Source organism: Pseudomonas sp. W3I7 (assembly GCF_030816095.1).
In the GTDB taxonomy this organism is placed as follows: Bacteria; Pseudomonadota; Gammaproteobacteria; order Pseudomonadales; family Pseudomonadaceae; genus Aquipseudomonas; species Aquipseudomonas salomonii.
This window is the reverse complement of the sequence record NZ_JAUSXP010000001.1, coordinates 6,459,559-6,686,631: the sequence shown is the minus strand read 5'-3', so window position 1 is coordinate 6,686,631 and position 227,073 is coordinate 6,459,559. Positions and strand designations below refer to the sequence as shown.

Annotated in this window: 215 protein-coding genes, 1 other RNA gene and 7 pseudogenes (2 of these 223 cut by a window edge); 101 read left to right on the top strand and 122 right to left on the bottom strand. The window is 59.4% G+C overall.

What is annotated here, in order from left to right; genetic code table 11:
* From QF043_RS30575 to QF043_RS30565, 3 genes and pseudogenes are all read right to left on the bottom strand, one after another.
* Window positions 1-372: the 5' end (the start) of a putative 2-aminoethylphosphonate ABC transporter ATP-binding protein gene (locus tag QF043_RS30575; protein WP_017139492.1), read on the bottom strand. It extends 693 nt beyond the left edge of the window; 372 of the gene's 1,065 nt are visible here — the first part of the coding sequence; its start codon is at window positions 370-372; its stop codon lies beyond the left edge, outside the window.
* Window positions 373-507: 135 nt separating this feature from the next.
* Window positions 508-1,372, bottom strand: a pseudogene (locus QF043_RS30570) (LysR family transcriptional regulator).
* Between the two features lie 16 nt (window positions 1,373-1,388).
* On the bottom strand, window positions 1,389-3,695 hold the full coding sequence (locus QF043_RS30565; RefSeq protein ID WP_307421268.1) for a heavy metal translocating P-type ATPase: 2,307 nt from the start codon (window positions 3,693-3,695) through the stop codon (window positions 1,389-1,391).
* An 85-nt stretch (window positions 3,696-3,780) separates the two neighbouring features.
* On the opposite strand from QF043_RS30565, the gene cadR reads away from it, so the two are divergent.
* Window positions 3,781-4,230 carry a Cd(II)/Pb(II)-responsive transcriptional regulator gene (gene cadR / locus QF043_RS30560; protein WP_053258516.1) on the top strand — a complete coding sequence of 150 codons (450 nt, stop codon included), beginning with the start codon at window positions 3,781-3,783 and terminating at the stop codon, window positions 4,228-4,230.
* Between the two features lie 141 nt (window positions 4,231-4,371).
* On the opposite strand, the gene QF043_RS30555 is transcribed toward cadR, so the two are convergent.
* Both QF043_RS30555 and lgt read right to left on the bottom strand, forming a co-directional pair.
* The gene (locus QF043_RS30555; protein ID WP_307421267.1) at window positions 4,372-5,205 is read right to left on the bottom strand and encodes a thymidylate synthase; all 834 of its coding nucleotides are present in this window, start codon (window positions 5,203-5,205) and stop codon (window positions 4,372-4,374) included.
* Between the two features lie 53 nt (window positions 5,206-5,258).
* On the bottom strand, window positions 5,259-6,071 hold the full coding sequence (gene lgt / locus QF043_RS30550) for a prolipoprotein diacylglyceryl transferase (protein WP_056857664.1): 813 nt from the start codon (window positions 6,069-6,071) through the stop codon (window positions 5,259-5,261).
* A 229-nt stretch (window positions 6,072-6,300) separates the two neighbouring features.
* Here lgt and QF043_RS30545 point away from each other — a divergent pair, with 229 nt between their 5' ends.
* A complete protein-coding gene (locus tag QF043_RS30545; protein ID WP_307421266.1) occupies window positions 6,301-7,047 on the top strand; it encodes an NRDE family protein in 747 nt (248 codons plus the stop codon).
* A gap of 97 nt (window positions 7,048-7,144) precedes the next feature.
* Here the strand turns inward: QF043_RS30545 and ptsP are convergent, their stop codons facing one another.
* Window positions 7,145-9,424, bottom strand: coding sequence for a phosphoenolpyruvate--protein phosphotransferase (gene ptsP / locus QF043_RS30540; protein WP_017139499.1), 2,280 nt, complete (start codon window positions 9,422-9,424; stop codon window positions 7,145-7,147).
* 22 nt (window positions 9,425-9,446) lie between these two features.
* On the bottom strand, window positions 9,447-9,926 hold the full coding sequence (locus QF043_RS30535; RefSeq protein WP_003176750.1) for an RNA pyrophosphohydrolase: 480 nt from the start codon (window positions 9,924-9,926) through the stop codon (window positions 9,447-9,449).
* 143 nt (window positions 9,927-10,069) lie between these two features.
* On the opposite strand from QF043_RS30535, the gene QF043_RS30530 reads away from it, so the two are divergent.
* Window positions 10,070-10,726: an HAD family phosphatase gene (locus QF043_RS30530; RefSeq protein ID WP_307421265.1), complete on the top strand. Its 657-nt coding sequence runs from the start codon at window positions 10,070-10,072 to the stop codon at window positions 10,724-10,726.
* A gap of 111 nt (window positions 10,727-10,837) precedes the next feature.
* Here QF043_RS30530 and QF043_RS30525 read toward each other — a convergent pair whose 3' ends face one another.
* From QF043_RS30525 to ilvA, 4 genes are read right to left on the bottom strand one after another with little or no spacing between them, the layout of a single operon-like run.
* Complete coding sequence (locus tag QF043_RS30525; RefSeq protein ID WP_056857660.1) at window positions 10,838-11,305, bottom strand: DUF2269 domain-containing protein; 468 nt, start codon at window positions 11,303-11,305, stop codon at window positions 10,838-10,840.
* Between the two features lie 30 nt (window positions 11,306-11,335).
* Window positions 11,336-12,589 carry an SDR family oxidoreductase gene (locus QF043_RS30520; RefSeq protein ID WP_307421264.1) on the bottom strand — a complete coding sequence of 418 codons (1,254 nt, stop codon included), beginning with the start codon at window positions 12,587-12,589 and terminating at the stop codon, window positions 11,336-11,338.
* Between the two features lie 4 nt (window positions 12,590-12,593).
* The gene (locus QF043_RS30515; protein ID WP_307421263.1) at window positions 12,594-13,007 is read right to left on the bottom strand and encodes a DUF2269 family protein; all 414 of its coding nucleotides are present in this window, start codon (window positions 13,005-13,007) and stop codon (window positions 12,594-12,596) included.
* Between the two features lie 40 nt (window positions 13,008-13,047).
* Window positions 13,048-14,562 (bottom strand): threonine ammonia-lyase, biosynthetic, encoded by a 1,515-nt coding sequence (gene ilvA / locus QF043_RS30510; protein WP_056857657.1) that lies wholly within the window; start codon window positions 14,560-14,562, stop codon window positions 13,048-13,050.
* A 137-nt stretch (window positions 14,563-14,699) separates the two neighbouring features.
* Here ilvA and rpiA point away from each other — a divergent pair, with 137 nt between their 5' ends.
* Complete coding sequence (rpiA, locus tag QF043_RS30505) at window positions 14,700-15,371, top strand: ribose-5-phosphate isomerase RpiA (protein WP_005792336.1); 672 nt, start codon at window positions 14,700-14,702, stop codon at window positions 15,369-15,371.
* A gap of 367 nt (window positions 15,372-15,738) precedes the next feature.
* Window positions 15,739-17,685, top strand: a complete 1,947-nt coding sequence (locus QF043_RS30500) for an autotransporter domain-containing protein (protein ID WP_307421262.1) — start codon at window positions 15,739-15,741, stop codon at window positions 17,683-17,685.
* Here QF043_RS30500 and QF043_RS30495 read toward each other — a convergent pair whose 3' ends face one another.
* From QF043_RS30495 to QF043_RS30480, 4 genes are all read right to left on the bottom strand, one after another.
* Window positions 17,686-18,594, bottom strand: coding sequence for an SdiA-regulated domain-containing protein (locus QF043_RS30495; RefSeq protein WP_307421261.1), 909 nt, complete (start codon window positions 18,592-18,594; stop codon window positions 17,686-17,688).
* A gap of 119 nt (window positions 18,595-18,713) precedes the next feature.
* Window positions 18,714-19,637 carry an SdiA-regulated domain-containing protein gene (locus QF043_RS30490; RefSeq protein WP_307421260.1) on the bottom strand — a complete coding sequence of 308 codons (924 nt, stop codon included), beginning with the start codon at window positions 19,635-19,637 and terminating at the stop codon, window positions 18,714-18,716.
* 250 nt (window positions 19,638-19,887) lie between these two features.
* Entirely contained in the window at window positions 19,888-20,553 is a 666-nt protein-coding gene (locus QF043_RS30485; RefSeq protein ID WP_307421259.1) for a fumarylacetoacetate hydrolase family protein, read from the bottom strand.
* A 21-nt stretch (window positions 20,554-20,574) separates the two neighbouring features.
* Window positions 20,575-21,969, bottom strand: coding sequence for an FAD-binding oxidoreductase (locus tag QF043_RS30480; RefSeq protein WP_307421258.1), 1,395 nt, complete (start codon window positions 21,967-21,969; stop codon window positions 20,575-20,577).
* A 226-nt stretch (window positions 21,970-22,195) separates the two neighbouring features.
* Here QF043_RS30480 and serA point away from each other — a divergent pair, with 226 nt between their 5' ends.
* Window positions 22,196-23,425 (top strand): phosphoglycerate dehydrogenase, encoded by a 1,230-nt coding sequence (gene serA, locus QF043_RS30475; protein ID WP_010167810.1) that lies wholly within the window; start codon window positions 22,196-22,198, stop codon window positions 23,423-23,425.
* Window positions 23,426-23,488: 63 nt separating this feature from the next.
* Here the strand turns inward: serA and QF043_RS30470 are convergent, their stop codons facing one another.
* On the bottom strand, window positions 23,489-23,929 hold the full coding sequence (locus QF043_RS30470) for a DUF4399 domain-containing protein (protein ID WP_307421257.1): 441 nt from the start codon (window positions 23,927-23,929) through the stop codon (window positions 23,489-23,491).
* Window positions 23,930-24,062: 133 nt separating this feature from the next.
* Here QF043_RS30470 and QF043_RS30465 point away from each other — a divergent pair, with 133 nt between their 5' ends.
* Entirely contained in the window at window positions 24,063-24,536 is a 474-nt protein-coding gene (locus tag QF043_RS30465; RefSeq protein WP_307421256.1) for a transporter substrate-binding domain-containing protein, read from the top strand.
* Window positions 24,537-24,671: 135 nt separating this feature from the next.
* On the opposite strand, the gene QF043_RS30460 is transcribed toward QF043_RS30465, so the two are convergent.
* Entirely contained in the window at window positions 24,672-25,154 is a 483-nt protein-coding gene (locus QF043_RS30460) for a DUF523 domain-containing protein (RefSeq protein ID WP_307421255.1), read from the bottom strand.
* Between the two features lie 2 nt (window positions 25,155-25,156).
* A complete protein-coding gene (locus QF043_RS30455) occupies window positions 25,157-25,789 on the bottom strand; it encodes a 2OG-Fe(II) oxygenase (protein ID WP_307421564.1) in 633 nt (210 codons plus the stop codon).
* A 131-nt stretch (window positions 25,790-25,920) separates the two neighbouring features.
* Here QF043_RS30455 and QF043_RS30450 point away from each other — a divergent pair, with 131 nt between their 5' ends.
* Window positions 25,921-26,673: a DUF2059 domain-containing protein gene (locus QF043_RS30450; protein ID WP_307421254.1), complete on the top strand. Its 753-nt coding sequence runs from the start codon at window positions 25,921-25,923 to the stop codon at window positions 26,671-26,673.
* 103 nt (window positions 26,674-26,776) lie between these two features.
* Here the strand turns inward: QF043_RS30450 and QF043_RS30445 are convergent, their stop codons facing one another.
* The gene (locus QF043_RS30445; protein WP_307421562.1) at window positions 26,777-27,718 is read right to left on the bottom strand and encodes an alpha/beta hydrolase; all 942 of its coding nucleotides are present in this window, start codon (window positions 27,716-27,718) and stop codon (window positions 26,777-26,779) included.
* A 99-nt stretch (window positions 27,719-27,817) separates the two neighbouring features.
* On the opposite strand from QF043_RS30445, the gene QF043_RS30440 reads away from it, so the two are divergent.
* The 4 genes from QF043_RS30440 (at window position 27,818) to QF043_RS30425 (ending at window position 30,474) form a co-directional block, all read left to right on the top strand.
* Window positions 27,818-28,396 carry a DUF6436 domain-containing protein gene (locus QF043_RS30440; RefSeq protein WP_307421253.1) on the top strand — a complete coding sequence of 193 codons (579 nt, stop codon included), beginning with the start codon at window positions 27,818-27,820 and terminating at the stop codon, window positions 28,394-28,396.
* 94 nt (window positions 28,397-28,490) lie between these two features.
* Complete coding sequence (locus QF043_RS30435) at window positions 28,491-28,847, top strand: EamA family transporter (protein ID WP_026013873.1); 357 nt, start codon at window positions 28,491-28,493, stop codon at window positions 28,845-28,847.
* Window positions 28,847-29,260, top strand: coding sequence for a multidrug efflux SMR transporter (locus QF043_RS30430; protein WP_017139520.1), 414 nt, complete (start codon window positions 28,847-28,849; stop codon window positions 29,258-29,260). Before QF043_RS30435 ends, QF043_RS30430 begins: the two co-directional genes overlap by 1 nt.
* A complete protein-coding gene (locus QF043_RS30425) occupies window positions 29,257-30,474 on the top strand; it encodes a DegT/DnrJ/EryC1/StrS family aminotransferase (RefSeq protein ID WP_307421252.1) in 1,218 nt (405 codons plus the stop codon). The genes QF043_RS30430 and QF043_RS30425 overlap by 4 nt, the downstream gene beginning before the upstream one ends.
* Here the strand turns inward: QF043_RS30425 and QF043_RS30420 are convergent.
* Window positions 30,452-31,330, bottom strand: a complete 879-nt coding sequence (locus QF043_RS30420) for a hypothetical protein (RefSeq protein WP_307421251.1) — start codon at window positions 31,328-31,330, stop codon at window positions 30,452-30,454. The genes QF043_RS30425 and QF043_RS30420 overlap by 23 nt on opposite strands.
* Window positions 31,327-32,433, bottom strand: coding sequence for a GNAT family N-acetyltransferase (locus QF043_RS30415; RefSeq protein ID WP_307421250.1), 1,107 nt, complete (start codon window positions 32,431-32,433; stop codon window positions 31,327-31,329). Before QF043_RS30415 ends, QF043_RS30420 begins: the two co-directional genes overlap by 4 nt.
* Window positions 32,434-32,590: 157 nt before the next feature.
* On the opposite strand from QF043_RS30415, the gene QF043_RS30410 reads away from it, so the two are divergent.
* On the top strand, window positions 32,591-34,948 hold the full coding sequence (locus QF043_RS30410; protein ID WP_307421249.1) for a penicillin acylase family protein: 2,358 nt from the start codon (window positions 32,591-32,593) through the stop codon (window positions 34,946-34,948).
* A 147-nt stretch (window positions 34,949-35,095) separates the two neighbouring features.
* Here the strand turns inward: QF043_RS30410 and QF043_RS30405 are convergent, their stop codons facing one another.
* Entirely contained in the window at window positions 35,096-35,998 is a 903-nt protein-coding gene (locus QF043_RS30405; protein WP_307421248.1) for an AraC family transcriptional regulator, read from the bottom strand.
* A gap of 99 nt (window positions 35,999-36,097) precedes the next feature.
* Here QF043_RS30405 and QF043_RS30400 point away from each other — a divergent pair, with 99 nt between their 5' ends.
* Window positions 36,098-36,451, top strand: a complete 354-nt coding sequence (locus QF043_RS30400) for a carboxymuconolactone decarboxylase family protein (RefSeq protein ID WP_307421247.1) — start codon at window positions 36,098-36,100, stop codon at window positions 36,449-36,451.
* Here the strand turns inward: QF043_RS30400 and QF043_RS30395 are convergent.
* Complete coding sequence (locus QF043_RS30395; RefSeq protein WP_307421246.1) at window positions 36,429-37,394, bottom strand: GlxA family transcriptional regulator; 966 nt, start codon at window positions 37,392-37,394, stop codon at window positions 36,429-36,431. The genes QF043_RS30400 and QF043_RS30395 overlap by 23 nt on opposite strands.
* A gap of 255 nt (window positions 37,395-37,649) precedes the next feature.
* Between QF043_RS30395 and QF043_RS30390 the strand changes: the two genes are divergently transcribed.
* Complete coding sequence (locus QF043_RS30390) at window positions 37,650-38,291, top strand: HD domain-containing protein (protein WP_106575744.1); 642 nt, start codon at window positions 37,650-37,652, stop codon at window positions 38,289-38,291.
* 142 nt (window positions 38,292-38,433) lie between these two features.
* Here QF043_RS30390 and QF043_RS30385 read toward each other — a convergent pair whose 3' ends face one another.
* The 8 genes and pseudogenes from QF043_RS30385 to QF043_RS30350 all read right to left on the bottom strand — a co-directional run bounded on the left by QF043_RS30385 (window position 38,434) and on the right by QF043_RS30350 (window position 47,666).
* Window positions 38,434-39,318, bottom strand: coding sequence for an ABC transporter permease subunit (locus QF043_RS30385; protein ID WP_056860728.1), 885 nt, complete (start codon window positions 39,316-39,318; stop codon window positions 38,434-38,436).
* A complete protein-coding gene (locus tag QF043_RS30380; RefSeq protein WP_017139530.1) occupies window positions 39,315-40,235 on the bottom strand; it encodes an ABC transporter permease subunit in 921 nt (306 codons plus the stop codon). The genes QF043_RS30385 and QF043_RS30380 overlap by 4 nt, the downstream gene beginning before the upstream one ends.
* Window positions 40,232-41,374, bottom strand: coding sequence for an ABC transporter ATP-binding protein (locus tag QF043_RS30375; protein ID WP_003195240.1), 1,143 nt, complete (start codon window positions 41,372-41,374; stop codon window positions 40,232-40,234). The genes QF043_RS30380 and QF043_RS30375 overlap by 4 nt, the downstream gene beginning before the upstream one ends.
* Before the next feature lie 65 nt (window positions 41,375-41,439).
* The gene (locus QF043_RS30370; protein ID WP_307421245.1) at window positions 41,440-42,534 is read right to left on the bottom strand and encodes a polyamine ABC transporter substrate-binding protein; all 1,095 of its coding nucleotides are present in this window, start codon (window positions 42,532-42,534) and stop codon (window positions 41,440-41,442) included.
* A 240-nt stretch (window positions 42,535-42,774) separates the two neighbouring features.
* The gene (locus QF043_RS30365) at window positions 42,775-43,869 is read right to left on the bottom strand and encodes a polyamine ABC transporter substrate-binding protein (RefSeq protein ID WP_058421218.1); all 1,095 of its coding nucleotides are present in this window, start codon (window positions 43,867-43,869) and stop codon (window positions 42,775-42,777) included.
* Between the two features lie 194 nt (window positions 43,870-44,063).
* Window positions 44,064-45,429: pseudogene (locus QF043_RS30360) on the bottom strand (aspartate aminotransferase family protein).
* A 59-nt stretch (window positions 45,430-45,488) separates the two neighbouring features.
* Window positions 45,489-46,847: a glutamine synthetase family protein gene (locus tag QF043_RS30355; RefSeq protein ID WP_017139534.1), complete on the bottom strand. Its 1,359-nt coding sequence runs from the start codon at window positions 46,845-46,847 to the stop codon at window positions 45,489-45,491.
* A 39-nt stretch (window positions 46,848-46,886) separates the two neighbouring features.
* Window positions 46,887-47,666 carry a gamma-glutamyl-gamma-aminobutyrate hydrolase family protein gene (locus tag QF043_RS30350; RefSeq protein WP_307421244.1) on the bottom strand — a complete coding sequence of 260 codons (780 nt, stop codon included), beginning with the start codon at window positions 47,664-47,666 and terminating at the stop codon, window positions 46,887-46,889.
* 278 nt (window positions 47,667-47,944) lie between these two features.
* Here QF043_RS30350 and QF043_RS30345 point away from each other — a divergent pair, with 278 nt between their 5' ends.
* Both QF043_RS30345 and QF043_RS30340 read left to right on the top strand, forming a co-directional pair.
* Window positions 47,945-49,321, top strand: a complete 1,377-nt coding sequence (locus QF043_RS30345) for a glutamine synthetase family protein (protein WP_003213894.1) — start codon at window positions 47,945-47,947, stop codon at window positions 49,319-49,321.
* 252 nt (window positions 49,322-49,573) lie between these two features.
* Entirely contained in the window at window positions 49,574-50,203 is a 630-nt protein-coding gene (locus tag QF043_RS30340) for a TetR/AcrR family transcriptional regulator (protein WP_056860733.1), read from the top strand.
* A gap of 136 nt (window positions 50,204-50,339) precedes the next feature.
* On the opposite strand, the gene QF043_RS30335 is transcribed toward QF043_RS30340, so the two are convergent.
* The 8 genes from QF043_RS30335 to QF043_RS30300 all read right to left on the bottom strand — a co-directional run bounded on the left by QF043_RS30335 (window position 50,340) and on the right by QF043_RS30300 (window position 57,623).
* On the bottom strand, window positions 50,340-50,555 hold the full coding sequence (locus QF043_RS30335; protein WP_003213899.1) for a molybdopterin-binding protein: 216 nt from the start codon (window positions 50,553-50,555) through the stop codon (window positions 50,340-50,342).
* A gap of 19 nt (window positions 50,556-50,574) precedes the next feature.
* Window positions 50,575-51,381, bottom strand: coding sequence for an aliphatic sulfonates ABC transporter ATP-binding protein (gene ssuB / locus QF043_RS30330; protein WP_056860734.1), 807 nt, complete (start codon window positions 51,379-51,381; stop codon window positions 50,575-50,577).
* Entirely contained in the window at window positions 51,378-52,166 is a 789-nt protein-coding gene (gene ssuC / locus QF043_RS30325) for an aliphatic sulfonate ABC transporter permease SsuC (RefSeq protein WP_307421243.1), read from the bottom strand. The genes ssuB and ssuC overlap by 4 nt, the downstream gene beginning before the upstream one ends.
* Before the next feature lie 9 nt (window positions 52,167-52,175).
* On the bottom strand, window positions 52,176-53,324 hold the full coding sequence (gene ssuD, locus QF043_RS30320; protein WP_307421242.1) for an FMNH2-dependent alkanesulfonate monooxygenase: 1,149 nt from the start codon (window positions 53,322-53,324) through the stop codon (window positions 52,176-52,178).
* A gap of 25 nt (window positions 53,325-53,349) precedes the next feature.
* Window positions 53,350-54,318, bottom strand: a complete 969-nt coding sequence (locus QF043_RS30315; RefSeq protein ID WP_058421197.1) for a sulfonate ABC transporter substrate-binding protein — start codon at window positions 54,316-54,318, stop codon at window positions 53,350-53,352.
* A 94-nt stretch (window positions 54,319-54,412) separates the two neighbouring features.
* Window positions 54,413-55,006 (bottom strand): NADPH-dependent FMN reductase, encoded by a 594-nt coding sequence (gene ssuE, locus QF043_RS30310; protein ID WP_307421241.1) that lies wholly within the window; start codon window positions 55,004-55,006, stop codon window positions 54,413-54,415.
* Window positions 55,007-55,336: 330 nt separating this feature from the next.
* On the bottom strand, window positions 55,337-55,975 hold the full coding sequence (locus QF043_RS30305; protein WP_015886425.1) for a peroxiredoxin: 639 nt from the start codon (window positions 55,973-55,975) through the stop codon (window positions 55,337-55,339).
* Between the two features lie 292 nt (window positions 55,976-56,267).
* Window positions 56,268-57,623: an OprD family porin gene (locus QF043_RS30300; RefSeq protein ID WP_017139543.1), complete on the bottom strand. Its 1,356-nt coding sequence runs from the start codon at window positions 57,621-57,623 to the stop codon at window positions 56,268-56,270.
* A 370-nt stretch (window positions 57,624-57,993) separates the two neighbouring features.
* Here QF043_RS30300 and tauA point away from each other — a divergent pair, with 370 nt between their 5' ends.
* Window positions 57,994-58,980: a taurine ABC transporter substrate-binding protein gene (gene tauA / locus QF043_RS30295; RefSeq protein ID WP_307421240.1), complete on the top strand. Its 987-nt coding sequence runs from the start codon at window positions 57,994-57,996 to the stop codon at window positions 58,978-58,980.
* 132 nt (window positions 58,981-59,112) lie between these two features.
* On the opposite strand, the gene argA is transcribed toward tauA, so the two are convergent.
* Together argA and argE are read right to left on the bottom strand one after the other, a co-directional pair.
* Entirely contained in the window at window positions 59,113-60,411 is a 1,299-nt protein-coding gene (gene argA, locus QF043_RS30290) for an amino-acid N-acetyltransferase (RefSeq protein WP_307421239.1), read from the bottom strand.
* Between the two features lie 135 nt (window positions 60,412-60,546).
* On the bottom strand, window positions 60,547-61,695 hold the full coding sequence (gene argE / locus QF043_RS30285) for an acetylornithine deacetylase (protein WP_307421238.1): 1,149 nt from the start codon (window positions 61,693-61,695) through the stop codon (window positions 60,547-60,549).
* Between the two features lie 158 nt (window positions 61,696-61,853).
* Between argE and QF043_RS30280 the strand changes: the two genes are divergently transcribed.
* A complete protein-coding gene (locus QF043_RS30280; protein WP_065931830.1) occupies window positions 61,854-63,221 on the top strand; it encodes an inorganic triphosphatase in 1,368 nt (455 codons plus the stop codon).
* Window positions 63,222-63,307: 86 nt separating this feature from the next.
* Here QF043_RS30280 and QF043_RS30275 read toward each other — a convergent pair whose 3' ends face one another.
* Window positions 63,308-63,778: an Lrp/AsnC family transcriptional regulator gene (locus QF043_RS30275; RefSeq protein ID WP_003195279.1), complete on the bottom strand. Its 471-nt coding sequence runs from the start codon at window positions 63,776-63,778 to the stop codon at window positions 63,308-63,310.
* Between the two features lie 127 nt (window positions 63,779-63,905).
* Here QF043_RS30275 and QF043_RS30270 point away from each other — a divergent pair, with 127 nt between their 5' ends.
* The 7 genes from QF043_RS30270 (at window position 63,906) to QF043_RS30240 (ending at window position 70,002) form a co-directional block, all read left to right on the top strand.
* On the top strand, window positions 63,906-64,244 hold the full coding sequence (locus QF043_RS30270) for a hypothetical protein (RefSeq protein WP_307421237.1): 339 nt from the start codon (window positions 63,906-63,908) through the stop codon (window positions 64,242-64,244).
* An 82-nt stretch (window positions 64,245-64,326) separates the two neighbouring features.
* A complete protein-coding gene (locus QF043_RS30265; RefSeq protein WP_307421236.1) occupies window positions 64,327-66,030 on the top strand; it encodes a GspE/PulE family protein in 1,704 nt (567 codons plus the stop codon).
* A 77-nt stretch (window positions 66,031-66,107) separates the two neighbouring features.
* Window positions 66,108-67,028 (top strand): SPFH domain-containing protein, encoded by a 921-nt coding sequence (locus QF043_RS30260; protein WP_065931834.1) that lies wholly within the window; start codon window positions 66,108-66,110, stop codon window positions 67,026-67,028.
* A 10-nt stretch (window positions 67,029-67,038) separates the two neighbouring features.
* The gene (locus tag QF043_RS30255; RefSeq protein ID WP_307421235.1) at window positions 67,039-67,485 is read left to right on the top strand and encodes an NfeD family protein; all 447 of its coding nucleotides are present in this window, start codon (window positions 67,039-67,041) and stop codon (window positions 67,483-67,485) included.
* A gap of 69 nt (window positions 67,486-67,554) precedes the next feature.
* Window positions 67,555-67,869: a DUF2388 domain-containing protein gene (locus QF043_RS30250; protein ID WP_043046966.1), complete on the top strand. Its 315-nt coding sequence runs from the start codon at window positions 67,555-67,557 to the stop codon at window positions 67,867-67,869.
* Between the two features lie 165 nt (window positions 67,870-68,034).
* Entirely contained in the window at window positions 68,035-68,700 is a 666-nt protein-coding gene (locus tag QF043_RS30245; RefSeq protein WP_305456479.1) for an outer membrane protein, read from the top strand.
* A gap of 159 nt (window positions 68,701-68,859) precedes the next feature.
* The gene (locus tag QF043_RS30240) at window positions 68,860-70,002 is read left to right on the top strand and encodes a DegT/DnrJ/EryC1/StrS aminotransferase family protein (RefSeq protein ID WP_056860748.1); all 1,143 of its coding nucleotides are present in this window, start codon (window positions 68,860-68,862) and stop codon (window positions 70,000-70,002) included.
* A 73-nt stretch (window positions 70,003-70,075) separates the two neighbouring features.
* Here the strand turns inward: QF043_RS30240 and gcvH are convergent, their stop codons facing one another.
* The 9 genes from gcvH to QF043_RS30195 all read right to left on the bottom strand — a co-directional run bounded on the left by gcvH (window position 70,076) and on the right by QF043_RS30195 (window position 79,547).
* A complete protein-coding gene (gcvH, locus tag QF043_RS30235; RefSeq protein ID WP_307421234.1) occupies window positions 70,076-70,459 on the bottom strand; it encodes a glycine cleavage system protein GcvH in 384 nt (127 codons plus the stop codon).
* A gap of 52 nt (window positions 70,460-70,511) precedes the next feature.
* Window positions 70,512-71,594 (bottom strand): glycine cleavage system aminomethyltransferase GcvT, encoded by a 1,083-nt coding sequence (gene gcvT, locus QF043_RS30230; RefSeq protein WP_307421233.1) that lies wholly within the window; start codon window positions 71,592-71,594, stop codon window positions 70,512-70,514.
* Window positions 71,595-71,750: 156 nt separating this feature from the next.
* Window positions 71,751-73,367 (bottom strand): iron ABC transporter permease, encoded by a 1,617-nt coding sequence (locus QF043_RS30225; RefSeq protein ID WP_307421232.1) that lies wholly within the window; start codon window positions 73,365-73,367, stop codon window positions 71,751-71,753.
* A 180-nt stretch (window positions 73,368-73,547) separates the two neighbouring features.
* Window positions 73,548-74,552, bottom strand: coding sequence for an extracellular solute-binding protein (locus tag QF043_RS30220; RefSeq protein ID WP_305456484.1), 1,005 nt, complete (start codon window positions 74,550-74,552; stop codon window positions 73,548-73,550).
* Window positions 74,553-74,757: 205 nt separating this feature from the next.
* Entirely contained in the window at window positions 74,758-75,975 is a 1,218-nt protein-coding gene (locus tag QF043_RS30215; protein WP_307421560.1) for a 2-octaprenyl-3-methyl-6-methoxy-1,4-benzoquinol hydroxylase, read from the bottom strand.
* Window positions 75,976-75,984: 9 nt separating this feature from the next.
* On the bottom strand, window positions 75,985-76,470 hold the full coding sequence (locus QF043_RS30210; protein WP_017135271.1) for a DUF4442 domain-containing protein: 486 nt from the start codon (window positions 76,468-76,470) through the stop codon (window positions 75,985-75,987).
* Complete coding sequence (gene ubiH, locus QF043_RS30205) at window positions 76,463-77,650, bottom strand: 2-octaprenyl-6-methoxyphenyl hydroxylase (RefSeq protein ID WP_307421231.1); 1,188 nt, start codon at window positions 77,648-77,650, stop codon at window positions 76,463-76,465. The genes QF043_RS30210 and ubiH overlap by 8 nt, the downstream gene beginning before the upstream one ends.
* A complete protein-coding gene (pepP, locus tag QF043_RS30200) occupies window positions 77,647-78,969 on the bottom strand; it encodes a Xaa-Pro aminopeptidase (protein WP_307421230.1) in 1,323 nt (440 codons plus the stop codon). Before pepP ends, ubiH begins: the two co-directional genes overlap by 4 nt.
* Window positions 78,970-78,989: 20 nt before the next feature.
* Window positions 78,990-79,547, bottom strand: coding sequence for a YecA family protein (locus tag QF043_RS30195; RefSeq protein ID WP_017135268.1), 558 nt, complete (start codon window positions 79,545-79,547; stop codon window positions 78,990-78,992).
* 138 nt (window positions 79,548-79,685) lie between these two features.
* Here QF043_RS30195 and QF043_RS30190 point away from each other — a divergent pair, with 138 nt between their 5' ends.
* The 4 genes from QF043_RS30190 to QF043_RS30175 all read left to right on the top strand — a co-directional run bounded on the left by QF043_RS30190 (window position 79,686) and on the right by QF043_RS30175 (window position 81,106).
* A complete protein-coding gene (locus tag QF043_RS30190) occupies window positions 79,686-79,895 on the top strand; it encodes a TIGR02449 family protein (RefSeq protein WP_003177365.1) in 210 nt (69 codons plus the stop codon).
* Window positions 79,892-80,209 (top strand): cell division protein ZapA, encoded by a 318-nt coding sequence (locus QF043_RS30185; protein ID WP_003213956.1) that lies wholly within the window; start codon window positions 79,892-79,894, stop codon window positions 80,207-80,209. The genes QF043_RS30190 and QF043_RS30185 overlap by 4 nt, the downstream gene beginning before the upstream one ends.
* Window positions 80,210-80,239: 30 nt before the next feature.
* A non-coding RNA gene (gene ssrS / locus QF043_RS30180) (6S RNA) lies at window positions 80,240-80,418 on the top strand.
* 58 nt (window positions 80,419-80,476) lie between these two features.
* Window positions 80,477-81,106: a 5-formyltetrahydrofolate cyclo-ligase gene (locus QF043_RS30175; RefSeq protein ID WP_307421558.1), complete on the top strand. Its 630-nt coding sequence runs from the start codon at window positions 80,477-80,479 to the stop codon at window positions 81,104-81,106.
* Between the two features lie 9 nt (window positions 81,107-81,115).
* On the opposite strand, the gene QF043_RS30170 is transcribed toward QF043_RS30175, so the two are convergent.
* On the bottom strand, window positions 81,116-81,265 hold the full coding sequence (locus QF043_RS30170) for a hypothetical protein (RefSeq protein ID WP_010207387.1): 150 nt from the start codon (window positions 81,263-81,265) through the stop codon (window positions 81,116-81,118).
* A 194-nt stretch (window positions 81,266-81,459) separates the two neighbouring features.
* Between QF043_RS30170 and QF043_RS30165 the strand changes: the two genes are divergently transcribed.
* The 4 genes from QF043_RS30165 to QF043_RS30150 all read left to right on the top strand — a co-directional run bounded on the left by QF043_RS30165 (window position 81,460) and on the right by QF043_RS30150 (window position 86,847).
* Window positions 81,460-81,909, top strand: coding sequence for an EVE domain-containing protein (locus QF043_RS30165; RefSeq protein ID WP_056860757.1), 450 nt, complete (start codon window positions 81,460-81,462; stop codon window positions 81,907-81,909).
* A 140-nt stretch (window positions 81,910-82,049) separates the two neighbouring features.
* Window positions 82,050-83,015: an HlyD family secretion protein gene (locus QF043_RS30160; protein WP_307421229.1), complete on the top strand. Its 966-nt coding sequence runs from the start codon at window positions 82,050-82,052 to the stop codon at window positions 83,013-83,015.
* Window positions 83,012-85,729, top strand: a complete 2,718-nt coding sequence (rbbA, locus tag QF043_RS30155) for a ribosome-associated ATPase/putative transporter RbbA (protein ID WP_307421228.1) — start codon at window positions 83,012-83,014, stop codon at window positions 85,727-85,729. Before QF043_RS30160 ends, rbbA begins: the two co-directional genes overlap by 4 nt.
* Window positions 85,729-86,847: an ABC transporter permease gene (locus QF043_RS30150; protein ID WP_236372370.1), complete on the top strand. Its 1,119-nt coding sequence runs from the start codon at window positions 85,729-85,731 to the stop codon at window positions 86,845-86,847. Before rbbA ends, QF043_RS30150 begins: the two co-directional genes overlap by 1 nt.
* Before the next feature lie 116 nt (window positions 86,848-86,963).
* On the opposite strand, the gene QF043_RS30145 is transcribed toward QF043_RS30150, so the two are convergent.
* Window positions 86,964-87,371: a flagellar basal body-associated protein FliL gene (locus tag QF043_RS30145; RefSeq protein ID WP_056860760.1), complete on the bottom strand. Its 408-nt coding sequence runs from the start codon at window positions 87,369-87,371 to the stop codon at window positions 86,964-86,966.
* Window positions 87,372-87,521: 150 nt separating this feature from the next.
* Here QF043_RS30145 and QF043_RS30140 point away from each other — a divergent pair, with 150 nt between their 5' ends.
* A complete protein-coding gene (locus QF043_RS30140; protein WP_307421227.1) occupies window positions 87,522-88,499 on the top strand; it encodes an NADPH:quinone oxidoreductase family protein in 978 nt (325 codons plus the stop codon).
* A 280-nt stretch (window positions 88,500-88,779) separates the two neighbouring features.
* The gene (glpT, locus tag QF043_RS30135) at window positions 88,780-90,117 is read left to right on the top strand and encodes a glycerol-3-phosphate transporter (protein ID WP_053258586.1); all 1,338 of its coding nucleotides are present in this window, start codon (window positions 88,780-88,782) and stop codon (window positions 90,115-90,117) included.
* Here glpT and QF043_RS30130 read toward each other — a convergent pair.
* Both QF043_RS30130 and QF043_RS30125 read right to left on the bottom strand, forming a co-directional pair.
* Window positions 90,114-90,767: a gamma-glutamylcyclotransferase gene (locus QF043_RS30130; RefSeq protein WP_056860762.1), complete on the bottom strand. Its 654-nt coding sequence runs from the start codon at window positions 90,765-90,767 to the stop codon at window positions 90,114-90,116. The genes glpT and QF043_RS30130 overlap by 4 nt on opposite strands.
* 26 nt (window positions 90,768-90,793) lie before the next feature.
* On the bottom strand, window positions 90,794-93,175 hold the full coding sequence (locus QF043_RS30125; RefSeq protein WP_307421226.1) for a TonB-dependent siderophore receptor: 2,382 nt from the start codon (window positions 93,173-93,175) through the stop codon (window positions 90,794-90,796).
* A gap of 301 nt (window positions 93,176-93,476) precedes the next feature.
* Between QF043_RS30125 and QF043_RS30120 the strand changes: the two genes are divergently transcribed.
* Complete coding sequence (locus QF043_RS30120) at window positions 93,477-93,953, top strand: sn-glycerol-3-phosphate transporter (RefSeq protein WP_307421225.1); 477 nt, start codon at window positions 93,477-93,479, stop codon at window positions 93,951-93,953.
* Between the two features lie 142 nt (window positions 93,954-94,095).
* Here QF043_RS30120 and QF043_RS30115 read toward each other — a convergent pair whose 3' ends face one another.
* From QF043_RS30115 to QF043_RS30085, 7 genes are all read right to left on the bottom strand, one after another.
* Window positions 94,096-95,064, bottom strand: a complete 969-nt coding sequence (locus QF043_RS30115; protein WP_068931321.1) for a CDP-6-deoxy-delta-3,4-glucoseen reductase — start codon at window positions 95,062-95,064, stop codon at window positions 94,096-94,098.
* Window positions 95,064-96,530: a 4-hydroxy-3-polyprenylbenzoate decarboxylase gene (gene ubiD / locus QF043_RS30110; protein WP_069787108.1), complete on the bottom strand. Its 1,467-nt coding sequence runs from the start codon at window positions 96,528-96,530 to the stop codon at window positions 95,064-95,066. Before ubiD ends, QF043_RS30115 begins: the two co-directional genes overlap by 1 nt.
* A gap of 59 nt (window positions 96,531-96,589) precedes the next feature.
* On the bottom strand, window positions 96,590-98,593 hold the full coding sequence (locus tag QF043_RS30105; RefSeq protein WP_307421224.1) for an acyltransferase family protein: 2,004 nt from the start codon (window positions 98,591-98,593) through the stop codon (window positions 96,590-96,592).
* Window positions 98,594-98,748: 155 nt separating this feature from the next.
* Entirely contained in the window at window positions 98,749-100,008 is a 1,260-nt protein-coding gene (rho, locus tag QF043_RS30100; protein WP_003176825.1) for a transcription termination factor Rho, read from the bottom strand.
* Between the two features lie 549 nt (window positions 100,009-100,557).
* Window positions 100,558-100,941: a hypothetical protein gene (locus QF043_RS30095; protein ID WP_307421223.1), complete on the bottom strand. Its 384-nt coding sequence runs from the start codon at window positions 100,939-100,941 to the stop codon at window positions 100,558-100,560.
* Window positions 100,942-101,363: 422 nt separating this feature from the next.
* Window positions 101,364-101,693 carry a thioredoxin TrxA gene (trxA, locus tag QF043_RS30090; RefSeq protein WP_003213989.1) on the bottom strand — a complete coding sequence of 110 codons (330 nt, stop codon included), beginning with the start codon at window positions 101,691-101,693 and terminating at the stop codon, window positions 101,364-101,366.
* Between the two features lie 120 nt (window positions 101,694-101,813).
* A complete protein-coding gene (locus QF043_RS30085; protein WP_307421222.1) occupies window positions 101,814-102,509 on the bottom strand; it encodes a FadR/GntR family transcriptional regulator in 696 nt (231 codons plus the stop codon).
* A gap of 256 nt (window positions 102,510-102,765) precedes the next feature.
* Between QF043_RS30085 and QF043_RS30080 the strand changes: the two genes are divergently transcribed.
* From QF043_RS30080 to QF043_RS30065, 4 genes are read left to right on the top strand one after another with little or no spacing between them, the layout of a single operon-like run.
* Complete coding sequence (locus tag QF043_RS30080) at window positions 102,766-103,551, top strand: transporter substrate-binding domain-containing protein (RefSeq protein WP_056860769.1); 786 nt, start codon at window positions 102,766-102,768, stop codon at window positions 103,549-103,551.
* Between the two features lie 14 nt (window positions 103,552-103,565).
* Window positions 103,566-104,234, top strand: coding sequence for an amino acid ABC transporter permease (locus QF043_RS30075; RefSeq protein ID WP_056860770.1), 669 nt, complete (start codon window positions 103,566-103,568; stop codon window positions 104,232-104,234).
* Complete coding sequence (locus tag QF043_RS30070; RefSeq protein WP_307421221.1) at window positions 104,231-104,881, top strand: amino acid ABC transporter permease; 651 nt, start codon at window positions 104,231-104,233, stop codon at window positions 104,879-104,881. Before QF043_RS30075 ends, QF043_RS30070 begins: the two co-directional genes overlap by 4 nt.
* Entirely contained in the window at window positions 104,868-105,605 is a 738-nt protein-coding gene (locus QF043_RS30065; RefSeq protein ID WP_307421220.1) for an amino acid ABC transporter ATP-binding protein, read from the top strand. Before QF043_RS30070 ends, QF043_RS30065 begins: the two co-directional genes overlap by 14 nt.
* A 4-nt stretch (window positions 105,606-105,609) precedes the next feature.
* On the opposite strand, the gene QF043_RS30060 is transcribed toward QF043_RS30065, so the two are convergent.
* From QF043_RS30060 to QF043_RS30045, 4 genes are all read right to left on the bottom strand, one after another.
* The gene (locus QF043_RS30060) at window positions 105,610-106,206 is read right to left on the bottom strand and encodes a hypothetical protein (RefSeq protein WP_373460772.1); all 597 of its coding nucleotides are present in this window, start codon (window positions 106,204-106,206) and stop codon (window positions 105,610-105,612) included.
* Window positions 106,172-108,664: a fimbria/pilus outer membrane usher protein gene (locus tag QF043_RS30055; RefSeq protein WP_307421219.1), complete on the bottom strand. Its 2,493-nt coding sequence runs from the start codon at window positions 108,662-108,664 to the stop codon at window positions 106,172-106,174. Before QF043_RS30055 ends, QF043_RS30060 begins: the two co-directional genes overlap by 35 nt.
* A complete protein-coding gene (locus QF043_RS30050; RefSeq protein ID WP_307421554.1) occupies window positions 108,654-109,346 on the bottom strand; it encodes a fimbria/pilus chaperone family protein in 693 nt (230 codons plus the stop codon). The genes QF043_RS30055 and QF043_RS30050 overlap by 11 nt, the downstream gene beginning before the upstream one ends.
* 145 nt (window positions 109,347-109,491) lie before the next feature.
* On the bottom strand, window positions 109,492-110,145 hold the full coding sequence (locus QF043_RS30045; protein ID WP_307421218.1) for a DUF1120 domain-containing protein: 654 nt from the start codon (window positions 110,143-110,145) through the stop codon (window positions 109,492-109,494).
* A 478-nt stretch (window positions 110,146-110,623) separates the two neighbouring features.
* On the opposite strand from QF043_RS30045, the gene ppx reads away from it, so the two are divergent.
* On the top strand, window positions 110,624-112,126 hold the full coding sequence (gene ppx / locus QF043_RS30040) for an exopolyphosphatase (protein ID WP_307421217.1): 1,503 nt from the start codon (window positions 110,624-110,626) through the stop codon (window positions 112,124-112,126).
* A gap of 150 nt (window positions 112,127-112,276) precedes the next feature.
* Here ppx and ppk1 read toward each other — a convergent pair whose 3' ends face one another.
* On the bottom strand, window positions 112,277-114,499 hold the full coding sequence (gene ppk1 / locus QF043_RS30035) for a polyphosphate kinase 1 (protein WP_307421216.1): 2,223 nt from the start codon (window positions 114,497-114,499) through the stop codon (window positions 112,277-112,279).
* A gap of 18 nt (window positions 114,500-114,517) precedes the next feature.
* Window positions 114,518-115,531, bottom strand: a complete 1,014-nt coding sequence (gene hemB, locus QF043_RS30030; RefSeq protein WP_061434559.1) for a porphobilinogen synthase — start codon at window positions 115,529-115,531, stop codon at window positions 114,518-114,520.
* Between the two features lie 208 nt (window positions 115,532-115,739).
* On the opposite strand from hemB, the gene QF043_RS30025 reads away from it, so the two are divergent.
* A complete protein-coding gene (locus QF043_RS30025; protein ID WP_056861046.1) occupies window positions 115,740-116,375 on the top strand; it encodes a DedA family protein in 636 nt (211 codons plus the stop codon).
* On the opposite strand, the gene QF043_RS30020 is transcribed toward QF043_RS30025, so the two are convergent.
* Window positions 116,356-117,591, bottom strand: coding sequence for a sterol desaturase family protein (locus QF043_RS30020; RefSeq protein WP_307421215.1), 1,236 nt, complete (start codon window positions 117,589-117,591; stop codon window positions 116,356-116,358). The genes QF043_RS30025 and QF043_RS30020 overlap by 20 nt on opposite strands.
* Before the next feature lie 115 nt (window positions 117,592-117,706).
* Here QF043_RS30020 and elbB point away from each other — a divergent pair, with 115 nt between their 5' ends.
* Window positions 117,707-118,372: an isoprenoid biosynthesis glyoxalase ElbB gene (gene elbB / locus QF043_RS30015; RefSeq protein WP_307421214.1), complete on the top strand. Its 666-nt coding sequence runs from the start codon at window positions 117,707-117,709 to the stop codon at window positions 118,370-118,372.
* Window positions 118,373-118,587: 215 nt separating this feature from the next.
* On the opposite strand, the gene QF043_RS30010 is transcribed toward elbB, so the two are convergent.
* Window positions 118,588-119,043, bottom strand: a complete 456-nt coding sequence (locus QF043_RS30010; protein WP_159961681.1) for a YaiI/YqxD family protein — start codon at window positions 119,041-119,043, stop codon at window positions 118,588-118,590.
* Window positions 119,044-119,045: 2 nt separating this feature from the next.
* On the bottom strand, window positions 119,046-120,941 hold the full coding sequence (locus QF043_RS30005; protein WP_236368748.1) for an FTR1 family protein: 1,896 nt from the start codon (window positions 120,939-120,941) through the stop codon (window positions 119,046-119,048).
* Window positions 120,942-121,209: 268 nt separating this feature from the next.
* Between QF043_RS30005 and QF043_RS30000 the strand changes: the two genes are divergently transcribed.
* The 4 genes from QF043_RS30000 to QF043_RS29985 are packed head-to-tail and all read left to right on the top strand — an operon-like array spanning window position 121,210 to window position 124,353.
* Complete coding sequence (locus tag QF043_RS30000) at window positions 121,210-122,604, top strand: COG3014 family protein (RefSeq protein ID WP_307421213.1); 1,395 nt, start codon at window positions 121,210-121,212, stop codon at window positions 122,602-122,604.
* Window positions 122,605-122,614: 10 nt separating this feature from the next.
* Complete coding sequence (locus tag QF043_RS29995) at window positions 122,615-122,986, top strand: YcfL family protein (protein WP_307421212.1); 372 nt, start codon at window positions 122,615-122,617, stop codon at window positions 122,984-122,986.
* A 35-nt stretch (window positions 122,987-123,021) separates the two neighbouring features.
* Window positions 123,022-123,609 carry a penicillin-binding protein activator LpoB gene (gene lpoB / locus QF043_RS29990; RefSeq protein ID WP_056860782.1) on the top strand — a complete coding sequence of 196 codons (588 nt, stop codon included), beginning with the start codon at window positions 123,022-123,024 and terminating at the stop codon, window positions 123,607-123,609.
* Window positions 123,610-123,612: 3 nt separating this feature from the next.
* On the top strand, window positions 123,613-124,353 hold the full coding sequence (locus QF043_RS29985) for a penicillin-binding protein activator LpoB (protein ID WP_236368752.1): 741 nt from the start codon (window positions 123,613-123,615) through the stop codon (window positions 124,351-124,353).
* 137 nt (window positions 124,354-124,490) lie between these two features.
* Here QF043_RS29985 and QF043_RS29980 read toward each other — a convergent pair whose 3' ends face one another.
* The 3 genes from QF043_RS29980 to QF043_RS29970 form a co-directional block, all read right to left on the bottom strand.
* A complete protein-coding gene (locus QF043_RS29980) occupies window positions 124,491-125,123 on the bottom strand; it encodes a LysE family transporter (RefSeq protein WP_307421211.1) in 633 nt (210 codons plus the stop codon).
* A gap of 88 nt (window positions 125,124-125,211) precedes the next feature.
* Window positions 125,212-125,784: a mechanosensitive ion channel family protein gene (locus tag QF043_RS29975; RefSeq protein WP_236368755.1), complete on the bottom strand. Its 573-nt coding sequence runs from the start codon at window positions 125,782-125,784 to the stop codon at window positions 125,212-125,214.
* Window positions 125,784-127,694 carry an ATP-binding cassette domain-containing protein gene (locus QF043_RS29970; protein WP_307421210.1) on the bottom strand — a complete coding sequence of 637 codons (1,911 nt, stop codon included), beginning with the start codon at window positions 127,692-127,694 and terminating at the stop codon, window positions 125,784-125,786. The genes QF043_RS29975 and QF043_RS29970 overlap by 1 nt, the downstream gene beginning before the upstream one ends.
* A 50-nt stretch (window positions 127,695-127,744) precedes the next feature.
* On the opposite strand from QF043_RS29970, the gene QF043_RS29965 reads away from it, so the two are divergent.
* The gene (locus QF043_RS29965) at window positions 127,745-128,206 is read left to right on the top strand and encodes a TIGR02444 family protein (protein WP_307421209.1); all 462 of its coding nucleotides are present in this window, start codon (window positions 127,745-127,747) and stop codon (window positions 128,204-128,206) included.
* On the opposite strand, the gene QF043_RS29960 is transcribed toward QF043_RS29965, so the two are convergent.
* On the bottom strand, window positions 128,203-129,462 hold the full coding sequence (locus QF043_RS29960; protein WP_307421208.1) for an AlgP family protein: 1,260 nt from the start codon (window positions 129,460-129,462) through the stop codon (window positions 128,203-128,205). The two genes, QF043_RS29965 and QF043_RS29960, sit on opposite strands and share 4 nt — an antisense overlap.
* A 192-nt stretch (window positions 129,463-129,654) precedes the next feature.
* Here QF043_RS29960 and QF043_RS29955 point away from each other — a divergent pair, with 192 nt between their 5' ends.
* On the top strand, window positions 129,655-130,332 hold the full coding sequence (locus tag QF043_RS29955; protein ID WP_307421207.1) for an FKBP-type peptidyl-prolyl cis-trans isomerase: 678 nt from the start codon (window positions 129,655-129,657) through the stop codon (window positions 130,330-130,332).
* Between the two features lie 54 nt (window positions 130,333-130,386).
* On the opposite strand, the gene rsd is transcribed toward QF043_RS29955, so the two are convergent.
* From rsd to QF043_RS29920, 7 genes are all read right to left on the bottom strand, one after another.
* On the bottom strand, window positions 130,387-130,845 hold the full coding sequence (gene rsd, locus QF043_RS29950) for a sigma D regulator (RefSeq protein ID WP_307421206.1): 459 nt from the start codon (window positions 130,843-130,845) through the stop codon (window positions 130,387-130,389).
* Between the two features lie 209 nt (window positions 130,846-131,054).
* Window positions 131,055-131,576, bottom strand: a complete 522-nt coding sequence (locus QF043_RS29945; RefSeq protein WP_305456564.1) for a disulfide bond formation protein B — start codon at window positions 131,574-131,576, stop codon at window positions 131,055-131,057.
* A 231-nt stretch (window positions 131,577-131,807) separates the two neighbouring features.
* Complete coding sequence (locus QF043_RS29940; protein WP_307421205.1) at window positions 131,808-133,049, bottom strand: heme biosynthesis protein HemY; 1,242 nt, start codon at window positions 133,047-133,049, stop codon at window positions 131,808-131,810.
* Window positions 133,050-133,054: 5 nt separating this feature from the next.
* Entirely contained in the window at window positions 133,055-134,170 is a 1,116-nt protein-coding gene (locus QF043_RS29935) for a uroporphyrinogen-III C-methyltransferase (protein ID WP_236368766.1), read from the bottom strand.
* A 41-nt stretch (window positions 134,171-134,211) separates the two neighbouring features.
* On the bottom strand, window positions 134,212-134,961 hold the full coding sequence (locus QF043_RS29930) for a uroporphyrinogen-III synthase (RefSeq protein ID WP_307421204.1): 750 nt from the start codon (window positions 134,959-134,961) through the stop codon (window positions 134,212-134,214).
* The gene (hemC, locus tag QF043_RS29925; RefSeq protein ID WP_307421203.1) at window positions 134,958-135,899 is read right to left on the bottom strand and encodes a hydroxymethylbilane synthase; all 942 of its coding nucleotides are present in this window, start codon (window positions 135,897-135,899) and stop codon (window positions 134,958-134,960) included. Before hemC ends, QF043_RS29930 begins: the two co-directional genes overlap by 4 nt.
* Before the next feature lie 139 nt (window positions 135,900-136,038).
* Entirely contained in the window at window positions 136,039-136,785 is a 747-nt protein-coding gene (locus QF043_RS29920) for a LytTR family DNA-binding domain-containing protein (RefSeq protein WP_307421202.1), read from the bottom strand.
* Window positions 136,786-137,288: 503 nt separating this feature from the next.
* On the opposite strand from QF043_RS29920, the gene argH reads away from it, so the two are divergent.
* Window positions 137,289-138,683: an argininosuccinate lyase gene (gene argH, locus QF043_RS29915; RefSeq protein ID WP_065931876.1), complete on the top strand. Its 1,395-nt coding sequence runs from the start codon at window positions 137,289-137,291 to the stop codon at window positions 138,681-138,683.
* 134 nt (window positions 138,684-138,817) lie between these two features.
* On the opposite strand, the gene QF043_RS29910 is transcribed toward argH, so the two are convergent.
* A complete protein-coding gene (locus QF043_RS29910) occupies window positions 138,818-139,477 on the bottom strand; it encodes a glutathione S-transferase family protein (protein ID WP_307421201.1) in 660 nt (219 codons plus the stop codon).
* A 126-nt stretch (window positions 139,478-139,603) separates the two neighbouring features.
* Between QF043_RS29910 and QF043_RS29905 the strand changes: the two genes are divergently transcribed.
* The 3 genes from QF043_RS29905 to QF043_RS29895 all read left to right on the top strand — a co-directional run bounded on the left by QF043_RS29905 (window position 139,604) and on the right by QF043_RS29895 (window position 143,250).
* Window positions 139,604-139,888 carry a hypothetical protein gene (locus QF043_RS29905; RefSeq protein ID WP_307421200.1) on the top strand — a complete coding sequence of 95 codons (285 nt, stop codon included), beginning with the start codon at window positions 139,604-139,606 and terminating at the stop codon, window positions 139,886-139,888.
* Window positions 139,889-139,984: 96 nt separating this feature from the next.
* Window positions 139,985-140,239, top strand: coding sequence for a TIGR02647 family protein (locus QF043_RS29900; RefSeq protein WP_065931878.1), 255 nt, complete (start codon window positions 139,985-139,987; stop codon window positions 140,237-140,239).
* A gap of 170 nt (window positions 140,240-140,409) precedes the next feature.
* Window positions 140,410-143,250 (top strand): class I adenylate cyclase, encoded by a 2,841-nt coding sequence (locus tag QF043_RS29895; RefSeq protein WP_307421199.1) that lies wholly within the window; start codon window positions 140,410-140,412, stop codon window positions 143,248-143,250.
* A gap of 11 nt (window positions 143,251-143,261) precedes the next feature.
* On the opposite strand, the gene rnk is transcribed toward QF043_RS29895, so the two are convergent.
* From rnk to cyaY, 3 genes are all read right to left on the bottom strand, one after another.
* Window positions 143,262-143,672 carry a nucleoside diphosphate kinase regulator gene (rnk, locus tag QF043_RS29890; protein WP_307421198.1) on the bottom strand — a complete coding sequence of 137 codons (411 nt, stop codon included), beginning with the start codon at window positions 143,670-143,672 and terminating at the stop codon, window positions 143,262-143,264.
* A gap of 131 nt (window positions 143,673-143,803) precedes the next feature.
* On the bottom strand, window positions 143,804-144,022 hold the full coding sequence (locus QF043_RS29885) for a DUF1289 domain-containing protein (protein ID WP_056860802.1): 219 nt from the start codon (window positions 144,020-144,022) through the stop codon (window positions 143,804-143,806).
* Between the two features lie 2 nt (window positions 144,023-144,024).
* Window positions 144,025-144,357, bottom strand: a complete 333-nt coding sequence (cyaY, locus tag QF043_RS29880) for an iron donor protein CyaY (protein ID WP_099488626.1) — start codon at window positions 144,355-144,357, stop codon at window positions 144,025-144,027.
* A gap of 239 nt (window positions 144,358-144,596) precedes the next feature.
* Between cyaY and QF043_RS29875 the strand changes: the two genes are divergently transcribed.
* The 6 genes from QF043_RS29875 to QF043_RS29850 are packed head-to-tail and all read left to right on the top strand — an operon-like array spanning window position 144,597 to window position 149,185.
* Window positions 144,597-144,764 carry a lipoprotein gene (locus tag QF043_RS29875; protein ID WP_017134995.1) on the top strand — a complete coding sequence of 56 codons (168 nt, stop codon included), beginning with the start codon at window positions 144,597-144,599 and terminating at the stop codon, window positions 144,762-144,764.
* A 9-nt stretch (window positions 144,765-144,773) separates the two neighbouring features.
* Complete coding sequence (gene lysA, locus QF043_RS29870) at window positions 144,774-146,021, top strand: diaminopimelate decarboxylase (RefSeq protein WP_307421197.1); 1,248 nt, start codon at window positions 144,774-144,776, stop codon at window positions 146,019-146,021.
* Window positions 146,022-146,024: 3 nt separating this feature from the next.
* Window positions 146,025-146,855 (top strand): diaminopimelate epimerase, encoded by an 831-nt coding sequence (dapF, locus tag QF043_RS29865; RefSeq protein WP_305456588.1) that lies wholly within the window; start codon window positions 146,025-146,027, stop codon window positions 146,853-146,855.
* A gap of 13 nt (window positions 146,856-146,868) precedes the next feature.
* Window positions 146,869-147,585 carry a DUF484 family protein gene (locus QF043_RS29860; RefSeq protein WP_307421196.1) on the top strand — a complete coding sequence of 239 codons (717 nt, stop codon included), beginning with the start codon at window positions 146,869-146,871 and terminating at the stop codon, window positions 147,583-147,585.
* Window positions 147,586-147,587: 2 nt separating this feature from the next.
* The gene (xerC, locus tag QF043_RS29855) at window positions 147,588-148,487 is read left to right on the top strand and encodes a tyrosine recombinase XerC (RefSeq protein WP_307421195.1); all 900 of its coding nucleotides are present in this window, start codon (window positions 147,588-147,590) and stop codon (window positions 148,485-148,487) included.
* Window positions 148,484-149,185, top strand: a complete 702-nt coding sequence (locus QF043_RS29850; protein ID WP_307421194.1) for an HAD family hydrolase — start codon at window positions 148,484-148,486, stop codon at window positions 149,183-149,185. The genes xerC and QF043_RS29850 overlap by 4 nt, the downstream gene beginning before the upstream one ends.
* A gap of 167 nt (window positions 149,186-149,352) precedes the next feature.
* Here the strand turns inward: QF043_RS29850 and sutA are convergent, their stop codons facing one another.
* The 4 genes from sutA to glnK all read right to left on the bottom strand — a co-directional run bounded on the left by sutA (window position 149,353) and on the right by glnK (window position 152,131).
* Window positions 149,353-149,679 carry a transcriptional regulator SutA gene (sutA, locus tag QF043_RS29845; RefSeq protein ID WP_056860807.1) on the bottom strand — a complete coding sequence of 109 codons (327 nt, stop codon included), beginning with the start codon at window positions 149,677-149,679 and terminating at the stop codon, window positions 149,353-149,355.
* 102 nt (window positions 149,680-149,781) lie between these two features.
* Complete coding sequence (locus QF043_RS29840) at window positions 149,782-150,207, bottom strand: secondary thiamine-phosphate synthase enzyme YjbQ (protein WP_056860808.1); 426 nt, start codon at window positions 150,205-150,207, stop codon at window positions 149,782-149,784.
* 209 nt (window positions 150,208-150,416) lie between these two features.
* Complete coding sequence (locus QF043_RS29835; protein WP_138813331.1) at window positions 150,417-151,757, bottom strand: ammonium transporter; 1,341 nt, start codon at window positions 151,755-151,757, stop codon at window positions 150,417-150,419.
* Window positions 151,758-151,792: 35 nt separating this feature from the next.
* The gene (gene glnK / locus QF043_RS29830) at window positions 151,793-152,131 is read right to left on the bottom strand and encodes a P-II family nitrogen regulator (RefSeq protein WP_002555808.1); all 339 of its coding nucleotides are present in this window, start codon (window positions 152,129-152,131) and stop codon (window positions 151,793-151,795) included.
* 422 nt (window positions 152,132-152,553) lie between these two features.
* On the opposite strand from glnK, the gene QF043_RS29825 reads away from it, so the two are divergent.
* The 8 genes and pseudogenes from QF043_RS29825 (at window position 152,554) to QF043_RS29790 (ending at window position 160,831) form a co-directional block, all read left to right on the top strand.
* A complete protein-coding gene (locus tag QF043_RS29825) occupies window positions 152,554-152,814 on the top strand; it encodes an accessory factor UbiK family protein (protein WP_307421193.1) in 261 nt (86 codons plus the stop codon).
* 226 nt (window positions 152,815-153,040) lie between these two features.
* Window positions 153,041-153,166 (top strand): annotated as a pseudogene (locus QF043_RS29820) (hypothetical protein); the annotation flags it as partial.
* 150 nt (window positions 153,167-153,316) lie between these two features.
* On the top strand, window positions 153,317-154,636 hold the full coding sequence (locus tag QF043_RS29815; protein ID WP_307421191.1) for a serine/threonine-protein kinase: 1,320 nt from the start codon (window positions 153,317-153,319) through the stop codon (window positions 154,634-154,636).
* On the top strand, window positions 154,633-155,346 hold the full coding sequence (locus tag QF043_RS29810; RefSeq protein ID WP_307421190.1) for a PP2C family serine/threonine-protein phosphatase: 714 nt from the start codon (window positions 154,633-154,635) through the stop codon (window positions 155,344-155,346). The genes QF043_RS29815 and QF043_RS29810 overlap by 4 nt, the downstream gene beginning before the upstream one ends.
* Window positions 155,347-155,908: 562 nt before the next feature.
* Window positions 155,909-158,293, top strand: coding sequence for an AAA family ATPase (locus tag QF043_RS29805; RefSeq protein WP_307421189.1), 2,385 nt, complete (start codon window positions 155,909-155,911; stop codon window positions 158,291-158,293).
* Between the two features lie 257 nt (window positions 158,294-158,550).
* A complete protein-coding gene (locus QF043_RS29800) occupies window positions 158,551-159,303 on the top strand; it encodes a hypothetical protein (RefSeq protein ID WP_307421188.1) in 753 nt (250 codons plus the stop codon).
* A gap of 3 nt (window positions 159,304-159,306) precedes the next feature.
* Complete coding sequence (locus QF043_RS29795; protein ID WP_307421187.1) at window positions 159,307-159,660, top strand: relaxase/mobilization nuclease domain-containing protein; 354 nt, start codon at window positions 159,307-159,309, stop codon at window positions 159,658-159,660.
* Window positions 159,650-160,831 (top strand): hypothetical protein, encoded by a 1,182-nt coding sequence (locus QF043_RS29790; RefSeq protein WP_307421186.1) that lies wholly within the window; start codon window positions 159,650-159,652, stop codon window positions 160,829-160,831. The genes QF043_RS29795 and QF043_RS29790 overlap by 11 nt, the downstream gene beginning before the upstream one ends.
* A gap of 12 nt (window positions 160,832-160,843) precedes the next feature.
* Here the strand turns inward: QF043_RS29790 and QF043_RS29785 are convergent, their stop codons facing one another.
* From QF043_RS29785 to QF043_RS29775, 3 genes are all read right to left on the bottom strand, one after another.
* Window positions 160,844-162,568, bottom strand: a complete 1,725-nt coding sequence (locus QF043_RS29785) for a replication endonuclease (RefSeq protein WP_307421185.1) — start codon at window positions 162,566-162,568, stop codon at window positions 160,844-160,846.
* A gap of 293 nt (window positions 162,569-162,861) precedes the next feature.
* A complete protein-coding gene (locus QF043_RS29780) occupies window positions 162,862-163,404 on the bottom strand; it encodes a hypothetical protein (protein WP_307421184.1) in 543 nt (180 codons plus the stop codon).
* Window positions 163,401-163,775, bottom strand: a complete 375-nt coding sequence (locus tag QF043_RS29775) for a hypothetical protein (protein ID WP_307421183.1) — start codon at window positions 163,773-163,775, stop codon at window positions 163,401-163,403. The genes QF043_RS29780 and QF043_RS29775 overlap by 4 nt, the downstream gene beginning before the upstream one ends.
* 179 nt (window positions 163,776-163,954) lie before the next feature.
* On the opposite strand from QF043_RS29775, the gene QF043_RS29770 reads away from it, so the two are divergent.
* Complete coding sequence (locus QF043_RS29770; protein WP_307421552.1) at window positions 163,955-164,275, top strand: helix-turn-helix domain-containing protein; 321 nt, start codon at window positions 163,955-163,957, stop codon at window positions 164,273-164,275.
* Window positions 164,276-164,404: 129 nt separating this feature from the next.
* Here the strand turns inward: QF043_RS29770 and QF043_RS29765 are convergent, their stop codons facing one another.
* The gene (locus QF043_RS29765; protein WP_307421182.1) at window positions 164,405-166,087 is read right to left on the bottom strand and encodes a recombinase family protein; all 1,683 of its coding nucleotides are present in this window, start codon (window positions 166,085-166,087) and stop codon (window positions 164,405-164,407) included.
* Between the two features lie 46 nt (window positions 166,088-166,133).
* Between QF043_RS29765 and QF043_RS29760 the strand changes: the two are divergent.
* Window positions 166,134-167,513: pseudogene (locus QF043_RS29760) on the top strand (YifB family Mg chelatase-like AAA ATPase); the annotation flags it as partial.
* 3 nt (window positions 167,514-167,516) lie between these two features.
* Here the strand turns inward: QF043_RS29760 and QF043_RS29755 are convergent.
* On the bottom strand, window positions 167,517-168,095 hold the full coding sequence (locus QF043_RS29755; protein ID WP_307421181.1) for a TetR/AcrR family transcriptional regulator: 579 nt from the start codon (window positions 168,093-168,095) through the stop codon (window positions 167,517-167,519).
* A gap of 112 nt (window positions 168,096-168,207) precedes the next feature.
* Here QF043_RS29755 and QF043_RS29750 point away from each other — a divergent pair, with 112 nt between their 5' ends.
* Window positions 168,208-169,122: an ABC transporter six-transmembrane domain-containing protein gene (locus tag QF043_RS29750; RefSeq protein ID WP_305456597.1), complete on the top strand. Its 915-nt coding sequence runs from the start codon at window positions 168,208-168,210 to the stop codon at window positions 169,120-169,122.
* A 3-nt stretch (window positions 169,123-169,125) separates the two neighbouring features.
* On the opposite strand, the gene QF043_RS29745 is transcribed toward QF043_RS29750, so the two are convergent.
* The gene (locus tag QF043_RS29745; protein ID WP_307421180.1) at window positions 169,126-171,102 is read right to left on the bottom strand and encodes a methyl-accepting chemotaxis protein; all 1,977 of its coding nucleotides are present in this window, start codon (window positions 171,100-171,102) and stop codon (window positions 169,126-169,128) included.
* A 166-nt stretch (window positions 171,103-171,268) separates the two neighbouring features.
* Window positions 171,269-172,190, bottom strand: a pseudogene (locus QF043_RS29740) (LysR substrate-binding domain-containing protein).
* Window positions 172,191-172,326: 136 nt separating this feature from the next.
* On the opposite strand from QF043_RS29740, the gene QF043_RS29735 reads away from it, so the two are divergent.
* Window positions 172,327-173,730, top strand: coding sequence for a NorM family multidrug efflux MATE transporter (locus QF043_RS29735; RefSeq protein ID WP_307421179.1), 1,404 nt, complete (start codon window positions 172,327-172,329; stop codon window positions 173,728-173,730).
* Window positions 173,731-173,859: 129 nt separating this feature from the next.
* Here the strand turns inward: QF043_RS29735 and QF043_RS29730 are convergent, their stop codons facing one another.
* Window positions 173,860-175,524 carry a bifunctional diguanylate cyclase/phosphodiesterase gene (locus QF043_RS29730; RefSeq protein WP_307421178.1) on the bottom strand — a complete coding sequence of 555 codons (1,665 nt, stop codon included), beginning with the start codon at window positions 175,522-175,524 and terminating at the stop codon, window positions 173,860-173,862.
* A gap of 256 nt (window positions 175,525-175,780) precedes the next feature.
* On the opposite strand from QF043_RS29730, the gene rep reads away from it, so the two are divergent.
* Together rep and QF043_RS29720 are read left to right on the top strand one after the other, a co-directional pair.
* Window positions 175,781-177,790 carry a DNA helicase Rep gene (rep, locus tag QF043_RS29725; protein WP_056860818.1) on the top strand — a complete coding sequence of 670 codons (2,010 nt, stop codon included), beginning with the start codon at window positions 175,781-175,783 and terminating at the stop codon, window positions 177,788-177,790.
* Between the two features lie 58 nt (window positions 177,791-177,848).
* Window positions 177,849-178,421 carry a xanthine phosphoribosyltransferase gene (locus QF043_RS29720; protein ID WP_053258645.1) on the top strand — a complete coding sequence of 191 codons (573 nt, stop codon included), beginning with the start codon at window positions 177,849-177,851 and terminating at the stop codon, window positions 178,419-178,421.
* Between the two features lie 132 nt (window positions 178,422-178,553).
* Here QF043_RS29720 and QF043_RS29715 read toward each other — a convergent pair whose 3' ends face one another.
* From QF043_RS29715 to dadA, 6 genes are all read right to left on the bottom strand, one after another.
* On the bottom strand, window positions 178,554-180,476 hold the full coding sequence (locus QF043_RS29715) for an acetyl-CoA hydrolase/transferase C-terminal domain-containing protein (RefSeq protein ID WP_307421177.1): 1,923 nt from the start codon (window positions 180,474-180,476) through the stop codon (window positions 178,554-178,556).
* A 133-nt stretch (window positions 180,477-180,609) separates the two neighbouring features.
* Entirely contained in the window at window positions 180,610-181,026 is a 417-nt protein-coding gene (locus QF043_RS29710) for a cytochrome c5 family protein (RefSeq protein WP_099488297.1), read from the bottom strand.
* 181 nt (window positions 181,027-181,207) lie between these two features.
* Window positions 181,208-181,756 (bottom strand): cupin domain-containing protein, encoded by a 549-nt coding sequence (locus QF043_RS29705; RefSeq protein WP_017135864.1) that lies wholly within the window; start codon window positions 181,754-181,756, stop codon window positions 181,208-181,210.
* A 116-nt stretch (window positions 181,757-181,872) separates the two neighbouring features.
* A complete protein-coding gene (alr, locus tag QF043_RS29700) occupies window positions 181,873-182,946 on the bottom strand; it encodes an alanine racemase (RefSeq protein WP_307421176.1) in 1,074 nt (357 codons plus the stop codon).
* Window positions 182,947-183,025: 79 nt separating this feature from the next.
* Complete coding sequence (locus QF043_RS29695; RefSeq protein ID WP_056860823.1) at window positions 183,026-183,379, bottom strand: RidA family protein; 354 nt, start codon at window positions 183,377-183,379, stop codon at window positions 183,026-183,028.
* Entirely contained in the window at window positions 183,351-184,655 is a 1,305-nt protein-coding gene (gene dadA / locus QF043_RS29690; RefSeq protein WP_017135861.1) for a D-amino acid dehydrogenase, read from the bottom strand. Before dadA ends, QF043_RS29695 begins: the two co-directional genes overlap by 29 nt.
* 156 nt (window positions 184,656-184,811) lie before the next feature.
* On the opposite strand from dadA, the gene QF043_RS29685 reads away from it, so the two are divergent.
* Window positions 184,812-185,300, top strand: coding sequence for an Lrp/AsnC ligand binding domain-containing protein (locus QF043_RS29685; RefSeq protein WP_003176896.1), 489 nt, complete (start codon window positions 184,812-184,814; stop codon window positions 185,298-185,300).
* A 127-nt stretch (window positions 185,301-185,427) separates the two neighbouring features.
* On the opposite strand, the gene QF043_RS29680 is transcribed toward QF043_RS29685, so the two are convergent.
* Entirely contained in the window at window positions 185,428-185,781 is a 354-nt protein-coding gene (locus QF043_RS29680; protein ID WP_017135860.1) for a YkgJ family cysteine cluster protein, read from the bottom strand.
* 114 nt (window positions 185,782-185,895) lie between these two features.
* Here QF043_RS29680 and QF043_RS29675 point away from each other — a divergent pair, with 114 nt between their 5' ends.
* The gene (locus tag QF043_RS29675) at window positions 185,896-187,188 is read left to right on the top strand and encodes an FAD-binding oxidoreductase (protein ID WP_307421175.1); all 1,293 of its coding nucleotides are present in this window, start codon (window positions 185,896-185,898) and stop codon (window positions 187,186-187,188) included.
* Here QF043_RS29675 and QF043_RS29670 read toward each other — a convergent pair whose 3' ends face one another.
* Complete coding sequence (locus QF043_RS29670) at window positions 187,189-187,413, bottom strand: DUF1127 domain-containing protein (RefSeq protein ID WP_307421548.1); 225 nt, start codon at window positions 187,411-187,413, stop codon at window positions 187,189-187,191.
* A gap of 166 nt (window positions 187,414-187,579) precedes the next feature.
* On the opposite strand from QF043_RS29670, the gene QF043_RS29665 reads away from it, so the two are divergent.
* A complete protein-coding gene (locus tag QF043_RS29665; RefSeq protein WP_099550264.1) occupies window positions 187,580-189,004 on the top strand; it encodes a PLP-dependent aminotransferase family protein in 1,425 nt (474 codons plus the stop codon).
* Between the two features lie 61 nt (window positions 189,005-189,065).
* Window positions 189,066-190,634 carry a phospholipase D family protein gene (locus QF043_RS29660; protein WP_305456622.1) on the top strand — a complete coding sequence of 523 codons (1,569 nt, stop codon included), beginning with the start codon at window positions 189,066-189,068 and terminating at the stop codon, window positions 190,632-190,634.
* Window positions 190,635-190,760: 126 nt separating this feature from the next.
* Here QF043_RS29660 and QF043_RS29655 read toward each other — a convergent pair whose 3' ends face one another.
* Together QF043_RS29655 and QF043_RS29650 are read right to left on the bottom strand one after the other, a co-directional pair.
* Window positions 190,761-191,903 carry an MFS transporter gene (locus QF043_RS29655; protein ID WP_307421174.1) on the bottom strand — a complete coding sequence of 381 codons (1,143 nt, stop codon included), beginning with the start codon at window positions 191,901-191,903 and terminating at the stop codon, window positions 190,761-190,763.
* A gap of 180 nt (window positions 191,904-192,083) precedes the next feature.
* Entirely contained in the window at window positions 192,084-193,577 is a 1,494-nt protein-coding gene (locus QF043_RS29650) for an aldehyde dehydrogenase (protein WP_307421173.1), read from the bottom strand.
* A 230-nt stretch (window positions 193,578-193,807) separates the two neighbouring features.
* Here QF043_RS29650 and QF043_RS29645 point away from each other — a divergent pair, with 230 nt between their 5' ends.
* Entirely contained in the window at window positions 193,808-194,170 is a 363-nt protein-coding gene (locus QF043_RS29645; RefSeq protein WP_307421172.1) for a cupin domain-containing protein, read from the top strand.
* 71 nt (window positions 194,171-194,241) lie between these two features.
* Here QF043_RS29645 and rpmG read toward each other — a convergent pair whose 3' ends face one another.
* Window positions 194,242-194,397 carry a 50S ribosomal protein L33 gene (rpmG, locus tag QF043_RS29640; RefSeq protein WP_003176906.1) on the bottom strand — a complete coding sequence of 52 codons (156 nt, stop codon included), beginning with the start codon at window positions 194,395-194,397 and terminating at the stop codon, window positions 194,242-194,244.
* Between the two features lie 11 nt (window positions 194,398-194,408).
* Complete coding sequence (rpmB, locus tag QF043_RS29635) at window positions 194,409-194,642, bottom strand: 50S ribosomal protein L28 (RefSeq protein WP_003176907.1); 234 nt, start codon at window positions 194,640-194,642, stop codon at window positions 194,409-194,411.
* Between the two features lie 458 nt (window positions 194,643-195,100).
* Between rpmB and QF043_RS29630 the strand changes: the two genes are divergently transcribed.
* Window positions 195,101-196,693: an ABC transporter substrate-binding protein gene (locus tag QF043_RS29630; RefSeq protein ID WP_056860831.1), complete on the top strand. Its 1,593-nt coding sequence runs from the start codon at window positions 195,101-195,103 to the stop codon at window positions 196,691-196,693.
* Between the two features lie 71 nt (window positions 196,694-196,764).
* Here the strand turns inward: QF043_RS29630 and radC are convergent, their stop codons facing one another.
* Window positions 196,765-197,439 carry a DNA repair protein RadC gene (radC, locus tag QF043_RS29625; RefSeq protein ID WP_056860832.1) on the bottom strand — a complete coding sequence of 225 codons (675 nt, stop codon included), beginning with the start codon at window positions 197,437-197,439 and terminating at the stop codon, window positions 196,765-196,767.
* Between the two features lie 143 nt (window positions 197,440-197,582).
* On the opposite strand from radC, the gene coaBC reads away from it, so the two are divergent.
* The 4 genes and pseudogenes from coaBC to argB all read left to right on the top strand — a co-directional run bounded on the left by coaBC (window position 197,583) and on the right by argB (window position 201,839).
* Window positions 197,583-198,791, top strand: a complete 1,209-nt coding sequence (coaBC, locus tag QF043_RS29620; RefSeq protein WP_015886530.1) for a bifunctional phosphopantothenoylcysteine decarboxylase/phosphopantothenate--cysteine ligase CoaBC — start codon at window positions 197,583-197,585, stop codon at window positions 198,789-198,791.
* Between the two features lie 5 nt (window positions 198,792-198,796).
* Window positions 198,797-199,252, top strand: coding sequence for a dUTP diphosphatase (gene dut / locus QF043_RS29615; RefSeq protein WP_056860833.1), 456 nt, complete (start codon window positions 198,797-198,799; stop codon window positions 199,250-199,252).
* A 240-nt stretch (window positions 199,253-199,492) separates the two neighbouring features.
* Window positions 199,493-200,914: pseudogene (locus QF043_RS29610) on the top strand (phosphomannomutase/phosphoglucomutase); the annotation flags it as partial.
* A 19-nt stretch (window positions 200,915-200,933) separates the two neighbouring features.
* Window positions 200,934-201,839, top strand: a complete 906-nt coding sequence (gene argB / locus QF043_RS29605) for an acetylglutamate kinase (RefSeq protein WP_138813307.1) — start codon at window positions 200,934-200,936, stop codon at window positions 201,837-201,839.
* A 166-nt stretch (window positions 201,840-202,005) separates the two neighbouring features.
* Here argB and pyrE read toward each other — a convergent pair whose 3' ends face one another.
* Window positions 202,006-202,650 (bottom strand): orotate phosphoribosyltransferase, encoded by a 645-nt coding sequence (gene pyrE / locus QF043_RS29600; protein ID WP_307421171.1) that lies wholly within the window; start codon window positions 202,648-202,650, stop codon window positions 202,006-202,008.
* An 82-nt stretch (window positions 202,651-202,732) separates the two neighbouring features.
* Between pyrE and QF043_RS29595 the strand changes: the two genes are divergently transcribed.
* Complete coding sequence (locus QF043_RS29595) at window positions 202,733-203,512, top strand: exodeoxyribonuclease III (protein ID WP_003176915.1); 780 nt, start codon at window positions 202,733-202,735, stop codon at window positions 203,510-203,512.
* A gap of 58 nt (window positions 203,513-203,570) precedes the next feature.
* Here the strand turns inward: QF043_RS29595 and QF043_RS29590 are convergent, their stop codons facing one another.
* Window positions 203,571-203,939: a DUF4870 domain-containing protein gene (locus QF043_RS29590; RefSeq protein WP_056860835.1), complete on the bottom strand. Its 369-nt coding sequence runs from the start codon at window positions 203,937-203,939 to the stop codon at window positions 203,571-203,573.
* Between the two features lie 22 nt (window positions 203,940-203,961).
* Window positions 203,962-204,684: a ribonuclease PH gene (rph, locus tag QF043_RS29585; RefSeq protein WP_003213280.1), complete on the bottom strand. Its 723-nt coding sequence runs from the start codon at window positions 204,682-204,684 to the stop codon at window positions 203,962-203,964.
* A 219-nt stretch (window positions 204,685-204,903) separates the two neighbouring features.
* Here rph and QF043_RS29580 point away from each other — a divergent pair, with 219 nt between their 5' ends.
* The 6 genes from QF043_RS29580 (at window position 204,904) to QF043_RS29555 (ending at window position 210,200) form a co-directional block, all read left to right on the top strand.
* Window positions 204,904-205,767, top strand: a complete 864-nt coding sequence (locus QF043_RS29580) for a YicC/YloC family endoribonuclease (protein WP_307421170.1) — start codon at window positions 204,904-204,906, stop codon at window positions 205,765-205,767.
* Between the two features lie 10 nt (window positions 205,768-205,777).
* Window positions 205,778-206,398, top strand: coding sequence for a guanylate kinase (gene gmk / locus QF043_RS29575; protein ID WP_065931902.1), 621 nt, complete (start codon window positions 205,778-205,780; stop codon window positions 206,396-206,398).
* A gap of 167 nt (window positions 206,399-206,565) precedes the next feature.
* The gene (gene rpoZ / locus QF043_RS29570) at window positions 206,566-206,829 is read left to right on the top strand and encodes a DNA-directed RNA polymerase subunit omega (RefSeq protein ID WP_003176920.1); all 264 of its coding nucleotides are present in this window, start codon (window positions 206,566-206,568) and stop codon (window positions 206,827-206,829) included.
* Between the two features lie 60 nt (window positions 206,830-206,889).
* The gene (gene spoT / locus QF043_RS29565) at window positions 206,890-208,995 is read left to right on the top strand and encodes a bifunctional GTP diphosphokinase/guanosine-3',5'-bis pyrophosphate 3'-pyrophosphohydrolase (RefSeq protein WP_056860838.1); all 2,106 of its coding nucleotides are present in this window, start codon (window positions 206,890-206,892) and stop codon (window positions 208,993-208,995) included.
* A 24-nt stretch (window positions 208,996-209,019) separates the two neighbouring features.
* Complete coding sequence (locus QF043_RS29560; RefSeq protein WP_003176922.1) at window positions 209,020-209,400, top strand: RidA family protein; 381 nt, start codon at window positions 209,020-209,022, stop codon at window positions 209,398-209,400.
* 56 nt (window positions 209,401-209,456) lie between these two features.
* Entirely contained in the window at window positions 209,457-210,200 is a 744-nt protein-coding gene (locus QF043_RS29555; RefSeq protein WP_065931903.1) for a hypothetical protein, read from the top strand.
* A 107-nt stretch (window positions 210,201-210,307) separates the two neighbouring features.
* Here the strand turns inward: QF043_RS29555 and QF043_RS29550 are convergent, their stop codons facing one another.
* The gene (locus QF043_RS29550; protein WP_307421169.1) at window positions 210,308-211,159 is read right to left on the bottom strand and encodes an SDR family oxidoreductase; all 852 of its coding nucleotides are present in this window, start codon (window positions 211,157-211,159) and stop codon (window positions 210,308-210,310) included.
* Between the two features lie 189 nt (window positions 211,160-211,348).
* On the opposite strand from QF043_RS29550, the gene exbB reads away from it, so the two are divergent.
* The 9 genes from exbB to QF043_RS29505 all read left to right on the top strand — a co-directional run bounded on the left by exbB (window position 211,349) and on the right by QF043_RS29505 (window position 219,969).
* A complete protein-coding gene (gene exbB, locus QF043_RS29545; RefSeq protein ID WP_307421168.1) occupies window positions 211,349-212,332 on the top strand; it encodes a tonB-system energizer ExbB in 984 nt (327 codons plus the stop codon).
* 6 nt (window positions 212,333-212,338) lie between these two features.
* Window positions 212,339-212,764 (top strand): TonB system transport protein ExbD, encoded by a 426-nt coding sequence (gene exbD / locus QF043_RS29540; RefSeq protein WP_003195519.1) that lies wholly within the window; start codon window positions 212,339-212,341, stop codon window positions 212,762-212,764.
* Window positions 212,761-213,510, top strand: coding sequence for an energy transducer TonB (locus tag QF043_RS29535; protein ID WP_138813301.1), 750 nt, complete (start codon window positions 212,761-212,763; stop codon window positions 213,508-213,510). Before exbD ends, QF043_RS29535 begins: the two co-directional genes overlap by 4 nt.
* A gap of 169 nt (window positions 213,511-213,679) precedes the next feature.
* Entirely contained in the window at window positions 213,680-214,015 is a 336-nt protein-coding gene (locus QF043_RS29530; RefSeq protein ID WP_170875876.1) for a cupredoxin domain-containing protein, read from the top strand.
* A 3-nt stretch (window positions 214,016-214,018) separates the two neighbouring features.
* Window positions 214,019-214,846 carry an FTR1 family protein gene (locus tag QF043_RS29525; protein WP_307421167.1) on the top strand — a complete coding sequence of 276 codons (828 nt, stop codon included), beginning with the start codon at window positions 214,019-214,021 and terminating at the stop codon, window positions 214,844-214,846.
* A complete protein-coding gene (locus QF043_RS29520) occupies window positions 214,843-215,373 on the top strand; it encodes an iron transporter (RefSeq protein WP_122527164.1) in 531 nt (176 codons plus the stop codon). The genes QF043_RS29525 and QF043_RS29520 overlap by 4 nt, the downstream gene beginning before the upstream one ends.
* Before the next feature lie 113 nt (window positions 215,374-215,486).
* A complete protein-coding gene (locus QF043_RS29515; RefSeq protein WP_015886540.1) occupies window positions 215,487-216,407 on the top strand; it encodes a hydrogen peroxide-inducible genes activator in 921 nt (306 codons plus the stop codon).
* A gap of 8 nt (window positions 216,408-216,415) precedes the next feature.
* A complete protein-coding gene (gene recG, locus QF043_RS29510; protein WP_307421166.1) occupies window positions 216,416-218,491 on the top strand; it encodes an ATP-dependent DNA helicase RecG in 2,076 nt (691 codons plus the stop codon).
* 77 nt (window positions 218,492-218,568) lie between these two features.
* Complete coding sequence (locus QF043_RS29505) at window positions 218,569-219,969, top strand: aminoacyl-tRNA deacylase and HDOD domain-containing protein (protein ID WP_069787136.1); 1,401 nt, start codon at window positions 218,569-218,571, stop codon at window positions 219,967-219,969.
* A 155-nt stretch (window positions 219,970-220,124) separates the two neighbouring features.
* Here QF043_RS29505 and QF043_RS29500 read toward each other — a convergent pair.
* Window positions 220,125-220,252: pseudogene (locus QF043_RS29500) on the bottom strand (helicase); the annotation flags it as partial.
* A gap of 428 nt (window positions 220,253-220,680) precedes the next feature.
* Here QF043_RS29500 and QF043_RS29495 point away from each other — a divergent pair.
* The gene (locus QF043_RS29495) at window positions 220,681-221,460 is read left to right on the top strand and encodes a hypothetical protein (RefSeq protein ID WP_307421165.1); all 780 of its coding nucleotides are present in this window, start codon (window positions 220,681-220,683) and stop codon (window positions 221,458-221,460) included.
* Window positions 221,461-221,501: 41 nt separating this feature from the next.
* Here the strand turns inward: QF043_RS29495 and QF043_RS29490 are convergent, their stop codons facing one another.
* The 6 genes from QF043_RS29490 to QF043_RS29465 all read right to left on the bottom strand — a co-directional run.
* Entirely contained in the window at window positions 221,502-221,882 is a 381-nt protein-coding gene (locus QF043_RS29490) for a hypothetical protein (protein ID WP_056860847.1), read from the bottom strand.
* Window positions 221,883-222,006: 124 nt separating this feature from the next.
* Window positions 222,007-222,933 (bottom strand): type VI secretion system-associated lipoprotein TagQ, encoded by a 927-nt coding sequence (gene tagQ, locus QF043_RS29485; RefSeq protein WP_307421164.1) that lies wholly within the window; start codon window positions 222,931-222,933, stop codon window positions 222,007-222,009.
* An 84-nt stretch (window positions 222,934-223,017) separates the two neighbouring features.
* Window positions 223,018-224,730 carry an SUMF1/EgtB/PvdO family nonheme iron enzyme gene (locus QF043_RS29480; RefSeq protein ID WP_056860849.1) on the bottom strand — a complete coding sequence of 571 codons (1,713 nt, stop codon included), beginning with the start codon at window positions 224,728-224,730 and terminating at the stop codon, window positions 223,018-223,020.
* On the bottom strand, window positions 224,723-225,907 hold the full coding sequence (locus QF043_RS29475) for an ABC transporter permease (RefSeq protein ID WP_307421163.1): 1,185 nt from the start codon (window positions 225,905-225,907) through the stop codon (window positions 224,723-224,725). The genes QF043_RS29480 and QF043_RS29475 overlap by 8 nt, the downstream gene beginning before the upstream one ends.
* Window positions 225,907-226,611 (bottom strand): ABC transporter ATP-binding protein, encoded by a 705-nt coding sequence (locus QF043_RS29470; RefSeq protein ID WP_069787138.1) that lies wholly within the window; start codon window positions 226,609-226,611, stop codon window positions 225,907-225,909. The genes QF043_RS29475 and QF043_RS29470 overlap by 1 nt, the downstream gene beginning before the upstream one ends.
* A protein-coding gene (locus QF043_RS29465; protein ID WP_307421162.1) for a serine/threonine-protein kinase crosses the window boundary here: on the bottom strand, window positions 226,611-227,073 show its final stretch. 2,516 nt of this gene lie beyond the right edge of the window; the window shows 463 of its 2,979 coding nt (coding positions 2,517-2,979); its start codon lies beyond the right edge, outside the window; it ends in the stop codon at window positions 226,611-226,613. The genes QF043_RS29470 and QF043_RS29465 overlap by 1 nt, the downstream gene beginning before the upstream one ends.

Below are 227,073 nucleotides of genomic sequence, written 5' to 3'. Positions count from 1 at the left end.
GAGCATCTGCCCGACGCGCTTGCGCACTTCGTCGCGGCCACTGCCGGTGAGGCCGTAGCCGATGTTCGCTTCGACGGTCAGGTTGGGAAACAGCGCGTAGGACTGGAACAGAATGCCGTAGTCCCGCGCCTGCGGCGGCAACAGGGATACATCACGGTTGCCCAGGTAAAGCTCACCGCTGTCCTGGCGCTCCAGGCCGGCGATGCAACGCAGCAAGGTGGTCTTGCCGCAGCCGGACGGGCCCAGCAGGCACACCAGCTCGCCGGCGGCGACTTCCAGGGAGACGTTGTCCAGCGCGGTGAAGGCGCCGAAGCGTTTCTGGATACCGCGCACCTTCATTGGCGCACCGGGTTGGGTCAGGGCTGTGTTCATGCAAGGCACCTCATCAAACTGATGAAGGCCATGCTAGGCGGGCAATGCGTCCCTCTTGTGGCAGAAAGGCAAAAGGCGGTGATAGTGGTATTGGTGGATTTGGGTAGGACCGGCTCCCCTTGTGGCGCGACACACTCAGAGCGGCGACATTTCCTGCGCCAACCCCAGAAACGCCGCCGGCAACCGCGCGCCTTTGCGCTCTTTGAGGCAGTACAAATACTCGGGAATCTGCGGTGCATTCTCGATGGTCAGCACCCGCAGTTGCGGGTCATGGGGCACTTCCTGGCGGGCGATGATACTGATGCCGATATTGCGCAACACCGCCTCGCGAATCGACTCACGGCTGCCGATTTCCAGCAACGGCCCGTAACTCACGCGGGCGCCCTGCAACATCTCTTCAGTCAACCGCCGCGTGGTGGAGCCGGCTTCGCGCATCAGCAAGGTATGCCCGGCCAGCGCGCTCAGCGGCACATGTTCAAGCTTGGCCAGGGGATGATTGCGATGCACCGCCAGCACCAGCGGGTCGGTGCCCAGCACGCGGCGGATCAGGCGTGAGTCTTCGAGCAGTTGCGAGGAGGCCGCGACGTCGACGCGGTAATCGTCCAGCGCTTCGAGCACCTGTTGGGAATTGCCGATTTCCACCGAGACGTCCACATGGGGCAGGCGTTCGCGAAAGGCTTTGACCAGATCGAGGATGTAGTACGGCGCCGTGGCGGCAATCCTTAAGGCGCCCTGGACCTGGCCGGTATTGCGCAGGAAAAAACTCGATATCGGCTTCCTGCTGCAACAGCGTCTTGACCATCGGCAGCAGGCGCGCGCCGTCGTCGCTGACGGTAAGGCGGCGCCCGCCGCGGTAGAACAGTTCAACGCCGTATTGGCTTTCCAGGTTGCGAATCTGGGTGGTGACGGTGGGCTGGCTCAAGCCGAGTTTTTTCGCCGCCTGGGTAATGCTGCCCAGGCGGGCGACCATAAAAAACGCCTTTAACTCAGCACTCAGCACACCGCCCTCTCATCGTCTATTTGCGCAACAGGCGCAGACCATTGAACACCACCAGCAGGCTCACGCCCATGTCCGCGAACACCGCCATCCACATGGTGGCCATGCCCAGGAAAGTGACTGCCAGGAAGATCGCCTTGATCACCAACGCCAGGGCGATGTTCTGCTTGAGGATACTCGACGTTTGCCGCGACAGACGAATGAATGCCGGAATCTTGCGCAGGTCATCGTCCATCAACGCCACGTCGGCGGTCTCGATTGCCGTGTCGGTACCGGCTGCCGCCATGGCAAAGCCGATTTCGGCGCGCGCCAGCGCCGGAGCGTCGTTGATGCCGTCGCCGACCATGCCCACCCGGCGGCCTTGGCCGTAGAGGGTTTCGATGGCTTGCAGTTTGTCGGTGGGCAACAAGTCGCCCTGGGCCTGATCGATGCCAACCTGCGCCGCAATCGCCTGGGCGGTGTGGGTGTTGTCGCCGGTGAGCATCAGGGTCTTGATGCCCAGTTCGTGCAGTTGCTGGATGGCTTCGCGGCTGCTGTCTTTTACCGTGTCAGCCACGGCGAACAACGCCAGCGGGCCGGACTTGTCGAGCAGCAGCACCACGGACTTGCCTTGTTTTTCCAGGGCGAACAGCTTTTCTTCCAGCGCCGGCGAGCACAGGCCCAGGTCTTCCACCAGACGGTGGTTGCCCAGGTGGTAGGTTTCGCCGTTGATGTCGCCACGCACACCGCGACCTGGCAGAGCCTCGAAGTTATCCACAACGTGGCTTGGCAGGTTTTTATCCACCGCCGCCTTGGCGATGGCCAGCGACACCGGGTGGTCGGAGCGCCCGGCCAGGCTGGCCGCCAGGGCGGGCGCGCTGTCTTCGACGTTGGGGAACAGCGCCAGGTAATCGGTTTGCACCGGTTTGCCGTGGGTGATGGTGCCGGTCTTGTCGAGGGCAAGGTAGTCGAGCTTGTAACCACCCTCCAGGTACACGCCGCCCTTGATCAGGATGCCTTTGCGCGCCGCAGCCGCCAGGCCGCTGACGATGGTCACCGGGGTGGAAATCACCAAGGCACAAGGGCAAGCGACCACCAGCAATACGAGCGCGCGGTAGATCCAGTCGAACCACACACCGGCCATGAACAACGGCGGGATAATCGCCACGCCCAGGGCAAACAGGAAGACTGCCGGGGTGTAGATCTTCGAGAAGCGGTCGACAAAGCGCTGAGTCGGCGCCCGTGCGCCCTGGGCCTGTTCCACCGCGTGAATGATGCGCGCCAGGGTGGAATTGTTGGCCGCCGCGGTGACCTTGTACTCAAGAGAGCCGGCCTGGTTGATGGTGCCAGCGAAGACTTTATCGCCCACGGTCTTTTCAATCGGCAGGCTTTCACCGGTAATCGGCGCCTGGTCGATGGTGGATTGGCCGGCGGTGACTTCACCGTCCAGACCGATGCGCTCGCCGGGTTTTACCCGCACGATCGCGCCCAATTCAATGCTTTTCACTTCCTGTTCAAGCCATGACCCATCGGCCTGCTGCACCGTGGCCTGTTCCGGCGTCATTTGCATCAGGCCACTGATGGCATTACGCGCACGGTCCAGGGACTTGGCTTCGATCAGCTCGGCTACCGTGAACAGGAACATCACCATGGCCGCTTCCGGCCATTGCCCGATCAGGATCGCGCCAGTCACCGCGATGCTCATCAGCGCGTTGATGTTGAGGTTGAGGTTTTTCAGGGCGATCCAGCCCTTTTTATAGGTGGTGAGGCCGCCGCTGAGGATCGATACCAGTGCCACCAGGGCAATCACCCAGGTCGGTGCCACGCCGGTGAAATGCAGCACTTCGGCGCCCAACGCGCCTACGCCGGACACCGCCAACGGCCACCAATGCTTCTTGGCAGGCGGTGCGGCAGCAGGCGTACCCTCTTCGATAGGGTCGGCCTGCATGCCGATGGATTTGATCGCCGCGATGATCGGCGCAGTGCTCGGCAGGTCATGGGTGACGCCGAGGATGCGATTGATCAGGTTGAATTCCAACTGCTGCACACCGGCGAGCTTGCCCAGTTTGTTCTGGATCAGCGTCTGTTCGGTGGGGCAATCCATGGCTTCGATGCGGAAAGTGCTCAGGCGCGAGCCGGCTGTCGGCGCTTCGCTCAGCGTAACCACAGCGGGCGCTGCCTTGCTGGAACAGCAGGAATCGCCATGACTGCCATGCTCATGCTGTTTGACCGGCGTCAGCTTGGCGCCGTGGTCGTGGCTATGTTCAGGGCTGTGTTCATGGCCGTGGTCATGATCATGGTCGTGCGGGTGATCATGTTTTTTCGGGGTGTGGATGGAATCGCTCATTCTGTCGCGTCCGTAAAGGTGCCTGTTGCCAAGTAAAGACCCTGTAGCCACTATAGGGTCAAGCACCCATTTGGAGATTGCTGCGATGAAGATCGGCGAATTGGCCAAACTGACCGATTGTCAGGTGGAAACCATCCGTTATTACGAGAAAGAAGGCCTGCTGCCGCCCCCGGCGCGCACCGATGCCAACTATCGCGTGTACACCCAGGCGCACACCGAGCGGCTGATCTTTATCCGCAACTGCCGCAGCCTGGACATGACGCTTGAAGAAATCCGCAGCCTGCTGGGGCTGCGCGACAGCCCTCAGGACCAGTGCGAGAGTGTGAATGCGTTGATCGACGAGCATATCCACCATGTAAAAGCGCGGATCGATGGGCTGTTGGCGTTGCAGGTGCAATTGCTCGACCTGCGCCAACGCTGCGGCGGCGGGCCGGATCTGGACCAGTGCGGGATTTTGCAGCGGCTGGAAGTCAGCGGCAGTGTGGCGGCCAGCGAGGCCGAGCCTTCACATGTGGGCAGAAGCCACGGGCATTAAGGTACACGCAGAACAACTGTGGGAGCTGGCTTGCCTGCGATAGCGGTGAATCAGGGGCATTTGTATCGCCTGATACTCCGCTTTCGCAGGCAAGCCAGCTCCCACATAAGCCCGTTGCCACATTTTTGACCGAGGCGGTCTTTAGATGGCGACGTCGGCTTTAATACTCGGATCGGCGTCGTAGCCCACAATCTCGAAGTCTTCGAACTTGTAGTCATAGATCGACGCAGGCTTACGCTTGATCACCAGTTCCGGCAGCTTCTTCGGCGTGCGCGCCAACTGGGTGCGGATCTGTTCCATATGGTTGCTATAGGCGTGGGTGTCACCGGTGGTAACGATGATCTCGTGCGGGATCAGGTCGCATTGCTGGGCCAGCATATGGGTCAGCAACGCCAGCGCGGCGGTGTTGTACGGCAGGCCGAGGAATACATCGGAGCTGCGGATGTACAACTGCATCGACAAATGGCCGTCATGCACAAACGCCTGGTACAGCAGGTGGCACGGCGGCAGGGCTTGCTTGCCGTTGCGCGCGTTGTCCTGCGGGCTCCTGGTTTCGTCCGGCAGGTATTCGACGTTCCAGCCGTGGAACAGGATGCGACGGCTGTTGGGGTTGTTCTTCAACGTGTCGACCATGTAGTCGATCTGGTTGATGGTGCCGCCGTCCTTGGTGGGCCAGGCGGTCCACTGCTCGCCGTACACCGGGCCAAGGTCGCCGTCTTCGGTGGCCCATTCGTCCCAGATTTTCACGCCGTTTTCGTTCAACCACTTGATGTTGGTATTGCCACTCAACATCCAGATCAATTCGTTGGCGATGCTTTTGAAATGAAGCTTCTTGGTGGTCAGCAGCGGGAAGCCGTCGGCCAAGTTATGCCGATACTGACGGGCAAACACGGCTTTGGTGCCGGTGCCGGTGCGATCGCCCTTGGTCAATCCATTGGTCACGACGTCGTTCAGTAGTTCGAGATATTGCTTCATGTTTTTACCCGTATCAAAGAAGCCGAGGCTCGCAAAAGCCTCGGCATTCGAATTTAAAGCGCCGCGTTCTTGATGCCTTGCGGGCGATTGTACGCCCACCACAGCAGGCCCAGGCCCGCCAGGATCATCGGCATGCTGAGGATCTGACCCATGGTCAGCCAACCCCACGCCAGGTAGCCCAGTTGCGCATCCGGCACGCGGACGAACTCGACGATGAAGCGGAAGATCCCGTAGAACAACGCAAACATGCCGGAAACCGCCATGGTTGGGCGTGGCTTGCGCGAGAAGATATAAAGAATCAGGAACAGCGCCACACCTTCCAGGGCGAACTGGTAGAGCTGCGACGGATGGCGCGGCAGTTGTGCCGGGTCGCTGAAGGGTGGAAACACCATGGCCCACGGCACGTCGGTCGGCTTGCCCCACAACTCGGCATTGATGAAGTTACCGATGCGCCCGGCACCCAGGCCGATCGGCACGAATGGTGCGACGAAGTCCATCAGCTGAAAGAACGACTTGCCGTTGCGGCGGCCGAACCACCACGCGGCGATCATCACGCCGACAAAGCCGCCGTGGAACGCCATGCCGCCCTTCCACACCTCGAAAATCAGTGTCGGGTTGGCGATATAGGCCGGAAGATCGTAGAACAGCACATACCCGAGGCGTCCGCCGACGATGACGCCCATCGACATCCAGAACACCATGTCGGAGAGCTTCTCCTTGGTCCAGGTCGGGTCAAAACGGTTCAGGCGCCGGGAAGCCAGCAGCCAGGCACCGCCGATGCCAATCAGGTACATCAACCCATACCAATGGATTTGCAGCGGACCGATGGCCACGGCCACCGGGTTGATCTGCGGGTAAGGCAGCATTGCGACTCCTCGTTAAATCATTAGTCATGGCGCACCGGACCATGCCGGTGTGGGATTAAGCCTGCGTTACAGCCGCAATTTCAAATTAAGCCGCCGTTTCAAAATTAAAAGTCAGCACGCGCCCAATAGCCCGGCATGTTAACGGATGGAAGGCACTCGGCCCAACTTCGATACGATGGATAGCCATCCGTTGTATGGGTAGAGTGAGCAAAACACAAAGGGAACGCCTATGTGCCTGATTGTTTTCGCCTGGCGGCCGGGCCACGCCCAGCCGCTGATCGTCGCGGCCAACCGTGATGAGTTCTACGCCCGCCCCAGCCTGCCGCTGGCTCAGTGGCCGGATGCGCCGCATGTCTACGCCGGTCGCGACCAGGAAGCCGGTGGCACCTGGCTTGGCGTAAACGCCGAGGGGCGCTTTGCCGCGCTGACCAATATTCGTGACCCGCACCAGCCACCGGCGCGCAAGTCCCGCGGGGAGTTGGTGGCGCGCTTTCTCAGTGGATCACTGCCAATTGACGACTACTTAGCCGATGTTAATGGCCGTTCGATTGAATATTCCGGCTTTAACCTGCTGGTGGGCACGCGGGATGAGCTGTGGCATTACAACGCCAACGAGACCGAGGCTACGCGCTTGGAGGCGGGGGTTTATGGGCTGTCGAATGCCGGGCTGAATACGCCCTGGCCCAAATTGCTCAAGGCCAGGGCGGCATTGAGTGAATTGCTGGAGAACCCACAGCCACAGGCCTTGCTGGATATTTTGAGCGACCCGCAGACTGCGCCGTTTGCCGACTTGCCGGATACCGGCGTGGGGTTGGCGACCGAGAGCCTGCTCTCCAGCGTGTTTATCGCCAGCCCCAGTTATGGGACGCGGGCGAGTACGGCGCTGATTGTGAATGCGGATGGGACGCGGCAGATGGTGGAGCGCAGCTTTGGGCCGTTGGGTGGTCGACTGGGAGAGGTCGAACTGAACATTTGATGGCGCTTGGGCTGCCGTCATCGCAGGCAAGCCAGCTCCCACATTTTGAACTGTGAACACAGTCAAATGTGGGAGCTGGCTTGCCTGCGATAGCGGTCTAGAGGGTTTTTGCAGAAGCCGGGTTGATCATCCGCGTCAGCCCCAGGTTCTTCAGCGCCAGCTGCAGTGAGCTGTGGATAACTTGCGGGTTGTCGATGGTCATCAACTCCGCCAGCAAGTCCTTGGCCATGCTCAGTTCAACCTGACGCAGCATCCACTTCACCTTCGGCAAGTTGGTGGCGTTCATCGACAAGCTGTCAAAGCCCATCGCCATCAACAGCACCGCCGCCGCCGGGTCACCGGCCATTTCGCCGCAGATGCTCACCGGCTTGCCTTCGGCATGGGCGTCGCGCACCACATGTTGCAGGGCTTGCAGCACGGCGGGGTGCAGGTAATCGTAGAGGTCGGCCACCCGTGGGTTGTTGCGGTCCACGGCCAGCAGGTACTGGGTCAGGTCGTTGGAGCCGACCGAGAGGAAGTCCACCTGCCGCGCCAGTTCTTTGGCCTGGTACACCGCCGCCGGGATTTCGATCATCACGCCAATCGGCGGCATCGGTACGTCGGCCCCTTCGTCGCGGACTTCGCCCCAGGCGCGGTGGATAAGATGCAGCGCTTCTTCCAGCTCGTGCGTGCCGGAGATCATCGGCAGCAGGATGCGCAGGTTATTCAGGCCTTCGCTGGCCTTGAGCATGGCGCGGGTCTGGACCAGGAAAATTTCAGGGTGGTCGAGGGTTACACGAATACCGCGCCAGCCAAGGAAGGGGTTGTCTTCCTTGATCGGGAAATACGACAGTGACTTATCGCCGCCGATGTCCAGGCTGCGCATCGTCACCGGCAACGGGTGGAAGGCGGACAATTGCTCGCGATAAATCGCCAGCTGCTCCTTTTCGCTCGGGAACCGTTGGTTGATCATGAACGGCACTTCGGTGCGGTACAGCCCCACGCCTTCAGCGCCGCGCTGTTGCGCCCGGGCCACATCGGCCAACAAGCCGGTGTTAACCAGCAGCGGCACGCGGTGACCGTCGAGGGTGACGCACGGCAGCTCGCGCAGCGAGTCGAGGCCCAGCGCCAGCTGTTTCTCTTCTTCCACCACCTCGGCGTATTGCTTGCGCAGCAGCTCGCTGGGGTTGGTAAAGACTTCGCCACGATGGCCGTCGACGATCATGTCGATGCCGTCGACCTTGGAATACGGCAGGTCCACCAGGCCCATCACCGTCGGAATACCCATGGCTCGAGCCAGGATCGCGACGTGGGAGTTACCCGAACCCAGTACCGACACCAAACCCACCAGTTTGCCTTCCGGCACTTCGCCGAGCATGGTGGCGGTCAGTTCTTCACTGATCAGGATGGTGTTGTCGGGGTAGACCAGGTTGGTGGTGCGGTCTTCCTGCAGGTAGGCCAGCAGACGGCGGCCGAGGTCGCGCACATCCGAGGCGCGCTCACGCAGGTAGGCGTCGTCCATCAGTTCGAAACGGTTGACGTGATCGGTGACCACCTGGCGCAACGCGCCCTGGGCCCACTGGCCGGTCTTGATCACGGTTTTGACTTCGTTACCCAGGGACGCATCGTCGAGCATCATCTGGTACACGTCGAACAGCGCGCGCTCTTCGGGGCGCAGTTGCGTGGCCAGCTTGGTCGACAGGTTGCGCATGTCGGCGCGCACACCTTCCAGGGCCGTCTTGAACAGTTTGATCTCAGCGTCGATGTCATCGACGGTCTTGTCCGGCACCACATCGAGGTCGGCCGGCGGCAGCATGACCACGGCCGTACCGACCGCAGCGCCCGGCGAACCTGGCACGCCGACAAACTTGGCTTCCTGGATGCCCTTGCCCTGACGGCCCAGGCCACGGATCGAGCCCGTCGCCTCGGCGTGGGCAATAACCCCGGCAAGCTGCGCGCTCATGGTCACGAGGAAGGCTTCTTCACCTTCGTCGAACTGGCGGCGTTCTTTTTGCTGAATGACCAACACGCCGACAACGCGGCGGTGGTGAATGATCGGTGCGCCGAGGAACGAGGCGTAGCGCTCTTCGCCGGTTTCGGCAAAGTAGCGATAACGCGGGTGATCGGCCGCGTTTTCAAGGTTCAGGGGTTCTTCACGCGTCCCCACCAGGCCCACCAGACCTTCATTGGGCGCCATGCTGACCTTGCCGATAGAGCGCTTGTTCAAGCCCTCGGTGGCCATCAGCACAAAACGGTTGGTCTCTGGGTCCAGCAGGTAAACCGAGCAGACCTGGCTGCCCATGGCTTCCTTGACGCGCAACACAATAATCCCCAACGCCGCCTTGAGATCCTTGGCGGAGTTAACTTCCTGGACGATCTTGCGCAGCGTATTGAGCATGGCTCGGGGTCGAACTCCGTCGTCAGTCGCGCGCTAAAAGGCGCGGGGCAAGCTCTTTGAGAGCGCGACGATAAACCTCGCGCTTGAATGTCACCACCTGGCCCAACGGGTACCAATAGCTGACCCAACGCCAGCCATCGAACTCCGGTTTACCGGTCAAATCCATCCGCACCCGCTGCTCGTTGGAGATCAGGCGCAAAAGAAACCATTTCTGCTTCTGGCCGATGCACAGCGGTTGGCTGTGGGTACGCACCAGGCGTTGCGGCAAACGATAGCGCAACCAGCCACGGGTACAGGCCAGAATTTGCACATCTTCGCGCTCAAGGCCGACTTCTTCATTCAACTCACGGTACAAGGCGTCTTCAGGGGTTTCGTCGGGGTTGATTCCACCTTGAGGAAACTGCCAGGCATCTTGGTTGATTCGGCGAGCCCATAGCACCTGTCCGGCATCATTCGTAAGAATAATCCCGACATTAGGACGGAAACCATCGGGGTCGATCACGGCAACAACCTCGCAAACGCATGTCGCCGCATTGTTCCACAAAGGTTGTTCCAGCGGCAACGAGGCTTCTTACCTTATGTGCACTCTTGTGAAAAGACCGTATTCTGGACGCCTTTTTACAGACTTTTCAGCGAGTAACTGCAATGCGCCTGGCTTTATTCGACTTGGACAACACGCTTCTCGGCGGTGACAGCGATCACGCGTGGGGCGATTACCTGTGTGAGCGTGGGATTCTTGACCCGGTGGCCTACAAAGCCCGCAACGACGAGTTCTACCAGGATTACCTGGCCGGCAAACTCGACAACGCCGCCTACCTGAACTTCAGCCTGGAAATCCTCGGCCGCACCGAGATGGCCCAACTGGACGAATGGCACCGCGACTTCATGCGCGACTGCATCGCCCCACTGATGCTGCCGCTCGCCGCCAAGCTGCTGGCCAAGCACCGCGCTGCCGGTGACAAACTGGTAATCATCACCGCCACCAACCGCTTCGTGACCGCGCCGATTGCCGAGTTGCTGGGGGTTCAAACCCTGATCGCCACCGAGTGCGAGATGGAAAATGGCCGGTATACCGGGCGCAGCACGGATATCCCATGCTTCCGCGAAGGCAAAGTGACGCGCTTGAACCGCTGGCTGGAAGAAACCGGGTACAGCCTGGAAGACAGCTACTTCTATAGCGATTCGATGAATGATTTGCCGTTGCTGGAGCAGGTGACGCATGCGGTGGCGGTGGACCCGGACCCGAATTTGCGCGCCGAAGCCGAGAAGCGTGGCTGGCCGGTGATTACCCTGCGCGGCTGATGACGCTATCGCAGGCAAGCCAGCTCCCACATTTGACCGAGTTCCAACATGAGAATGTGGTCAAAATGTGGGAGCTGGCTTGCCTGCGATGAAGCGCCTCGGTCCCAAGCCCTACATCGGCTTGGCCACCATCAAATAAAAAATCACCAGAAACGCCAGAAACGCCGGCCAGCCCAGGCCAAACCACCAGCGCATATAGGTCGCGGCCTTGATCGGCATCGCCGTGCCATCGCGCAGCGCCTGCTCCGCCATCTTGTGCACACGAATCTGCAGCCACACCACCGGCAGCCAGCAGACACCCGCCAGCACATACAACGCGAACGTCCACTGCAACCAGCTCTGCTGCATCGACCAGCCCGCCAAGTACATCAAGCCGATGCCACTCAACGGCTGAAAAACCGCCGTGGTCGTGGTAAATGCCCAATCCGCGAACACCAGGTGTTTGAAGGTTACCGCGATCACTTCCACCTTGCCGCTGCGCCAGGCGCGCAAGGCGTAATACGCCGAGCCCGCACCCAGGCCAAACAGGATGGTCGAGGACAGAATATGCAGGGTTTTCAACAGCAGGTAAGCGTTCATCGGCGGGGCTCGGTCGAAAGTCGAAAAGTTTCAGTCCTGAGAAGGCTCAGTCCAGAGCAGCCAAAGGGTCGCCACCATGAGTACCAGATTTTTGGCGACTGCCGCGTAAGGATCAAACCAGTAATGGGGCAGGACTATGCTGATAATCACGGTATAGCCGCCCATCAACAGTAATTGCAGGATCAGCGCCGACCTGCGCCAGCGCGCAACCAGCAACCCCAGGCCCAACAGGCCATCACACATCGCCCCGGCGATCACCGCCACTGTCGCCCAAGTGCCCTGCACACCGGCCTCGGCCATGATGCGCAGACCCCAGGCGTAACCCGGCCCAACGCAAACCGCCGCCGTACCCAGCCAGATCAGCACCAATACCGCCAGCATCAGCGGGCGAATGGTGCGCTGGCTGCTTTGGGCAGCGCTGGGCCAGCCTTGCAGGCGTGAGGCTAGCGGCGCGGCGGTGTAGCCGCAGACCGACGCCAGCACCTCGGGGTCGGCGACGTTATCGCGCTGAGCCAGGGCAATGCTTTGTGAGTTCAAGGCCCGCCAGCCCAGGCGATCACCCAGCCAGCCGCCCAACCCCAGCAATGGCGCTTGCAGGTATCGGCCTGCGCGCCAGCCTTGAGCGACGCGCAGGTGATCAATGACTTGAGCGAGCCGCATCGGCGCGGGCCCCACCACCGGCAGTACCAATGATTCGGCAGGCCACTGGCGTAACACGGCCAGCACCGCGCCGACCAGGTCGTCGATATGCACCGGCTGCAGTTGAGCGTTAAGGTCCAGCAATGGAATCAGCGGCCAGGGCGACAGCCCCGCCAACCAGGCGCTGCTGGCGCCCCCCGCGCCCACCACCAGCGAAGGCCGCAGCACCACGGCGGGTATGCCAAGGCTCAGCAGATAGTCGTCAGCAGCGCCTTTGCTGGCCAGAAATGCCACATCCGATTGCGCTGAGGCACCGAGGGCAGAGATCTGCAACACTCGCACACCGTGACGGGCGGCCAGATCAAACAGCGCGCGGGCGCCCTGATCCTGGACGCGGCTCAGCTCGGCCGCATCCACGCTCAGCAACCCCGCCGCATTGATGACTAAATCGACCGACTCAGGAAACACCCAGCAACCTGGGTCGGCAGCCAACCGGCCCACATCCAGCGCCTGCCATTGCACCCCTGGCCCACCCTGATTTACAGGCTTGCGGCACGTCGCGATCACACTGTGCCCAGCCTGCTGCAGGGCGCGCAGCAAGTGGCCACCGACAAAACCGGTGGCGCCGACCAGCAGAATATTCATCCCGTTAAACCGGCTTGGCGCCCATCAACCCGGCAATCGCTACAAACCCCACCAGGCTGACCACCGCCAGCACCAGGGTGAAATTCAGGCTACCGCCCTCGCCCTTGCGCAGGCGGTTAAGCCGCGCCACCAGCCAAAACCACGCCAGTGCGGCCACGGTGTAGAGAATGCTGGAACCCAAAATCCAGGTTTGCCCCAGCGGCCAGCCGAGCAGATGCACCAGCCACCAGCCGGTGAACGGCATGCTGACCACGCAAACCCCCATCAGCAACCACACGAACGCCCACGGGCGCTGCACGGTAACCGTCGGGCCGGCGCTGCGTTTGCGCCAGGCCAGTGCCGCCAGCCCGAGGCCGCTGAGCAACAGCAACACGGTGGCGGTGATGTGAATAACCTTGAGGGTGGTCAGCGTTTCCATGGTTTCGATTCCTTAAAGGCCGCTCAGTCAGCGTAGTCGCTCAACCGAGGAACAGCTGGTAAGCCGGGTTTTCGCTTTCATCCCAATACGGGTAGCCGATTTCTGCCAACGCGGCCGGCACCAGGTGGCGCTCGTCCGCCGGCACTTGCAGGCCTGCGACCACACGGCCGTCGGCTGCGCCGTGGTTGCGATAGTGGAACATCGAGATGTTCCAGCGCCCGCCTAATTTGTTAAGAAAGTTGAACAGCGCGCCCGGACGCTCGGGGAACTCGAAGCGAAATACCAGCTCGTCGCTGACTTTGGCCGCATGCCCGCCAACCATATGGCGAATGTGCAATTTGGCCAGCTCGTTTTCGGTCAGGTCCAGCACCGGGAAACCCTGGCTGGTGAGGCTGGCGATCAACGCGCTGCGCGGGTCGTTTTCCGGATGAGTCTGCACACCCACGAAGATGTGCGCCTCGCGGCCGGAGTGGTAGCGGTAATTGAATTCGGTGATCTGGCGCTTGCCCACGGCCTCGCAGAACGCTTTGAAGCTGCCCGGCTGCTCGGGGATGGTCACGGCGATGATGGCTTCGCGGCCTTCACCCAGCTCGGCGCGCTCGGCCACATGGCGCAGGCGGTCGAAGTTGACGTTGGCGCCGGAGTCGATGGCCACCAGGGTCTGCCCGGTCACGCCACGGGTTTCCACGTATTTCTTGATGCCCGCTACGCCCAGCGCACCCGCAGGCTCGGTGATCGAGCGGGTGTCGTCGTAGATGTCCTTGATGGCCGCGCAGATTTCGTCGGTGCTGACGGTGATCACTTCGTCCACATAGTCTTTGCAGATATCAAAGGTGTGCTGGCCGATCTGCGCTACCGCCACGCCATCAGCAAAGATGCCGACGGTCGGCAGCACTACGCGCTCGCCTGCGGCCATGGCGGCTTGCAGGCAGTTGGAGTCGTCCGGCTCGACGCCGATGATCTTGATTTCCGGGCGCAGGTATTTCACATACGCCGCAATCCCGGCGATCAGGCCGCCGCCGCCCACGGGTACGAAAATCGCGTCCAGAGGCCCAGGGTGCTGGCGCAGAATCTCCATCGCCACGGTGCCCTGCCCGGCAATGGTGTGCGGATCATCGTAGGGGTGAATGTAGACGTAGCCTTTTTCGTCGACCAGTTTGAGCGAGTAGGCCAGGGCTTCCGGGAAGGAATCACCGTGCAGCACCACTTTGCCGCCGCGCGAGCGCACGCCTTCAACCTTGATTTCCGGGGTGGTCTTGGGCATCACGATGGTGGCTTTCACCCCCAGCACCTTGGCCGCCAGGGCCAGACCCTGGGCGTGGTTGCCCGCCGAGGCGGTGACCACACCGCGCGCGCGTTCTTCGGCGCTCAGTTGCGTGAGTTTGTTGTAGGCACCGCGAATCTTGAACGAGAACACCGGCTGCAAGTCTTCACGCTTGAGCCAGACCTTGTTGCCCAGCCGCTCGGAGAGCTGGCGAGCGGTCTGCAAGGGGGTTTCTACGGCAACGTCGTAAACGCGCGAGGTAAGGATCTTTTTGACGTACTGTTCAAGCATCGGCGGGAATCACTGGGCGAGTTGGGCAGGGCCAAGGAGTCTAACCCGGCTTTTGGCTGGGCGACCACACGAATCCCGAGGTTTTGTTGGGTTATACTCGCCGCCCTCGATAACTCCCCGCCCGTTCCGGAGCCCGCATGACCCAGGATCAACTCAAACAGGCAGTGGCCCAAGCCGCTGTCGATTTAATCCTTCCTAAACTCGACGATAAAAGCATCGTCGGTGTCGGCACCGGCTCCACCGCCAACTGCTTTATCGACGCGCTGGCACAACACAAGGGCGCATTCGATGGCGCCGTGGCCAGCTCCGAAGCCACCGCCGCGCGCCTTAAAGGCCATGGCATTCCGGTGTACGAGCTCAATACCGTGAGCGACCTGGAGTTCTACGTCGACGGCGCCGATGAAAGCGATGAGCACCTGAACCTGATCAAAGGCGGCGGCGCAGCCCTGACCCGCGAAAAGATCGTTGCGGCCGTAGCCAAGACCTTTATCTGCATCGCCGACGCCAGCAAGCTGGTGCCGGTGCTCGGCGCCTTCCCGCTGCCGGTGGAAGTGATCCCGATGGCCCGCAGCCACGTGGCCCGCGAGCTGGTGAAACTGGGCGGCGACCCGGTGTACCGCGAAGGCGTGTTGACCGACAACGGCAATATCATCATTGATGTGTTCAACATGCAGATCACCAATCCGGTGGAGCTGGAGACGCAGATCAATGCGATCGTCGGCGTGGTGACCAATGGCCTGTTCGCGGCGCGCCCGGCGGATGTGTTGCTGTTGGGTACGTCTGAAGGCGTGAAAACCCTTAAAGCCTAAAACTCAGCGCTAATTTCCTGTGGAGACAGGGCTTGTGTGGGAGCGGGCTTGCTCGCGAATGCGGTGTGTCAGTGCCAGATCAGTTGACTGACACACCGCATTCGCGAGCAAGCCCGCTCCCACATTTTGATTTGTGCTCGCCTCGGCCTCCATGTAACAAAACCGCTACTTTTCGCAGCACCCCCGCCCAAAACCGTGCGCCACGTCACGGCATCCCACACCTTTATTGGTATCAAATCCGTTACAAATTACAGCCAGGCGACCCACGCGTTTAACAATGCGCCACTTCGCGCTCGCCCAGTGAATGAGGCGCGCATTGTGCAAAGGGTCTGGGCTGGAAAACCTCAATCACCTCAAGGAAGACCTTGTGATAAAGCCCCTAGCCCTCGCGATCAGCGTGGTCGGCAGCCTGCTGTCGGCGCAAACCCAGGCCTACGATTACGGCCAGCACGCCAATACCACTCTGGAAAAGCTGATCAACGATTACCCCGGCCGGTATCGCGGCACGGCCAATTTCGCCGGCGCGGCGGATTGGATGCAAAGCCAGATGGGTTCGGCCTACAGCCTCAGTCGCCAGAACTTCACCTGGAACAACGGCAGCCGTGCCTCGCAAAACGTGGTGGCCTATGCTGCCGGCACTAAAGCGCAATACGTGGTGATCGGCGCGCACTTTGACACCTACTTCGGCCGCCCGACCTTGCAAGGCCTGGACGACAACGGCTCCGGCGCCAGCGTGCTGACCGAAGTGGCGAAGAACCTTGGCGGTTTGCAGCTGGAAAACGGCCTGCAGGTGGTCGCCTTCGGCGCCGAAGAAGAAGGCCTGCGCGGCTCCAAGGCCTTTGTCGACTCACTCAGCGCCAGCCAACGCGCGAACATGCTGGCGATGATCAACCTCGACAGCCTGATCACCGGCGACATGATGTACGCCCACGCTGGCCAGAACAGCACCGCCAACCCCGCGCTGGCATCGCTGCGCGAACACACCTTCCAGATCGCCAGGGAATTGAACATCCCGTTGTTCACCAACCCCGGCCTGGACCCGCAATACCCCAAAGGCACCGGCTGCTGCAGTGATGGCGAGCCGTTCGAACCGCTGAAAATCCCGATTTTGTACATCGAAGCCACCAACTGGGAACTGGGCGACCTGGACGGCTACACCCAGACCAACAACCCGAAAATCCCCGGTGGCTCCACCTGGCACGACCCGGCAGAAGACAACAAAACCGTGCTGACCAATGCCTTCGGCCAGGAACGCATCGACCAGCGCCTGCGCGATTACTCGCGCCTGCTCAGCCGCCTGGTGCTGGAGCTGACCAACGCCGACCTGCTGGCCTCGACCGCCTCGGGCGGCGCCGTTGCCCGCAATATGCAGGACAACCTGCAACGCCAGCATCAGGCCATGGTCCGCCTGCATGATCGCCGTTGGTTGACCTTGCAGGCAGCCAGCCGTGAGGTCGGAAGCTTCGACGGCGAAATCGGCATGGACGGCGAATACACCCCCGACAGCGGCTTCGACAGCTCGCTCAACCGTGACGCCCGACGCCTGGGCGTGCACGCCTTGGGTGACTATCAGCTCACCTCCAACCTGAACATCGGCGCCAGCCTCAGTTACCTCAATGGTCGTGACAAGCTCGAGCAACGCGGCAAACTCGACAGCGACACCTGGCAGGCCGCGGTCTATGCCTTGCTCAACGATGGCGGGCCAAGCTGGTTGGCGGGCGACTTGAGCGTCGGCCATACGCGTTTTGAGGCCAAGCGCAACCTGCTGATCCAGGCCAACGGCGGGCCGGTGCTGCTCAATCAGCAACTGAGCGGCAATACCGACGCGCTGTCCCTGGGCGCACGCGTACTCGGCGGTTATGACTTCGACTTCGGCGCAATCAAGAGCGGGCCGTTTGCCGGGCTGGATTACAGCCACTCGCGCATCGATAAATTCCACGAGAAACAGAACCTGCGCACGGCGCTGGAGTACGAAGAACAGTCTTTCGATTCCCTGGAAGCCAGCCTCGGCTGGCGCGTGCGCGGTGCCGTCGCCCTGCCCTATGGCTTGAGCCTGCTGCCTTACGGCGACATCGCCTGGGTCAAGGAACTGGCTGACGGGCGCCTCGATGACCTGCAATTGACCGCCCGCGCCGATGGCCAGGCGCGCACCGCCAAGCTGGGTTCCGTGGATAAGAGCTTTGGTCGCGCACAAATCGGCAGCCAGTTGGCGATCACCCCGCAGTTGGGTGTCTACGCCGAGGTCAACAGCCGCCTTGGGCATGCCGAGGGCAGCCAGACCGGCTACTCCCTGGGCGTGCAATGGATGTTTTGATCAGGGCTTTTTGAACACATAAAACAGGTTCGGCTCGCTGACCAGGTACAGCGAGCCCTCGTCATCCATGGCGATCCCTTCGGCCTGAGGCACACGTTTTTTCAGGCCATGGCGCCCGTTGAGCAGGGAAAGACTGCTCAACGGGCGACCGTCGATGTCCAGCTCCAAAACCAGGAACGACTCATCCGACAGCGCCAGCAAATGCCCGCTGCGCTCGTCGTACTGCAGGCTCGACAGGTCGCGCACAAACAGCCCGGCATCGCGCTTGGGGTTGTTGATCACATGCACCGAGTAGGTTTTTTCCGGTTTGAAATGGGGAAACCCGTGTACCTCGTAAATCAGCATCGGGTCGCGCTCCTTGGCCACGAACAGGCGCTTGCCCACCGAGTCGTAAGCCAGTCCCTCGAATCCTTTATTGCCGCCAATGTGTACACCCAGGGTCATCTGCTCCGCATCGGCGGCGTCGAGAAATTGGGTGTCGTCATTCACGTGCACCTTGATCAGCCGCTGCTGGGCTTCATCGCTGATCACATAAATGTTGTCACTGATGAACTCCACCGCCTCGGCATCGCCAAAGCCCACCAGCGGGATGCGCCGCAGAATCCTGCCGTCCAGCGACAGCTCGATCAGCTCGGCGTTTTTGTTGGTCACCGTAAACAGGCTTTTGCGTATCGGGTCGTACGTGAGGGCCGAGACATCATCGTCGAGCCCTTCGATGACCTTGGCTTCGAGGCTGACCCGGTAATCATTCAGGCCAATGGAGCGTTCATCGGCAGGATGGCGCCAGTGTTGAAGGTTGAACCAGGCCCGCTCGAACAAGCGAAAGTTCTGCGCGACCGCCCCGGCAATCACCAGGGCGAGCAGCAACAGGATAAAAAACGCGGGTTTGGGGCGGGCGAGTCGACGCATCAGGCAAGCTCAAGTCAAAAAGTGGCGAATAAGTATCACGCCCGTCTGAATTTAAACTTAAACGCAGTCGACTGTCTGGCGAATGCCGCTGATAGCGAAGTATCCGACGTAATCGTCGGCTATTTCTGCTTCTCGAAACGATAGAACAGGTTTGGCTCACTGACCATGTACAAGGTGCCGGCTTCGTCCATGGTCACACCTTCAGCACGCGGGATGGTGTTTTTCAGGCCATTGAAACCGCCGAGCAGGGTCATGAAGCTGACTTGCTCGCCGTGCTCGTCCAGCTCCAGCAGCAGGTGGGAATCGGCCGACAACGCCAGCAAATGCCCGGTGCGCGGGTCGACGGCCAAGGCCGAGAGGTTGCGCATGTCCAGCTCGGTGCTGGCGATCTTCTGCTTATCGCCGGTCAGCGTGGCGCCATCGCTTTTCCAGGTGAACAGCGCCGGTGGGCGCTCTTCGCCGAGCACGATCTGCTGGTTGCGCTTATCCCAGGTCACGCCTTCAAATGCCTTGTTCTGGTCCTTTGAGGGGCCCAGGTCATAGTGCTTGAAGTCGGCATAGTTCAGTTGCTGCGTGCTGGCGTCGACGTTCACCACGCTCAGGGTGTGCATGCGCTCGTCGACAATGGCCATCAGGCCGTTTTCCATCACGGTGACGCCTTCCGGGTTGCTCCAGCCGTTGAGCGGCATCTTGCGCAGCACATCGCCTTGCAGGTTCAGCTCAACCAGGAAAGGGTTTTTGCCCATTACGGAAAACAGGGTTTTGGTCTGCGGGTTGTAGGACAGGTCCGAAGCCTCATCCTTTTCCATGCCCGGCAGCAATTTGCCATCGATCACCGCATGGTAATCCGGCAGCCAGACGCTGGCCTGGCGTTCGGCCGGGGTTTCGAAGCGCTCAGCGAGCCACAGCACCCCACGGTCGTCCCAGTGCATCGCCCAGGCAATGCCATAAACAATGGCCCCGACCAGAAACAGCCAGGAATACCAACGCAGGGCAAAACGCGAACGGGGCTTGGAGGTGAGGGTAGGCAGGGACACGGCCATTGAGCGCTTTTCCGCAGAGTCAGCTTTAGGTGATAGCACAGGATCAACAAGCCCGCGCGCAGGAGGCTGGTGATTATCCGGATGGTGTGTGAAAAAAATGCAAAACCAAGCGCGCGCAAACCAGTGTGGGAGCTGGCTTGCCTGCGATGCAGACGACTCGGTTTTTCAGTTAGACCGAGGCGATGCTATCGCAGGCAAGCCAGCGCCCACACAAGCCCACTCCCACATTTTTGACCGTTTTGCCTGGCTCTTAGCGAACGACGCTTTCGAAGCGGCTGCCGCCACCCAATTCCAGCACCAGCTCATCACCCACATTCAACGGGCCTACACCGGCTGGAGTGCCGGTGAGGATCACGTCGCCCGCCTGCAGCGAGAAGCAGCCGGCCATGTGCTGGATCATCGGGACGATTGGGTTGAGCATCTGCGAGCTGTTGCCGTCCTGGCGTACTTCGCCGTTGATGGTCAGGCGGATGCCGATATCGGTCACGTCGGCAAAGGTGCTGCTGACCACAAAGGGGGCAATCACGGCGGCGCCATCGAAGGACTTGGCGATTTCCCACGGCAAGCCTTTGGCTTTCAGCTCGGCCTGCTTGTCGCGCAGGGTCAAATCCAGGGCCGGAGCGAAGCCGGAAATGGCATCCAGCACTTCTTCACGGCTGGGCTTGGTCGACAAGGGTTTGCCGATCAAAACCGCGATTTCCACTTCGTAGTGCACCGAACCGCGCTCGGTCGGAATGGCGAAACCACCTTCCAGCGCAACCACGCAACTGCCCGGCTTGATGAACAGCAACGGCTCGGTCGGCACCGGGTTGTCCAGTTCCTTGGCGTGTTCGGCGTAGTTACGCCCGATGCACACCACTTTGCCCAGGGGAAAGTGGATGTTGGTGCCGTCGACATACTTGTGCTGGTAGCTCATGAAACGACTCCTTCAGGGCGGTTAAACAGCGAAGATCTTGCCAGGGTTCATGATCCCGTTCGGGTCGAACACCGCTTTCACTGCTTTCATGTATTCGATTTCAACCGGGGAACGGCTGTAAGTCAGGTAATCGCGCTTGGTCATGCCCACGCCGTGTTCGGCGGAGATCGAGCCGTTGTACTTCTGGACGGTCTCGAACACCCACTTGTTGACGGTGGCGCACTTGGCGAAGAACTCGTCCTTGCTCAGGTTTTCCGGCTTGAGGATGTTCAGGTGCAGGTTGCCGTCACCGATGTGGCCGAACCACACGATTTCGAAGTCCGGGTAGTGTTCGCCGACGATCGCATCAATTTCCTTCAAAAACGCCGGTACTTTGGAGACAGTGACCGAAATGTCGTTCTTGTACGGCGTCCAGTGGGAAATGGTCTCGGAGATGTACTCGCGCAGTTTCCACAGGTTGTGCAGTTGGGTTTCGCTCTGGCTCATCACGCCGTCCAGCACCCAACCCTGCTCCACGCAATGCTCGAAGGTTTCCAGAGCGTGGTTGGCGACCTCTTCGGTGGTGGCTTCGAATTCCAGCAGCGCGTAGAACGGGCAGTCGGTTTCAAACGGCGCCGGCACGTCGCCACGGCCCATGACCTTGGCCAGGGCTTTGTCGGAGAAGAACTCAAAGGCGGTCAGGTCCAGCTTGCCCTGAAACGCGTGCAATACCGGCATGATCGAGTCGAAATCGGTGGTGCCGAGTACCATGGCCGTGAGGTTTTTCGGCGCACGGTCCAGGCGCATAGTGGCTTCGACTACAAAGCCCAAGGTGCCTTCGGCGCCTATAAACAGCTGGCGCATGTCGTAGCCGGTGGCGTTCTTGATCAGGTCGCGGTTCAGTTCCAGCACGTCACCCTTGCCGGTGACCACCTTCATGCCGGCCACCCAGTTGCGGGTCATGCCGTAGCGAATCACCTTGATCCCGCCGGCATTGGTGCCGATGTTGCCGCCAATCTGGCTCGAACCCGACGAAGCGAAGTCCACCGGATAGTACAGGCCTTTTTCTTCGGCGACGTTCTGCAGTTGCTTGGTGACCACGCCCGGCTGGCACACAGCGGTGCGGTCGGTGAGGTTCACGTCGAGGATCTGGTTCATGTAGTCGAACGAGACGACCACTTCGCCATTGGCCGCCACCGCAGCGGCCGACAGGCCGGTACGCCCGCCCGATGGCACCAGCGCCACCTTGTGTTCATTGGCCCAACGGACGATGGCCTGCACCTGCTCGATGGTCTTGGGAAACACGATAGCGGTCGGCGCGGGGGCGAAGTGCTTGGTCCAATCCTTGCCGTAAGCCTCCAGGGAGTCTGCATCGGTCAGCACTTTGCCGGGCTCAACCAGGGTCTTTAGCTCATCAATCAGGGCAGGATGGGTCATCGACGGAACTCTCGAACAATTCATGGTCATCCTGAGAACGCTTCACGTCGCAGGAATGGGTGTTTAGCGGGGCACGTATGCTAGCATACCGCCCCCGCAGGACAGAGCCCAAGGGCGTTTCTGCGGTGACGGCTTTCCTGCCGTCCGGGTCAGCTCTTGTGCACTGATTCAAGGCACTAACTGCTCGATTCCCTGCCATTTTTCTCCGGGATACAGGTTTACGCAGATGAGCAAGACTTCTCTCGATAAGAGCAAGATCAAGTTCCTTCTTCTGGAAGGCGTCCACCCATCGGCTGTCGACGTACTGAAAGCCGCTGGGTACTCCAGCATTGAGTACATCACCAGTTCTCTGCCGGAAGCCCAGTTAAAGGAAAAGATCGCCGACGCGCACTTTATCGGCATTCGCTCCCGCACTCAGCTGACCGAAGAGATCTTCGACCACGCCAAGAAACTCGTGGCCGTCGGCTGTTTCTGCATCGGCACCAACCAGGTCGACCTTAATGCTGCGCGCGAGCGCGGCATCGCGGTGTTCAACGCACCGTACTCCAACACCCGTTCCGTTGCGGAACTGGTACTGGCCGAGGCGATCCTGCTGCTGCGCGGCATTCCTGAGAAAAACGCTTCCTGCCACCGTGGCGGCTGGATCAAGAGCGCGGCCAACTCCTTCGAAATCCGGGGCAAGAAGCTGGGTATCGTCGGTTACGGCTCGATCGGCACGCAATTGTCGGTACTGGCCGAAGGCCTGGGCATGCAGGTGTTCTTCTACGACACCCTGACCAAGCTGCCATTGGGCAACGCCACCCAGGTGTCGAGCCTGACCGAACTGCTGGGCATGTCTGACATCGTCACCCTGCACGTACCGGAAACCGCTGAAACCCAGTGGATGATCGGCGAGAAGGAAATCCGCGCCATCAAGAAGGGCGGCATCCTGATCAACGCGGCACGCGGCACTGTGGTTGAGCTGGACGCCCTGGCCGACGCGATCAAGGACAAGCACCTGATCGGCGCCGCTATCGACGTGTTCCCGGTAGAGCCACGCTCCAACGACGACATCTTCGAAAGCCCGCTGCGTGGCCTGGACAACGTGATCCTGACGCCGCACATCGGCGGTTCCACCGCTGAAGCCCAAGCCAACATCGGCCTGGAAGTGTCGGAAAAGCTGGTCAAGTACAGCGACAACGGGACCTCGGTGTCTTCGGTCAACTTCCCCGAAGTGGCGCTGCCGGCTCACCCTGGCAAGCACCGTCTGCTGCACATCCACCAGAACATTCCTGGCGTGATGATGGAGATCAACAAGGTCTTCGCGGAAAACGGCATCAACATCTCCGGTCAGTTCCTGCAGACCAACGAGAAGGTTGGCTACGTGGTGATCGACGTCGACGCCGAGTACTCGGACCTGGCGCAAGAGAAGCTGCAGCACATCAACGGCACTATTCGTAGCCGCGTGTTGTTCTAACGCTTTGAACGCTGCACAAAAAAGGGAGCCTTTCGGGGCTCCCTTTTTTTGTCTGAACAAATCTTACTTGACGTTAACCGTGATGACTTTGGAGGCTACAGTCGGGTTGAACTGCATGTGCAGTTTGTCGCCGGCTACCAGTTGCAAGGTGTGCTTGCCTGGGGTGAGGGTCAGTTCGGTTTCGGTCTGGGCCTTGCCGTAGTGGATCACGGTATCGGTGGCCGGGATCGGCACGCTGGCGTCCGGCAGTTCTTTCTGGTCGATCAGCAGGTGGTGGTGGCCGGTGCCTGGGTCCTGGCTGGTGGCCGGGGCCAGTTTGAGGCCTTCCATGCCGAACTTCACAGTGAAGGTTTTATCGACGGTGGCGCCGTCTTTTGGCGACACGATAAAGACTTTGGCGCCTTCCGGTGGCGCGCTGCGCGAGATACCGTCGGCAGCTGTGGCCAACATCGAAGCACCCAGCAAGAGGCTGGCCAGGGTTGCACGGGACAAAAGGGCTTTCATTCGCTTCTCCAGTTTTACGGTGAAATCTGTAGGGTTATCACAACTTCGCGACAAATTGCTGTCCAAGGCACTCAACACCCTAGCAAGCGATGCTCAATGGCGCCTCGCACGCACAAATTCTTTAGGAGCGACCATGCGCTTTGTGCCTGGCCTTGTACTTTTACTGCCCCTGTTGAGCCCACTGGCTCACGCCGAACTGATCGATGACGTGTTTGATCGCGGCGAACTGCGCATTGCCCTGGAGGCCAACACCCCGCCTTACAACTTCAAGGACGGTGACAAGCTAACCGGTTTTGAAGTGGAGCTGGGTGAACAATTGGCCAAGGAAATGGAGGTTCGCCCCTCGTTCATCACCGTCGATGACGCCGACCTGTTGCCGGGCGTGGAAAGCGGCAAGTTCGACGTGGCCATCAACCATATCGCTATGACTGCCGCGCTGCAGGATCGGTTCGATTTCAGTGAGGCCTATAAGCAAACACCTGAGCTGGCCATTCCATTCCAAAAGGGCAACCCGGCATTCAAAAGCAGCCTGGACAATGCATTGCAGCGGGTGAGGGCCGATGGCCGCTTGAAGGCGCTGACGCAGAAGTGGTTTTCACCTGAGTGAAACACAGTCGATATGGGAGCGGGCTTGTGTGGGAGCTGGCTTGCCTGCGATGGCGGTGAGTCAGTCAGCAGATGAGCTGGCTGCAAGACCGCTATCGCAGGCAAGCCAGCTCCCACAATTGATCTGGGTTGAACCTCAGAGTTGTGCCAGGGCAATTGCCGCCTCGGGCAACTCCAGCTCACTGAACACCCGCACGCCATGGCGCTTGAGCAGCGCCGCGGTCACGCCTTCGCCGCTGACCTTTACGCCGCTGAAGGTGCCGTCATAGGTCAGCAGGTTGCCGCAGGATGGGCTATTGGCCTTCAGAATCGCGATGCGGATGTTATGCCGCTGCGCCAATGCCAGGGCCTGACGGGCGCCGTCGAGGAAGGCGGCGCTGAAGTCTTCGCCCTCGGCCGTCAGCACTTGCGCATGCCCTTCCCACACATCTATACCCTGCCCGCCGGCGATCTCAGCGGGAGGCCGCGGTGTCGGCAAACCGCCTGACACTTCCGGGCAGATCGCAACCACGCGGCCTTCGGCCTGCCAGGCCGCCAATTGATCGAAGGGGCCGCTGGCGCCACCGTCGTAGCGCACCTTGTGCCCGAGCAGGCAGCGACTGATCAGAATCTTTTCCATGTTTAAAACGGCTCGTTACCGCGTCGGCGGAACCAGCCGGTCAGGGACAGGCGTTCACGCGTGGCGGGCAGGACTTCGTGGGGCACCTCCCCCGACAGGAACACCACCAGACTACCGCCGGTGGGCACCACATCGAATTCCACGCCGCCCTTGAGGTACATGCGCAACTGGCCGCCATGCTCAGGCAACCAGGCCTCATTCAAATAAACCACCGCCGAGACCATGCGCCGGTCATCGTCGCGAAAACGGTCCAGATGCTTAAGGTAAAACGCCCCTGGCGGGTACATCGCGAAGTGGCTTTCGAAATCTTCCAGGCCCAGGAACAGGCTGCGGTTCATGGCCAGGCGCAGGCTGTCCATCACGCTCATGTAGGTCTCGCAGACAGCGGCGTCGCCCTCCTCCAGCCACTGGATATGGTCACCGCGAATGCCCTCGCGTATCTCCTGCGCGGGTCCGCGTCCTACAGCCGCCGGAGCCAATTCACCCTCAGCCGCACGTTTACGGCACTCAGCCGCCAACTCCAGGGTCAGAGCCTGGGGCAGGAAGCCGTTCTGCTGCGACCAACCTTTTTCGGCCAGGTCGTCGACGATGCGTTGCAGCAGCGGGTGTTCGAGGGATATTTGCATGGCGCGCATAGTATCCATACGCCTATGAATCCGACAGAGCCGCCGAGCGTCTGAACACACTTTAGTCAGGTGACTGATAGGATTTCTCGACAAATCCTACGCCCGACACGGACAATAGTGGCCGACTGACAGGAGTCCCTATGCGTCGTTTGTTTTTTTCCTTGCTGATGTTCTGCGTTTTGCCCGCTTGGGCAGACGGCCACGACCAGTTGTACAAGGTCGCCGGCTGGGCCGAACAACGTGCGCATTTCAATGACGCCCTCAGTGCCGCCCAGCAACGCTACCGCAATAGCCTGCCGCCGGCGGTGTACCAGGCGCTGGTGGACAACAGCAATAAACGCTTCGCCGCCCAGGCCATGGATCAGCGGGCCGAGGCGCAATTACGCAAAAACCTGACGGACCCGAAACCGGCCCTGGCGTTTTTCCAGTCGCCATTGGGTCGCAAAATCGTCGCCGCCGAACTGCTGGCCACACGCCGCGACCAACTGGCGAAAAATGCCAAGGGCCTGCCGCACATTGAAGCCGATGCCACCCGCAGCCTGATCATCGGCCACCTGGCCCAGGCGCTGCCGGCCCGCGAAGCCGGTGCGGAAGTCAGCCTGGCGATTGCCGGCGTGGCGGCCGACAGCTTGAGCCAGATGATTCCCGGCCTGTTGGGCGGCGGTCAGGCGCAAGGCATGTTGAACGGTCAGCGTGAACGGCTGATGCAGCAGATCGGTAACGACTTGAACAACACGCTGCTGTACGTCTACCGAGACTTGTCCGACCCGGAGCTGGAAGAATTCGCCACGTTTGCCGAGTCGCCTGAAGGCCGGGCGTATTACAAGGCAGCGCTGGCGGCAATTCGCGCAGGTTTGGCGGTAGGCCAAAGCACCTCCAGCCTGTCGCAGTAACCCATGTGGAAACAGGCTTGTGTGGGAGCTGGCTTGCCTGCGATGGCGGCGTGTCAGTTAACACCGCTATCGCAGGCAAGCCAGCTCCCACATTTGGACGGTGCTACTTCAGATGGTCCGTCAAATACCTGAAGTACTCTTCGCGAATCTCAGGAATCTCATTGGCCAAGTGATGCCTTCCACGCGGCAGCATCAACACCTGCGGCTGGTCGAACTTGCCGCGCAGCACCTGCAAATTGTGCTGCCAGTCCACCGTCATATCTTCCTCACCCTGCACAATCACCGGCCGCCGAGTGCTGCGCGGTGCAGCTTCGATACGTTTAATCCAGCGTGCCAGCGCGCCAACCCAGGCGGTCGGCAGTTGGCGCGGCTGTAACGGGTCAGCTTCCAGAAAGGGTTTGAATTTGGGATCGTGGGTGTTCTCGCTGAACCGTCGTGCAATGCCTTTGACGAACGGGCGCAGCAGGTAATAGCTGACCTGCGACCAACCCCACGCACGCGGCCGTACCAGGGGCGAGAGCAGGAAGGTCTTGCCTTGGGCCGGGCTGTCGGCGCCGTGGTTGAGCAGATGGTCCACCACCACCGCGCCGCCGGTGCTTTGCCCGAACAGGTGCCACGGTTGCGGCAGTTGCAAGCTGTGGGCCTGCGCAAACAGCGCCTGCACCACGTCCTGGTACACCGCAAAATCGTCGATGCTGGCGCGCGCGCCACTGGAAAGCCCGTGGCCCGGCAAGTCGCAGGCGACCACTACAAAACCTTGATCCAGCGCCCAGTCCACCACATGCCGGTACAGGCCCATATGGTCGTAGAAACCGTGGTACAGGAACATCGTCGCCACCGGCGCCGCCGGCCACCACACCTGCGCCACCACCTGGAAGCCATCCACCTCAAAACGACCCAAACGGCTCACGACGGGTACTTTGCGCGCCGCCAGGTCCAGCCCATAGAAACGCTGGTAGACCCGCGCCTCGGCGCTGAGCGGTTGCGCATCCACCAGCGGCCGCAAGCTCTCGCGCAGATGATCGGGGTCAAAACTCACAGGCATAAAGGCTTCCAGACTGACGGTGAAGATGAATATCGAGCTGCGATATTCATCTGTCAGGGCAAGCATGGCAAGCTACGCGACCTTCGAGGATAGTTCCGAATGCGACAACCCTACCGCTCTGCCTTGTTTGCCGGCCTGCTGTTGGTCATCTGCGCCGGCGTGCTGTGGGCGGCATATGACTGGTTCCAGGGCCGCTATTTACGCGCATTCAGCGAACACACTGCGGTGTTTTCCGGTGATGCGCTGCGCCTGCCCGCCGAACTGGCAGGCCCTGGCCCGATTCGCCTGGTGCACTTCTGGGACCCGGCCTGCCCCTGCAACGTCGGCAACCAGCAGCACCTGGGTGAACTGATCGAGCAATACGCGCCTCAGGGCGTCGAGTTTTATGCCCTGCAAAAGGCCGGCAGCCACGGCCAACTGCCCGACAATTTGCGCAAAATGAAACCGCTCGATGCCCTGCTCGGCGCCGACCAAGTGCCGGCGACTCCGGCCGTTGGCATTTGGGATCGCAGTGGCAAACTCGCGTATTTCGGGCCGTACAGCGAAGGGCTGACGTGCAATTCGAGCAACAGTTTTATCGAGCCTATCCTCAAAGCCCTGGCGGCCGGGCGCGACGTCGATGCCACTCACACCCTGGCGGTGGGCTGCTATTGCCAGTGGAGCAAGGCGTCAAACTGAACGCCGGCTGTTCGACCGGCAAACTCCAGTCACCCCGCCGGCAGGCTCCTGTATTGTAAGCGTCCAGTGACATTGCAAGCAGACACGAGACTCCATGAGCCAGTTAACCATCATCCTCTGGATGCTCAACGTTATCGTCGATACGTCCGGCCAACTGGCGTTCAAAGCCGCCGCCTCGGCCAGCGCCGAGCATGACGGCCTCGCCCACTGGAAACACATGCTCAAGCGCCCGTGGATCTGGCTTGGGGTGATCTGCTATGTCTTCGAGTTCGTATTGTGGCTGGCGTTTCTCACGCTGGTGCCGTTGTCGGTCGGCGTGATGCTGGGCTCGATCAACATTGTGGTGATCATGATTGCCGGGCGTTTCCTGTTCAAGGAAAGCCTGAGTAAATGGCGGTTGATCGGCATCATGCTGATCGCCTGTGGCGTGACCGTCGTAGGGTTTGAATGATGAAACGTTTTTATATCCTGGGGTTTCTCGCGCTGATCATTTTCGACACCTTGGCGCAGGTCAGTTTCAAATTTGCCTCGGTGCATGCCGAACCGTTGACCATGGACGTCGCGTGGCTGGCCCGGGTGTTTGGCGCACCGTGGATCTACGGCGCCTTTGTCGGCTATATCGGCGCGTTTTTTACCTGGATGACCTTGCTCAAATACGCCCCGGTAGGCCCGGCGTTTGCGGCCTCGCACCTGGAGTTGATCAGCGTGACGCTGATCTCGGTCTGGCTGTTCGATGACACCCTGACCTGGCCGAAAATCATCGGCGGCGCACTGATCATCGCGGGCATCCTGTGCCTGGCGCGCAGTGAAGACAAAGAGAGCAAAACCGTCGAGGCCGAGCCTTCGCAGCCACTGGTGTCATGAACAAGGAAATCCCGCCCACCGCCGGCCTGCCCTTGCGCGCGCGGGATTTGCTGAGTTTATCGGGCGACCTCGCCCAGTCGCTGGCCCGCCAGTTTTCGATTCCACTGCCTGCACTGCCCTGCTCCGGTACCGCCGCGCTGATCATCGCCCTGCGCGTGCTGCAGCAGCGCATGCCCGGCCGCACCCGGCTGATTGTGCCGGCGTACACCTGCCCGCTGGTGGCCTTGGCCGCGCATTACTGCCCGCCGTTGCGGGTGGTGCCCTGTGATTTGCAGCCCGCCAGCATTGACCTCGACGAGCAACACCTCAAGCAACTGTGCGACGACAGCACCCTGGCCGTGGTGGTCACCCACCTGGCCGGGCGCGTGGCCGACGTAGACGTCGCCAAGCGTATTGCCGAATCAGTCGGCGCCGTGGTGATCGAAGACGCCGCCCAGGCGTTGGGCGCCCTCGACGATGGCCGCAGCGTCGGGCTTAAAGGCGACGTGGGGTTTTTCAGCCTGGCATTCGGCAAAGGCCTGACCACGGCCGAAGGCGGCGTGCTGTTCAGCCGCGACCCGGTGCTGCACCAGGCATTGCACCGCCAGTGCGCGCAGGACCTGCCCTTCAGCCTGCGCTGGGAGCTGCAACGCAGCGCTGAACTCTGGGCTTACGCGCTGCTTTACCAACCGCGCGGCTTGCACTATGTGTATGGCAACGCCTTGCGCACGGCGCTGGCACAGGGCGACGAAGTAGGCGCCGTGGGCGATGACTTTTCGATCAACGATATCCCGTTGCACCGCCTCGGCGGTTATCGGCAGAAGGTCGGCGCCGCCGCACTGGCGCGCTTGCCCGACTACTTGCAGCAAGGCCGTACCCGCGCCTTGCGCCGGGCAGCACGTTTGAATGACTTGCCCGGCGTCTCGGTGATCATGGACCGGCTGGGGCAGCAAGGCACCTGGCCGTTTTTGATGGTGCTGATGCCGACCGCACAGGCGCGTGATGCCGCCATGGCGCAACTGTGGACGGCCGGGCTGGGCGTGACGCGCCTGTTTATCCACACCTTGCCGGACTACCCCGCCGTCGCCCCTTTGCTGCAACCGGGCGGCGACATTAGCCAGGCCCAGGCGTTTGCCAGCCGCACACTGTCGATCAGCAACAGCCATTGGCTGACGGACGAACACTTCGAACGCGTACTCGCCCAGCTCAACGTTATTGTCGCCACCCCTGATTGATACGGGCCACCAGCCGGCCATTCAGCTCGTTCTGCTGTGCTTGCCAGATCTGCACCTGCGCCGGCGGCAGTTCTTCCTGGCCATCGGAGGCACTCAACCAGCGTTTGAACGTGCTCTCATAGTGGTAAGCCGAGACATCGCCGGTGATGTCCGCACCGAGAATCCGGCCCTGGCAAGCGTCGATCAGGTCGTTCAAATGCTGCTCCAGGAACTCGCCCTGGTCCCAATTGGTGTTGACCACTTCGGGGCTCAGCACGTCTTTGTCGATGGACAGGTAAACCGGCAGCGTACGGTCGAACTGCGCCAGGAACGCCCGCATCAGCTCATCGGCGTTGCTGAACGCACGGTTGCTGCGCCCGGCGCCGATCCAGTTCATCCAGCGCGTGTCGACGTTGACGTTCCAGTAGGTCAGCTTGCGTTTGAGCAGCGGCGACCAGTGATTCTCCCAGGCGTGGCCCAGGCCGATATCCTGCGAACCGATGCCCAGCACATGCACATGCTCGACCTGGGGCAAACGGCTGGCCCAGTAAACCCATGAGCCACAATGGATGCCGAACGGGTAGCGCATGTTGTCGGGGTGGTTGTCGCAGATGATCAGCTGAAACTTCTGCTGCGTCGGCAGGCGGTTCAGCAGCAGCTGGCTGAGGTGGTGATAATCGCCGCTGCCGGTGAACACACAGCCATAATCCGTGGGCATCTGCGTGTGCAGGGCGGTTTCCAGTTCCTTGAACTGCGCCCAGCGGCAACCGAAGCGGATTTTTTCCTGCCAGGCCTGCATGGGCAAGGTGATCGCGCCGGGAATGTCACTCACGGCACTGTCGAAATCGAGGATCAGCGGTGCGCGGTCCTGGCTCATTCGGGTTTCTCCTGCTGCCACCGCGCATCGCTTTCAAAGTAATGGCGGAAACGGTTGCCGAGCTTGCGCAGCAGCGGGTTGCGGATCCAGACCAAGTGGCGGGTGAACGTGAAGTCGGCGCCGAGGCTGGCCTTGACCTGCGGGTCGGTCCAGCCGGCCACATAAAATTTCAGCCCATTGGCCACGGCGTATTCCAGGTTCACAAACCAGCTGACGAAGTACAGGTTGAACTCCAACGCCTGCGGATAGTTGAGCCCGATGTACTTGTCGAGCAGCTTGTCGCCCTCTACGTAGCACAGGTTGTAGCCGATCAGTTCGTCGCAGTGCCAGTAGCAGAACACCCGCCCGCTGCTGCCCGCATCGCGTAGCAGGCTGCTGAAAAATTCCGCGGTGAGCAGGTCAAAGTGAATCTCGCTCTGGTCGTACACCGCCTTGTACAGGCCGTACAACTGCGCAAGCCACGCCTCATCGTTGAAGCGCGCATCGCCAGTGTCGAGGACTTCCACCCGCAACGCTTCGCGGCTGCGCAGTTTGCGTCGGATATTGCGCCGACGGCTGTGGGACAAACGCGCCAGGTACTCGTCGATGTTGCTGAAGTTGATCGGCACATAGGCCAGCGCCTGGCCTTCCAGGCTGATAAAGCCGCGCCGGGTGCAGTCCTCGATCAAGGCTTGGGCGTAGCGGTTATCCGCCTCGCTCAGCAGCGGCGAGTCGCTGGGCACATCTTTGACGACCATGAGTTTGCGCTGCGGTGCGCACTCTTCTTGCAGCCACTGCGCAAGGTCCTGGGGCGGCACGTTGCGGGGCAGTGGCGAATATTCGCTGACCGTGGTGCCGACAAAGCAGCTGTCGATGCGCAGCCACGCATTCCAAAGACCAAACCCGGGCCAGCCGCGCACACGGTTCACGAACTCGTCTTCAGCCGTCGTCAGCAGGTCGAATGGCGTGAAGAAGTACGGCAGGCCCTGGGCGGACAGCCGCGCGTCAAAGCCCTTTGGCGGGTGCTGCAAAAACCGGCCGATCAACGAGGGCGCTTCCAGGCAGCACGCGTAGGCAACCTCGGGGCGGCTGGAGTCTGGGATAGGGGGCGTGGCGCAAGTCATGGAAAAAAGCTCAAAGATGACCGGCGCAATAGTAGCGACTCGACACATTCTGCACTTGAACCTCGGCTGTCGCTGCGGCATATCAGCATTTCCCGCAGCCCTCGCCAAACCGATTAGACTCCGTTGACCTTCAAGGTGACTGACTCAAGGACCGTCCATGAAACGCAGCCTGACCGTGCTCGCTATCCTGATTGCCGCCCTCTTGGCCGGCGCTGGCTGGTATGTCTACAGCAAGCAACCGACCCGCCAGGGCACCGAGACACTGGCCAACCTGCAAGGCGCAGTCACGGTGCGTTATGACGACCGTGGCGTGCCGCACATTCGCGCCGAGAACGAGACCGACCTGTACCGCGCCCTGGGCTACGTGCATGCCCAGGACCGGCTGTTCCAGATGGAGATCATGCGGCGCCTGGCCCGTGGCGAGCTGGCCGAAGTGCTGGGGCCGAAGGTGCTGGAGACCGACAAGCTGTTTCGCAGCCTGCGCATTCGCGAGCGCGCCTTGAGTTACGTCGAGCACATGGATCACGACTCGGCAGCCTGGAAGGCCTTGCAAGCCTACCTGGACGGCATCAACCAATATCAGGACAGCCACGCCAGCCCCATGGAGTTTGACGTGCTGGGCATCCCGAAACGACGCTTTACCGCCGAGGACACCATCAGCGTCGCCGGGTATATGGCCTACAGCTTCGCAGCCGCGTTTCGTACCGAGCCGCTGCTGACTTACGTGCGCGACCAGTTGGGCAGCGACTACCTGAAAGTCTTTGACCTCGACTGGCAACCCAAGGGCGCCCTCAACCTGGCTGCCGGCGACTGGAAATCCCTCGGTGCCCTCGCCGCCTTGAGCGACAAGGCCCTGGCCGATAACGGCTTGCCGCAGTTCGAAGGCAGCAACGCCTGGGCCATCAGCGGCAGCCGCACTAAAAGTGGCAAGCCGTTGCTGGCCGGCGACCCGCATATTCGTTTCTCGGTGCCGTCGGTGTGGTACGAGGCGCAATTGTCGGCGCCGGACTTTGAGCTGTACGGCTATCACAACGCGCTGGTGCCGGTGGCGTTTTTGGGGCACAACCTGGATTTCGGCTGGAGCCTGACCATGTTCCAGAACGATGACCTCGACCTGATCGCCGAAAAGGTCAACCCGGACAACCCCAACCAGGTCTGGTACCACGGCCAATGGGTCAACCTGACCAGCAGCGAACAGCAGATTGCAGTCAAGGGTCAGGCGCCGGTGACGCTCACCCTGCGTCAGTCGCCCCACGGCCCGATCATCAATGACGTGCTCGGCGAGAATGCCGGCAGCACGCCGATTGCCATGTGGTGGGCGTTCCTCGACACCGAAAACCCGATCCTCGAAGGCTTCTACGAACTCAACCGCGCCGACACCCTGGCCAAGGTGCGCGCCGCCGCCGCGAAGGTTTCGGCGCCGGGCCTGAATATCGTGTGGGCGAATGCCAAGGGCGATATCGGCTGGTGGGCGGCGGCGCAGTTGCCAATCCGCCCGGCCGGCGTCAACCCGGCATTCATTCTCGACGGCAGCACCGCCCAGGCCGACAAGCTGGGCTTCTACCCCTTCAGCGCCAACCCGCAGGAAGAAAACCCGGCCCGTGGTTATGTGGTGTCGGCCAACGCCCAGCCGGCCTCGCCCACTGGCATGGAGATCCCCGGTTACTACAACCTCGCCGACCGCGGCCAACAGCTGAACACGCAGTTGAGCGACAAAAGCGTGAAGTGGGACGTGAACAACAGCCAGGCCTTGCAATTGGGTACCACCACCGCCTACGGACCACGCCTGCTGGCGCCGCTGTTGCCAGTGCTGCGTGAAGTGGTCAAGGACCCGGCGCAGTTGAAACTGGTGGAGCAGCTCGCAAGCTGGAAAGGCGACTACCCGCTGGACTCCACCAGCGCCACGCTGTTCAACCAGTTCCTGTTCAACCTCACCGACGCGGCCTTCCACCCGAAACTGGGCGACGCGATGTTCAAAACCCTGATCACCACGCGGGTGATCGACGCCGCACTGCCACGCCTGGCCGCCGCAGCGGACTCGCCTTGGTGGAACGGCAAGCGCGCCGACACGGTAAAACTCGCCTGGGACAACAGCCTGGCGCACCTCAAGGCCACCTTTGGCGATGACCCGTCGCAATGGCAGTGGGGCAAGGCCCACACCCTGACCCACGGGCACCCGCTGGGCATGCAGAAGCCGCTGGACAAGATTTTCAACGTCGGCCCGTTTCCGGCGCCGGGCACCCACGAGGTGCCGAATAACCAATCGGCCATGATCGGCCCTGCGCCATGGCCCGTGACCTATGGCCCGTCGACCCGACGCCTGATCGACTTCGCCGACCCGGCCCATGCGTTGACCATCAACCCTGTGGGGCAAAGCGGGGTGCCGTTTGATTCGCACTATGGCGACCAGGCGGAAACCTATATCGAGGGCGGGTACGAGCAAGCGCATTTCAGTGATGAAGAGGTGACGGCGAATACCCGTGGCACGCTGAAGCTGTTGCCAGCGAGAAAATAGTGCTGGAAGAATGCGGTCAATGTGGGAGCTGGCTTGCCTGCGAATGCGGTGTGCCAGTCGATACACCTGGTGACTGATACTCCGCATTCGCGAGCAAGTCGAATCGTCGCACCGCCGCTCCCACATTTTTGCTTTGTGTTGTAGCGACTAACGAGCCCGCATCCGCCCTGGCGCCTCGCCGTAGGTTTCCTTGAACTTCTTGCTGAACGCCGCCTGGGACTGGTAACCCACCTGCGCCGCGATATCCAGCAGGCTCAGGCGTGATTGGCGCAGCAGGTTGAACGCCAGCTCCATGCGCAGCTGCGTCAGCAGCACCCACGGCGACACGCCCGCGACTTTCACAAACGCCCGCATGAAGGTGGCCCGCGACATGGTGGCTGCCGCCGCCAGGCTGTCGATGGTCCACTCATGGCCGGGCTCGGCCAGCATCGCCTGCCAGGCTTTGCTCAGGCGTTTGTCGGCGAGCAAGGCGAAGGTGCCCGCCACCGGCGCCTGGCGGGTCAGCCAGGTGCGCAGGATCAGGGTGAACAAGGCCTGCGACAGCGCGTCGATAAACGAGCGTGCGCCCAGTTGCTGGCCGTCCGCTTCGCTGCGCAACAAGGCAATCAGCGCTGCCAATTGCCCATCGCCCTGCCACTCGCGGCTGGACACCACCAGGTAGTCCGGCAACGCACCGAACAACAACGACTGGCGGTTGTAGCGAAAGCTGCCGCAGAGCATGTCCACGTCCGGTTGCTCACCGCCCAGGCGGTGGATCGGCAACAGGCCGCCCTCGATGACGGTCTGCGCCACCGGTTTTACCCGCGCGCCCTGGCTGCGCACCAGGTGCGTCGCGCCACCCGGCATCAACAGAATGTCGCCCTCCTCCAGCGTCACCTGCTGGCCGCCCGACAACTCGGCATGGCAGGTGCCCGCCAGCACAATGTGATACGGCGCCACGCCCAGCGGCTCAGGCGCGTGGTCCATGGCCCACGCGCCCTGGAACTGGCAACGCAAGTCCAGGCTGCCGCGCAGGTTGGCCAACGCAATCAGGGTGTCGATGGAGTTCATTTGCGAGCATCGGTCAAAAAGGTGAGTGGATCGAACAAAAGCGCCAAACCTGAACCGCGCACACTGGCTTCACACCCAACCCGTTCAGGAGTTACCGCAATGTTCAATAACTGGTCCAACTTGCTTGCTAACGTGAATAAAACCTTTGGCGCGCTGGGCAAGAGCAACCCGAAGATGGTCAAAGCCTACATGGCGCTGGGCGAGGCTGCCGAGGAAAACAACGTACTCGACGTCAAGACCCGTGAGCTGATTTCCATCGCCGTGGCCATCACCACACGCTGCGACGGCTGTATCGCCGCGCATGCCGACGCGGCGATCAAGGCCGGCGCGACCCGCGAAGAAGTCGCCGCCACCCTGGCGACCGCCATCTCGCTGAATGCCGGTGCTGCGTACATCTATTCGCTGCGCGCGCTGGAAGCCTACGACACGCTCACACCGGCGCCGCAAAGTTAAGCCGGAACTGTTGCGGCGTCACGCCCAGCCGGCGGTTGAACACACTGCGCATGTGCTGGGCGTCACGAAAGCCGCATTGGTAGGCCACGGTTTTCAGCGGTGCGGGGCTGCTTTCGAGCATCACCCGCGCCGCATCCACTCGCGCTCGCTCGACAAACTCGGCGGGGGTTATGCGCGCTTCACGGGCAAACACCCGGGAAAAATTCCGCGCACTCATATTGGCGGCCCTGGCCAGGTCGGCAATGCCCAAATCCCCGGTCAGGTTCGCCAGCACGTACAACTGCACCAACGCCACCGCCGAGGTGCTTTCGGCGTGGGGCGTGAGGAACGGGCTGAACTGCGACTGCCCGCCCGAGCGCTGAGTGAACACCACCAGGCGCTTGGCCACGCTCAGCGCGACTTCCGGGCCGTGGTCCTGGGCCAGCAGGTACAGCGACAGGTCGATGCCGGCCGTGACGCCCGCCGAGGTGTAGAGATTGCCGTCTTGCACGTAGAGACGGTCGGCATCGACCTGGGCCGAGGGGCACAGGCGCGTCAGGTCGGCGGCGTCGTTCCAATGGGTGGTGACGGTTTTGCCATCCAGCAATCCGGCACGGGCCAGCATGAAGGCACCATTGCAGATGGAGCCGAAACGCTGTGCGCGGGCGGCGGCGCCGCGTAGCCAATCATCAAACTGGGCGCCGAAATCCTCGAAGGGCAGCTGCGGGCCGCCGGCGACCAGTAGCAGGTCATAGGCTTGCAGGGCTTCGAGGTAGTGCCGATGGGCCTGCAATGCCAGGCCGTTGGAGGCTGCCATGGTGCCGTGGCCCAGGCCGATCACTTCAAGCTGATAATGCTCTTCGGGCGGCAGAAAACGATTGGCCTCGCAGAACACATCCATGGGGCCGGTCACGTCCAGTGACTGGACGCCGGGGAAGATCAGGATGGCGACGGTTTTGCCCATGAACACACACCTTCTACTGGAGGAACATAAAGCCCTGTGGGAGCTGGCTTGCCTGCGATGGCATCCCCTCAGTCTAACTGACAGACCGAGTCGCCAGCATCGCAGGCAAGCCAGCTCCCACATTTGACCGCATGTGGCTTGATATCGACCCACATTGGCCGACATCGCACCCTCGCCGCGATAGCCCCATCGCGGGCACGCGACCAGACTTCACTCATCGGCGCCACCCCCGGCGCTTTGTTGAGGAGAACGACCATGAGCACCACCATCGCCGGCATCCAGATCCCGGACAGCGCCCTGGCCAAGGCCACTACCGAATACATCCGCGACGTCGAGTCCGACTTGCTTTACCACCACTCGCGCCGGGTGTTTCTGTTCGGTGCGTTGAGCGGTGAGCGCAAGCAACTGGCCTACAACCCGGAGCTGCTTTACGTCGGCGCGATGTTCCATGACCTGGGCCTGGTCGAAGGCCATCGCAGTGACAACGAGCGTTTCGAAGTGGACGGCGCCAACGCAGCGGCCGCGTTCCTCAAGCCTTACGGGCTGAGCGATGACGATATCGAACAAGTCTGGTTGTCGATCGCCCTGCACACCACGCCGGGCGTGCCGCAGCACTTGCGCCCGACCGTGGCACTGGTGACCGCCGGCGTTGAGATGGACGTGCTGGGCATGGACTACGCCGCCTTTTCCAGCGTGCAGCGCGAAGCCGTGGTGCATGCGCATCCACGCGGCGAAGGGTTCAAGGAATGCATCATCTGCGCGTTCGCCGACGGCTTGCGCCATCGTCCGCAGACCACGTTTGGCAACGTGAAGACCGATGTGCTGGTGGATCAGGAGCCGGGGTTCAAGCCGATGAACTTTGTCGAGGTGATTCGCAAGTCGCCGTGGGCGGCTTAATCAGCCTGGAATACAACCAAATGTGGGAGCGGGCTTGCTCGCGAATACGGTGGATCAGTCAGTACATTTGGTGACTGACACTCCGCATTCGCGAGCAAGCCCGCTCCCACATTTTTGATCCGGTTCCGTCAGGCTGCGCGGGTTAGACCGGCGCAGGCGCCCGGCGCTTGTCCGGTTGCTGCCAACCGTCCGCCGCCGCTTCTTCGATGGCTTGTTGGATCGCCTTCTTGCGCATCTCTTCGGCCCGACGGCTGAAGAACCACACCAGGAAGGTCACCAACGACACCGCCAGCAGAATCAAACTGGCCACGGCGTTGATCTCGGGTTTAACCCCCAGACGGACTGCCGAGAACACTTCCATCGGCAACGTCGTCGAACCCGGCCCCGACACGAAGCTGGCCAGTACCAGGTCGTCCAGCGACAGCGCGAACGACATCATGCCGCCCGCTGCCAGCGACGGCGCGATCATCGGGATGGTGATCAGGAAGAACACCTTCCAGGGCCGAGCGCCCAAGTCCATCGCCGCTTCCTCGATCGACAGGTCCAGCTCACGCAAGCGCGCCGACACCACGACCGCCACATACGCCGCACAGAACGTGGTGTGGGCGATCCAGATGGTGACGATGCCACGTTCCTGGGGCCAGCCGATCATCTGCGCCATGGCCACGAACAGCAGCAACAGCGACAGACCGGTGATCACTTCGGGCATCACCAATGGCGCGGTCACCAGGCCGCCGAACAGTGTGCGGCCCTTGAAGTGGCTGATACGGGTCAGCACGAACGCCGCCAGCGTACCCAGTGCCACCGCCGCAACGGCGGTGTAGCAGGCAATTTCCAGCGAGCGCGCCACCGAGCCCATCAACTGGGTATTGTCCAGCAGGCCCACGTACCACTTGATCGACCAACCGCCCCACACTGTCACCAGTTTGGATTCGTTGAACGAGTAGATCACCAGGATCAGCATCGGCAGGTAGATAAACAGCAACCCCGCCACCAGCATGAAACTCGAGAAACTGAAGCGCTTCATATCTTGCCCTCCATCTCTTTGGCTTGGCTGCGGTTGAACAGGATGATCGGCACGATCAGGATCGCCAGCATCACCACCGCCAGGGCAGACGCCACCGGCCAGTCACGGTTGTTGAAGAATTCTTGCCACAGCACTTTACCGATCATCAGGGTTTCCGGGCCGCCGAGCAGTTCAGGAATCACGAACTCGCCCACCACCGGGATAAACACCAGCATGCAACCGGCGATGATGCCGTTCTTGGACAGCGGCACGGTGATCTTCCAGAAGCTGTTGAAGGTGCTCGAACCCAGGTCCGATGCAGCTTCCAGCAGGCTCTGGTCGTGTTTGACCAGGTTGGCGTACAGCGGCAGGATCATGAACGGCAGGTACGAATAGACCACGCCGATATACACCGCAATGTTGGTGTTGAGGATCTGCAGCGGCTCGTTGATCAGCCCGATGGACATCAGGAAGCCGTTGAGCAAGCCGTTGTTGCTGAGGATGCCCATCCACGCGTACACGCGGATCAGGATCGCGGTCCAGGTCGGCATCATGATCAGCAGCACCAGCACGGTCTGCATCTCTTTGCGCGCGCTGGCAATGGCATAGGCCATCGGGTAGCCGATCAACAGGCACAAAATCGTGCTGAAAAACGCCATCTTCAGCGAGCCCAGGTAGGCGGCGATGTACAACTCATCGTCGCCGAGCATCGCGTAGTTGCCCAGGTTGAGCACCAATTGCAGCTTTTGCTCAACGAAGGTGTAGATCTCGGTGTAAGGCGGGATCGCCACGTCGGCTTCGGCAAAGCTGATCTTCAGGACGATGAAGAACGGCAGCGCAAAAAACAGGAACAGCCAGAGGAAAGGGATCCCGATGACCACATGCCGGCCACCGGGTGTTATTCGTTGCAGCTGGCGTTTGAACTTCTTCATGTTCATGAGCGAAGTACCACGCCGCTGTCGTCTTCCCACCACACGTACACCTGGTCACCCCAGGTTGGGCGCTGGCCACGGCGTTCGGCGTTGGCCACGAAAGACTGCACCAGCTTGCCGCTCGGCAGTTCCACGTAGAACACCGAATGGCCGCCCAGGTAGGCGATGTCGTGCACCTTGCCGCTGGACCAGTTGTGTTCACAAGTCGGCATTTCGGTGGTGACCAGCAGCTTTTCCGGGCGAATCGCGTAGGTCACCGACTTGTCTTCCACCGAGGTGGCGATGCCGTAGCCCACGTAGATGTCGCGGTCCAGGTCCGGGCACTTGAGCACCGCGTGGCCTTCGGCGTCGTCCACCACCTGGGTGTCGAAGATATTGACGTTGCCGATGAACTCGCACACCAGGCGGCTGGTTGGGGTTTCGTAGATGTCGATCGGGCTGCCGATCTGCGCGATCCAGCCCAGGTGCATGATCGCGATGCGCTCGGCCATGGTCATGGCCTCTTCCTGGTCGTGGGTCACCATCACGCAGGTCACGCCCACGCGCTCGATGATTTCCACCAGTTCCAGCTGCATCTGCGAACGCAGTTTTTTGTCCAGCGCGCCCATCGGCTCATCGAGCAGCAGCAGTTTGGGGCGCTTGGCCAGGGAACGAGCCAACGCCACACGCTGGCGCTGGCCACCGGACAGCTGGTGCGGCTTGCGCTTGGCGTACTGGCTCATCTGCACCAGCTTGAGCATCTCGGCCACGCGGGCGTCGACCTCAGCCTTGGGGATCTTGTCCTGTTGCAGGCCGAAGGCGATGTTCTGCGCCACAGTCATGTGTGGGAACAAGGCGTAGGACTGGAACATCATGTTGATCGGCCGCTCGTACGGCGGCATGTCGGTGATGTCCACACCGTCGAGGTAGATGCGACCTTCCGTTGGGCGCTCGAAGCCTGCGAGCATGCGCAGCAGGGTGGATTTGCCCGAACCCGATCCGCCGAGCAAGGCGAAGATCTCGCCTTTTTTGATTTCCAGGGACACATCGTCCACGGCAATCGTCTCGTCGAACTTCTTCGTGACCCGGTCGATTTTGACCAACACCTTTTTCGGTGTCTGGTCGCCCTCGAGGGCTTTCTTATAGGCGCCGGAGGCAACTGCCATTTACGAAACTCCCAACAAAATTTGAGGTTCGCCCAAGACGGGCGAAACCTTGGATAGTTTGAGCTTTACTTGCCCGTCTTGACCTTGGTCCAGCTACGGGTCATTAAACGCTGCACTTTCGGGGGTAGCTCGAAGTTGACGAACGTCCGGTCGAGAACCGCCTGCGGTGGGTAAACCGCTGCGTCAGTGCGTATCGATTGCTCCATCAGTTTGTCCGCCCCTGGGTTAGGGTTGGCATAACCGACTTGATCACTGACCTGAGCGATCACCTCAGGTTGCAGTAAATAGTTGATGAAGGCGTGGGCCTCTTTGACGTTGGTGGCATCCGCCGGGATCGCCAGCACGTCAAACCACAAATTGCCGCCTTCTTTGGGAATCGTGTAGGCGATGTTCACGCCTTTGCCAGCCTCGGCCGCACGGGCCTTGGCCTGGAACACATCACCGGAGAAACCGGCCGCCACGCAAATGTTGCCGTTGGCCAGGTCCGAGATGTATTTGGAAGAATGGAAATAGGTCACGTAGGGCCGCACTTTGAGCAGCTTCGCTTCGGCCTTCTTGTAGTCTTCGGGGTTGGTGCTGTTGGGGTTCAGGCCCATGTAGTTGAGCACCGCCGGCAGCATTTCATCGGCCGAGTCCATGAACGAAACGCCACAGGTGGCGAGCTTCTTCATGTTCTCCGGTTCGAACAGCACGGCCCAGGAATCGATATGGTCGACGCCCAGCACTTCTTTGACTTTGTCGACGTTGTAACCGATGCCGTTGGTGCCCCACAGGTACGGTACGGCGTACTGGTTACCCGGATCGTTCTTTTCCAGGCGCTTGAGCAGCACCGGGTCGAGGTTTGCATAGTTCGTCAGCAATGACTTGTCGAGCTTCTGGAACGCCCCGGCCTTGATCTGCTTGCCGAGAAAGTGGTTGGACGGCACCACCACGTCGTAACCGGTACGACCGGCGAGCAACTTGCCTTCCAGGGTTTCGTTGGAATCAAACACGTCATACACGGGCTTGATGCCAGTCGCCTTTTCAAAATTGGCCAGGGTGTCCGGGCCAATGTAGTCCGACCAGTTATAAATATGCACCGTCGGTGCGGCCTGCACGCTCACAGCCAGCGTGATACCTGCACCCACCAGCATGGCTTTGCGAAATAAAGAAATTGGCAAGTGGAGGTCCTCTTAAATAGTTGGGCCTTGAAGTTGTTGCCCGGCAACAAAACCGGCGCGCAACTTACCCTCGATAAACCGATCCGGCAAAACTTTCTGTCATTTAATTTGTGTGAACGGGCTATGTGGGAGCGCGCTTGCTCGCGAAAGCGGAGTATCAGTTGATACATCCGCTGGCTGACACACCGTCTTCGCGGGCAAGCCCGCTCCCACACAAGCCACTCCCACAGCTTTTAAGGCTTACTTACCAGACTTGATCTTGGTCCAGCTGCGAGTCATTTCACGCTGGGTTGCAGCCGGCAAGTCAGCAATGGCGTAGAGCTTGGCCTGCACATCGGCTGGCGGGTAGATGCCCGGGTCGCTGGTGATGTCTTTGTCGACCAGTGCGGTAGCCTTCTCGTTACCGTTCGGGAAACGCACGCTGTTGGTGATCGATGCCATGACTTCCGGCTTGAGCAGGTAGTTCATGAACTTGTAGGCGGCGTCGACGTTTTCGGCATCTTTAGGGATGGCGACCATGTCGAAGAAGCTACCGGCACCTTCTTTCGGAATGTCGTAGGCCACTTTGACCTTGCCACCGGCTTCAGCCGCGCGGGACTTGGCCTGCTGGATGTCACCCGAGTAACCCACGGCTACGCAGATGTTGCCGTTGGCCAGGTCCGAGATGTACTTGGACGAGTGGAAGTAGCCGATCGATGGGCGCAGCTTGAGGAACAGGTCTTCAGCTTGCTTGAGGTCAGCTTTCTTCTGGGTGTCGGTCGGCAGGCCCAGGTAGTGCAGTGCCACCGGCAGCATTTCGGTTGGCGAATCAAGGAAGCTCACACCACAGCTTTTGAGCTTGGCGATGTTCTCAGGCTTGAGCAGCACGTCCCACGAGTCAATCTTGTCGATACCCAGTGCAGCCTTAACCTTCTCCGGGTTGTAGCCGATGCCGATCGAGCCCCACATGTACGGGAAGGCGTGCTTGTTGTCCGGGTCGCTGATGGACACGGCTTTAAGCAGGGATTTGTTCAGGTTGTCGTAGTTGGTCAGCTTGGACTTGTCCAGCTCCTGATAGACACCGGCCTTGATCTGCTTGGCGAGGAAGTTGTTCGACGGTACGACGATGTCGTAACCGGACTTGCCTGCCAGCAACTTGGCTTCGAGGGTCTCGTTGCTGTCAAAAACGTCGTACACCACCTTGATGCCGGACTCTTTTTCAAAGTTGGCGATGGTGTCCGGAGCAATGTAGTCGGACCAGTTGTACACGTGCAGGACTTTATCGTCTGCCTGGGCCGCGCCCGCCATTGCGCCCAACAGGGACAAGGCGAGGAGGGTCTTGCCAGCGTTCTTCAAACCTAATGCCTTCATTTGGTGATGCTCCAATTTTTCTTTTTTGGGCCACGTTCTTACAGTGTTAAGCGGCCCGTTAAAGGGCAACAAAACAGGGCGACAGTCTGGCAAGTTCCGAGGCCGGCTTTCAACCAAAGCCTCATTTATAGCTGCTCAGAATGCAGCGCCCGAAAGCCGCTGCGTTCTGAGCCTAGCACTTAGCCCTGCAATGCCGCCAAAGTCAGGTCCAGGCAATGGCGAGCCTTGGTCACCAGCTCGTCGATTTCCCGCATTGCTGATCACCAGCGGCGGCGAAATGATCATGGTGTCGCCCACGGCGCGCATGATCAGGCCATTCTCGAAGCAGAACGTGCGGCAGATCATGCCCACACCACGGCCTTCGTAACGTTTGCGCGTGGCCTTGTCCTGCACCAGCTCAATCGCCCCGAGCATGCCCACACCGCGCACTTCACCCACCAGCGGGTGATCAGCCAGTTCCCTCAGACGTTTCTGCAAATACGGTGCCGCTTCATCGTGCACACGCTTAATGATTTTTTCATCACGCATGATGCGGATGTTTTCCAGGGCCACGGCGGCGGCCACCGGGTGACCGGAATAGGTGAAGCCGTGGTTGAAATCGCCGCCTTCGTTGAGCACGGCAACCACGTCGTCGTGCACGATCAGGCCGCCCATGGGGATGTAACCCGAGGTCAGGCCTTTGGCGATGGTCATCATGTGCGGCTTGAGGTCGTAGAAATCGCTGCCGAACCATTCGCCGGTACGGCCGAAACCGCAGATCACTTCGTCGGCGACGAACAGGATGTCGTACTTGGCGAGGATTTCCTTGATGCGCGGCCAGTAGGTCTCAGGCGGCACGATCACGCCACCGGCACCCTGGATCGGCTCGGCAATAAAGGCCCCGACGTTGTCCACGCCCAACTCCAGAATCTTTTCTTCGAGCTGGTTGGCAGCCCAGACCCCGAACTCTTCCGGGCTCATGTCGCCGCCTTCGCCATACCAGTAAGGCTGGGCGATGTGGGTGATGCCCGGGATCGGCAAGTCGCCCTGTTCATGCATATAAGTCATGCCGCCCAGGCTGGCGCCGGCCACGGTGGAGCCGTGGTAGCCGTTCTTGCGGCTGATGATGGTTTTCTTGTTCGGCTGGCCTTTGACCGCCCAGTAGTGGCGGACCATGCGCAGCATGGTGTCGTTGCCTTCGGAGCCGGAACCGGTAAAGAACACGTGGTTCATGCCGGCAGGCGCGACATCGGCAATGACTTTGGCCAACTCCAGCACCGGCGGGTGCGCGGTCTGGAAGAACAGGTTGTAGTACGGCAGTTCTTTCATCTGTTTGGCGGCGGCGTCAGCCAGCTCGTCGCGACCGTAACCGATCGCCACGCACCACAGGCCGGCCATGCCGTCGAGGATCTTGTTGCCTTCGCTGTCCCACAGGTAAACGCCGTGGGCTTTGGTGATGATCCGTGGGCCTTTCTCTTTCAATTGCTTGAAGTCGCTGAACGGCGCCAGGTGGTGATCATTGCTCAAGGCTTGCCATTCACGGGTTTGCGGGTTGTTGCTGGACATACCGGTCTCCTAGACTTTTTCGGTGAAGGGCGCGCAGGTTGCCCCGCGCGCCCGGCGCATCAGACGGCGAAGAGCAGGAATTCCCGCTCCCACGAACTGATCACGCGCTTGAAGTTTTCATGCTCGGCCCGCTTGACCGCGACGTAGCCTGTGATGAATTTCTGCCCCAGGTACTTCTCGATGGTCTTGCTGTTTTCCATACGCTCCAGGGCGTCTTCGATGGTCAACGGCAGGCGCAGGTTGCGGCGCTCGTAACCACGGCCCACCACGGGTGCGCTGGGGTTATGGCCTTCGACCATGCCGATGTAGCCACACAGCAAGCTGGCGGCAATCGCCAGGTACGGGTTGGCATCGGCGCCCGGCAGGCGGTTTTCGACGCGGCGGTTCTGCGGGCCGGCATCCGGTACGCGCAGGCCGACGGTGCGGTTTTCTTCGCCCCACTCCACATTCACTGGCGCCGAGGTGTCGGGCAGGAAGCGGCGGAACGAGTTCACGTTGGGGGCAAACAGCGGCAGCAATTCAGGGATGAACTTCTGCAGGCCGCCAATGTGGTTGAGGAACAGCTGGCTCATGGTCCCGTCTTCATTGGAGAAGACGTTCTTGCCGGTGGCGATGTCGATGATGCTCTGGTGCAAGTGCATCGCGCTGCCCGGCTCGCCAGTCATCGGCTTGGCCATAAAGGTGGCAGCCACGTTGTGCTTGAGCGCGGCTTCACGCATGGTGCGCTTGAACACCAGGATCTGGTCGGCCAGGGACAGGGCATCGCCGTGACGGAAGTTGATTTCCATCTGCGCCGTGCCGTCCTCGTGAATCAGGGTGTCGAGGTCCAGTTCCTGCAGTTCGCACCAGTCGTAGACGTCTTCGAACAACGGGTCGAATTCGTTGGCGGCTTCTATAGAGAAGGACTGGCGACCGGTTTCCGGGCGACCGGAACGGCCAATCGGCGGTTGCAGCGGGAAGTCCGGGTCTTCGCAGCGCTTGGTCAGGTAGAACTCCATCTCCGGCGCCACGATCGGCTGCCAGCCCCGGTCGGAATAGAGCTTGAGTACCTTCTTGAGCACGTTGCGCGGCGACAGCTCGATGGGGTTGCCTTGCTTGTCGTAGGTGTCGTGGATCACCTGGGCGGTGGGCTCGATGGCCCAAGGCACCAGGAATACCGCGTTCTGGTCGGGGCGGCAGATCATGTCGATGTCGGCCGGGTCGAGCAATTCGTAATAGATGTCGTCTTCGACATAGTCGCCGGTCACGGTCTGCAACAGAACGCTCTCGGGCAGGCGCATGCCTTTTTCAGCGATGAACTTGTTGGTCGGCGAGATCTTGCCCCGGGTGATGCCCGTAAGGTCGCCAATCATGCATTCGACTTCTGTGATCTTGTGGTCTTTCAACCAATCGGTGAGCTGGTCGAGGTTGTTACTCATAAATGCCTCTGGGCTGTGTTTCCTGACATCCATTAAAGGTCAGGCGTTGGTTGACGCAGCATCCGCGTCGCGTTGCATCGCCCGCTTTCGACAAGCCGAGCCAAAGGCCTGGAAGATCGCGAGGTAGTGCGGGTTAGAGCTTACCTGCCATTCGGGGTGCCATTGCATTCCTAAAGCAAAAGCCTTGCCCGACGTGTAAGAAAAAGCTTCGATCAACCCATCGGGGGCGGTCGCTTCGACCTGCATACCCGGCGCCAGGCGGTCAACGCCCTGGCTATGAATCGAGTTGACCTGAATCGTCGGCGGCAAACCCAGACCTGCCAATACCCCATTGGGGGTAATCGCCACGGCGTGCGCCGGGCCGTACTGGACATCCAGCGGCTGGGTGTCGTCTTCGCGGTGATCCATCATGCCCGGCACTTCATGAACCTTCTGGTGCAGGCTGCCGCCAAAGGCCACGTTCATTTCCTGAAAGCCACGGCAGATGCCCAGCACCGGCACACCGGCCGCAATCGCGGCACGCAGCAGCGGCAATGTGGTCTGGTCGCGTGCAGAATCATGAGCAGTCCCGGGCGCACTGGCCGGACCGTCGTAGTGAAGGGGTTCGATATTGGAGGGGGAGCCGGTAAAGAGAATGCCATCCAGGCCGTCAAGAATATTGGCCGGGTCGAGCAGGTCGCCCAAGGATGGAATGATCAATGGCAAGCCCTTGGCAGCGACTGCGACTGCACGGACATACTTGTCGCCACTGATGTGATAAGCATGCAAACCGACCTGTTTGGAGCAGGCGGTGACGCCGATTAACGGCAGGCGAGACATGAAGCACCCCGGTATTATTGCTGTTATGGGTTTGAATCGAGCTTAGCCTTGTTCATTTTTTTACACAACACCCCCGTAAAAAATACAACACGGCCCGCTTTAGCCTGCTAGTCCCAAGCCCTTCAAACCCAAAAAACCGCCCCAAAAAGCCCCAAAAAAGGCCTCAGGGCGCTTTTTTAGGGCAAAAAAGGCCTCGCTTGACTTCGGCATGCCGTTCGGGTTGACTGAAACCAGAAAAGATCAATGATTGATATTTTTAACAACAAAGGTGTTGCATCATGTCGGTACCCCCGCGTGCCGTTCAGCTTAACGAAGCGAACGCGTTCCTTAAGGATCATCCTGAGGTTCTGTACGTAGACCTTCTAATTGCGGATATGAATGGTGTGGTGCGCGGTAAGCGCATCGAACGCACCAGCCTCCACAAGGTTTACGAGAAGGGCATTAACCTGCCTGCCTCTTTATTTGCCCTGGATATCAACGGCTCGACGGTGGAAAGCACCGGCCTGGGTCTGGACATCGGTGATGCTGACCGAATCTGTTATCCAATCCCCGACACCCTGTGCAATGAACCCTGGCAAAAGCGCCCCACCGCGCAACTGCTGATGACCATGCACGAACTTGAAGGTGAACCTTTCTTCGCCGATCCTCGCGAAGTGCTCCGCCAAGTTGTAAGCAAATTTGACGACCTCGGCCTGACCATCTGCGCCGCCTTCGAGCTTGAGTTCTACCTGATCGACCAGGAGAACGTGAACGGCCGCCCACAACCGCCCCGCTCGCCGATCTCCGGCAAACGCCCGCACTCGACACAGGTCTACCTGATCGACGACCTCGACGAATACGTCGACTGCCTCCAGGACATTCTGGAAGGTGCCAAAGAGCAAGGCATCCCGGCTGATGCCATCGTCAAGGAAAGTGCCCCGGCGCAGTTCGAAGTGAACCTGCACCACGTCGCCGACCCGATCAAGGCTTGCGACTACGCGGTACTGCTCAAGCGCCTGATCAAGAACATCGCCTACGACCATGAGATGGACACCACCTTCATGGCCAAGCCTTATCCAGGCCAGGCAGGCAACGGTTTACACGTACACATCTCCATTTTGGACAAGGACGGCAAGAACATTTTTGCCAGCGAGGATCCCGAGCAGAACGCCGCACTGCGTCACGCGATCGGCGGTGTGCTCGAGACCCTGCCCGCCCAAATGGCGTTCCTGTGCCCCAACGTCAACTCCTACCGTCGTTTCGGCGCACAGTTCTACGTGCCGAACTCGCCGTGCTGGGGCCTGGACAACCGCACTGTGGCGATTCGCGTACCCACCGGCTCGTCCGATGCCGTGCGTATCGAACACCGCGTGGCCGGTGCCGACGCCAACCCTTACCTGCTGATGGCTTCGGTCCTGGCGGGCGTGCACCACGGTCTGACCAACAAGATCGAGCCTGGTGCTCCGGTGGAAGGCAACAGCTACGAGCAGAACGAACAGAGCCTGCCGAACAACCTGCGTGATGCATTGCGTGAGTTGGACGACAGCGAGGTGATGGCCAAGTACATCGATCCCAAGTACATCGATATCTTCGTCGCCTGTAAGGAAAGTGAGCTGGAGGAGTTTGAACACTCCATCTCCGACCTTGAGTACAACTGGTACCTGCATACTGTGTAAGCAGTTGCAGTTTTAAAAGAATGCCGCAGGCTATATGGCCCGCGGCATTTTTTTTGGCTGTTGTGGCGAGGGAGCTTGCTCCCGCTGGGCTGCGAAGCAGCCCCAATAAGATCACCGAGTTCCTCCAGGCAGAACCGGGGGCGATGGTTTTGGGTCTGCTGCGCAGCCCAGCGGGAGCAAGCTCCCTCGCCACAAGGTATGGATCATCCAGTGGCTCTGCGTACAATGCGCTCTGCCTTGTAGGAGACTTCCATGCCCACCCGCCCCGCCGCCCCTCGCAAACCCCGTGCCCGCAGCCAGGCCCGGATCGATGCGATCCTCGACGCCGCTCGCACCTTGTTGGCGAGCGAAGGCGTGGCGAGCTTGTCGATCTACAGCGTGGCCGAACGGGCGCAGATCCCGCCGTCGTCGGTGTATCACTTTTTCGCCAGCGTACCGGCGCTGCTGGAGGCGTTGACCGCCGATGTGCACGCCGCTTTCCGCGCCGCGATCCAGGCGCCTATCGAGCATGATTCACTCAAGGTGTGGCGCGACCTGTCCTCTATCGTCGAGCAGCGCATGCTCAGCATCTACAGCAACGACGCGGCTGCACGTCAGTTGATCCTGGCGCAACACGGGCTTGCCGAAGTGACCCAGGCGGACCGTCAGCATGACTTGGAGTTGGGGGATTTGATGCTTGAAGTGTTCAACCGCCACTTCGAAGTGCCGACCTTGCCCACCGACGTCGATGTGTTCGCGCTGGCGCTGGAGTTGAGCGACCGCGTGTACGCGCGTTCGGTGCATCAGCATGGGCAGATTACGCCGCGCATGGCCGAGGAAGGGATGCGGGTGTTTGATGCGTATGTGGGGCTTTATTTGCCGGCGTATTTGCCTAAGCGCTGAGCCTGGTGGTGGCTTGCCCGGCCTCTTCGCGAGCAAGCCCGCTCCCACATTTGAATGCATTCCACAGTTGGAACTCGGTCAAATGTGGGAGCGGGCTTGCTCGCGAAGGCGGCATCAAGAGCACCGCAGAATTCGATCACAACTTGGCGATCGACACCTCGGTGGACTTCACAAAGGCAATCACTTCGCTGCCAATCACCAGTTCCAGCTCTTTGACCGAGCGGGTAGTGATCACCGAAGTCACGATGCCGGACGCTGTCTGCACGTCGATTTCCGACAGCACGTCGCCTTCGACGATTTCCTTGATGGTGCCTTTGAACTGGTTACGTACGTTGATGGCTTTGATAGTCATGGTGGTTTTCCTCTATGAGTTATTGAGCCCAACGCAATTGCGTAGGCAGCGGTGAAACAGGTTCAGGTTCAGGCGGCGAGCCTGGCAGCGACAGCACCCGGTTAAGCACTTCGGCTTCCAGCGCGGCCAGGCGATGTGAGCCCCTGGCGCGTGGGCGCGGTAGATCGACGATCAGGTCGAGGCCGATTTCGCCGTCTTCGATCAGGATCACGCGGTCGGCAATCGCCACGGCTTCGCTGACGTCGTGGGTGACCAGCAACACGGTAAAGCCGTGCTTCTGCCAGAGGTTTTCAATCAGTTGCTGCATCTCGATGCGGGTCAGTGCGTCCAGCGCGCCCAAAGGTTCGTCGAGCAATAGCAGGCGCGGCTGGTGAATCAACGCACGAGCCAGGGCCACACGCTGCTTCTGGCCGCCGGACAAGGCCGCCGGCCATTCATTGGCACGCTCGGCCAGACCCACCGCCTCCAGCGCTTCCAACGCCTTGGGGCGCCAGTTGCCCTTGAGGCCAAGGCCAACGTTGTCGATGATCTTTTTCCACGGCAGCAGACGCGCTTCCTGGAACATCAGCCGCGTGTCTTCAATCGCCTCGTTCAGCGGCGCGGAGCCGGCCAGCAGCTCGCCGCCACTGGCTTTATCCAGGCCTGCGAGCAGACGCAGCAAGGTACTTTTACCGCAGCCGCTGCGGCCGACCACGGCCACGAACTGGCCAGCCGGAATGTGCAGATCAATCTCTTTGAGTACTTCCCGCGCACCAAAGGCCTTGCGCAATTTGCGCACCGCCAGCGGGATGCCCTTGAGCAGGCGCGGAGGTTGTTGAGCGGTCATGCCGCACCTCCTTTATTCACTTGGTAAGCCGGATGCCAGCGCAGCCACACACGTTCCAGGCCACGCGCCGCGAGGTCGGCGAGCTTGCCGAGGATGGCGTACAGCACAATCGCCAGTACCACCACATCGGTTTGCAGGAATTCGCGGGCGTTCATGGCCAGGTAACCGATGCCGGAACTGGCCGAGATGGTTTCCGCCACGATCAGCGTCAACCACATAAAGCCCAGGGCGAAGCGCACGCCCACCAGAATCGAAGGCAACGCGCCCGGCAGGATCACTTGCCAGAACAGGCTGAAACCGGACAGACCATAGCTGCGCGACATTTCCACCAGCGCCGGGTCGACGTTGCGGATGCCGTGGTAGGTGTTCAGGTAGATCGGGAACAGCGTGCCGAGGGCGACCAGGAAAATCTTCGCCGTCTCATCAATGCCGAACCACAAAATCACCAGCGGAATCAGCGCCAGGTGCGGCACGTTGCGGATCATCTGCACCGAGCTGTCCAGCAAGCGCTCGCCCCACTTCGACAGGCCGGTGATAAAGCCCAGGGCCAAACCGATGCTGCCACCGATCACAAAGCCCAGGCCCGCACGCCAGCCGCTGATGGCCAGGTGCGTCCAGATTTCGCCGCTGCGTACCTGGTTGACCCCAGCTTCAATCACCGCACTCGGCGCCGGCAAAATGCGCGTCGACAACCAGCCCGCCGACACCGACAACTGCCACACCGCCAACAACAGGATCGGCAGCACCCAAGGCGCAACGCGATGGCTTAATTTTTCATAGTTCATGGCGACGCCTCAGCTCTGCGACGCAGCTTTGGGAAGAATGTCGTTGGCGACCATTTCGCCGAACGGGCTGACGTAACCGGCGCTTTTCGGCAGCTCGGGACGCTCGATATCCAGGTGCGGGAACAACAGTTCGGCAACCCGATACGACTCTTCCAGGTGTGGGTAACCGGAGAAGATAAAAGTGTCGATGCCCAGCGCCGCGTATTCCTTGACCCGCGCCGCCACGGTTGGGCCGTCACCCACCAGTGCGGTGCCGGCACCGCCGCGCACCAGGCCAACGCCGGCCCACAGGTTAGGGCTGACTTCGAGGTTGTCGCGGTTGCCACCGTGCAAAGCGGCCATACGCTGCTGGCCAACCGAGTCGAAACGCGCCAGGGATGCCTGGGCGCGGGCGATGGTTTCGTCATCCAGATGGGAAATCAGTTTGTCGGCGGCTTTCCATGCTTCTTCGTTGGTTTCGCGCACGATGACATGCAGGCGAATACCGAAGCGCACAGTGCGTCCAAGTTTTGCCGCCTTGGCGCGCACCTGTTCGATTTTTTCCGCGACGGCGGCCGGTGGTTCGCCCCAGGTCAACACCATTTCCACCTGTTCGGCTGCCAGGTCCTGAGCGGCTTCAGAGGAGCCACCGAAGTACAGCGGCGGACGTGGCTGCTGGATCGGCGGATAGAGCAATTTGGCGCCTTTGACGCTGATGTGTTCGCCGTCGTAATCCACGGTTTCGCCTTCCAGCACGCGGCGCCAGATGCGGGTGAATTCCACCGAAGCCTGGTAGCGCTCTTCGTGGCTGAGGAACAAGCCATCGCCAGCCAGCTCTTCCGGATCACCGCCGGTGACCAGGTTGAACAAAGCGCGCCCGCCGGACAAACGGTCCAGGGTCGCGGCCTGACGCGCCGCCACCGTCGGGGAGATGATGCCGGGGCGCAGCGCGACAAGGAATTTCAGCCGCTGGGTTACCGGGATCAGCGAGGCGGCCACCAGCCACGAGTCTTCGCAGGAGCGGCCGGTGGGAATCAGCACCCCGCCGAAACCCAGGCGGTCAGCCGCCTGGGCCACTTGCTGCAGATAACCGTGGTCGACGGCGCGGGCGCCTTCGGCGGTGCCAAGGTAATGGCCGTCGCCGTGGGTAGGCAGAAACCAGAAAATATTGAGGCTCATGGAGTTGTCTCCTGAAGAAGTCGGATTACGGCGCTTTGGCGACGGCGGCGGATGGAGTCCAGATCACGTCCTTGATGCTCAAGGGTTTGGGGATCAATTTGAGCTGGTAGAAGGTGTCGGCGATTTTCTGCTGGGCGGCGACCACTTCCGGGGTCAGGAACAGCGCGCCGTAGCCTTGGCGCTTGACCGAGGTCAGGGTGATGTCCGCCGGCAAGCCGAGCAGTGGCGCGACTTGTTCGGTCACCTCCGTAGGGTTGGCCTTGGACCACTCGCCCACGGCGCGCACTTCTTCCACCAGCGCCTTGATCACGTCCGGGTGCTGCGTGGCGTAAGGCTTGGTGGCCAGGTAGAACTGGTGGTTGTCGGCAATGCCGGTGCCGTCACGCAGGGTGCGGGCTTGCAGTTGTTTCTCGGCGGCGGCCTGGTACGGGTCCCAGATCACCCAGGCATCCACGCTGCCACGTTCGAACGCGGCGCGGGCATCGGCGGGTGGCAGGAAGATGGTTTGTACGTCGGTGTATTTGAGGCCGGCATCTTCCAGGGCTCGCACCAACAGGTAATGCACGTTGGAGCCTTTGTTGAGCACGATTTTCTTGCCCTTGAGCTCGGCCACCGATTTGATCGTCGAATCCTTGGGCACCAGGATCGCTTCACTGGTCGGCGCGGGCGGCTCGTAGGCGACGTAGAGCAAATCTGCGCCCGCCGCCTGGGCGAACACCGGTGGAGTCTCGCCGGTGACGCCAAAGTCGATCGCGCCGACGTTCAGGCCTTCGAGCAACTGCGGGCCACCGGGGAATTCGGTCCATTGCACTTGCACGCCCTGGGCGGCCAGGCGTTTTTCCAGCGAGCCCTTGGCTTTGAGCAGCACCAGCGTGCCGTATTTCTGATAACCGATCCGCAGCGTCTCGGCAGCCTGGGCTTGAACAATGGCGCCGAAGGACACAGCCGCAGCAAACAGTGCGACCAGACCACGACGCAAGATGACAGTGCGCATAGCGCTCTCTCCAAATAATGCGATGAGGGGGTTGGCTGCACCTGCTTGGCCGTTGGCGGCTGAGTAAGGTGAGTACTACAAATTCCGATACGGCTTAAATGCTCCAGCGAGCACTCAACAAACGTTCATTCAACACATTCGGGTCCAGCGGTTTGGGGCGACGGGCCATGGCGCCGTAAAGCGTCTCGAGGGCCTCGTGCAAACGCTGTTCAAGCACCGGCACCAGTTGCGCCTGGGCGCTGCCTTCGGCGTAAGCGATCTGGCTGTCTTCGGCAAAGATGCCGTGGAGCAACTCCTGGGCCTTGAGGGCCGAGAGCACCGGCTTCAAGGCGTAGTCCACCGCCAGCATGTGGGCGATGCTGCCGCCGGTGGCCATCGGCAACACGATCTTGTGGGCCAGGGCGCGTTCGGGCAGCAGGTCGAGTACGGTTTTCAGCGCGCCGGAAAACGAGGCCTTGTACACCGGCGTGGCGATGACCAGGCCATCGGCATTGACGATTTGCTGCAACAGATCGATGACTTTGGGGCTGTCGAAGCGGGCGTGCAGCAAGTCTTCGGCCGGGAAGTCCCGTATCTGATAACTCACCACTTCCACGCCTTTGTCTTGCAGCCACTGACGGGTTTTTTCCAGCAAGACCCCGGAGCGCGAACGCTGGCTGGGGCTGCCTCCAAGTGTTACGACCAGCATGCAGGTATTCCTTGGGCAAGTGTCGGCGGTTCGCTGGGTGGCGATGTCGCCAAGATGGAACAGACCCTATCAGCATATTTATATATCTTTAAATCTTATTTTTTTATTTGTTTATTCTATAAATGCATATGGGGATGATTAATCTCAAGGCGAAAAAAAAGGCCGTCGAAACGGCCTGAAAACCCCTGCTATGTGAGACTGGAAATGCGATCAATTGTGGGAGCGGCGGTGCGACGATTCGACTTGCTCGCGAATGCGGTGTATCAGTCACCTGATGCATTGGCTGACACTCCGCATTCGCGAGCAAGCCCGCTCCCACATTGGATTGTGTTAGCGATTGGGCTGTGGGGTGAGGCGCAGGTACGGTTTCACCGCACGGTAGCCCTTCGGAAAGCGCTTCTTGATCTCTTCCTCGTCCTTGAGCGACGGCACAATCACCACTTCATCGCCGTCCTGCCAGTTGGCGGGCGTGGCGACCTTGTGGTTGTCGGTCAGCTGCAACGAGTCGATGACCCGCAGGATTTCGTGGAAGTTTCGGCCGGTACTGGCCGGGTAAGTGATGGTCAGGCGGATCTTCTTGTTCGGGTCGATCACGAACAAGGAGCGCACGGTGAGCGTGTCACTGGCGTTCGGGTGGATCAGGTCGTAGAGGTCCGACACCTTGCGATCGGCATCGGCCAGGATCGGGAAGTTGACGACAGTGTTCTGGGTTTCGTTGATGTCTTCGATCCATTTGTGGTGTGAGTCCACCGGGTCGACCGACAGGGCAATGGCCTTGACGCCGCGCTGGGCGAATTCGTCCTTGAGCTTGGCGGTAAAGCCCAGCTCCGTGGTGCACACCGGAGTGAAGTCCGCCGGATGGGAAAACAACACGCCCCAGCTATCGCCCAGCCATTCGTGGAAGCGAATCTTGCCGGCGCTGGAATCCTGTTCAAAGTCGGGGGCGATGTCGCCCAATCTTAGGCTCATGGTGTGGCTCCTGGTGAGTGCTTATGGAGCCCACTGTGCATGGGTTATGAATTATTTAAAAAGAATAAATATCGATTTATTTAGACGATAAAAGAATATTAAAAATCAATTCATTGGACGTGAGAAAGGCCGAGGATCAACATCCATCACAAGGTTCGAGAAGGCCTTGAGACGCTGTAAAAAGAAGGGTTTCAGGAAGGGCTTGCGGGGGTTGAGCCCGACTTGAAAAGCAAGACACCTTGCCCGGCGTTGCGCCGGGCAAGGTTTACAGTCTTACAACTGCTTCATACGACTAGAACAGTGGCAGCGAGTAGCTGACGATCAGACGGTTTTCGTCCTGGGAACGGGTGTTCGCCAGGTCGGTACGCCACATTGCGTTTTTCCAGGCAACGCCGAGGTTTTTCAGCGGGCCTTCTGGAATCACATAGGCAACGGTGATGTCGCGTTCCCACTCGGACTGGCCGGTGGTTTCAGTACGTGCGTTAGTGTTCGCGATGGTGTCGATGTTGCTACCTTTGAGGTACACAACGCCAGCCGTCAGGCCAGGTACGCCAACCTTGGCGAAGTCATAAGCGTAACGAGCTTGCCAGGTACGCTCGCCAGCACGGGCGAACTTCTGGATCTGCATGTCGGTAGTGATGTAAGCCGACGAGCCGTCACCTTGGTTCAGCCAAGGGAAGTCGCTGCTGCCATTGCTGACTTGGTAACCGCCACCAAAGGTGTGGCCGGCCACGGAGTACAGGAAAAGGCCGCTGTACAGGTTGTTGTCGACTTTACCCTTACCGGCACGGAAACCGTTGTAGTTACCGCTGGTGTAGTAGGCAGCCGTATTACCGTTCAGGCCGTCGTCAGAACTGTTGAAATAACGCAGGTCAGACTTCAATACGCCCGGGCCGATCGACCAGTTATGGGTCAGCCCCAGGAAGTGCTGCTTGTAGAAGTCTTCCAGGTTGCCGTAGTAGTACTGTGCGGTCAGATCTTTGGTGAGCTTGTAGTCACCACCGGCATAGTAGAACTTGTTGACGAACTTGCCTGCGGTGTAGTTCGAGCCACCGTTGGCACCACCCAGCGACAAACCTTCGTTGTTGCTGGAGTTACGGCCTTTGGCATGCTCGATCTGACCGGCAACCAGGGTCAAATCCTTGATGTCGTTGGTAGTGATCTGGCCACCCTGGAAGGTTTGCGGCAGCATACGACCATCGTTGGTCACGATAACTGGCAGTTTAGGCTGCAACGTACCCAGTTTTAATTCGGTTTGGGAGATCTTCACCTTACCGGTCACACCGAGGCTGGCGAAATCATTGACCGCGCGATTGCCGTCGCTTGGGAACACAGTACCGCCGGACGAAGTACCGGTGATGTTACCGCTGGTGCCGCGGCCAGAATCGAGGCGCACGCCGTACAAGCCGATTGCGTCAACGCCGAACTGAACCGTGCCTTGGGTGTAGCCCGAAATGAACCGCAGGTCGAAGCCTTGGCCCCACTCTTCGTTCCTGGACGGGTCTGCAGCACCATCACGGTTATCCGTGTTGATGTAGAAGTTACGCAGACCCAGTGTGGCCTTACTGTCTTCGATAAAACCGGCAGCGCCTGCTTGCTGAGCGATTGCGCCCAGGGTCACAGCCAACGCCAAGGTGGACTTCTTCATGTACCGCTCCTCTCATTTCTAATTTTTGTATTTCTTAGGTCTCGGGTCTGACGCCCTCGATCCACAGATGCGCGATTAGCGCCAGATAGTGACTACCAAGTCAATCGTAACCTTGTGTGTCTACTACCTTCGTCTAATCGCAGTTGATTTGGTCCCTGCAGGGTAATGAGTTTTTCATACACCCAAAAAGAATTGTTTCATTCTTTTTCATACGATTCAGGAATAAGACTTGGCAGGCAGCGAGCTGATCAGCATAGATCAACCCCTCCATAAGCTAATTCCTAAAGGGTATTTACCAGCCTTTTTTTAGATCGATTAGTGTGACCGTACTGTTGCATACGTCACCCACGATCAAAAAGGCGACGCCATCATGGCCAAACGCACATCCTCCCGTCAATTTGTTACAGTTTTTGTGTCACTAATACTTTCTTTTGGTGTCAAAGCCGCCGATTTGACCATCGGCTATCAAACCGGCATCGACCCCAGCAAAGTCCCCCAGGCTGACGGCCTCTATGAAAAGGCCATCGGCGAGAAGATCGCCTGGCGCCGTTTCAACAGCGGCCCGGAAGTGGTCACCGCTATCGCCTCCGGCGATGTGCAGATCGGCAATCTTGGTTCCAGCCCCCTTGCAGCAGCGGCTTCACGCAATCTACCGATCGTGGCGTTTATCGTATCGGCGCAGATCAACACTTCTGAAGCCCTGGTGGTGCGTAATGGCAGTGGCATCGACAAACCCGCAGACCTGGTGGGTAAAACCATCGCCACCCCGTTCGTCTCAACCTCCCATTACAGCCTGCTCGGGGCGCTGAAGCACTGGGGCCTGGACACGCAAAAAGTCAAAGTGGTGAACCTGCAACCGGCAGAAATTGCTGCCGCGTGGAAACGTGGCGATATCGACGGCGCATTCGTGTGGTCACCGGCGCTGGGGGAAATCCGCAAGACCGGCAAAACCCTGACAGACGCAGCCCAGGTGGGTCAGTGGGGCGCGCCGACTTTCGAGGTTTGGGTGGCGCGCAAGGATTTCGCGCAAAAACATCCTGACGTGGTGGCCAGGTTTGCCAAGGTCACGCTGGATTCCTTTGCTGACTATGCGGCCCATAAAGACCGCTGGACCGTCGATTCCGAACCGGTGCAGAAAATCGCCAAATTGACAGGCTCGAATGCTGCCGACATTCCTGAACTGTTGGCCGGCACCACCTTCCCGGATGCCCAGGCGCAGCAAACCGAGGCGCTGCTTAAAGGCGGTACGGCAAAGGCGATTGGCGAGACGGCGAAGTTTTTGAAGGAACAGGGGAAGGTTGAAACGGTGCTGCCGGACTACTCGGCCTTTGTGACCGATAAATTCATCCCTGAATAAATGCGATCACCTGTGGGAGCTGGCTTGCCTGCGATGGCATCACCTCGGTTTACCTGACAGACCGAGGTGCCCGCATCGCAGGCAAGCCAGCTCCCACACAAGCCAGCCCCCACACAAGCCAGCTCGGTGTTATTAGAGGGCCTTCTCGAAAATCTTCGAATTACGTTGATAGTTGTACAGCGAGGCCCGCGCCGACGGCAGGCGGTCCACGCTGCTCGGCACAAACCCGCGCTCGCGGAACCAGTGGGCGGTACGCGTGGTGAGGACAAACAAAGTCTTCAAACCCTGGGCGCGCGCGCGGGTCTGGATGCGCTCCAGCAACACATCACCGCGTGCGCCGTGACGGTACTCCGGGTTGACCGCCAGGCACGCCAACTCACCAGCATCCGAATCGGCGATCTGATACAGCGCCGCACAGGCGATGATCATGCCTTCGCGCTCGACCACGCTGAATTGCTCGATCTCGCGCTCCAACACCTCACGCGAACGCCGCACCAGAATGCCCTGCTCTTCCAGCGGGCTGATCAGGTCGAGCAAGCCACCGACGTCTTCAATCGCCGCTTCACGCACCAGTTCGAATTGCTCCTGGGCCACCAAGGTGCCGCCGCCGTCGCGGGTGAACAGCTCGGTGAGCAGCGCGCCGTCTTCGGCATAACTGACGATATGGCTGCGCCCTACGCCGCCACGGCAAGCCTCGGCGGCGGCATCCAGCAATTCAGCCTGATAGTTGCTGCCCAAACGTTGCAGGTGCGCCGGCACTTGTTGCGGGCGCAACTCACGCACCAGGCGACCATGCTCATCGATCAAACCGAGGTCGGCACCAAACAGCAGCAGCTTGTCGGCGCCCAGGTCGATGGCGGCGCGGGTGGCGACGTCTTCGCAGGCCAGGTTGAAGATCTCGCCGGTGGGCGAATAACCCAATGGCGACAGCAGCACGATGGAGCGCTCGTCCAGCAGGCGATTGATGCCTTTGCGGTCGACCCGGCGCACTTCGCCGGTGTGGTGGTAGTCCACGCCTTCGAGCACGCCGATCGGCCGTGCAGTGACGAGGTTGCCGCTGGCCACGCGCAAGCGCGAGCCCTGCATCGGCGACGAGGCCATGTCCATGGACAGGCGCGCCTCGATAGCAATGCGTAGATGCCCAACCGCGTCGATCACACATTCCAGGGTCGCCGCATCAGTGATGCGCAAGCCTTCGTGGTAAGCCGGGGTGAGGCCGCGTGCTTCAAGGCGGGTTTCGATCTGCGGGCGCGAACCGTGCACCAGCACCAGCCGCACACCCAGGCTGTGAAGCAGCACCAGATCGTGGACGATATTGCCGAAGTTAGGGTGTTCCACGCCATCGCCGGGCAGCATGACCACAAAGGTGCAGTCGCGGTGGGCGTTGATGTAAGGCGAAGCATGACGAAGCCAATTGACGTATTCGGGCATAAAACCTGGGCCTGTAATAAAAAGCAGCCAAAAAAGGATGAATCGTGAAAGCGCACAGCGGGCTGATGGTTATCGTCGGAACAGGCTTGGCGACACGCTCGCTCTCCTTCTATGTACGAATAGGCAGGGGTTAATTTATGCAGGTTTCAGGCAGTAATGCTCGATCAGTTCCCGCAATAGACGCACTGTAGGCGTCAAGCGTGACATTTCGAGGTATTCGCCCGGTTGGTGAGCACAGGCGATATCGCCAGGGCCAAGCACCAGGGTTTCACAACCAAGGCGCTGAAGATAAGGCGCTTCGGTGCCGAACGCTACTGCTTGCGCACGATGACCGGTCAATCGTTCCGCCACCCGCACCAGCTCGGCGTCTTCGGCCTGCTCGAACGGCGGCACTTCGGGGAACAGCGGCGCGTAGTCGATCTTGACTTTATGGCGCTCGGCCAAGGGTTCGAGCTTCTGGCGGATGGCGGCGCGCAGCACCTGTGGGTCCATGCCCGGCAACGGCCGCAGGTCGAATTCCAGCGAGCATTGGCCGCAGATACGGTTGGGGTTGTCGCCGCCATGGATGCAACCAAAGTTCATGGTCGGTTGCGGCACGCTGAATTGCGGGTTGCGGTACTCACGCTGCCAGGCCAGGCGCAGGCCGCGCAGTTCGCCGATGGCGTCGTGCATGGCTTCAAGGGCGCTGTGGCCCAGGCTTGGGTCCGACGAATGGCCGCTTTGGCCAAGAATATCAATGCGCTCCATCATCACGCCTTTGTGCAGGCGGATCGGCTTGAGCCCCGTCGGCTCTCCAATCACCGCCGCACGGCCCAACGGGCGCCCGGCCTCGGCCAGTGCACGAGCGCCGGACATCGAGCTTTCTTCATCGCAGGTGGCGAGGATCAGCAAAGGTTGCTTGAACGGCTGATCCAGCAAGGGCAGCACGGCTTCGATGGCCAGGGCAAAAAAGCCCTTCATGTCGCAGCTGCCCAAGCCTACCCAGCGGCCGTCGACTTCCGTCAGCTTGAGCGGATCGGTCTTCCACAGCGCGGCGTCATACGGCACGGTATCGCTATGCCCGGCCAGCACCAGCCCGCCGGGGCCACTGCCGACACTGGCCAGCAGGTTGAACTTGCCGGGGCTGACTTGCTGGATATCGATGGCAAAACCCAGGTCGCCCAACCAACTGGCGAGCAGGTCGATGACCGGGCGGTTGGTCTGGTCGAGAGACGCTTGGGTGCAACTGACCGACGGCGCGGCAATCAACGCGGCGAATTGCTCTTTCATGGACGGTAACGGCATGCGCAGCCTCTCAACTTCCCGGATGAGCCCCACTATAGAACCATCTGCACGACACAATAAACCGTTGCGGCGCGTTGCCGGGCTCAGTCCTGTACACTGCACGACCTTGGCAGCCACACATTTCCCCGGCTGCGCTCCCGATCCTGGATTTTCCGGCCATGCAGAAAGAAACCGAAATCAAGCTCCGCGTCAGCCGCGAAACCCTCGCCGCGCTGCGTGAGCACCCGCTACTGAAAAAACGCAACAAAAGTGGCTGGGAACGCCGTGAGTTGATGAACCAGTACTTCGACACCCCCGAGCGCGACCTGGCCCAGGCCAAAGTCGCCCTGCGCCTGCGCAAGGACGGTGACGACATCATCCAGACCCTCAAGACCCGTGGCCAAAGCGTTGCCGGCTTGTCGGAACGCAACGAATACAACTGGGACCTGCCCAAAGCCAAGCTCGATGTGAAGAAACTCGACGGCGAGTGCTGGCCCGAGCAATTGGCCGAGCTGGACAAAAAGACCCTCAAGCCGATTTTCACCACCGATTTCGTGCGTGAGCGCGCCGAAATCGCCTGGGGCCGTGGCAAGGCCAAGGTGGTGATCGAAGCCGCCCTGGACCTGGGCCATGTGGTGGTCGGCAAGCAGAAAGAAGAAATCTGCGAGCTGGAACTGGAACTGCGCGAAGGCGAACCGGCTGCCCTGCTGGAACTGGCCGCCGAACTGGCCGCGACCCTGGCGCTGATGCCGTGCGATATCAGCAAGGCCGAGCGCGGCTACCGCCTGTACGACGCCAGCAGTTACTCGCTGAGCCTGCCGGCCCCGCAGATCCACGCCGAAATGCCGTTGGACGATGCCTTCGCCGCGATCATGTGGCACCTGCTCGGCAGCAGCCAGCGTCTGGCGGAGCAATACCGTTTTAATGGCCACTGGCGCCTGTTGCAGGACTGGGTCGACAACCTCGGCGAGCTGCGCGCCCTGATCGGCAGCCTCGGCCAGGCCGCGCCGCGTCAATCCACCAGCGAACTGCGCAGTGCGCTGGACGCGTTGCTGGAAGACTGGCGCCCGCTGGTGCAGGCCGGTGACGACGATGAAGACATCCGCAAAGCCGCACCGGAACAGTTCGCCGAAGAACTCGAAGACGTGCGTTGGGGCCTGTTCTCGCTGAACACTTCGCGCTGGCTGCTGGCCCGCACCTGGACCGCCGACCGCAACGTGCGTGGCAACCGCCAGGGCGCCGCGCAAATCACCAATTGGCTGCCACGCCTGCTGGCCGACGACGCCGTCGCCCTGCAACTGCAACGCTACCAGCAGCAACCGGAAGACCTGGCCGAACAACTGCCGCGCATCGAACGCATCCAGGCCTGGCTGCACCACGCACGTCAGGTGGTGGACATCCCGGAGCTGGACCGCTTGTACGGCGAGCTGAACAAGTTGGCGCTGCTGGCCAACCAGCCGATCACCGATGAATCGCTGGATGCGCGTATGCACCAGGCGATTGCGGTGTATCAGAACCGCGCCTGGAAGACGTTGCTGCGTCTGTAAGATCGCTAACGCAGTTCAGCCCGGCTCCCACATTTGGAATGTATTCCCTGTGGGAGCCGGGCTTGCCCGCGATAAGGCCGGCCCGATCAGCGCAATACTGGCAGGCTGGTGGTGGACTTGATCTCCGACAAGGCTACGATCGAGTTCACCTCCTGAATCCCCGGCACCATCGACAGTTTCTCGAAGAAAAACCGCTCATACGCCTCGATGTCCGACGTAACAATCCGCAGCAGAAAATCCACCGCGCCCATCAGCACATAACACTCCAGCACTTCCGGAAACCCGCGAATCGCCTCGGTGAACTCGGTGAAGTTGGAACGGCCGTGGGCATTGAGTTTGACCTCGGCAAAAATCTGCGTGTTGAGGCCGATCTTCTTGCGGTCCAGCAGCGTGACCTGGCCGCGAATCACCCCTTCCTCCTTGAGCCGCTGGATACGCCGCCAGCACGGCGACTGGGACAGGCCCACCTGTTCGGCGATCTGCGCACTGGACAGCGAAGCATCCTCTTGCAGCAGGGCCAGGATGCGGCGGTCGTAGGCGTCCAATTCACTGTGCATAAAAATACCTTTGAATGTGCTTATTCTGAATTGATTTATTCAATAAATCGCAGATAGAGCCCATCTTAGATAAGAAATCTCCCGTGGCGAATGTAAAAATTTCTCCAGTCGAATTTGGAGAGTCAGCATGCACGCCGTCGAAACCACTCACACCTGCGCACGCGTCGATGCCTGGGCTGTCAACAGTGCCCATTGCCAGGCGCATTATCAGATCGTCGCCGAGGCCGAGCCGGACGTGCTGTGCCGGGTGCTCAACTATTTCGCTCTGCAGTTCCTGACTCCGCAACAGGTCAATGTGAGCCGTGAAGACGACCTGTTGAACATTGATATCGTCATGGACGGTTTGAGCTGGCACCGCGCTCAGGTGATCGGTGAAAAGCTTAGAAACCTGATCAGCGTCTGCTCGCTGGAGATGTGGCGGGCTGACTCTTTGCGGCCTGCCGCGATGACGGCGGCCAGCCTGTAAAAGCCGGCAATACTCCGGGGCAGGTGGTTGTTCAGGGGCAGGCTAGCCTGGGTTTACACCCGACGCCTGCCAGGAAATACCCATGCCTACCGCCTTGCACACTCACCGATTGGAACTGCATCAGTTGCTGCCGGCGCTGCTCGAGCAAGGGCTGATAACCGCAGAGATGGCGCATTCACTGTCGACGGCGCCCGCCACCCGGCAACACCCTCTGGTAGGCATCGCATCCCATGGGCTGTGCCTGGAAACCCTGACGCAATGGCTGGCCACGCACGTCGGGCAGCCGTATCTGCGTATCGACCCGCTCAAGATCGACGTGGCCACCGTGGTGCCGCTGATGTCCCATGCCTTTGCGCAGCGCCATGGGATCCTGGCGGTGGCCGTGGATGCGCAGACCGTCACCGTCGCCAGCGCCCAGCCCCATGTCCGGGACTGGGAAGCCGGGTTGGCGCAGGTGCTCAAGCGCTCGATCAAGCGCGTGGTCGCCAACCCCACGGCTATTGAACGCTGCATCGGCGAGTTCTACCGGTTGGCCAAATCCGTCAGCGGCGCCGATCAAAAAGCGACGGTGGCCGGCAACGTCGAACTGCTCAACCTCGGCGCCAGCGATCAGGAGCCGGATGCCAACGACGCGCATATCGTCACCATCGTCGACTGGCTGCTGCAGTACGCCTTCGAGCAGCGGGCCAGTGATATCCATGTCGAACCCTGCCGCGATCAGGGTCGCGTGCGTTTTCGCATCGACGGGCTGCTGCACGATGTGTATCAGTTTCCGCCTCAGGTCACGATGGCGGTGGTCAGCCGCCTCAAGAGCCTGGGCCGGATGAATGTGGCGGAAAAACGCAAACCCCAGGACGGCCGGGTCAAGACCAAAAGCCCGGCAGGCATTGAGGTGGAGCTGCGCCTTTCGACCTTGCCCACGGCGTTTGGTGAAAAACTGGTGATGCGGATTTTCGACCCACAGGTGCTGCTCAAGGATTTCGATCAGTTGGGTTTATCACACGACGACCAACAACGCTGGCACGCCATGACCGGCCAGGCCAACGGCATCATTCTGGTCACCGGGCCAACCGGCTCCGGCAAGACCAGCACCCTCTACGCCACGCTCAAGCAACTGGCAACCCGCGAGGTCAACCTGTGCACGGTGGAGGACCCGATCGAAATGATTGAACCGGCCTTCAATCAGATGCAGGTGCAGCACAACATCGACCTGACGTTCGCCAGCGGCGTGCGCGCCCTGCTGCGCCAGGACCCGGACATCATCATGATCGGTGAGATCCGTGACCGGGAAACCGCAGAAATGGCGATTCAGGCCGCGCTGACCGGGCATCTGGTGCTGTCGACGCTGCACACCAATGATGCGCCCAGTGCCATCAGCCGGTTGCAGGAGCTGGGCATTGCTCATTATTTGATCAAAGCTACCCTTATAGGGGTGATGGCGCAGCGTTTGGTGCGGCTTTTATGCCCGCATTGCAAACGCCCGGTGGGCGCGCCGGGCACCGCGCATGAAGCTGTCGGCTGCGCAGAGTGCCGTGACAGCGGTTATCGAGGCCGCGCCGGGCTCTACGAAATCATGCCGATGAACGAGGCGCTCAAGGCACTGATCACTCCAGGTGCCGACGTGCAGGCTCTGCGCCGGGCCTCAGTGGAGCAAGGCATGCGCAGCCTGCGCATGGCCGGTGTCGACAAAGTGAACGCCGGGCTGACCACCCTGGCAGAGGTATTACGGGTAACGCCTGGAGGTCTTGGGGATTCAGAAACAAATGATTTGATTGTTGGCCCGTGAAACCGTCCTTATCCGTGACTGGGCCGTTACAATCGGCCATACGTCGTATCACTGACACCATCAGATAGGGAATCGCTATGCAGATCGGAACCGTACTGCTTCTGTTCGTGGGTTTGGCCATTGCCATCCTGTTCATGGGTTTTAAAGTGGTGCCCCAGGGCTACCAGTGGACTGTCGAGCGTTTCGGCCGCTACACCAACACCCTCAAGCCTGGCCTGAACATCATTATTCCGATCATGGACCGCATCGGTCGCAAGATGAACGTGATGGAAAGCGTGCTGGATATTCCACCGCAGGAAGTGATCACCGCCGACAACGCCACCGTGCAAATCGACGCCGTGTGCTTCTTCCAGGTGGTCAACACCGCCCAGGCCGCCTACGAGGTCAACAACCTCGAGCACGCCATCCGCAACCTGCTGCAAACCAACATCCGCACCGTGCTTGGCTCCATGGAGCTGGATGCCATGCTGAGCCAACGGGATGGCATCAACGAAAAACTGCTGCGCACCGTGGATGAAGCCACAGCGCCGTGGGGCATCAAGATCACCCGCATCGAGATCAAAGACATCAGCCCGCCTGCCGACCTGATGGCCGCCATGTCCGGCCAGATGAAAGCCGAGCGGATCAAACGCGCGCAAATCCTGGAAGCCGAAGGCCTGCGGGCATCGGCGATCCTGACGGCCGAAGGTAAAAAACAGGCGCAGATCCTTGAGGCCGAGGGCAGTCGCCAGGCGGCTTTCCTGGAATCCGAAGCCCGTGAGCGTCAGGCCGAGGCCGAAGCCCGAGCCACACAAGTGGTCTCCGAGGCCATCGCGTCGGGCAACGTGCAGGCGGTTAACTACTTCGTCGCGCAAAAATACATCGATGCCTTGGGCAAGCTGGCATCGGCCAACAACAGCAAAGTCATCCTGATGCCGCTGGAAGCCAGCCAGGTGATTGGCGCCGTCGGTGGCATCGGCGAAATCGTCAAGGCAACTTTCGACAACAAGAAAGGCTGAGGCAACTGCCATGTGGGATTTCCTGCAGCATCTGTCGTTCTGGGATTGGCTGGCATTGGGCACCGTGCTGTTGATTCTTGAAGTATTCGGCGCCGGCGGTTACCTGCTGTGGATGGGCATCGCCGCTGCCGCTGTAGGCGTGATCAAGTTCCTGGTGCCGCCGCTCGGGCTGGAATGGCAACTGCTGTTGTTCGCCGTGCTGTCGATTTTGACCGCCGTCTATTGGTGGAAACGCCAGCGCAGCAGTGCCAAAGTCAGTGACCAGCCGGGGCTGAACATGCGTGGCACGGAGCTGGTTGGCCGTACGTTTGTGGTGCATCAGGCCATCGTCGATGGCCGGGGCAAGATAAAAGTCGGTGATGGCGTGTGGATGGCGACTGGCCCGGACAGCCCCGTAGGCGCTCAAGTCCGTGTCGTTGGTCAGGACGGCGTGATTTTACAGGTCGAAACTGTTTAGTCAGTGATGGAACTCGACTGAGCTATCTACAATCAAACTGTTCAGATAACCCAGTCGGAGTCACCCATCATGCGTCTCAAATATGCTGTCGCAACCCTCGCTGTGCTTTCCCTTCCTGTCGGTTCAGCCATGGCCGACAGCTTTTGGCGTAATGTCATTTCATCGGGCGCCACTACCGGCTCGACGTACCTGACCTTCAAGGACCATAAGCTGGTGGTCGCCGCCCAGGACGACGCAGGCAGCTTTGTTGCCAGCGACGGCGGCATCCGCGGTCCATACCTGGAAGCCGCCATGCAAAAAGTCCGCGCTGACAACCCAGGCCTCAAGGCCACGGACATGGAATTGGCCAACGCTATCCTCGCCAAAAATGCTGTGACCGAGTAAAGCGCTTATAAAAATGCCGCTCATTGAGAGCGGCATTTTTTTGCGCCGCTTTTTCCTACGGCATCGCTGCAAGAGCGGGTGACTGAACAGGATAAGTCCTGTCGACCACTTCGCCCGTCCAACAACAATCTATCGATTCCTTCTTTACCAAGCGAATCGACCACCATGCAAAAGCTGTCTTCCCTTCTACTGCTCGCCGCTATCGCAGCACCTTATGCCCAGGCAGAAGGCTGGTATGGCTCGGCCAAGCTCAACAGTGCCCGTCAGAATCTTTCCAGCTCGTTGCTGACCAGCCCGCGCGTTACGAATCAGATCGAAGCGCCGGACAGCAGCAAAGCCTTCACCGGCTCATTCGCCGCAGGTTACGCCTTTGCCGACGGGTGGCGACTGGAGGGTGAATACACCACGCGTAGCAGCTCAACGTTCGATTCCTATTGGGCGCCCTTCAATGCCAACGTCAATCGACTGGAAGTCGATAGCCAGCGCTGGATGCTCAACGGCTACAAGAACATCCCGATCAACGATTGGCTGTCGTTCTACGGCATGGCCGGTGTGGGTGTGGCGCAAATTGATGCCGAGGGTTACCAGGGCAACCCCAACCGTCAGTTCGCCAGCAACCGTCAGTACAACTTCGCCTACAGCGTGGGCCTGGGCCTGGACGCTAAAGTCAGTCAAAACCTCACCCTGGGCACCGGCTGGCGTTATGTGGACATGGGCCAGGTTGAGACCGGCTACAACACCTTCGTCAACCGGGCGAATGCCAAGGATGAGCAACTCAAAGGCAAACTCAAAGAGCAGAATGTGTTCCTTGAAGCCCGCTTGTCCTTCTGATGCACCAACGAAAATGCCGCTTTGTGCAGCGGCATTTTTTTGCTCGTAACATGACGATTCATTCACCCGTGACAGGCTATATTCAGTCGAACCGTGCAACCATGCGGTACTGATACGTTTATTACTCATCGCCTATCTGAAACGGATGCCTTCGTCGTTATGAGCCAACAGCCCTTTCTGCCGTTTTCCAAACCTACCATTGATGAAGCCACCATCTCGGCGGTCGGCGACGTACTGCGCTCGGGCTGGATCACCAGCGGGCCAAAAGTGCAGGCGTTCGAAGCACAGCTGTCGGAATACTTTGGCGGCCGGCCGGTGCGGACGTTCAATTCCGGCACCTGCACCATGGAAATTGCCCTGCGCATCGCCGGGATTGGCCCAGGGGATGAAGTCATCACCACGCCGATCTCCTGGGTCGCCACTGCCAACGTGATTCTGGAAGTCGGCGCCACGCCGGTATTTGCCGATATCGACCCGGTGACCCGCAATATCGACCTGGCCCAAGTGGAAGCTGCAATTACCCCACGTACCAAGGCGATCATTCCTGTGTACCTGGCGGGCCTGCCCCTGGACATGCCGATGCTGTATGCACTGGCCAACAAGTACAACCTGCGTATCGTCGAAGACGCCGCCCAGGCACTGGGTTCCAGCTGGGATGGCGAACGCATTGGCGCAACCGGTGACTTTGTATCCTTCAGCTTCCAGGCCAACAAGAACATCACCTCTTCCGAGGGCGGTTGCCTGGTATTGAACAATGCCGAAGAAGCCCGCCTGGCCGAGAAATATCGCCTGCAGGGCGTTACCCGCACGGGTTTCGACGGCCTGGACGTGGATGTGTTGGGCGGCAAGTTCAACATGACCGATATCGCCGCCGCCATCGGCCTGGGCCAGTTCGCTCATATCGAGAAGATCACCGCCCACCGCCAGAACCTGGCACGCCACTACTTCAAATGCTTCGGCAGTGATTTCGAAGCGCAGTACGGCGCACAACTGCCACCGGCAGACTTCGAAAACAGCAACTGGCACCTGTTCCAACTGGTATTGCCGGAGCGTCAGGATGGCAAGCCGGCACGCGCCACTTTCATGGAACAGATGCAGGCGCATGGCGTCGGTATTGGCTATCACTACCCGCCGATCCACCTGCTGAGCCTGTATCGGGCACAGGGTTTCAAGGAAGGCATGTTCCCGGTGTCGGAACGTGTTGGGCGTTTGATTGTGTCGTTGCCGATGTTCACAGCGATGACAGAGGCGGACGTAGAGCGCTCGGTTGCGGCGGTTAAAGCGGTATTGAAAGCGGGTTAAACGAAAAAACGCTGTTTGCCACAATCAACTGTGGGAGCTGGCTTGCCTGCTCCCACATTGATTTGTGCCGGGTTTACTCGCCGATGGCGGCTTTGTAACCCGCAGCATCCAGTAGTTTTTCCAGATCGGCCGGGTTGCTTGGCTTGAGCTTGAAGATCCAGGCGCCGTAAGGGTCGGTGTTCAACAGCTCAGGGCTGCGACCCAGTTCCTCGTTGACGGCAATCACTTCGCCAGCAATCGGGGCGTAGATATCCGAAGCAGCCTTCACCGACTCAACCACGCCAGCCTGACCTTCAGCTTCAAACTGGGCGCCAACTTCCGCCAGCTCAACAAACACCACATCACCCAACGCTTCCTGTGCATGGTCGGAAATCCCGACGGTCACAGTGCCGTCGGCTTCCAGACGGGCCCATTCGTGACTTTCGGCAAAACGCAGGTCAGCTGGGATATCGCTCATAATCTGTGTCCTCAAGAAGAAATGTCAGCGGCCTTCGGCCTGCCGGAAATAGTTAGATCAAGGTTTTGCCATGGCGTACGAAGGTCGGTTTGACCACTCGAACCGGGTACCACTTGCCGCGGATTTCCACTTCGGCCCGATCGGCGGTGGCCGTCGGTACACGAGCCAGGGCAATGGATTTGCTCAGCGTAGGAGAGAAACTACCACTGGTGATCTCCCCTTCGCCAACATTGGCGATACGAACCACCTGGTGAGCGCGCAAAACCCCACGCTCCTCCAGTACCAACCCGACCAATTTGTACTGCACACCCGCCGCCAGCTCTGCTTGCAGCGCGCTGCGGCCAATGAAGTTGCGACCGGCAGGTTCCCAGGCAATGCTCCAGGCCATGTTCGCCGCCAAGGGCGAAACCTCCTGGTGGATATCCTGGCCATACAGGTTCATGCCGGCTTCCAGGCGCAGGGTATCGCGAGCGCCAAGGCCAATGGGTGAAATACCCGCGCCCACCAGATCGTTGAAAAAACCCGGTGCCTGATCGGCAGGCAGGACAATCTCCAGGCCGTCTTCACCGGTATAACCGGTACGGGCGATAAACCAGTCGCCGTCAGCGTGGCCTTCAAAGGGTTTGAGTTGATGAATCAGGGTGCCGCGCGATTGGGTGACCAACTCGGCGATTTTCTGCCGGGCATGGGGGCCCTGAATGGCGAGCATGGCCAACTCGGACCGCTCCTGCAGTTGCACCGAATAGCTGCCCAGTTGCGCCTGCATCCAGGCCATGTCCTGGTCGCGGGTGGCTGCGTTGACCACCAGCCGGTAACCGGCTTCGGTGCGGTAGACGATCATGTCGTCCACCACGCCGCCCTGCTCGTTGAGCATGGCGCTGTAGAGCGCACGGCCGCAGCCATGCAAACGGTCGACATCATTGGCCAGCAGGTGCTGGAGCCATTCCTTGGCCTGAGGGCCGGTGACATCGATCACGGTCATATGGGATACATCGAACACCCCGCAGTCGCGTCGCACCTGATGGTGCTCTTCAACTTGCGAGCCGTAGTGCAGAGGCATATCCCAACCGCCAAAATCGACCATTTTCGCGCCGAGGGCGAGATGCAGGTCATACAGAGGCGTACGCTGTCCCATGGGTTTCTCCTTCCGGGCTTGGCGAAGGTGCGCGGAGCTGCTGTTTGCGCTGAACGCCTTGAATTACAAGGCCTGCAGCCACGCCCAGCGACTCGCTCCGAAAGACGAAGCGCACCGAATGCCGCGCATTGTAGCCGCAAGCCGTAGGACTGGCACCTAACCGATTTGCCGCGCAGAGCGTCGGATCAAGCCGATGACCGGCAGCAGCCCCACCAGCACAAGGGTCAGCGCCGGCAACGAGGCTCGCGCCCATTCTCCTTCACTGGTCATTTCAAAGATGCGAACTGCCAGGGTGTCCCAGCCAAATGGGCGCATCAGCAAGGTTGCAGGCATTTCCTTGAGCACATCGACGAACACCAGCAACGCCGCGCTCAACGTGCCCGGCAGCAATAACGGCAGATACACTTTGCAAAACAGTCGTGGCCCGCTCACCCCGAGACTGCGTGCCGCTTCCGGCAACGACGGGCGGATTCGCGCCAAGCTGTTTTCCAACGGCCCGTAAGCCACCGCCAGAAAGCGCACCAGATAGGCCAGCACCAGTGCCGACAGGCTGCCAAGCAGCAAGGGTTTACCCGCGCCGCCGAGCCAGCCCGACAGCGGCACCACCAACTCTCGGTCCAGGTAGCTGAACGCCAACATGATCGACACTGCCAGCACCGAGCCCGGCAGCGCATAGCCGACATTAGCCAGGCTGATACCGGAGCGAATCGCCCGGGTCGGCGCCAGCCGGTTGGCAAAGGCCAGTATCAGCGCCACGCTGACCGTGATCAGCGCGGCAATGCCGCCCAGGTAAAGGGTGTGGACGATCAGGCCGGTGTAGCGCTCATCCAGGTCAAAGCGGCCACGCTGCCAAAACCAGGCGACCAGTTGCAGCAGGGGGATGACAAAGGCGCAGGCGAACACCAGACCGCACCACGTACTGGCCGCTGCCGCCTTGAACCCACGCAGGTGATACAGCGCCTGGCCCCGTGGCCGCTCATTGCTCGGGCGGCTGGCACCGCGAGCACGCCGTTCGCCGTACAGCACCAGCATCACCACCAGCAGCAACAGGCTGGCGAGTTGGGCGGCGCTGGAAAGGCTGAAAAAGCCGTACCAGGTTTTGTAGATGGCGGTGGTGAAGGTGTCGAAGTTGAACACCGAAACCGCGCCGAAATCCGCCAGGGTTTCCATCAAGGCCAGGGCCACGCCGGCTCCAATCGCCGGCCGCGCCATGGGCAGCGCGACGCGCCAGAACGCCTGCCAGGGCGATTGCCCCAGCACCCGCGCCGCTTCCATCAGGCCTTTACCCTGGGCCAGAAACGCCGTGCGCGCCAGCAGGTAGACGTAGGGGTAAAACACCAGCACCAACACGATGATCACGCCGCTGGTGGAGCGCACGCGCGGCAGCCGCAGGCCGGTGCCGAACCATTCACGCAGCAGGCTTTGCACCGGGCCGGCGAAATCCAGCAGGCCGACAAACACAAAGGCCAGTACGTAGGCGGGAATGGCAAAAGGCAGCATCAAGGCCCAATCGAGCCAGCGCCGCCCAGGAAACTCGCAGAGGCTGGTCAGCCAGGCCAGGCTTACGCCCAGCAGCGTCACCCCCACTCCCACGCCCAGCACCAGGGTGAGGGTATTGCCCAGCAGGCGTGGCATCTGGGTGTCCCACAGGTGCGACCAGATTTGCGCGTCGATACTTTGCCAGGACAGCAACAGCACGCTCAGCGGCAGCAGCACCAGGGCGGCGACGCTGAAGACCGGCAGGTACCAGCGGCGTTGGGCGGGGTGGGCCAAGGGCTAGCTCTCAAGGTGGTAAAAAATTCAAGGTGAGCACAACGCAATGTGGGAGCTGGCTTGCCTGCGATAGCATCACCTCGGTGTGTCAGTTACACCTGGGTGATGCTATCGCAGGCAAGCCAGCTCCCACACAAGCCCGCTCCCACATTTAGTTCGGCGCTTGCCTGCAAATTGTAGTTAGTTCCAGCCGGCGCGATCCATCAGGCGGATGGCCTCAGCCTGGCGCTTGCCTGCCACTTCCACCGGCAAGGTATCGGCCACGAACTTGCCCCAGGTCGCCACTTCCGCCGATGGCGGCACCGCCGGGTTGGCCGGGAATTCCTGGTTCACGTCGGCGAAGATCTGCTGCGCTTCAGGCGTGGTCATCCACTCCACCAATGCCTTGGCCGCTTCCGGGTGCGGTGCGTGTTTGGTCAGGCCAATGCCCGACAGGTTCACGTGCACGCCACGGTCGCCCTGGTTCGGCCAGAACAGTTTTACCGCCAGGTCCGGCTTCTGCTTGTGCAGGCGACCGTAGTAGTAGGTGTTGACGATGCCCACATCGCACTGCCCGGCGTTGATCGCCTCCAGCACGGCGATGTCGTCGGAGAACACGTCGGTGGACAGGTTGTTGACCCAGCCTTTGACGATTTCCTCAGTTTTCGCCGCACCATGGGTTTCGATCAGGGTGGCGGTCAGCGACTGGTTGTAGACCTTTTTCGCCGTGCGCAGGCACAGGCGGCCTTCCCATTGTTTGTCGGCCAGGGCTTCGTAAGTGGTCAGGTCACCCGGTTTAACACGGGCAGTGGAATAGGCGATGGTCCGCGCGCGCAGGCTCAAGCCGGTCCAGGCGTGGTTCGAGGAGCGGTATTGCAGCGGAATATTCTTGTCGATCACCGCCGAGGTGAATGGCTGCAGGATGCCCATTTGCTCAGCCTGCCAAAGGTTGCCGGCGTCGACGGTAAGCAACAGGTCGGCGGTGGCGTTCTCGCCTTCGGCCTTGATGCGCTGCATCAGCGGAGCTTCCTTGTCGGTGATGAACTTCACCTGCACGCCGGTCTTTTTGGTGTAGGCATCGAACACCGGCTTGATCAGTTCGTCGATGCGCGAGGAGTAGACCACGACTTCGTCGGCTGCCTGCACGGTGGTGCTGCCGATAAGGGTGAGTGCCAGGGCAGTCAGGAGGCGCTTGGGTGCCAACATGGGTGCGGTCGCTCATTTGCAAAAAGAGGGCAAATGATAAGGACTCACATTTGGTAGCGCTTGGTGGAGGCGTTACGAGATGTTGCATAGCTCTTCCCCTGTGGGAGCGGGCTTGCTCGCGAAGGCGTCGTGCCAGTCGATACATGTGTAACTGACACACCGCTTTCGCGAGCAAGCCCGCTCCCACAGGGGGGCACATTTCAATTCAGGGTTTGGCCAGTTCCGGGAGGTCGCCGGTCAGGCCGAGGGCCTGACGGACGAAGACGGCCTTGGCTTCGGGCATCTGGTCGACCATTTTCAACCCGGCGTTGCGCAGCCAGCGCAGCGGCAGCTGGTCGGCCTGGAACAGGCGCTCAAAGCCTTCCATGGCCGCCATCAGCGCCAGGTTATGCGGCATGCGCCGACGTTCGTAGCGGCTCAGTACCTTCACATCAGCCAGGCGCTCACCGCGTTCGGTGGCTGCCAGCAGCACCTCGGCCAGCACCGCCGCATCGAGGAAACCCAGGTTCACGCCCTGCCCCGCCAGCGGGTGGATCACGTGGGCCGCGTCGCCTATCAACGCCAGGCCTTCGGCCACATAACGTTTGGCGTGTCGTTGGCGCAATGGCACGCACACACGTGGATCGGCGCTGATCACCGTGCCGAGCTGCCCTTCAAAGGCGCGCTCCAGCTCACGGCAGAAGTTTTCGTCGTCCAGCGCCATCAGGCGCTCGGATTCGGCCGGGGTGGTCGACCAGACGATCGAGCACCAGTCTTCCTGCCCATCGCGCACCAGTGGCAAAAACGCCAGCGGGCCAGTGTCGGTAAACCGCTGCCATGCCGTGCGTTGATGGGGCTGGCTGCTGCGCACGCTGGTGACGATGGCGTTATGCAGGTAATCCCATTCGCGGGTCGCAGTGCCGGTCAGGCGGCGTACGGCGGAGTTGGCGCCATCGGCGGCGACCACCAGCGGCGCACGCAGTTTACGGCCGTCAGCCAGGGTCAACAGCCAGTCATCGCCGGAGCGGCGCATCTGTTCCAGGCGGGCGTTGGCCAGCAGGCCCAGGTCGCAGTCATGCAGGCGGTCGAGCAAAGCGTCCTGAACCACGCGGTTCTCGACGATATGCCCGAGCACTTCGGCGTGCACACTGGCCGCCGAGAAGTGGATCTGCCCGGTGCCGCTGCCGTCCCACACTTGCATCTCGCCATAGGGGCTGGCGCGCCGCGACACAATGCCCTCCCACACGCCGAGGCGCTCAAGGATGCGCTGGCTCGCGGCCGACAAGGCGCTCACCCGTGGCTCGAAGGCAGCCTCACGGTCAAATGGCTTGACGCTCAGCGGGCTGCCGTCGAGCAGCAGCACCTGCAGGCCACTGCCCTGCAACGCCAGCGCCAGGGCGCTTCCGACCATTCCGGCCCCGACAATCAGCACATCTGCGCGCATGTCCATGCTTTAAGCCTGCTTTGCTGGCGGCTTGCGCCGCACGTAAAGGGTTTTATCGACCCGCGCCACCAGGGTGCCGGAGCCGTCATGAATCTCGACCTTGAGGTGGGGCAGGTACTTCTCGCCACCTTCGGTTTGCCGGCGAATCTCGTCCAGCAAGGCGTCGTCGATGGAAAATTCGGCGTACACCGGGCCTTTGCCCGGCGACACGAAGTCAATGCTCGCGGCCTTGTCCCACACGATGTAATCGCGGCCCAGGTTTTCCATCAACAGCAACATGTAGAACGGGTCGACCATCGAATACAGGCTGCCGCCAAATTGCGTGCCTACATAGTTGCGGTTGTACCAGCCCAGGCCCATGCGCACTTTGACATGACGAAAGTCAGCGCTCATGTGCTGCACGCTTATCCCCGCCCCGAGATAGGGCGGATAAAGGGTCATGACCCAACGCAACAGCCGCGCTTTACCCAAACGTTGGATCAACCACTTACGCATCGGGGCGCGTACCCAGGCCCATGGCCTGACGAGCAAACCAGCGTTTGGCTGGCGGTAAAAGGTCCAGGCCGAGCAGGCCCAGGTTGCGGCCCAAAGCCACTAACGGCTGGGCACTGCCAAACAGGCGCGTGACTTGATCGGAGAAACCCACCGTGAGTTTCTGGTCCAGATGCTGGCTTTCGCGGTAGCGCTGCAAGGTCGCCAAGTCACCCGGCACCGCCGGCCCGGCCAGCAAGGCTTCGGCCAAGGCATTGGCATCGCGCAGGGACAGGTTGAACCCCTGCCCGGCAATCGGGTGCAGGCTGTGGGCGGCATTGCCGAGGATCGCCAGGTGCGAGCGCACTTGTTCTTCGGCTTCCACCAGCGTCAGCGGGTACAGGTGCCGCGCGCCGACTTGCTTGAGGGTGCCCAGGCGGTAGCCGAACACGCCCTGCAGTTCGCTCAAGAAACTGCGCTCATCGAGGCTGGCCAAACGCTGGGCGTCCATGCCGATGCGTGTCCACACCAGCGCGCAGCGGTTGTCCGGCAACGGCAACAGGGCCATCGGGCCTTCATCGGTAAAACGCTCGAAGGCCTCACCGTTGTGAGCTTCGCTTGGGGTGATGTTGGCGATCAGCGCGCTCTGGTTGTACGGGCGGGTTTTCACGCCAATACCTAACTGCTCGCGCAAACCGGAGCGGCCGCCATCGGCCAATACTGCCAGGTCGCATTCCAGCACGGTTTCATCGTTGAGGGTCAGGCGATAGCCGTCGGGCAGCGGCTCCATACGCGCGACTTCCGCCGGGCAGCGCCAGCTCACCACCTCTTTATCCAGGCCTTGCCACAGGCACTGGCCGAGCCAGGCGTTTTCCACCACATAGCCGAGGGCCGGCACGCCTTCTTCCATGGCGGACAAGCGCGCAGTGGAGAACCGCCCCCGGTCCGACACATGAATCTGCTTGATCGGCTCGGCGCGGCGCGAGATGTCCTGCCACACACCCAGGCGCTGATAGATCTGCCGCGCTCCATAGGAGAGCGCCGAAGAACGCGCATCGTAGCTCGGCTGGTAAGTGTCACCCGGCGCGAACGGTTCGATCAGCACGATCTTCCAACCCCGCGCCTTGGCACCGGCCTGCAACGCTAACGCCAGGCTGGCGCCCACCAGGCCGCCGCCGATAATCGCCAGGTTGACCCGGCTCATCGGGCAGCCGCCATCAGCGCTTCGATCTCGGCGACGGTTTTGGGGACGCCGCCGGTCAGAATCTCACAGCCTTGCTTGGTCACTATCACGTCGTCCTCGATGCGTACGCCAATGCCACGCCATTTCTTTGCCACATGCTGGTTGTCCGGCGAAATATAAATCCCCGGCTCCACGGTCAACGCCATGCCGACTTCCAGCACACGCCATTCACCGCCCACTTTGTATTCGCCCACATCGTGCACATCCATGCCCAACCAGTGGCCGGCGCGGTGCATATAAAAGGCACGGTAGGCTTCGCTGGCGATCAGCTCGTCGACGTCGCCCTGCAACAAGCCCAACTTCACCAGCCCCGCGGTGATGACCTGCACGGTCGCCTCGTGGGCCTGGTTCCAATGTTTGTTCGGCGCAATCTGGGCGAAGGCGGCTTCCTGGGAGGCCAGCACAATCTCGTAGATCGCCTTTTGCTCGGGCGAAAATTTGCCGCTGACCGGCCACGTGCGCGTGATATCGCTGGCGTAGCAGTCGATCTCACAACCGGCGTCGATCAGCACCAGGTCGCCGTCCTTGAGCAGCGCGTCATTCTGCTGGTAGTGCAGGATGCAGCTGTTGCGCCCGGCGGCGACGATGGAGCCGTAGGCCGGCATCTTCGCGCCGCCCTTGCGGAACTCGTAATCCAGCTCGGCTTCGAGGCTGAATTCATACAGCCCGGCGCGGCTGGCCTGCATCGCCTTGACGTGGGCCGCGCAGGAAATCCGCGCGGCCTCGCGCATCACCTTCACTTCTGCCGCCGATTTATACAGGCGCATGTCGTGAAGCAGATGATCCAGGGCAACAAATTCGTTCGGTGGCTGGGCGCCCAAGTGCGCTTTGGAACGGATCACGTTGATCCACTCCATCACGTGCCGGTCGAATTCGGCGTTGCTGCCCATGGCCGAATATACCCGGTCGCGGCCTTCGATCAGGCCGGGCAGGATGTCGTCGATATCGGTGATGGGGAACGCGTCGTCAGCGCCAAAGTCGCGAATGGCGCCTTCGGTGCCGGCGCGCAGGCCGTCCCACAATTCGCGTTCGGCGTTGCGCTCGCGGCAGAACAGCACGTACTCGCCATGCTGGCGACCGGGCATCAGCACGATCACCGCTTCAGGTTCAGGGAAACCGCTCAGGTACTGGAAGTCACTGTCCTGGCGGTAGACGTGTTCGACATCACGGTTGCGGATGGCCACGGCGGCGGCCGGCAGGATCGCGATGCTGTTGGGTTCCATCTGCGCCATGAGCGCCTTGCGGCGACGGGTGTATTCCGCTTTCGGGATATGAATCATGGGCAGATGGGTTTCCTTGCTTAGTGCAGCGACGGCTTGGGTGCGGCTGGCTCAGCGGATTTTTTGGTCTCGGTGAACAGCAGCAGCGGCGCGACGCGCAGGTATTCCATCACTTCCATATAGTCGCCTTCGCCGTCCTCGGACTCTTCCAGGGCATCTTGCACCTGGGAGATGGCAGCCAGGTCTTGCAACACTTCTTTGGCGTCGGTGCTCAGCTCCAGGCCACCGGCATTTACGCCAAAGCCGTGCAGGAAGCCCTGGCACCATTGGCCCAGTGCGGCGGCGCGTTCGGTGAGCGGCGCGTCGTCGGTCGGCAGCAGCAGGACCACGGTGACGTCATCACCGGTCAGTTCGCCCTTGACCATCTCTTGCAGGCCGATCAGTGCGTTACGCACGTTCTCGGTAGGTTCGGTTTCCAGCAGCTCGGCCACATCGGCCAGCCAGTTGTCGGCATCGAAGCCAACACCCGTGCAGCTGCGGCCCAACAGCACGCCGTGCAGTTCGGCAGGCGAGCAAGGATGACCGCTGGAGCTCAGCAGTTTGGAAAAAGCGTCGTACGGGGAGTTCTGAATAGGCATGGTGAGCTAGGCGCCAGACGGCGCAATGTCTAGAATGAAGCGCTGTATCCTAGCACCGGCAGACGTACCAAGACTATCGAGGGCGTCAGATCGTTTATCCTGAAGTTGCCATTCATCAGACAAATCCAGTGGAACCCAATGGAAGACACCGACCTGCAAGCGCTGATGGCCAGACTCGAACTGCTAATTGATCGGGTCGAGCAACTTAAGAGTCAAAACGGACTCCTATTAGCTCAGGAAAAGACCTGGCGCGAGGAACGCGCTCACCTCATTGAAAAAAACGAAATCGCCCGGCGTAAGGTCGAATCGATGATTTCGCGCCTGAAGGCCCTGGAGCAAGACTCATGAGTTCAAGCAATAGCGTTACCGTGCAGATCCTCGACAAAGAATATTCGATCATCTGCCCCCAGGAGGAACGCAGCAATCTGGTGAGTGCTGCCCGCTACCTGGACGGCAAGATGCGTGAAATCCGCAGCAGCGGCAAAGTCATCGGCGCCGACCGTATCGCCGTGATGGCCGCGCTGAACATTACCCACGATCTTCTGCATAAGCAGGAACGGCCTGACGTGCAGGCCAGCGGCTCGACGCGTGAGCAGGTGCGTGACCTGCTCGAACGCGTGGATCTGGTACTTTCTACCGATCCAGAGCCACCCAAGGGCTGAATGACGCGTCTGTTTAAGGTATACTCGCCTCACTCCCTGGCGTGTTTGCCAGTCGGCGATGTCCCTGAGCCGATTCGCACTACCCTGGAAGTTGCACGTTGGGCTGGTGTGCATGTCCGCTAGACGGAAAGCCTTAAAGCCTACTGCATCTTCCACCTTGAACTTTCGGGTTCAAGGGCTAAGTCGACAGCGGCTCTGTCGGGGAGCCTGAATTCCCAAACTCAATGCCAGTCTCAGGACTGGCATTGTTTTATGAGCCGAACAACCATGACCGAACCTGCGCCGCCTTCCCGTCCGCAACTTCGACGCATGTTGCGCAAAGCCCGCCGCGCGCTTACGCCGAGCGAGCAGCGCAAGGCCGCCCACGGCCTGTATCGGCAACTGGCACAGCACCCGCTGTTTCGCCGGGCCAAACATATCTCTTTATATCTACCCACGGACGGTGAAATCGATCCGCGCCTGCTGCTGCGCGCTGCCCAGCGCCGGGGCAAGGCCACTTATCTGCCGGTACTCAGTGCCTGGCCGCGCACCAAGATGGTGTTTCAGCGCGTGCGGCCTGGGGATAAGTTATTGCCCAACCGCTTTCGCATCCTTGAGCCGCACGTCAATGCCAACCGCCAGCGCAACGTCTGGGCGCTGGACTTGGTGCTGTTGCCGCTGGTGGGTTTCGATGATGTGGGCGGACGACTGGGCATGGGCGGTGGGTTTTATGACCGCAGCCTGGCCTACCTGGCTCGGCGCAAAAACTGGCGCAAGCCCACGTTGCTGGGCCTGGCCCATGAATGCCAGAAGGTCGAACGTTTGGCGCAGGCGAGCTGGGATGTGCCATTGGCTGGCACGGTCACGGATAAGAAATGGTATGTCGCAGAAGCGTCGCTGGAACCAGCGACGCCTTAAAAAGAAGTGTTAACGCTTGAACGGTTGTGGCTGCTGCTGAGCCAGTTCAACGGGTGCATCGGTCTTGTTCGACCACAAGCTCTGGGCATACCCGGTGGTCACGACGCCCAGACCAAACAAAATAACCAAAATCCATAGTAAATCCGGTTTACGTTGCATCGATTGCCCCCCTTCAGGCACCTCGTACACGATGACAACAACGTTCCAAAGTAGTCCGTTGCAGCTGCGCCAAGCTTAAAAGCGGGCATTCTGCGGTAACGTGACCCAACACGCAAACCTTGACGCCAACCGACTGTCGGTTTGTCATGGAATTGCCTGACAACTTACCCAATGCCTTTTTCAGGAGCCCAAAAATGGCCTACTGGCTGATGAAATCCGAGCCCGATGAACTCTCCATCAAAGGCCTGGAAAAGCTCGGTGAAACGCGCTGGGACGGCGTGCGCAACTATCAGGCACGCAACTTTCTGCGAGCCATGGCCGTTGGTGATGAGTTTTTCTTTTACCACTCCAGTTGCCCTGAGCCGGGCATTGCCGGTATCGGCAAAATTGTCGAGGCAGCCTATCCGGACCCGACCGCGCTGGAGCCCGAAAGCCACTACTTCGATGCTAAAGCCACGCCGGAGAAAAACCCGTGGACAGCACTCAACGTGGCCCACGTCGAGACATTTCCAAAGGTGCTGGGCCTTGGCTACCTGAAACAACAAACCGCGCTCGCCGAATTGCCGCTGGTGCAAAAAGGCAGTCGATTGTCGGTGATGCCGGTAACGGCCGAACAATGGGCAGCGGTACTCGCCCTGCGCTGAAAAGGCAGAACCCTGCGGTCACACCTGTGATGCAAGCATCTTCACGCCAAGAGGGTTAGGCTTGCGCTTCATTTGACCGGTATCAAGAGCCTTCGGGCGCTATCGGTCAAACTAGGATGCTAATGCCGCAGGATGCCGTCATGTCTACGAATCACACGATGTCGCGCCTTTTCGCCGTTGCGCTGATCACCTTGTTGCTGGGTGCCGGCGGGTTCGGTTATTGGCGATCGACTCAGGACCGCCTGCCCGAAGGCTTGAGCATGGGCAATGGCCGCCTGGAATCCACCGAAGTACAGATCGCCGCCAAGATCCCAGGGCGCCTGGCCGAAGTGCGCGTGGATGAAGGCGACAAGGTGCTCAAAGGCCAACTGCTCGCACGCATGGACACCCGCACCCTCGAAGCCCAGCGCGCCCAGGCCGAAGCCGAAGTGCTGCGCGCCAAGGAGAACTTCGCAGCCGCCGAGGCCAACGTGCAGTTGCGTCAAAGCGAGCAATTGCTGGCCAACCAGGAACTCAGACGCACCCAGGAGCTGTACAAGCGCGGTTTTGCCAGCAGCCAGTTGATCGACCAGCAGCAAGCACGCCAGAACACCGGCAACGCCGCGGTGATCGCAGCGCAGGCTCAGGTCAACGCGGTGAAAGCGGCCATCGGCGCAGCCCAGGCCCAGGTGGCCCAGCTCACCAGCGAAATCGACGACAGCAGCCTGCGCGCGCCCATCGACGGCATCATTCAATTGCGCCTGGCTGAACCGGGTGAAGTGCTCGGCGCAGGCGGCAGGGTTTTACTGCTGATTGACCCGAATGATCAGTACATGAACCTGTACCTGCCCGCCTCCGTCACCGGCCGCCTGACCGTCGGCAGCGACGCACGCATCCTGCTCGACGCCCTGCCCCAGCAACCGTTGCCGGCGAAAATCAGCTTTGTCGCGGCCAAATCGCAATTCACCCCCAAAGAGGTGGAGACCCGCGACGAACGCCAGAAACTGGTGTTCCGCGTCAAGCTGCGCCTGACCCAACCCAGCGCCGTGCCGCAAGCCAAACCGGGCATGCCCGGCGCGGGTTATGTGCGCACGGCTGATATCGACTGGCCGGCCAACCTGCAATGACCGGCCTGGCGCTGCACGCCACCGGCATTCACCACCGTTACGGCAAGCAACAAGCACTGGTCGACATCGCCTTCAGCCTGCCGGCTGGCACTCGCTGCGGGTTGATCGGCCCGGACGGCGCGGGCAAGTCGAGTTTGCTGGGGCTGATCGCCGGGGTTAAGAAACTGCAGGCAGGCCAGCTTGAGGTGCTCGGCGGCGCCATCGAAGATCGCCGCCACCGCAATAGCCTGTACCCGCGCATCGCGTTTATGCCCCAAGGCCTGGGCGGCAACTTGTACCCAGAGTTGTCCATCAGCGAAAACATCCGTTTCTTTGCCACGCTGTTCGGCCTGTCCAAAGCCGATTGCGAGCAGCGCATGCACAACCTGCTACTGGCCACCGACCTCGCGCGCTTCGCAGAACGCCCGGCGGGCAAGTTGTCCGGCGGTATGAAACAAAAGCTCGGCCTGTGCTGCGCGCTGATCCACGACCCGGATTTGTTGATTCTCGACGAGCCCACCACCGGCGTCGACCCGCTGTCGCGCCGGCGTTTCTGGGAGCTGGTCGACACCGTGCGCAGCGAGCGCCCGCAACTGACGCTGCTGGTGGCCACTGCCTACATGGAGGAGGCCGAGCAGTTCGAACATTGCCTGATGCTCGATCGCGGCAAGCTGATCGCCGACGGCCTGAGCCGCGAACTGGCAGCCGTTACACCCAGCGGCAAACTCGATGAAGCCTTTACTCATTTCCAGGGTGACAGCGCCCATAACAACCAGCCGTTGGTGATCCCGCCGCGCGAAAGTGGCAACACGGATATCGCCATCGAAGCCCACGACCTGACGCTGCGCTTTGGGGATTTCACGGCGGTGAACAAGGTCAGCTTTGCGATTGGCCGCGGTGAGATCTTCGGCTTTCTCGGTTCCAACGGCTGCGGCAAAACCACCACCATGAAAGTCCTCACCGGGCTGATGCCGGCCACCGAAGGCAGTGCCACGCTGCTGGGCAACCCGGTGAATGCCAAGGACCTGGCGACGCGCAAGCGCGTGGGCTTTATGTCGCAAAGCTTTTCGCTGTATGGCGAACTCAGCGTGCGCCAGAATCTGGTGCTGCATGCGCAACTGTTCGACTTGCCCAAGGCCGACAGCGGCCCGCGTATCGACGAGCTGATCCAGCGCTTCGACCTCGGTGAAGTGGCCGAGCAACCCTCCGGCGAGTTACCCCTGGGCCTGCGCCAGCGGCTGTCACTGGCGGTGGCGGTGCTGCATCGCCCGGAAGTGCTGATCCTCGATGAACCGACCTCGGGCGTAGACCCGGCGGCGCGGGATGATTTCTGGCGGCTATTGGTTGAGTTGTCCCGCGAGCAAGGCGTGACGATCTTTCTGTCCACCCACTTTATGAACGAAGCCCAGCGCTGCGACCGCATCTCGCTGATGCACGCGGGCAAAGTGCTGGCTTGCGACACACCCGACGCACTGCAACAGCAATTCCACGGCGACACATTGGAGGCCGCGTTCGTCACCTGCCTGGAGCAGGCCCAAGGCGAACCCGAACCTGGCGCGCCGAACAAAACCGTCAGCGATAGCAGCACGCCGCCCACCCGCAAACGCGGTTTCAGCATCGCGCGCCTGTTGGCCGTCGCCAGCCGCGAAGGCAAGGAGCTGCTGCGCGACAAAGTGCGCATGGCCTTCGCCCTGCTCGGGGCGATGTTCATGATGGTGATCTTCGGCTACGGCATTTCCCTGGACGTGGAAAACCTCGCGTTCGCTGTCTACGACCAGGACCAGACCCCGCAAAGCCGTGCCTACCTGGAAGCCTTTCGCAGCTCGCGCTACTTCGCCGAACAAGCACCGATCCGCGATGCCAATGAACTGCACCGGCGCCTGCAACGTTCGGAAATCAAACTGGCGCTGGAAATTCCGCCCGGCTTTGGCCGCGACCTGTACGCCGGCCGCCAACCCACCGTGGCTGCGTGGATCGATGGCGGCATGCCGTTTCGCGCCGAAACCAGCCGTAACTACGTCGAAGCGGTGCACCAGGGCAATCTGCAACAACTGGCCGAACTGAGCAGCCTGCCCCGTAGCACCCAAGCTGCCGCCAAGCTGGAAACGCGCTTTCGCTACAACCAGGATGTGGTCAGTGTGAACGCCATCGGCCCCGGCGTGATGGCGCTGATCCTGGCGTTTATCCCGGCAATGCTCACCGCGCTGGGCATCGTGCGTGAAAAGGAGCTGGGGTCGATCACCAACTTCTACGCCACGCCGCTGACGCGCCTGGAGTTTCTGCTGGGCAAACAGGCGCCGTACCTGGCGGTGAGCCTGGTCAACCTGGCGCTGCTGGTGGCGATGAACTGCTGGCTGTTCGGCGTGCCCTTCAAGGGCAGCGGCGTGGCGCTGGCGGTCGGCGGCTTGTTGTATGTACTCGCCACCACGAGCATGGGCCTGCTGATTTCCGCGTTCACTCGCACCCAGATCGCGGCGATCCTCGGCACCATGATCATCACCAGCCTGCCGACCATCCAGTTCTCCGGGTTGATCGTGCCGCGCTCGTCGCTGGAAGGCGCGGCCGCGCTGATGGGTATGTTGTTCCCCGCCGGGCACTTTCTGGATATCGCCGTGGGCACCTTCACCAAGGCCCTGGACCTGCGCCAGTTGTGGCCGCAATGCCTGGCGCTGTTCGGGTTTTTCGTCGGGTTCACCGGGCTGAGCCTTATCATGCTCAAGAAGCAGGAGGCCTGATGCACAAGCTCGCTCATATCCTGCGCCTGGGCCTCAAGGAACTCACCAGCCTGCGTCACGACAGCGTGTTGCTGCTGTTTCTGGCCTACGCCTTCACGGTCGCGATCTATATGCCCGCCGCCGGTTCGGTGATTGGCGTGCACAACGCCAGCGTGGCCTTTATCGATGAAGACCACAGCGCGCTGTCGCGGCAGATGGCCGAGGCGCTGCAGCCGCCAGAGTTTCAGCCGCCTGCCCCACTGGCCTACGACCAATTGGACACGGTCATGGACAGCGGCGAGTACACCTTCGTGATCAATGTACCGGCCAACTTCCAGGCCGACCTGTTGGCCGGTCGCCAGCCAGGCGTGCAGGTGAACGTCGATGCCACAGCGATGAGCCAGGCATTTATGGGCGCAGGCTATATCGGCCGGATTTTCCAACGTGAGTTGCAACGCTACGGCGGGCAACCCGACGCGGCGGGCAAGGTGCCTGCGCAGCTGACCACACGGGCGCTGTTCAACACCAACCTGGAAGGCGGTTGGTTTTTGGCGGTGATCCAGATCGTCAACAACATCACCATCCTGGCCATTGTGCTCACCGGCACGGCGCTGCTGCGCGAGCGTGAACACGGCACGCTCGACCATTTGCTGGTGCTGCCGCTGACCGCGCTGGAAATCATGCTGGCAAAAATCTGGAGCAACATGCTGGTGGTGGTGCTGTGCACGTGGCTGTCGCTGGAGCTGGTAGTCAAAGGCTTGCTCGGCGTGCCGCTGGCCGGGTCCCTGAGCCTGTTTTTACTGGTGACGGCGCTGTACCTGTTTGCGAGCACGGCACTGGGGATCTTCCTCGCCACCCTTGCGCGTTCGACGCCGCAGTTCGGGTTGCTGGCAATTCCGGTGATTATTCCGATGCTGCTTCTGTCTGGCGGCAGCACGCCATTGGACAGCATGCCCGAGTGGTTGCAATGGGTGATGCAGGGCTCACCGTCGACGCACTTTGTGAGTTTGAGTGCGGCGATTCTGTTTCGTGATGCGGGCGTGGGTGTGGTGTGGCCGGATTTGCTGGCGTTGGTGGGAATTGGGTTGGTGTTTTTTGCGGTGGCGTTGGCCAGGTTCAGGAAGAGCCTGGCTTCTTGAGGGGCCTGTAAGGGCCTCTTCGCGAGCAAGCCCGCTCCCACATTTTGACCGCGTTTAATCAGAGGAACACGGTCGAATGTGTGGGGCTTGCTCGCGAAAGGCGCGAAGCGCCCGCTTTACTGGATAATCAAGTTGTTGAAGAGCAGGTCTTCTACCACCGGCTTGCCAGTTTCATCGTTCATGACTTGCTGGGTTTGCTTCAGGGCTTCCTGGCGCAGCTTTTCTTTGCCTTCAACCGTGCTCATGGCTTCGTTGGTCTGCTGGGTAAACAGTGCCACCAGTTGGTTACGAATCAGCGGGTCGTTGGCTTTGACGGCGGCTGCCGCTTCAGGCCCGGTCACGCGCAGGGCGATGTCGGCCTTGTAGACCCGCAGTTTTGCCGTGCCATCCAGGCCGTAGTTGCCCACAAAGGGTGGGGTCAGGCTGATGTAGCTGACCTTCGGTGCCTCGCCTTCTTTCGCTTCTTCGGCCTGGGCTGCCATCGGCAAGGTCAGGGCGAGCATCAACAGGATCCACGCTTTCACAGTTCATTCCTCGAATTCGGTTGCCGGGTAGCATAACGCTAGCAAGGCTGAGTACAAGCTTATGGCGACTTATCAGGGCCGGGCATGCTCGTTGACCCACGGGCGTACCCTCCTACACTTATCGGCCACGACGCCAAAAGGAATAGTCCGATGAAAGCTGTGCTGTGCAAAGCCTTCGGCCCCGCCGAAACCCTGGTGCTGGAAGAGATCGCCAGCCCCGCGATCAAGAAGAACGAAATCCTGCTGGACGTGCACGCGGCCGGGGTAAATTTCCCGGACACCTTGATCATCGAAGGCAAGTACCAGTTCAAACCGCCCTTCCCGTTTTCACCGGGTGGCGAGGCGGCGGGGGTGGTCAGCGAAGTGGGTGAAAAAGTCAGCCACCTCAAAGTCGGCGACCGGGTCATGGCCCTGACCGGCTGGGGCAGCTTTGCCGAACAGGTCGCGGTGCCGGGCTACAACGTGCTGCCGATCCCGCCGAGCATGGATTTCGACACCGCCGCCGCCTTCAGCATGACCTACGGCACCTCGATGCATGCGCTGAAACAACGCGCCAACCTGCAACCCGGCGAAACCCTGCTGGTGCTCGGCGCCTCCGGCGGTGTGGGCCTGGCCGCCGTGGAAATCGGCAAAGCCATGGGCGCCCGGGTGATTGCCGCCGCCAGCAGCGCCGACAAACTCGCCGTCGCCAAGGCGGCAGGCGCGGACGAGCTGATCAACTACAGCGAAGCCAGCCTCAAGGATGAAATCAAGCGCCTGACCGACGGCAATGGTGTCGACGTGATCTACGACCCCGTCGGCGGCGACCTGTTTGACCAGGCCGTACGCGGCATTGCATGGAACGGCCGCCTACTGGTGGTGGGTTTCGCCAGCGGGCGCATTCCCGAGCTGCCGGTGAACCTGGCGCTGCTCAAGGGCGCGTCTGTGGTCGGAGTGTTCTGGGGTTCGTTCGCCCAGCGCCAGCCGCAGGACAATGCGGCGAACTTCCAGCAGTTGTTCACCTGGTATGGCGAGGGCAAGTTGAAGCCGTTGGTGTCGCAGGTGTATCCGCTTGAGCAGGCTGCGCAGGCGATCAATGACCTGGGGCAACGCAGGGCTGTGGGCAAGATTGTCGTCCAGACCCGCTGAATGCGGTTCATGTGGGAGCTGGCTTGCCTGCGATGGCGGTGGGTCAGCTCACACATCTGGAATTGATAGATCGCTATCGCAGGCAAGCCAGCTCCCACAGGTGATCTCTTGGGTCTTAAGACCCGATACCGACCCACACTTATCTATTCGCGACATGTTCGTAAGAGAACATGCAATCGCTCCAGTTTCCTGTGTTTGCAGATAAGAGGCGATGCTATTTTCGGTAACGAAACTGTAACATTCGCATCCGCAGTCAAAACAAGAAATTTGGAGCTCTTGAATGTTTGCTTTCTTTCGTCCTGCCGCACACCAGGCGCCCCTGCCTGAAGAAAAAATAGACAGTACCTATCGACGGCTGCGCTGGCAGATCTTCGCCGGTATTTTCTTTGGCTACGCGGGCTACTACCTGCTGCGTAAAAACTTCTCGCTGGCCATGCCCTACCTGATCGACGAGGGTTACACCCGTGGCGAGCTGGGTCTGGCCATGTCGGCCATCGCGATTGCCTACGGCTTGTCCAAGTTCTTGATGGGCCTGGTCTCCGACCGCTCCAACCCGCGCTACTTCCTGCCCTTTGGCCTGTTGATATCAGCCGGGGTGATGTTCATTTTCGGTTTCGCACCTTGGGCGACGTCCAGCGTGACCATGATGTTCATTTTGCTGTTCATCAACGGCTGGGCCCAGGGCATGGGCTGGCCGCCGAGTGGGCGCACCATGGTGCACTGGTGGTCGCAGAAAGAACGCGGCGGCGTGGTGTCGGTGTGGAACGTGGCGCATAACGTCGGCGGCGGCCTGATCGGCCCGCTGTTCCTGCTGGGCATGGCCTGGTTCAACGACTGGCATGCGGCGTTCTATGTGCCGGCGACCGTGGCATTGGCCGTGGCGGCATTTGCCTTCATCACCATGCGCGACACCCCGCAATCAGTCGGCCTGCCGCCCATCGAGCAGTACAAGAACGACTACCCGGAAGGCTACAACGCCAGCCACGAAGACGAGTTCAGCGCCAAGGAAATCTTCGTCAAGTACGTGCTGCGCAACAAAATGCTGTGGTACATCGCCTTCGCCAACGTCTTCGTCTACCTGCTGCGTTATGGCGTGCTGGACTGGGCACCGACTTACCTCAAGGAAGCCAAGCACTTCGACGTGGATAAAACCTCGTGGGCGTACTTCTTCTACGAGTGGGCGGGCATTCCCGGCACGCTGCTGTGCGGCTGGATGTCGGACAAGATCTTCCGTGGCAACCGTGGCCTGACCGGCATCGTGTTCATGGCGTTGGTCACCGTGGCGACCCTGGTTTACTGGCTCAACCCGCCCGGCAACCCGATGGTCGACATGATTGCGCTGTTCTCCATCGGCTTCCTGATCTACGGCCCGGTGATGCTGATCGGCCTGCAGGCGCTGGAACTGGCGCCGAAAAAAGCCGCGGGCACGGCCGCAGGCTTCACTGGCTTGTTTGGTTACCTGGGTGGTTCGGTGGCAGCGAGTGCGGCCATGGGCTACACCGTGGACCATTTCGGCTGGGACGGTGGTTTTGTGTTGCTGGTGGGCGCGTGCCTGTTGGCGATTGCATTCCTGATCCCAACGCTGTGGCACACCAACAGCGTCAGCTCGGCGCGTTAATTTGCACCGCAGTCTTTGGCACAACGCTTGAGCCGCGCCTCCAGGTTTTTATCTGGCATGGCGTGGCTACGCAGGGCGTTTACGGTCTGCTCGACATAATCGCGAGTGGTGCCGTAACGCCCACAAGCGCTTTCCAACACGTGGTTAAGCACGATATCGGGCAGGTTGCCGGCATAGCTGGGCAAGTGCCGTTCCAACACAAACCCCAGCGCCTGCACCTGACTGCCATCTTCCAGGCGGCAGCTGAGCCAGTGCGGCCGGTATGACGGGTAAGGCATCTCGCGCTGCCACAAGGCATACAGCGAGGCCTCAAGCTGGTCTTCCGGCAAACGGTAGGCAAACCCGCTGCAAGAACCGCCACGATCCAGGCCAAACACCAACCCCGGCGACTCCGGCGTGCCTCGATGCTCATGTGACCACAGGTACAAACCCCGGTGATAACCGTGAACCCGTGCGCGCATGCGCTGGGTCGACGAGCATTCGGGACGCCAGATCAGCGAACCATAAGCGAATAGCCAGACCGGCCCCCCCTTATGCCTGGCCATGGTGGCCTGCATCGAACTCATTAATTGCTCGTGAGTCAGTTGCGGCCCCAGATCGAGCCGCGGAGGGTAAGCCAATTGCAACAGATCGGTTTCAATAACGGTCATGGCGGATCGCTTAGGTCTCCTGCGTGTTACCAGTTGTAAGCAACTTTACCGTAATAAAACGCGCCGCTGTAACCGTACGGCGAAAAAGTGCTGTAGGCGAGGTTGCCGCCGCTACTGGCGTAGGCATTGACCTTCTCCGGGTATTTATCGGTGATGTTGTCGCCGCCCAGGGTGAAGGTCCAGTTCTTGAGCTTGTAGTCTGCCGACAGGTCCAGCACCCAGGCGGCCTTGAAGGTCTGGTCATTGACCTTGTCGGCCTGGTAGCTGGTGAATTCACCATAGCGCACCAGGTTGCTGTGCAGCGCCCAATTACCGTAGATGAAGTCGTTGCCCAGGCTGAGCTTGTGCTGCGGCGTGGTATCGCCAAGCAAACCGATGCGCTCACGGCGGTCCACCCGCACCAGGTTGGCGCCCAGGCTGTCCAGAATCGCCGGGTTAGGCTTCACGTCGGTGACTTTGGTGTGGTTGTAGTTGTAGCCCACGGTGCTGTTCCAGCGGATGCCGTTATCGAACGGGTAGCGATAGTTGGCCACCAGGTCGACACCGTCGGTGCTGGTGTCGGTGGCGTTGGTGAAATAACGGGCGCTGGTGTAGTTGATATTGCCGACCCCATTAGCCTGCAGGTAGGCAATGGTCGCCGGGTTGAGATTAAGGTTGGACGACAGGCTGATGCGGTCGCGGATGTCGATGCGGTACACGTCGAGCGTCACGGTCAGGTCATCGGCAGGTTCCAGCACCAGGCCGAGGCTGTAGTTGCGTGATTTCTCGGCTTTGAGGTCTTCGGCGCCCAACAGGCGGGCAACCTGGCTGTTGGCCGGGAAGGTGCCGGCTTCCTGGATGGTGTTGCCGATCAGCTGCGACGAGGTGTAGGCAAAGTTCTGCTGGGCCAGGGACGGCGCACGGAAACCATTGGAGATGCTGCCTCGCAAGGCCACTTGCGGGGTGAAGTCATAACGCGCCGACAGGGAGCCGCTGACATTGGAGCCGAAGTCGCTGTAGTCCTCATGACGCACGGCGGCCGAGGCGCTGAGCTTTTCGGTGAAGTTGGTTTCCAGGTCCAGGTACTGAGCCCAGTTGTGCCGCGAGGTGCTGCCGGCGTCGGCATCCCGGAACCCACCCAGGCCCGAACTGCCGGTCTGGTAGTAGGACGCCGGCTCGCCCGCTTCAATTTGATAACCCTGGCGCAGGTATTCGCCGCCAAAGGCCACCGACACCGGGTACGGCAAAAAGCCCACGTCGAACTCACGGGACAGGTCCAGGCTGACCTGGCGCTGATCGTTGCTCAGGGTGCCGTTGTTAAATTTGCGTGGCGTGGCCAGGCCGAGTGAGGTGTTGATGGTTTCGGTGCCCAGTTCGTACTGGTTCTTGCCGTAGTTGGCCGACAGGTCGTAGTGCCAATCGTAGGCCAGCAAGCCGCGCAGGCCGACCACCAAGGACGTGTCTTCCAGGTTGCCCTTGATCAACGGCAGGTAGCCATTGGGGTTGAGCGCCGGGATGTTGTTGGACGCATTGCTCGCCCGATAGAACGCCGCCGTTTCACCACGGCGCTTGCTGTAGCCGCCGAAGGTGTAGAACTCGGCCGCATCGTTGAAGGAATATTCGGAGTTGAACTGGAATTTGCCTTCATTGGTGGCCGGCTCGCCCTGACGGAACACGCGCTGGCCATAGGTGGTGGAACCCACGCTGCCAGGGCGGAAGTCGTCGCCGGCGCGGTTGGTGTAGTCGTTGTCGGCGCCTTCGCCCGAAACGTTGATAAAGCCATTGTCACCCAAGGCAAACCCGGTGTTGCCGCTGACGTTGCGCTGGATGCCATCACCCTTCTTGTACTCGCCAAACTTGGTCGAGACAGAGCCGCCGTGGTCGTCGTGCTTGAGGATCACGTTGATCACCCCGGCAATCGCGTCCGAGCCATAGCGCGCCGACGCGCCATCGCGCAGCACTTCGATATGGTCGACCGCCGACAACGGGATCGCATTCAAATCCGCCGGTGCCGAACCGCGCCCCACCGCGCCGCCCAGGTTGACGAAGGCACTGGTGTGGCGGCGTTTGCCGTTGACCAGCACCAACACCTGATCCGGCGACAAGCCGCGCAACTGCGCTGGGCGTACCAGTTCGGCACCGTCCACCAGGCTGGGCCGCGGGAAGTTGATGGAAGGAATCAGACGTGCCAACACCGCGCCCAGCTCATCGGAGCCGGTGCTGCGCAATGTGTCACCGGAAATGACATCGATGGGCGACAACGAAGCACTGGCGGTGCGCTCTTGGGCGCGGGTGCCGGTGACGATCACGGTGTCGAGTTTGGGTGCTTCGGTGGCTGTTTCGTCAGCCCGCACCGGATTGAATCCCACAGCAGTCAGCAAATTGGCCGACAAAATAGCTGTGTACGCATGTTTCTTGTAACTCCCCATACCGCTCCCCTGCCATTCAAGCCTGGCAATCAAAAAATCAAAGCTTCAATGCTCTGAGTTCACACGATCGGTCCGGCTGGCGGGCGGTAGCGGTCAGTTACTGGTTATTGACGATAAGGCGGTAGTCCGTTGACTTATAGCCTAATGAGATTATTCCTACATTTAAAATATCTTAATTGCATAAGCATAGGCGGCCGTGTTTTCAGCGCTGGTTCAGGTCATGCCCTACACAAGCCGCCAAACTGCAGGTGTTTAGCGACCCACATTAGCCGCCTCTTCAAACGACTATCGAGGTCGACCCATGAAATACCTGTTTTCCGGTCTGCTGCTATTGCTGCAAACCACCACTGCTCTGGCTTCCGAGGCCGCCGCCAATGGCGACAAAGGTTTCTGGTACGCCCAGACCAGTGTCTACACCCGGCATTTTTCTCCGGACCCAAAGCACAATAACAATCAGGATTTGATCAACCTGGAACGTAACGAGGCGTCGGGGTTGGTGTATGGCGGGGCGACGTTTCGCAACTCGTTCAGCCAGCGCTCGTATTACGTCTACGCCGGCAAGCGCTACGATATTGGCGACTCGCCGTTCTATATGAAGGTGACCGCAGGCGCGCTACAGGGCTATCGCGGTAAGTACCGCGACAAAATCCCGCTCAACCGTTATGGCGTGGCACCGGCGATCATTCCGTCTGTGGGGGTTCACTTCGGCCCCGTGGCCAGCGAGTTGGTGTTGCTGGGGTTCAATGCGGCGATGCTGACGGCAGGCGTGCGTTTTTGAATATATACAAAACAATGTGGGAGCGGGCTTGCTCGCGAAGGCGGTGAGTCAGCCACGGATGTATAAACTGACACGACGCTTTCGCGAGCAAGCCCGCTCCCACAGTTTGGTCGGCGTACAACAGCTGTTTATTGGGTCGACTTCAAGGGCGCGGCGCGTAGGCAAACACATCGGCGCGCATCTGGTGCGCATCCATGCCGGCGTCGACCAATGCGTCCAGCGTGCCGTAGATCATCGCCGGCGAACCACTGGCGTAGACGTGCACCGCCTTGAGGTCGCTGATGTCTTCACACACGGCCTCATGCAGCAGCCCGCAGCGCCCTTCCCAACCGCACAGGTCGCTGACCACTTTGTGCAGGAACAGGTTGGGCAGTTGCTGCCATTGCTCCCAGTGTTCAATCTCGTAGAAGTCTTCCGGGCGGCGCACGCCCCAATACAGGTGCACCGGATGCTTGAAACCCGAGGCACGGCAATGCTCGATCAGGCTGTGCATCTGCGCCATGCCAGTGCCGGCGGCGATCAGCACCAGCGGCCCGTCCGGCAGCTCGGCCAAGTGAGTATCACCAAACGGCAGCTCAACACGCGCCATCTGGTTACGTTGCAACTGCTCGATCAAATTGCGCGCACTGTCCTCGCGCACCAGCACATGCAGTTCCAGCTCGCGCCCGGCATGGGGCGCCGAGGCCAGGGAAAACGCCGATTTATCGCCATTGTCGCGCTCGATCATCAGGTATTGCCCGGCGTGGTAACGCACCGCTTTACCCGCCGGAGCGCGCAGGCGCACGCGCCATACATCGCCACCCACTTCCACGCATTCACTTAATTGGCACGACAACTTGCGCAACGGCAACTCTCCCGGCGCCAGCACGCCATCCCACAACACAATGCAATCTTCCAACGGCTCGGCGATGCAGGTGTAGAACTCACCATGGTCGCGCACCTCACCGGCTTGCTGCACCCGGCCCTCCACCAGCAGCGCGGCACACACATGACACACGCCATTGCGACACGCCTGTGGGCATTCATAGCCCAGGCGGCGCGCGCCTTCAAGGATTCGCTCGCCAGGGACCAGCTCCAGTACGGCGCCGGAAGGTTGCAGGGTTACACGCATCAATCTATTCCCAATTCTTTCCAGATCGCATCAACACGTGCGGTCACAGCGTCATCCTTGACGATCACCCGACCCCACTCGCGGGTAGTCTCACCCGGCCATTTGTGGGTGGCATCCAGGCCCATCTTCGAGCCCAGGCCCGATACCGGCGAAGCAAAGTCGAGGTAGTCGATCGGCGTGTTGTCGATCATCACCGTGTCGCGCTTGGGGTCCATGCGCGTGGTGATGGCCCAGATCACGTCGTTCCAGTCCCGTGCGTTGATGTCGTCGTCGGTGACGATAACGAACTTGGTGTACATGAACTGTCGCAAAAACGACCACACACCGAGCATTACCCGCTTGGCATGGCCTGGGTACGACTTCTTCATGGTCACGATGGCCATGCGGTACGAGCAGCCCTCGGGCGGCAGGTAGAAGTCGGTGATTTCCGGGAACTGCTTTTGCAGGATCGGCACGAACACTTCGTTGAGCGCCACACCGAGAATAGCGGGCTCATCCGGTGGACGGCCGGTGTAGGTGCTGTGGTAGATCGGTTTGATCCGGTGGGTGATGCGCTCGACGGTGAACACCGGGAAGCTGTCGACTTCGTTGTAGTAGCCGGTGTGGTCGCCGTAAGGGCCTTCATCGGCCATTTCGCCCGGATGAATCACGCCTTCGAGGATGATTTCGGCGGTGGCCGGCACTTGCAGGTCGTTACCACGGCACTTCACCAGCTCGGTGCGGTTGCCGCGCAGCAGGCCGGCGAAGGCATATTCGGACAGGCTGTCGGGTACCGGCGTCACGGCGCCGAGGATGGTCGCCGGGTCGGCGCCCAGGGCCACGGACACAGGGAACGGCTTGCCAGGGTGTTTTTCGCACCACTCACGGAAGTCCAGCGCGCCGCCACGGTGGCTCAGCCAGCGCATGATCACCTTGTTGCGGCCGATCACTTGCTGACGGTAGATCCCCAGGTTCTGGCGATCCTTGTTCGGGCCTTTGGTGACGGTCAGGCCCCAGGTGATCAGCGGGCCGACGTCGCCCGGCCAGCAGGTCTGCACCGGCAACATGGCCAGGTCGACATCATCGCCTTCGATGACCACTTCCTGGCACACCGCGTCCTTGACCACTTTGGGCGCCATGGCAATGATCTTGCGAAAGATCGGCAGCTTCGACCAGGCGTCTTTCAAGCCCTTGGGTGGCTCGGGCTCCTTGAGGAAGGCCAGCAGCTTGCCGATCTCGCGCAGTTCGCTGACCGACTCGGCGCCCATGCCAAACGCAACGCGGTCGGGCGTGCCGAACAGGTTGCCGAGCACCGGGATATCAAAGCCGGTCGGGTTTTCGAACAGCAGCGCCGGGCCCTTGTTGCGCAAGGTACGGTCGCAAATCTCAGTCATTTCCAGCACCGGGGAAATCGGCACCTGGATACGTTTCAACTCTCCGCGCTGCTCAAGTTGCTGCACGAAATCCCGAAGATCCTTGAATTTCATTAACCATGCCACCCGTAAAATAGGCGTACATCCTACCTGCTCTTAAGAGCGCTGGCAGCTTATTGCACGTCATTGCGACTCACACCCGACTCAACGGCCTCATTACGCATGGCATGGAAGAAGGGCTCAAGGAACCCTTCCACATAACGCGTGCCCACGGCTGAGAGGTGATTGTCATCGGTATACAGCGACTGGCCATCGCGCTCGACCCGACACCAGCCGTTCGTCTCGCACAGCTTGGGCGCCGGGTCCATGAGCTGGACACCGGGGTCCGCCGCGGCGATGCGCTCAAACACGCTGCTGATGAAGGCTTGGCGCTCGACGTGCTCGGCCAGGGGCAAGCCTTCGCGGTCGGTCGGGCGCCCCAGCATCGCCAGGCGGCTGAGCCGGTAAGGCACGTTGAACGCCTGCAACGGCACCTCCTTGACCAGCCACACCCTGTGCCCGCTGGCACGCAGTTGCTGCACCAGCGCACTCACACCCTCGGCAAACAGTCGTTCAGCGACGGCGCGGTCGTACTTGCCCGTCTGTGGGTCATGAAGGGAAGCGCCGGTGTCGCCGGAGCGCTGGCCATAAACGTAAAGGCTCCAGCGGGCTACCAGCACCACATCACTGAACGGTTCCTTGCTCAACAACTGGGTGACACGCTCGTTGAACGCTCGGCAGCCTGGGGTGTTTTCTTTGCGGTCGAACGGCAGGCACCCGGCGTAACCGGCCTGAGTGATGCCGAAGTCGTACTTGCGTGAGCCATCATTCAACGCAGGAATGAGTGCCGAGGCATGGCTGTCGCCCCAGACCAATGCGCGGGCAGCACTGGCCTGCGGGCCAAAATGGCAAAGTTTGCGGTGTGGGTCTTTCTTGTCATCCGACAGGCAGCTCATGAGCGTAGGGCTCCAGGTGTGCGCCTGGGCAAATTGCAACGCCTGGGGCGACAGCCGCGATGCAAACCCATCCGACCACACCAGGCCTTTGCCGATCAGGCCCAGGCCGGCCAGCCCGACAAGGCCCGCGATCAGGATCGCCCGACGACCCGCCAGCAGGCGCCGCTCACGAAACGGCCCCTCGACGAACCGCCAGGACAGGTAACCCAACACCAGGCTCAAGACGAACAGACCCGCCAGCGCCCAGGACGACAGGCCAAAAATACTCGCGTACTTGCCAAACACCAGCACCGGCCAGTGCCACAGGTACCACGAATAGGAAATCAGCCCAATGCCGACCAGCACGCGACTGCCCAGCAAGCGCCCGACCCAGGTGGCGTGTTGGCCGTTGGCCCAAATCAACCCCACCACACCTAATACCGGCAACAAGGCCGCAGCGCCAGGAAACGCAGTGCTGGCGTCGTAACCCAATACCGCCACCAGAATCAGGCCCAGGCTGAACAGACTGACCGCTTGCGCCAACAGCGGACTTACCCGCCCTGCCCGCGCCGGCATCACCGCCAACATGGACCCGGCCAGCAATTCCCAGGCACGCATGGGCAGCAGGAAGAACGCTTTGTCCGGCTCATGGGCCACGGCCCACACGCTCGCCGCAAACGACACCAGCAGCAACACAAACAAGGCGCTGCGCCACTGCTTCAGCCGGCTCGACAACAGCGCCAGCAAGAGTGGAAAGGCGATGTAGAACTGCTCTTCAACCGAGAGCGACCAGGTGTGCAACATCGGCTTCATATCGGAGGCCGTGTCGAAGTAGCCATCCTGACGCATGAAGAACAGATTGGAGATGAAAATAACCTGATTGTGTATCGAGCGCCCAAGCTCTGAGTAATCTTTGGGCGCCATCAGGAACCAGCCGGCCACCAACGAGGTGAACATCATCACAAGCAACGCAGGCAGGATACGCCGTGCCCGTCGCGCCCAAAAATCGACAAAGCTGAAACGCTCTGCTTCACGCTCGCGCCAGATGATCGAGGTGATCAGGAAGCCTGAAATCACGAAGAACACATCAACGCCGACAAAACCGCCAGCAATACCAGGAACACCAAAATGGAACAGCACGACAGCGAGGACAGCAATGGCGCGCAGGCCATCAATGTCTCTTCGGTAAGCAAGAGCGGTCATAAATCGTAGATCAGCCTGATTCGAATGGAGATGAGCGTAGCCACGCTCAGCCTTTTTGTTTCTTAACTGACACTATTACCGCACAAATCTCACTTTTCCGATGCAAAAAAAATGACGCCCCGAAGGACGCCATTTTTTGGACCTGAAGCGTCGTATTACTTACGCTTCATCGACAGGAAGAACTCGTCGTTGGTCTTGGTGGTTTTCAACTTGTCGATCAGGAACTCGATGGCGGCGACTTCGTCCATCGGGTGCAGCAGCTTGCGCAGGATCCACATGCGCTGCAGTTCGTCGTCGGCGGTCAGCAACTCTTCACGGCGGGTGCCGGAACGGTTGATGTTGATCGCAGGGAACACCCGCTTTTCAGCGATACGACGGTCCAAAGGCAGTTCCATGTTACCGGTACCTTTAAACTCTTCGTAGATCACTTCATCCATCTTCGAGCCGGTTTCAACCAGCGCGGTGGCGATAATGGTCAGCGAGCCGCCTTCTTCGATGTTGCGCGCAGCACCGAAGAAACGCTTCGGTTTCTCCAGGGCGTGGGCATCGACACCACCGGTGAGGACCTTGCCGGAGCTTGGGATCACGGTGTTATAGGCACGCGCCAGACGGGTGATGGAGTCGAGCAGGATGACCACGTCTTTCTTGTGTTCAACCAGGCGCTTGGCCTTCTCGATCACCATTTCGGCAACCTGCACGTGGCGGGTTGGCGGCTCATCGAACGTCGAGGCAACCACTTCGCCGCGCACGGTGCGCTGCATTTCGGTCACTTCTTCCGGGCGCTCATCGATCAGCAATACGATCAGGTGAACTTCCGGGTTGTTACGTGCGATGTTCGCTGCGATGTTCTGCAGCATGATGGTCTTACCGGCTTTCGGCGGTGCAACGATCAGGCCGCGCTGGCCTTTGCCGATCGGGGCGCACAGGTCGATGACACGACCGGTCAAGTCTTCGGTGGAACCGTTACCGGCTTCCATCTTCATGCGTACGGTCGGGAACAGCGGCGTCAAGTTCTCGAAGAGAATCTTGTTCTTCGCGTTCTCAGGACGATCGAAGTTGATCGTGTCGACCTTGAGCAGGGCGAAATAACGCTCGCCTTCCTTCGGAGGACGGATCTTGCCGACGATGGTGTCACCGGTGCGCAAGTTGAAGCGACGGATCTGGCTCGGCGAGACGTAGATATCGTCTGGGCCGGCAAGATAGGAAGCGTCTGCAGAGCGGAGGAAGCCGAAGCCGTCCTGGAGAATCTCCAGCACGCCATCACCGGAGATTTCCTCGCCGCTTTTCGCGTGCTTTTTGAGCAGGGAGAAAATCACGTCCTGCTTGCGCGAACGGGCCATATTTTCTATGCCCATTTCTTCGGCCAATTGGAGCAGGTCGGTAATCGGCTTTTGCTTGAGTTCAGTCAGATTCATATAGGAATGACGTAATCATTTATGGAGGGGGGAAATTAAGCTTTTGGCTTAATGAGGCCGCGCCGCAGAGAAGGCGACAGGATCGCGTACTAATCGAAAAGGAATGCGTCGGCGACGGCTTGCAGGGGGCAGTGGAGAAACCAGTGCGGGGCCGAATGTACCACCTGAATTTCGGAGCGTCTAGCCCTGTTTCACGAAAAAGCCCTACGATTTGCAGCTGTGCGAAACCATAGTCGGCACCGGCAGAAAAGCAAATCCCCACTTTATTTTTGTGGAGATTTGCCTCTGGAAAAATGCGAACCTTATCGGACCAGCCCGAGTTTCCAGCTGTTGTGCTCTCGGAGAGAGTCCCTTCTGTAGTCGGACAGAACCACGACAGCCATTTGCACATGACTGCACGAATCGCCTCGCCTTTCCAAAGTTTCCTACTTCAAATTTCTTGTGGGCTCACGCAGGTGCATCAGTTGTTTTGACCCGTTAAATAAAATCAACTTACGCGACAAGCGGACTGTCATTATTGGACCCGAAAAGCTTATCGACAACAGCAACTCAATAAAGATGAAGGTCCTGTAGCTTATGGCCAGTTTCTACGGTGTATTTCATTTCATCCTTCGCTTCAAATCTAACCGTTAAAACAGCACCAGAGCCATCTAACACAAATTGTTGCCCATTCCAAACTCCATAGTACGGCACATCGTCTCTATACGGCGCTTCTATTACGAACTTCATACCACCCGCCGTGAAGGTTAATGAGGTCACTTTTCTATCGTTGAAAAAGTGGAAACCGCCAGTTATATCCACAGGCGGTGTTCCCCGGCTTTGATATTTCCCTTGGAACTGCCCCTTGGCCTCATCAGCACGGGTGATTTGAAAGGCATGAGCGCGCGAGGTCGAATAGTAGTTAAATAAAAACATTTTAGTAGACCACATCATTTTGAAATACTCCCTGCACAAACGATGAAGTGAATTCCAAAGCTTCTCATACGGCAAAGTCCACCCTGAAATTTACGATGATTGCTACAGTTTCAAAATAGTGGAAAAGACAAAGAAAACACCTGTAAGAACTGACAGTGCCTTATACGCTTTCGAAATAAACAACAGCTACTTACCCAATGCTTCAGTCTAAATCTTTGCGACCTGTAAAAAAGTCTAAATAATGGCTCTATTGCATATTACAAGACGACCTCGATACCACGTTGAAAGCTCGCCAGGCACATTACAAGGGGCTGAGCTGAAAACTTTTTACTTTCACTGATCCGAAAAAGCCAATGCCCCAACAAGTCGGGGCATTGGCTTTCAACCGATTAAGGCTGTGTTTTGACTTAGCCTGGATGCGTGGGCTTTTTTGACGACGCTTAGATGTTCGCGTCGAGGAAAGCTTGCAGCTGGGACTTCGACAGCGCGCCCACTTTAGTGGCTTCGACGTTGCCGTTCTTGAACAGCATCAGGGTCGGGATACCACGCACGCCGTGCTTGGCCGGGGTTTCCTGGTTGTCGTCGATGTTCAGCTTGGCAATGGTCAGCTTGCCTTCGTAAGTGGTTGCAATGTCGTCCAGAACAGGGGCGATCATTTTGCAAGGGCCACACCATTCAGCCCAGTAGTCAACCAGTACCGGGCCTTGAGCCTTGAGTACTTCGGCCTCAAAGGTCGCGTCGGTGACGTGCTTGATAAGATCGTTGCTCATGGATGTCTCCGGATTGTAAGCAAAAAAAACGTGGCCCATCATAGCCGCCCTTCCCCCGTTCAGGAAGCCGCCTCTGATTGAGTCTTGCTATGGCGCTGCATGAGTTTGGGTATAGCTGACTCACGGCGTCACGGGCGTCACGAAGGCAATGCCGGTGCGCAACGCCGCATTGCGCACGTGTTCCTGCATGGTTTTCTGCGCCGCCGCACTGGCGCGTCGGGCCAGGGCACGCAAGATCCTGCGATGCTCTTGCCAGGTCTCCATGGCCCGTTCCGGCCGGATGAACGGTAGCTTCTGGCTCTCCAGGAACACCTCGGCACTGGCACTCAGGATGCTCACCATCGCCTGGTTACCGCTGGCCAGCAGGATCCGTTGATGGAACTCGAAGTCCAGCCGGGCAGCGGCTTCGAAGTCGCCGGCCTTGAGTACTTTGCGCATGGCCTCGACATTGTCTTGCAGGCTGTCCAGCTCATCGAGGCTCAATGTTACCGCCGCCAACCCTGCGGCAAACCCTTCCAGGGCGTAGCGCAACTGGAAGATATCCAGCGGCGTGGCCTGGGCGGCGAAGGGCCAGGCAAACCCCGGCGCTTCTTGCACCTCTTGCACAAACACGCCTTTACCCGGCTGCACACTCACTACGCCCAGAGCACTTAAAGACGACAGCGCCTCGCGCAACGACGCCCGACTCACGCCCAACTGTACCGCCAGGTCGCGCTGGGACGGCAACGCGTCACCCGCTGCAAAGCCCTGTTCCTTGATCAGTTTGCGGATGGCCTGCAGGGCCGCTTCCGGTACGGCTTGGGCGATGGAATTCATAAAAAACTCAAGGTTGCAGTCAACGGAGCGGCTAGTTGTAAAGCTATTCGCAGCCGGCGGCAAGCCACGCCCCAAAGGGGCTCGCGGGGTTTTATCGGCGCTCGAAAAAGGTGCGAAAACCCTGCGCACTGTTCAGACCAGTAAGACCACCAGAACTCAACAAATCCCAGCGTTCCAGGCCATTGGTGCGGTGATGGCATGGGCCGTGCAATGGCTCGAAACAGAATATTCCCGCGCCCTTCCCCGGAGAGTTGCCATGACCAAGCGCTACAGCGCCCTGCTCACTGCCCTGTTTGCCAGCCTGATGCTGAGCCAGGCGCCCGCCCATGCCAACGGTCTGGACGATATCGTCGCCCGTGGCACCCTCAAGGTGGCCGTGCCCCAGGACTTCCCGCCGTTCGGCTCGGTTGGCCCGGACATGAAACCCCGTGGCCTGGACATCGACACCGCCAAGCTGCTGGCCGACCGGCTCAAGGTCAAGCTGGAACTGACCCCGGTCAACAGCACCAACCGTATCCCGTTCCTCACTACCGGCAAGGTCGACCTGGTGATTTCCAGCCTGGGCAAGAATGCCGAGCGCGAAAAGGTCATCGACTTCTCCAAGGCCTACGCGCCGTTCTACCTGGCCGTGTTCGGCCCGCCTGATGCGGCCATCCACACCACCGATGACCTCAAGGGCAAGACCATCAGCGTGACGCGCGGCGCCATCGAAGACATCGAGCTGACCGCCGTGGCGCCCAAGGAAGCCACGATCAAGCGCTTCGAAGACAACAATTCCACCATCGCCGCCTACCTGGCCGGCCAGGTCGACCTGATCGCCAGCGGCAACGTGGTGATGGTCGCGATCAGCGAGCGCAGCAACAAACGCGGGCTGGCACTGAAAGTGAAGCTCAAGGATTCGCCGGTGTACGTGGGCGTGAACAAAAACGAGCCGGCGTTGCTGGAGAAGGTCAACCAGATCCTGGTCGCGGCCAAGGCCGATGGCAGCCTGGAAAAGAACGCGATGCAGTGGCTTAAAGAGCCGCTGCCTGCCGATCTGTGATGCGGAGCTGATTCATGGCGTATCAATTTGACTTTGTGCCGGTGCTGGCCAATACCGACCTGCTGCTACGCGGCGCGCTGTTCACCCTTGAGCTGACGGCTATCGGCACGATCCTCGGGGTGGCCCTGGGCACCGTCGGCGCCGTGGTGCGGGCATGGAAGATCCAGCCGTTTTCCTGGATCTTCGGGGTGTATGTCGAGTTGATCCGCAACACGCCGTTTCTAGTGCAGTTGTTTTTCATCTTCTTCGGCCTGCCGTCCCTGGGGCTGAAGATCACCGAGTGGCAAGCCGCCGTACTGGCAATGGTGATCAACCTGGGGGCGTACTCCACCGAGATCATTCGCGCCGGCATCCAGGCGGTCCCCAGCGGCCAGTTGGAAGCCGCAGCGGCATTGGCGATGACGCGTTTCGAGGCGTTCCGCCATGTGGTGCTGCTGCCGGCACTGGGCAAGGTGTGGCCGGCCTTGAGCAGCCAGATCATCATCGTGATGCTCGGCTCGGCGGTGTGTTCGCAGATCGCCACCGAAGAGCTGAGCTTTGCCGCCAACTTTATCCAGTCGCGCAACTTCCGTGCCTTCGAAACCTATGCACTGACCACCCTGGTGTACCTGTGCATGGCGCTGATGATTCGCCAGTTACTCAACTGGATCGGCCGTCGCTACGTAATGAGGAACAGCCGATGAGTGATTTCTCCTTCTGGGACATCGTGCGCAACCTCGCCACTGGCCTGCAATGGACCTTGCTGCTGTCGCTGGTGGCGTTTGTCGGCGGCGGCGTTATCGGGTTGTTGGTGATGACCCTGCGCATCAGCCGTAAAGCCTTCGCGCGCAATGTCGCGCGCACCTATATCGAGCTGTTCCAGGGCACGCCGCTGCTGATGCAGCTGTTCCTGGTGTTTTTCGGCATTGCGCTGCTGGGTGTGGATATCTCGCCCTGGCTGGCGGCGGCGATTGCCTTGACCCTGTTCACCAGCGCTTACCTGGCCGAGATCTGGCGCGGCTGCGTCGAGTCGATTGCCCACGGGCAATGGGAAGCCTCGGCCAGCCTGGCGCTTAACCCGTTTGAACAACTGCGCTACGTGATCCTGCCCCAAGCCCTGCGCATTGCCGTGGCGCCCACCGTGGGCTTCTCGGTGCAGGTGGTCAAAGGCACCGCCGTGACCTCGATCATCGGCTTTACCGAACTGACCAAAACCGGCGGCATGCTCGCCAACGCCACCTTCGAGCCCTTTATGGTCTACGGCCTGGTGGCCCTCGGTTACTTCCTGCTCTGCTACCCCTTGTCCCTCAGTGCGCGCTACCTGGAAAGGAGACTGCATGCCTCTGCTTAGAATTTCCGCCCTGCATAAGTATTACGGCGATCACCACGTCCTCAAAGGCATCGACCTGACCGTTGAAGAAGGCCAGGTGGTGGCGATCATCGGCCGCAGCGGCTCGGGTAAGTCGACCTTGCTGCGAACCCTCAATGGTCTGGAATCGATCAACGACGGCGTGATTGAGGTCGACGGCGAATACCTCGACGCCGCCCGCGCCGACCTGCGCAGCCTGCGGCAGAAAGTCGGGATGGTGTTCCAGCAGTTCAACCTGTTCCCACACCTGACCGTGGGCGAGAACGTCATGCTCGCGCCACAAGTGGTGCAGAAAGTGCCCAAGTCCAAGGCCGCCCAGCTTGCCCGGCAGATGCTGGAGCGGGTCGGGCTGGGGGAAAAGTTTGACGCCTTCCCTGATCGCCTGTCCGGCGGCCAGCAGCAACGGGTGGCCATAGCCCGTGCGCTGGCCATGTCGCCCAAGGTGCTGCTGTGCGATGAAATCACCTCGGCACTGGACCCGGAGCTGGTCAATGAAGTGCTCAGTGTGGTGCGCCAATTGGCCAAGGACGGCATGACCCTGATCATGGTGACCCACGAAATGCGCTTTGCCCGGGAAGTCGGGGACAAGCTGGTGTTCATGCACCAGGGCAAGGTGCATGAAGTGGGCGACCCCAAGACCTTGTTCGCCAACCCAAAGACGCCGGAGTTCGCCAATTTCATCGGCTCGGTGGAGCAACCGGGCTGATCGATTAACCGCCGGGCAACCATTCAAAGTGCCCCTGCCCCTCAAAGACGGTCTCGCGTCGCACTGAAAAGGCATCGGGCGGTAAATACGTGTCGACCTGCACTTGTGCTGAAAAGCGTGTGCCGGTCAGCGGCAAACCACCGGCTTTGGCGATCAGCACGTGACCGGGCAGCAAGTGCCCGCTGGTAGCCGTTTCTGTGAGCTGTGACGTACTCAGTTCAACGGCGCGACCATCGACCTGGGCATGCTTGAGGGCCAGGGTGAAGCTGCCCTGTCGGCCGAATCGATAGCCTTGCGTCCCCGCCGGAACACCCGTAAAGCGCAAGGCGACAGCCCCTGGCTCGGCACATACGACACTCAGCTGCAGCGTTCGCCTGCCCAGGATGATGGGCTGGCTTGCGAGCGGCTCGCCCAACAACTCCGCGCGCCTGAGCACGCCGTAGTCGACCCTTGGCTGGCTGAGGGAAAGGCGGCAGTCATTCGCCGAAACCTTCGGAGCCGCTATCGCGAGCATGAACAACAAGCTAACGCCCAGGCAAAGTCGACGGAGGGTGTGTTGCACTGATTCATTGGGCACGACAGACCGCCGAAGCCGTTTCATAGAGCTTGTCCTCTGTGGATTGCGACTCAAGGTTCAGATGCAGCACGCACGCGCGGGTAGAGCCCGGCGGCGAAACGCTGAGGATTTGCCCGTCATCCATGTTGTTCAAAAAGATCAGGCCCTCACCCACCACATTGGTCAGGTAGGTGTTGTCCGGGCCAAACACCGCAGAGCCCTGGGGCAGAGGTGCACCTTGCTCATCGCGCACCTCAAGCAATACCCGACGCACATTCACCACCTGGAAATCCACGGTATTGAATGATCCGCGCCCGACGGCGAGAATTTTGGTGCCATTCTTGAGATCGACCCGCTTGGGCAAGGACTGGGTCTGCACCTCCAGGTGGCTGGTGGTATAGGCCGGCAAGCCGGGAATCACTGCATGCCCACGGTAATCGGTCCATACCGGACCTTGTGGGGTCGACACCTTGGCCGCTGACACTTCGCCCACCGAAAGCACACCAAAGGTGTCCTGCACTGCGTAGGGGGAAAAGGTCAGGCCGCGCTCGTGAGCCACCACGGCACCCTGCAGTTGCCCGCTATAGCTGGTGCTCGTGGGCGTGCGGTTCACGCCCAGGCCCACACGGGTGTAGCGCGGCATCACGTCCACATTCGCGCGAACCGCTTGCTGGCGCTCCTGCAGATCCCGCTCAACCCCCACTTCGTAGTTCACATATTCATTGACCCGCTCGGACAACGCCGTGCCCATATCGGCGCGGCCATTGCGGCGACTGGCATAGGACGTCAGGCGGCGATCTTCTCCAAAGGGCACCGTGACCTGCAGCCGCAAGGACAACCCCTCTGGCGTGACCTCATCACGTGTATCTCGCTCACGGCTTGCGGTCTTGCGCCGCCGCGAAGCGCCCACCTGCGAGTCGGCGATCAACGCTACATCCACCTGCCTGAACCCCTTGTTCCACGAGGCAAATACATGTTCGGCAAGCTGCCCATCAAACTGCGTACTGCGGGTGTAGCTGACTGAAAAAGCCCCCAAGGTCGGTTCTGCCCAGTTGAGCCCCACCGTGTACTGATTCTGGAAGCGGGTCTGCAGATCAATTCTTTTCAAACCCGGGCCTGCCTCGAGGACATCGCGATAACCGGGGCTTTGGGTCGTCGCGCTCAGGCTCATCTCAACACCCGCCACCAACGGGCTGCTCAGGGATACGGCACTGCGGCTGCCGTTCACACCCGCCTCACCATCGCGCGAGATGTTTTGCCGAGCACTGACGGTAACCCGCTGGAAAAACACACTGCTCATAGTGCCGCCGGCCGACTGGTACTCATCTGTACTCAATAAACCGAACCCCAGCGATGACTGCCGGCCAAGCCCCCAGGTGCCGCTGCCCATGACGACAGTCGGCGCCTCGCGGCCCGCGCTCAGTTGTTCACGTACCTTGCCAAGGGCGAAGTCAAAGCCTGGGGTTACGGCAATAGCCGCACCAAAGGAAGCCGCCGGCACCACGAAACTGCGTGTGCCGCCCCGCGTGCCGATAACGCTGACCTCCAGGTCACTGGTGCCATTGAGCAAAGGCAAGCCTGTCAGGCTGAACGGCCCCTCGGGCACTAACGTGGTATGGATCAGCGCACCGGACTGGCGCACCTCGACACGGGCCTGGCTGTGGGCCAAACCTTCCACCACCACACCATGATTGGCGCCAGCGCGGGAGACACCATCAGGAAACAGCTGTAACCCCGATAGCTGAATCCCACCGAACACCGGGCTTCGGGTAGAGATCTGGCCCACCTGGAACGTTGACTGCAACGCCGCGATATCACGCTGGGCGTAGGCCTGCACGTGCTCGCTGCTGCTTTTGCCGTTATCAGAAATAAAGAACTGCCGGCTGCGGACCACCCAATTACCCAGGTTGAATCCCGCCTCGGTATAAGCCGAAACGAAACGACTGGGGCCACTGCGCGACTGGGTCTGAAACCCGAGCACATCGTAGTTGAACAACGCCGCCGCACCGCCCTCGGAAAAACCTCCCACTTCCCATTCAGGCTCACGCAAGGACTGGGTAGGCACAACCAGCACCACTTCTTCGCTGCCCGGCTGCAGCCTGACGATGGTCGCGGGGAACTCACCGATGAAATCGTGACAGGCCTGATCCGCCGAAATACCCGATTGCACGATCGCCGAGGGCACTTTTAGGCCAGCTTTCTCCAGCAAACCCTGGGTAAAACACAGCTGCCCCTGATAATCGAAACGAGCCTCGACCAACCCCAGGGAATTCCCGTTGACCCGCAGCCCCACGACTTGCCTGCCCTCTCGAAACCGCGCCGCACTGCGAAAGTAGTCGGAGACCTTCGGGTCGATGCCATAGCTGGCCAAGACAGCCAGGTCAAAGCCCTCTCCCAACTCGACCGCCAAAGCAAAACCGGGGGCACCCCACAAGGCTGCCAGCCCCATGAAACCCCCTGGGCGACGGACCGTCAGGCCAGCCATCGAACGCTTAACTCTCATGAACCAGAACATCTGCCTGGTAGTTATCGACAGCAAACCCAAAGATCGTGGCCGGCTGCAGCACCACCGAGGACACCTCGGCCACAGGCCCTTGGGTATTGAGCGTCAACACCTCACCCGGCAGGATATAAGTGCGTGGCAGCAAGCCGGTTTGTTTCAGCGGATTAAGTTGCACCTCCAATCCCATGCGCACCACATAAGCACTGTCGTTATGCACACTCAAGCGATCACCCTGGCGCTTCCACTTGAGCAGTTCCCAAGGCGCGTCGTGCCGAGGCAAACCTGCCGGGTGCAGGATCAGCGGCAAGTTTTGACGCAGGGTGATACCAATGGTCGCACCACCAGGCTCACGCGCCTGGGGAATCCCCTCGAAGGACACGCGCTTGAGGCGTTGAGTCTTGAGCGGCGCCTTCAGGGTGCTGATAAACCGGACCAGTTGCGTCTCCCCTGGCTCCACGCGAGCAATGGGCGGGGTGACGATCAACAGGGTTTCAAGATCCTCGGGCACGTTTTCAATGACGGAATGCAGTAATGCGGGGGTCGGGTCGGTATTCTTGATGTTAATCGTGGCTTCGCCATTTTCTTCATAAAGAATGACAACCGTTGTTTCAGGCAACATACCGTCGGCACGGGCTACGCCACTCAGCAGCAACGCCATACAACACGATATGAAAAAAATCATTCTTGAAAGACCGTTCAACGAGTTCTCCTTGGGACACTTTCAAACAAATAATCACTTGTAATGACACAGCCACGTGAAAACAGCCGATAACAAATAAGAGGCCCCCTGACTGCCTCTGCCTTGCTATCGACCGTTGTTCAAACGTTTAGATGTAATCCAGAACCAGCGTCGCGTGACCATCCAACGCTACATTGCCGGAAAGGTTCAGATCACTTGCGCGATTGATCACCGCTTTAACGGCAATAACACCAGTGAGCTGAGAGATCGAAGCTGGCGCATTGATATTGCCGCTACGCCAGGAGTGATCGCTGGCCTGTGTCACCTTGCCGTCGCTGGCTTGCCAAGCGGCCGAGCTGCTCGAGCGTACGATCGGCGAAAGCGCGACACCGCTGGACGTCAGGTTTCTGAGGGTGACCGAATAGCCGCCGATGCGCCTGCCACCCGACGTACCGAGACCAAAGTTCTGGGCCTCGGTGTAGCCAGCGCCCAATATGCCGGCAACTTTGCTGGAGGACCGCAAGTCAGTAACAGACAAGAAAAACCTGGAAGGTGTAGTACCGCAGTTGACGACCAGGGAAGTGGAACGCTCCTCGCGTGGGTTGAAATTCGTATGGGACAATTCAGTAGCGCGGATCGTGCCATAGTCAATAACCCCGCCGGCGCTCACGCTCATACTGCAAGCCGCCGGAATGATGGTGCCCCTGACGATCAGGTTACCGGTCGGCTTAGGTGTGGCATAGGCACCCACACTGGCAACCAGGCACGCAATACCCACTGCCAAACCAAATACTTTTTTCATATTTTACCCGCCATTAGAAGTTAACAGGCGTTACTTATTCAAGGCTGAAAAGCTCCGCTTCTAAAATACGACATTCCCTGACATGAAGGACCATAAACAAATAACGCCACGGCATCATTGCCGGCGGGCAGTCTCGCTTGTTAGTGACCTGAAAAAGAATAGGAGAGCACGCCAAGTGTTGTCAGACCGTAATAAAAACGTTGCCACCATTTACTACTTCATCAGTAGTCATAACTAAGAAATCGAACAGAACAAATACGACCCCCTGTAAGAAAAGTCCCGAGAGAATTTCTATAGGCAAAAATCTAATATCTCTTACTTAGCCTAAAGTTTATTCGTCAGGGCAACGGAGAATCGCCCTACATCTCCAACAGGCATTGCCTCCCACACCGACAGGAAGATTCCCGAAGCACAACGCGTTGGCGGCAGCGGTCGATCGTGGCACGATGGTCGGGTTATCGACCGAGACCCCCAAACCATGCCGCAATCCCAAGCCAAGAATCTGTCCCTGATCGCCGCCATCGACCTGGGCTCCAACAGCTTTCACATGGTCGTGGCCAAGGCCCAGAACGGCGAAATCCGCATCCTTGAGCGGCTCGGCGAGAAAGTTCAACTGGCTGCCGGCATCGACGACCAGCGCCAGCTCAACGAAGAATCCATGCAGCGTGGCCTCGACTGCCTCAAGCGTTTTGCCCAACTGATCAACGGCATGCCATTGGGCGCCGTGCGAATTGTCGGCACCAACGCCTTGCGTGAGGCGCGTAACCGTGTCGAATTCATCCGCCGCGCCGAAGAAATCCTCGGGCACCCGGTTGAAGTGATCTCCGGCCGCGAAGAAGCGCGCCTGATCTACCTCGGCGTGTCGCACACCCTGGCCGACACCCCCGGCAAGCGCCTGGTGGCGGATATCGGCGGCGGCAGTACCGAGTTCATCATCGGGCAACGATTTGAGCCCTTGCTGCGTGAGAGCCTGCAAATGGGCTGCGTGAGCTTTACCCAGCGCTATTTCAAGGACGGCAAGATCACCCCGGCCCGCTATGCCCAGGCCTACACGGCGGCGCGGCTGGAGATCATGAGCATTGAGCACGCCCTGCACCGCCTGACCTGGGATGAAGCCATCGGCTCCTCCGGCACCATTCGCGCCATCGGCCTGGCCCTCAAAGCCGGCGGCCATGGCACCGGCGAGGTCAACGCCGAAGGTCTGGCGTGGCTCAAGCGCAAACTGTTCAAGCTGGGCGATGCCGAGAAAATCGACTTCGACGGCATCAAGCCCGACCGTCGCACCATCTTCCCGGCTGGCCTTGCGATTCTCGAAGCGATCTTCGACGCCCTTGAACTGCAACGCATGGACCACTGCGACGGCGCCCTGCGCGAAGGCGTGCTGTATGACCTGCTGGGCCGCCATCACCACGAAGACGTGCGTGAGCGCACCCTCACCTCCCTGATGGAGCGTTATCACGTCGACCTGCAACAAGCGGCTCGCGTGGAGCGCAAAGCCCTGCATGCCTTTGACCAGGTGGCCGAAGACTGGGACCTGGAAGACGGCGTCTGGCGTGAGCTGCTGGGCTGGGCGGCCAAGGTGCATGAGGTGGGCCTGGACATCGCCCACTATCATTACCACAAGCACGGCGCCTACCTGATCGAGCACTCGGACCTCGCCGGTTTCTCCCGCGAAGACCAACAGATGCTCGCCCTGCTGGTGCGCGGCCATCGCCGCAACATTCCCAAGGACAAGTTTGCCGAATTCGGCGACGAAGGCATCAAGCTGATCCGCCTGTGCGTGTTGCTGCGCTTTGCGATCCTGTTCCACCACATCCGTGGCACCCAGGAAATGCCTCAGGTGACCTTGCGCGCCCATGGCGACAGCCTGGACGTGGTATTCCCCAAAGGCTGGCTGGATGAAAACCAGCTGACCCAGGCAGACTTTGCCCAGGAAGCGGAGTGGCTGACGCGAGTTGGGTTCAGCCTGAACTTGCGTTAAAGAACACCGCAAAAAAATGTGGGAGCGGCTTTCTGTGGCGAGGGAGCTTGCTCCCGCAGGGCTGCGTAGCGGCCCCAAAGATCTTGGGAGTGCTGCGCACTCCAGCGGGAGCAAGCTCCCTCGCCACAAGAGCCCGCTCCCACACCAGTTTCAGTTCACCGTCAGAATCGGGCTACCCAGCTTCTCCAGCAACGTCGCCTGCGCACTGCGCGGGTTCTGGTTGCCGGTCGGCGTGTTACGCACGTAGCGCCCGTCCGATTGCAGGCTCCAGCTGTGGGTGTTGTCGGTGAGGTAGCTTTCCAGCTCCTTCTTGACCCGCATGATCAGCTTCTTGCCTTCCACCGGGAAGCAGGTCTCCACACGCTTGTCGAGGTTGCGCTCCATCCAGTCGGCACTGGAGAGGAACATCTGCTCTTCGCCGCCGTTGAGGAAGTAGAACACCCGCGTGTGCTCCAGGAAGCGGCCGATGATCGAGCGCACATGGATGTTATGCGACACACCCACAATGCCCGGACGCAGGCAGCACATGCCACGCACCACCAGGTCGATACGCACACCGGACTGGCTGGCCTTGTACAGCGCGCGGATGATCTTCGGATCGGTCAGCGAGTTGAACTTGGCGATGATGTGCGCCGGCTTGCCGTCGAGGGCGAACTGGGTTTCGCGGGCAATCATGTCGAGCATGCCCTTCTTGAGCGTGAATGGCGCGTGCAGCAGCTTCTTCATGCGCAAGGTCTTGCCCATGCCGATCAACTGGCTGAACAACTTGCCGACGTCCTCACACAAGGCGTCGTCAGAGGTGAGCAAGCTGTAGTCAGTGTAGAGCTTGGCGTTGCCGGCGTGGTAGTTGCCGGTGCCCAAGTGGGCGTAACGCACAATCTCGCCGGCCTCGCGGCGCAGAATCAACATCATCTTGGCGTGGGTCTTGAAGCCCACCACGCCGTAGATCACCACCGCACCGGCCGCTTGCAGGCGGCTGGCTAGTTGCAGGTTGGACTCTTCGTCAAACCGCGCACGCAGCTCGATTACCGCTGTGACTTCCTTGCCGTTTCGTGCGGCGTCGACCAGTGCATCGACGATTTCCGAGTTGGCGCCGGAGCGGTACAGGGTCTGGCGCACCGCCAGAACATGCGGGTCTTTGGCGGCCTGGCGCAGCAGGTCGACCACTGGCGTGAAGGACTCGAACGGGTGCAACAGCAGGATGTCCTGCTTGCTCACCACGCTGAAAATGTTCTCGCTGTTTTGCAGCAGTTTCGGTATCTGTGGCGTGAACGGCGTGTATTGCAGCTCCGGGTGGCTGTCCAGGCCGGTGATGCTGAACAGACGTGTCAGGTTCACCGGGCCATTGACCTGGTACAACTCGGACTCGGCCAGGTTGAACTGCTTGAGCAGGTAGTCCGACAGATGTTTGGGGCAGGTATCCGCCACTTCCAGACGTACCGCATCGCCGTAGCGCCGCGAGAACAGCTCGCCGCGCAGGGCGCGGGCCAAGTCTTCGACGTCTTCGGAGTCCAGCGCCAGGTCGGCGTTACGGGTCAGGCGGAACTGGTAGCAGCCCTTGACCTTCATGCCCTGGAACAGGTCATCGGCGTGCGCGTGGATCATCGAAGACAGGAATACATAGTTATCGCCAGCGCCCCCGACTTCTTCCGGTACCTTGATGATCCGTGGCAACAGACGCGGCGCCGGGATGATCGCCAGGCCCGAATCGCGCCCGAACGCATCGATGCCTTCCAGCTCGACGATAAAGTTGAGGCTCTTGTTCACCAGCAACGGGAACGGGTGCGTCGGGTCGAGGCCGATCGGGGTGATGATCGGTGAAATTTCGTCACGGAAGTAGCGACGCACCCAGGTCTTGATCTTGGTGGTCCAGTGACGACGACGGATGAAGCGGACCTGATGTTTTTCCAGTTCCGGCAGCAGGATGTCGTTGAGGATCGCGTATTGGCGGTCCACATGGCCATGCACCAGCTCGCTGATGCGCGCCAGGGCCTGATGCGGCTGCAGGCCGTCGGCACCGGCTTGTTCGCGGGCAAAGGTGATTTGCTTTTTGAGGCCGGCAACGCGGATCTCGAAGAACTCGTCCAGGTTGCTGGAGAAGATCAGCAGGAATTTAAGCCGCTCCAGCAGTGGGTAGGACTCATCCAGCGCCTGCTCCAGCACGCGGATGTTGAATTGCAGTTGTGACAACTCACGATGGATGTACAGGCTGCTGTCATCCAGGTTGGTCACCGCCGCCACTGGGGCCGGCGCGGGGGCCTCAGCCACCACGACAGGCGCAGCCGGTTCCAGCTCCGGTGGGGTTTCGGCGATTTGTTCAACCACCGGGTGAGCGTCTTTTACAGCAACTTCGGAGAGTCCTTCGGTATTCATCGAGTGTTCCTGTGAGGGCTATTGTTGCTCTCTAAGCAATTGGGCGGCGCGGGCGGCGAAGTAGGTCAGAATGCCATCAGCACCCGCACGTTTAAAGGCAGTCAGGGATTCGAGGATCACCCCTTCACTCAACCAACCATTCTGGATCGCGGCCATGTGCATGGCGTATTCACCGCTGACCTGATAGACAAAGGTCGGCACCTTGAATTCCTCTTTGACCCGATAAAGGATGTCCAGGTATGGCATCCCGGGCTTGACCATCACCATGTCGGCGCCTTCGGCCAGGTCGGCCGCCACTTCGTGCAGGGCTTCATGGCTGTTGGCCGGGTCCATCTGGTACGAAGCCTTGTTGGCCTTGCCCAGGTTCAACGCCGAACCCACCGCATCGCGGAACGGGCCGTAATAGGCGCTGGCGTACTTGGCCGAGTAGGCCATGATGCGCACATTGACGTGGCCGGCCAGTTCCAGGGCTTCGCGAATCGCCTGGATACGGCCATCCATCATGTCCGACGGCGCCACCACCTGGGCGCCTGCCGCCGCATGGGACAAGGCCTGCTTGACCAGCGCATCGACAGTGATGTCGTTCTGAACATAACCGTCTTCGTCGAGAATGCCATCCTGGCCGTGGGTGGTGAACGGGTCCAGCGCCACGTCGGTGATCACACCCAGTTCCGGGAACCGCTCACGCAAGGCACGGGTGGCGCGCTGGGCGATGCCATCCGGGTTCCAGGCTTCGGCGGCGTCGAGGGACTTGAGTTCAGACGGTGTCACCGGGAACAGTGCCAGCGCCGGAATCCCCAGTTCAACCCAACCAGCCGCCTCTTCAAGCAGCAAATCAATGGTCAAGCGCTCCACACCCGGCATCGACGCCACGGCTTCCCGACGATTTTCGCCGTCCAGCACAAACACCGGCAGGATCAGATCATTCGTCGTCAGTACGTTTTCACGTACAAGGCGGCGCGAAAAATCATCACGGCGATTGCGTCGCAGACGGGTGGCGGGGAACAGGCGATTGGCAGGGGTAAAGCTCACGACAGACTCCTGAGCCCGCGTTTACGGGCGAGCGTTGCAGTTATAAGCGGCCATTATGACGAAGGAATGACAGTTGTGCTTATCGATGCGACCTGTAGTCGCATTCGTCGTTTATGTAGGAATTGTTCACTTCGTGACACATCTCGATACTTTCATGAATGTTCACGAAGGCGTAGGCTGCGCGTTCATTTCGCCAGCACCCCAGACCATGCTTCAACAATTTCTGCATGACTTCGGCTACTTTGCGCTCTTCCTGGGCACCTTCTTTGAAGGCGAAACCATTTTGGTTCTCGCAGGCTTCCTGGCGTTCCGTGGCTATATGGATATCAACCTGGTGGTGGTCGTTGCTTTTTTTGGCAGCTACGCCGGCGACCAGCTGTGGTATTTCCTGGGGCGCAAACACGGGCGCAAGCTGCTGGCGCGCAAGCCGCGCTGGCAATTGATGGGCGACAAGGCCCTGGAGCACATCCGCAAGCACCCGGATATCTGGGTGCTGAGCTTTCGCTTCGTTTATGGATTGCGCACCGTGATGCCGGTGGCGATTGGCCTGTCGGGCTACCCGCCGGCTCGCTACTTGATCCTCAACGGCATCGGCGCCGCCATCTGGGCCGCGGCCTTGGGCGCTGCGGCCTACCACTTCGGCGCAGTGCTGGAAGGCATGCTCGGCAGCGTCAAGAAATACGAGCTGTGGGTGCTGGGGGCATTGCTGCTGTTGGGCCTTGGCCTGTGGCTGCGCCGGCGCTTCAAGAACGCGCGTATCGCCCGCGAAGCCTGTGCCGAGGCCAAGGCCCGGCTGGCTGCCGAGCAGGCCACGGAGCAACCGCCTAAGACGCCAGTCGAGTAAGCCGGCTTCTGCAACAGTAGAGGCCGATCGCACTGAGCAAGCTGTAACTCAGCAGGCCCAACCAGCCCAGGCTGCTGGCCGGCCACAAGCCGACCAGCGGCGCCAGCCACACCAGCGGCACATTCAGCCCCAGGCGCACCAGCTCGGCTTTCAGCGCCCACGGGCGGTTCTCCAGGGCCACGCCCAAGGTGAACAGCCCCAACGCCATCGCACTCCAGCCCAGCACCAGCGCTGCCGTGGGCAGCCCTTCGCCGAAATTCATCAAATAACTGCCGAACCCTACATACGCCGCAAATTGCAGCGCAATGTAGACCTGCTGGCGCGCATCCAGTGGCACCTCGAATTTACGGAACTGGCTCAAGTCGGATTTGGCCATCGGGTACTTGGCTTTCACGTCCGCCGGGCGCCAGCCAGTGCGCATGAACCAGATGCGCAGCTTGTCCCACCCGCTCTCAGTGCGCCGCGCATCACTCCACAACTGTGCATAAAACTGCAGGTTGGCCCATAGCGGGTTCCAACTGGCCAGCGGCGTGGTCACGCCAAAGACCACCGGTTCATTTTCGTCTTCTTCCTGGAAGCTGCCGAACAGGCGGTCCCAAATAATGAACACCCCGCCATAGTTGCGATCCATGTAGAGAGCGTTCTGCGCATGGTGGGCCCGATGGTTGGACGGCGTGACAAAGAACCACTCGAACCAGCCAAGCTTGGGCACATGGCGGGTATGCACCCAGAATTGATACAGAAGATTAAGCGAGGCCACGCTGATAAACACCACCAGCGGCACACCCAGCACGGCCAGGGGCAGGTAGAAGATCCAGCTCAGCAGAAAGCCAGTGCTGGTCTGGCGCAGGGCGGTGGTGAGGTTGTAGTCCTCGCTCTGGTGATGCACCGAGTGCGCGGCCCACAGGATGTTGCGCTCATGGCCGCAGCGGTGCAGCCAGTAGTAGCAGAAGTCGTAGAACACAAAGGCGAACACCCAGGTCCACACGCTTTGGGCAGGCAGCTCGATCAGCGCCAGGTGCTTGAGGGCAAACGCATAGGTCAGCAGGCCCACGCCTTTGGTCAACAACCCGGTGGTGGTGGACAGCACACCGGTGCTGAGGCTGTTGATGGCGTCCGCCACCCGATAATTGCGTTCGCCGCGCCAACGATCGGCCAGCAGCTCGACCACAATCAGGGCAATGAAAAACGGTACCGCGTAAGGCACGAAGTCCATGGGCTAGTCCGATGTTTTTTTGTTACATCAAGATTAGGTGTAGCGGCAGGAGATCCCATTGGCAACAGGTGACAAATTAGTAGACATTTAACGCCACAAAATAGGAGAGATGCCCATGAGCAAAAAGATTGCAGTGATCCTTTCCGGCTGCGGCGTGTACGACGGCGCAGAGATCCACGAAAGCGTGATCACGCTGCTGCGCCTGGATCAGCGCGGCGCTCAGGTTCAATGTTTTGCGCCAGATATTGCGCAGTTGCACGTGATCAACCATCTCACCGGTGAAGCGATGCCCGAGTCGCGCAATGTGCTGGTGGAGTCGGCGCGCATCGCTCGAGGTGAGGTGAAGGACATTCGTGAAGCCAACGCCGACGAGTTCGACGCACTGATCGTACCCGGCGGGTTTGGCGCAGCGAAGAATCTCTCGAACTTTGCCGTGGAGGGCGCCGGTTGCAGCGTCAACCCGCACGTGCTGGAGCTGGCCGAAGCCTTTGCCGAAGCCGGCAAGCCTGTTGGGTTGATCTGCATCTCGCCGGCCCTGGCCGCAAAGATCTACGGCCCCGGCGTGACCTGCACCATCGGCAACTGCCCCGACACGGCGGCCGCCCTGGACAAGATGGGTGCCACTCATCAGGAGTGCGCTGTCGAGGACATCGTCGAAGACAAGGCCCGCAGGCTGGTGAGTACACCGGCCTACATGCTCGGCAAGCGCATCAGCGAAGTCGCGTCAGGCATCAACAAGTTGGTGGATCGAGTGCTGGAACTGACCCACGAGAATGATTAACCCGCGCTGAGTGGGGGTGACTAGCAGGCTTGTTGTTAGGGGCAAGCTTGTTGTGGCGAGCAGGCTTGCCCTGCGCTGGGTGGCGAAGCCGCCCCAATTCAGGCAGCGCGGTGTGTCAGGCTGTGCGAGGTCGTGACGTTTAGGGCTGCTGCGCAGCCCAACGCAGGGCAAGCCTGCTCGCCACAACAAGCCTAGCTGCCACGACTAGCCCACGTTCAGGCCTGGCGCATTAACCGGGTGAGGATACGGTCCAGCGCATTGGCAAACGCCTGCTTGTCCTTTTCACCATGGGGCGGCGGGCCGCCGCCCATCTGGCCCTGTTCACGCAGGTCAGTGAACAGGTTGCGCACCGCCAGTCGCTCACTCATGTTCGCCGGGCTGAACTCCTTGCCGCGCGGGTCGAGGGCCGTAACGCCCTTCTTCACCAGACGGTCGGCCAACGGCACGTCGCTGCAGATCACCAGCTCACCGGGCACGGCGTGCTCCACCAGATAGTCATCCGCCGCGTCCGGGCCGCTGGGCACCACGATCAGCTTTACACAGGCAAAGCTCGGCTTGATCTGGCTCTGGCCCGCCACCAGCACCACGTCGAACTGGCGCTTGAGGGCGAACTTCACCACTTGATCCTTGGCCGCCCGTGGGCAGGCGTCTGCATCGATCCACACGCGCATGCTTATGCCACCACTCGGCGTTTCTCGGCCAGGCGGCTGCGGCCGTACAGCACCACAATCGCCAGGATCGCCACAGCCTGCGCACTCAACGAGTACGCATCGGCATGAATGCCCAGCCAGTCGAAGTCAAAGAACGCCACCGGCCGTGTGCCGAAGATGCCCGCTTCCTGCAAGGCCTTGACGCCATGCCCGGCGAACACCACCGACAGCGCGCACAGCAGCGCCGCATTGATGCCGAAGAACAACGCCAGCGGCAGTTTCGCCGAACCGCGCAGGATTACCCACGCCAAACCTACCAGCAGCACCAGCGCTGTGGCGCCGCCGGCCAGTACCGCGTTGTGGCCGGCAGGACCCGCCTGCAGCCACAGGGTTTCATAGAACAGGATCACCTCGAACAGCTCGCGGTATACCGAGAAAAACGCCAGCATCGCAAAACCGAAACGGCCACCGCCACCGACCAGGCTGCTCTTGATGTAATCCTGCCAGGCCGCCGCGTGGCGTCGGTCGTGCATCCATACGCCCAGCCATAGCACCATCACACTGGCGAACAGCGCCGTGCAGCCCTCAAGCAATTCGCGTTGGGCGCCGCTCACGTCAATCACATACGCCGCCAACGCCCAGGTCGCCAAGCCGGCCAGCAGCGCCAAGCCCCAGCCGACGTTGACACTGCGCACCGCCGATTGCTGGCCGGTGTTACGCAGGAACGCCAGGATCGCCGCCAGTACCAGGATCGCCTCAAGGCCTTCGCGCAGCAGGATCAGCAAACCGGAGATGTAGCTCAGCGACCAGCTCAGGCCATCACTGCCCAACAATCCGGCGGATTCGGTGAGTTTGCCCTTGGCCACGTCCAGGCGCTGTTGCACCTGCTCGACCGGCAGGCCGTCCTGCAACGACTGCCGGTAGGCCATCAAGGCTTTCTCGGTGTCTTTTCGCACGTTGGCGTCGACGTTATCCAGGGAGCTTTCTACCAGCTCGAAGCCTTCCAGGTACGCTGCAACTGAAAGGTCATAGGCCTGTTCGTGATCGCCGTTGCGGAACGCGGCGAGGCTCTTGTCCAGCGTGGTTGCGGTGTAGTCGAGCAACTGCGCCGGGCCACGCTTGACCTGCGGCGGCTGCGCACGCTGGGCGCGGAACGTCGCGGCAGCGGCTGGGCCACTGGCTGCCAGCACCTCGTTGGGGGTCTGGCGTGCCAGGTCGGCAAGGTTGAAAGGCTGTTCGCTTTTGGCGGCAGCCGGGTCGGCGGTGAAGCCTGCAATGTAGGTGGCCAGGTCCCAGCGCTGACGATCGTCCAATTGGTCGGCGAAGGACGGCATGTCGGTGCCTTCAACACCCAGGCCCAACGTGTTGTAAATCGCGTAGAGACTCAGGCGGTCCAGACGTACCGCATCGCGCAGGTTCGCTGGCGGCGGCGTCATGCCCGTGGACGCCGGGCCATCACCCGCACCGGCAGTACCGTGGCACACCGAACAGTGCTGGGCGTACAGCGGCGCACCTCGCGCCGGGTCTGGCGTGATAGCTGGCGCCTGGCTGACTTCATAAGCCACCGCCAACTTGGCGCCCAACTGGCGGGCTTGGCGGGCGACGAGTGCGCCGTCCTGGTGAGCGGATACAGCCGCTAACAATTCGTCGACGCCCTTGACCAACTCCGCACGCTCCGGCCTTTGCGGGAGCTCAGCCACCAAGCCCTGCAACACGCCGAGAAACTCTATTTGTTCGCGGTATTCAGATTCATCGATAACCTTGCCCGCCTCCACCGTCGGAGGGTAGTCAGCACCAATGTAGTCCAACAGATGCAGGGCTTGTGGCGCGCCCTCGGCAGTCGCGGCCAGCAGGTTGAAGCTGCACGACATCAAGGCTGGCAGCAGCAACCAGGCGAGAAAACGGATGGGGGCAATCATGAATGAATCTCAAAGGGAAATACGAAGTAACACATTGTTAAATTTTAAAGGGTTTGACTCAAGGTGTTAGTGATTTGGCGCAGGTGAGCCCTGTGCATTCAAGGGGCAAGTAATGGCATATGAACGTGACTTGCAGCAGCAAAAAGCCATTGTTTTGCCAGCAATGACGCCTATAATGCCGCGCCCTCTTATTGCTAAAGGGAATTTATTTCCTCGTTTTTATGAGGAATTTGCACGTCAGCCGATCACTCTCAGGGAAGAAGTTTGCATGGCATTTCGCGCCTTAACCCCGCTCACACTGGCGGCGGTTACCTTGCTCTCCGGTTGTTCAATGTTTCGCAGCTACGACACCGAGCTGCAAGCCACCAACCAGCAGTTGGCCACCGGTAACGTCGACGGCGCCCTGACCCTGCTGGAAAAGAACAACACCGGCGAAGACAAGGACCTGCTCTACTTCTTTGAAAAGGGCGAATTGTTGCGCGCCAAAGGCGACCTCACCGGCAGCCAGACCGCTTGGCGCAGCGCCGACCTGCAAGTGTTCAAGTGGGAAGAGTCGGTCAAGTTCGACAGCGAAAAGTACCTCGCCCAGTTCGGCAGTTTCCTGGTTAACGACAAGGTGCGTCGCTACGAAGGTTATGACTACGAAAAAGTCATGCTGACCACCCAGATGGCCCTGAACCTGCTGGCCCTGAATGATTTCGACGGCGCCCGTACCGAAATCAGGAAGACCCACGAACGTGAAGCCGTGATCGCCGACCTGCGGGACAAGGAATACCTCAAGCGCGAGAACGAAGCCGAGCGCCAGGGCGTCACTACCCAGGTCAAGGACTTGCGTGGCTACCCGGTTGAAGCACTGGACGCGCCGGAAGTGGTCGGCCTGAAAAACAGCTACCAGAGTGCATTCAGCCATTACCTGGCAGGCTTTGTTTACGAAGCCCTGGGTGAAAGAGACCTGGCCGCACCGGGCTATCGCAAGGCCGCCGAGTTGCGCCCCAATACGCCGCTGCTGGAACAGGCGTTGCTGGACCTGGACAAGTCCAAGGTCGGCGCCGACGAGACCGACGTACTGATCGTGGTGCAGAGCGGCCTGGCACCGGCGCGAGATTCTATCCGCCTGCCGCTGCCGATTCCGATTGACGGCCATTTTGTGATCACCCCGCTCTCATTCCCGGTGATCAAGGCCGATACCTCCACCCAGGCTTTCGGCCAGATCGGCGTCGACGGCAAGCAGCAGAACCTCACCGTGCTCAATAGCACCACCGCCATGTCCCGCCGCGCACTGCGTGACGACATGCCGGGGATCATCCTGCGCACCACCGTGCGGGCCGTCAGCCGTGGCGTGACGCAAAACAACCTGAACAAGACCAACCCAATGGCGGGCCTGGTGCTGGGCATCGCCTCGGCGGTGACCGAAGGCGCCGACACCCGCACCTGGCGCACGCTGCCGGACATGACCCAGGTGACACGCCTGCGCCTCAAGCACGGCGAGCATCAGGTCAGCCTGCCCAATGCCCTGGGCGGCACGCGGGTGACGGTCAAGGCTGACCAGCGCTATCAGGTGATCACCCTGCGCGTGGTCGGCAACCAGGTGTTCGCCGGTGGCCTTGCAGCTCATGTGGTCCCGAGCACGTCCACCCAGGCTATCGCCCTCAAACAACCTTAAGGAGCACGTTATGCGTCATTTCATCCTCGGCGCCCTGGCGCTGGTCCTGCTTGCCGGCTGCGCCACTCCGCCGCCACCGGAACCCGGCAGCGCCGCCAGCAAAATCGTGGTGATGGGCAAGTTCAAGGGCATCGCCGTCGGCGCTATCCGCATGGCCCGCGAAAATGGCTTCCTGACCGCCAAGGTGCAGTTGAGCAACATCACCAGCAGCAACCAGATGATGTATTACCGCTTCGCCTGGCTGGGCGCCGACGGCTTCCCGGTGGGCGATGAAGAAACCTGGAAAGTGCTGAACCTGTACGCCAACCAGGCGACTTTCCTGCCGGCCATCGCCAACCTGCCCCAGGCCGCTGACTTCCGTCTCGAAGTGAAAACCCCTTGAGCCGCTGCGCTAACCGTATTCAGAGAGATTTCCCCATGTTTGCACGCTTCTCGATTCTCGCCGTCGTTGCCCTTCTGGCCAGCGGTTGCTCCAACACCTCGCCGGTACTCGGCGGCAAGAACATCAGCTACGGCGACTCCAAGGCTGTGGAACTGGTGACCAACGAGTTCGGTTCCACCGACCTGCAGATGATCGCCGAGAGCATGACCCGCTCCCTGGCCCAGTCCGGCATCCTGCAAGGCCGCCCAGTGGTGCAGGTGTACGACGTGAAGAACAAGACCAGCGAGTACATCGATACCCGCGAGATCACCACGTCGATCAAGACCCAACTGATGAAAACCGGCACCGCGCGTTTCGCCAGCGATAACACCGACATGCAAAGCCAGGTCGACCAACTCAAGCTGCAAAACCAGAGCGGCCTGTACAAGAAATCCACGGTGAGCAAAACCGGCAACATGGTTGCCGCCAAGTACCGCCTGGAAGGTTCCATCAGCTCCATCGTCAAGCGCAGCTCGGACTACAAGGACGTGTTCTACAAGTTCAGCCTGCAACTGATCGATGTTGAAAGCGGCCTGGCCGAATGGATGGACGAGAAAGAAATCCGCAAGACCACGGAGCGCTAAGCAATGCGTGCATGGATCGGCATGATCGGCCTGCTGTGCGCCTTTGGCGTCTCGGCCGCCCCGAAGATCGCGGTCACCGACCTGGCGTACGAGGCGCGAGTCGAGGAGTACATCCACGCGGTGTCGGCCAGCAACAACTTCCAGGCCAGTGGCTACAGCGCCAGCGGAGCTTCGAGCTACAGCGAGTACGAAAGCCGTACCAGCTACATCGAACAGGCCGAGCTGCGTAAATTCAGCGGTGATATCAAGGGCGAGATCCTCAAGTCACACCAGTTTCAGCTGGTGCAGGGCACGCCTTACACCGCCGACGCCAAAGGTGATGTCTATGACGTGATCAAACGCATCAAGGCCGGTAACTTCAAGGGCGCGGACTATGTGCTGTTCGGCACCCTGTCAGACATCGATTTCACCCAGGACATCAACGCCCTGGACCACACCAACAGCTACTCGGCGGTGCTGGGCCTGACGCTGGTGGCCGATTTCAGCCTGATCAATACGCGAACCTTCGAGATCACCTCGGCGTTTACCGCCATGGGTGAGGGCCAGGACACCAAGTTGGTGAACAACCGTGACGTGCGCGTGAGCCTGAACCGGCCGCGTGTGGTGCGGGAAGTGTCGAAAGCGCTGGGTGAGGATGTGGCGCGCCAACTGGCGGAACAGCTGGGCGGTGGCTACCAGGACCCGGGCAAGCCTGTACTGCGCAATAACCTGCCAAGGGATGAAGCGCCGAAGATTCTGCGCTGAGCACTCATCTCAACGCCAACACATAACAAATGTGGGAGCTGGCTTGCCTGCGATAGCATCACCGAGGTGTAACTGACGCACCGCAGTGTCTGCATCGCAGGCAAGCCAGCTCCCACATTTTGATCCGGTTTCGTCAATCAAGCCGTAGCGCGATGCAAGCTGGCCAGGAACCCCGCCGCCCCCACAAACAAGCCTGCAAACGTGCGATTCATACGCTTCTGCTGCTTGGGCGTACGCAGCAGCCGCAAGACTTTCGACGCAAGCCCCGTGTAGCCCGCCATTACGATCATGTCGACGCTGATCATGGTTGCCCCCAGGACCAGGTACTGAACCAGAAGCGGCGCCTGCGGGTTCACGAACTGCGGCAGAACCGCCAGCATGAACACCAACGCCTTGGGGTTGCTCGCGTTGACCAGGAAGCCACGGAATATCATCGCCATTGGCTTGCCTATCGGGCGTATCGTGGGATCCTCGCTCATGTCCATCGGCAACGCGCGCCACTGTTTGATGGCCAGGTACACCAGGTACGCCACACCAAACCACTTGATCGCATAAAACGCGGTCGAAGACGCCGCAAGAATGGCACCCAGGCCACCCGCCACCACGGCGATCTGCATCGCCAGGCCCAGTTGCAGGCCAATGGCGTTCCAGTAGCCGCGCAGAAAACCGTATTGCAGGCCGCTGGACATCGAAGCGATGGCACCGGCGCCAGGTGAAAGGGAAATGATCCAACTGGCCAGGAAAAAGGCCAGCCATGTGTCGAGTGCCATTACACACCTCAGGAGGGAGTTTGCGAGTAAGGCTTAAGCTAACTCCGCCGACCGAAGACTGGCTATAGATTTTTACACGATGTGAATGCTAGCGGTCGCCTGGAAACACGTGGGTACCTGGCCAACGCCGCACCGAGCGCTGAAAGAACAGGCTGTTTGGCACCTGCACCATCGCATTGTCAGTGCCAGCCTCCTCCACCTCGATGAGTGTGGTGTAGAGCAGGTTGATCGCCACCACCCGGCCTTTTACACCCGGCTTGTCGACCGTATCCACCAGCTCGACGATATCACCGAGGCGAAACGGCCCGACGGTAAAGATCAAAATCGCACACAGCAGGTTGGACAGTACCGACCACATGGCAAAAAACGCCACGGCCGCGACTGCGACAAACCCCGACAGCGCCGTCCACAACACGGTGGCGGACACGCCCAGGCGCTCCAGCACAAAAATCAGCGCACTGCCCATGATCAGCCAGCGCAGGCCGCCACGCAGTGGCATCAGCAACTGAGGAGGCAACGGGTAGCGCTCACCCAGGCGATTCAGGACTTTGGCCACGAAGCGCTGGGCGAAATAACCCGCGAGCAGGATCAGCAGGATTTGCACACCCACCCAGAGCGGCGCGATCCATTGTGCCGGCAGCGGTAACTGCAACGCTTCCATCAGGACAGCGCCTCCAGCTCCGCTTGCAAGGTTTCGAGCACTTCGAGGGCTTCCATCCAGGTCTCCTCCAACTGCCCTTCGCGCACCTTGAGCCTGGCCTGTTCGGCCAGCAGGTCGCGCAGTTCGTCCTTGCGCGCCGCCTCATAGACGGCGCTGTCGCCCAGGCTGGTTTCGATCTTGGCCAGGCGCTCATGCACCTTGCCCAGCTCGGCTTCCAGCTTGTCGGCTTCGCGCTTGTGCGGCGCCAACTGCTGGCGCAGGGCGGCGGCGGCCTGGCGCTGGGCCTTCTTGTCGGTTTTGTCGGGGTTGACCGGCGTATTACTCACGGGCGCGTTGCGCAGGCGGTAATCGGTCAGCCAACGCGCATAGTCATCCAGGTCGCCGTCGAACTCTTCAACCTTGCCGTCAGCCACCAGCAGGAAGTTGTCGGTGGTGCTCTTGAGCAAGTGGCGATCGTGAGACACCACCAGCACCGCACCACTGAACTCTTGCAGGGCCATGGTCAGCGCCAGGCGCATCTCCAGGTCCAGGTGGTTGGTCGGTTCGTCGAGCAGCAGCAGGTTCGGCCGGTCCCAGGCAATCAATGCCAGGGCAAGACGGGCCTTTTCGCCGCCGGAGAAATTCAGCACCGGCTCATCAATGCGTGCGCCACGGAAGTCGAAACCGCCAAGGAAGTCACGCAGCGTTTGTTCGCGCTCGGTCGGCGCCAGACGCTGCAGGTGCAGCAACGGGCTGGCCTTGGAGTCCAGAGAGTCCAACTGATGCTGGGCGAAGTAGCCCACCACCGTGTTCTCGCCACGGGTCAGGCGGCCGGCCAAAGGCTCAAGCTCGCCGGACAGGTTCTTGATCAGCGTCGATTTGCCCGCGCCGTTAGGGCCAAGCAAACCGATGCGCGCACCCGGCGTGAGCTGCAGCTTGACCTTCTCCAGGATGGTTTTGTCGCCATAACCCAGGCGTGCATCCGAGAGATCCAGCAAGGGGCTGGAGATCTTCACCGATTCACGGAATACAAAGTCGAACGGCGAATCGACATGGGCCGCCGACAGCTCTTCCATGCGCTCCAGCGCCTTGATCCGGCTCTGGGCTTGGCGGGCCTTGGTGGCCTGGGCCTTGAACCGGGCGATGTAGCTTTCCATGTGCGCACGTTGCGCCTGCTGCTTTTCGAAGGCCTGTTGCTGCTGGGCAAGACGCTCGGCGCGCGCGCGTTCGAACGCGGTGTAGCCGCCACGGTACAGCGTGATCTTCTTCTGTTCGACGTGGGCGATGTTATCGACCACGGCATCGAGGAAGTCCCGGTCGTGGGAAATCAGCAACAAGGTGCCCTGATAGTTCTTGAGGAAGTCTTCCAGCCACAGGATCGCATCGAGGTCCAAGTGGTTGGTCGGTTCGTCGAGCAGCAACAAGTCCGAAGGGCACATCAGTGCCTGGGCCAGGTTCAGGCGCATGCGCCAGCCACCGGAGAAGTCGGCGACCGGGCGATCCATCTGTTCGTTGGTAAACCCAAGGCCAGCCAGCATCTTGCGGGCGCGGGCATCGGCGGTGTAGCCGTCGGCACTGTCCAGCTCCGAGTGCAGGCGGGCCTGTGCGGCGCCGTCCTGGGCTTTCTCGGCCTCGGCGAGGTCGTGTTGCACCTGGCGCAGGCGCAGGTCGCCATCGAGCACGTAGTCGATCGCAATGCGGTCGAGCGTGTCGATCTCCTGGCGCATATGGGCAATGCGCCAGTCGGCCGGCAGCAAGCAGTCCCCGGAATCCGGGGTCAGCTCACCCAGCAACAGGGCAAACAACGTGGATTTGCCGGCGCCGTTGGCACCGATCAGGCCGGCTTTGTGACCGGCGTGCAGGGTCAGCTCGGCGTCTTCAAGAAGACGTTGCGGGCCACGCTGTAATGTTAGGCTTTGAAGTCGGATCATAATGGCGGCGGAGTCTACCAGCTTCGTTGGCCGCTGGCTTGGGTGTGAATATGTGCGCTGACCTGTGGAGCTTTGCCCTATCGATTTACGCCCGCCCAGGGTGCGAAGACGCTTGCCTGCGCTTGCAGGAACAAGGCGCGGATGTGTGCCTGTTGCTCTGTGGTGCGTGGCTGGAACGGCGCGGCGTAGCGCTTGAGCCTGCGCGCATTCAGGCGCTGCAACAGCTTGCACGCCCCTGGCAAAAAACGGTGGTCGAACCGTTACGACAGATGCGCATGCAATGGCGAACCCTGGCGCAACAGGATGTGCCTCTGGCGGCATTGCGCGAGCGAATCAAAGCTCTTGAGCTGGAAGCCGAACGGGAATTGCTGACGCGCCTGGAGGCTTTGGCGCAGCCATGGCCGACTGGGGAAGTGAGTCAACCGAAATGGCTTGAAGGCTTGGCGACCGAAGCCGCCAACCTTGACCACGACGCGCTGCAGCAGCTGCGCGTCGTGGCCACCCGCACTTAGGAAGCGCTGGTTGGGGTGGTGCTTGGCGCTACCGGTGCAGGCGTGCTGCTGGCCGATGCGGTTGGAGCGCTGGACGCTGCCGGGGTAGCAGGCGCGGCTGCCGGAGTTGCTGGCTTGGCCGGAGCAGGCTTGGCAACGGCTGGCTTTGCAGCTGGCTTAGCGGCAGCAGGTTTGGCGGCGGGCTTGACGGCCGGTTTCGCGGCGGCAGGTTTGGCTGCTGGCTTAGCGGCTGGTTTGGCTGCAGCCGGTTTGGCAACTGGCTTGGCGGCTGGCTTGGCAGCAGCGGTTTTAGCAGCTGGCTTGGCGGCTGGCTTTGCAGCAGCGGCTTTAGCGACTGGCTTGGCCGCTGGTTTTGCAGCAGCAGTTTTAGCAGCTGGCTTGGCGGCTGGCTTTGCAGCAGCGGTTTTAGCAGCTGGCTTGGCCGCTGTTTTCGCAGCAGCAGTTTTAGCGGCTGGCTTGGCCGCTGGTTTTGCAGCAGCGGTTTTAGCAGCTGGCTTGGCCGCTGGTTTCGCAGCAGCAGTTTTTGCAGCTGGCTTGGCCGCTGGTTTTGCAGCAGCGGTTTTAGCAGCTGGCTTGGCCGCTGGTTTTGCAGCAGCGGTTTTAGCAGCTGGCTTGGCCGCTGGTTTTGCAGCAGCAGTTTTAGCAGCTGGCTTGGCCGCTGGCTTTGCAGCAGCAGTTTTTGCAGCGGGCTTGGCCGCTGGTTTTGCAGCAGCAGTTTTTGCAGCTGGCTTGGCCGCTGGTTTCGCAGCAGCGGTTTTTGCAGCTGGCTTGGCCGCTGGTTTTGCAGCAGCAGTTTTTGCAGCTGGCTTGGCCGCAGCCTTGGCTGGAGCTTTAGATGCGGCAGCTTTTGCCGGTGTACGAGCGCCCAATACTTTAGCCACCGCTTCTTTCACTCGACCAACGCCCTGGGCCAGTTTCAGGCTTTCCTGAGCATCTTTTTTGAGTTGGGAAATGTAAGTGCGGGTTTCAGCTTGGCGATCCTTGAGAGCGTCCAGCAGGTCCTCAAGTTCTTTGACGGCGTCTTTGGCTTTGGCTTGTGCCTTGGCTTTGCCGGCAGTCGCGGCGTCTTGCAGTTTGGTACGGGATTTGTGCAGCTTTTCTTGCGCTTTACCGCGTTGTTTTTCCAGTTTGGCGAGCAGTTTTTCTGCATCGGCCAACGCTTGGGAACATGCGCTTTCCAGATGTTCGAGCAAGCTGCCCGAAAGTTGTTGGAGTAAATGCAACGGGGTATTAACAGGCTTCTGTTTGGCCGACATGGTTTACCTCCTGGCTGACGTGGGTGCGGCTCATACTAGCCCTCTGCTCTTACCGCCGCTAGGGCATGTTGACAGTATCGTTTGCCTTGCGTTGCACCGTGAATAAATTCTTATCGATATAACAAAAAACGGCGGCACTTTTTGCCCACTCACACTGGCATAATCCGTCGCACTTTCGGCGGGAGAAGCAGCATGTCGCGTTATCTTTTTTTAGTGCTTGGCTTGGCGATTGGCGTGGCTAATGCAGGCGAGCAATCACCGTCAAAAACCACTGCCCAAGACCCACACGACCTTGCCTACAGTTTGGGTGCAAGCCTTGGCGAGCGCCTGCGCCAGCAGGTTCCCGACCTGCAGATCCAAGCCTTGCTCGATGGCCTCAAGCAAGCCTACCAGGGCAAGCCATTGGCACTGGATAATGCACGCATCGAACAGATCCTCGCCGAACACGAAGCACAAAACGCTGCCGACGCCGAGGTTCCACAAAGCGAAAAAGCCCTCGCTGCCGAACAGCAATTCTTAGCCAAGGAAAAAGCCGTCAGCGGCGTGCGTGAACTGGCAGATGGCATCCTGCTCACCGAGCTGGCGCCCGGCAACGGCAGCAAACCGCTGGCCAGTGATGAGGTGCATGTAAATTACGTAGGACGGCTGCCCGATGGGACAGTCTTCGACAAGAGCACGCAGCCCCAATGGTTTCGCCTGAACAGTGTGATCAGTGGTTGGAGCAGCGCGCTGCAGCAGATGCCGGTAGGCGCGAAATGGCGACTGGTGATTCCCTCCGCCCAGGCCTATGGCGCCGATGGTGCGGGTGAGTTAATCCCGCCGTATACGCCACTGGTATTCGAGATCGAATTGCTCGGCACTCGCCACTGACCCAATAAAAAACGGTGCGCCAAGCGCACCGTTTTTTTTATCTCACTCAGAGGGTCAAGCCTGGGCGGCTGACTCTTCCTTGTGAGCGTTGTGCAGCACTTCGATCAGGCAGTCTTCCAACTCGAAGCGCTCATGCAACAGCGCGCCCAATTCTTTGAATTTTTCAGCAACACAATTACCAGCATCACACAGGTCGTTGAAGGCAACGAGCTTCTCAGTGATGGCCTCCAAGCGTGGGTAGATAGTATCAGCCAGCTCCAACCCTCGATCATCGCCAAAGGCTTTAGCTTCCTTGGTCAGTTGATCGTAGACACCAAAGTGGCCCGTAGATACGTAGTCCATCAGCACGCCGCAGAACTCTTGCAACGGCTTGCGATTCTCAGCCAGTGCCTCGGGCTTGGCGCCAAGAGCATCAAAGGCTCGAACCAGTTCGTGACGTGCCTTCAACCAGCTGTCGATCAGCTTGTGCACTCCACCCCAGCGTTCCTGAGCATTCTGACAACTTTCCAGCATGGTGATCTCTCTTCCCTATAGGGGCGCTGCCGCCTGTGCCCGAGCAACACCTCAAACATTGAGGCGGCAGCCGGACAAGGCCGCATGTCACAAACGGTTTCGATAACGCGTGCGGGCCAGATTATGCCCGCATGACTATGGCTTCAAGGTACGCAGGAGAGAAAGTTCATACAAGTGTTTAATCCCGTCCTACACATTACGGCGAATTTTCAGTACCTCGCAGGGTGCAAACGGCGGCCCGCCAACAATCGTGAAAACTGCATGATGCCGAGCACCAGCATCGCCAAAAAGAACAACAGGCTCCATTCGGGCAGGCTCAGATCAAACAGTGTCCAGTTGAGTTCCACGCAGTCCACGGTGCCTTTTACACTCAGTTGCAGGGCTTGCCATAACGACAGGTTTTCAATCATGTAGTGAAGGCTGGGCCAGCAATCCTTGACCTGTTCCGGCGCGGCATTTTGTAGCAGCACTTGGCGTACTGCAGTGATAGCCCCGAGCAACGCGCAGCCCATGCTGGCCAACCCGTACAGGTAGACCCCGGAGCGTTTCGGGTTGTGTATGGTCGCGACCAGGTTGATCAGCGTGAAGGCTGCCAAAAAGATGCGCTGCACCTGGCACAGGAAGCAAGGACGCAAGAGCGCGCCGAATTCAAGATAAAAAGACGCACCCAACGTCAGCGCACCAGCCAAGAACGCCAGGAGAAACAGAGAGCGTGAAGGGGCCAAAGACATTGTTATCCGTACCGCAGGAGATAGACCCTTACGGTAGAGTAAAGGCCTGACTCCTTTCAATACGCGTTAGGGCAGACTATTCCGCAACCGCCTGGGGATATGCCGTCAGAACCTGGATGACTTCAAGCAGTTGGCGGTAGGAATTTGCTACGTAGCGCTTTAGCGCCCAGGATTTACGCGATAAAGAAAGGTTGGCCCTCAGAAAGGTCCGGCCAACCTTGGCTTTCATTCCTACACTCGCGCAGGCACCGGCAACGGTGATGCCAGCAAGCGGCTGTCCAGAAGCCCCAGGCCTTCCTGGAACAACTGGTTGCTGCGCTCGGTGTCGCCCAACTGGGCCAGCAAGCGCGCCAGCTCAGCACAGGCTTCTGGATTACGCTGCACTTGCAGGCTGCTTTCCAGATAGTCGCGTGCTTTGCCCCACAGGCTGTTTTGCAGACACAGGCGACCCAGTGTCAGCAACAGGCTGGCATCCCCCGGATGGTCTTTGAGCCAGCCTTCAGCAAATTTGAGCTGTCGACCCGGGTCACTGCCACGCAACAAACCGTAAAGCCGGATCAGATGGCTGTCATAGCCGCGCTTGATAGCGCCACGCAGCACTTCTTCGGCCTTGGCGTCAGCACCCAGCCGACGCAGTTGTTCAGCGTAAGCCAACACCAGTTGCGGTTCTTGGCGCTGGGCGGAGGTCAGTTGCTCCCACGCTCGCTCCAAAGACTGCAACCCGGCTTCGCCCTGCTCTTCACGCTCGACCGCCAGCCCAAGGTTTTCACCCCAGGCACGGCGCTCAAGTTCGGCCAGCTCAGCGGCGGGAAGCACTTTGTCCTTGCGCAGTTCGGGTAACAAGCGAATCACCGACGGCCAATCGCCCCGCTGCTGATGCAGACGCTGCAATTGGCGCAAGACCTGCGCGTTATGCGGATGACGCTCGTACATGGCCTGCAAGGTCACCAGCGCACCTTCAGTGTCGCCACGGTCCATCTGCAGTTGCGCATGGCTCAGGGCCACAGCCAGTTCCGCCTGTGGCTGGCGTTCCAGAGCACGCTCCAGCAAACCGTCGGACTCCACATAGCGGCCCTGTTCGTTGGCAGCCCGTGCGGCGCCAAGGTAGTACAACAGCGGCTGGCGCTCGGCTTCAGCGGCGCGGTGCAGGTGCCGTTCGGCGCTGGCCCAGCGGCCTTCGGCGAGGTCCATCTGGCCTTGCTCGATAGCTATTTGCACACGGCGGCTGCGGTTACGCCGCGACCATGGGTTGACTACGCCACCCGAAGTGGTGAGCAAGCTGAGCAGCACACGCAGCAAGTAGATCACCAGAACGACGGCGAACACCGCCACCAGCGTGGCCCACAGGCTTGACTCGTAATGCAGCAGATGGGGGTAGGTAATCAGCACGTAGCCGGTGTGTTTCGAAATACCCACGCCCAGTGCCAGGGCGATCGCAATCGCCAGCACCAGGATCACATAGAAACGCTTCATCGGCTCTACTCCTGGGTCGCCGGCGTGCCCGCCGACGCCTTGGCTTCATCGGCAGACAGATGACGGCGCTCAAGGTAGGCCTGCACTGCCGCCAGGCTGGTGGCCAGGTCCGGCGTCACCACTGAGACAGCCTTGGGCTCGAGCTCGGCAATGCGCGCCAGCATCGCCTTGCTCTGCGGATTGTCCTGGTTGAAGTTGTCCTGCAGCACGCTGCGCGCCTCACCCAGCGAGCGGCTGTACACCGCCGATTCGCCGTTAAGCGCGGCCCACTGCGCCTGCTCCAGCGCCAGGCTCAATGCCAGGCGCACCTGATTCAGACCTTGACCGGCGAGCAACGGACGAATGTTGTCATCAGGGTTGAAGTCGATACGAAAGTAGCGAGAGATCTGCTCCCACCACTGTTTCAGGCGATTTTCCGTATCGGTGGTCGAGCGCCCTTCAGAAGCAGGTTCGGTGAGCTGATACTCCGGTGCGATAGCCGCAAGCGCCACGACCTGATCACGCAGTGCGGCCAGTTGCAGGTACAGGCCGGTGCGGTCGGGTTGCTCGGTACTGCGCAGCGCGGCAAGGCTCTTGGCCAACTGCTCACGGGCGGCGTAGGCGCCTGGGTCACTTTGTTCACGCAGAATTTCGTCGGCACCCTGGACCAGTGACTGCGCACTGTTGATGTCCTGCAAGGCAGAGAGACGCAAGCTGGCCAGGCGGATCAGGTGTTCGGCCTCGGCCAGGCGCCAGTCTTTGCGGCTGGCGCCCAGCACGGTTTCCAGGCGTTGGCTCAGGCGCTGCTGGTCACCCTGCAATTGAGCGACCAGGCGGCGGCGCTCCTCAAGCTCGTCCGCCCCAGGCAGCTGCGCCAGGCGCGCCGCCAGCTGTTGCTGGCTTTGCTTGAGGGATTGGGATTGATCATCAAGGGTCTGCACCTGGCCCAGCTGTTGCTGGCTGCTGGCTTGCAGGGCACGGACCTGCCAGATCCCCCAACCGCCGGCGGCAACGCCTGCAGCACCGAGCAACAGGGCCACAACCGCCAGGCCATTGCCACGGCGTGGCGCGGCGACCTGTGACTCAACCGGCGCATCAAGTGCGGGTTGGGTTTCATCTTTAGGCAAGGCTGTTTCGCTCACGTATCCGTCCTTTGCGTATCAGAGAGTGGGCGCCGCATGCCTTAAGAGGCAGCGCTGCGCAACGCCACTAACAAAGCCGCGGCACTCGCGCCGCGACAATCCACAACTTTTTCTGCTCCAGCGGCCCGCGCCATGTCAGACACGCGAGGGCTGGGCACGAACAACGGCAGCTGTGCCACCTTCGGCCAATCGGGGCCGGCCAGGGCTTGCAGGTGTAAAAAACCCTGCCCACTGCTGACCACCAGGCCGTTCAAGCGTTCCAACTGGATGCGTCGCATCAGCACCCCCGCGGGGTAAGCCGGGAGGAAGCGGCGATACAACTCCAGATAATCGACACTAGCACCTTGCTCACGCAAACGCTCAGCCAGCAACTCTCGGCCGCCCTCACCACGCAGGATCAACACCCGCGCACCAGGCCGTGCGACAGCCTCGCGCAAGGCCGGCAACTCAAGCAAGGCTTCGCTGTCGTCGCCGGTTTGCGGATAGTGAACGGTGAGACCGTGATCGGCCAGTACCTGCGCAGTGGCAGCGCCCACGCTGAACCACGGCAACGCTGGCCAGGGCTGCTGCAGTTGCTGCACAGCCAGACGTGCCGCCGGCTTGCTCACCACAATCACCGCGCTATAGCGGCCCAGCTCAGCAAAAACTGCCTGTTGCTCGGGCGTGACGGGCAAGGCTTCGGTATCCAGCAACGGCAAGCTGCTGCTGAAAATACCGGCTTCGGCCAACAATGCAGCCACGGCCGCCGACTCTTCGACGGGCCGCGTCAGCAGCACGCGCCAATCGCTCACTGCGGGCCGGCCTCGCCATAGACTTTTTCCAGAATGGCGCCGGCACCCTTGCTCAGCAGCTCTTCTGCGACCTGGATGCCCAAGGCCGTCGCGTCACGCTGCGGCCCACGCACCTCGGCGGTGAGCAGCGTGCCGCCGTCCGGATCACCGACCAAGCCACGCAGCCAGAGGTTGTCACCTTCAAGCACCGCGTAGCAGGCAATCGGCACCTGGCAGCCACCGTTGAGGTGCTTGTTGAGGGCACGTTCAGCAGTGACACGCACTTCGGTGTCGTGGTGGTCGAGGGGTTTGAGCAAAGCATGGATTTCGCTGTCGGCGGTGCGGCATTCAATGCCGACTGCGCCCTGCCCGCCGGCGGGCAAGCTGTCTTCGACGCTGATAGCCGAAGTAATACGGTCTTCAAAACCCAGGCGGATCAGGCCGGCAGCCGCAAGGATGATCGCGTCATATTCGCCGGCATCCAGCTTGGCCAGGCGGGTGTTGACGTTGCCGCGCAAAAAACGAATCTGCAGGTCCGGGCGACGGGTCAGCAATTGCGCCTGACGACGCAGGCTGGAGGTGCCAACGATGCTGCCCAGCGGCAGGTCATCCAGGGACGCGCAGGTGTTGGAAACAAACGCATCACGCGGGTCTTCGCGCTCGCAGATGCAAAAAAGGCCCAGGCCTTCGGGGAAGTCCATGGGCACGTCTTTCATCGAATGCACGGCGATGTCGGCTTGGTTTTCCAGCAGCGCGGTTTCCAGCTCCTTGACGAACAAGCCCTTGCCGCCGATCTTCGACAGCGGCGAGTCGAGCAGCTTGTCGCCGCGACTGACCATGGGCACCAGGGATACTTTGAGGCCCGGGTGAGCCAGTTCAAGGCGCGCTTTGACGTATTCGGCCTGCCACAAGGCCAAGGCGCTTTTACGGGTGGCGATGCGGATTTCGCGAGAGGACATGGATCAATCCGTACTGAATAGATACGGCAGATAATAACAGCTCAGGCAAACACGCTTTGATTTGAATCAGCAAGTGCGGGGCCTCCCTGGCCACGTCGCACCGGGATAAAGGAATGCACGCCTCGCTACAGCCCTTGGGCTAAAGCTGCTGCATCATCTTGCGCACGCCGGCGACATGGCGTCGGCTGACGATCAAGGCATCGCCGTTAAGCCCTTTTAGGAACAGCTGGAAGTGCCCCAAAGGCGTGCGCTGCAGGCGTTCTATTCGCTCGCGGGCCACCAGTGCATTGCGGTGGATACGTACGAAGCGGTCGCCAAATTCATCTTCAAGGGCCTTGAGCGGCTCGTCGAGCAGGACTTCGCCGGACTCGTGTCGCAGGGTCACGTACTTGTGATCGGCAATAAAGTAGACCACCTGGGCCAACGGGATCAGTTCGATGCCCTTGCGGGTCCGCGCGCTGATATGGCTGCGCGGCCCGTTGCCACTTTGGGCTGCCGGCTGGGTCAGCGCAGCGAGTTGCACGCGGTTCGGGCGCTCGGCCTTCTTGAGCGCCTTGAGCAATGCTTCACCCGTCACCGGCTTGACGATAAAGCTGACACCGCTGGCTTCCAGGGTCTCGGTGGAAAACTCTTCTTGTGCGGCGCACAGCACCACGGCAGGTGGCGATTCTCGCTCACTCAAACGGGCGGCGACTTGCAGGCCATCAAGGCCCGGCAAGCGGATATCGAGCAACACCACGTCCGGCTTGAGGCTGTCGATCAGCGTCAACGCCTCTTCGCCGTTGGTGGCACTCGGTTCAAGGACTGTATAACCCTCGAGTTCACTGACCAAACGGCTCAGTCGCTCGCGGGCTTGGGGTTCGTCATCAACGATCAGGACATTCATATTGCGCTGGATTCCTGCGTGAGTCTCGCACAAGGATAGCGTAGACAGGTGCGGTGACTTGCGTCACAGCGATCCACGCTAAGACTAGCGCGAGCGGCAAAAAGTGCCCCGGCAGCGGCACCCAAATTTACCCGGACCTGTTCAATTGCGCCCAAGACCTGCTGCCTTTGGGCATCGTCGTAGGGTTTGCTGATACACAATCCGAATACCCCCCTTTTTTAATGGATAGTCTGGGCTATGACCGCATCACCCGACTTTGGTGCATTCATGCTCTATCAGTGCAACTGTAGACGCTCGCTGAGACGATATTGCTCAATCGTCAAATATCGTTTCAATTACCGCCTGCCTCCAGTCTCGTCCCGGATGCGTCCGGCGGCAAGGCACTTAGCCATCCTTGGCGCAAATAAAAATGCCGATCACCCGTAGCATCGCCTCCGCGAGCAACCCTGTTATTATCGGCGGCACACCTCCACGCCTCTTTTAAGCAGATCACGAGCGAATCCATGAGCACCGACAAGACCAACCAGTCCTGGGGCGGCCGCTTCAGTGAACCCGTCGACGCCTTCGTCGCGCGCTTCACCGCCTCCGTCACCTTCGACCAGCGCCTGTACCGCCACGACATCATGGGCTCGATCGCCCACGCCACAATGCTGGCCAAGGTCGGCGTGCTGACCGACGCCGAGCGCGACAGCATCATCGACGGCCTGACCACTATCCGCGGTGAGATCGAAGCCGGCACGTTCGACTGGCGCGTCGACCTGGAAGACGTGCACATGAATATCGAGGCGCGCCTCACCGATCGCATTGGTGTGACCGGCAAGAAACTGCACACCGGTCGCAGCCGTAACGACCAGGTGGCCACCGATATCCGCCTGTGGTTGCGTGACGAGATCGACCTGATCCTGGCCGAAATCACCCGCCTGCAAAAAGGCCTGCTGGAGCAGGCCGAGCGTGAGTCCGGCACCATCATGCCCGGCTTCACCCACTTGCAAACCGCGCAGCCCGTGACCTTCGGCCATCATTTGCTGGCCTGGTTCGAAATGCTCAGCCGCGACTACGAGCGCCTGGTGGACTGCCGCAAGCGCGCCAACCGCATGCCGTTGGGCAGCGCCGCGCTGGCCGGCACCACTTACCCGATCGACCGCGAATACACTGCGCAACTCCTGGGTTTCGACGCCGTGGGCGGCAACTCTTTGGACGGCGTGTCGGATCGCGACTTCGCCATCGAATTCTGCGCCGCCGCCAGCATTGCGATGATGCACCTGTCGCGTTTCTCCGAAGAGTTGGTGCTGTGGACCAGTGCGCAATTCCAGTTCATTGACCTGCCGGACCGCTTCTGCACCGGCAGCTCGATCATGCCGCAAAAGAAAAACCCCGATGTACCGGAGCTGGTGCGTGGCAAGAGCGGCCGCGTGTTCGGCGCGTTGATGGGCCTGCTGACCTTGATGAAAGGCCAACCTCTGGCCTACAACAAGGACAACCAGGAAGACAAAGAGCCGCTGTTCGATGCCGCCGACACCCTGCGCGACTCGTTGCGTGCGTTTGCCGACATGATCCCGGCGATCAAGCCCAAGCACGCGATCATGCGTGAAGCGGCGCTGCGCGGTTTCTCCACCGCCACCGACCTGGCGGACTACCTGGTGCGTCGTGGTCTGCCATTCCGTGACTGCCATGAAATCGTCGGCCATGCTGTTAAATACGGCGTGGACACCGGCAAGGACCTGGCGGAAATGAGCCTGGAAGAACTGCGTCAGTTCAGCGACCAGATCGAACAGGACGTGTTCGCCGTGCTGACCCTGGAAGGCTCGGTGAATGCCCGTAACCACGTGGGCGGCACTGCGCCGGCGCAGGTCAAGGCAGCCGTTGTGCGCGGCCAAGAACTGCTCGCCAGCCGATAATTGCTAAGACCAACTCGGCCAAAATGTGGGAGCGGGCTTGCTCGCGAATGCAGAGTGTCAGTCGCCAGAGATGTCGACTGATCCACCGCTTTCGCGAGCAAGCCCGCTCCCACATTTGATTGGGCCGTGGTCGGCTACTTCTTGGCCGCAATCATCGCCATAAATGCAGGCATCGCTGCCTCCCTGTCCGCCGCCACCCTCTTGGCGTTGGGCATCTCATGCAGCCGCTCGAGCAACGCCTTGGCCTTCGGCAAATCCGCCAGCAAATCCAGACCAAACAGCTTCTCGCCCACCGCGCAGGCGAGGTTCACGCTGTACATGAAATACAGATCGGCAATCGTGAAGCTCTCTCCCGCCACATAGGGCGCGAACTTGCCGTGCCGGCCCAAAGAAGCAACCCCAAGCAACAACTCAGTCTTGGTTTTTTCCTTAATCGCGTCCGGCACCGACATACCAAAGAACGCCTCGGCAAAACACGCGCGGGCGGGCAACTCGATGTACAGCTCGATCTCCCGGCACAACGCCAGCACCTGGGCGCGCTGATACGGGTCGGCGGGCAGCAACGACGGGCCTTCCTGGGTTTGCTCGATGTACTCGAGGATCACGCTGGTTTCGTTGATAAAGCCTTGTTTGACCCCCAGCACCGGCACCTTGCCGCGCGGGCTGACGGCCAGGGCTTCAGGGGTTTGGCCTGCGTAAAACGGCACTTCTTCGAATGGCAGGCCTTTCTCCAGCAACGCCAGCTTGACCATGTTGTAGTAGTTGCTGACCGAAAATCCGTAAAGCTTGAGCATTGCGAATGCCTCCATGCCGGGTGTGGGGTTGGCTGCAAGCGTTATAGATCCCGGCAGGCCGCTTGACCAGCAGCATCAGTCGCCTGAATGGCGGTAGACTGGCGCCCTTTCCTTGAGGAGCCTGCCATGAGCGAGCCGACCGATATCGACAACGACGAAGAAGAATTCGCCGAAACCACCCTGATCGAAGCCATCGAGAACCAGATCGAAAGCGAAACCCCGCCAGCGGCCAAGGCCACCTTCAACAAGCTGACCCTGGTGGGCTACGAACGTGAAGATATCCTGCAACTGATGGCCCACGTGCTTGCAGTGGAGATCGACGCGCTGCTGGAAGAGGACCGTGCTTTCAATACCGAATGGTATGAAACTGCACTGCGTGCTCTGCCGGAATTGCCGCCCGAAAAGCAATAAATCCAACAAGCGGCAACACACTGGACAGTTCGGCAAAGTGCGTTCACCTTATGGCCTGCTAGCCTCTAATAAATTCTTAGAAAGTCTGGAGTCCTTATGTCGTATACCCCTGAGTTGGTTGCCGAACTGGAAATCCTTGCACTCTTCAATCTGGACAGCACCAAGGAAGGTCTGAAAGTCCACCAGACCGCCGCGTCTACTGCCATCGCCGCTGCCAAACGCCTTCATGCCAAAGGCCTTATCGACCAGCCGGACGGAGGCTACCTGACCAGCCTTGGCCGGGACGCCGCAGAACAAGCGCAAACCCTGCTGACCATCTTGACTACCGCTACCACCAAAGAAGCTGCCTGACACCTACTTTCGCCCATGGAGTCCGCCTGCTGCGGACTCTGAGGGCGTTACTGTGGGCGGCACAAAATTCTGACGCCAAAAAGCCACATATCATCTAAACCTCCTACGCTTCTGGCTGTAAACTCCTACACGGCCGCCCACGTCGGGCTCTGCGAGCCAACGACTCAGACATGACCCGCATCCATGAAATCCGCCCCGACCTGGACGAAGGCATCGACCGCAAGGTGCTGGCCCAGTTGCGCGCGCGCTTCATGGCCCTCAATGCAGGCCGCATGGCCCGGGCCGTCGAAGGGCTGACGCCACGCCAACAGAGCGTGCTGACCCTGCTGCCGTTGTTTTTTCACGTCAACCACCCGCTGTTGCCCGGCTATGTCGCGGGCAGCACGCCAGCGGGCCTGTCAAACTTCGAACCCGACGCCCAGGCCCTCATCGAAGCCCAGCGCCTGACCCGCTCGTTCTCCTATAAGCCGCGCCATGGCAACCCGCCGCAGCCGATCCATGGTTTGTTCCTGATGGGCAGCCTCGGCACCTTGGCCCAGGCGGACCAGAGCGACATGGACGTGTGGGTCTGCCACGCTGCGGACCTTGGCGAGAGCGAACTCGCCGAGCTGCGCAAAAAGTGCCAGTTGCTGGAAGCCTGGGCTCTGACCATGGGCGCCGAGGCGCATTTTTTCCTGATCGAGCCGACGCGCTTTGTTTCAGGCGAGCGCGACACTCAACTGAGCTCCGACGACTGCGGCACGACTCAGCATTACCTGTTGCTGGATGAGTTCTACCGCACTGCCATCTGGCTCGCCGGGCGCACGCCAATCTGGTGGCTGGTGCCGGTCTATGAAGAAACCCGCTACGCCGAATTCACCCACGCGCTGATCTCCAAACGTTTTATCCGCGCCGATGAAACCCTGGACCTCGGCCACCTGGCGCACATCCCGCCGGGCGAATTCATCGGCGCCGGGTTGTGGCAACTGTTCAAGGGCATCGAGTCGCCTTACAAATCGGTGCTCAAGCTGCTGCTGACCGAGGTGTACGCCAGCGAGCACCCCAACGTGCACTGCTTGAGCCTGCGCTTCAAACGTGCGGTGTTTGCCAATCAGATGGACCTGGATGAGCTGGACCCCTACATCGTGGTCTACCGCCGTATCGAGGAATACCTCAAGGCCCGCAATGAACCCGAACGCCTGGAACTGGTGCGCCGTGCGCTGTACCTGAAGGTCAATCGCAAGCTCAGCGCCGGCCAGCGCAGCACCAGCTGGCAGCGGCTATTGTTGGAGCGCCTGGCCCATGAATGGGGTTGGGACCAGCGCCAGCTGGCCTTGCTCGACAGCCGCAGCCAGTGGAAAGTGCGCCAGGTCGCCTCGGAGCGCCGCGCACTGGTCAGCGAACTCAATTACAGCTACCGCTTTCTCACCCAATTCGCCCGCACCGAGCAGACCGTCAGCCTGATCAACAAGCGTGACCTCAATGTACTGGGTCGGCGCCTGTATGCCGCGTTTGAGCGCAAGGCCGGCAAGGTCGAGTTCATCAACCCCGGCATCGCCCCGGACCTGGCCGAAGACACCCTGACCCTGGTGCAATCGCCCAACCGCAAGGAACCCGGCCAGCACCATTGGGGCTTGTACAACGGCAACCTCACGGCGCTGGAATGGGAGCACTTCGCGCCGATCAAACGCAGCCGCGACCTGCTGGAGATGCTCACCTGGTGCCATCGCAACGGTGTGATCGACAGCAGCACACGCCTGGCCTTGCACCCAGGCGTCAGCGACATGACCGAATTCGAGCTGTTCAACCTGCTGGGCTGCCTGCAACAGACTATCGCCCTGCCCCTGGCCAGCGTCGATGAAGACCGCCTGCTGCGCTCGGCGGTACCGGAAGAGGTGCTGTTGCTGATCAACGTCGGCGTTGACCCGCTCAAGCATCACCGCGACTTGAATATCCTGATGACCACCGAGCGCACCGACTCCCTGAGCTACGCCGGTGTGCGCGACAACCTGGTGCTGACGCTGGATCAGGTCACGCTCAACAGTTGGAACGAGGTATTGGTCAGCCGCTACGACGGCCCTCACGCACTGCTCGACTGCCTGCGCGACTACCTCAATCAGCTGCCACCGAACCACCTGCCACGCCTGCGGGTGCGCTGCTTCTGCCACAACCGTGCGCAGTTCATTGCCCAGCGCGTGGAAGAAATCTTCGATACCGTGCAGAACCTGCTGCTTAGCCAGTCCAATCATCGCTACCTGCTGCAGGTGCAGCAGCACTATCACGTGATGGAGCTGACGCCGGGCCAAGCCACTCACGTGCCACTACCCAGCCAGGATGCGCTGATCGCCTACCTCAGCGAAGAGCTGGCCAGCTACAGCCCGTTGCACCTGGACGCCATGGCCCTGGAAGATCACGACCTGGCACTGTTGCTGCCCATGGGCATGGCTGATTGTGTGCAGGTGTACTACCGGGTCAATGAAGGCTTCGCCCAGCTGTATGTGCTGGATGAGTTCAACGCGCTGTGGCAGCAACGCTTGCCGTTTCATGATGAGCAAAGCCTGCTGGCGCCACTGCAGCGCTTCCTGCAATCGATCATCTATCGCCGCGAAGCGCTGGCGCCGCTGGACGCACAACAGCCGCTGGGTGAAGTGCAGATTTTGTATTACCAACTGTTGCCGTCGGGCAATCAACGCGCGCGCGGCATTGAGCCTCGACCGGCGCCGCAGAACCCGGCCAACAAGCCGTTTTATGACGTGCAAGCGATCATCGGCAAAGCCGCACCCGGCCAGGTCGGCATCACGCTGTACTGCAATCAACGGGAGTTTTCCGAGTTGGAGTTCGGCGACCAACTGTTTGCCATAGTCGCCCAGGAAATCGTCGGGCAACGCCGGGAGACCGAGCGTTACCGCTGCTACATCACCGACCTGGACCTGTCGGGCCTGCTCGGTGATGTGCAAAGCCCAAGCAACTTGTATCTGCGTTACAAGGCCGAGCTGGAGTTGTCGCTGAATGCGGCGCTGAGCCAGATTTAAAGCGGCTCTTGTTAGATGGAAAATGCGCCGCCATCTTTGGGCTGGCCTTCAACGCTGAGCAATTCAAGCTTGAGGGTTTTGCCGCCCGGCGCCGGCCAGTCGATGTGCTGGCCCACTTGCAGGCCAAGCAAGGCGCTGCCGACCGGAGCCAGGATCGAAATTTTACCTTCGTCGGCATTGGCATCCTTGGGGTAAACCAGGGTCAGGTGGTAGTCCTTGCCACTGCCTTGCTCACGGCAATGTACGCTGGAGTTCATGGTCACGACACTTGCAGGCACTTCATCGTGGCCAACCACTTCTTCGGCACGGTCGAGCTCGGCTTGCAGCGCGACTACACCCGGTTGAGTCTCGTCCATGCGGTCGATCAGTAGCTCAAGACGCTGCACGTCAAGACGGGTAAGAATGATGGAAGGTGCGGTCATGATTCAGGCAGACTCCTTTTTTCTGCACAAAAAAGCAAAACCCCGCCAGGAAAAGGCGGGGTTCTCACGGGCCTCGATGAGTTGAGGCGTACCCGGACACTACCACAGCGTCATAAATAAACAAGACGGCCTCAGGCGCGGGCCCTGCGCTGCTCGGCCTCGGCGCAGATCACCCGGCGCCGGGCATCGTCGGCGGAGCGCCATTCACGGATGTCTTCCACGTGCCGGTAGCAGCCGAGGCAGACTTTTTGCTCGTCCAGGCGACACAAACTGATACAAGGTGACGGCACTGCCGGGCTGACATTGCTGAACAGCGGCTTGGGCGGGCGTACAGGTGCAGGCTGGGTCACGATCAGATCTCGTCGAAGTCCAGCTCAGCGCCGGCTTGTTCCTGAACCAGGCGTGCAAGCATTTCGCTTAACAGCTCATCGCTGGTATCGCACTGCCAGTTGTTGTCTTCTTCGTTGTAGTCGAAGTGAAAACCACCCGAACGCGCCGCCAGCCACAGCTGACGCAGCGGCTCCTGGCGGCTGAAGATCAGCTGGGTGCCGTTTTCAAACTTGACGGTCAGCACGCCTGCCGAGTTTTCCAGGTCCACGTCCAGGCCGCTGTCGTCGAAAATATCTTCCAGCGCCTGCTGGGTCGAATCCACCAGGTCGTGAAAACGGGCTTCGGTCAAACTCATTGTGGGAACCTCGAAAAGTGTCTGGTCACGCTCAAGCGGCGCACGATACGGACGCGCCATGATGATTGCAAAGGATACCGATTTCATTACCCGCAGCCGCGTGAAATATCCTCATTTAGCGTAGGCCGAATCGCGGCATGCTCGGCAAACCCCCGCCGGACGGGTATTACGGCGCATAGGCAAGCTGGCGGGTGGTCGGTATACTCGGGCGCAATTAATGCATATTCAAGGATTTCGCCATGAAGCGCCTGATCTCTTCCCTTGCTGCGCTCGTCGCGGTCGCTTGCCTCGTTAGTGCCTGTGGTCAAAAAGGCCCGCTGTACCTGCCCGATGACAGCAAAGACCCGAACGACCAGGCACAGTCGTCGCAAAAAGCTGCAAAAGCGCATAAGCACGACACTTACTAAGGGAACATCATGGACGCTTTTAACTACCGGGACGGCGAGCTGTTCGCGGAAGGCGTGGCGCTGTCCGCGATTGCCGAGCAGTTTGGCACCCCGACCTATGTGTACTCGCGTGCGCACATCGAAGCTCAATACCGCTCGTTCACCGACCCACTGGAAGGCGTTCCACACAGGGTGTGCTACGCGGTCAAGGCCAACTCCAACCTGGGTGTACTGAATGTCCTGGCGCGTCTTGGCGCTGGTTTTGACATCGTTTCCCGTGGCGAACTGGAACGTGTTCTGGCTGCCGGCGGCCAGGCCGACAGGATCGTCTTCTCCGGCGTCGGCAAGAGCCGCGAAGACATGCGTCGTGCCCTCGAAGTGGGCGTGCATTGCTTCAATGTCGAATCCACCGACGAGCTGGAGCGCCTGCAAGTGGTCGCCGCCGAGATGGGCGTTCGCGCGCCGATCTCCCTGCGCGTCAACCCGGACGTCGATGCCGGCACGCACCCCTACATCTCCACCGGTCTCAAAGAGAACAAGTTCGGCATCGCCATTGCCGACGCCGAGGACGTGTACATCCGTGCCGCACAGCTGCCGAACCTGGAAGTGCTGGGTGTCGACTGCCATATCGGCTCGCAACTGACCACCCTGCCGCCGTTCCTCGATGCACTCGACCGCCTGTTGGCACTGACCGAACGCCTTGGCGAGTGCGGCATCTACCTGCAACACATCGACCTTGGCGGCGGCGTGGGTGTGCGTTATCGCGATGAAGAGCCGCCGCTGATCGCCGATTACATCAAGGCTGTGCGCGAGCGCACCGAAGGCCGTGGCCTCACCCTGATGTTCGAGCCGGGCCGTTATATCGTTGCCAACGCCAGCGTGCTGCTGACCCAGGTCGAGTACCTCAAGCACACCGAACACAAGGATTTCGCCATCGTTGATGCAGCGATGAACGACCTGATCCGCCCGGCGCTGTACCAGGCGTGGATGGACGTCACGGCCGTAACCCCGCGCGAGGGTGAAGGCCGCGCCTACGACATCGTCGGCCCGATCTGCGAGACCGGCGACTTCCTGGCCAAGGATCGTCAGCTTGCGCTGGAGGAAGGCGACCTGCTGGCCGTGCATTCGGCCGGTGCCTACGGGTTTGTCATGAGTTCCAACTACAACACCCGCGGCCGTGCCGCCGAGGTGCTGGTGGACGGTGATCAAGCGTTTGAAGTGCGTCGCCGCGAGACGGTAGCCGAGTTGTATGCTGGCGAAAGCCTGCTGCCGGAGTAAGCCATGCTGCTGCGTTTTACCAAGATGCACGGGCTGGGTAATGATTTCATGGTCCTCGACCTGGTCAGCCAGCACGCGCACATCCTGCCCAAGCACGCCAAACAGTGGGGCGACCGTCACACCGGCATCGGTTTCGACCAGTTGCTGATCGTTGAGGCGCCGAGCAACCCGGAGGTGGATTTCCGTTACCGGATCTTCAACTCCGACGGCTCCGAAGTGGAACAATGCGGCAACGGTGCGCGTTGCTTTGCGCGCTTTGTGCTGGACAAGCGCCTGACCGCCAAGCGCCAGATTCGCGTCGAAACCAAAAGCGGCGTGATCGAGCTGGATATTCGCAGCGACGGCCAGATCAGCGTCAACATGGGCGCGCCACGCCTGGTGCCGGCGGATATTCCGTTTCAGGCCACCGAGCAGGCCGCCAGTTACGCGCTGGACGTAGAAGGCAAAGCCGTCGACATCGCAGCCGTCTCCATGGGCAACCCCCATGCCGTGCTGCGGGTCAACGACATCAATAACGCCCCGGTGCATGAGCTGGGGCCGAAGATCGAGCATCACCCGCGCTTTCCGGCACGGGTCAATGTGGGCTTTTTGCAGGTGATCGACCGTACCCGTGCGCAACTGCGTGTGTGGGAACGCGGCGCCGGCGAAACCCAGGCGTGCGGCACCGGTGCTTGCGCCGCAGCCGTCGCCGCGATCAGCCAGGGGTGGATGGATTCGCCGCTGCTGATCGACCTGCCTGGTGGACGCTTGTCCATCGAATGGGCAGGCCCTGGCCACCCGGTGCTGATGACCGGGCCGGCCTCGCGTGTATACGAAGGACAGGTCCGTCTATGAGTGAGCCAAGCTAATGACCGATAAGCCTCAAGTACCCGCCCAAGCAACCCCAAGCGAAAGTCTGGAGGCCGCTGCTGTCGCGGCGTACCTTGAGGCTAATCCGAACTTCTTCGTCGAACACGAAGAGCTGCTGCCCGCCCTGCGCATCCCCCACCAGCGTGGCGATACCGTGTCGCTGGTGGAGCGGCAGATGAAGATCCTGCGCGAGCGCAATATCGAGATGCGCCATCGGCTTTCACACCTGATGGATGTGGCCCGCGACAACGACCGCCTGTTCGACAAGACCCGCCGCCTGATCCTGACCCTGATGGACGCCAACAGCCTGGAAGAAACGGTCATCGCCGTGGAAGACAGCCTGCGCCAGGACTTCCAGGTGCCGTTTGTCAGCCTGATTTTGTTCAGCGACAACCCGATGCCGGTGGGCCGCTGGGTCAGCGGCAGCGACGCGCAAACCGCAATCGGCGGCCTGCTCTCGGAAGGCAAGACCATCAGCGGCACCTTGCGTGAACACGAGCTGGATTTCCTGTTTGGCGCCGAACAGCGCAAGCAGATCGGCTCTACCGCCGTAGTCGCCCTCAGCCATCAAGGCTTGCACGGCGTGCTGGCGATTGCCAGCCGTGACCCTGCGCACTACAAAAGCTCGGTGGGCACGCTGTTCTTGACCTACATCGCCGAAGTGCTGGGCCGCGTCTTGCCGCGCCACACCACCACCCTGCGCGCGGTGCGCTAGCCATGGAACGGCAACTGGACGCTTATTGCGCTCACCTGCGCAACGAGCGCCAGGTGTCGCCCCATACGCTGGAAGCCTATCGACGGGACTTGAACAAGGTCTTGGCGTACTGCGAAAAACAACAGATCAGCAGTTGGAAGGCGCTGGATATCCAGAGCCTGCGCAGCCTGATCGCGCGGTTGCACCAGGCGGGCCAATCTTCGCGCAGCCTGTCACGCCTGCTCTCGGCGGTACGCGGCCTCTATCACTACCTCAACCGCGAAGGCCTGTGTGACCACGACCCAGCCAACGGCCTGTCGCCACCCAAGGGTGAACGGCGCCTGCCCAAAACCCTCGACACCGACCGTGCCCTGCAATTGCTGGACGGCGCCGTTGAGGACGACTTCCTGGCCCATCGTGACCAGGCGATTCTGGAGCTGTTCTATTCCTCGGGCCTGCGCCTGTCGGAGCTGACCGGCCTGAACCTGGATCAGTTAGACCTGGCGGACGGCCTGGTGCAAGTGCTCGGCAAGGGCAGCAAGACCCGCGTGTTGCCAGTGGGCAGGAAGGCCCGCGAAGCCTTGCAGCTGTGGTTGCCGCTGCGCCTTTTCACCAACCCGGCCGACGACGCGGTGTTCGTCAGCCAGCAAGGCCGACGCCTGGGGCCACGGGCGATTCAAATGCGGGTCAAGGCGGCCGGCGAGCGCGAACTGGGGCAAAACCTGCACCCGCATATGCTGCGCCACTCCTTTGCCAGCCATATGCTGGAGTCGTCCCAGGACCTGCGCGCCGTGCAGGAGCTGCTCGGCCACTCCGATATCAAGACCACGCAGATCTATACCCACCTCGACTTCCAGCACCTGGCGACGGTGTACGACAGCGCCCATCCACGGGCCAAACGCATCAAGGGCGGCGACTCATGAGTATCAAGCTGATCACCTTCGACCTGGACGACACGCTCTGGGACAACGTACCCGTCATCATCAACGCCGAGGCGTCGATGCGCGAATGGCTGGCGGTAAACGCTTCCAAGGTTGGCGACTTGCCCCTGGAGCATTTCGCCAGCCTTCGCCAACAGGTGTTACAGCGCCATCCAGAGCTTAAATATCGCATCAGCATCCTGCGTCACAAGGTCCTGATGCACGCGCTTGAAGAGGCGGGTTATCCACAGCCTGAAGCTACGCAGATGGCGGACGTGTGCTACGAAGCGTTTATTCACGCCCGTCACCAGCTCACTCCGTTCCCGGAAGCGGAGCCCATGCTGCAGGCGCTGCGCCAGCACTTCCTGCTGGGCGTGATCACCAACGGCAATGCCGACGTGCAACGCGTAGGCCTGGCGGATTACTTCCACTTTGCCCTGCGCGCCGAGGATATCGGCATCGCCAAACCGGATGCGCGGCTGTTTCAGGAAGCCTTGCAGCGAGGCGGTGTTAACGCCAGCCAAGCGGTGCATATCGGCGATCACCCCGGTGATGACATTGCCGGAGCGCAGCAGGCCGGGCTTCGCGCGGTGTGGTTCAACCCGACGGGTAAGGCGTGGGAAGCGGATAAGCAGCCGGATGCAGAGATTCGCAGCCTGACAGAGTTGCCGAAGCTGCTGCGCAGCTGGCAGTCACGCTGAAGATTCAAAGTGGGAGCTGGCTTGCCTGCGATAGCGGTGGGTCAGACAGACCGCTATCGCAGGCAAGCCAGCTCCCACAGGGCTATGCAATGAATTTTAAGAATTTGTTTCAGGCATGAAAAAACCCGCAGCGACGGCGGGCTTTTTCTTACAAGCGGGTCGCTGACTCAGATAGGTCGGCTGCCGTACTTGTTATCCGGCTTCTTCGGTGGGTCTGCCACCACGTTGGCCTCGACTTCCTGCACTTTGCCGCCTTTAGCGAGGAATTCTTCCATCGCACGGGCCAGCGCATCGCGCTCTTTGTTCTTGGCTTCAACGCTCGGCAGTTCGTCTACCGAGACAGCGGCCTTGGCTTTGCCTTTGGCCACCGGGGCGGGTGCATCATCGCCACCGTCGTCGTCAGCAACGTCTTCAGCTGCCGCTTCAAGGCCCTCTTCGGCCTCGTCGTCGTCACCTACTTCAAGGTCGTCGTTTTCCAGATCATCGTCGCTCATGTTCTACCTCATGACTTGCGAAAAGCAGATTAGTTATAGCCCAGCTTTACCCTCTGTCGAGGTCGCCGGAAAAAAATCAATATCCACCGGGTTTCCAGTGGCTTATGCCCCATCACCGTGCAACGTGGCGAGGACTTTACGAGCACCGCCATGATCTCGGTGCTCGCCCAGATAAACACCTTGCCAAGTCCCTATCGCCAAGCGGCCGGCCTTGACCGGCAAACTCAACTGGCAGCCCAGCAGACTGGCCTTGAAGTGCGCCGGCAGATCATCCGGACCTTCGTCGTTATGTTCGAACCCTGCACGCCCTTGCGGCACCAGCGAGTTGAAAAAACGCTCGAAGTCACGGCGAACCGCCGGGTCGGCATTCTCGTTGATGGTCAACGAGGCCGAGGTGTGCTGCAGCCACAAATGCAACAGGCCTACGCGACACGCCTTCAATTCAGGCAGGCCGGCAAGCAACTCATCCGTTACCAGGTGAAAGCCCCGGGGCTTGGCCCGCAGGGTAATCAGGGTCTGTTGCCACATACAGTTCTCCGCCCATCGGCGCGCATTCTAGCGCGGTCTGGGAAAAAACAAAGTGTCGAATACGCCTACATGCATGTAAGACTTTCGCACCCTCAAAAGTGCCGTGTGGATCCCATCACAAACTCGGCAAAAAACCCATCCGCCTTTAGCCACAGACAAACATCAGGCAAAAAAATGCCCGGCAAGCCGGGCATCTTTTTTTCGCGTACTTACAAGTTGTAGCCGCGCTCGTTGTGTTGCGCCAGGTCGAGGCCCACCGCCTCTTCTTCTTCGGTCACGCGCAGGCCCATCACCATGTCCAGCACTTTGAGGATGATGAAGGTCACGATGGCCGTGTAGATCACGGTGAAACCCACGCCTTTGCACTGGATCCAGACTTGCGCCGCGATGTCAGTGGTGGCCGCGTTGAAGCCGCCCAGCGATGGCGCTGCGAACACGCCAGTGAGGATCGCGCCGAGGATACCGCCGATACCGTGCACGCCGAAGGCGTCCAGGGAGTCGTCGTAGCCCAGTTTGCGTTTCAGGGTAGTGGCGCAGAAGAAGCACACCACGCCTGCCGCCAGGCCGATGACCAGGGCGCCCATCGGGCCTACGGTGCCGGCAGCCGGGGTGATTGCAACCAGACCGGCGACTACGCCCGAGGCAATGCCCAGTGCGCTTGGCTTGCCGTGGGTGACCCACTCGGCGAACATCCAGCCCAGTGCGGCGGCAGCGGTAGCAATTTGAGTCACCAGCATCGCCATGCCGGCAGTGCCGTTGGCAGCAGCAGCAGAGCCTGCGTTGAAGCCGAACCAGCCAACCCACAGCATGGCTGCACCAATCAGGGTGTAACCCAGGTTATGCGGTGCCATTGGGGTGGTCGGGAAGCCTTTACGCTTGCCGAGTACCAGGCACGCCACCAGGCCGGCCACACCGGCGTTGATGTGCACTACAGTGCCGCCGGCGAAATCCAGCACGCCCCAATCACCCATCAACGAGCCCGGGCCGCCCCACACCATGTGGGCAATCGGCGCATACACCAGGGTGAACCAGACGCCCATGAAGATCAGCATCGCGGAGAACTTCATACGCTCGGCGAATGCACCAACGATCAGCGCAGGGGTAATGATGGCAAAGGTCATCTGGAAGGTGACGAACACCGCCTCAGGGAACAGCGCCGCAGGGCCGGTGATGCTCGCCGGGGTTACACCCGACAGGAACAGTTTGGACAGGCCGCCCACGAACGAGTTGAGGTTGACGACGCCTGCTTCCATACCGGTGGTGTCGAACGCCATGCTGTAGCCGTAAACGAACCACAGGATGGTGATCAGCCCGGTGATGGCGAAGCACTGCATCATCACGGAAAGAATGTTTTTGGAGCGCACCATGCCGCCGTAGAACAGCGCCAGGCCCGGAATGGTCATGAACAGTACCAGCGCGGTGGATGTGAGCATCCACGCCGTGTCGCCGGAATTGAGGACTGGAGCAGGGGCTGGGTCCGCCGCCAATGCCAGGGCCGGCATTACGAGGGACAACAGGGCTCCTAGCCCTGCGAATTTACGCAGAGTCATATTGTTTTCTCCTGGGGCGTTGGGGGTTTGGCGGCTTAGATTGCGTCGGTATCGGTTTCGCCGGTACGGATGCGAATAGCCTGTTCCAGATTGACCACAAAGATCTTGCCGTCACCGATCTTGCCGGTGTTGGCCGCCTTGGTTATCGCCTCGATAACCCGGTCAAGATCCTTGTCGTCAATGGCGACATCAATCTTCACCTTTGGCAGGAAATCGACCACGTATTCCGCGCCGCGATACAGCTCGGTGTGACCCTTCTGCCGACCGAAGCCTTTGACCTCAGTAACGGTAATGCCCTGCACGCCGATCTCGGACAGTGACTCGCGAACATCGTCCAACTTGAACGGCTTGATGATGGCAGTGACTAGCTTCATGAAAACTCTCTCCCGAATTGGTGGACTTGCCCCAGGAAAACAAACCCGTCTCAAGTCTAAGCGCAGTGCCTGGCTTTGTAACGCGTCGTCGCCTCGGCATTTGCCGTTGCGACGCCAGCGAACCACTGGTGACGAAACCTGTACCCCTGATCCGTCGGCGCACTGCATTCGTCACAGCGACTGCATCAGTGCATGGGTCATGATCGTCTAAGCAGAAACCTTGCCAGCTCCGTAAAAATCACTGAAATCAGTCCTTTGCCCACTTATGCCCACCTGCAGGGCGTTTGCGCGGCACCAATGCGCACAAAAACAGTGCGCCACCGCCCGCCCCTCTGCGCGAAAAGCGTGCGCTCGCTGCCGTGAAAAAGACTATAGACGCTGCGTGATACACTGCCGGCCAACAGTTTTCCGGAATATTTCCCATGCTCGCGCCCAAAGACCTCCTCGACGCCCTGAGCGGCCACGCCTCTCGCCTGTTCAGCGGCGAAACCCCGCTGCCCCGCAACGAAATCGAAAGCCAGTTCAAGGCCCTGCTGCAAAGCGGCTTCAGCAAGCTCGACCTGGTGAGCCGGGAAGAATTTGACAGCCAGATGGTCGTACTGGCCCGCACCCGTGCGCGGTTGGAGAGTCTGGAGGCGAAGGTGGCGGAGCTGGAGGCGCGGCTGTCACCCGCTGCCGAATAACGGTCACAACTCGGTCAAAATGTGGGAGCGGGCTTGCTCGCGAATGCAATCTGTCAGACACCTAGATGTTGGCTGACCCACCGCATTCGCGAGCAAGCCCGCTCCCACATGTGTTTTGCATCGCTCTTTGGATACGTTCTGTAAACACTCCCCCGTCTCGCTCCTCCCCACCTCGTCTACCCTTGAAAAACCCGCAGGAAGCGGCTTCCCCACTCAAGGAACGAGCATGTCCCTCGCCATCGTCCACAGCCGTGCCCAAATTGGCGTAGAAGCCCCCGCCGTTACCGTCGAAGTGCATATGGCCAATGGTCTTCCATCGCTGACCTTGGTGGGCCTGCCGGAAACCGCGCTTTACTAGCTATTTAATTGAAAAAAATACCTCGCTCGAGATTTTTCCTTTGAGGGACTTCGCGAGCCAAAATTGATATGCTGCTAGATTTAGCGCATTGCAACTGGCGTTGGCAGTAGGAAATCGACTGAAACTGATAGGGAAATATGAAACATGAATTATGTTTTTATTAAGGAAAAAGGGCGTGGCGGGTTCGCTCGGGTTGATATTATTGCAAACCAAACTGGCCAACAATTTGCGCAGAAAGTATATGACCCCCAACCCCATCTGATTCATGCGGTAGGTGATGAGCACCTAAAGCAGAGATTCATCAGGGAAGTACGGTATCAAAGTCAGATAAGCCACCCAAACGTCGTAGTCATATTAGAGCAATATCTAGAGTCAAATCCGCCATTTTTCATTATGCCGCTTGCGGATTGCACACTAAGAGAAGAGCTGGATTATGATCCCACGTTGGGAGAGAATCTGCATACCGCTCTTTTTGATATACTCGCAGGTCTCGAGCATATTCATAGTTTGGGGATAACCCATAGGGACCTCAAGCCTGCAAACATTTTAAGATTTACCTCATCAGAGGGAAAGTTTTTCTACGCTATATCCGATTTTGGTTTGATGAGCGCGTCAAATAGTCAATCATCTACGTTGACTGGCACAAATGCTAACGGTGGAACGGAAAATTATGCCGCGCCGGAACTAATTGGCAACTTCCGTCAAGCGACTCCGAGCGCAGATATTTACGCATTCGGCGCAATACTACACGATGTTTTTGGGAATTCGGCTCAGCGCATACCTTATACCGAGTTAACTCTGCCCGGTCATATCGGTAAAATCATAGAAAAGTGTACCAAACGTCTTCCCATTCGGCGTTACGCTAACGTCTCAATACTTCGGGACGAGTTGTACCAAGTTTTAAATACGCAGCCAGTAACATTTAACTCATCAGGCGAGGAGTCAGTAGTTGAATTACTCCGCAATGGAAAGCAGCTAAATGACGATGAGTGGGATTTGGTATTTATTCAAATAGAACGAAACATATCAAAAAATCAAGACACAAAGAATATTCTAGAAGCATTGTCCATTGACCATATCCAGTTTTTGAACTCTCAAGCTCCCAATTTGTTTGTAGCTATGGGAAGCTTTTTTTCAGAACATATAAATGGTAATAGCTTCAACTTCGATTACTGCGACGTTTTAGCGAGCAAGGCCGAGTGTTTTTATAATGGCTCCGGACTAGATTTAAAAGCTAACATCGCATTGGCATTGCTGTATCTCGGCACATCCCACAACCGCTGGTATGTAGAGAGAAAAGCAGCAGGCATGTTAGGTGCGGACATACCTGACGCTCAAGCTGAACGAATCCGAATTGAAATCGAAGTTCAACGAATTGACTTCGCGAGGCAAGTTGCACATATGACGCGATCTATCGGCTTTCACAAAGCAAATCTTCACCCTATTCTATTGCCATTAGCATGACACGTATGAAATACACTTCAGACTCTTTTTCCATGGCTGGTAGAAGCAAGCCAAACGAGGACTCCACCTTAATAAAAGAACTGGGGAGTGATGCTGTTTTGCTTGCGGTTGCTGATGGAATGGGTGGGAAGCCAGGCGGAGCTTTGGCTTCAAAAACAGCTGTAAGGGTAATTTCACATCTGTTTGAACAAAATATAGATGTGTCTATTGAGTCAGCATTTGAAGAGGTGAAAAACGCCATAGCATCGAGTAGCCAAGGTGACTACAAGGATATGGCTACGACATTGAGCCTTCTATTTATCCGGGATAATGCTGCGTCAGTAGGGCACGTTGGTGATTGTCGCATTTATCATCTGCGAGGAAAGGGGCTGGTTTCAAGAACCAAAGATCAGTCCGAGGTTCAGAGACTGTTAGATGACGGGATTCTGAATAAGAAAATGGCGCAAAATTATCATAGGAAAAATATATTGCTCTCGGTTATGAACGCTGCCGACCAGCACGAATTACAACTAAATACTTTTGAAGTAGAGCGCGGGGATAGATTAATCTTACTCACTGACGGTGCGCATTCGCTAATACAAAAAACAGAGATACGAGACTTGTCTTTGAGTAACCAGTCTCTAACCGAGTTTTTAAATGCAATTAAAGCAAGAATTGAAACACGAAAGATTCGGGATGATTACTCTATTGTAGCTTGCGAAATATCCTGATTTTTTACATGCTTAAAAAGCTTGTAATATGTGCGCTTGTTCAAAAGCGCTCGCTTTATAGAAGTACTTGCAACCGAGGGACGGACATAAATCGAGTCAAACTAGTCCGATTCAGGCTCCGCCCCCACCCCCTTTACTCTGGTTCTTCATTGGTCTGGGTATGCTCAATAAAGCATCCCACAACTGATTGGGTCAGCACGACACGCGCGTTCACGTTTCGCCTTACAGAGGCGCTCCCAACATTCTGCGAAAGTTTGAGCCTGTCTCGGCACACTACCCGGCTCTCGCTGACTAGCCGCAGTAAGCGATCCTACCTCAAGGACAGGCGTGTCTCTGCCATCCTCCATAGTCACGCTCCAATTAGCGCCATAGCCTCGTAGTGACCGTCGAATTGCATACGGCCAACGGCATGCGCGTTGATGCCAGTGGGTTTGCCGGAACTGAATTTTACTGGCGATTTTAAGAAAATTTAAAAATCTTCGTTCTTCAATAATGTCTCCGTGTGTGCCAGATTGTAGATGGCGAGCAATCTGCCACCATAGGCAAGCACAAGGAGCGGGCTGTGTTCACAAAAATCAATAAGATTAAGAATTTTGCTGTCTTCAAGGATTTTGACTGGGACGTTTCAGTCAGAGATGAAGGTCGGACGATAGGTAAATTTAAAAAACTTAACATTATTTATGGCCGAAATTATTCCGGAAAAACCAGTCTTTCCAGAATTGTCCGAAGCCTAGAATTAAAAAAGAAACATGATAAGTATTTGAATGCTGAATACAGCTTTTCACACGAAGCAGCTGAATTACTAAATCAGCAAAATTTAGATACTTGTCAGTACAGCGTTAGAGTTTATAACAAAGATTTTGTTGACGATAATCTTCGATGGCTTTCAAACCCTGACGGAAGTATAAAACCATTTGCTGTATTGGGTGACGAAAACATAACACTCGAGAAAGAAATTGAAGAAAAGGAAAACCTGCTCGGCACAGAAGATATTAGTGGCAGTCTGCGACATCAGTTGAAAATAGAGTCCGATGACCTAACGGCTGTTCAAACTCGGGCGAAAACTGCACAAACTGTGTTGGATAACAAACTTCGTGACAAAGCCAATGGGCCTATAAAAACAAATCCGAACTATAGGCAATTCACTTATACGATTACTAACATCAAGGCTGATATTACCGCTCTGGATAAGAAGCCACAGCCAAACCTTACACCTGAACAACAAGCTGAATTCATTACGTTATTGAATGATCAAGCAAAACCAGAAATAGTATTTGGCCAAAAATTCACCGACAAAAGAAACGCGTTCTTAGCGGAAGCTCGGCTCTTGCTTGAAAAGGAAGTCAAGCCGACTCAAAGCATCCAGGACTTAATCAACGATGCTTTATTGCAAAAGTGGGTTCGTGAGGGAATTGAAAGCCACAAAAATGTTCGGTCAACATGCGCATTTTGTGGTAGTCCGATATCGGCAGACCTATGGTCAAAATTAGACGCGCACTTTAGTAAAGAGTCCGACAGCTTGCGGACTGACATCCAAGCGCTTTTAGATAGAATTAATACAGAGCGAGAGCAAATACCTAAATCGCTGCCGATAAAGCAGTTGGATTTTTATAGCACTTATCATGAAGAGTTTTCAGGTTTAAATGAACAGTTTTTAGAAGCCATTAAACAATATGATGACAACTTACTATTAATTACGACCGTATTGTCATTACGGCTTGACGATATTTTCCGCACATTTCCTACACCCACATTAATGCCTGAAAATCTAGATATAGAGTCAATTTATAGCTCTGTGTCAGAAGTGGTAACAAAACACAACAAGAAAACGGAAACTCTAGACAATGACCAATCAACCGCAAGAACCGTATTGCGTCTCGACGAAGTTTCAAAATTTGTAACCGATATATCCTATAAAAAAGAGCTTAACGCGATAGATGACCTTAATAGCGAAGTCACTTCAAAAGCCGAAACCAAAAGCAAGACAAGCACAGAAATACTTCAGCTTGAAAAAGACATTCAGGCATTAAAGAACAAACTCAAAGACGAAAGAAGAGGAGCGGAGCGCGTCAATCACTACCTCGAAAATCACTTTGGTCATACCGGTTTAAAGCTGTCAGCGTTAGATAATGAAGCGGTAACAGAAATAAACTTTAAAATATTTCGTGGTGATTTACCTGCGGAAAATCTCAGTGAAGGAGAGTGTAGTCTCGTTGCTTTCTGCTACTTTATTGCGAAATTGGAGGACGTTGAAACGCAGGGAAAAGAACTTATCGTATGGATTGATGACCCAATCTCAAGCTTGGACAGCAACCATATTTTCTTTGTCTATAGTCTCATAGAGCACGTACTTGCAAGCCCAATAAAGATACCAAATCAAAAAAACACCTATAAGTATAGTCAGCTTTTCATCTCGACTCATAATTTAGACTTCTTGAAGTACCTTAAAAAACTATCCAAACCGATGGATAATTCCCCAAAGCCCAAAATTGACTGTGAGTATTTTATACTTGAGCGTTCAAACGATGTAAGTCATTTGAAATTGATGCCCAAGTATCTGAAGCAGTACGTTACTGAATTTAACTATTTGTTCAGCCAGGTACATGCCTGTGCTAATTCTACGGCTATAGAGATCGGACACGAATCCTTTTATAACTTCGGAAACAATCTCAGAAAATTTCTTGAAGCTTATCTATTTTACAAATTTCCAAATAACAAATCTAACGACGAAAAACTAAAGGCCTTTTTTGGGGGAGACCAAATAGCTACAAGCTTGGCAAATAGGATTAATAATGAACTATCACATCTGGAAGAAATATTTGATAGAAGTATGAGGCCTCTCGATGTTCCTGAAATTACTAGGCTAGCAAATTTCGTGCTGGACACGATGAGACAAAAAGACCCCGACCAATATCAGGCGCTTCTCGACAGCACTAATCTTCAGTAGCTTACATCCCTGACAAAGCAGAATTAAAATTCTCCTTTGTCAGGGAGTTAAAATTTAATCCAAATCAAAAGAAGCAAGCAGAATAAAAAACCAACACGACTAACGTCGTTCGGTTATTTTATGCTTGCCCTACTCCTTCCCATACTGTCAGTCATTGGGACAAAGATACTCCCACAAGGGTCGTATCTGAAAGCGATGTAAGATGCCAGCAATTAAAAATATAATGCTATTATATTATCATAACGAAAAAATCGATTATGAAAAAATATAAAGTAGGCACGCGCTTAACTGAAATAAATTCAATGGTTATTGAACAATTAAGAAAAGAATACAACAAGATAGCACCTGGAAAATTCTCGCTTTCTACTGCCTTCAAGCAACACTTCTTAAATGAGCGTAGTTATGTCGTAATTTCAAAAAACACTAATGCGTTGGAATTTAGAAGATACAATCAAATCATTGTTAACCTGCATACAAACCTCAATAGAATTGACACGGCCGACGCTACTGTAACAAAGGTAATCAGCAGCGCTATCAATAAAGTGTTGGAAGTCAGAGTAAATACAAAGCCATTATTGTTCGATACACTCTCAATTCAAACTTCAAGAAATCCAGGTGCCGAAGTCTCAATAAATCAACCACTGTTTTATGATCAGTTTTCAAAGCGCGAGAAGCAATATACGATTAGTTTTTCACAAGAAGAATTCGCACTTTATCAAAAAAAATTACGGGCTCTTGAAGAGCAAGATAAATCCTTTTCCACACAGCTCCATAAATTTCTAAATGACTTTTCTGTTTATCAGGTTATTTTTTCAAATTCTAATATTTCGTTTGCTAACGACGAGGGGCTGACTAAAGTCTGTGATTATATCAATAGATACGTTTTGGAAAATTCAACAAATGAAACGAAGCTGAAAGAGGCAGTTGAGTATTTGATCACGCGAATTGATATAGTTGATAAAAAGCTTATGGCAGGTAGTACGGACCTCATTGAATTGATCTTGGGGTAAATAATGATAATCAAAGAAATACCTCGCGTTAGACCTAATACAAAAAATCTCATTCGTTATATTTTACTAAAAGCCGTTCGTGTTGGTGGAAACATTCCTATAAACATGAAAGACATTAACGAGACAGCAAGTGAGATTCAAAGGGATTTTAACAGCCGGTTAACAACGCGACAGAAAAGCAATGAAATCCACTATGTTGTATCGTTTGAAGAAAAACATGAAGATATATCTGATGATGAATTATTGCTGATCGGCAATGAATTAGTGACGATGCATTTTTGTGATAACCGAAACTTTTTGATCGCTGTTCACCGGGATACCAAAAACCCCTCATTTACATCTAGTCATGGAAAATAGAGATTTTGACAAAAATCCTTTTTTCAAAAAGGATAATTACCGAGCTTTGGAAGCCCTTGCTCAAAATCTCGAAAAAAAATATAAGCTAAAAAATCAACAAATTTCATATAGTAGGAATGATACTAATTTTACGAGATTGAATTACAAAGCAAAGCAACATGAAAGCTATACAGGACAAACAAGTGATCTAAGAAGATACACAAAGGAGCTCAAGGAAATACTATGTGATGTCGATAAGCCTCTGGCGCTATTTGAGATGATGATCTCGCACGGTTTTACGATTCGAACAAACAAGAGCAAAACTGATCCGAAGAAGCTAACCGGGTATTACATCACCAAGAGTTCTATTTCGATCAAGCCTAGCTCAATCGGTTTTCAAATCAGTAAACTTGCTGAGAAATTCAATGTCGATGAGGACGGCATTGCACAGTTAATTCTTCGCTGTGAGTCCTTACAGCAAATAGAAGAAACTGGTGAAATCTCCGCAGTCCCAGAGCTTGATACCAAGCCCAAAATTAACCGTCGCGAAAGTCTTTACATAAAATTTCAAACGTTAGACGGTATTAACTACACAAGCAAAGATGAAAAATACAACTCTCGATTTTCAGTAAAGGATAATATCGTTTCTTTTATAAACCCAACTGAGCTAAGCATAAAAGCTGGTATTCAAGCCCTTCTTATAAACGGGAATAAAGGCCCGTTCTTCGCTGATGGTAATGAAGTCTTTAAAAGAAAAACTTGGCTAGTCTGCGCATTAATGGGTCAGGAAGTAATAAATTATCAACCTAATAAAGCTGACTTATGTTCTTTATACGAGCGAATCCAGTCAAACCAAAAAAAATATCCCAGCGCTAATATAAAACTTATTGACAGGCATTTCTGCGCGCTAAAAAAAGAAAGTTTAGAAGTCGATAATTTGCTTAACTCTGGGGTTTCATTGTCCGATTTATTCCCAGCTCATTCTGCATCTGAAATAGATGTACCAGAAGATGGTGAGTTTCTTGCAACGGGAGAACCTGAAAAACCAGATGAAGCTAAAATGAGAAAGGCTGATGCAACTCACAGGAAATCGAAGGCAAAAAAGTTATTCGACGATCAAGAAACGGATGAAAAACTGTTGAAGCTAATGAGTGAACAGAAAAATTCTTTATTGGTTCGTTTCAATCTTTAAAGCCAAGTCAAACTAATAGCCAGAACCGCTGGTTTTTAGTCGGCAATTGAATTTCGTCTGCAGACAATCATCTGTGCCCTTAACGCGATAGCCCCATTTAACTTTTTTTATATATTCAAATCCGCTGGGCGTTTCCGCATCAAATTCTAAAATGATAGATTTCACAAAGTTATCTGCGTACTCGCAGAACTCCCAGAATTTATTTTCTTTTCTTAACTCTGCTAATCTAAAAAAAACCCTGTTGCTAAAATTTGATTTTAATTCATTCGGTTCTTTACCAAAATACCTGTCAAAAGTCCGCCACAGCATCGTTTTCGTTTTTCCAAAAAAACCGTACATGCGATACCCCCATAGTCTTGCAACGGCTTTGTTTTTCATTGAATCATCAGACTTATCGCGCAAGCTTTTAATAACGTATTTCGTAATGTAACTTGCTGGGCTCGCAGCTCGTTTACCGCTTTTTTTAGCCTCTTCTTTTGAAATACGCACGATCCTCACGGCGCTAGGGCTGTGAGAGAAGTGCTTGTTTATCAGGTCAATCAACTCATCGATTTGAGATGGATTAACGAAAAACATCGAGTGCATATGAACGCATTGGTCTTTGTGAGCCTCTTTACACCACATGCCAAGCGTCTCAATTGAGTGTCGCTCTCTGTCTTTATTCAGGGCTACCAGCCTTTCCGAAAGCCAGTTAGAAGCTTGCCTAGGTGTTGATCCATCCCAACAATTGCGGCCCGTTGACGGATTCGAATGAAACTCTGCAGGGCAAGTAAATGTGGTGAATAAAGCGACGTAACCTTTTTTCTCTGCCTCTTTTTCCAAGTCTTTAACTTTCATGTAGATTTCAGATGCTTTACGTTCGTCAGTCAACGCGAACTGTGCAAGAGGTATTGACTCTTCTTTTCCAGTTAGTTCGTTTGTATAGATTACGTCTGTATTAGTAACAAAATCTTGTTGCTCAATGTCTTTTTCGTGCTGATATTTTAGTAATTCTTCACTACAATATGTTTCACCATTTTTTCCTATCTTGCGATTTTTCATTAAGTGAATTTCTCTTTGTTTACGCGCAATTTTTCTTATGACATTTCGTAAACGACGAAATGTTCTTTTGTCTTTTTTGTCAAATTCTTTATTCATGAATGTCATATCACTAGCAAAACTTAAAGCTTCATCGGTGATAAAATATTCATCGAGCTTGTCATATATCGTCCCCGCGCACCTCAAGTCTGAAAATTTTATGTTTTTGTATAGTGTTATATCTTCGAGTTCCTTCTTATATAGCTCGACTGAACTCGCTTGCAGTATTAGGTCTTTCAGGTTCTCGTTGACAGAAAGATAGCAGAACAACTTATTGATTACATTTGCAAAGGCGATTGTCTCTTTGTCGTAGTCATCTATTTTTTCTTGGAATGAGAAGTCTACTTTCTTTTTTCCTTGTAAGACTCGTAGAGACTTTTCTTGCGACTGGATAATTTTATATAGCCCGTTATCTTCTGCCTCTTCACTGTTTAGAAAAGGTACGTCAATAACTACTTTGTATGAGTGTGAGAATTCAAATGTTTTCGTAGAGATACTTAATTGGGCTATAACGACTTTGAGTTTTTGAGAAAGCTCTAATACTGATATGTCTTTTTTCTGATACATGGCAGCATCAGCATAGATCTTTTCAAAGTTTTCCTTGCTTATTGTTTGTTTTTTATTTAAAAAAGGTATAATTGAGTTATGGATAGTTTTCATTTGTTTAATTTTGCGTGGTAACTTAATTATAACAAATAAAAAAATAATGCAAGAGCCGAAAGGCTCTTTTTTATTGTCTATATTTTAGTGCTGTCGCTTTAATGCAATAATGTCGCATTTACATAAAATCGTGAATGAAGCTTTTAAAGTACTAACTAGCTGATGACCGCGTATTTAAAGGTTGCGACAGTTATTTTAGAATTATCCAAGAAGATCTAAATCAAAAGCGTGGCTGCGTGATCAGTAAAAAGCTGGAGCAGCAGTAGATTTGCTCTACTGCCTTTTTAATACGGTCACCAAATAAATTTCTTTTGGCGTTCAGTTAGTGGCACATCTTTCTTAATTTCATCAACCTGCTGGAGTTGACCAACACTAGTTGGGCTATTGATTATATAAAGTTTTTTGTCAGCGTCCATGCCCAAATCAAACTCGTAAGGTCGTTCATCATTCCGATCCATCTTCACTATTTTGATAGCGTTATTGTAATTGCTTGGAGTAAAAGTGCTTACTTGGCTAGGGAGCTCGAAACCATCTTTATACGCTCTCACTAGCAAGAAAACTATACCTTTGATGTCATTAGGATTGCCCGTATATTTCACATCATTAGAACCCATTCGTACAATTGAAAACGCATACTCGGTACCTTGCTGATCAAATTTTATGTATTTCGATTTTCCTACTTGGTCTATAACCTCGTTTCCAAAACCTTGGATGTCTGCGCTGACCTGACTTTGACTGTAGCTTTCATTTTTTGAAAAGTTTACGGCAGCCTGTACGAAAGTAGCTGTTGAAAAGAGCAACGCCGTAAAGACAAGTCTGCTTACGTTATTCATCATTTTCCCATTCCTTTGATCATCATTGTAATTGATACAGCTATAACAATAAGAAGTGTCCACATAAACACCCGATCACGCTGTTCCTGGGTGAACTTGTTGACGAATTTGGTTAGCGCGTAAAGTCCCCAAACCATGGGCAAAAGGAGGATGTATCCCAAACCACTTTGGGCACCTTGGGCTGCGGCGAAGACAAGAACGCAGATAAACAGGTAAATAATTTGAACAAGGTTTCCCTTGAGGCTCACTTCCTTTTGGTACGTCTCACGCATTTCCCGACCATAGGCTTTGTCTTTCTCATTTGCCTGATGGTGAGTCTCATACCTCTGCCCATCATGCGACCTATAGAAGCCGTCATCGTCCCGATCCGCCATTCCCTTTACCCTCGACCTGATTGCCCGACTGGGCCTCTGACAAACGGCATGGTGACCGTCTGATGCCTAATGCAAATTCTACGCAGGCCATCGTATTTTTGGCAAGAAATTCGATGGCACAGAGCGTTGGTAGAGATGGATTTTTACAGTTAAGTGCTTGCTTGAAATGTGTGAACAGGCTGAATACTGTGGTTCTTGCAAAGGCGATAAAGAAATTCAGGGTCGCGAAAGGAATCACCCAAGCTGAGCTGGGCAATATGTCGGGATTCGACCCTAAGACGATCAGCCGATATGAAACTGGTGAGTACGTGCCCACCATCGAAGCTGTGTACAAGTTTTCTGAAATTCTAGGTGTGCCAGTCAAAGAATTTTTCGCGGATTTTGAAGGCGAGATCGAGCAAAGGGCATTCCTCTTCGAGGTTATCCACAATGCTGATGCTGATGAGCTTAAAAGGCTTGTTGAGCTTGTTGGAAAGGCTCGCAAGGCACCTAAACCGTAGCAAACACTGCTCGCACAGCCCGTGGGTAGGCTCCGCCAACGCGCCCGGGTACCTGCATCCTATTGACGCTCCGTGAGTAGACCGAGACCAAGTCAAAGGAAAAAACATGTTTACCTACTGCTTGCTATGTCAGTCAAAGTCCGCCCTTGAGTTTTGAGTAATAATAAAGTCCCCTCTAAATTTAGATATAAACTTTTTTGTATAATAGTGATATTCACCATCAGGCAAAATCGCTTTCTTCCGGTCAAAATAAAATGACATGCCAAACTTTAATGCCTTATTGTTTATTACAACGTCGCTCATTTTGTGTTCGTCTTTGAAGTCCTGCCCTTCGAATGGCTTACTGTCTTCAAAGCGTTTTAGTACTCTTATTTTGACCTCGCTCTCTTTCAGGAACATGTTGAACCTTATCCGTCCTTCCTCGCTTTCCAGCAGTTGATCAATATCGGATTTATTAATGGCTGTTTCAGTTTGAACAAAGGAATTTATTTTAGAGATTTCAATATCTGCTACATCGCGTTTTCGCTTCAGTTCCTCAATTTCGCTTTCAATTTTTCTGATCATATTTAACAGCGTGGGTGATATATTCCCGCCGTTTGATGCAATGCTCTCAACCATCCTATCGACGGTGCTCTGTTTGTCATCCATCTCAGCATTTTGTGCGTTTCGAATTTCAAGTAGACTCTGAACATCACCAGACTTTCTAATTATCTTTTCAAGGCCATAATTCTTGTAATACATCATGAATGGTTCGGCAATGTAATTGTAAGGAATAAAAATTTTTCGACCTGCTGGGCAAGCACCAACTAAACTTTTGGCACAGAGGAGGTACATATACTCCTTACCTTTCCGTTTAGTGAAATTTTGATGAAGAGCCGTATTGCAATGCGCACAAAAAATTACGCCTTTGAAAATATTCCTAAAACCCTTACTTTCCCGTCCTGCTTTTTCATGCGTCTCTGCTCTGGCATTCAATTTAGTCTGAATATTAAAAAAATACTCTTTTGAAATCACGGCCGGAAAGTAGTTTTCAAGCTCTTCATATTCTGCTCCTTCACCAGATGCGGATTTGGTTTTATAGATCTCGAGACATCCATATACTGACTTTGATCGGGATAAATGTCTAATCGCTATTAAAGTCCATTTCTTATCGCTTTGAGTACTATTAATTTCATTAGCCGTTCTTGAACAACCGTAAATTTCTAAAAGATCAAAAATCCTTCTTACTTCATTAGCTCTACTCTCTATAAGAGTAAGTTTTTGCGTTTGCTCATCATATCTAATCCAGTAAGGTAGTTTTCTTGTCATTACTTTATTTAATGACTTGGCTTCGCTGTGCTTCTTTTTCCATGCGCCAAGCGAGCGATTTCGTTTGATTCTGCTTTCCTCATTAGCTCGGCTTAAGACGAAATTGATTTTAAATAAGATGTTTGAATGGTCCTCTTGGCGATAATCGTAAATTTGATTGTCGGCAAGTGTGACTATGATGATTTTTGCTGAGAGAATATCCACAACAAGCTTAGTTGCATCAATCCCATTCATTCTAGTCAGGCGGTCGAAGTTCTCTACCAGTAAAATATCATTTGCCCGAATAGCCCCAGATGAAATGAGGTTTAGAAATTGTTTCAACGCCCCCGTGCGTGCATTTTTACCCCGAAACCCAGAGATGCCAATATCAACAAACTCTTCGGTCATTTCGAGGTTGTGCCGAGACAGGTATTCTTCAATAAGTGCCTCCTGTCTATCTATTCCTGTTCCTTCCCTTTGATTGCGGCTTGAAATGCGTTTATAGCTATACACGCGCGCGGTCATCTCACCTATCTCCAAAAAAATTCATTGTCCATTATACCGCTCATAAAGCGCCGTCAGAGAAAGCAAGGACCGCGTGCGCAGCGCCATCCTCAACTCCGCCCTGCAATACCCGGCCCGTCGTATCACCCTCAATCTCGCGCCCGCCGACCTGCCCAAGGATGGCGGGCGTTTTGATTTGGCGATTGCCTTGGGCATCCTGGCCGCCAGCGTGCAAGTGCCGGCATTGATGCTCGATGACGTGGAATGCCTGGGGGAATTGGCACTGTCGGGCGAGGTGCGGGCGGTCAAAGGTGTGCTGCCGGCCGCACTGGCCGCACGCAAGGCCGGGCGCACCGTGATAGTGCCGCGGGCGAATGCCGAGGAGGCGTGCCTGGCGTCGGGGTTGAAGGTGATTGCAGTGGACCACTTGCTGCAAGTGGTGGCGCACCTGAATGGGGTTGTGCCGATTGAGCCGTATAAATCCGACGGTTTGCTGTACTTGAACAAGCCCTACCCGGACTTGAGTGAGGTGCAAGGCCAGCTGGCCGCCAAGCGTGCACTGCTGATCGCGGCGGCGGGCGCGCACAACCTGCTGCTCAGTGGGCCACCCGGCACCGGCAAGACCTTGCTCGCCAGCCGCCTGCCTGGCTTGCTGCCGCCCTTGAGTGAGCAGGAAGCCCTGGAAGTGGCGGCCATCCAGTCAGTGGTCAGCCTGGCGCCATTGAGCCATTGGCCGCACCGCCCGTTCCGTCAGCCGCACCATTCGGCGTCGGGGCCGGCGCTGGTAGGCGGCGGGTCAAAACCGCAGCCGGGGGAAATCACCCTGGCCCATCATGGCGTGCTGTTTCTGGATGAGCTGCCGGAGTTTGATCGCAAGGTATTGGAAGTGTTGCGCGAGCCGCTCGAATCCGGGCATATCGTGATCTCCCGCGCTCGTGACCGGGTGAGTTTTCCGGCACGGTTTCAATTGGTGGCCGCCATGAACCCCTGCCCTTGCGGCTATTTGGGCGAACCCAGCGGGCGCTGTCGGTGTACGCCGGAGCAAATCCAGCGCTACCGCAACAAGCTGTCGGGGCCATTGCTGGATCGGATCGACTTGCACCTCACTGTTGCCCGGGAAGCCACCGCGCTGAACCCGCTCCAACAGGATGGCGACAATACCGCAACAGCCTCGACGCAAGTCGCCGAGGCCCGTGAGCGCCAGCAAAAACGCCAAGGCTGCGCCAATGCCTTTCTGGACCTGCCAGGCCTGCGCAAGCACTGCCAACTGGCAAAGGCCGATGAAAGCTGGCTGGAAAGCGCCTGCGAACGACTGACCTTGTCCCTGCGCGCAGCCCATCGTTTACTCAAGGTGGCGCGCACCCTGGCCGACCTTGAACAGGCTGAAAACATTGCCCGGCATCATTTGCAGGAGGCCTTGCAGTACCGGCCTGCCGCAATGGGCTAAGCCTTATGCGGAAAAACCCAGCAGCAGCTGCGCCACTTCCATGACCTCATCGAGCACCGCTTCGGCCGACTCCACAGACGGCTTGAGCATCAGGTCGTCGGCATACCCCATCGCCAATGCGAAAATTTGCCGGGCCGCGCGTTGCGGCGATTCGCAGCGGAATACACCCTCAGCCACGCCTCGCTCAATCACCTCGGCGAGCATGCCTTGCCACTGCGCATTGATCACCAGATACGCCTGGGCCATTTGCGGGTCGTGCATGGCTTCATCCCAGGCATCCAGCCACAACGCCCAGCCGGCATCAGCGGTGCTCGGCAGGCAATCACGCAAAAAACCCACCAGCGCCTCAAGCGGCGGCGCATCCACCAACGGCTCGCGCACTTCATCCAATTGCTCGTTGGCAAAGCGCACAAAGGCTTCGCGACGCAGTTCGTTCCAGTCGCTGAAGTAGTGATAGACGTGGCTGCGCGACAGGCCGGCATGCTCGGCCAGGTCACGGGTGGACACATCGGCAAAACCCTTGCTGCGAAACAGCTCCAGGGCGGCGGCGATGATCTGGTCTTTACGGTCGATACGCGACATGGGCAATTCCTTCAGGCACCGGTAGATAAGCGGCGCTTGCTTTTTGAGCGATCGCTCAAGGATACTTGAGCAGTCGCTCAATAATAGCGTCTATCACCCCTTTGGTGCACTCATGTCATCCGTGACCCCGCAAATCCTGATTGAAGAAAGCAAGAAAATCGGCCAGCAATCCGCCGGCCAAACGCTCAAGGCGATTGCCAAGGCTTACCCCGGCAAGCTGTTCTGCACACTGTCACTGGTGGCGTTGGAGAATGCGCTGCTGCTGGCCTACCCGCTGTTTGCCGGGTTTGCGGTGGACTCGATTATCCGTGGCGATGCCACCAGCGCGTTGTTCTATGCGTTGGTGGTGATGGCGTTCTGGGTGGTCGGCGCGGCGCGGCGGGCGCTGGATACGCGCACCTTTACGCGGATCTACGCCGACCTTGCGGTGCCGGTGATTCTCAACCAGCGCCAGCAGAATCACAGCACCTCAAAATCCGCCGCGCGGGTGGTGCTTGCGCGTGAATTCGTCGACTTCTTTGAAAAGCACGTGCCGATTATCGCCACGGCGCTGGTCTCGATTATTGGCGCGGCGGTGATGCTGATCGTGATTGAGCCGTGGGTCGGCCTGGCATGCCTGGCCGCCCTGCTGCTGTGCGTGACGCTGCTGCCACGCTTTGCCCAGCGCAACCAGGAGCTGCATGAGCGCCTGAATGATCGCCTGGAGAAGGAAATCGGCCTGGTAGAAAAAGTCGGCGCACCCACCTTGCGTCGCCACTACCAGGTGCTGTCACGCCTGCGCATCTGGCTGTCCGACCGCGAGGCCGCCGCGTACCTGTTTCTCGGCACGCTGGCAGCCCTGCTGTTTGTGGTCGCGATCAGCCAGCTGGCTTTGTCGCCGGCGGTCAAGGCCGGCCACATCTACGCGGTCATGACCTACCTGTGGACCTTCGTCACCAGCATGGACGAGGCACCGGGGATGGTCGACCAACTGGCGCGCCTCAAGGACATCGGCAAGCGCGTGGACCCAGGCCTGGGCGAGCATTAAGCCTTAACGAAAACGGTCGACCTCATGCCGCAAACCGGCCGCCAGGGTTTCCAGTTCCTTGGCGGTAATGGCCAGGTTCGACACCACTTCGCGCTGTTCGCTGTTGGCCAGGGCAATGCTCTGCAGGTTGCTGCTCAGCACGTTGGCGGTGCTGCTCTGCTCCTGGGTCGCGGTGGTGATGGCAGCAAATTGCTGGCCTGCCGAACGGCTTTGCTCGTCGATGCGCGCCAGGGCCGAGGCCACGTCGGCGTTGCGCGACAGGCCTTCCTGCATCAACACGTTGCCGTGTTCCATGGTGCTGATGGCGTTGCCGGTTTCCTGCTGGATGCTTTGGATCATCACCGAGATTTCGTCGGTGGCCTGGCGCGTGCGAGAGGCCAGGTTGCGCACTTCGTCGGCAACCACCGCAAAGCCCCGACCTTGTTCACCGGCCCGCGCCGCCTCGATGGCGGCGTTGAGCGCCAGCAGGTTGGTTTGCTCGGCAATCGAGGTGATCACGCCGACGATCCCGCCAATTTCCTGGGAGCGCTGGCCCAAGGTGTTGATCACCGTGGCCGTGCTGTTCAGGGCGGTGGCGATATGCTCCAGCGACGACGACGCCTCTTGCATCGAGGTGCGGCCAATACGCGTCTGCTGGGCGTTTTCCTGGGCCAGTCGCTCGGTATTGCCCATGTTGTCGGCGATGTTCAGCGAGGTGGCGCTGAACTCTTCCACTGCGCCAGCCATGCTGGTGATTTCGCCGGACTGTTGCTCCATGCCCTCATAGGCCCCACCCGACAGGCCGGACAACGCCTGGGCTCGGCTGTTGACCTCTTCGGCCGCTTTACGGATGTGCGAGACCATGGTCGACAGCGCCTCACCCATCTGGTTGAAGCTGCTCGCCAACTGGCCGATTTCGTCATGGCTGGACACATTCAAGCGAGCGCTCAAATCGCCGGCACCCAAGGCTTCGGCCTGGCGTACCAAGTCGCTCAAAGGCTGCAATTTGCTGCGCAGCAACCACACCGCCGCGCCTACTGCCAGCAACATCGCCAGCACGCTACCGATCACCAGGCGAATACCGACCGCCCAAGTGACTGCACGTATTTCGGACTTCGGCATACTCGCCACCACCGACCACGGCCCGCCGTCGAACGGCACCGCAACGCTGTAGAAGTCTTCGTCCTTGTCGCTCCAGAAGCGACCTTTGCCTGGGTTCCTGGCCAGATCAAGCATCACCGGGACTGCCTGGTCTAACGCCTGCACACCGGCCGGTGGCACCAGCCAGTGCTTCTGTTCGTCCAACAAGGCGAGCGAGCCGGTGTGGCCGATACGGAAGCGTTTGAGATTGTCGAACTGGGCCTTTTGCTCATCGGTGTAATCAAAGCCGATAAACAACACGGCGATCACCTTGCCGGCGGCATCGCGCACGGGGCTGTACTGGGTCATGTAGGCACGATCAAACAACACCGCCCGCCCAATGTAATTCTGCCCGGCCAAAAGGCGCTGGTAAGCCGGATGCTGGTGATCCAGCACAGTCCCGATGGCGCGATTGCCGTCTTGTTTGGTCAGGGAGGTGCTGATGCGGATGAAGTCTTCGCCACTGCGCACAAACACCGTGGCCACGCCGCCGGACATCTGCTTGAACTCGTCCACCTCTGCGAAGTTGTTGTTCAACACCTCATCGCCCAGGAGCAGGCTTGGGGTCTGCACACCGGCCACCGCAACCTGTTGGTCCGGGCGCACGCTCAAGCCGGCGCCAAAGCGCTTTTCAAACAGCCCGCTCAATCGCTGAGTGCTCTCGCGCAAGGTGCTGTGGAAGGTGTTGAGTTGGTCGGCCAGCAAGCGGGCCTCGCTGGCCAGGTGTTCCTCGCGGGTGTCGAGGTTGGCCGAGTCGAGGGAACGCAGGGCAAACACCGTACTGCCGCTGATGACGACCGCTAAAATAACGGCCAAGGCAAGGCCTAACTGAGAGGCGATCCGAGCGCGAGGTTGAGACATGACAGCTCCTGGCCGGGGCCAGGATCATCCTGATCTCTTAGCGCAGCTCGGCAAATTATCGGGTGGGAAACGCTGGATAATGGGGGTTCCAGCACACCTTATTCGGCAAGCGCGGGCAATACTTGAGCGATTCACAGGGGTATCGCGCAAACGATTGCACATTAGGCTAGGCAAGGCGTTCGACCTGGGGCAATTCCATGGCGTTGACTTCGCTTTGAAGAAACTCCGCCAATCGCCGCAAGCGCTCACCACCGGGGCGCGTTTTCGGCCACACCAGGTAGTAATTTTCCCCACTGGCCACCGCCGTCGGCCACGGCAGGCTCAAGCGGCCCTGGGCCACCTCTTCGGCCACCATCAGCAAATCGCCCATGGACACGCCGTAACCCCGCGCGGCGGCGATCATGCCTAACTCCAAGGTATCGAAGACCTGCCCGCCCTTGAGCGACACCTGGGACGACAACCCCATGCGCTCCAGCCAATTGCGCCAGTCACGGCGGTCGGGCGTGGGGTGCAGCAGCTCGGCGCTTGCCAGGCGCGGGACATCCCAGGGGCCGTCATTGAGCAGGTTGGGCGCGCCCACCGGGATCAGTAATTCGGGGAACAGGTAACAGGCCTCCCAATCTGCCGGGAAGTGCCCGTAGCTCAGCAATACAGCGCAGTCGAAAGGTTCCTGGTTGAAGTCCACTTCATCCACGCTCATCCATGCGCTGGTCAGTTGCACCTCATTGCCCGGCTGCAAGGCGCGGAAACGGCTGAGCCGCGCCAGCAACCAGCGCATGGTCAAGGTCGGCGGTGCCTTCATGCGCAGGATGTCGTCTTCAGCGTTCAGGGTGTGGCAGGCGCGCTCCAGCGCCGCGAAGCCTTCGCGCACGCCGGGCAACAGCAGACGCGCCGCTTCGGTGAGCTGCAGGTTGCGGCCACTGCGCTGAAACAGGCGGCAGGCGAAGTGCTCTTCGAGCGTGCGGATATGCCGGCTGACCGCACTTTGCGTAATGGAAAGCTCATCCGCCGCACGGGTGAATGAGTTGTAGCCGGGAGGCGGCTTCAAAGGCGCGCAAGGCATACAGCGGAGGCAGACGACGTGACATGGAAGAACCTCCTCAGAGCAATACCCAACCCTAGCATGAGTTTTAATCATGCAAGTGATCGCTTTTATCCTTTTGTGTAATGCCTCAGGAGCGCCGAGAATCAACCCTTTCCCCAACCTCTGACTTTTTGAGCGTGATGATCATGCAACATCCGGTGCGTACTGAACTCTGGGCCATTCTGCGGCTGTCAGGGCCGTTGATTGCCTCACAGTTGGCGCACATGCTGATGGTGCTGACCGACACCCTGATGATGGCCCGCCTGAGCCCCGAAGCCCTGGCCGGTGGTGGCCTGGGCGCGGCGAGTTATTCCTTCGTGGCGATTTTCTGTATCGGCGTGATTGCCGCCGTCGGCACGCTGGTCGCCATCCGCCATGGTGCCGGTGACATCGAAGGCGCCACGCGCCTGACCCAGGCCGGCCTCTGGCTCGCCTGGCTGATGGCGTTGGTGGCCGGTTTGCTGCTGTGGAACCTCAAGCCGGTGCTGCTGATGTTTGGCCAGACCGAAACCAACGTGCAGGCGGCGGGGCAATTCTTGACCATCCTGCCGTTTGCCCTGCCCGGCTACCTGAGCTTCATGGCGTTGCGCGGCTTTACCAGCGCCATCGGCAAGGCGACACCGGTGATGGTGATCAGCCTGGGCGGCACCGTCATTAACTACCTGCTCAACCACGCGCTGATCGAGGGCATGTTCGGTCTGCCGAAGCTCGGCTTGATGGGCATCGGCCTGGTCACAGCGATCGTCGCCAACTGCATGGCCCTGGCGTTGATGTGGTACATCCGCAGCAACCGCGCTTACGCCGCCTACCCGCTCGGCACGGGCCTGTTGCGCCTTAACACGCAGTATCTGCGTGAGCTGTGGCGCCTGGGCCTGCCAATTGGCGGCACCTACGCGGTGGAGGTCGGCTTGTTCGCCTTCGCGGCGCTGTGCATGGGCACCATGGGCAGTACGCAATTGGCAGCGCATCAGATTGCCCTGCAAATCGTTTCGGTGGCGTTCATGGTGCCGGCGGGGATGTCCTACGCGATCACCATGCGCATCGGCCAGCATTACGGCGCCGGGAAATTACTGCAGGCTCGCATGGCCGGGCGGGTCGGGATCGGTTTTGGCGCATTGGTGATGTTGGGATTTGCCGTTGTGCTGTGGCTGTTTTCCGATGCGCTTATCGGGCTGTTTCTGGACCATAACGACCCGGCTTTCCACGACGTCATCGTGCTGGCGGTCAGCCTGCTGGCCGTGGCGGCGTGGTTTGAGTTGTTCGACGGCGTGCAGACCATTGCCATGGGCTGTATTCGCGGGCTGAAGGACGCCAAGACCACCTTCCTGGTCGGGCTGGGTTGCTATTGGCTGATCGGCGCACCGTCTGCCTGGTTGATGGCCTTCACCCTGGGCTGGGGGCCAACGGGCGTGTGGTGGGGGTTGGCGCTTGGGCTGGCGTGTGCGGCCGTCAGCCTGACGTGGGCGTTTGAGGCGAAGATGAAGCGGATGATTCGGCAGGAGCCTGAAGTGCGCACGCAATTTCAAGTCATGCAGCCAGACTGAAGCATGTACTCGGTCAATGTGGGAGCTGGCTTGCCTGCGATGGCGGTGTGTCAGGTGCCAAATTGGCTGGCTGGCCTACCGCTATCGCAGGCAAGCCAGCTCCCACATTTTTGATGGGGTTTACAACCATCAGCCCAGCAAAGCCTGCTGGCTATTGCCGAACGTCAAATACTCCACCAACTCGGGCAACGGCAACGGCTTGCTGATCAGGTAACCCTGGGCCTGATCACACCCAAACAGGCGCAACAACGCCAGCTGTTCAGGAGTTTCCACGCCCTCGGCAACCACTTCCAGGTTGAGGTTGTGGGCCAGGTTGATCATGGCGTGCACCAGCTTGCGGTTTTCTTCACGCTCTTCCATGCCGCCGACGAAGCTCTTGTCGATCTTCAGCAAGGCAATCGGCAGGCTGTTGAGGTGCACGAACGAGGAAAAACCGGTGCCGAAATCGTCCAGGGAAAACCGCACACCCAGGCGGCCAAGGGCGTCCATGGTCTGCTTGACCAGGTCACTGCGGCGCATCACGGCGGTTTCGGTCAGCTCGAACTCCAGCCACTGCGCCTCCACGCCACGCTCGGTAATCAGCCGGCTCAACGTGGAAAGCAGCTGGCTGTCCTGGAATTGGCGAAACGACAGGTTGACCGCCATGTGCAACGGCGGCAGGCCGCGTTCGCGCAGGTCTTGCATGTCGCGCAGGGCGCGGGAGATCACCCAGTAACCCAGCGGCACAATCAGGCCACTCTGTTCGGCCAAGGGCACGAACTCGCTGGGCGGCAACAGGCCACGCTCGCCGTGGCGCCAGCGCACCAAAGCTTCCAGGCCGACGATATGCCCGTCGTCCAGGTCCAGGCGCGGCTGGTAGTGCAGCTCCAGTTCGTCGCGGCGCAACGCACGGCGCAGTTCACTCTCCAGGTCGGCCAGGCTGCGGGCGTTGCGGTTGATGCGTTCATTGAAGATATGAAAGGTGCAGCCCTGAGTACTTTTGGCCTGCTGCATGGCGATGTGCGCGTGCCACATCAGCGGGTCGGCCCCGGCGCGGGCACGGGCGTGTGCCACGCCCAGGCTGCAGCCGATCAGCAGGCTTTCGCCATCCACCCAATACGGTTCGGCCATGGCTTCGGTAATGCGCTCAGCCATCCACTCGGCGCGCTGGGGTGCACGGCGGGTGTCGATCAACAGGGCGAATTCGTCGCTGCCCAGGCGCGCCAGTTGGTCGCCGGCTTCGAGCCGGCTCTTGAGCCGCGAGACCACTTGCAGGATCAAGCGATCGCCGGCCTGATGGCCCAAGGCGTCATTGGCGTGACGGAAGTTGTCGAGGTCCAGATGGCCGAGGGCCAGGCCACGGCCTTCGTTTTCGGCCAGGCGCGCCGCCAGCAAGGTCTGGAAACCCTGGCGGTTGGCGATACCGGTGAGCGGGTCCTGTTCGGCCAGGCGCTGCAGAGTGTTTTCCAGCACGCCGCGCTCACGCACGTGGCGCAGGCAGCGGCGCAAGGTATCGGTATCCAATGCACCAAGGACCAGCCAATCGCTCACGCCCAGCGGTGCAACCAGCGGTTCCTGCTCCAGCAGCAATATGCACGGCAGGCTGCAACGGCCTGGGCCGGGTTGCAGGCTGGGTGTGGTCAATAACACGGCACTGTGGTCGTCATCGAACAGACGACTCACCGAGTCCCAGTTGGGCGCGCTGACCAGCACAGCCCCATCGCCCATCGGCGCCAGGCACTCGCGCAACAACGCTGCCCACGCTGGCTCATCGGCCAGTAGCAGCAAACGCAAGGGTTCGACAGGCGTAGACAAGCTAGCTCCCTAGACTCTGCAAAATTGTGTTGGCGGCGGGCATTATGACGTGCTGCCTGATAATCACCAATGATAGGGGTTATCAAATACGACAGCTGCAAGCATTCGTCGTACAAGTGCCCACATCCTGCGGCAAAGTATCAAAACCGGCAAATTTAGATCGAGTGGTACGTCACACCGTCGTTCTAAAGCAGCAGAATCTTGCCAGCCTGTTAAAATGCCCGCCTTTTTGAACAACGACTCCTGAATTTTCTGTATGTCCCGACTCAATCCCCGGCAGCAAGAAGCCGTGAACTACGTCGGCGGCCCTCTATTGGTGCTCGCCGGTGCTGGCTCCGGCAAGACCAGCGTGATCACCCGCAAGATCGCGCACCTGATCCAGAACTGCGGCATCCGTGCCCAGTACATCGTCGCCATGACCTTTACCAACAAGGCCGCGCGCGAAATGAAGGAACGTGTCGGCACGCTGCTCAAGGGCGGCGAAGGCCGTGGCCTCACGGTGTGTACCTTCCACAACCTGGGTTTGAACATTATCCGCAAGGAGCATGCGCGCCTGGGCTACAAGCCGGGTTTCTCGATCTTCGACGAGACCGATGTGAAGTCGCTGATGACCGACATCATGCAAAAGGAGTACGCAGGCGACGACGGCGTGGATGAGATCAAGAACATGATCGGCGCCTGGAAAAACGACCTGATCCTGCCGCCCCAGGCCCTGGAAAACGCGCGCAACCCCAAGGAGCAGACCGCCGCCATCGTCTACACCCACTACCAGCGCACGCTCAAGGCGTTCAACGCGGTGGACTTCGACGACCTGATTCTGCTGCCGGTAAAGCTGTTCGAGGAACACGCCGACATCCTCGAAAAATGGCAGAACAAGGTCCGCTACCTGCTGGTGGACGAATACCAGGACACCAACGCCAGCCAATACCTGCTGGTGAAAATGCTCATCGGCACGCGTAACCAGTTCACCGTGGTAGGCGACGACGACCAGTCGATCTACGCCTGGCGTGGCGCGCGCCCGGAAAACCTGATGTTGCTCAAGGACGACTACCCGTCCCTGAAAGTGGTGATGCTGGAACAGAACTACCGCTCCACCAGCCGTATCCTGCGTTGCGCCAACGTGCTTATTTCCAACAACCCCCACGAGTTTGAAAAACAACTGTGGAGCGAGATGGGTCACGGCGACGAGATCCGCGTGATCCGCTGCCGCAACGAAGACGCCGAAGCCGAGCGCGTGGCCGTGGAAATCCTCAGCCTGCACCTGCGCACCGACCGGCCTTACAGCGATTTCGCCATCCTGTACCGAGGCAACTACCAGGCCAAGCTGATCGAGTTGAAACTGCAGCACCACCAGGTGCCGTATCGCCTGTCGGGCGGCAACAGCTTTTTCGGACGCCAGGAAGTAAAAGACCTGATGGCCTACTTCCGGCTGATCGTGAACCCGGATGACGACAACGCCTTTCTGCGCGTGATCAACGTGCCGCGTCGGGAAATCGGTTCGACGACCCTGGAAAAGCTCGGCAACTACGCCACCGAACGCAAGATTTCGATGTACGCCGCCACCGATGAAATCGGCCTGGGCGAGCACCTGGACACGCGCTTCACCGATCGCCTGTCGCGCTTCAAGCGCTTCATGGACAAAGTGCGCGAGCAATGCGCCGGCGAAGACCCGATCAGCGCCCTGCGCAGCATGGTCATGGACATCGACTATGAAAACTGGCTGCGCACCAACAGTTCCAGCGACAAGGCTGCGGATTACCGCATGGGCAACGTCTGGTTCCTGATCGAAGCGTTGAAAAACACGCTGGAGAAGGACGAAGAAGGCGAGATGACCGTCGAAGACGCCATCGGCAAGCTGGTGTTGCGCGACATGCTTGAGCGCCAGCAGGAAGAAGAAGACGGCGCCGAAGGTGTGCAGATGATGACCTTGCACGCGTCCAAAGGCCTGGAATTCCCTTACGTGTTCATCATGGGCATGGAAGAGGAAATCCTCCCGCACCGTTCCAGCATTGAAGCCGACACCATCGAGGAGGAACGGCGCCTGGCCTACGTGGGCATTACCCGCGCACGTCAGACACTGGCCTTCACCTTCGCCGCCAAGCGCAAGCAATACGGCGAGATCATCGATTGTGCCCCCAGCCGGTTCCTGGATGAACTGCCGCCGGACGATCTGGCCTGGGAAGGCAATGACGACACCCCGACCGAGGTGAAGGCCGTTCGCGGCAACACCGCCTTGGCGGACATACGCGCGATGTTAAAGCGCTAGAATCGACTACTTTTTAATCTACTTTCGGCGCACACCGCGCCATTAGAGGAAGCTTTCCGTGGAAGCACTGCACAAGAAAATTCGCGAAGAAGGCATCGTGCTTTCCGATCAGGTCCTCAAGGTTGACGCCTTTTTGAACCACCAGATCGACCCGGCGCTGATGAAGTTGATCGGCGACGAATTCGCCGCGCGGTTCAAAGACTCGGGCATCACCAAGATCGTCACCATCGAAGCGTCGGGTATTGCACCGGCGATCATGACCGGCCTGAACCTTGGCGTGCCGGTGATCTTCGCCCGCAAGCAACAGTCCCTGACGCTGACCGAAAACCTGCTGTCGGCGACGGTGTATTCCTTCACCAAGAAGGTCGAAAGCACCGTGGCGATTTCCCCACGTCACCTGACCAGCAGCGACCGCGTGCTGGTAATCGATGACTTTTTGGCCAACGGCAAGGCGTCCCAGGCGCTGATTTCGATCATCAAGCAAGCCGGCGCGACCGTTGCAGGCTTGGGGATTGTGATCGAGAAGTCGTTCCAGGGTGGCCGTGCGGAACTGGATGCGCAGGGTTATCGGGTTGAGTCGCTGGCACGGGTGAAGTCGTTGGCCGGTGGCGTCGTCACCTTCATCGAGTAATCACTGCCTGAACTCGATTAAAAATGTGGGAGCTGGCTTGCCTGCGATGAGGGCCTGACAGTCGACAACTCTGTCGACTGACACTCCGCTATCGCAGGCAAGCCAGCTCCCACATTTGATTTTTGGTGCCTGTCAGTGCGCGGTGGCTTGGAGGCCGGCGAGCAGCAAGCGTTGGTATAAATCCTCTTTCAACCCCTCCGGCTGATCCAGCCGCATGCGCTTCAAATGCTCGGGAAACGCCTCCGGCTCCGGCGCATCCAGTGCCGCCCGGCCCAATTCCAGAATCTCCGTCAGCTTGAATTTGCTCTTGAGCCAGTTAAGGGCGCGCAATAGGTCCCGTTCCTCATCGGTAAAATCAGTGCCCAACGGATATTCCGGGAACAACCGGCGATGCCGCGCCTGAATGCCCTTGAGCCGCTCCGGCGTATTGTCGGCAAAACGGGGGTCCAGTTCGAAGTCCTTGGGCAGTTTGCCGGCCTTTTGCGCCTGTTCGATCAGGTCACTCTGGAAGCGCGAGTCGGTGATCTGGAGCAGCGCCTCGATCACCTTGGCATCGGTCTGACCACGCAAATCGGCAATGCCGTATTCGGTAATGACGATATCCCGCAGGTGCCGTGGGATAGTGCAGTGGCCGTACTCCCAGACGATATTGGAACTGACTTCGCCCGCCGACTCGCGCCAGCTGCGCAGAATCAGGATCGAACGCGCGCCCTCCAACGCATGGCCTTGCGCAACGAAGTTGTACTGCCCGCCCACGCCGCTGAGTACGCGGCCGTCTTCAAGCTGGTCGGCCACGCCTGCTCCGAGCAACGTCACCGTGATCGCGCTGTTGATAAAGCGCGCATCCAGGCGTTGCAGACGCTTGAGTTCCTCCTGCCCGTACAGCTCATTGATGTAGCTGATGCCGGTCATGTTGAATTCGAGACGTTTGGCGTGAGTCATTTCCTGCAAACGCTGGTAAAAGCTGCGCGGCCCGAGGAAGAAACCGCCGTGAATGGAAACGCCGTCGGGCTGCGCGGCGTCATCCAGGGTGCCAGCGTTGGCCTGCTGCTGGGTCGTCACATCCGGGTAGACCTTGCGCCGAATAATCCCGGCGTCGGCCAGCACCAGCAGGCCATTGACGAACATTTCGCTGCACCCATAAAGGCCGCGGGCAAAGGGCTCGACACCGCCTTCGCGGCTGATTAACGGCGCCCACTGATACACATCCAAGTCAGTCAGCAATAAGCGGTAGGCTTCGTTATCGGCCTGGCGCGCCAGCAAGGCGGCGGTCAGCGCATCGCCCATCGAGCCAATGCCAATCTGCAACGTGCCGCCATCGCGCACCAGGGTGCTGGCATGCAAGCCGATAAAGTGGTCTTGAAAGCCGACCGGCATGTTCGGTGTGGAGAACAGCGTGGTGCTGTCCTTCTCGTCGATCAGGTAATCGAAGGCGTCCATACCCAGTTCGGCATCGCCGGGCATATAGGGCAAATCGCTGTGAACCTGGCCGACGACAAGGATGGTTTCGCCTGCTTCGCGGCGCTTGGCGATCATCGGCAGCAGGTCGAGGGTGATATCGGGGTTGCAGCTCAGGCTCAGCCGGTCGGGGTGTTCAGCGCTGCTGGCGACCAATTGCGCCACCAGGTTCAAGCCGGCGGCGTTGATATCGCGGGCGGCGTGGCTGTAGTTGCTGCTAACGTAGTCCTGCTGCGCCGACGTACTGTGCAGCAGGCTGCCGGGCTGCATGAAGAACTGCTGCACGCGGATGTTCCTTGGCAGGCTGTCCTTGTGCAAATCCGCTAGAAAGTCCAGCTCGGGATAATCACCAAACACCCGCTCGATAAAGGGTTCGAGAAAGCGCTTCTGCAACCCGTCACCCATGGTCGGGCGGCCCAGGGCGAGTGCGGTGTAAATCGTCAGCTCGCGCTCCGGCAGCTTGGCGATACGCCGGTACAACGCGTTGACGAACACGTTGGGCTTGCCCAGGCCCAGCGGCATGCCGATGTGGATATGCGCCGGCAAGCGCGCCAGTACGTCGTCAACTGCTTGCTCGATTGAACACAACTGCACCATCCGACCCTCCTGAACATTCCGTGATTAGGGGTTGGACCGAGCTTGCCGGGTCTTTGCTGCAATGAACAGCGTAGAAGTACAAATCGCAGGCACAAAAAAGCCGCTGGTAAGCGGCTTTTTGGCGAAGATCGGTTTATTTCAAACCCGACATCTTCTCGATTGCACCCTTGAGTTCGGCATCCGAGCAATCGGCGCAGGTACCTTTAGGCGGCATGGCATTCAGGCCGGTGATGGCCTTGGCCAGCAGGCCATCGAGGCCGCCTTGATGATCGGCGCGGTCTTTCCAGGCTGCGGTGTCACCGATTTTTGGTGCACCCAGCAAACCGGTGCCGTGGCATGCATTGCAGTGCTTGGCAATCACGTCATCCGGTGTCTTCGCGCCACCGCCGCCGCCCGCAGCCACGGCAACTTCCATCCCTTTGCATTCCTGGCCCTGGACACACACCTGGCCGACAGGCTCCAGGCGCTTGGCAATCTCATCATTGGTCGCAGCTTGAGCGCTGACAGCCCATAGGGCCAGTACGGTTGCTGGTGCAGCCAGCATTTTCATAATTAGGTTCACGCGTTCACCCTCAATGGTGGCTATTCACGCCTGCGGCCACGGTTTCGCAGGCGGCGAAAGTATAACGGTTAGCCCGTCAGGCCGAAACAACCCTATTAAATAAAGGGAGATTCGGCTCCACGGTTACAGCGACGGGTGTGTCTGCAACGCTGGCAGCACGCCTCTTCTGTCAAAAGTTCGCAGGTGTGGCTGCGCTGATTAGTCGCGCCGGCACATCGAACGGGTTGCGAAAACGATGCGGCTTGGTGCTTTCAAAGTAGTAGCTATCGCCGGCTTCGAGCACAAAAGTTTCAAGACCGACCACCAATTCCAAACGACCTTCCACCAGAATCCCGGTTTCTTCGCCTTCGTGGGTGAGCATTTCTTCGCCCGTATCGGCGCCAGGCGGGTAGATCTCGTTAAGAAACGCAATCGCCCGGCTGGGGTGCGCGCGCCCGACGAGTTTCATGGTGACGGCACCGTCCGAGATGTCGATCAGCTCATTGGCTTTATAGACGATCTGCGTCGGTTTTTCCTGGAGGATCTCCTCGGAAAAGAACTCGACCATGGACATGGGGATGCCGCCCAGCACCTTGCGCAAGGAGCTGATCGAGGGGCTGACACTGTTTTTTTCGATCATCGAAATGGTGCTGTTGGTGACACCCGCGCGCTTGGCGAGCTCACGCTGGGAAAGACCTTTGAGTTTACGGATGGATTGCAGTCGTTCGCCGACGTCCAATGCAGGAGCCTCCTAGGATTCAGGCTTTGTTGTAGTTGAGCGTTATCATGGCGACAGCGTTCAGTATTTACAACACTTGGGCCTAAATCCCGGCAAGCTCTGCTCGTAGGCGCCGCTTAAGCCCTGGAATAGAGCCTTGGCACGCGGCGCAGGTTGCAAAAAATCTGGTAGGGGATGGTCTCGGCAGCCGCCGCGACGTCACTGGCAAGGATATTTTTGCCCCACAGCTCCACGGTGGAACCAAGCCCGGCCTGGGGCACGTCGGTGAGGTCAACGCAGAGCATGTCCATGGACACACGGCCCAGCAACTGGCTGCGCTGGCCTGCCACCAGCACGGGCGTGCCGGTCGGTGCATGGCGCGGGTAGCCGTCGGCATAGCCCATGGCAACCACGCCGACGCGCATCGGTTTTGGCGTGATGAACTTGGCGCCGTAACCGATCGGCTCACCGGCCGGCAGTTCACGCACGCAGATGACTTTCGATTCCAGGGTCATCACCGGCTGCAAACGCGCGGCAATGGCCTGGTCCTCACCAAACGGCGTGGCGCCATAAAGCATGATGCCTGGGCGCACCCAGTCGCTGGACATAGTCGGCCAGCCCATCACCGACGGCGAATTGCGCAGGCTCACTTCGGCCGACAAACCTTGGCGTGCCGCTTCAAACACCGCCACTTGCTCATCACTGCGCACGCAATCGAGCTCATCGGCGCGGGCGAAGTGGCTCATCAGTACGATCTTGGCCACTTTGCCGCTGGCCAGCAGGCGCTGGTACGCCTCATGGTAATCCTTGGGGTGCAGGCCCACGCGGTGCATACCCGAGTCGAGCTTGAGCCAAATGGTCAGCGGCTTGCTCAGCCGGGCTTGCTCGATGGCTTCCAACTGCCACAACGAATGCACCACGCACCAAAAATCATGCTCGATGATCAGCGGCAGTTCGTCGGCTTCGAAAAAACCTTCCAGCAGCAATACCGGCGCACGAATCCCGGCAGCCCGCAGCTCCAATGCCTCCTCGATGCACGCCACCGCAAACCCATCCGCCTCGCCTTCCAGCGCCTGGGCCACACGTACGGCACCATGGCCATAGGCATCCGCCTTGACCACGGCGAGGGCTTTGGCCCCCGTGACTTCACGGGCCAGTTGGTAGTTGTGGCGCAGGGCTTGGAGGTCGATCAGGGCACGGGCAGGACGCATGGCGGCAGGCTTCTAGGCGGTAATGTGAAGAAAAACCGGCGCCGACCAACGACGTCGGCGCCGGGAGAGGGATCTTGGTTTAAGGCAGCGCCGCCACGACGGACAGCTCTACCAGAATTTCCGGTTCGCACAGCTTGGCCTCAACCGTCGCACGGGCCGGGGCCACGCCTTTAGGCAACCACTTGTCCCACACCGCGTTCATGCCGGCGAAATCGGCATCGATGTCTTTGAGGTAGATCGTCACCGACAGCAACTTGGTTTTGTCGGTGCCGGCCAGGTCCAGCAAACGCTCGATATTGGCCAGGGTTTCGCGGGTTTGCTGTTCAATCCCGGCATTCATGTCGTCGCCGACTTGTCCTGCCAGATACACGGTACCGCTGTGAACAACGACCTGGCTCATGCGCTCATTGGTGAGCTGGCGCTGGATTGACATGTTTTGCGGACTCCTGGTGGTTGCTGCCGTAACGGGAAATATCGAGACCTTCGGCGCTGATCTGCGGCGTTTTTTTCGCCATCAGGTCAGCCAGCAAACGGCCAGAGCCGCACGCCATGGTCCATCCAAGGGTGCCGTGGCCGGTGTTCAGGAACAGGTTCTTGAACGGGGTGGCACCGACAATCGGCGTGCCGTCGGGTGTGGTCGGGCGCAGGCCGGTCCAGAAAGTGGCTTCGGTCAAATCGCCGCCCTGAGGATAAAGGTCGTTGACGATCATCTCCAGGGTTTCACGTCGACGCGGGTTCAGCGACAGGTCAAAACCGGCTATTTCAGCCATGCCACCGACGCGAATGCGGTTGTCGAAACGGGTGATCGCGACCTTGTAGGTCTCATCCAGAATGGTCGAAGTCGGCGCCATCGCCGGGTTGGTGATCGGCACGGTCAGCGAGTAACCCTTCAGCGGGTACACCGGCGCCTTGATCCCCAGCGGCTTGAGCAGCTTGGGCGAGTAACTGCCCAGGGCCAGCACGTAGCGGTCGGCGGTTTCCAGCTTGCCATCGATCCACACGCCATTGACGCGATCACCGGCGTAGTCGAGGCGCTGGATGTCCTGTTCGAAACGGAATTCCACGCCCAACTGCTTGCACATGTCCACCAGACGCGTGGTGAACATCTGGCAGTCGCCGGTCTGGTCGTTGGGCAGGCGCAGGGCGCCGGCGAGGATATCGGTGACGCTGGCCAGGGCTGGCTCAACGCGGGCAATGCCGGCGCGGTCGAGCAGCTCGAACGGCACGCCGGATTCTTTCAACACGGCAATGTCTTTGGCCGCGCCATCCAACTGAGCCTGGGTGCGGAACAACTGAGTAGTGCCGAGGCTGCGGCCTTCGTAGGCAATACCGGTTTCTGCACGCAATTCGTCGAGGCAATCACGGCTGTACTCGGACAGGCGCACCATGCGCTCTTTGTTCACCGCGTAACGGCTCTGGGTGCAGTTGCGCAGCATCTGCGCCATCCACAGGTACTGATCGATATCGGCAGTGGCCTTGATCGCCAGTGGCGCGTGGCGTTGCAGTAACCACTTGATGGCCTTGAGCGGCACGCCCGGTGCGGCCCATGGCGAGGCATAACCCGGCGACACCTGGCCTGCGTTGGCGAAACTGGTTTCCATGGCAGCGGCGGGCTGACGGTCGACCACAACCACTTCAAAGCCGGCCCGCGCCAAATAGTAGGCACTGGTCACCCCAATGACGCCGCTACCCAAGACCAGAACGCGCATTTTTATATCCTCATCACGGGCTTAGCCGCTGACGTGTGTTATTCGAGCAATGATGGGCGCAGTGTAAAAAACAATGACCAGTGCATTTCACTATATAAATGCCTATATTTGGCGACAATTCTCGGCAAAAACCCTTTTCACAGAGGCGTATCCCCTATGCGTACCAACACCCAGACCAAGCGGGAGCTGGACAAGATCGACCGCAATATCCTGCGCATCCTGCAAACCGATGGGCGTATTTCGTTCACGGAGCTGGGGGAAAAGGTCGGGCTGTCGACCACGCCGTGCACCGAGCGGGTCCGCCGCCTGGAGCGCGAAGGGATCATCATGGGCTACAACGCGCGGCTCAACCCGCAGCATTTGAAGGGGAGTTTGCTGGTATTTGTCGAGATCAGCCTGGATTACAAGTCGGGCGACACCTTTGAGGAATTCCGCCGCGCCGTGCTGAAGCTGCCCCATGTGCTGGAGTGCCACTTGGTGTCAGGCGACTTCGACTACCTGGTGAAGGCGCGGATCTCCGAGATGGCCTCGTACCGCAAATTGCTCGGCGATATCTTGCTCAAACTGCCGCATGTGCGCGAGTCCAAGAGCTATATCGTGATGGAAGAGGTGAAAGAGAGCCTTAACCTGCCGATCCCGGATTAACTGACACGATGTGGTCAATGTGGGAGCTGGCTTGCCTGCGATAGCGGTGTGCCAGGAAACATCATTCTGACTGAACCACCGCTATCGCAGGCAAGCCAGCTCCCACATTTTTGATCCGGTACATCCGTCAGACCAGTACTTGCCGGGTGCTCGCCATGTACTCATGGATCTGTTTTTCCACCCGCGGGTGAATCAATTCCACCGGCCGCCGCCCATTGGGGCACGGCAAGGTCTTGGTAGTGCCAAACAGCCGGCAGATCAGCGGCCGCTCGTCATACACGGTGCAGCCGTTCGGCCCCAGGTGCACGCAGTTCAGCTCGTCCATGGCCGCTTCCTGCTCGGCGGCAGTCTTGCGTGGCAGGCGCGACATTTCCTCGGGCGAGGTAGTCACCGGCCCACAGCAGTCGTGGCAGCCGGGGACGCACTCGAACGAAGGGATCTGCCTGCGCAGCGCGCTGATTTTCTGGCTGTTGCAACTCATCGAAACACTTACCGAACGGCGAATAGGCGTGGATTCTGACGCAAAACGTGCTGCGCAGACAGCTTCGTCCGACCGCTGTATCCTGCGTCAAATTTTCCAAACAGGGATGCTCCCATGACCGCCAGCGCCCGGCACACCGCTTCCTACTACGCCGCCAGCAGCGTTTCACAGCCCGACTACCCGGCGTTGATGGGCGAAGTGCGCGCCGATGTGTGCGTGATTGGAGGCGGCTATTCCGGCATAAACACAGCCCTGGAGCTGGCCGAACGCGGCTTTAGCGTGGTGCTGCTGGAAGCGCGCAAGCTCGGCTGGGGCGCCAGCGGCCGCAACGGCGGGCAGTTGATTCGCGGCGTCGGCCACGGCCTGGAGCAGTTCAGCAACGTGATCGGCAGCGACGGCGTGCGCCAGATGAAGCTGATGGGCCTGGAAGCCGTCGAGATCGTGCGCGAGCGGGTCGAGCGCTATCAGATCCCCTGCGACCTGACCTGGGGTTACTGCGACCTCGCCAACAAACCCCGCGACCTGATCGGCCTGGCCGAAGACGCCGAAGAACTGCGCAACCTCGGTTATCGCCATGAAGTGCGTCTGCTGCAAGCCACCGAGATGAGCAGCGTGATCGGCTCCGAGCGCTATGTAGGCGGCATGATCGACATGGGTTCCGGCCATTTGCACCCGCTGAACCTGGCCCTCGGCGAAGCCGCCGCCGCGCAGCAGCTGGGCGTGAAGCTGTTTGAGCAGTCCGAAGTGACGCGCATCGACTACGGCCCTGAGGTCAATGTGCACACCGCCAATGGCAACGTGCGCGCCAACACCCTGGTGCTGGCCTGCAACGCCTACCTCAACGGCCTGAACCCACAATTGAGCGGTAAGGTATTGCCCGCCGGCAGCTACATCATCGCCACCGAACCTTTGAGCGAGGCCCAGGCCGCCAGCCTGCTGCCGCAGAACATGGCGGTGTGCGATCAACGTGTGACCGTGGATTACTTCCGCCTGTCCGCCGACCGCCGCCTGCTGTTCGGCGGAGCCTGCCACTATTCCGGCCGCGACCCGCAGGACATCGGCGCCTACATGCGCCCCAAAATGCTCAAGGTGTTCCCGCAACTGGCGGACGTGAAGATCGACTACCAATGGGGTGGCATGATCGGCATCGGCGCCAACCGCCTGCCGCAGATCGGCCGGCTGGCCGATCATCCCAATGTGTATTACGCCCAGGCATACGCCGGCCACGGCCTCAACGCCACCCACCTGGCAGGCAAGCTGCTGGCCGAAGCCATCAGCGGCCAACAGCAGGGGCGTTTTGATTTGTTCGCCCAGGTGCCGCACATCACCTTCCCCGGCGGCAAACATCTGCGCTCGCCGCTGTTGGCGCTGGGGATGCTCTGGCACCGCTTCAAAGAACTGCTCTGATCAGTCGCGCCAGAACGGCTTCATGCCTTCCCGGCGCGCCTGTTCGGCGGTCAACCCGACGTCACGCAGTTGCTCACCGGTCAGGTGCAGCAAGGCTTTGCGCGTGTGGCGGCGGTGCCAGAACAGACTCCAGCGGCTGATATCGCGCGGCGCCTTCGCCCGCTCCTGCCCCGCCTGCAATTCCTGACTGTGTAACATCAGCCGCACATCGCTCATGCCGTTCATCGTGTTGCCCCTCATCTGCCTGTTGCCATGAGTGACTAGGATGGGCGCGCGGGCAAAACCATTACAGATTCAACTCACCTTTATTAAATCCATACAGATACTGCCCATGAAAGGCTGAATCCTGTATTTTGCGCCTATCTGTACTGGTTCCCTCGGAGCGATCACCATGACCCTCTACGTCAACCTCGCCGAATTACTGGGCACGCGCATCGAGCAGGGCTTCTATCGCCCCGGCGACCGCTTGCCGTCCGTGCGGGCCTTGAGTGTGGAGCACGGGGTGAGCCTGAGCACCGTGCAACAAGCCTATCGCTTGCTTGAAGACAACGGCCTGGCAATGCCAAAGCCCAAGTCGGGCTACTTTGTGCCGGTCGGGCGCGAGTTGCCGGCGCTGCCGGAAATCGGCCGCCCGGCACAGCGCCCGGTGGAAATCTCGCAGTGGGACCAGGTGCTGGAACTGATTCGCGCCGTGCCGCGCAAAGACGTCATACAGATGGGCCGCGGCATGCCGGATGTACTGTCGCCGACCATGAAACCCCTGCTGCGCAGCCTGGCCCGCGTGAGCCGACGCCAGGATCTGCCGGGCCTGTATTACGACAATATCCTTGGCTGTATGGAGTTGCGTGAGCAGATCGCCCGACTGTCTCTGGATTCCGGCTGTCAGCTGACTGCCGAAGATATCGTGATCACCACCGGCTGCCATGAGGCGCTGTCCGCCAGCATCCACGCGATTTGCGAGCCTGGGGATATCGTCGCAGTCGACTCGCCAAGCTTTCACGGCGCCATGCAGACCCTCAAAGGCCTGGGCATGAAGGCGCTGGAAATCCCCACCGACCCCATCACCGGCATCAGCCTTGAAGCGCTGGAGCTGGCGCTGGAACAGTGGCCGATCAAGGTCATCCAGCTGACGCCCAACTGCAATAACCCGTTGGGCTACATCATGCCCGAGGCACGCAAACGCGCACTGCTGACCCTGGCCCAGCGCTTTGACGTGGCGATTATTGAAGACGATGTGTATGGCGAATTGGCCTACAGCTACCCGCGCCCGCGCACGATCAAATCCTTCGACGAAGATGGCCGTGTGCTGCTGTGCAGCTCGTTCTCGAAAACCCTGGCGCCCGGCCTGCGCATCGGCTGGGTGGCGCCAGGGCGCTATCTGGAACGGGTGCTGCACATGAAATACATCAGCACCGGTTCCACGGCGACGCAACCGCAGATCGCCATCGCCGAGTTTCTCAAAAACGGCCACTTCGAGCCGCATTTGCGGCGGATGCGCACCCAATACCAGCGTAATCGCGACTTGATGCTCGATTGGGTCAGCCGCTACTTTCCGGCCGGCACCCGTGCCAGTCGGCCCCAGGGCAGCTTCATGCTGTGGATAGAACTGCCGGAAGGCTTTGATACCTTGAAACTCAACCGCGTGCTGGTGGAACAAGGCGTACAGGTGGCAGTGGGCAGCATCTTTTCCGCCTCCGGCAAATACCGTAATTGCCTGCGCATGAACTACGCTGCCAAGCCAACGCCGCAGATCGAAGAGGCAGTGCGCAAGGTGGGGGCCGCCGCGATGAAGATGCTCGCCGAGGTGACCGACTGACCTTTCCCCGCAATCTGCCGTCATATCCCACAACCGCCCCGACCTGGAAGCAGTGCCCTTGATGATTCGACGGCTTTTACCGTTTTTGCTGCTGGGCGCCCTGACGCTGAGTGGCTGCGCCACGGTCGATGCACCGCGCATCCCCAGCGACGCCCTGCCTGCGGCGCAATCCTCGTTCGGCCGCTCGATCCAGGCCCAGGCGGCGCCGTACCAGGGTCGCTCGGGCTTTCGCCTGCTGCCCAACAGCAGCGAAGCCTTCATGGCCCGTGCCGAGCTGATCCGCAATGCCCAGAGTAGCCTCGACCTGCAGTACTACATCGTGCACGACGGCATCAGCACGCGCATGCTCGTGGATGAACTGCTCAAAGCCGCCGACCGTGGCGTGCGCATCCGCATCCTGCTGGACGACACCACCAGCGACGGCCTCGATCAGGTTATCGCCACCCTCGCCGCCCACCCGCAGATCCAGATTCGCCTGTTCAACCCGCTGCACCTGGGCCGCAGCACCGGCGTGACGCGGGCGATGGGCCGGCTGTTCAACCTGTCGCTGCAACACCGGCGCATGCACAACAAGCTGTGGCTGGCGGATAACAGTGTGGCCATTGTTGGCGGGCGCAACCTGGGCGATGAGTATTTCGATGCCGAGCCCAACCTCAACTTCACCGATATCGACATGCTCAGCGTCGGCCCGGTGGCCGAGCAGCTCGGGCACAGCTTTGATCAGTACTGGAACAGCGCACTGAGCAAACCCATCGACGATTTCGTCTCAAGCACCCCATCCAGGGGCGACCTGAACGCCGCACGCGCACGCCTGCAAGATTCGCTGGCCGAGTCGCGCCAGCAGAATCACGCCCTCTACAACCGCTTGCGCACCTACCAGACACAACCGCGCATGGACATCTGGCGCCGCGAGCTGATCTGGGCCTGGAACCAGGCGCTATGGGATGCGCCGAGCAAAGTGCTGGCCAAGGCTGACCCCGACCCACGCTTGCTGTTGACCACCCAACTGGCACCAGAGCTGGAGGGCGTCAGCCATGAGCTGATGATGATTTCGGCGTATTTCGTGCCGGGGCAACCCGGGCTGGTGTACCTGACCGGTCGCGCCGATGCGGGCGTATCAGTCAGCCTGCTGACCAATTCCCTCGAAGCCACCGACGTACCCGCCGTGCACGGCGGCTATGCGCCCTATCGCAAGGCGTTGCTGGAGCACGGCGTAAAACTCTACGAGCTGCGCCGCCAACCGGGCGATGCGGGCGGTGGCAGTGGCCCGCACCTGTTTCGCCGAGGCGCCTTCCACGGCTCGGACTCCAGCCTGCACAGCAAGGCGATGATCTTTGATCGGCACAAGTCGTTTATCGGCTCGTTCAACTTCGACCCGCGCTCGGTGCTGTGGAACACCGAAGTCGGGGTGCTGGTGGACAGCCCCGAGCTGGCGGAACACGTGCGCAACCTGGCGCTGCAAGGCATGGCGCCAGCATTGAGCTATGAGGCGAAACTGCAGAATGGCCAGGTGGTGTGGGTGACCGAGGATAACGGCCAACTGCACACCCTGACACGGGAGCCGGGCAGTTGGTGGCGCAGGTTTAATGCGTGGTTCGCCACCAGTGTTGGCCTGGAGCGCATGCTGTAAGAACGTCATAGAACTACTGTGGGAGCCGGGCTTGCCCGCGATGGCGGAGTGTCAGGTACTTATGGGCAAGCTGGCACACCGCTATCGCAGGCAAGCCAGCTCCCACAGTTGATTGCATTTCAAGGTTTAAGCAGGCTGTGCGGTACCGAATGCGCCCTGGCGCAGCAGCAACACCACCAGCCCCAGCGCCCCGGCTGCCATCAACAACGGCAGCGCGTGCCCGCTGATCCATTGGCTGCCCGCCCCGGCTACCAGCGGACCGATCAGGCAACCGATGCCCCACAGCTGCGCCACGTGGGCATTGGCGCGCACCAGCGCGTCGTCGCGATAACGCTCACCGATCAGGATCAGCGACAAGGTGAACAACCCACCGGCGCTGGCGCCAAAGATCACCCATACCGGCCAGATCAACTGCGTATGCAGCAGCAATGGAATCGCCAGGCTTGAGGCCAGCAACAACACCGCGCAGCTCAAGAACAAGGTGCGACGTGGCAGGTAGTCGGCCAAAGCGCCAATGGGCAATTGCAACAGCGCATCACCGACCACCACGGTGCTGACCATGGCCAAGGCAATCTCGGCGGTGAAACCCTGCTGCAGGCAATACACCGGCAGCAGCGTCAGAATCATCGCCTCGAACGCGGCGAACAAGGCCACCGCCCAGGCAATTGCCGGCAAAGTCAGGCAGAAACGCCACAGGTCACTGAAGGTCACGCTGAAGGACTCGGCGGTTGGAGCGCCGGAACGCCCCAGCAGCAACAGCGGGGCGACCACCAACAAGCCAACGCCCACCCAGAAACCATAGTCATGGTCAGTGCCGAGTACGCCCAGCAGCAGCGGGCCCGACAGCTGGCTCAAGGCATAGCTGCAGCCGTACAGCGCGACCAGGCGGCCACGCCATTGCTCGACCACCAACTGGTTGATCCAGCTTTCACCCAGGATAAACACGATGGTCAGGATCACGCCGATCATCAGCCGCAGCACCAGCCACACCGGGTAGCTTGGCAGTATTGCCAGCAAACCGATCGAGATGGCACCGGCCCATAGGCACAGACGCATCAGGTTGGCAGTGCCCAGCCACGAGGCCATCCGGCTGGAGACCTTCGCGCCGAGCAGTACGCCAAAAGCCGGCATAGCGGCCATCACGCCAATGGCGAAGCTGCCATAACCCCAGCCTTCGAGGCGCAGGGACACGAGCGGCATGCTGACGCCCAGGGCCAGGCCGACGCTGAGGACAGAGGCCAGCACGGCGAAATAAGTCGCCCAACGCATTTCCACGCTCCTGTGGATAATTATCAAGACCCTGCAAAACAGTGTGGGAGCAGGCTTATGTGGGAGCCGGGCTTGCCCGCGATGCAGGCACCTCGGTGTGTCAGCCACACCTTGGTGATGCTATCGCCGGCAAGCCAGCTCCCACACAAACCGGCTCCCACATTTGACCTGCGGTGTTGCTTACAGCTTGATCCAGGTCGATTTCAGCTCGGTGTACTTGTCGAACGCGTGCAGCGACTTGTCGCGACCGTTACCCGACTGTTTGAAACCACCAAAGGGTGCAGTCATGTCGCCGCCGTCGTATTGGTTGACCCACACGCTACCGGCACGCAAGGCCTTGGCAGTCAGGTGCGCCTTGGAGATATCGGCGGTCCACACGGCTGCGGCCAGGCCATAAACGGTGTCGTTGGCAATGGCGACCGCTTCTTCGGCGCTGTCGAAAGTGATCACCGACAGCACTGGGCCGAAGATTTCTTCCTGAGCGATCTTCATGGCGTTGGTCACGCCGTCGAAAATCGTCGGCTCCACATAGGTGCCACCGGTTTCTTGCAGGGTGCGCTTGCCGCCCGCCACCAGCTTGGCGCCGTCGGCATGGCCTGCTTCGATGTACGACAGCACGGTGTTCATCTGCTGGGTGTCCACCAGAGCACCGACGTTGGTCGCCGGGTCCAGCGGGTTGCCTGGCTTCCAGCCCTTGAGAGCCTCGATCACCAGCGGCAGGAATTTATCCTTGATGGAGCGCTCGACCAGCAGGCGCGAGCCGGCGGTGCAGACTTCGCCCTGGTTGAAGGCGATGGCGCCAGCGGCAGATTCGGCGGCGGCTTGCAGGTCCGGCGCATCGGCAAACACGATATTCGGGCTCTTGCCGCCCGCTTCCAGCCATACACGCTTCATGTTCGACTCGCCGGAGCGGATCAACAGTTGTTTGGCGATTTTTGTGGAACCGGTAAACACCAGGGTGTCGACGTCCATGTGCAGCGCCAGCGCGTTGCCCACGGTGTGACCGTAGCCCGGCAGCACGTTCAACACGCCTTTTGGAATGCCGGCTTCAACCGCCAGGGCCGCGATGCGGATGGCCGTCAGTGGGGATTTTTCGGACGGCTTGAGGATCACCGAGTTACCGGTGGACAGCGCAGGGCCGAGTTTCCAGCACGCCATCATCAGCGGGAAGTTCCACGGCACGATGGCACCCACTACGCCGACCGGCTCGCGAGTCACCAGGCCCAGCTGGTTGTGCGGGGTGGCGGCGACTTCGTCGTAAATCTTGTCGATCGCCTCGCCGCTCCAGCTAAGGGCATTGGCGGCGCCCGGCACGTCAATTCCCAGGGAGTCGGAAATCGGCTTGCCCATGTCCAGGGTTTCGAGCAGCGCCAGCTCTTCGGCATTGGCGTTGAGCAGCGCGGCGAAACGGATCATGACGGCTTTGCGCTTGGCCGGCGCCAGGCGCGACCAGACACCGGAATTGAACGTCGCGCGGGCGTTTTCGACAGCGCGCTGGGCGTCGGCGACGTCACAGCTGGCAACGGTTGCCAGCAAGCGGCCATCGACCGGGCTGATGCATTCGAACGTGTCACCGGAAACAGCAGCGGTGTACTCACCATTGATGTAGGCGCGGCCTTCGATCTTCAGATCCTTGGCGCGTTGTTCCCAATCGGCACGGGTCAGGGTGGTCATGCGAGTGTCCTCCTCTTATTGAATACAAGGGCCAGGTGATGTCCCCCGGCAGCCTTAAAGAATTCTTGCCCGGCCAGCCTGCTGTTCGGCTCAAGGCAGCTGCCACCCTAAACCAGCGGCTGGGGGTGTTTCAATATATTTGACATAAGGGCGGCAAACGCCCTTGCGATGTTCATTTTAATAAACATAGACTTTGGGCTCTCCAACCGCAGGCCAGACGGGACACGCACATGAGCATCCAGGATATCGTCGACTTCAGCCAAGCCAACACCACCCCGGACCGCTACCGCCCGGCCGCCGAAAAAATTCTCAAGGGCGACCCCGAGCAGACCATTTATAACCACTACAACAGCCCGTGCGGCCAGATGAGCGCCGGCGTGTGGGAAGGTGAAGTCGGGCAGTGGAAGGTCAATTACAGCGAGCATGAGTATTGCGAGATTGTGCAGGGGGTTTCGGTACTGCGTGATGCCGATGGCAATGCCAAGACCTTGCGTGCCGGCGACCGTTTCGTGATTCCTGCCGGGTTCAGCGGCACCTGGGAAGTGCTGGAGCCGTGCCGCAAGATCTACGTGGTGTTCGAGCAGAAAGCCTGATCAGCACATTTCAGGCAAAAAAAAGCCCGTCTCGTGAGAGACGGGCTTTTTTTCACAAGGAAGAAAATCAATTACTTGATTTTGCCTTCTTTGTAGATCACGTGCTTGCGAACGCGCGGGTCGAACATTTTCTTTTCGAGCTTGTCCGGGGTAGTACGCTTGTTCTTGTCGGTAGTGTAGAAGTGACCAGTACCGGCGCTAGAGATCATTCGAATCAATTCACGCATGATAGAGCTCCTTAGATCTTGCCGGCGGCGCGGATTTCGGCCAGCACGACAGTGATGCCACGCTTGTCGATGATACGCATGCCTTTGGCAGATACACGCAGGCGAACAAAACGTTTCTCTTCTTCAACCCAGAAGCGGTGATGCTGCAGGTTCGGCAGGAAACGACGACGGGTTTTGTTATTTGCGTGGGAAATGTTATTCCCAGTCACCGGACCCTTACCGGTAACTTGACAGACTCTCGACATGCCTCAGCCCTCTAAAACCACATGCCCAACCCGGCATGGGTTGGCCGCTTAATCTCTCAGTCATTTGGCGCCAGGCGCCGCGTTTCTTTAAGGGTCTTACCGGCTACACCTACAGTGAAGGAACCGGGCCCCTAGAAAAGAGCGCTGCTTTATACCAGAAAGACCCCAATGCAACAACAGCCCGTGTGTTTTTACCGGCGTAAATCTTGGCAATAGACGCCCGAACCGTTGCCAGGAGGGGCCGCTGTAACAGCCGACCACTCGTCGCACAGAATGATTTACCGCGCCCGTCGGCACACAAAAGTGCAAGGCGAAACGCGCTGAGGCGCCATCAAAACAGCATTTGCGCCAAAAGCACAGGCAAAAATGGGCTAGTCATTTATCAATCAGACCACTACGGTAGGCTTTTTCCAGACTGCACTCGCAGATGGGCCTTCGATCTGCAAAGGAAACCGAATATGCGCCTCGCTGCCCTACCGCTATTGCTCGCCCCCCTATTTATCGCGCCGCTGGCCTCTGCGGCCACCAATCTGAGCGTTTGCACCGAGGCCAGCCCCGAAGGGTTCGATGTGGTGCAGTACAACTCGCTGACCACCACTAATGCCTCGGCCGACGTGCTGATGAACCGCCTGGTGGACTACGACGCTACCGCCGGCAAGCTGGTGCCGAGCCTGGCGGACAGTTGGGAAGTGTCGCCGGACGGACTGGTGTACACCTTCAAGCTGCACCCGGACGTGAAGTTCCATCGCACCGAGTATTTCACCCCAAGCCGCACCCTGACCGCCGAAGACGTGCGCTTCAGCTTTGAACGCATGCTCGACCCGGCCAACCCATGGCACAAGATCGCCCAAAGCGGCTTCCCGCATGCGCAGTCGCTGCAATTGCCCACACTGGTCAAGAAAATCGACGCCCTCGACCCGCTGACCGTGCGCTTCACCCTGGATCACGCCGACTCCACCTTCCTCGCCGCGTTGAGCATGGGTTTTGCCTCGATCTACCCGGCCGAATACGCCGACAAGCTGCTCAAGGCCGGCACCCCCGAAAAACTCAACAGCCAGCCCATCGGCACCGGCCCGTTCGTGTTTGTACGGTTCCAGAAAGACGCCGTGGTCCGCTATAAAGCCAACCCGGATTACTTTGCCGGCAAACCGGCTGTGGATAACTTGATCTTTGCCATCACCCCGGATGCCAACGTGCGCCTGCAAAAGCTGCACCGCGATGAATGCCAGATCGCCCTGTCACCCAAGCCACTGGATGTGGGTGAGGCCGAGAAAGACCCCGCGCTCAAAGTAGAAAAAACCCCGGCCTTCATGACCGCATTCGTCGCGATCAACAGCCAGCACCCGCCGCTGGACAAGCCCGAAGTGCGCCAGGCGATCAACCTGGCTTTCGACAAAGGCAGCTACCTCAAGGCCGTATTTGAAGGCACCGCCGAAGCGGCCAATGGCATTTACCCACCCAATACCTGGAGCTACGCCAAGGACTTGCCGGGTTATCCACAGGACATCGCCAAGGCCAAAACGCTGCTGGAAAGAGCCGGACTCAAGAATGGCTTCAAGACCACGATCTGGACTCGCCCCACCGGCAGCCTGCTGAACCCCAACCCCAACCTCGGCGCTCAGTTGCTGCAAGCAGACCTGGCCAAGGTCGGCATCCAGGCCGAGATTCGCGTGATCGAGTGGGGCGAACTGATCCGCCGCGCCAAAGCCGGCGAACATGACCTGTTGTTCATGGGCTGGGCCGGTGACAACGGCGACCCGGATAACTTCCTCACCCCGCAGTTCTCGTGCGCAGCGGTAAAATCCGGCACCAACTTCGCCCGCTACTGCGACCCGACCCTGGACAAGCTGATCAGCGCCGGCAAGACCACCAGTGAACAAGGTGTGCGCAGCAAGCTCTACCAACAGGCCCAGGCACAGATTCAGCAGCAGGCCCTGTGGCTGCCATTGGCGCACCCCACTGCGTTCGCTCTGGCACGCAAGAATATCAATGGCTATCAGGTGAGCCCATTTGGGCGCCAGGATTTCTCAAAGGTCAGCGTCAAGCCCTAAGCTGCAAGCTGCAAGCTGCAAGCTGCAAGCCACTTGAGGCTTGCAGCTTCAACCTTGCAGCTGCTCCTATCCTACAACCAGCCGTATTCCGCCATCGACAGCGGGTCGCCATCTCCCACGATGATGTGGTCGAGCACCCGCACATCCACCGATTCCAAAGCCTTCTGCAATATTTTGGTTAATTTCCGATCAGCCGCACTCGGCTCGACGCTCCCGGACGGATGGTTATGGCACAGGATCAGCGCCGCCGCGTTGTAAGCAAGCGCGCGCTTGACCACTTGTCGCGGATAAACGATAGCCGTGTCGATGGTGCCCTCAAACAGCGCCTCAAAGCCCAGCACCCGGTGCTTTGAGTCAAGAAACAGGCAGCCGAATATCTCGTGGGGCTCGTGGCGCAGCAACGCCTTGAGGTACTCACGTACCGCCAGCGGGCTTTCCAGTACCGAGTCGTCACGCAAGCGTTCGGCCATATGCCGCCGAGACATTTCCAGCACCGCCTGCAACTGGGCAAACTTCGCCGGCCCCAGCCCCAAGTGCTGGCTGAACAGCGTCTGGCTGGCCTCCAGCAGCGGGCGCAGGCCACCAAATTGCGCCAGTAGATGGCGCGCCAGGTCGACTGCGCTTCTGCCGGAAACCCCGGTACGCAGGAAGATCGCCAACAACTCGGCATCCGACAGACTCGCCGCGCCCCATTCCAAAAGCTTCTCCCGTGGACGTTCCGCCACAGGCCAATCGCGAATACTCATCCCGCCTCCCTCTGCACGCGCGCCGCTGTTGCCTGGCGGTCGCTGTGTTATCTTAAGCCCTCTTTTTTGCATGTGATTTCCCCTGGGGAGGGGGCATCGCAGGCGTCACTGAACTGGCATCACTGAACTGGAAAGGCAAACCAATGCAGCGTCTGTATCGGAAACGCATCGTTCTCGGCGTCGGCGGCGGCATTGCCGCCTACAAGAGCGCAGAACTGGTTCGCAGGCTCCTGGACCAGGGCGCCGAAGTGCGCGTGGTCATGACCCGTGGTGGCAGTGAGTTCATCACCCCGCTGACCATGCAGGCCCTGTCTGGCCACCCGGTTCACCTGGACCTGCTGGACCCGGCGGCCGAAGCCGCCATGGGCCACATCGAACTGGCCAAATGGGCCGACCTGGTGTTGATCGCCCCGGCCACCGCCGACCTGATCGCCCGCCTGGCCCAAGGCATTGCCGATGACCTGCTGACCACTCTGGTATTGGCCACCGACGCCACCGTCGCCATCGCACCGGCCATGAACCAGGCCATGTGGCGCGACCCGGCCACCCAGGCCAACACCCAACTCCTGCAAAGCCGTGGCCTTAAAGTGTTTGGCCCGGCGTCCGGCAGCCAGGCCTGCGGCGACGTGGGCATGGGCCGCATGCTTGAGGCCACCGACCTCGCGCTGTGCGCCGCCGAGTGCTTTCAGCACCTGGCTCTCACGGGCAAACATGTGCTGATTACCGCCGGCCCCACCCAGGAAAACATCGACCCGGTGCGTTACATCACCAACCATAGCTCAGGAAAAATGGGCTTTGCCTTGGCGGAAGCTGCGGTCGAGGCAGGCGCACGCGTCACCTTGATTACCGGCCCAGTGCACTTGCCAACACCCGATCGCGTCACGCGAATCGACGTAGTCAGCGCCCGGGACATGCTGGCGGCCTGTGAAGCGGCCATTCCCTGCGATCTGTTTATCGCCTCGGCAGCGGTTGCAGACTACCGCCCGGAGGTTGTCGCCCCGCAAAAGCTTAAGAAGGACCCTACAAGCGGCGACGGCCTGCTCCTGCAAATGGTGCGCAACCCGGACATCCTGGCCACCATCGCCACGCGCCCGGACCGCCCGTTCAGCGTTGGTTTCGCCGCCGAAACCGAGCACCTGCTGGACTACGCCGCACGCAAGTTGAAAGACAAAAACCTCGACCTGATCGTTGCCAATGATGTCGCCAACCCGAGCATCGGCTTCAACAGCGAGGAAAACGCCTGCAGCGTGATCGACCGCGAGCTGCACGCCACCCTTTTCGCCCAGACCAGCAAGGGCAAGATTGCCCGTCAACTGATCTCATTTATCGCCCAACGGCTGAACCAGGTTTAATTTACATGCACGCTTTGCAAGCCAAGATCCTCGACCCCCGCATCGGCAACGAATTTCCCCTGCCGGCTTATGCCACTCCGGGCTCCGCCGGCCTGGACCTGCGCGCCATGCTCAAGCAAGACACCGTGCTGGAGCCGGGCCAGACAATCCTGATTCCTACCGGCCTGTCGATCTACGTCGGCGACCCAGGCCTGGCGGCATTGATCCTGCCGCGCTCCGGCCTGGGCCACAAACATGGCATCGTGCTGGGCAACCTCGTAGGCCTGATCGATTCGGACTATCAGGGCGAATTGATGGTGTCGTGCTGGAACCGTGGCAACACCGCGTTCAACATCGCTGTCGGCGAGCGCATCGCCCAGTTGGTGCTGGTACCCGTGGTACAGGCACACTTCGAACTGGTGCAGGAGTTCGACGAAACTCAGCGCGGCGCAGGTGGTTTTGGGCATTCCGGCAGCCACTGACTAAGCTGAACCTTGCCGGACGCATTTGTCCGGCAAGACGCCACCGCATGGCTATTCAGGATGAAGAATGTGCGGATTTATTCAGCGAGATTTCCGCAATGAAATCAATGCATTACGCACTTCAAGAAAGTGCATCGACACGCCGATGGCATTTTTGCACCACGAACTCTCTGCCGAAAACACCGTCATACCCTTCAGTTTGAGCCTGCCGGTCAGCCACTTTAAGGCCAGCTTTGCCCCCTTCAGATGGAGTTCACCCCCGCGATGAGTACCGCAGCCCGAGTAGCCCCGACATTCCCCGACAGCATCTTCCGCGCCTACGACATTCGTGGCGTCGTGCCCAAGACCCTGACCGCCGAAACCGCCTACTGGATCGGCCGCGCCATCGGTGCCCAGAGCCTGGCCCAGGGCGAGCCTGATGTCTCGGTAGGCCGCGATGGCCGCTTGTCCGGCCCGGAGCTGGTGGAACAACTGATTCAAGGCCTCGCCGACAGCGGTTGCCACGTCAGCGACGTCGGCCTGGTGCCGACACCGGCGCTGTACTACGCGGCCAACGTACTGGCCGGCAAGTCCGGGGTGATGCTCACCGGCAGCCATAACCCGTCGGACTACAATGGCTTCAAGATCGTGATCGCCGGTGACACCCTGGCCAACGAACAGATCCAGGCCCTGCACGATCGCCTCAAGACCAACGACCTGACCAGCGGCAAAGGCAGTGTCACCAAAGTCGACATCCTGCAACGCTACTCTGACCAGATCACCGGCGACGTCAAACTCGCGCGCCGCCTGAAAGTGGTGGTGGACTGCGGCAACGGCGCGGCCGGCGTGATCGCCCCGCAACTGCTCGAAGCCCTTAACTGCGAAGTGATCCCGCTGTTCTGTGACGTCGACGGCAACTTCCCCAACCATCACCCGGACCCAGGCAAGCCTGAAAACCTGGTGGACTTGATCGCCAAGGTCAAGGAAACCGGCGCCGACGTGGGCCTGGCTTTTGACGGTGACGGCGACCGTGTTGGCGTGGTGACCAACACCGGCGAAAACGTGTTCGCCGACCGCCTGCTGATGCTGTTTGCCCGTGATGTGGTGGCGCGCAACGCCAACGCCGAAATCATCTTCGACGTGAAGTGCACCCGCCGCCTCACGCCGTTGATCAAGGAATATGGCGGTCGCCCGCTAATGTGGAAGACCGGTCATTCGTTGATCAAAAAGAAAATGAAGGAAACCGGCGCACTGTTGGCCGGTGAAATGAGCGGCCACGTGTTCTTCAAAGAGCGCTGGTTCGGTTTTGACGACGGCATTTACAGCGCCGCCCGTCTGCTGGAGATCCTCAGCAAGGAAAAATCCACGGCGCAGGAGCTGTTTCAGACCTTCCCGAACGATATTTCTACGCCAGAGATCAATATACATGTGACCGAGGAGAGCAAATTCAGCATCATTGACGCACTGCACGATGCGCAATGGGGCGAAGGCGCCAACCTGACCACCATTGATGGTGTGCGAGTCGATTACGCCAAAGGCTGGGGCCTGGTTCGCGCGTCCAACACCACGCCGGTGCTGGTCCTGCGCTTCGAGGCGGATACCGAGGCTGAGTTGCAGCGCATCAAGGACGTGTTCCACGCCCAGTTGAAACGTGTTGCCCCTGATCTCCAATTACCGTTCTGATTTTTTACCGGAGCCCTGAATGACCCTCGAACGCGAAGCCGCTGCCAATACTGCCAAGGTCCTGTCCGAAGCGTTGCCTTACATTCGACGCTACGTCGGCAAGACGCTGGTGATCAAGTACGGCGGCAATGCCATGGAGAACGAAGAGCTGAAAAATGGCTTCGCGCGCAATGTCGTGCTAATGAAAGCAGTGGGCATCAACCCGGTGGTGGTGCATGGTGGCGGGCCGCAAATCGGCGACCTGCTCAAGCGTCTTTCTATCGAGAGTCACTTCATTGATGGCATGCGCGTGACCGATGCACAAACCATGGACGTGGTCGAAATGGTTTTGGGCGGTCAAGTCAACAAAAGCATTGTCAACTTGATCAATAGCCATGGCGGCAGCGCGATTGGCCTGACCGGCAAAGATGCCGAACTGATCAGGGCCAAGAAACTGACCGTGACGCGAATGACACCGGAGATGACCACTCCAGAAATCATCGACATCGGCCAGGTAGGCGAAGTGATCGGCATCAACACCGACTTGCTGAACCTGTTGGTCAAGGGCGATTTCATCCCGGTGATCGCGCCAATCGGCGTGGGCGCCAATGGTGAGTCCTACAACATCAACGCCGATCTGGTGGCCGGCAAAGTAGCTGAAGCGCTGAAGGCTGAGAAGCTGATGCTGCTGACCAACATCGCCGGCCTGATGGACAAGGAAGGCAAGGTGTTGACCGGTTTGACCACTCAACAAGTAGACGAGCTGATCGCCGATGGCACCATCTACGGCGGAATGCTGCCCAAAATCCGTTGCGCGCTGGAAGCCGTGCAAGGCGGCGTGGGCAGCTCGCTGATCCTGGATGGCCGCGTGCCGAATGCGATCCTGCTGGAAATCTTCACCGATACCGGTGTGGGCACGCTGATCAGCAATCGCAAGCGTCCTTAAACGCTGAAAACAAAAGGCCCCGCTCAATCCAATTGAGCGGGGCCTTTTTTGGGTACTTGGTCCAAATGTGGGAGCGGGCTTGCTCGCGAATACGGTGGGTCAGTCACCGGATCTGTGTCTGACCCACCGTATTCGCGAGCAAGCCCGCTCCCACATAGGTTCGGTGTCAGACGCCGAACTGCTCGCGATACGCACGCACCGCCGGCAAATGCTGCTTGAGCTGCGCATCATCTTCCAGGTATTGCAGCACCTGGTTCAGCGACACGATGCTCACCACCGGAATGCCGAAATCACGCTCCACTTCCTGGATTGCCGATAACTCACCGTTGCCGCGCTCCTGGCGGTTCAGCGCGATCAGCACGCCGGCGGCCTTGGCGCCTTCCTGGGAAGCGATGATCTGCATCACTTCACGGATGGCGGTACCGGCGGTGATCACGTCATCAATGATCAGCACATTACCCTTGAGCGCGGCACCGACCAGGCTGCCACCTTCGCCATGGGCCTTGGCCTCTTTGCGGTTGAAGCACCATGGCAAATCCAGCTCATGATGTTCAGCCAAAGCCACCGCCGTAGCGGCCGCCAAAGGGATGCCCTTGTAGGCTGGGCCAAACAGCACGTCGAAGGAAATACCGCTGTCGACGATGGCTGCCGCATAGAAACGACCCAGCTGAGCCAGGGCCGAACCCGAGTTGAACAAGCCTGCATTGAAGAAGTAAGGGCTGGTGCGCCCGGACTTCAACGTGAACTCACCGAAGCGTAAAACGCCGCGATCGATGGCAAAACGAATGAAATCGCGTTGATACGCCTGCATGAAAAAAGCCTCAGATACCACGGATTTAGCTAATTAGGTAGACGGCGTGTATCATACACGCACGCGATTTTTGGGGCCATTTATGCGGATCATCAGTGTGAACGTCAATGGTATTCAGGCTGCAGTCGAGCGTGGTTTGCTCAGTTGGCTGCAAGCACAGAATGCCGACGTCATCTGCCTGCAGGACACCCGCGCCTCCGCCTTTGAACTGGACGACCCAGCCTTCCAACTGGATGGCTACTTCCTTTATGCCTGTGATGCCGAAGTCCCTGCCCAAGGTGGCGTGGCTCTGTACTCACGGTTGCAACCCAAGGCGGTCATCAGCGGCCTCGGCTTCGAGACAGCCGACCGCTACGGGCGCTACCTGCAAGCCGATTTCGACAAGGTCAGCATCGCGACCTTGCTGCTCCCTTCGGGGCAGAACGGCGATGAAGACTTGAACCAGAAGTTCAAGCTAATGGACGATTTCGCCCGTTATCTGGATAAACAGCGACGCAAACGTCGCGAGTACATTTACTGTGGCTCGCTGTACGTGGCGCAACAGAAGCTGGATATCAAGAACTGGCGCGACAGCCAGCAATCCCCGGGTTTCCTGGCGCCGGAACGGGCCTGGATGGACGAGATTGTCGGCAACATGGGCTATGTGGATGCCCTGCGCGAAGTCAGCCGTGAAGGCGACCAGTACAGCTGGTGGCCGGATAACGAACAGGCCGAGATGCTTAACCTGGGCTGGCGTTTCGACTACCAGTTGCTGACCCCGGGTCTGCGCCGGTTCGTTCGCAGCGCACGCCTGCCGCGCCAGCCGCGCTTCTCGCAGCATGCGCCGCTGATCGTGGACTACGACTGGACACTGACCATCTAAGGTCTTTTTCCAGGCACAAAAAAACCGACATCGCTGTCGGTTTTTTTGTGCCTGCTCATTATTTGACCACTCGCCAGGTCAAGGGGTAGCGATAGGCAATCCCCTTGTTGGCCTTGATGCTGCCGATGATCGTCAGCACCACCGTGGCAATGGCCAGGGCGACCATCAGGAAAAACCCGATCACCGCGAAGGCCAGCACGATGCACACCATCCAGGCGATGGCCACGGTGATCTGGAAGTTCAGGGCTTCCTTGCCCTGATCGTCAATGAACGGGTCCACTTCCTTCTTCATCTGCCACAGGATCAGCGGCCCCACGACACTGCCGAAGGGGAACACAAACCCCAGAAACGCCGCGAGATGACACAACATGGCTCCCTGGCGCACTTCGTAGGAAGGCGTAGGTACGGGCATCTGGCTGTCATTCATGGCGCTTCTCCTTGAGGCAGGCTCAGTCGGCCAGGGCGGCGTTCTGCAGTTCGAAGATTTCGGTCATGCCTTTCTGGGCCAGGGCGAGCATGGCGTTCAGGTCGGCCGGCTGGAATGGCGCGCCTTCAGCGGTGCCCTGCACTTCGATGAAACCACCGGTGCTGGTCATCACCACGTTCAGGTCGGTCTCGGCAGCCGAGTCTTCCAGGTAGTCCAGGTCCAGCACAGGCTCGCCCTGATACATACCAACCGACACGGCAGCGATCATCTGCTTGAGCGGGTCGCCGCCTTTGAGGCCGCCGCGCTTCTTGATCACTTTAAGCGCATCAACCAGGGCCACCATGGCGCCAGTGATGGAGGCGGTGCGAGTGCCGCCGTCCGCCTGGATTACGTCGCAGTCGACGTACAGGGTCACGTCGCCCAGCTTGGACATGTCCAGGGCGGCGCGCAGCGAGCGGCCGATAAGGCGCTGGATTTCGAGGGTGCGGCCGCCTTGCTTGCCACGGCTGGCTTCACGCTGGTTACGCTCGCCGGTGGCGCGCGGCAGCATGCCGTATTCGGCAGTCAACCAACCCTGGCCCTGACCCTTGAGGAAACGCGGCACGCCATTTTCGACGCTGACGGTGCAAATCACCTTGGTATCGCCAAACTCGACCAGTACAGATCCCTCGGCGTGTTTGGTGTAGTTGCGGGTGATGCGGATCGAGCGGAGCTGATCGGCAGCGCGACCACTTGGACGTTTCATAGGGGATACCTGTACGAAGGACGAAAAACTGCCGAGCATTATAGAGCCGCGAACCGTTCCGGGGCACTTCTAAAAAATTCGGTTACGAATGTTCAGACTAATGCCCATTGTTTGGGCGCACTCGCCCCACTGCGCTACAATCCTGCGCCTTCGCAGCCTGTCGGCTTCAAAATTTACTCATCGGCCCGCATTTGCGGGTCTGCATCGCGAGGTACTTCCATGGTGCACAGCATGACCGCCTTCGCCCGCGTCGAAAAAGCCGGCGCTCAGGGCACCCTGAGCTGGGAACTGCGCTCGGTCAACAGCCGCTACCTGGAGCCGCACCTGCGCCTGCCGGAGTCGTTCCGCGACCTCGAAGGCGCCGTGCGTGAAGCGTTGCGCCAGGGTATCTCGCGGGGCAAGCTGGAATGCACCCTGCGTTTTACCGAAGAAACCACCGGCAAGCCGCTGCAGATCGACCGTGACCGCGCCGCGCAGCTGGTAGCCGCCGCCGAAACCATCGCCGGCCTGATCAAACAACCTGCTGCGCTGAACCCGCTGGAAGTGCTGGCCTGGCCCGGCGTTCTGGTGGCCGACGCCACCGACCCGCAAGCCCTCAATGCCGAAGCCCTCGCGCTGTTCACCCAGGGATTGAAAGAGCTCAAGGCCGGCCGCGAGCGCGAAGGCGCCGAACTGGCCCGCCTGATCAATGAGCGCCTGACCTCGATCGAAGAAGACGTGGTCACCCTGCGCGAGCTGGTGCCGCAGATGCTCGCTACCCAGCGCCAAAAGGTCCTGGACCGCTTCACCGACATGAAGGCCGACCTCGACCCCGTGCGCCTGGAGCAGGAAATGGTGCTGCTGGCGCAAAAAAGCGACGTGGCCGAAGAGCTCGACCGCCTGAGCACCCACATCCTTGAAGTGCGCCGCGTGCTCAAATCAGCGGGTGCCGCCGGTCGGCGCCTGGACTTCCTGATGCAGGAACTCAACCGCGAAGCCAATACACTGGGCTCCAAGGCGTTTGATCCGCGCAGCACCACGGCTGCGGTCAACCTCAAAGTGTTGATCGAGCAGATGCGCGAACAAGTACAGAATATTGAGTAAGGCAACTTCCATGACCCACAGCACCGGCACCCTTTACATCATTTCCGCCCCTTCGGGCGCGGGCAAGAGCAGCCTGGTCAAAGCCTTGACCGACGCCGACGAGCACATCCGCATCTCGGTCTCGCACACCACCCGCGCCATGCGCCCAGGTGAAGTGAACGGCGTGCACTATCACTTCGTCGAGCGTACCGAGTTCGTCAAGATGATCGAACACGGCGACTTCCTGGAACGCGCCGAAGTGTTCGGCAACCTCTATGGCACCTCGCAAAGCCACCTGCAGCAGACGCTGGACGAAGGCCACGACCTGATCCTGGAAATCGACTGGCAGGGTGCCGAACAAGTGCGCCAGTTGATGCCCAAAGCGCGTTCGATCTTCATCCTGCCGCCGTCTTTGGAGGCGTTGCACCAGCGTCTGACCAACCGTGGCCAGGACAGCGACGAGATCATCGAAGGCCGCATGCGCGAAGCTGTCAGCGAAATGAGCCACTACGTCGACTACGACTACCTGATCATCAACGACGATTTTGCCCACGCCCTGGATGATTTGAAGGCGATTTTTCGCACCAATCAGCTCCAGCAAAAGCGTCAGCAGCAGCGTTTTGGCAAATTACTGGCTGAACTGCTCGGTTGATTGGCTCTTCCCAAAACCGCTGCAAGGGCTTTACATTGGCACTTGTAGCGGTTTTGCGAGGGCGCGTGGAAAATCAGCGCTTCCCTAAACGCTGGTGATTTTTTAAACTGTTTAGTCCGCTCGCCCAACCGGGCAGCGCGCATCTTGCATTCGCTCCGAGGAATACCATGGCCCGCGTAACCGTTGAAGACTGCCTAGAACACGTGGATAACCGCTTTGAGCTGGTCATGCTCTCTACCAAGCGTGCCCGTCAACTGGCCACCGGCGGCAAAGAGCCCCTGGTCCAGTGGGAAAACGACAAGCCTACCGTTGTAGCCCTGCGTGAAATCGCTGAAGGCCTGATGAGCTACGAGTTCATCGCCAACGCTGAAATCGTTGAAGACGAACCGCTGTTTGCAGCGTTCGAGGACGAGTCCAACGAGGCCGTCTAAGCCTATGCCTGGTCGACGTAGCACGGCGCGGGGTCACAGCCAACGGCAGGAGTTCATACTTTGCCGAGCATAGACGCCCTCGCCGATCGCTTATCGGCCTACCTCGGCCCAGACCAGGTCAACCTGGTCCGCCGAGCGTATTTCTACGCCGAACAAGCCCACGACGGCCAACGCCGCCGAAGCGGTGAGGCGTATGTCACGCATCCTCTTGCGGTGGCAAATATTCTTGCCGACATGCACATGGACCATCAGAGCCTGATGGCCGCGATGCTGCATGACGTGATCGAAGACACCGGCATCGCCAAGGAAGCGCTCAGCGCGCAATTTGGTGAAACCGTGGCCGAACTGGTCGACGGGGTCAGCAAACTGACCCAGATGAACTTCGAGACCAAGGCCGAAGCCCAGGCAGAAAACTTCCAGAAAATGGCCATGGCCATGGCACGGGATATCCGTGTGATTCTGGTCAAGCTGGCCGACCGACTGCACAACATGCGCACGCTGGAAGTACTGTCCGGCGAAAAACGCCGGCGCATCGCCAAGGAAACCCTGGAAATCTACGCGCCCATCGCCAATCGGCTGGGCATGCATGCCATTCGTATCGAATTCGAAGACCTTGGCTTCAAGGCCATGCACCCGATGCGCTCGGCGCGCATCTATCAGGCGGTCAAGCGCGCACGGGGCAACCGCAAGGAAATCGTCAACAAGATCGAAGAGTCGCTGAGCCACTGCCTGGCGATCGACGAGATTGAAGGCGAAGTCAGCGGCCGGCAGAAGCACATCTACGGCATCTACAAGAAGATGCGCGGCAAGCGCCGGGCCTTTAACGAGATCATGGACGTTTACGCATTCCGGATCATCGTCGACAAGGTAGACACCTGCTACCGCGTGCTGGGCGCTGTGCATAATCTGTACAAACCCCTGCCGGGGCGCTTCAAGGACTACATCGCCATTCCCAAGGCCAACGGCTATCAGTCGTTGCATACCACGCTGTTCGGTATGCACGGGGTGCCGATCGAGATCCAGATCCGTACGCGGGAAATGGAAGAGATGGCCAACAATGGCATCGCCGCCCACTGGCTGTACAAGTCCAGCGGTGACGAACAGCCAAAAGGCACTCACGCCCGTGCTCGCCAGTGGGTCAAAGGCGTGCTGGAAATGCAGCAACGTGCCGGCAACTCCCTGGAATTCATCGAAAGCGTGAAGATCGACCTGTTCCCGGACGAGGTCTACGTATTCACACCCAAAGGCCGAATCATGGAGCTGCCCAAAGGCTCCACGGCGGTCGACTTTGCCTACGCGGTGCACACCGACGTCGGCAACAGCTGCATTGCCTGCCGGATCAACCGTCGCCTCGCGCCGCTGTCCGAACCGCTGCAAAGCGGCTCCACGGTCGAGATTGTCAGTGCACCCGGCGCGCGCCCGAACCCGGCCTGGCTCAACTTCGTGGTTACCGGTAAAGCGCGGACACACATCCGCCACGCCCTGAAGTTGCAACGCCGCTCCGAATCCATCAGCCTCGGCGAACGCCTGCTGAACAAGGTCCTCAACGGTTTCGACAGCGCCCTGGACAAGATCCCGGCCGAGCGCGTGCAAGCGATGCTCCATGAGTACCGCCAGGAAACCATCGAGGACCTGCTGGAAGATATCGGCCTGGGCAACCGCATGGCCTATGTAGTCGCACGACGCTTGCTCGGCGAAGGCGAACAGCTGCCAAGCCCGGAAGGCCCGCTGGCGATTCGCGGCACCGAAGGCCTGGTACTCAGCTACGCCAAATGCTGTACGCCGATCCCGGGCGACCCGATTGTCGGCCACCTGTCAGCGGGCAAAGGCATGGTGGTGCACCTGGACAACTGCCGCAATATCACCGAAATCCGCCACAACCCGGAGAAATGCATCCAGCTTTCCTGGGCCAAGGATGTCACCGGCGAATTCAACGTCGAGCTGCGTGTAGAGCTGGAACATCAGCGTGGCCTGATCGCTTTGCTGGCCAGCAGCGTCAACGCGGCCGACGGCAATATCGAAAAAATCAGCATGGATGAACGCGATGGCCGTATCAGCGTGGTCCAGCTGGTGGTCAGCGTGCACGACCGCGTGCACCTGGCCCGCGTGATCAAGAAACTGCGCGCCCTGACCGGAGTGATCCGCATCACCCGCATGCGTGCATAGCCCCTCTCTTACAAGGAGCAACTCATGACCAAGACTGTTATCACCAGCGACAAAGCCCCGGCCGCCATCGGCACTTACTCCCAGGCGATCAAGGCGGGTAACACCGTCTACATGTCCGGCCAGATTCCGCTGGACCCAAAGACCATGGAACTGGTTGAAGGCTTCGAAGCACAAACCGTACAAGTCTTCGAAAACCTGAAATCCGTAGCCGAAGCCGCCGGTGGTTCGTTCAAGGACATCGTCAAGCTGAACATCTTCCTCACCGACCTGAGCCACTTCGCCAAGGTCAACGAGATCATGGGCAAGTACTTCGAACAGCCCTACCCAGCCCGCGCCGCCATCGGCGTTGCCGCCCTGCCAAAGGGCGCACAGGTTGAGATGGACGCGATCCTGGTCATCGAATAAAACACCCGGCGCAGCCTTAACAGGCTGCGCCGACTTTGTTTCAGAAGGATTTCATGATGCGCAAAGCGCTTGTAGCCACTTCGTTGCTCGCCCTGTTGCTCGGCGGCTGCGCCAGCAACCCCGCCGACCTGGATGTGAGTGGCACCTGGATCAACCAGGCCGCCATCAACGCGGCAGCCAAGGGCGGCCCTTTGCGTGAAGCGCTGCAGAGTTTTGGCCCGAACCTCGAATGGGAGGTCAACACCAAGGCTTTGCAGGCGCGCTACTACAACGGTTTTGAAGTCGCCGAAGGCAAGTTGCTCGGCGATAAATCCGGTGCCTGGAGCGTCGAGTTCTACGGCAGCTCCGCCACCGAACTCAAGCGCAAAGGCAAACAACTGCTGCAAGTGGCCAACGATAACGAGCCCGAGCAACTGTTCGCCCGTGCCAAGGATCCCGCTCCGGAAGGTGCGCCACTGGGTGCCAACTTCGAGCGGGCGCTGTATGCAGCCTACATGGGCGGCGACTGGAAGATTACCGACGGCAACGGCAGCGGCTCCACGGTGCAGTTCCAGGCCGACGGCAAGGTCGCCGGCCTGCCAGGCGTCGATCGCTACTCGCTGTGCCTGGCGGGCGACTGCGCCTCCATGAGCGGCGGCTACGACAGTATCTGGCTGCAATTGAACGGCCAGGGCAACCCGTGGATCTTCGCGCGCAAAGGCAAGCAACTGGAAATCTTCCAGGCGATCAACACCGCCCTGGCCGACGAAGTGCCGCAGTTCACGCCCGGCCCGCGCCAATGGCTGCTTGAGAAGAAATAGAACCAAATGTGGGAGCTGGCTTGCCTGGGATGACGGTGGTTCAGTCGAGATAGATGTCGACTGATACTTCGCTATCGCAGGCAAGCCAGCTCCCACATTTTTTTGTTTCAGCCCTTGAGAATCGCAGCATAGCCTTCACGATAAGTCGGATAGGTAGGTACCCAACCCAACGCCTTGGCCCGGGCGTTGCTGCATTGCTTGCTGCCTGCACGTCTTACACTGGCGTCATCCGCCCACTCCGTCACACCCAGGTAATCGCGCAACCAGCCCACCACCTCCGCCAATGGCGCTGGGGCGTCGTCGACACCGATGTAGACTTTTTCCAGCGAGCCGCCCTGCTCACTATGGCGTAGCAAAAAGGCCAGCAAACCCGCCGCGTCATCGGCGTGAATCCGGTTGCCATACAAAGGTGGATCGATTGCCACGCGATAGCCTTGGCGCACCTGGGTCAGCAGCCATTCACGGCCAGGACCGTAAATACCGGTCAAACGCACGATGCTCGCCGGGATGCCGCTGTTGAGAGCCACTTGCTCGGCTTCCAACATGACCTGGCCGGAATAGCCTTTCGCTTGGGTCTCGGAGGTTTCGTCGACCCACTCACCATTCTGCTGGCCGTACACGCTGCTGCTGGACACAAACAGCAAGTGTTTGGGCGCTTGGCCGTAGTCGTTCAGCCACTCCAACACATGCTGCAACCCTTGCACGTATGCCGCGCGATACCCGGCTTCATCGTGGTCGGTGGCGGCTGCGCAATACACCAGGTAATCCACTGCGCCGATCGGCCAGGTCTCAGGGCAATCCTTTTTGAACAAGTCGCCGGCAATACCGATCACGCCATCGGGGAGCTTTGAAATATCACGGCGCAGGCCGTGGACCTCCCATTCCGAGGCCAGCAATTGGCTAGCCAGCCGACTACCCACATCGCCGCAACCGGCAATCACAACAGAAGGCGCAGACATCATAAAACTCCGTTCTTAAAGGTCTAGATTAGCCTTCGCAGATGACGAGCGGCCAGAAAAAGGACAAATAAAGTAACTGTATTACTTCTGTTAACAAGAATTACTTGCAATAATAACCGCCCATTTGTCCTCGACCCCCAAGGGTCTGGCAGGACGATCACTCCATTTTTTCTCTCAGGTCCGGCCAGCATGACACGTAATACAAAACCCGCTTCGCCAACCAAGCTTCACAGCCCATCCCGCGCCTGGCGTGCGATCGCTGCGCTGCTGTTCAGCGTACTGCTGGCACCGACCGCCGCCTTCGCTGATGCCACCGCCCCAACCGCACCGGCTGCTGCCGAGCACACGGGCGCAACACCTGCCGCTCCTGTGGCTGCGCCGGTTGCCACCGACCCGGCCCAGGCTGCAGGCGACGCTGCACCTGCCGACGAAACCGGTGTAGTGCTGGAAGAAGACAACAGCCTGGGCATGGCCCATGACCTGTCGCCGTGGGGCATGTACCAGAACGCTGACGTGGTGGTAAAAGCCGTGATGATCGGCCTGGCCATCGCCTCGATCATCACCTGGACCATCTGGATCGCCAAGGGCTTCGAGCTGCTGGGCGCCAAGCGCCGCCTGCGCACTGAAATCGTCCACCTGAAAAAAGCCACCACCCTCAAGGAAGCCAGCGACAGCGCAACCAAGAAGGGCACCCTGGCCAACCTGCTGGTACACGACGCACTGGAAGAAATGCGCCTGTCGGTCAATACCCGCGAAAAAGAAGGCATCAAGGAGCGCGTCAGCTTCCGCCTCGAACGCCTGGTTGCAGCCTGTGGCCGTAACATGAGCAGCGGCACCGGCGTACTCGCCACCATCGGTTCCACCGCACCGTTTGTCGGCCTGTTCGGCACCGTGTGGGGGATCATGAACAGCTTTATCGGCATCGCCAAAACCCAGACCACCAACCTCGCCGTCGTCGCCCCCGGCATTGCCGAAGCCCTGCTGGCAACCGCCCTGGGCCTGGTTGCCGCGATTCCTGCGGTGGTGATCTACAACGTCTTCGCCCGTTCGATTGCCGGCTACAAGGCCCAGGTATCGGACGCGTCGGCAGAAGTCCTGCTGCTGGTCAGCCGCGACCTCGATCACCTGCCTACCGAGCGCAGCTCGCAACCGCACATGGTGAAAGTGGGGTAATCGGCCATGGGCCTGCATTTGAATCAAGGCGACGATGAACTCGTCGAGAACCACGAGATCAACGTCACGCCGTTTATCGACGTAATGCTCGTGCTGCTGATCATCTTCATGGTGGCCGCGCCGCTGGCGACCGTGGATATCAAGGTCGACCTGCCCGCGTCCAGCGCCAAGCCTGCGCCGCGGCCGGAGAAGCCGATTTTCCTCAGCGTCAAGGCAGACCAACGCCTGTTCCTGGGCGAAGAAGAAGTCAAAGCTGAAACCCTGGGCCCGGTGCTCGACGCCAAGACCCAGGGCAAGAAAGACACGACGATCTTCTTCCAGGCCGACAAAGGCGTGGACTACGGCGACCTGATGAGCGTGATGGATGCGCTGCGCGCAGCCGGCTACCTCAAGGTAGGCCTGGTCGGACTTGAGACGGCAGCCAAGAAATGATCACGACGCGCCACAAACTGACGCGTTATGGCACCAGCCTCGCCGTCGTGCTGGGCGTGCATGCCGTCGCGATCATCATCGCGCTCCAATGGTCCGCGCCGCATCCGGTAACGTTGCCTCCGGCGGCCATGGTCATCGACCTGGCGCCGATGCCTGCACCGCCGCCGCCGGCGCCGCCCAAGGTTGTCACGCCGCCGCAGCCGCCTGCCCCCGTGGAAGAGTTGCCCCTGCCAAAACTGGCCGAGGCACCTAAACCAACGATCCAGGTGCCCAAGCCGGTCAAGCCAAAACCGAAACCTCAGCCGCCCAAGCCGGTGGAGAAGAAGCCCGAGCCGCCCAAGGAAAAACCTTCCGAAGAGCCGCCGAGCGAATCGCCACAGAACAATGCGCCGGCTGAAAAGTCCGCCCAGCCGGTTCCGGGCCCGTCGCCACAACAGATCGCAGCCAAAGCGTCCTGGGAAGGCACTCTGCTGGCGCACTTGCAGAAGTACAAGAAGTACCCGCCAGGCGCCCAACAGCGTGGCAAGGAAGGCTTGAACCGCCTGCGCTTTGTGGTCGATGCCGAAGGCAACGTGCTGTCCTACGAGTTGGTGGGCCGCTCCGGCAACGCCGATCTGGACCGTGCGACCCTGGACATGATCCGTCGTGCCCAGCCACTGCCCAAGCCACCGGCCGATATGTTGAAAGGCGGCAGCGTCGAAATCGTCGCGCCGTTTGTTTACAACATCGAAAAACGTCGTCGTTAACCCTCTGCGTGGGCACCTGTCGGGTGCCCACGGTTGCTGCTCCCTCCTCTCTCACACCCTCCAACCTGAACCTGGATTGAACAGGCTTCGCATCGGCGCAATCTTCACTTGTAACATTTAATTACAATGCCAATCATCCGCGAATAGTTCTCATTAGTGGATATCCGGTGTGCCCAACCTCGCCCGATTGACCCTCGCCCTGCTCGCGTTTCCGCTCGCCGCCCATGCGGATCGCCTGGTCACGCTAAACATTCAAAACCACACCTTCACCCCGTCAAGTTTCGAAGTGCCGGCGGGCGAACGCTTTCGTATTCAACTCACCAGCCATGACGAGAGCGTGGATGAGTTCGAAAGCTATGACATGAAGTTCGAGAAAATCATCGTCCCCGGCAACACCATCACGGTTTTCGCCGGCCCGCTGCACCCTGGCACTTACACCTTTTTCGATGACTACCACCCGGACCAGGCCAAAGGCACGGTCACCGCCGTCGCGCCGAAGGAGTAGCCCATGCTCGCGTGTCTATTGATCGTGTTTCGTGAAGTGCTGGAAGCCGGGATTGTGGTCGGGATCATCATGGCCGCCACTCAGGGCCTGGCACGACGCGGCCTGTTTATTGGCGGCGGAGTCGCAGCCGGCGTACTCGGTGCCGGCCTGCTTGCGCTGTTCACGGGTGCAATCACCCAAGCGCTGCAAGGGTTTGGTCAGGAAATCTTCAACGCAGCGATTTTGATCGTGGCGGTCCTCATGCTCGGTTGGCACAACCTGTGGATGGCCACCCATGGGCGCGAACTGGCGACGCAACTGCGCAGCGCCGGCAATGCGGTGCTGCGTGGGGAGAAATCGCTCTGGGCATTAGCCGTGGTGATCACCGTGGCAGTGTTGCGCGAAGGCTCGGAAATAGTGCTGTTCCTTTACGGCATTGCCGCCTCGACCCAGACCGACCCGCTGAAAATGCTGGTCGGCGGCGTGCTCGGCATCATTGCCGGCGCGGCGCTGTCGTGGCTGCTGTATCGCGGCCTGGTCGCCATCAGCCTGAAACGCCTGTTCTCGATCACCTCCTGGATGATTGCCCTGCTCGCCGCCGGAATGGCCGGGCGCGCGGCAGCGATCCTGGCCGGCATCGACCTGATTCCTGCCTGGGGCTATCAGCTCTGGGACACCTCCTGGCTGGTATCCGACGCCAGCCTCACCGGCAGGGCGCTGCAAGCGCTGGTGGGCTACACCGATCGACCGCTGGGTGTGCAGCTGGTTGCCTGGGTCGCCACGCTACTGCTCTTGGTGATGGGCAGCCGATTGATTCACTCACGTTCCACCTCCCAAGGAGCTACCCAATGAAACACCTGAGCAAACCCCTGGCTGCCGCGCTGCTATTGGCCGGCGCCGCGGCCATGTCGACCCTGGCACAGGCACGCGAATATCCGATTGGCGGCCCGGTACAGGCCAACGACATGGAAATCGCATCCTCCTATCTGGTCGGCATCGAAATGGCGCCGATGCCGCCGGGCATGGTCATGAGCAAGGACTCGGTGCACCTGGAAACCGACGTCCACGCCACCGCCGACAACAAATACGGCCTGGCCAACGGTGAATGGGTGCCGTACCTGACCATCAGTTACTCGCTGGTCAAGCAAGGCGCGCCGGACTACAAGGAAATCGGCACCCTGCTGCCGATGGTCGCCAAAGACGGCGCCCACTACGCCAACAACGTGAAGATGGACGGCCCCGGCACCTACACCGTGGTACTGCGTTACGAGAGCCCGCAGATCAAAGGTTTCTTCCATCACGTCGACAAAGAAACCGGCGTACCGGAATGGTGGTCTCCCTTCACCGAAACGTTCACTTTCAAGTACCCACAGAATTAAGCGCTTACTTAAGACACCTGATTACCGGGTGTCGTAAACACCACAGTGTCTGATAACGTGCGTCTATCGATTGCAGCCGGTATGCTTGGCCCGCAACCTCATGGACGCCCGCTATGACTCTTACAGAATTACGCTACATCGTGACCCTCGCCCAAGAGCAGCACTTCGGCCACGCGGCCGAGCGTTGCCATGTCAGCCAGCCGACGCTGTCGGTGGGTGTGAAAAAGCTTGAAGACGAACTCGGTGTGCTGATTTTCGAGCGCAGCAAGAGCGCCGTGCGCCTTACGCCAGTGGGCGAAGGCATCGTCGCCCAGGCCCAAAAGGTGCTGGAACAGGCCCAAAGCATTCGCGAGCTGGCCCAGGCCGGCAAGAACCAGCTGACCGCGCCACTCAAAGTCGGCGCGATCTACACCGTCGGCCCGTACCTGTTCCCGCATCTGATTCCACAACTGCACCGCGTTGCGCCGCAGATGCCGTTGTATATCGAAGAAAACTTCACCCACGTACTGCGTGACAAACTGCGCAACGGTGAGCTGGACGCGATCATCATCGCCCTGCCGTTCAACGAAGCAGACGTGCTGACCCTGCCGCTCTACGACGAGCCGTTCTACGTGCTGATGCCGGCCTCCCACCCGTGGACGCAGAAAGACACCATCGACGCCGGCCTGCTCAACGACAAGAGCCTGTTGCTGCTGGGCGAAGGCCACTGCTTCCGCGACCAGGTACTGGAAGCCTGCCCGACCCTGACCAAGGGCAACGACGGCGCCAAGCACACCACCGTGGAATCCAGCTCCCTGGAAACCATCCGGCACATGGTCGCGTCCGGCCTGGGCATTTCGATTCTGCCGCTGTCGGCGGTGGACAGCCATCACTACGCTCCCGGCGTGATCGAAGTGCGCCCTCTCACGCCGCCGGTGCCGTTCCGTACGGTGGCGATTGCCTGGCGCGCGAGCTTCCCACGCCCGAAAGCCATTGAGATCCTGGCCGACTCGATCCGCCTGTGCTCGGTGGCCAAGCCGCCTGCTGCGAGCTAAGCAAACGTATGACTGAGCTGTCGCAGGTGTCGGTGACGGCACTTAAAGGTGTCGGTGAAGCCATGGCCGAGAAGCTGGCCAAGGTCGGCCTGGAAAACCTCCAGGACGTGCTGTTCCACCTGCCCCTGCGTTATCAGGACCGCACACGCGTGGTGCCCATCGGCCACTTGCGCCCTGGGCAGGATGCGGTGGTCGAAGGCACGGTCAGCGGCGCCGACGTGGTCATGGGCAAGCGCCGCAGTTTAGTCGTGCGCCTGCAGGACGGCACCGGTGGCCTGAGCCTGCGCTTCTACCATTTCAGCAACGCGCAAAAGGACGGCCTCAAGCGTGGCACCCGCGTGCGTTGCTATGGCGAAGCGCGCCCCGGCGCATCGGGCCTGGAGATCTATCACCCGGAATACCGCGCCATCACCGGTGACGAACCTCCACCGGTCGACACCACGCTCACACCGATCTACCCGCTCACTGAAGGCCTGACCCAGCAACGCCTGCGCCAGCTGTGCATGCAGACACTGGCGATGCTCGGCCCCAAAAGCCTGCCCGATTGGCTGCCTCTGGAGCTGGCTCGCGACTATCAACTGGCACCGCTGGACGATGCGATCCGCTACCTGCACCACCCGCCAGCCGACGCCGATGTGGATGAGCTCGCACTGGGCCATCACTGGGCTCAGCATCGCCTGGCCTTCGAAGAGCTGCTGACGCACCAACTGTCCCAGCAGCGCCTGCGCGAAAGCATGCGCTCTCTGCGCGCGCCGGCGATGCCCAAGGCTACGCGGCTGCCTGCGCAATACCTGGCGAACCTTGGCTTTGCACCCACCGGCGCGCAGCAACGTGTAGGCAATGAAATCGCCTACGACCTCAGCCAGCATGAGCCGATGCTGCGGCTGATCCAGGGCGATGTGGGCGCGGGCAAGACCGTGGTCGCCGCCCTCGCCGCCTTGCAGGCATTGGAAGCCGGTTACCAGGTGGCGTTGATGGCGCCCACTGAAATCCTCGCCGAACAGCACTTCATCACCTTCAAGCGCTGGCTCGAACCCTTGGGCCTGGAAGTGGCGTGGCTGGCCGGCAAGCTCAAGGGCAAGACCCGCGCCGCCGCCCTGGAGCAAATCGCCGGTGGCGCACCGATGGTGGTGGGCACCCACGCGTTGTTCCAGGACGAAGTGCAGTTCAAGAACCTGGCACTGGTGATCATCGACGAACAGCACCGCTTCGGCGTGCAGCAGCGTCTCGCGTTACGCCAGAAAGGCGTGGGCGGGCGCATGAACCCGCACCAGTTGATCATGACCGCCACGCCGATCCCGCGCACCCTGGCGATGAGCGCCTACGCCGACCTCGACACCTCGATCCTCGATGAGCTGCCGCCAGGCCGCACCCCGGTCAACACCGTGCTGGTCACCGACACGCGCCGCGTCGAAGTGATCGAGCGCGTGCGCGGCGCCTGCGCCGAAGGCCGTCAGGCGTACTGGGTGTGCACACTGATCGAAGAGTCCGAAGAACTGACCTGCCAGGCCGCCGAGACCACGTTTGAAGACCTTACCAGCGCCCTGGGCGAGCTGAAGGTCGGGCTGATCCACGGGCGCATGAAGCCTGCGGAAAAAGCCGCTGTGATGGCCGAGTTCAAAGCTGGCAACCTGCAACTGCTGGTGGCCACCACGGTGATTGAAGTCGGCGTGGACGTGCCCAACGCCAGCCTGATGATCATCGAAAACCCCGAACGCCTGGGCCTGGCCCAACTCCACCAGTTGCGCGGCCGTGTCGGCCGGGGCAGCGCCGCCAGCCACTGCGTGCTGCTGTACCACCCACCGCTGTCACAGATCGGCCGTCAGCGCCTGGGCATCATGCGCGAAACCAACGACGGTTTTGTCATCGCCGAAAAAGACCTCGAACTGCGCGGCCCCGGTGAAATGCTCGGCACCCGCCAGACCGGCCTGTTGCAATTCAAGGTCGCCGACCTGATGCGCGATGCCGACCTGCTGCCTGCCGTGCGTGATGCGGCGCAAGCGCTGCTGGAGCGTTGGCCCGAGCATGTCAGCCCCTTGCTGGATCGCTGGCTCAGGCATGGGCAGCAATACGGCCAAGTGTGACGCCTGACTCACTTATCCAACCAACAGGTGTATCAAGCTGGTTATACTTCGGTGACTGTACGAAATTGGATCAGGCCATGTCAGAAGTCGCCCTCGCCACAGCCCCACTGACCGCCCCACCGGTCATTCGGGCTCTGCTCGCAAAGCTCGCCATCCCTTACACGGAAGTGACCGAACACGCCGGCCTGAATCCCGCACAAAAGGTCCAGGCGGTGCTGCTGGAAGATGCCGTGGGCGCACTCATGGTGCTGTTCCCGCAGAGCCAGCTGCTCGACCTCAACCGCCTGGCTGAACTCACCGGCCGCCGCCTCACGGCCGTGTCGCCGGACCGCATCGAGCGCATGCTGGCCAAGCACGACTTGAGCCTGTTGCCGGGTTTGCCGGCGCTGACCAGCTCGCCATGCCTGTATGAAGGCAGCCTGCTCAGCGAGCCAAGCCTGTTGGTGCATTCGGGTGAAGCCGGGCTGCTGCTGGAAATCGCCAGCAGCGATTTCAAGAGCATGCTCACCAAGGCCAGTGCCGGGCACTTCGGCGAACCGCTGAGCAACATCCGCCCCAACCTCGACCGCCCCAATGATGACCGCGAGGAAATCACCCAGGCGATGCAAGCGTTCACTGCACGCCGAATCCAGCAGCGTCTGGAAGCGACCATCGAGATTCCACCACTGGCCGACACCGCGCAAAAAATCATCAAACTGCGCGTCGACCCCAACGCCACCATCGATGACATCACCAGCGTTGTCGAAACCGACCCAGCCCTCGCCGCCCAAGTGGTGAGCTGGGCAGCGTCGCCGTACTACGCCTCGCCGGGCAAGATTCGTTCAGTGGAAGACGCCATCGTCCGTGTGTTGGGCTTTGATCTGGTGATCAACCTGGCGCTGGGCCTGGCCCTGGGCAAAACCCTGAGCCTGCCAAAGGACCATCCGCACCAGTCCACGCCATACTGGCACCAGTCGATCTACACCGCTGCGGTGATCGAAGGCCTGACCCGCGCCATGCCCCGCGCCCAGCGCCCGGAAGCCGGCCTGACTTACCTGGCCGGCCTGCTGCACAACTTCGGTTACCTGCTGCTGGCCCATGTGTTCCCGCCACACTTCTCGCTGATCTGCCGTCACCTGGAGGTCAACCCGCACCTGTGTCACAGCTATGTCGAACAACATCTGCTGGGCATCAGCCGCGAGCAGATCGGCGCCTGGCTGATGCGCTACTGGGACATGCCGGACGAACTGTCCACCGCCCTGCGCTTCCAGCACGACCCGACCTATGATGGGCAATATGCCGAATACCCGAACCTGGTGTGCCTGGCGGTGCGCTTGCTGCGCAGCCGTGGGATTGGTTCCGGGCCGGATGAAGCCATCCCGGATGCCTTACTGGAACGCCTGGGCCTGAGCCGGGAAAAGGCTGAAGAAGTGGTCGGTAAAGTGCTGGATGCCGAAGTTCTGCTACGCGAACTCGCGTCCCAGTTCAGCCAGGGATAAGTCTGTCGCCTGCTACATCGCTTTCGCAGGCAAGCCAGCTCCCACACTTGATCGCGTTCCAGCGTTGGAACTCGGTCGAATGTGGGAGCTGGCTTGCCTGCGATGAATACAACTCGGTCTGCCTGAAAGACCTACTTCTTTTTCTTAGGCTTCAACTAGTTGTTCAACCCCTGGAACCAGATCACCAGTGCCGGGTTGCCCTCAATAGGGATCGACCGATCCTGAATCGCATCATAAGTGCCGGTTACTAATTCTTCACTTCCAAGGTTGCGAAACCGATTGCGACGAACACTTGGTATGGAAAATTTGTAACGCGCTAACATCTAAGACGCAACCAGCAACATATAACATGGAACCCTCAAAGCTGACCTGTCCACATAGTGCATGCAGGTAATCATCTTACTTCAGCGCTCAGGGTCGAATTGTTCTGGACTGACTTGCCCGCAATGCCCTTTATGAATGTAAATTTCCTGTTCACCGCTTAGGTAGCGATATCGTTAAACCCCCGCGTTCTTTATGCGAGAAAAATAGAGACGTAAGCTTTCACCTATAACGATAGCAAGGTAATGACCAGCCAACTCATACATTCAGAAATGAAAAATCAGGAACCGATAACACGCTCCAACAGACAAAATAATTACCCTGCCAGGCACTTGACCACAAAATAATTTACCGGGAATTTATAGACCCGACTTACACTGGAACTCTCTTATGACCGTCATTTCCTCACCCGCACCCATCTCTTTTTCTGCACTATATAATCAACCAGCACCCAAGCAGGAAAGTACCGTAAAAATCGTTCACGATCGTGATTCAAACGGCCCTATCGTCAATATTAGCGTCACTCATCAACGCGCCGATATCAGAATCAGAAAAGACGCTAATGACAACCTTATTGCGTATATAAACGGCAAACCGCACCCGTTGCAGCTTCCAAACTCTGCTGGAAGTAAAGTCAACATCACCACGGGCCAATACAACGACTTTATAAAAATCGATGACAACGTCAGCGTCACCGTTCGCGTCAAATCAGGAGACGGTAACGACTTCATACAAGCTGGCGGTGGATTTACAGCGGTAGATGCCGGAGACGGCAATGACCAAGTGCAACTCAGCACGGGCGGGGGAACTGCACGCGGCGGAGCCGGCGACGATAAACTGTTTGGGGGCGCCGGCAATAGCAGGCTTTATGGTGACACTGGAGAAAACTTTTTTTCCACCGATATACCTGCCTATGCACCCAGGCTCACTCAAATTTACTCGTCGGGAACCCATGACACGATACGCGCTCGCGCTGGCCACGTAGAAGTTACGGTTTACTCGGGAAAGACTGATATTCACGTCGCGAATGAGGCGTCTGCCAATATCAAACTTGAAGCTTTCACAGAGGGCAGCACGATCACCAAAGAGTGGGGTGAGTTCCGCCGGGATGTGTTCATCCATGGAGCCATGCGGGGTCGGGATGAGATCATTAATACCCGGCCTGAGTAACCTGTTTTGGGGCTATTAAAGCCCCAAATACATTACAACCATTAACGCACCGTCTTTTTACGCGGTTTCAGATACTTGGTGAGTCCCTGGAACCAGATCACCAACGCCGGGTTGCCCTTGATCTGGATCGACTTGTCCTGAATCCCCGTCATGAACGCCAGTTGCTTGTTTTTCGCCTGCATCGTGGCGAAGCCGTAGGCGGCGTCTTTAAAGGCAATGGCAAACGCGGGCGACGGGTGAACACCTGAGCGGCTGGTGATGCGCTGGTCTTTGACGATGAAGTGACGGGCAACTTTGCCGTCGAGGGTCTGCAACTGGAACGCCAGGTCTTTGTCACCCAGCTGTTGCTGAAAGGCAGGATTGGTGCGGCTGGCTTTGCCCATCATCAGGCCCAGCACCCACAGCAGAAGACGAAATTTCATGCACACAGCCTCAGTGTATTTATTAAGTGGCCGCAGCAGTGTAACGATTTACCGGCAGAACGCCACCGATCTCGCGCTTTAGCAGGAGATCGGCAGGCGTTTAACGCTTATAGCAACATGTTGCTTATACGTTAGGGCACGGCACTGGCGCCCAGTCGGCCAGGTTCGGATCGCGGCAGGTGCCTTCGATCTGCGCCTTACCGGCGCTGGCAACCTGCTTGCTTTCAGCCTGCTTGGTTTGCACGGTCTGAATGCTCTTCTCGGTGGTCACCGCTTCTTTCGGCACGGTTGGCAGCACCGGTTTTTTGGCGACTTTGGCAGGCGTCTTGCCCTTCTTCGCCGGCACCACCTGCGACGTCGTGTCGGCCTGGGCCACGGTCACCACGTCAGCACGCTGCACACCCACTTGTTTCAGGTCTTGCTCGTAGGCCTGGGTGTAGTTGTTCAAGTCTTCGCTGGCCTTGCCGTTCACCGCAACGATCAGGTCATTGGACTCTTTCAAGCCAGCCACGATTTCCGCCAGGCGCTTGCGGCCTTCGGTGTCGTTGACGGCCTTGGCCTTGCGGTCGGCCACCAGCTTGGTGAACGCGCTCTGGTAGCACTGCTGGGATGCCTTGGCATACGCGGTGCTGCGGTCGATGTCAGAGGCGCTCTTGTTGAAGTCGGTGGAGTACGACGCGATGCGCTGGTTGTCATCGGTGATCTGCTTCTGACGCTCGGTGTAATAACCTGCTGCGCCACCCGCCAGGGCACCGCCCGCTGCACCGATGGCGGCATTACGGCCGCGCTTTTCGGAGTCGCCGGTCAACGCCCCCAGCAATGCACCGCCAGCTGCGCCCAGGGCGGCACCCGTCACGACCGATTTGGTCATGTTCGAATCGGTTGCACGCAGGTGCTGCACCGGCTCGTAGCAGTTGGGGTAGTACTCGACCTTGGTGCTCGACGCGACCTTGGAGGCCGGCGACGTGGCGCAACCGGTCAACACGGTGCTGAAACCGGCTGCAATCAGCAGCAGGTGACGCTTGGAAACCGCCTTACGGGAAAAAAGCATAGGTGTGTTCTCTGTTAAGTTTGACTTGCCCAGCACGGCCCACCGCCGACTGAGTCCCTTCCAAGCTCGCCGCACAACCAACGGTCAAGACCGCTGACCGCTCGCTGCGAGCAGTTCCTTCAAGATCGTTGCCGGGTCGGCCCGCTGTTGCTTGCGGTAGTTGCCGACATGGCGAACGAACAGTGTCGCGCGCGTCACCAAGCTCTTGCCGAGCACTGGCTTGCGATCCAACTCTTCCTTGATCCTTTGAAACTGGGCCTGGATCACCGCATCGGTGTAGCGCGTGCCGGTGGCCAGGTTGTCGATGTAAATCGCCACCGCGCCGTCGAGGGCGCTGCGACCATTGGTGATGGCCATGTCGAACAGTTGCGCGCTGGCCTCATCCTTATTGTCTTTGGCCTGTTGGCGGCTCTTCTGCAGGTTGGCGAGGCGGATGTTGTAATTGCTGATGGTCTCGGCCACCAACGCGGCCGACTGGATCAAGTTGCCCGCGGCTTCCTCGCGCTGCTGGGCGATCAACGAGACGTTGCGTTTCAGCTCTTCGTTGACCAGGCCGAGTTCGGCTTGCAGTTTTGGGTCGACACTGGCGGCGATGATGCTGTCCAGGCGCTTGGTCGGGTCCTGAGCGTCATCAATGGCGTCAGTCAGCGAAGCCAGGCGGCCTTCTTTCTGCCACTGGGCGAACAGCTCCTTGTAGCGCGAGCGCGGCGCCGACAACGCGCCGATCGCTACGCGAAAACCGGTGGTTTCATTGCTTTGTTCGGTGCCGTCAGCAGCGAATAACGGATACTCGCGGCGCATACCGGTAAACAGCGTGCCCTCACCTTCCAGGTAATTGCCGCCCTTGACCACGAAGCCGCCGTAGGTGCCCTGACGGCGCCCGGCGTGCACCAGCTGGAAGGATTCCTGGACCATTTCCGCTGCGTTGCCGATCACATCGAACAGGCCGATAGGGTTGGGCAATTTGGTGCCGATGGGCATCAAGCGCGCTGCCTGGCCAGTGCCGCCAGCGACCTGGTTGAACACTGCGTAGTCACCCAGCGGGCCATCGCTTTCGCTGCCTTCGACGCGGCGCGGGAACAACCGCCCTTCCAGTTCCTGACGGCTCACCGCCTGGCCACCGCGTGCGGCGTATTCCCATTCCACTTCGGTGGGCAGGCGCACAAAACCCAGGCCGCCGTCGTCGGCCGAAGAGCCGCGGCCACTCACCGGCAGCAGCTCACGGTGGTACTTCATCAGCCAGGCGCTGTACACCGCCGAAAAACGCTCCGCCTCAAAACGCGACAACTTCACCTTGGGCAGGCGCGCAGCCATGCCAGTCGGTGCATCACACGCAGGTGCGGGCTCGCCGCTGGCCAGCGACTGTGCCTGGGACATCACCTGCGCATACTGGCGGGCGGTCACTTCGTACTTACCGATGAAATACAGCATCGGCTTGAGCGGCGTCTTGGCGTCGGTTTTCGGCATCAATGGCGCGATGACTGTGTTCCAGTCCTTGGGCAAATCCTTGAGCGTGAACTGGCCGTTGATAAAATCGCGACGGTAGCCGGAAATAAACGACTGCTGATAACCCGCTTCGCCTTCGGCAAAGGGATAGCCGAGGCTGATTTCGCGGTCATCCAGCGTGCCTTGGGCCAACACGTAGGCGTAGCGGAACACCATGTTGCCTTCGCAGGGCAGCGGCAGGCTCACGTCATCCGGCAAAGGTTTAGGGTTATCGAGTTTGTCACTCGCTTCATCGGCCCAGGCCAGCGAGGCCAGGCTCAGCGCCACACAGGCGCCCAGTAACTTATACATCTCTGATTCCTTCAGAAGCCTGGATACGCGCCACTCGCCAACCGCCACAGGCCGCCGCCACGGCGCTGACGCCGAGGATTGCGACCAGGGCCAGGGCGTAGTGACGCGCCAACAGGTGACTGGCGTACTCGCCCGCCCCCTGCACAAATAGTTTATTCAAAGCGGCCTCGGCCAGGCCATACAGCCCGGCGCTCAGCACGGCGGCATACCCTGCGCTGTACAGCGCCTGCAACACCACAAACAACAACAGTGCGCCGGTGGAAAACCCCAACAGGCGCAGCACCGACAATTCCCGCCGCTTGCGCGCGACCGCCGCCAGCGCCCCGGCGAAGATCGCTGCAAACGCGCCAACCAAGGCCAGCCCGGCAATAATCCAGAATACCAACGACAGGTTGCGACTCAACGACTGCACCTGGCCGATGGTCTGTGCCTGGGTCGACACCAACAGATTCTGCCCGGCGAAATACACTCGCAGCGGCTCCACATCAGTCAGGGTGCGCGCGTAAAGACGAAACGCCGGGTACACACGCTGCTCGCTCACCCCGATCGCATCCCCGTCCCAGCCCAACGCCGGTACGGCACGGCCATCGCGGTAATCTTCCGCCGCTTCCAGCAAACCCAAATCAGCAAACAAGCCGTCACGGGCGAAGGCTTCCAACGGCAACACCGCCAGCACTTGCAAGCGTGTGCGCTGGGCCTCGACACGCCCCGCCACTTGCCGCGCAAAGCGGGTTTCCAGCCAATCCCCAGGCCGCGCCGCAAGCTTTTCGGCTGCGGTGTGGCTCAGCACGATCTGGTCCAGGCCCTTGGGCATCGGTAAACCGCTGAGCAAGGGATCACCCGCCGCCGTCGGCAGCATTTCCAATGCCAGCGTGCCCACCTGCGCGGTCGCCGCAATTTGCCGAGTACGCGGCACGGCAAAGGCCACATCGCTGCGCCGACCCAACTGCCGAATAAACTCGCTGCTGAATCGCCCACCGCCCAATGGGATAATTTCACGGGTGGCCGGATCGGTCTCCAAGCGTTCGGTCAAACTGCCAACCAGTCCAAATTTCAGGCCGAATAACACCAGCAGCGGCGCGATCACCGCCACCAGCGCCAGCACCGAACAGGCCGACAGCCAGGCGTCATTGCGGTAATCCTGCCAGGCCAGCGAGGCCACCACGCCGATGCGCATCAGCACACCTCCCCGAGCGTGGCCGTGACGCCGCCGTCAGGGTCGCGGCGGCAACCGATGCGCCGTACCTGCAAGCCGCTGGCGCGGGCCAGCGGTTCGTCATGGGTGGCGATCACGCAGGCGGCACGGTGTTCGCGGGCCTGGGCCAGCAGCGCCTGCATCACGCGCTCGGCATTCAGCGGGTCCAGCGACGCGGTCGGCTCATCCGCCAGCACCAGCTGCGGCGCATGGGCCAGGGCACGGGCGCAACTCACGCGCTGGCGTTGGCCTACCGACAGGTCCGCCGGCTTCTTCGCCAACTGGTCACTGATCTCCAGTTGCCCCGCCAGGCGCGCCACGCTGCCGTCATCTTTCAAACCCAACAATTGCCGCGACAAGGCGATATTGCTGCGCACATCGAGAAAACCCAGCAGGCCGCCGGTTTGCAGCACATAACCCAAGTGCCGGCTGCGCAGCGCAGCCAGGGTAGATTGCTGATCGGCACGCCATAGCCCGCCGATATCGGTGTTGTCGAATTCAAACTGGCCGGCCTGATCCGGCGCCAACACCAGCGCGAGCAAATCCAGCAACGTGCTTTTGCCGCAGCCACTGGGCCCGACAATCGCCAATTGCTCACCGGCACGCAGCTGCAAGGCCGGAATCACCAGGCTGTAACGCTGGCTCCCCGTGCCCCGGCTTTTGTGCACCGCGCTCAAGTTCAGCATTACGGCAGCGTCGACAACGGCACGCGGTACAACGCATCGCCCGGCTCGGCATCGCCGAAACGAACCCAGTTGGCCACGTCATTGTGGAAGGTTTCGTAGAGGCGGATTTTCGAATCCAGCTCGTCGATAAAGTCTTCCTGCTCGGCCACACTCAGCGACAACCACAAGTCCTGGGTCATGTTCAGCGACTTGCTGCGGTACGGCAGGCCTTCCAGGTACTCACCGAGCAGGCCGCCATCGGCCAGGTTACCGCCCTTGCGCAGGGCCTGCGGGTCACGGCTCATATAGGCCGAAGCGCTGGCAATTTCCTGGAAGAAATCCTTGGGTGAGGTTTGGGTTTTGCGCGCGGCATCCACGATCAGTTTCAGCGATTGCTGCAGGTCGTTGAGCTGCAATTTGGTGAGCATCACGCACACCTGGAACGCCGGCAGCGCCGGGTTGGTCAGGTCGCGGTCGGCGGTC

Coding starts and splice junctions, on each gene's coding strand:
- QF043_RS30565 (WP_307421268.1), bottom strand. CDS start 3,695: ATGAGCGATTCCATCCACACCCCGAAAAAACATGATCACCCGCACGAC.
- cadR (WP_053258516.1), top strand. CDS start 3,781: ATGAAGATCGGCGAATTGGCCAAACTGACCGATTGTCAGGTGGAAACC.
- QF043_RS30555 (WP_307421267.1), bottom strand. CDS start 5,205: ATGAAGCAATATCTCGAACTACTGAACGACGTCGTGACCAATGGATTG.
- lgt (WP_056857664.1), bottom strand. CDS start 6,071: ATGCTGCCTTACCCGCAGATCAACCCGGTGGCCGTGGCCATCGGTCCG.
- QF043_RS30545 (WP_307421266.1), top strand. CDS start 6,301: ATGTGCCTGATTGTTTTCGCCTGGCGGCCGGGCCACGCCCAGCCGCTG.
- ptsP (WP_017139499.1), bottom strand. CDS start 9,424: ATGCTCAATACGCTGCGCAAGATCGTCCAGGAAGTTAACTCCGCCAAG.
- QF043_RS30530 (WP_307421265.1), top strand. CDS start 10,070: ATGCGCCTGGCTTTATTCGACTTGGACAACACGCTTCTCGGCGGTGAC.
- QF043_RS30525 (WP_056857660.1), bottom strand. CDS start 11,305: ATGAACGCTTACCTGCTGTTGAAAACCCTGCATATTCTGTCCTCGACC.
- QF043_RS30520 (WP_307421264.1), bottom strand. CDS start 12,589: ATGAATATTCTGCTGGTCGGCGCCACCGGTTTTGTCGGTGGCCACTTG.
- QF043_RS30515 (WP_307421263.1), bottom strand. CDS start 13,007: ATGGAAACGCTGACCACCCTCAAGGTTATTCACATCACCGCCACCGTG.
- ilvA (WP_056857657.1), bottom strand. CDS start 14,562: ATGCTTGAACAGTACGTCAAAAAGATCCTTACCTCGCGCGTTTACGAC.
- rpiA (WP_005792336.1), top strand. CDS start 14,700: ATGACCCAGGATCAACTCAAACAGGCAGTGGCCCAAGCCGCTGTCGAT.
- QF043_RS30495 (WP_307421261.1), bottom strand. CDS start 18,594: ATGCGTCGACTCGCCCGCCCCAAACCCGCGTTTTTTATCCTGTTGCTG.
- QF043_RS30490 (WP_307421260.1), bottom strand. CDS start 19,637: ATGGCCGTGTCCCTGCCTACCCTCACCTCCAAGCCCCGTTCGCGTTTT.
- QF043_RS30485 (WP_307421259.1), bottom strand. CDS start 20,553: ATGAGCTACCAGCACAAGTATGTCGACGGCACCAACATCCACTTTCCC.
- QF043_RS30480 (WP_307421258.1), bottom strand. CDS start 21,969: ATGACCCATCCTGCCCTGATTGATGAGCTAAAGACCCTGGTTGAGCCC.
- serA (WP_010167810.1), top strand. CDS start 22,196: ATGAGCAAGACTTCTCTCGATAAGAGCAAGATCAAGTTCCTTCTTCTG.
- QF043_RS30470 (WP_307421257.1), bottom strand. CDS start 23,929: ATGAAAGCCCTTTTGTCCCGTGCAACCCTGGCCAGCCTCTTGCTGGGT.
- QF043_RS30465 (WP_307421256.1), top strand. CDS start 24,063: ATGCGCTTTGTGCCTGGCCTTGTACTTTTACTGCCCCTGTTGAGCCCA.
- QF043_RS30460 (WP_307421255.1), bottom strand. CDS start 25,154: ATGGAAAAGATTCTGATCAGTCGCTGCCTGCTCGGGCACAAGGTGCGC.
- QF043_RS30455 (WP_307421564.1), bottom strand. CDS start 25,789: ATGCGCGCCATGCAAATATCCCTCGAACACCCGCTGCTGCAACGCATC.
- QF043_RS30450 (WP_307421254.1), top strand. CDS start 25,921: ATGCGTCGTTTGTTTTTTTCCTTGCTGATGTTCTGCGTTTTGCCCGCT.
- QF043_RS30445 (WP_307421562.1), bottom strand. CDS start 27,718: ATGCCTGTGAGTTTTGACCCCGATCATCTGCGCGAGAGCTTGCGGCCG.
- QF043_RS30440 (WP_307421253.1), top strand. CDS start 27,818: ATGCGACAACCCTACCGCTCTGCCTTGTTTGCCGGCCTGCTGTTGGTC.
- QF043_RS30435 (WP_026013873.1), top strand. CDS start 28,491: ATGAGCCAGTTAACCATCATCCTCTGGATGCTCAACGTTATCGTCGAT.
- QF043_RS30430 (WP_017139520.1), top strand. CDS start 28,847: ATGAAACGTTTTTATATCCTGGGGTTTCTCGCGCTGATCATTTTCGAC.
- QF043_RS30425 (WP_307421252.1), top strand. CDS start 29,257: ATGAACAAGGAAATCCCGCCCACCGCCGGCCTGCCCTTGCGCGCGCGG.
- QF043_RS30420 (WP_307421251.1), bottom strand. CDS start 31,330: ATGAGCCAGGACCGCGCACCGCTGATCCTCGATTTCGACAGTGCCGTG.
- QF043_RS30415 (WP_307421250.1), bottom strand. CDS start 32,433: ATGACTTGCGCCACGCCCCCTATCCCAGACTCCAGCCGCCCCGAGGTT.
- QF043_RS30410 (WP_307421249.1), top strand. CDS start 32,591: ATGAAACGCAGCCTGACCGTGCTCGCTATCCTGATTGCCGCCCTCTTG.
- QF043_RS30405 (WP_307421248.1), bottom strand. CDS start 35,998: ATGAACTCCATCGACACCCTGATTGCGTTGGCCAACCTGCGCGGCAGC.
- QF043_RS30400 (WP_307421247.1), top strand. CDS start 36,098: ATGTTCAATAACTGGTCCAACTTGCTTGCTAACGTGAATAAAACCTTT.
- QF043_RS30395 (WP_307421246.1), bottom strand. CDS start 37,394: ATGGGCAAAACCGTCGCCATCCTGATCTTCCCCGGCGTCCAGTCACTG.
- QF043_RS30390 (WP_106575744.1), top strand. CDS start 37,650: ATGAGCACCACCATCGCCGGCATCCAGATCCCGGACAGCGCCCTGGCC.
- QF043_RS30385 (WP_056860728.1), bottom strand. CDS start 39,318: ATGAAGCGCTTCAGTTTCTCGAGTTTCATGCTGGTGGCGGGGTTGCTG.
- QF043_RS30380 (WP_017139530.1), bottom strand. CDS start 40,235: ATGAACATGAAGAAGTTCAAACGCCAGCTGCAACGAATAACACCCGGT.
- QF043_RS30375 (WP_003195240.1), bottom strand. CDS start 41,374: ATGGCAGTTGCCTCCGGCGCCTATAAGAAAGCCCTCGAGGGCGACCAG.
- QF043_RS30355 (WP_017139534.1), bottom strand. CDS start 46,847: ATGAGTAACAACCTCGACCAGCTCACCGATTGGTTGAAAGACCACAAG.
- QF043_RS30350 (WP_307421244.1), bottom strand. CDS start 47,666: ATGTCTCGCCTGCCGTTAATCGGCGTCACCGCCTGCTCCAAACAGGTC.
- QF043_RS30345 (WP_003213894.1), top strand. CDS start 47,945: ATGTCGGTACCCCCGCGTGCCGTTCAGCTTAACGAAGCGAACGCGTTC.
- QF043_RS30340 (WP_056860733.1), top strand. CDS start 49,574: ATGCCCACCCGCCCCGCCGCCCCTCGCAAACCCCGTGCCCGCAGCCAG.
- QF043_RS30335 (WP_003213899.1), bottom strand. CDS start 50,555: ATGACTATCAAAGCCATCAACGTACGTAACCAGTTCAAAGGCACCATC.
- ssuB (WP_056860734.1), bottom strand. CDS start 51,381: ATGACCGCTCAACAACCTCCGCGCCTGCTCAAGGGCATCCCGCTGGCG.
- ssuC (WP_307421243.1), bottom strand. CDS start 52,166: ATGAACTATGAAAAATTAAGCCATCGCGTTGCGCCTTGGGTGCTGCCG.
- ssuD (WP_307421242.1), bottom strand. CDS start 53,324: ATGAGCCTCAATATTTTCTGGTTTCTGCCTACCCACGGCGACGGCCAT.
- QF043_RS30315 (WP_058421197.1), bottom strand. CDS start 54,318: ATGCGCACTGTCATCTTGCGTCGTGGTCTGGTCGCACTGTTTGCTGCG.
- ssuE (WP_307421241.1), bottom strand. CDS start 55,006: ATGCTGGTCGTAACACTTGGAGGCAGCCCCAGCCAGCGTTCGCGCTCC.
- QF043_RS30305 (WP_015886425.1), bottom strand. CDS start 55,975: ATGAGCCTAAGATTGGGCGACATCGCCCCCGACTTTGAACAGGATTCC.
- QF043_RS30300 (WP_017139543.1), bottom strand. CDS start 57,623: ATGAAGAAGTCCACCTTGGCGTTGGCTGTGACCCTGGGCGCAATCGCT.
- tauA (WP_307421240.1), top strand. CDS start 57,994: ATGGCCAAACGCACATCCTCCCGTCAATTTGTTACAGTTTTTGTGTCA.
- argA (WP_307421239.1), bottom strand. CDS start 60,411: ATGCCCGAATACGTCAATTGGCTTCGTCATGCTTCGCCTTACATCAAC.
- argE (WP_307421238.1), bottom strand. CDS start 61,695: ATGCCGTTACCGTCCATGAAAGAGCAATTCGCCGCGTTGATTGCCGCG.
- QF043_RS30280 (WP_065931830.1), top strand. CDS start 61,854: ATGCAGAAAGAAACCGAAATCAAGCTCCGCGTCAGCCGCGAAACCCTC.
- QF043_RS30275 (WP_003195279.1), bottom strand. CDS start 63,778: ATGCACAGTGAATTGGACGCCTACGACCGCCGCATCCTGGCCCTGCTG.
- QF043_RS30270 (WP_307421237.1), top strand. CDS start 63,906: ATGCACGCCGTCGAAACCACTCACACCTGCGCACGCGTCGATGCCTGG.
- QF043_RS30265 (WP_307421236.1), top strand. CDS start 64,327: ATGCCTACCGCCTTGCACACTCACCGATTGGAACTGCATCAGTTGCTG.
- QF043_RS30260 (WP_065931834.1), top strand. CDS start 66,108: ATGCAGATCGGAACCGTACTGCTTCTGTTCGTGGGTTTGGCCATTGCC.
- QF043_RS30255 (WP_307421235.1), top strand. CDS start 67,039: ATGTGGGATTTCCTGCAGCATCTGTCGTTCTGGGATTGGCTGGCATTG.
- QF043_RS30250 (WP_043046966.1), top strand. CDS start 67,555: ATGCGTCTCAAATATGCTGTCGCAACCCTCGCTGTGCTTTCCCTTCCT.
- QF043_RS30245 (WP_305456479.1), top strand. CDS start 68,035: ATGCAAAAGCTGTCTTCCCTTCTACTGCTCGCCGCTATCGCAGCACCT.
- QF043_RS30240 (WP_056860748.1), top strand. CDS start 68,860: ATGAGCCAACAGCCCTTTCTGCCGTTTTCCAAACCTACCATTGATGAA.
- gcvH (WP_307421234.1), bottom strand. CDS start 70,459: ATGAGCGATATCCCAGCTGACCTGCGTTTTGCCGAAAGTCACGAATGG.
- gcvT (WP_307421233.1), bottom strand. CDS start 71,594: ATGGGACAGCGTACGCCTCTGTATGACCTGCATCTCGCCCTCGGCGCG.
- QF043_RS30220 (WP_305456484.1), bottom strand. CDS start 74,552: ATGTTGGCACCCAAGCGCCTCCTGACTGCCCTGGCACTCACCCTTATC.
- QF043_RS30215 (WP_307421560.1), bottom strand. CDS start 75,975: ATGCGCGCAGATGTGCTGATTGTCGGGGCCGGAATGGTCGGAAGCGCC.
- QF043_RS30210 (WP_017135271.1), bottom strand. CDS start 76,470: ATGCGTAAGTGGTTGATCCAACGTTTGGGTAAAGCGCGGCTGTTGCGT.
- ubiH (WP_307421231.1), bottom strand. CDS start 77,650: ATGAGCCGGGTCAACCTGGCGATTATCGGCGGCGGCCTGGTGGGCGCC.
- pepP (WP_307421230.1), bottom strand. CDS start 78,969: ATGATTCATATCCCGAAAGCGGAATACACCCGTCGCCGCAAGGCGCTC.
- QF043_RS30195 (WP_017135268.1), bottom strand. CDS start 79,547: ATGCCTATTCAGAACTCCCCGTACGACGCTTTTTCCAAACTGCTGAGC.
- QF043_RS30190 (WP_003177365.1), top strand. CDS start 79,686: ATGGAAGACACCGACCTGCAAGCGCTGATGGCCAGACTCGAACTGCTA.
- QF043_RS30185 (WP_003213956.1), top strand. CDS start 79,892: ATGAGTTCAAGCAATAGCGTTACCGTGCAGATCCTCGACAAAGAATAT.
- QF043_RS30175 (WP_307421558.1), top strand. CDS start 80,477: ATGACCGAACCTGCGCCGCCTTCCCGTCCGCAACTTCGACGCATGTTG.
- QF043_RS30170 (WP_010207387.1), bottom strand. CDS start 81,265: ATGCAACGTAAACCGGATTTACTATGGATTTTGGTTATTTTGTTTGGT.
- QF043_RS30165 (WP_056860757.1), top strand. CDS start 81,460: ATGGCCTACTGGCTGATGAAATCCGAGCCCGATGAACTCTCCATCAAA.
- QF043_RS30160 (WP_307421229.1), top strand. CDS start 82,050: ATGTCTACGAATCACACGATGTCGCGCCTTTTCGCCGTTGCGCTGATC.
- rbbA (WP_307421228.1), top strand. CDS start 83,012: ATGACCGGCCTGGCGCTGCACGCCACCGGCATTCACCACCGTTACGGC.
- QF043_RS30150 (WP_236372370.1), top strand. CDS start 85,729: ATGCACAAGCTCGCTCATATCCTGCGCCTGGGCCTCAAGGAACTCACC.
- QF043_RS30140 (WP_307421227.1), top strand. CDS start 87,522: ATGAAAGCTGTGCTGTGCAAAGCCTTCGGCCCCGCCGAAACCCTGGTG.
- glpT (WP_053258586.1), top strand. CDS start 88,780: ATGTTTGCTTTCTTTCGTCCTGCCGCACACCAGGCGCCCCTGCCTGAA.
- QF043_RS30130 (WP_056860762.1), bottom strand. CDS start 90,767: ATGACCGTTATTGAAACCGATCTGTTGCAATTGGCTTACCCTCCGCGG.
- QF043_RS30125 (WP_307421226.1), bottom strand. CDS start 93,175: ATGGGGAGTTACAAGAAACATGCGTACACAGCTATTTTGTCGGCCAAT.
- QF043_RS30120 (WP_307421225.1), top strand. CDS start 93,477: ATGAAATACCTGTTTTCCGGTCTGCTGCTATTGCTGCAAACCACCACT.
- QF043_RS30115 (WP_068931321.1), bottom strand. CDS start 95,064: ATGCGTGTAACCCTGCAACCTTCCGGCGCCGTACTGGAGCTGGTCCCT.
- ubiD (WP_069787108.1), bottom strand. CDS start 96,530: ATGAAATTCAAGGATCTTCGGGATTTCGTGCAGCAACTTGAGCAGCGC.
- QF043_RS30105 (WP_307421224.1), bottom strand. CDS start 98,593: ATGACCGCTCTTGCTTACCGAAGAGACATTGATGGCCTGCGCGCCATT.
- rho (WP_003176825.1), bottom strand. CDS start 100,008: ATGAATCTGACTGAACTCAAGCAAAAGCCGATTACCGACCTGCTCCAA.
- QF043_RS30095 (WP_307421223.1), bottom strand. CDS start 100,941: ATGATGTGGTCTACTAAAATGTTTTTATTTAACTACTATTCGACCTCG.
- trxA (WP_003213989.1), bottom strand. CDS start 101,693: ATGAGCAACGATCTTATCAAGCACGTCACCGACGCGACCTTTGAGGCC.
- QF043_RS30085 (WP_307421222.1), bottom strand. CDS start 102,509: ATGAATTCCATCGCCCAAGCCGTACCGGAAGCGGCCCTGCAGGCCATC.
- QF043_RS30080 (WP_056860769.1), top strand. CDS start 102,766: ATGACCAAGCGCTACAGCGCCCTGCTCACTGCCCTGTTTGCCAGCCTG.
- QF043_RS30075 (WP_056860770.1), top strand. CDS start 103,566: ATGGCGTATCAATTTGACTTTGTGCCGGTGCTGGCCAATACCGACCTG.
- QF043_RS30070 (WP_307421221.1), top strand. CDS start 104,231: ATGAGTGATTTCTCCTTCTGGGACATCGTGCGCAACCTCGCCACTGGC.
- QF043_RS30065 (WP_307421220.1), top strand. CDS start 104,868: ATGCCTCTGCTTAGAATTTCCGCCCTGCATAAGTATTACGGCGATCAC.
- QF043_RS30060 (WP_373460772.1), bottom strand. CDS start 106,206: ATGAAACGGCTTCGGCGGTCTGTCGTGCCCAATGAATCAGTGCAACAC.
- QF043_RS30055 (WP_307421219.1), bottom strand. CDS start 108,664: ATGAGAGTTAAGCGTTCGATGGCTGGCCTGACGGTCCGTCGCCCAGGG.
- QF043_RS30050 (WP_307421554.1), bottom strand. CDS start 109,346: ATGATTTTTTTCATATCGTGTTGTATGGCGTTGCTGCTGAGTGGCGTA.
- QF043_RS30045 (WP_307421218.1), bottom strand. CDS start 110,145: ATGAAAAAAGTATTTGGTTTGGCAGTGGGTATTGCGTGCCTGGTTGCC.
- ppx (WP_307421217.1), top strand. CDS start 110,624: ATGCCGCAATCCCAAGCCAAGAATCTGTCCCTGATCGCCGCCATCGAC.
- ppk1 (WP_307421216.1), bottom strand. CDS start 114,499: ATGAATACCGAAGGACTCTCCGAAGTTGCTGTAAAAGACGCTCACCCG.
- QF043_RS30025 (WP_056861046.1), top strand. CDS start 115,740: ATGCTTCAACAATTTCTGCATGACTTCGGCTACTTTGCGCTCTTCCTG.
- QF043_RS30020 (WP_307421215.1), bottom strand. CDS start 117,591: ATGGACTTCGTGCCTTACGCGGTACCGTTTTTCATTGCCCTGATTGTG.
- elbB (WP_307421214.1), top strand. CDS start 117,707: ATGAGCAAAAAGATTGCAGTGATCCTTTCCGGCTGCGGCGTGTACGAC.
- QF043_RS30010 (WP_159961681.1), bottom strand. CDS start 119,043: ATGCGCGTGTGGATCGATGCAGACGCCTGCCCACGGGCGGCCAAGGAT.
- QF043_RS30005 (WP_236368748.1), bottom strand. CDS start 120,941: ATGATTGCCCCCATCCGTTTTCTCGCCTGGTTGCTGCTGCCAGCCTTG.
- QF043_RS30000 (WP_307421213.1), top strand. CDS start 121,210: ATGGCATTTCGCGCCTTAACCCCGCTCACACTGGCGGCGGTTACCTTG.
- QF043_RS29995 (WP_307421212.1), top strand. CDS start 122,615: ATGCGTCATTTCATCCTCGGCGCCCTGGCGCTGGTCCTGCTTGCCGGC.
- lpoB (WP_056860782.1), top strand. CDS start 123,022: ATGTTTGCACGCTTCTCGATTCTCGCCGTCGTTGCCCTTCTGGCCAGC.
- QF043_RS29985 (WP_236368752.1), top strand. CDS start 123,613: ATGCGTGCATGGATCGGCATGATCGGCCTGCTGTGCGCCTTTGGCGTC.
- QF043_RS29980 (WP_307421211.1), bottom strand. CDS start 125,123: ATGGCACTCGACACATGGCTGGCCTTTTTCCTGGCCAGTTGGATCATT.
- QF043_RS29975 (WP_236368755.1), bottom strand. CDS start 125,784: ATGGAAGCGTTGCAGTTACCGCTGCCGGCACAATGGATCGCGCCGCTC.
- QF043_RS29970 (WP_307421210.1), bottom strand. CDS start 127,694: ATGATCCGACTTCAAAGCCTAACATTACAGCGTGGCCCGCAACGTCTT.
- QF043_RS29965 (WP_307421209.1), top strand. CDS start 127,745: ATGTGCGCTGACCTGTGGAGCTTTGCCCTATCGATTTACGCCCGCCCA.
- QF043_RS29960 (WP_307421208.1), bottom strand. CDS start 129,462: ATGTCGGCCAAACAGAAGCCTGTTAATACCCCGTTGCATTTACTCCAA.
- QF043_RS29955 (WP_307421207.1), top strand. CDS start 129,655: ATGTCGCGTTATCTTTTTTTAGTGCTTGGCTTGGCGATTGGCGTGGCT.
- rsd (WP_307421206.1), bottom strand. CDS start 130,845: ATGCTGGAAAGTTGTCAGAATGCTCAGGAACGCTGGGGTGGAGTGCAC.
- QF043_RS29945 (WP_305456564.1), bottom strand. CDS start 131,576: ATGTCTTTGGCCCCTTCACGCTCTCTGTTTCTCCTGGCGTTCTTGGCT.
- QF043_RS29940 (WP_307421205.1), bottom strand. CDS start 133,049: ATGAAGCGTTTCTATGTGATCCTGGTGCTGGCGATTGCGATCGCCCTG.
- hemC (WP_307421203.1), bottom strand. CDS start 135,899: ATGTCCTCTCGCGAAATCCGCATCGCCACCCGTAAAAGCGCCTTGGCC.
- QF043_RS29920 (WP_307421202.1), bottom strand. CDS start 136,785: ATGAATGTCCTGATCGTTGATGACGAACCCCAAGCCCGCGAGCGACTG.
- argH (WP_065931876.1), top strand. CDS start 137,289: ATGAGCACCGACAAGACCAACCAGTCCTGGGGCGGCCGCTTCAGTGAA.
- QF043_RS29910 (WP_307421201.1), bottom strand. CDS start 139,477: ATGCTCAAGCTTTACGGATTTTCGGTCAGCAACTACTACAACATGGTC.
- QF043_RS29905 (WP_307421200.1), top strand. CDS start 139,604: ATGAGCGAGCCGACCGATATCGACAACGACGAAGAAGAATTCGCCGAA.
- QF043_RS29900 (WP_065931878.1), top strand. CDS start 139,985: ATGTCGTATACCCCTGAGTTGGTTGCCGAACTGGAAATCCTTGCACTC.
- QF043_RS29895 (WP_307421199.1), top strand. CDS start 140,410: ATGACCCGCATCCATGAAATCCGCCCCGACCTGGACGAAGGCATCGAC.
- rnk (WP_307421198.1), bottom strand. CDS start 143,672: ATGACCGCACCTTCCATCATTCTTACCCGTCTTGACGTGCAGCGTCTT.
- cyaY (WP_099488626.1), bottom strand. CDS start 144,357: ATGAGTTTGACCGAAGCCCGTTTTCACGACCTGGTGGATTCGACCCAG.
- QF043_RS29875 (WP_017134995.1), top strand. CDS start 144,597: ATGAAGCGCCTGATCTCTTCCCTTGCTGCGCTCGTCGCGGTCGCTTGC.
- lysA (WP_307421197.1), top strand. CDS start 144,774: ATGGACGCTTTTAACTACCGGGACGGCGAGCTGTTCGCGGAAGGCGTG.
- dapF (WP_305456588.1), top strand. CDS start 146,025: ATGCTGCTGCGTTTTACCAAGATGCACGGGCTGGGTAATGATTTCATG.
- QF043_RS29860 (WP_307421196.1), top strand. CDS start 146,869: ATGACCGATAAGCCTCAAGTACCCGCCCAAGCAACCCCAAGCGAAAGT.
- xerC (WP_307421195.1), top strand. CDS start 147,588: ATGGAACGGCAACTGGACGCTTATTGCGCTCACCTGCGCAACGAGCGC.
- QF043_RS29850 (WP_307421194.1), top strand. CDS start 148,484: ATGAGTATCAAGCTGATCACCTTCGACCTGGACGACACGCTCTGGGAC.
- sutA (WP_056860807.1), bottom strand. CDS start 149,679: ATGAGCGACGATGATCTGGAAAACGACGACCTTGAAGTAGGTGACGAC.
- QF043_RS29840 (WP_056860808.1), bottom strand. CDS start 150,207: ATGTGGCAACAGACCCTGATTACCCTGCGGGCCAAGCCCCGGGGCTTT.
- QF043_RS29835 (WP_138813331.1), bottom strand. CDS start 151,757: ATGACTCTGCGTAAATTCGCAGGGCTAGGAGCCCTGTTGTCCCTCGTA.
- glnK (WP_002555808.1), bottom strand. CDS start 152,131: ATGAAGCTAGTCACTGCCATCATCAAGCCGTTCAAGTTGGACGATGTT.
- QF043_RS29825 (WP_307421193.1), top strand. CDS start 152,554: ATGCTCGCGCCCAAAGACCTCCTCGACGCCCTGAGCGGCCACGCCTCT.
- QF043_RS29815 (WP_307421191.1), top strand. CDS start 153,317: ATGAATTATGTTTTTATTAAGGAAAAAGGGCGTGGCGGGTTCGCTCGG.
- QF043_RS29810 (WP_307421190.1), top strand. CDS start 154,633: ATGACACGTATGAAATACACTTCAGACTCTTTTTCCATGGCTGGTAGA.
- QF043_RS29800 (WP_307421188.1), top strand. CDS start 158,551: ATGAAAAAATATAAAGTAGGCACGCGCTTAACTGAAATAAATTCAATG.
- QF043_RS29795 (WP_307421187.1), top strand. CDS start 159,307: ATGATAATCAAAGAAATACCTCGCGTTAGACCTAATACAAAAAATCTC.
- QF043_RS29790 (WP_307421186.1), top strand. CDS start 159,650: ATGGAAAATAGAGATTTTGACAAAAATCCTTTTTTCAAAAAGGATAAT.
- QF043_RS29785 (WP_307421185.1), bottom strand. CDS start 162,568: ATGAAAACTATCCATAACTCAATTATACCTTTTTTAAATAAAAAACAA.
- QF043_RS29780 (WP_307421184.1), bottom strand. CDS start 163,404: ATGATGAATAACGTAAGCAGACTTGTCTTTACGGCGTTGCTCTTTTCA.
- QF043_RS29775 (WP_307421183.1), bottom strand. CDS start 163,775: ATGGCGGATCGGGACGATGACGGCTTCTATAGGTCGCATGATGGGCAG.
- QF043_RS29765 (WP_307421182.1), bottom strand. CDS start 166,087: ATGACCGCGCGCGTGTATAGCTATAAACGCATTTCAAGCCGCAATCAA.
- QF043_RS29755 (WP_307421181.1), bottom strand. CDS start 168,095: ATGTCGCGTATCGACCGTAAAGACCAGATCATCGCCGCCGCCCTGGAG.
- QF043_RS29750 (WP_305456597.1), top strand. CDS start 168,208: ATGTCATCCGTGACCCCGCAAATCCTGATTGAAGAAAGCAAGAAAATC.
- QF043_RS29745 (WP_307421180.1), bottom strand. CDS start 171,102: ATGTCTCAACCTCGCGCTCGGATCGCCTCTCAGTTAGGCCTTGCCTTG.
- QF043_RS29735 (WP_307421179.1), top strand. CDS start 172,327: ATGATCATGCAACATCCGGTGCGTACTGAACTCTGGGCCATTCTGCGG.
- rep (WP_056860818.1), top strand. CDS start 175,781: ATGTCCCGACTCAATCCCCGGCAGCAAGAAGCCGTGAACTACGTCGGC.
- QF043_RS29715 (WP_307421177.1), bottom strand. CDS start 180,476: ATGGTGCAGTTGTGTTCAATCGAGCAAGCAGTTGACGACGTACTGGCG.
- QF043_RS29710 (WP_099488297.1), bottom strand. CDS start 181,026: ATGAAAATGCTGGCTGCACCAGCAACCGTACTGGCCCTATGGGCTGTC.
- alr (WP_307421176.1), bottom strand. CDS start 182,946: ATGCGTCCTGCCCGTGCCCTGATCGACCTCCAAGCCCTGCGCCACAAC.
- QF043_RS29695 (WP_056860823.1), bottom strand. CDS start 183,379: ATGTCAATCCAGCGCCAGCTCACCAATGAGCGCATGAGCCAGGTCGTT.
- dadA (WP_017135861.1), bottom strand. CDS start 184,655: ATGCGCGTTCTGGTCTTGGGTAGCGGCGTCATTGGGGTGACCAGTGCC.
- QF043_RS29685 (WP_003176896.1), top strand. CDS start 184,812: ATGCGTACCAACACCCAGACCAAGCGGGAGCTGGACAAGATCGACCGC.
- QF043_RS29680 (WP_017135860.1), bottom strand. CDS start 185,781: ATGAGTTGCAACAGCCAGAAAATCAGCGCGCTGCGCAGGCAGATCCCT.
- QF043_RS29675 (WP_307421175.1), top strand. CDS start 185,896: ATGACCGCCAGCGCCCGGCACACCGCTTCCTACTACGCCGCCAGCAGC.
- QF043_RS29670 (WP_307421548.1), bottom strand. CDS start 187,413: ATGAACGGCATGAGCGATGTGCGGCTGATGTTACACAGTCAGGAATTG.
- QF043_RS29665 (WP_099550264.1), top strand. CDS start 187,580: ATGACCCTCTACGTCAACCTCGCCGAATTACTGGGCACGCGCATCGAG.
- QF043_RS29660 (WP_305456622.1), top strand. CDS start 189,066: ATGATTCGACGGCTTTTACCGTTTTTGCTGCTGGGCGCCCTGACGCTG.
- QF043_RS29655 (WP_307421174.1), bottom strand. CDS start 191,903: ATGCGTTGGGCGACTTATTTCGCCGTGCTGGCCTCTGTCCTCAGCGTC.
- QF043_RS29650 (WP_307421173.1), bottom strand. CDS start 193,577: ATGACCACCCTGACCCGTGCCGATTGGGAACAACGCGCCAAGGATCTG.
- QF043_RS29645 (WP_307421172.1), top strand. CDS start 193,808: ATGAGCATCCAGGATATCGTCGACTTCAGCCAAGCCAACACCACCCCG.
- rpmG (WP_003176906.1), bottom strand. CDS start 194,397: ATGCGTGAATTGATTCGAATGATCTCTAGCGCCGGTACTGGTCACTTC.
- rpmB (WP_003176907.1), bottom strand. CDS start 194,642: ATGTCGAGAGTCTGTCAAGTTACCGGTAAGGGTCCGGTGACTGGGAAT.
- QF043_RS29630 (WP_056860831.1), top strand. CDS start 195,101: ATGCGCCTCGCTGCCCTACCGCTATTGCTCGCCCCCCTATTTATCGCG.
- radC (WP_056860832.1), bottom strand. CDS start 197,439: ATGAGTATTCGCGATTGGCCTGTGGCGGAACGTCCACGGGAGAAGCTT.
- coaBC (WP_015886530.1), top strand. CDS start 197,583: ATGCAGCGTCTGTATCGGAAACGCATCGTTCTCGGCGTCGGCGGCGGC.
- dut (WP_056860833.1), top strand. CDS start 198,797: ATGCACGCTTTGCAAGCCAAGATCCTCGACCCCCGCATCGGCAACGAA.
- argB (WP_138813307.1), top strand. CDS start 200,934: ATGACCCTCGAACGCGAAGCCGCTGCCAATACTGCCAAGGTCCTGTCC.
- pyrE (WP_307421171.1), bottom strand. CDS start 202,650: ATGCAGGCGTATCAACGCGATTTCATTCGTTTTGCCATCGATCGCGGC.
- QF043_RS29595 (WP_003176915.1), top strand. CDS start 202,733: ATGCGGATCATCAGTGTGAACGTCAATGGTATTCAGGCTGCAGTCGAG.
- QF043_RS29590 (WP_056860835.1), bottom strand. CDS start 203,939: ATGAATGACAGCCAGATGCCCGTACCTACGCCTTCCTACGAAGTGCGC.
- rph (WP_003213280.1), bottom strand. CDS start 204,684: ATGAAACGTCCAAGTGGTCGCGCTGCCGATCAGCTCCGCTCGATCCGC.
- QF043_RS29580 (WP_307421170.1), top strand. CDS start 204,904: ATGGTGCACAGCATGACCGCCTTCGCCCGCGTCGAAAAAGCCGGCGCT.
- gmk (WP_065931902.1), top strand. CDS start 205,778: ATGACCCACAGCACCGGCACCCTTTACATCATTTCCGCCCCTTCGGGC.
- rpoZ (WP_003176920.1), top strand. CDS start 206,566: ATGGCCCGCGTAACCGTTGAAGACTGCCTAGAACACGTGGATAACCGC.
- QF043_RS29560 (WP_003176922.1), top strand. CDS start 209,020: ATGACCAAGACTGTTATCACCAGCGACAAAGCCCCGGCCGCCATCGGC.
- QF043_RS29555 (WP_065931903.1), top strand. CDS start 209,457: ATGCGCAAAGCGCTTGTAGCCACTTCGTTGCTCGCCCTGTTGCTCGGC.
- QF043_RS29550 (WP_307421169.1), bottom strand. CDS start 211,159: ATGTCTGCGCCTTCTGTTGTGATTGCCGGTTGCGGCGATGTGGGTAGT.
- exbB (WP_307421168.1), top strand. CDS start 211,349: ATGACACGTAATACAAAACCCGCTTCGCCAACCAAGCTTCACAGCCCA.
- exbD (WP_003195519.1), top strand. CDS start 212,339: ATGGGCCTGCATTTGAATCAAGGCGACGATGAACTCGTCGAGAACCAC.
- QF043_RS29535 (WP_138813301.1), top strand. CDS start 212,761: ATGATCACGACGCGCCACAAACTGACGCGTTATGGCACCAGCCTCGCC.
- QF043_RS29525 (WP_307421167.1), top strand. CDS start 214,019: ATGCTCGCGTGTCTATTGATCGTGTTTCGTGAAGTGCTGGAAGCCGGG.
- QF043_RS29520 (WP_122527164.1), top strand. CDS start 214,843: ATGAAACACCTGAGCAAACCCCTGGCTGCCGCGCTGCTATTGGCCGGC.
- QF043_RS29515 (WP_015886540.1), top strand. CDS start 215,487: ATGACTCTTACAGAATTACGCTACATCGTGACCCTCGCCCAAGAGCAG.
- recG (WP_307421166.1), top strand. CDS start 216,416: ATGACTGAGCTGTCGCAGGTGTCGGTGACGGCACTTAAAGGTGTCGGT.
- QF043_RS29505 (WP_069787136.1), top strand. CDS start 218,569: ATGTCAGAAGTCGCCCTCGCCACAGCCCCACTGACCGCCCCACCGGTC.
- QF043_RS29495 (WP_307421165.1), top strand. CDS start 220,681: ATGACCGTCATTTCCTCACCCGCACCCATCTCTTTTTCTGCACTATAT.
- QF043_RS29490 (WP_056860847.1), bottom strand. CDS start 221,882: ATGAAATTTCGTCTTCTGCTGTGGGTGCTGGGCCTGATGATGGGCAAA.
- tagQ (WP_307421164.1), bottom strand. CDS start 222,933: ATGCTTTTTTCCCGTAAGGCGGTTTCCAAGCGTCACCTGCTGCTGATT.
- QF043_RS29480 (WP_056860849.1), bottom strand. CDS start 224,730: ATGTATAAGTTACTGGGCGCCTGTGTGGCGCTGAGCCTGGCCTCGCTG.
- QF043_RS29475 (WP_307421163.1), bottom strand. CDS start 225,907: ATGCGCATCGGCGTGGTGGCCTCGCTGGCCTGGCAGGATTACCGCAAT.
- QF043_RS29470 (WP_069787138.1), bottom strand. CDS start 226,611: ATGCTGAACTTGAGCGCGGTGCACAAAAGCCGGGGCACGGGGAGCCAG.